This is a genomic window from Pseudonocardia nantongensis (assembly GCF_046546495.1).
Taxonomy (GTDB): Bacteria; Actinomycetota; Actinomycetes; order Mycobacteriales; family Pseudonocardiaceae; genus Pseudonocardia; species Pseudonocardia nantongensis.
Map to the genome: position 1 here is coordinate 56701 of NZ_JBKGXT010000001.1, position 230200 is coordinate 286900.

191 protein-coding genes and 5 pseudogenes (1 of these 196 cut by a window edge) are annotated in these 230200 nt (G+C 74.7%); 96 read left to right on the top strand and 100 right to left on the bottom strand.

The window, feature by feature from the left end; genetic code table 11:
* Nucleotides 1-49 precede the first annotated feature (49 nt).
* The 3 genes from ACLFMI_RS00280 (at nucleotide 50) to ACLFMI_RS00290 (ending at nucleotide 2502) form a co-directional block, all read left to right on the top strand.
* The gene (locus tag ACLFMI_RS00280; protein ID WP_410945633.1) at nucleotides 50-943 is read left to right on the top strand and encodes a helix-turn-helix domain-containing protein; all 894 of its coding nucleotides are present in this window, start codon (nucleotides 50-52) and stop codon (nucleotides 941-943) included.
* A gap of 156 nt (nucleotides 944-1099) precedes the next feature.
* Nucleotides 1100-1318: a DUF397 domain-containing protein gene (locus tag ACLFMI_RS00285; protein WP_410945634.1), complete on the top strand. Its 219-nt coding sequence runs from the start codon at nucleotides 1100-1102 to the stop codon at nucleotides 1316-1318.
* 137 nt (nucleotides 1319-1455) lie between these two features.
* Nucleotides 1456-2502 carry a class I SAM-dependent methyltransferase gene (locus ACLFMI_RS00290; RefSeq protein WP_410945635.1) on the top strand — a complete coding sequence of 349 codons (1047 nt, stop codon included), beginning with the start codon at nucleotides 1456-1458 and terminating at the stop codon, nucleotides 2500-2502.
* A gap of 67 nt (nucleotides 2503-2569) precedes the next feature.
* Here the strand turns inward: ACLFMI_RS00290 and ACLFMI_RS00295 are convergent, their stop codons facing one another.
* The 4 genes from ACLFMI_RS00295 to ACLFMI_RS00310 form a co-directional block, all read right to left on the bottom strand.
* On the bottom strand, nucleotides 2570-3325 hold the full coding sequence (locus ACLFMI_RS00295) for an SDR family NAD(P)-dependent oxidoreductase (protein WP_410945932.1): 756 nt from the start codon (nucleotides 3323-3325) through the stop codon (nucleotides 2570-2572).
* 19 nt (nucleotides 3326-3344) lie between these two features.
* On the bottom strand, nucleotides 3345-4346 hold the full coding sequence (locus ACLFMI_RS00300; RefSeq protein WP_410945636.1) for an acetamidase/formamidase family protein: 1002 nt from the start codon (nucleotides 4344-4346) through the stop codon (nucleotides 3345-3347).
* Between the two features lie 38 nt (nucleotides 4347-4384).
* Entirely contained in the window at nucleotides 4385-4840 is a 456-nt protein-coding gene (locus ACLFMI_RS00305; protein WP_410945637.1) for an FmdB family zinc ribbon protein, read from the bottom strand.
* Nucleotides 4841-4922: 82 nt separating this feature from the next.
* On the bottom strand, nucleotides 4923-5741 hold the full coding sequence (locus tag ACLFMI_RS00310; protein ID WP_410945638.1) for an N-acyl homoserine lactonase family protein: 819 nt from the start codon (nucleotides 5739-5741) through the stop codon (nucleotides 4923-4925).
* Nucleotides 5742-5874: 133 nt separating this feature from the next.
* Here ACLFMI_RS00310 and ACLFMI_RS00315 point away from each other — a divergent pair, with 133 nt between their 5' ends.
* Together ACLFMI_RS00315 and ACLFMI_RS00320 are read left to right on the top strand one after the other, a co-directional pair.
* Complete coding sequence (locus tag ACLFMI_RS00315; RefSeq protein ID WP_410945639.1) at nucleotides 5875-6495, top strand: L-threonylcarbamoyladenylate synthase; 621 nt, start codon at nucleotides 5875-5877, stop codon at nucleotides 6493-6495.
* A gap of 298 nt (nucleotides 6496-6793) precedes the next feature.
* Nucleotides 6794-8758 carry a hypothetical protein gene (locus ACLFMI_RS00320; RefSeq protein WP_410945640.1) on the top strand — a complete coding sequence of 655 codons (1965 nt, stop codon included), beginning with the start codon at nucleotides 6794-6796 and terminating at the stop codon, nucleotides 8756-8758.
* On the opposite strand, the gene ACLFMI_RS00325 is transcribed toward ACLFMI_RS00320, so the two are convergent.
* Complete coding sequence (locus ACLFMI_RS00325) at nucleotides 8700-9734, bottom strand: pseudouridine synthase (protein WP_410945641.1); 1035 nt, start codon at nucleotides 9732-9734, stop codon at nucleotides 8700-8702. The genes ACLFMI_RS00320 and ACLFMI_RS00325 overlap by 59 nt on opposite strands.
* 38 nt (nucleotides 9735-9772) lie before the next feature.
* On the opposite strand from ACLFMI_RS00325, the gene ACLFMI_RS00330 reads away from it, so the two are divergent.
* The 4 genes from ACLFMI_RS00330 (at nucleotide 9773) to ACLFMI_RS00345 (ending at nucleotide 14103) form a co-directional block, all read left to right on the top strand.
* Nucleotides 9773-10387, top strand: a complete 615-nt coding sequence (locus tag ACLFMI_RS00330) for a LysE family translocator (RefSeq protein ID WP_410945642.1) — start codon at nucleotides 9773-9775, stop codon at nucleotides 10385-10387.
* An 89-nt stretch (nucleotides 10388-10476) separates the two neighbouring features.
* On the top strand, nucleotides 10477-11949 hold the full coding sequence (locus ACLFMI_RS00335; protein WP_410945643.1) for a GntP family permease: 1473 nt from the start codon (nucleotides 10477-10479) through the stop codon (nucleotides 11947-11949).
* A 16-nt stretch (nucleotides 11950-11965) separates the two neighbouring features.
* Nucleotides 11966-13186, top strand: a complete 1221-nt coding sequence (locus tag ACLFMI_RS00340) for a CaiB/BaiF CoA transferase family protein (RefSeq protein ID WP_410945644.1) — start codon at nucleotides 11966-11968, stop codon at nucleotides 13184-13186.
* Nucleotides 13183-14103, top strand: coding sequence for a beta/alpha barrel domain-containing protein (locus tag ACLFMI_RS00345; RefSeq protein ID WP_410945645.1), 921 nt, complete (start codon nucleotides 13183-13185; stop codon nucleotides 14101-14103). Before ACLFMI_RS00340 ends, ACLFMI_RS00345 begins: the two co-directional genes overlap by 4 nt.
* Before the next feature lie 104 nt (nucleotides 14104-14207).
* Here ACLFMI_RS00345 and ACLFMI_RS00350 read toward each other — a convergent pair whose 3' ends face one another.
* Together ACLFMI_RS00350 and ACLFMI_RS00355 are read right to left on the bottom strand one after the other, a co-directional pair.
* Nucleotides 14208-15026: an IclR family transcriptional regulator gene (locus ACLFMI_RS00350; protein WP_410945646.1), complete on the bottom strand. Its 819-nt coding sequence runs from the start codon at nucleotides 15024-15026 to the stop codon at nucleotides 14208-14210.
* Complete coding sequence (locus ACLFMI_RS00355) at nucleotides 15023-16417, bottom strand: xylulokinase (protein WP_410945647.1); 1395 nt, start codon at nucleotides 16415-16417, stop codon at nucleotides 15023-15025. Before ACLFMI_RS00355 ends, ACLFMI_RS00350 begins: the two co-directional genes overlap by 4 nt.
* Nucleotides 16418-16485: 68 nt before the next feature.
* Between ACLFMI_RS00355 and ACLFMI_RS00360 the strand changes: the two genes are divergently transcribed.
* From ACLFMI_RS00360 to ACLFMI_RS00370, 3 genes are read left to right on the top strand one after another with little or no spacing between them, the layout of a single operon-like run.
* Nucleotides 16486-16683, top strand: a complete 198-nt coding sequence (locus ACLFMI_RS00360; RefSeq protein WP_410945648.1) for a hypothetical protein — start codon at nucleotides 16486-16488, stop codon at nucleotides 16681-16683.
* Nucleotides 16684-16717: 34 nt separating this feature from the next.
* Complete coding sequence (locus ACLFMI_RS00365; protein ID WP_410945649.1) at nucleotides 16718-17464, top strand: SDR family NAD(P)-dependent oxidoreductase; 747 nt, start codon at nucleotides 16718-16720, stop codon at nucleotides 17462-17464.
* Nucleotides 17452-18510 (top strand): phosphotransferase family protein, encoded by a 1059-nt coding sequence (locus tag ACLFMI_RS00370; protein WP_410945650.1) that lies wholly within the window; start codon nucleotides 17452-17454, stop codon nucleotides 18508-18510. Before ACLFMI_RS00365 ends, ACLFMI_RS00370 begins: the two co-directional genes overlap by 13 nt.
* On the opposite strand, the gene ACLFMI_RS00375 is transcribed toward ACLFMI_RS00370, so the two are convergent.
* Complete coding sequence (locus tag ACLFMI_RS00375; protein ID WP_410945651.1) at nucleotides 18497-19939, bottom strand: cytochrome P450; 1443 nt, start codon at nucleotides 19937-19939, stop codon at nucleotides 18497-18499. The two genes, ACLFMI_RS00370 and ACLFMI_RS00375, sit on opposite strands and share 14 nt — an antisense overlap.
* Nucleotides 19940-20046: 107 nt before the next feature.
* On the opposite strand from ACLFMI_RS00375, the gene ACLFMI_RS00380 reads away from it, so the two are divergent.
* The gene (locus ACLFMI_RS00380) at nucleotides 20047-20616 is read left to right on the top strand and encodes a TetR family transcriptional regulator (RefSeq protein WP_410945652.1); all 570 of its coding nucleotides are present in this window, start codon (nucleotides 20047-20049) and stop codon (nucleotides 20614-20616) included.
* 19 nt (nucleotides 20617-20635) lie between these two features.
* On the opposite strand, the gene ACLFMI_RS00385 is transcribed toward ACLFMI_RS00380, so the two are convergent.
* The 4 genes from ACLFMI_RS00385 to ACLFMI_RS00400 form a co-directional block, all read right to left on the bottom strand.
* Nucleotides 20636-21331 (bottom strand): GntR family transcriptional regulator, encoded by a 696-nt coding sequence (locus ACLFMI_RS00385; RefSeq protein ID WP_410945653.1) that lies wholly within the window; start codon nucleotides 21329-21331, stop codon nucleotides 20636-20638.
* 199 nt (nucleotides 21332-21530) lie between these two features.
* Complete coding sequence (locus ACLFMI_RS00390) at nucleotides 21531-22181, bottom strand: LutC/YkgG family protein (protein WP_410945654.1); 651 nt, start codon at nucleotides 22179-22181, stop codon at nucleotides 21531-21533.
* Nucleotides 22178-23692 carry a lactate utilization protein B gene (locus ACLFMI_RS00395; protein WP_410945655.1) on the bottom strand — a complete coding sequence of 505 codons (1515 nt, stop codon included), beginning with the start codon at nucleotides 23690-23692 and terminating at the stop codon, nucleotides 22178-22180. The genes ACLFMI_RS00390 and ACLFMI_RS00395 overlap by 4 nt, the downstream gene beginning before the upstream one ends.
* Entirely contained in the window at nucleotides 23689-24516 is an 828-nt protein-coding gene (locus tag ACLFMI_RS00400) for a (Fe-S)-binding protein (protein WP_410945656.1), read from the bottom strand. The genes ACLFMI_RS00395 and ACLFMI_RS00400 overlap by 4 nt, the downstream gene beginning before the upstream one ends.
* A gap of 105 nt (nucleotides 24517-24621) precedes the next feature.
* Here ACLFMI_RS00400 and ACLFMI_RS00405 point away from each other — a divergent pair, with 105 nt between their 5' ends.
* Nucleotides 24622-25329, top strand: coding sequence for a FadR/GntR family transcriptional regulator (locus ACLFMI_RS00405; RefSeq protein ID WP_410945657.1), 708 nt, complete (start codon nucleotides 24622-24624; stop codon nucleotides 25327-25329).
* A 16-nt stretch (nucleotides 25330-25345) separates the two neighbouring features.
* Here the strand turns inward: ACLFMI_RS00405 and ACLFMI_RS00410 are convergent, their stop codons facing one another.
* Nucleotides 25346-26338 carry a LacI family DNA-binding transcriptional regulator gene (locus ACLFMI_RS00410; RefSeq protein ID WP_410945658.1) on the bottom strand — a complete coding sequence of 331 codons (993 nt, stop codon included), beginning with the start codon at nucleotides 26336-26338 and terminating at the stop codon, nucleotides 25346-25348.
* A gap of 86 nt (nucleotides 26339-26424) precedes the next feature.
* The gene (locus tag ACLFMI_RS00415) at nucleotides 26425-27708 is read right to left on the bottom strand and encodes an MFS transporter (protein ID WP_410945659.1); all 1284 of its coding nucleotides are present in this window, start codon (nucleotides 27706-27708) and stop codon (nucleotides 26425-26427) included.
* A gap of 223 nt (nucleotides 27709-27931) precedes the next feature.
* On the opposite strand from ACLFMI_RS00415, the gene rhaI reads away from it, so the two are divergent.
* From rhaI to ACLFMI_RS00435, 4 genes are read left to right on the top strand one after another with little or no spacing between them, the layout of a single operon-like run.
* The gene (rhaI, locus tag ACLFMI_RS00420; RefSeq protein WP_410945660.1) at nucleotides 27932-29101 is read left to right on the top strand and encodes an L-rhamnose isomerase; all 1170 of its coding nucleotides are present in this window, start codon (nucleotides 27932-27934) and stop codon (nucleotides 29099-29101) included.
* A complete protein-coding gene (locus ACLFMI_RS00425; protein ID WP_410945661.1) occupies nucleotides 29101-31161 on the top strand; it encodes a bifunctional aldolase/short-chain dehydrogenase in 2061 nt (686 codons plus the stop codon). The genes rhaI and ACLFMI_RS00425 overlap by 1 nt, the downstream gene beginning before the upstream one ends.
* Nucleotides 31158-32627 carry a rhamnulokinase gene (locus ACLFMI_RS00430; protein ID WP_410945662.1) on the top strand — a complete coding sequence of 490 codons (1470 nt, stop codon included), beginning with the start codon at nucleotides 31158-31160 and terminating at the stop codon, nucleotides 32625-32627. The genes ACLFMI_RS00425 and ACLFMI_RS00430 overlap by 4 nt, the downstream gene beginning before the upstream one ends.
* Nucleotides 32624-35203 carry a family 78 glycoside hydrolase catalytic domain gene (locus ACLFMI_RS00435; RefSeq protein ID WP_410945663.1) on the top strand — a complete coding sequence of 860 codons (2580 nt, stop codon included), beginning with the start codon at nucleotides 32624-32626 and terminating at the stop codon, nucleotides 35201-35203. Before ACLFMI_RS00430 ends, ACLFMI_RS00435 begins: the two co-directional genes overlap by 4 nt.
* Before the next feature lie 17 nt (nucleotides 35204-35220).
* On the opposite strand, the gene ACLFMI_RS00440 is transcribed toward ACLFMI_RS00435, so the two are convergent.
* Together ACLFMI_RS00440 and ACLFMI_RS00445 are read right to left on the bottom strand one after the other, a co-directional pair.
* Nucleotides 35221-35622, bottom strand: coding sequence for an Lsr2 dimerization domain-containing protein (locus ACLFMI_RS00440; protein ID WP_410945664.1), 402 nt, complete (start codon nucleotides 35620-35622; stop codon nucleotides 35221-35223).
* A 3-nt stretch (nucleotides 35623-35625) separates the two neighbouring features.
* Nucleotides 35626-36096, bottom strand: a complete 471-nt coding sequence (locus tag ACLFMI_RS00445) for a hypothetical protein (RefSeq protein WP_410945665.1) — start codon at nucleotides 36094-36096, stop codon at nucleotides 35626-35628.
* Between the two features lie 228 nt (nucleotides 36097-36324).
* On the opposite strand from ACLFMI_RS00445, the gene ACLFMI_RS00450 reads away from it, so the two are divergent.
* On the top strand, nucleotides 36325-36816 hold the full coding sequence (locus ACLFMI_RS00450) for an SRPBCC family protein (protein ID WP_410945666.1): 492 nt from the start codon (nucleotides 36325-36327) through the stop codon (nucleotides 36814-36816).
* 28 nt (nucleotides 36817-36844) lie between these two features.
* Here ACLFMI_RS00450 and ACLFMI_RS00455 read toward each other — a convergent pair whose 3' ends face one another.
* From ACLFMI_RS00455 to ACLFMI_RS00475, 5 genes are read right to left on the bottom strand one after another with little or no spacing between them, the layout of a single operon-like run.
* The gene (locus tag ACLFMI_RS00455; RefSeq protein WP_410945933.1) at nucleotides 36845-37354 is read right to left on the bottom strand and encodes a gamma carbonic anhydrase family protein; all 510 of its coding nucleotides are present in this window, start codon (nucleotides 37352-37354) and stop codon (nucleotides 36845-36847) included.
* Between the two features lie 21 nt (nucleotides 37355-37375).
* Nucleotides 37376-37891 carry an O-acetyl-ADP-ribose deacetylase gene (locus ACLFMI_RS00460; RefSeq protein WP_410945667.1) on the bottom strand — a complete coding sequence of 172 codons (516 nt, stop codon included), beginning with the start codon at nucleotides 37889-37891 and terminating at the stop codon, nucleotides 37376-37378.
* Complete coding sequence (locus ACLFMI_RS00465; RefSeq protein WP_410945668.1) at nucleotides 37873-38661, bottom strand: 5-formyltetrahydrofolate cyclo-ligase; 789 nt, start codon at nucleotides 38659-38661, stop codon at nucleotides 37873-37875. Before ACLFMI_RS00465 ends, ACLFMI_RS00460 begins: the two co-directional genes overlap by 19 nt.
* A gap of 5 nt (nucleotides 38662-38666) precedes the next feature.
* Nucleotides 38667-39152: an NUDIX domain-containing protein gene (locus ACLFMI_RS00470; protein WP_410945669.1), complete on the bottom strand. Its 486-nt coding sequence runs from the start codon at nucleotides 39150-39152 to the stop codon at nucleotides 38667-38669.
* The gene (locus ACLFMI_RS00475; RefSeq protein WP_410945670.1) at nucleotides 39149-39754 is read right to left on the bottom strand and encodes a GNAT family N-acetyltransferase; all 606 of its coding nucleotides are present in this window, start codon (nucleotides 39752-39754) and stop codon (nucleotides 39149-39151) included. The genes ACLFMI_RS00470 and ACLFMI_RS00475 overlap by 4 nt, the downstream gene beginning before the upstream one ends.
* A 155-nt stretch (nucleotides 39755-39909) precedes the next feature.
* On the opposite strand from ACLFMI_RS00475, the gene ACLFMI_RS00480 reads away from it, so the two are divergent.
* Nucleotides 39910-40740 carry a DedA family protein gene (locus tag ACLFMI_RS00480; protein ID WP_410945671.1) on the top strand — a complete coding sequence of 277 codons (831 nt, stop codon included), beginning with the start codon at nucleotides 39910-39912 and terminating at the stop codon, nucleotides 40738-40740.
* Between the two features lie 21 nt (nucleotides 40741-40761).
* On the opposite strand, the gene recD is transcribed toward ACLFMI_RS00480, so the two are convergent.
* Genes recD through ACLFMI_RS00505 form a run of 5 tightly spaced genes read right to left on the bottom strand, consistent with a single transcriptional unit; the run spans nucleotide 40762 to nucleotide 51958 of the window.
* Entirely contained in the window at nucleotides 40762-42756 is a 1995-nt protein-coding gene (recD, locus tag ACLFMI_RS00485; RefSeq protein WP_410945672.1) for an exodeoxyribonuclease V subunit alpha, read from the bottom strand.
* Nucleotides 42753-46322 (bottom strand): UvrD-helicase domain-containing protein, encoded by a 3570-nt coding sequence (locus ACLFMI_RS00490; RefSeq protein ID WP_410945673.1) that lies wholly within the window; start codon nucleotides 46320-46322, stop codon nucleotides 42753-42755. Before ACLFMI_RS00490 ends, recD begins: the two co-directional genes overlap by 4 nt.
* Nucleotides 46319-49762 (bottom strand): exodeoxyribonuclease V subunit gamma, encoded by a 3444-nt coding sequence (gene recC, locus ACLFMI_RS00495; protein WP_410945674.1) that lies wholly within the window; start codon nucleotides 49760-49762, stop codon nucleotides 46319-46321. The genes ACLFMI_RS00490 and recC overlap by 4 nt, the downstream gene beginning before the upstream one ends.
* A gap of 45 nt (nucleotides 49763-49807) precedes the next feature.
* Nucleotides 49808-51232 (bottom strand): SDR family NAD(P)-dependent oxidoreductase, encoded by a 1425-nt coding sequence (locus ACLFMI_RS00500; protein ID WP_410945675.1) that lies wholly within the window; start codon nucleotides 51230-51232, stop codon nucleotides 49808-49810.
* 60 nt (nucleotides 51233-51292) lie between these two features.
* Nucleotides 51293-51958 carry a biliverdin-producing heme oxygenase gene (locus ACLFMI_RS00505; protein ID WP_410945676.1) on the bottom strand — a complete coding sequence of 222 codons (666 nt, stop codon included), beginning with the start codon at nucleotides 51956-51958 and terminating at the stop codon, nucleotides 51293-51295.
* 204 nt (nucleotides 51959-52162) lie between these two features.
* On the opposite strand from ACLFMI_RS00505, the gene ACLFMI_RS00510 reads away from it, so the two are divergent.
* Complete coding sequence (locus ACLFMI_RS00510) at nucleotides 52163-52324, top strand: hypothetical protein (protein ID WP_410945677.1); 162 nt, start codon at nucleotides 52163-52165, stop codon at nucleotides 52322-52324.
* Nucleotides 52325-52704: 380 nt separating this feature from the next.
* Here ACLFMI_RS00510 and ACLFMI_RS00515 read toward each other — a convergent pair whose 3' ends face one another.
* From ACLFMI_RS00515 to ACLFMI_RS00540, 6 genes are all read right to left on the bottom strand, one after another.
* Nucleotides 52705-53313 carry a TetR/AcrR family transcriptional regulator gene (locus tag ACLFMI_RS00515; RefSeq protein WP_410945678.1) on the bottom strand — a complete coding sequence of 203 codons (609 nt, stop codon included), beginning with the start codon at nucleotides 53311-53313 and terminating at the stop codon, nucleotides 52705-52707.
* A gap of 77 nt (nucleotides 53314-53390) precedes the next feature.
* A complete protein-coding gene (locus ACLFMI_RS00520; protein ID WP_410945679.1) occupies nucleotides 53391-53876 on the bottom strand; it encodes a peroxiredoxin in 486 nt (161 codons plus the stop codon).
* Between the two features lie 85 nt (nucleotides 53877-53961).
* The gene (locus ACLFMI_RS00525) at nucleotides 53962-55257 is read right to left on the bottom strand and encodes a PucR family transcriptional regulator (protein WP_410945680.1); all 1296 of its coding nucleotides are present in this window, start codon (nucleotides 55255-55257) and stop codon (nucleotides 53962-53964) included.
* Between the two features lie 192 nt (nucleotides 55258-55449).
* Nucleotides 55450-55923, bottom strand: coding sequence for a GreA/GreB family elongation factor (locus tag ACLFMI_RS00530; protein WP_410945681.1), 474 nt, complete (start codon nucleotides 55921-55923; stop codon nucleotides 55450-55452).
* Between the two features lie 529 nt (nucleotides 55924-56452).
* Nucleotides 56453-56914: a DUF6319 family protein gene (locus tag ACLFMI_RS00535; protein WP_410945682.1), complete on the bottom strand. Its 462-nt coding sequence runs from the start codon at nucleotides 56912-56914 to the stop codon at nucleotides 56453-56455.
* Nucleotides 56915-57008: 94 nt separating this feature from the next.
* Nucleotides 57009-57509, bottom strand: a complete 501-nt coding sequence (locus ACLFMI_RS00540) for a TIGR03618 family F420-dependent PPOX class oxidoreductase (protein ID WP_410945683.1) — start codon at nucleotides 57507-57509, stop codon at nucleotides 57009-57011.
* A 125-nt stretch (nucleotides 57510-57634) separates the two neighbouring features.
* On the opposite strand from ACLFMI_RS00540, the gene ACLFMI_RS00545 reads away from it, so the two are divergent.
* Both ACLFMI_RS00545 and ACLFMI_RS00550 read left to right on the top strand, forming a co-directional pair.
* On the top strand, nucleotides 57635-58639 hold the full coding sequence (locus tag ACLFMI_RS00545) for an alcohol dehydrogenase catalytic domain-containing protein (RefSeq protein ID WP_410945684.1): 1005 nt from the start codon (nucleotides 57635-57637) through the stop codon (nucleotides 58637-58639).
* Nucleotides 58640-58761: 122 nt separating this feature from the next.
* Nucleotides 58762-60069 carry an MFS transporter gene (locus ACLFMI_RS00550; RefSeq protein ID WP_410945685.1) on the top strand — a complete coding sequence of 436 codons (1308 nt, stop codon included), beginning with the start codon at nucleotides 58762-58764 and terminating at the stop codon, nucleotides 60067-60069.
* A 67-nt stretch (nucleotides 60070-60136) separates the two neighbouring features.
* Here the strand turns inward: ACLFMI_RS00550 and ACLFMI_RS00555 are convergent, their stop codons facing one another.
* Nucleotides 60137-60517, bottom strand: coding sequence for a hypothetical protein (locus ACLFMI_RS00555; RefSeq protein ID WP_410945686.1), 381 nt, complete (start codon nucleotides 60515-60517; stop codon nucleotides 60137-60139).
* Between ACLFMI_RS00555 and ACLFMI_RS00560 the strand changes: the two genes are divergently transcribed.
* Entirely contained in the window at nucleotides 60502-60699 is a 198-nt protein-coding gene (locus ACLFMI_RS00560) for a hypothetical protein (protein WP_410945687.1), read from the top strand. The genes ACLFMI_RS00555 and ACLFMI_RS00560 overlap by 16 nt on opposite strands.
* Nucleotides 60700-60727: 28 nt before the next feature.
* Here the strand turns inward: ACLFMI_RS00560 and ACLFMI_RS00565 are convergent, their stop codons facing one another.
* The gene (locus tag ACLFMI_RS00565; RefSeq protein WP_410945688.1) at nucleotides 60728-61717 is read right to left on the bottom strand and encodes a threo-3-hydroxy-L-aspartate ammonia-lyase; all 990 of its coding nucleotides are present in this window, start codon (nucleotides 61715-61717) and stop codon (nucleotides 60728-60730) included.
* A 139-nt stretch (nucleotides 61718-61856) separates the two neighbouring features.
* Here ACLFMI_RS00565 and ACLFMI_RS00570 point away from each other — a divergent pair, with 139 nt between their 5' ends.
* Nucleotides 61857-62237: an excalibur calcium-binding domain-containing protein gene (locus ACLFMI_RS00570; protein ID WP_410945689.1), complete on the top strand. Its 381-nt coding sequence runs from the start codon at nucleotides 61857-61859 to the stop codon at nucleotides 62235-62237.
* A gap of 132 nt (nucleotides 62238-62369) precedes the next feature.
* The gene (locus tag ACLFMI_RS00575; RefSeq protein WP_410945690.1) at nucleotides 62370-63035 is read left to right on the top strand and encodes a class F sortase; all 666 of its coding nucleotides are present in this window, start codon (nucleotides 62370-62372) and stop codon (nucleotides 63033-63035) included.
* 106 nt (nucleotides 63036-63141) lie between these two features.
* Here ACLFMI_RS00575 and ACLFMI_RS00580 read toward each other — a convergent pair whose 3' ends face one another.
* Together ACLFMI_RS00580 and ACLFMI_RS00585 are read right to left on the bottom strand one after the other, a co-directional pair.
* Nucleotides 63142-65760, bottom strand: a complete 2619-nt coding sequence (locus tag ACLFMI_RS00580; RefSeq protein ID WP_410945691.1) for an ATP-dependent RNA helicase — start codon at nucleotides 65758-65760, stop codon at nucleotides 63142-63144.
* Between the two features lie 11 nt (nucleotides 65761-65771).
* A complete protein-coding gene (locus ACLFMI_RS00585; protein ID WP_410945692.1) occupies nucleotides 65772-66788 on the bottom strand; it encodes an Lrp/AsnC family transcriptional regulator in 1017 nt (338 codons plus the stop codon).
* A 129-nt stretch (nucleotides 66789-66917) separates the two neighbouring features.
* Here ACLFMI_RS00585 and ACLFMI_RS00590 point away from each other — a divergent pair, with 129 nt between their 5' ends.
* From ACLFMI_RS00590 to ACLFMI_RS00600, 3 genes are all read left to right on the top strand, one after another.
* Nucleotides 66918-68129 carry a M20 metallopeptidase family protein gene (locus ACLFMI_RS00590; protein WP_410945693.1) on the top strand — a complete coding sequence of 404 codons (1212 nt, stop codon included), beginning with the start codon at nucleotides 66918-66920 and terminating at the stop codon, nucleotides 68127-68129.
* Entirely contained in the window at nucleotides 68126-69457 is a 1332-nt protein-coding gene (locus tag ACLFMI_RS00595; protein WP_410945694.1) for an MFS transporter, read from the top strand. Before ACLFMI_RS00590 ends, ACLFMI_RS00595 begins: the two co-directional genes overlap by 4 nt.
* A gap of 104 nt (nucleotides 69458-69561) precedes the next feature.
* Nucleotides 69562-70140, top strand: a complete 579-nt coding sequence (locus tag ACLFMI_RS00600) for a TetR/AcrR family transcriptional regulator (protein WP_410945695.1) — start codon at nucleotides 69562-69564, stop codon at nucleotides 70138-70140.
* A gap of 163 nt (nucleotides 70141-70303) precedes the next feature.
* Here ACLFMI_RS00600 and ACLFMI_RS00605 read toward each other — a convergent pair whose 3' ends face one another.
* From ACLFMI_RS00605 to ACLFMI_RS00620, 4 genes are all read right to left on the bottom strand, one after another.
* Entirely contained in the window at nucleotides 70304-72556 is a 2253-nt protein-coding gene (locus tag ACLFMI_RS00605) for a cytochrome P450 (RefSeq protein WP_410945696.1), read from the bottom strand.
* A complete protein-coding gene (locus tag ACLFMI_RS00610; RefSeq protein WP_410945697.1) occupies nucleotides 72553-73770 on the bottom strand; it encodes a serine hydrolase domain-containing protein in 1218 nt (405 codons plus the stop codon). Before ACLFMI_RS00610 ends, ACLFMI_RS00605 begins: the two co-directional genes overlap by 4 nt.
* 33 nt (nucleotides 73771-73803) lie before the next feature.
* On the bottom strand, nucleotides 73804-74616 hold the full coding sequence (locus ACLFMI_RS00615; RefSeq protein ID WP_410945698.1) for an SDR family NAD(P)-dependent oxidoreductase: 813 nt from the start codon (nucleotides 74614-74616) through the stop codon (nucleotides 73804-73806).
* A 93-nt stretch (nucleotides 74617-74709) separates the two neighbouring features.
* Nucleotides 74710-76257: a DUF6777 domain-containing protein gene (locus tag ACLFMI_RS00620; RefSeq protein WP_410945699.1), complete on the bottom strand. Its 1548-nt coding sequence runs from the start codon at nucleotides 76255-76257 to the stop codon at nucleotides 74710-74712.
* Between the two features lie 197 nt (nucleotides 76258-76454).
* Here ACLFMI_RS00620 and ACLFMI_RS00625 point away from each other — a divergent pair, with 197 nt between their 5' ends.
* Entirely contained in the window at nucleotides 76455-77663 is a 1209-nt protein-coding gene (locus tag ACLFMI_RS00625; protein ID WP_410945700.1) for an acyl-CoA dehydrogenase family protein, read from the top strand.
* Nucleotides 77656-78825, top strand: a complete 1170-nt coding sequence (locus tag ACLFMI_RS00630) for an acyl-CoA dehydrogenase family protein (RefSeq protein WP_410945701.1) — start codon at nucleotides 77656-77658, stop codon at nucleotides 78823-78825. Before ACLFMI_RS00625 ends, ACLFMI_RS00630 begins: the two co-directional genes overlap by 8 nt.
* A 120-nt stretch (nucleotides 78826-78945) precedes the next feature.
* Here ACLFMI_RS00630 and ACLFMI_RS00635 read toward each other — a convergent pair whose 3' ends face one another.
* Complete coding sequence (locus ACLFMI_RS00635; protein ID WP_410945702.1) at nucleotides 78946-80469, bottom strand: alkaline phosphatase D family protein; 1524 nt, start codon at nucleotides 80467-80469, stop codon at nucleotides 78946-78948.
* A 355-nt stretch (nucleotides 80470-80824) separates the two neighbouring features.
* Here ACLFMI_RS00635 and ACLFMI_RS00640 point away from each other — a divergent pair, with 355 nt between their 5' ends.
* From ACLFMI_RS00640 to ACLFMI_RS00670, 7 genes are all read left to right on the top strand, one after another.
* Nucleotides 80825-83386: a Pls/PosA family non-ribosomal peptide synthetase gene (locus ACLFMI_RS00640; RefSeq protein WP_410945703.1), complete on the top strand. Its 2562-nt coding sequence runs from the start codon at nucleotides 80825-80827 to the stop codon at nucleotides 83384-83386.
* Complete coding sequence (locus tag ACLFMI_RS00645) at nucleotides 83383-85869, top strand: amino acid adenylation domain-containing protein (RefSeq protein ID WP_410945704.1); 2487 nt, start codon at nucleotides 83383-83385, stop codon at nucleotides 85867-85869. Before ACLFMI_RS00640 ends, ACLFMI_RS00645 begins: the two co-directional genes overlap by 4 nt.
* Nucleotides 85866-86843, top strand: a complete 978-nt coding sequence (locus ACLFMI_RS00650; RefSeq protein WP_410945705.1) for a TauD/TfdA family dioxygenase — start codon at nucleotides 85866-85868, stop codon at nucleotides 86841-86843. Before ACLFMI_RS00645 ends, ACLFMI_RS00650 begins: the two co-directional genes overlap by 4 nt.
* Complete coding sequence (gene sbnB, locus ACLFMI_RS00655) at nucleotides 86840-87871, top strand: 2,3-diaminopropionate biosynthesis protein SbnB (RefSeq protein WP_410945706.1); 1032 nt, start codon at nucleotides 86840-86842, stop codon at nucleotides 87869-87871. Before ACLFMI_RS00650 ends, sbnB begins: the two co-directional genes overlap by 4 nt.
* A gap of 66 nt (nucleotides 87872-87937) precedes the next feature.
* On the top strand, nucleotides 87938-89023 hold the full coding sequence (gene sbnA / locus ACLFMI_RS00660; protein ID WP_410945707.1) for a 2,3-diaminopropionate biosynthesis protein SbnA: 1086 nt from the start codon (nucleotides 87938-87940) through the stop codon (nucleotides 89021-89023).
* A gap of 872 nt (nucleotides 89024-89895) precedes the next feature.
* Nucleotides 89896-91266, top strand: coding sequence for a hypothetical protein (locus tag ACLFMI_RS00665; protein WP_410945708.1), 1371 nt, complete (start codon nucleotides 89896-89898; stop codon nucleotides 91264-91266).
* Entirely contained in the window at nucleotides 91263-92381 is a 1119-nt protein-coding gene (locus tag ACLFMI_RS00670; protein WP_410945709.1) for an FAD-dependent oxidoreductase, read from the top strand. The genes ACLFMI_RS00665 and ACLFMI_RS00670 overlap by 4 nt, the downstream gene beginning before the upstream one ends.
* 163 nt (nucleotides 92382-92544) lie before the next feature.
* On the opposite strand, the gene ACLFMI_RS00675 is transcribed toward ACLFMI_RS00670, so the two are convergent.
* Nucleotides 92545-93540, bottom strand: coding sequence for an alpha/beta hydrolase (locus tag ACLFMI_RS00675; RefSeq protein WP_410945710.1), 996 nt, complete (start codon nucleotides 93538-93540; stop codon nucleotides 92545-92547).
* 93 nt (nucleotides 93541-93633) lie between these two features.
* Here ACLFMI_RS00675 and ACLFMI_RS00680 point away from each other — a divergent pair, with 93 nt between their 5' ends.
* The 7 genes from ACLFMI_RS00680 to ACLFMI_RS00710 all read left to right on the top strand — a co-directional run bounded on the left by ACLFMI_RS00680 (nucleotide 93634) and on the right by ACLFMI_RS00710 (nucleotide 100253).
* Entirely contained in the window at nucleotides 93634-94257 is a 624-nt protein-coding gene (locus ACLFMI_RS00680) for a TetR/AcrR family transcriptional regulator (RefSeq protein WP_410945711.1), read from the top strand.
* 133 nt (nucleotides 94258-94390) lie between these two features.
* Complete coding sequence (locus tag ACLFMI_RS00685) at nucleotides 94391-95749, top strand: dicarboxylate/amino acid:cation symporter (RefSeq protein WP_410945712.1); 1359 nt, start codon at nucleotides 94391-94393, stop codon at nucleotides 95747-95749.
* 133 nt (nucleotides 95750-95882) lie between these two features.
* Nucleotides 95883-96326, top strand: a complete 444-nt coding sequence (locus ACLFMI_RS00690) for a helix-turn-helix transcriptional regulator (RefSeq protein WP_410945713.1) — start codon at nucleotides 95883-95885, stop codon at nucleotides 96324-96326.
* Between the two features lie 52 nt (nucleotides 96327-96378).
* Nucleotides 96379-96561, top strand: coding sequence for a HypC/HybG/HupF family hydrogenase formation chaperone (locus tag ACLFMI_RS00695; protein WP_410945934.1), 183 nt, complete (start codon nucleotides 96379-96381; stop codon nucleotides 96559-96561).
* The gene (gene hypF, locus ACLFMI_RS00700) at nucleotides 96558-98882 is read left to right on the top strand and encodes a carbamoyltransferase HypF (protein ID WP_410945714.1); all 2325 of its coding nucleotides are present in this window, start codon (nucleotides 96558-96560) and stop codon (nucleotides 98880-98882) included. Before ACLFMI_RS00695 ends, hypF begins: the two co-directional genes overlap by 4 nt.
* Nucleotides 98883-98901: 19 nt before the next feature.
* A complete protein-coding gene (locus ACLFMI_RS00705) occupies nucleotides 98902-99603 on the top strand; it encodes an SIS domain-containing protein (RefSeq protein ID WP_410945715.1) in 702 nt (233 codons plus the stop codon).
* On the top strand, nucleotides 99600-100253 hold the full coding sequence (locus tag ACLFMI_RS00710) for a D-sedoheptulose-7-phosphate isomerase (RefSeq protein WP_410945716.1): 654 nt from the start codon (nucleotides 99600-99602) through the stop codon (nucleotides 100251-100253). The genes ACLFMI_RS00705 and ACLFMI_RS00710 overlap by 4 nt, the downstream gene beginning before the upstream one ends.
* 184 nt (nucleotides 100254-100437) lie before the next feature.
* Here the strand turns inward: ACLFMI_RS00710 and ACLFMI_RS00715 are convergent, their stop codons facing one another.
* From ACLFMI_RS00715 to ACLFMI_RS00785, 15 genes are all read right to left on the bottom strand, one after another.
* Entirely contained in the window at nucleotides 100438-100791 is a 354-nt protein-coding gene (locus ACLFMI_RS00715) for a glyoxalase superfamily protein (RefSeq protein WP_410945717.1), read from the bottom strand.
* 14 nt (nucleotides 100792-100805) lie between these two features.
* Complete coding sequence (gene hypB / locus ACLFMI_RS00720; RefSeq protein WP_410945935.1) at nucleotides 100806-101489, bottom strand: hydrogenase nickel incorporation protein HypB; 684 nt, start codon at nucleotides 101487-101489, stop codon at nucleotides 100806-100808.
* Nucleotides 101490-101689: 200 nt separating this feature from the next.
* Nucleotides 101690-102061 (bottom strand): hydrogenase maturation nickel metallochaperone HypA, encoded by a 372-nt coding sequence (locus tag ACLFMI_RS00725; RefSeq protein WP_410945718.1) that lies wholly within the window; start codon nucleotides 102059-102061, stop codon nucleotides 101690-101692.
* Between the two features lie 25 nt (nucleotides 102062-102086).
* Nucleotides 102087-103334 (bottom strand): hydrogenase expression/formation protein HypE, encoded by a 1248-nt coding sequence (gene hypE / locus ACLFMI_RS00730; RefSeq protein ID WP_410945719.1) that lies wholly within the window; start codon nucleotides 103332-103334, stop codon nucleotides 102087-102089.
* Nucleotides 103331-104458 (bottom strand): hydrogenase formation protein HypD, encoded by a 1128-nt coding sequence (gene hypD / locus ACLFMI_RS00735; RefSeq protein WP_410945720.1) that lies wholly within the window; start codon nucleotides 104456-104458, stop codon nucleotides 103331-103333. Before hypD ends, hypE begins: the two co-directional genes overlap by 4 nt.
* A gap of 10 nt (nucleotides 104459-104468) precedes the next feature.
* Complete coding sequence (locus ACLFMI_RS00740; protein ID WP_410945721.1) at nucleotides 104469-104765, bottom strand: HypC/HybG/HupF family hydrogenase formation chaperone; 297 nt, start codon at nucleotides 104763-104765, stop codon at nucleotides 104469-104471.
* Between the two features lie 74 nt (nucleotides 104766-104839).
* Nucleotides 104840-104947 carry a DUF6893 family small protein gene (locus ACLFMI_RS00745; RefSeq protein ID WP_410945722.1) on the bottom strand — a complete coding sequence of 36 codons (108 nt, stop codon included), beginning with the start codon at nucleotides 104945-104947 and terminating at the stop codon, nucleotides 104840-104842.
* On the bottom strand, nucleotides 104944-105540 hold the full coding sequence (locus ACLFMI_RS00750; protein ID WP_410945723.1) for a hydrogenase maturation protease: 597 nt from the start codon (nucleotides 105538-105540) through the stop codon (nucleotides 104944-104946). The genes ACLFMI_RS00745 and ACLFMI_RS00750 overlap by 4 nt, the downstream gene beginning before the upstream one ends.
* The gene (locus tag ACLFMI_RS00755) at nucleotides 105537-107033 is read right to left on the bottom strand and encodes a hypothetical protein (RefSeq protein WP_410945724.1); all 1497 of its coding nucleotides are present in this window, start codon (nucleotides 107031-107033) and stop codon (nucleotides 105537-105539) included. Before ACLFMI_RS00755 ends, ACLFMI_RS00750 begins: the two co-directional genes overlap by 4 nt.
* Complete coding sequence (locus ACLFMI_RS00760; protein WP_410945725.1) at nucleotides 107026-107724, bottom strand: DUF6084 family protein; 699 nt, start codon at nucleotides 107722-107724, stop codon at nucleotides 107026-107028. Before ACLFMI_RS00760 ends, ACLFMI_RS00755 begins: the two co-directional genes overlap by 8 nt.
* A complete protein-coding gene (locus ACLFMI_RS00765; RefSeq protein ID WP_410945726.1) occupies nucleotides 107721-108365 on the bottom strand; it encodes a DUF5947 family protein in 645 nt (214 codons plus the stop codon). The genes ACLFMI_RS00760 and ACLFMI_RS00765 overlap by 4 nt, the downstream gene beginning before the upstream one ends.
* Nucleotides 108362-108877, bottom strand: coding sequence for a NifU family protein (locus ACLFMI_RS00770; RefSeq protein WP_410945727.1), 516 nt, complete (start codon nucleotides 108875-108877; stop codon nucleotides 108362-108364). The genes ACLFMI_RS00765 and ACLFMI_RS00770 overlap by 4 nt, the downstream gene beginning before the upstream one ends.
* Nucleotides 108877-110682, bottom strand: coding sequence for a nickel-dependent hydrogenase large subunit (locus tag ACLFMI_RS00775; RefSeq protein WP_410945728.1), 1806 nt, complete (start codon nucleotides 110680-110682; stop codon nucleotides 108877-108879). Before ACLFMI_RS00775 ends, ACLFMI_RS00770 begins: the two co-directional genes overlap by 1 nt.
* A 4-nt stretch (nucleotides 110683-110686) precedes the next feature.
* A complete protein-coding gene (locus ACLFMI_RS00780) occupies nucleotides 110687-111763 on the bottom strand; it encodes an NADH-quinone oxidoreductase subunit B family protein (protein WP_410945729.1) in 1077 nt (358 codons plus the stop codon).
* 120 nt (nucleotides 111764-111883) lie between these two features.
* Nucleotides 111884-113347 (bottom strand): MFS transporter, encoded by a 1464-nt coding sequence (locus ACLFMI_RS00785; protein ID WP_410945730.1) that lies wholly within the window; start codon nucleotides 113345-113347, stop codon nucleotides 111884-111886.
* 182 nt (nucleotides 113348-113529) lie between these two features.
* Between ACLFMI_RS00785 and ACLFMI_RS00790 the strand changes: the two genes are divergently transcribed.
* The 5 genes from ACLFMI_RS00790 to ACLFMI_RS00810 all read left to right on the top strand — a co-directional run bounded on the left by ACLFMI_RS00790 (nucleotide 113530) and on the right by ACLFMI_RS00810 (nucleotide 117829).
* Nucleotides 113530-113916 (top strand): hypothetical protein, encoded by a 387-nt coding sequence (locus ACLFMI_RS00790; RefSeq protein WP_410945731.1) that lies wholly within the window; start codon nucleotides 113530-113532, stop codon nucleotides 113914-113916.
* Between the two features lie 127 nt (nucleotides 113917-114043).
* Nucleotides 114044-115192 carry a thiolase family protein gene (locus ACLFMI_RS00795; protein WP_410945732.1) on the top strand — a complete coding sequence of 383 codons (1149 nt, stop codon included), beginning with the start codon at nucleotides 114044-114046 and terminating at the stop codon, nucleotides 115190-115192.
* Between the two features lie 55 nt (nucleotides 115193-115247).
* A complete protein-coding gene (locus ACLFMI_RS00800) occupies nucleotides 115248-116009 on the top strand; it encodes a 3-hydroxyacyl-CoA dehydrogenase (protein WP_410945733.1) in 762 nt (253 codons plus the stop codon).
* 28 nt (nucleotides 116010-116037) lie between these two features.
* Complete coding sequence (locus tag ACLFMI_RS00805) at nucleotides 116038-117189, top strand: acyl-CoA dehydrogenase family protein (protein WP_410945734.1); 1152 nt, start codon at nucleotides 116038-116040, stop codon at nucleotides 117187-117189.
* Between the two features lie 7 nt (nucleotides 117190-117196).
* Nucleotides 117197-117829 carry a TetR/AcrR family transcriptional regulator gene (locus ACLFMI_RS00810; protein ID WP_410945735.1) on the top strand — a complete coding sequence of 211 codons (633 nt, stop codon included), beginning with the start codon at nucleotides 117197-117199 and terminating at the stop codon, nucleotides 117827-117829.
* Between the two features lie 36 nt (nucleotides 117830-117865).
* Here the strand turns inward: ACLFMI_RS00810 and ACLFMI_RS00815 are convergent, their stop codons facing one another.
* A complete protein-coding gene (locus ACLFMI_RS00815) occupies nucleotides 117866-119242 on the bottom strand; it encodes a GGDEF domain-containing protein (protein WP_410945736.1) in 1377 nt (458 codons plus the stop codon).
* Between the two features lie 444 nt (nucleotides 119243-119686).
* Here ACLFMI_RS00815 and ACLFMI_RS00820 point away from each other — a divergent pair, with 444 nt between their 5' ends.
* The 6 genes from ACLFMI_RS00820 (at nucleotide 119687) to ACLFMI_RS00845 (ending at nucleotide 137995) form a co-directional block, all read left to right on the top strand.
* Nucleotides 119687-119992 (top strand): phosphotransferase, encoded by a 306-nt coding sequence (locus ACLFMI_RS00820; protein WP_410945737.1) that lies wholly within the window; start codon nucleotides 119687-119689, stop codon nucleotides 119990-119992.
* Between the two features lie 74 nt (nucleotides 119993-120066).
* Nucleotides 120067-121470 carry a lysine N(6)-hydroxylase/L-ornithine N(5)-oxygenase family protein gene (locus ACLFMI_RS00825; protein WP_410945738.1) on the top strand — a complete coding sequence of 468 codons (1404 nt, stop codon included), beginning with the start codon at nucleotides 120067-120069 and terminating at the stop codon, nucleotides 121468-121470.
* Nucleotides 121471-121519: 49 nt separating this feature from the next.
* Complete coding sequence (locus ACLFMI_RS00830; protein ID WP_410945739.1) at nucleotides 121520-121729, top strand: MbtH family protein; 210 nt, start codon at nucleotides 121520-121522, stop codon at nucleotides 121727-121729.
* Between the two features lie 166 nt (nucleotides 121730-121895).
* Nucleotides 121896-135995, top strand: coding sequence for an amino acid adenylation domain-containing protein (locus tag ACLFMI_RS00835; RefSeq protein ID WP_458788569.1), 14100 nt, complete (start codon nucleotides 121896-121898; stop codon nucleotides 135993-135995).
* Entirely contained in the window at nucleotides 135992-137398 is a 1407-nt protein-coding gene (locus tag ACLFMI_RS00840; protein WP_410945740.1) for a GNAT family N-acetyltransferase, read from the top strand. The genes ACLFMI_RS00835 and ACLFMI_RS00840 overlap by 4 nt, the downstream gene beginning before the upstream one ends.
* Nucleotides 137399-137461: 63 nt before the next feature.
* Nucleotides 137462-137995 carry a dihydrofolate reductase family protein gene (locus ACLFMI_RS00845; RefSeq protein WP_410945741.1) on the top strand — a complete coding sequence of 178 codons (534 nt, stop codon included), beginning with the start codon at nucleotides 137462-137464 and terminating at the stop codon, nucleotides 137993-137995.
* Between the two features lie 23 nt (nucleotides 137996-138018).
* Here the strand turns inward: ACLFMI_RS00845 and betT are convergent, their stop codons facing one another.
* From betT to ACLFMI_RS00890, 8 genes are all read right to left on the bottom strand, one after another.
* The gene (gene betT / locus ACLFMI_RS00850; RefSeq protein ID WP_410945742.1) at nucleotides 138019-140220 is read right to left on the bottom strand and encodes a choline BCCT transporter BetT; all 2202 of its coding nucleotides are present in this window, start codon (nucleotides 140218-140220) and stop codon (nucleotides 138019-138021) included.
* A 74-nt stretch (nucleotides 140221-140294) separates the two neighbouring features.
* Nucleotides 140295-140855: a GNAT family N-acetyltransferase gene (locus ACLFMI_RS00855; RefSeq protein ID WP_410945743.1), complete on the bottom strand. Its 561-nt coding sequence runs from the start codon at nucleotides 140853-140855 to the stop codon at nucleotides 140295-140297.
* Between the two features lie 103 nt (nucleotides 140856-140958).
* Nucleotides 140959-141945, bottom strand: coding sequence for an iron-siderophore ABC transporter substrate-binding protein (locus tag ACLFMI_RS00860; RefSeq protein WP_410945744.1), 987 nt, complete (start codon nucleotides 141943-141945; stop codon nucleotides 140959-140961).
* Nucleotides 141946-141981: 36 nt separating this feature from the next.
* Complete coding sequence (locus ACLFMI_RS00865; protein WP_410945745.1) at nucleotides 141982-143898, bottom strand: ABC transporter ATP-binding protein; 1917 nt, start codon at nucleotides 143896-143898, stop codon at nucleotides 141982-141984.
* Nucleotides 143895-145622 (bottom strand): ATP-binding cassette domain-containing protein, encoded by a 1728-nt coding sequence (locus ACLFMI_RS00870; RefSeq protein WP_410945746.1) that lies wholly within the window; start codon nucleotides 145620-145622, stop codon nucleotides 143895-143897. Before ACLFMI_RS00870 ends, ACLFMI_RS00865 begins: the two co-directional genes overlap by 4 nt.
* A gap of 32 nt (nucleotides 145623-145654) precedes the next feature.
* Entirely contained in the window at nucleotides 145655-147094 is a 1440-nt protein-coding gene (locus ACLFMI_RS00875; RefSeq protein WP_410945747.1) for a pyridoxal phosphate-dependent decarboxylase family protein, read from the bottom strand.
* A gap of 258 nt (nucleotides 147095-147352) precedes the next feature.
* On the bottom strand, nucleotides 147353-147988 hold the full coding sequence (locus ACLFMI_RS00885; RefSeq protein WP_410945748.1) for an MOSC domain-containing protein: 636 nt from the start codon (nucleotides 147986-147988) through the stop codon (nucleotides 147353-147355).
* Between the two features lie 47 nt (nucleotides 147989-148035).
* Complete coding sequence (locus ACLFMI_RS00890) at nucleotides 148036-149568, bottom strand: long-chain-fatty-acid--CoA ligase (protein ID WP_410945936.1); 1533 nt, start codon at nucleotides 149566-149568, stop codon at nucleotides 148036-148038.
* A gap of 139 nt (nucleotides 149569-149707) precedes the next feature.
* Between ACLFMI_RS00890 and ACLFMI_RS00895 the strand changes: the two genes are divergently transcribed.
* Nucleotides 149708-150931 (top strand): MFS transporter, encoded by a 1224-nt coding sequence (locus tag ACLFMI_RS00895; protein ID WP_410945749.1) that lies wholly within the window; start codon nucleotides 149708-149710, stop codon nucleotides 150929-150931.
* A gap of 14 nt (nucleotides 150932-150945) precedes the next feature.
* On the opposite strand, the gene ACLFMI_RS00900 is transcribed toward ACLFMI_RS00895, so the two are convergent.
* From ACLFMI_RS00900 to ACLFMI_RS00910, 3 genes are all read right to left on the bottom strand, one after another.
* Entirely contained in the window at nucleotides 150946-152481 is a 1536-nt protein-coding gene (locus ACLFMI_RS00900; RefSeq protein ID WP_410945750.1) for an acyl-CoA synthetase, read from the bottom strand.
* Nucleotides 152482-152595: 114 nt separating this feature from the next.
* Complete coding sequence (locus ACLFMI_RS00905; RefSeq protein ID WP_410945751.1) at nucleotides 152596-152949, bottom strand: histone-like nucleoid-structuring protein Lsr2; 354 nt, start codon at nucleotides 152947-152949, stop codon at nucleotides 152596-152598.
* A gap of 251 nt (nucleotides 152950-153200) precedes the next feature.
* Nucleotides 153201-154313: an MBL fold metallo-hydrolase gene (locus ACLFMI_RS00910; protein ID WP_410945752.1), complete on the bottom strand. Its 1113-nt coding sequence runs from the start codon at nucleotides 154311-154313 to the stop codon at nucleotides 153201-153203.
* A 51-nt stretch (nucleotides 154314-154364) separates the two neighbouring features.
* Between ACLFMI_RS00910 and ACLFMI_RS00915 the strand changes: the two genes are divergently transcribed.
* Entirely contained in the window at nucleotides 154365-155132 is a 768-nt protein-coding gene (locus tag ACLFMI_RS00915; RefSeq protein ID WP_410945753.1) for an enoyl-CoA hydratase-related protein, read from the top strand.
* A complete protein-coding gene (locus ACLFMI_RS00920; protein WP_410945754.1) occupies nucleotides 155117-155641 on the top strand; it encodes a MarR family winged helix-turn-helix transcriptional regulator in 525 nt (174 codons plus the stop codon). The genes ACLFMI_RS00915 and ACLFMI_RS00920 overlap by 16 nt, the downstream gene beginning before the upstream one ends.
* 113 nt (nucleotides 155642-155754) lie before the next feature.
* On the opposite strand, the gene ACLFMI_RS00925 is transcribed toward ACLFMI_RS00920, so the two are convergent.
* Entirely contained in the window at nucleotides 155755-157041 is a 1287-nt protein-coding gene (locus tag ACLFMI_RS00925; protein ID WP_410945755.1) for an acyl-CoA dehydrogenase family protein, read from the bottom strand.
* A 190-nt stretch (nucleotides 157042-157231) separates the two neighbouring features.
* Between ACLFMI_RS00925 and ACLFMI_RS00930 the strand changes: the two genes are divergently transcribed.
* A complete protein-coding gene (locus ACLFMI_RS00930) occupies nucleotides 157232-158836 on the top strand; it encodes an AMP-binding protein (protein ID WP_410945756.1) in 1605 nt (534 codons plus the stop codon).
* Nucleotides 158837-158859: 23 nt separating this feature from the next.
* Here the strand turns inward: ACLFMI_RS00930 and ACLFMI_RS00935 are convergent, their stop codons facing one another.
* Complete coding sequence (locus ACLFMI_RS00935) at nucleotides 158860-160152, bottom strand: L,D-transpeptidase (RefSeq protein WP_410945757.1); 1293 nt, start codon at nucleotides 160150-160152, stop codon at nucleotides 158860-158862.
* A 144-nt stretch (nucleotides 160153-160296) separates the two neighbouring features.
* Here ACLFMI_RS00935 and ACLFMI_RS00940 point away from each other — a divergent pair, with 144 nt between their 5' ends.
* From ACLFMI_RS00940 to ACLFMI_RS00965, 6 genes and pseudogenes are all read left to right on the top strand, one after another.
* Nucleotides 160297-161511: a cysteine desulfurase-like protein gene (locus ACLFMI_RS00940; protein WP_410945758.1), complete on the top strand. Its 1215-nt coding sequence runs from the start codon at nucleotides 160297-160299 to the stop codon at nucleotides 161509-161511.
* 46 nt (nucleotides 161512-161557) lie between these two features.
* Nucleotides 161558-162721 (top strand): ABC transporter substrate-binding protein, encoded by a 1164-nt coding sequence (locus tag ACLFMI_RS00945; protein ID WP_410945759.1) that lies wholly within the window; start codon nucleotides 161558-161560, stop codon nucleotides 162719-162721.
* Nucleotides 162718-163827 (top strand): FecCD family ABC transporter permease, encoded by a 1110-nt coding sequence (locus tag ACLFMI_RS00950; RefSeq protein WP_410945760.1) that lies wholly within the window; start codon nucleotides 162718-162720, stop codon nucleotides 163825-163827. The genes ACLFMI_RS00945 and ACLFMI_RS00950 overlap by 4 nt, the downstream gene beginning before the upstream one ends.
* 122 nt (nucleotides 163828-163949) lie before the next feature.
* Nucleotides 163950-164657: pseudogene (locus ACLFMI_RS00955) on the top strand (ABC transporter ATP-binding protein); the annotation flags it as partial.
* A gap of 282 nt (nucleotides 164658-164939) precedes the next feature.
* Nucleotides 164940-165767 carry an amino acid kinase family protein gene (locus ACLFMI_RS00960; protein ID WP_410945761.1) on the top strand — a complete coding sequence of 276 codons (828 nt, stop codon included), beginning with the start codon at nucleotides 164940-164942 and terminating at the stop codon, nucleotides 165765-165767.
* Entirely contained in the window at nucleotides 165764-166549 is a 786-nt protein-coding gene (locus ACLFMI_RS00965; RefSeq protein ID WP_410945762.1) for an amino acid kinase family protein, read from the top strand. The genes ACLFMI_RS00960 and ACLFMI_RS00965 overlap by 4 nt, the downstream gene beginning before the upstream one ends.
* Before the next feature lie 121 nt (nucleotides 166550-166670).
* Here the strand turns inward: ACLFMI_RS00965 and ACLFMI_RS00970 are convergent, their stop codons facing one another.
* The gene (locus ACLFMI_RS00970; protein ID WP_410945763.1) at nucleotides 166671-167339 is read right to left on the bottom strand and encodes a TVP38/TMEM64 family protein; all 669 of its coding nucleotides are present in this window, start codon (nucleotides 167337-167339) and stop codon (nucleotides 166671-166673) included.
* A 123-nt stretch (nucleotides 167340-167462) separates the two neighbouring features.
* On the opposite strand from ACLFMI_RS00970, the gene ACLFMI_RS00975 reads away from it, so the two are divergent.
* Nucleotides 167463-167840 carry a hypothetical protein gene (locus tag ACLFMI_RS00975; RefSeq protein WP_410945764.1) on the top strand — a complete coding sequence of 126 codons (378 nt, stop codon included), beginning with the start codon at nucleotides 167463-167465 and terminating at the stop codon, nucleotides 167838-167840.
* 18 nt (nucleotides 167841-167858) lie between these two features.
* On the opposite strand, the gene ACLFMI_RS00980 is transcribed toward ACLFMI_RS00975, so the two are convergent.
* From ACLFMI_RS00980 to ACLFMI_RS00990, 3 genes are read right to left on the bottom strand one after another with little or no spacing between them, the layout of a single operon-like run.
* A complete protein-coding gene (locus ACLFMI_RS00980; protein WP_410945765.1) occupies nucleotides 167859-168881 on the bottom strand; it encodes a DUF4185 domain-containing protein in 1023 nt (340 codons plus the stop codon).
* Between the two features lie 10 nt (nucleotides 168882-168891).
* Nucleotides 168892-170034, bottom strand: a complete 1143-nt coding sequence (locus ACLFMI_RS00985; RefSeq protein WP_410945766.1) for an FAD-dependent oxidoreductase — start codon at nucleotides 170032-170034, stop codon at nucleotides 168892-168894.
* A gap of 8 nt (nucleotides 170035-170042) precedes the next feature.
* A complete protein-coding gene (locus tag ACLFMI_RS00990; protein ID WP_410945767.1) occupies nucleotides 170043-170786 on the bottom strand; it encodes an enoyl-CoA hydratase/isomerase family protein in 744 nt (247 codons plus the stop codon).
* A gap of 588 nt (nucleotides 170787-171374) precedes the next feature.
* Between ACLFMI_RS00990 and ACLFMI_RS00995 the strand changes: the two genes are divergently transcribed.
* From ACLFMI_RS00995 to ACLFMI_RS01015, 5 genes and pseudogenes are all read left to right on the top strand, one after another.
* The gene (locus ACLFMI_RS00995; protein WP_410945768.1) at nucleotides 171375-173921 is read left to right on the top strand and encodes a GcvT family protein; all 2547 of its coding nucleotides are present in this window, start codon (nucleotides 171375-171377) and stop codon (nucleotides 173919-173921) included.
* 6 nt (nucleotides 173922-173927) lie between these two features.
* On the top strand, nucleotides 173928-175067 hold the full coding sequence (solA, locus tag ACLFMI_RS01000) for an N-methyl-L-tryptophan oxidase (RefSeq protein WP_410945769.1): 1140 nt from the start codon (nucleotides 173928-173930) through the stop codon (nucleotides 175065-175067).
* Nucleotides 175064-176256: pseudogene (locus tag ACLFMI_RS01005) on the top strand (aromatic ring-hydroxylating oxygenase subunit alpha). Before solA ends, ACLFMI_RS01005 begins: the two are co-directional and overlap by 4 nt.
* Complete coding sequence (locus ACLFMI_RS01010) at nucleotides 176253-177155, top strand: PLP-dependent cysteine synthase family protein (RefSeq protein ID WP_410945770.1); 903 nt, start codon at nucleotides 176253-176255, stop codon at nucleotides 177153-177155. Before ACLFMI_RS01005 ends, ACLFMI_RS01010 begins: the two are co-directional and overlap by 4 nt.
* A 77-nt stretch (nucleotides 177156-177232) precedes the next feature.
* Complete coding sequence (locus tag ACLFMI_RS01015; protein WP_410945771.1) at nucleotides 177233-177781, top strand: DUF4334 domain-containing protein; 549 nt, start codon at nucleotides 177233-177235, stop codon at nucleotides 177779-177781.
* A 22-nt stretch (nucleotides 177782-177803) separates the two neighbouring features.
* Here ACLFMI_RS01015 and ACLFMI_RS01020 read toward each other — a convergent pair whose 3' ends face one another.
* Nucleotides 177804-178874 (bottom strand): YncE family protein, encoded by a 1071-nt coding sequence (locus ACLFMI_RS01020; RefSeq protein ID WP_410945772.1) that lies wholly within the window; start codon nucleotides 178872-178874, stop codon nucleotides 177804-177806.
* A gap of 133 nt (nucleotides 178875-179007) precedes the next feature.
* Here ACLFMI_RS01020 and ACLFMI_RS01025 point away from each other — a divergent pair.
* Nucleotides 179008-180218 (top strand): annotated as a pseudogene (locus ACLFMI_RS01025) (cytochrome P450).
* Nucleotides 180219-180244: 26 nt separating this feature from the next.
* On the opposite strand, the gene ACLFMI_RS01030 reads toward ACLFMI_RS01025, so the two are convergent.
* A complete protein-coding gene (locus tag ACLFMI_RS01030) occupies nucleotides 180245-181921 on the bottom strand; it encodes a GMC oxidoreductase (RefSeq protein WP_410945773.1) in 1677 nt (558 codons plus the stop codon).
* 3 nt (nucleotides 181922-181924) lie between these two features.
* On the bottom strand, nucleotides 181925-182368 hold the full coding sequence (locus ACLFMI_RS01035) for a hypothetical protein (protein WP_410945774.1): 444 nt from the start codon (nucleotides 182366-182368) through the stop codon (nucleotides 181925-181927).
* A gap of 25 nt (nucleotides 182369-182393) precedes the next feature.
* Between ACLFMI_RS01035 and ACLFMI_RS01040 the strand changes: the two genes are divergently transcribed.
* Together ACLFMI_RS01040 and ACLFMI_RS01045 are read left to right on the top strand one after the other, a co-directional pair.
* Nucleotides 182394-183035 (top strand): TetR/AcrR family transcriptional regulator, encoded by a 642-nt coding sequence (locus tag ACLFMI_RS01040; protein WP_410945775.1) that lies wholly within the window; start codon nucleotides 182394-182396, stop codon nucleotides 183033-183035.
* A 132-nt stretch (nucleotides 183036-183167) separates the two neighbouring features.
* On the top strand, nucleotides 183168-185615 hold the full coding sequence (locus ACLFMI_RS01045) for a Tex family protein (protein ID WP_410945776.1): 2448 nt from the start codon (nucleotides 183168-183170) through the stop codon (nucleotides 185613-185615).
* 54 nt (nucleotides 185616-185669) lie between these two features.
* Here the strand turns inward: ACLFMI_RS01045 and ACLFMI_RS01050 are convergent.
* Nucleotides 185670-186470, bottom strand: a pseudogene (locus ACLFMI_RS01050) (tyrosine-protein phosphatase); the annotation flags it as partial.
* On the opposite strand from ACLFMI_RS01050, the gene ACLFMI_RS01055 reads away from it, so the two are divergent.
* Nucleotides 186364-188211 carry a DEAD/DEAH box helicase gene (locus ACLFMI_RS01055; protein ID WP_410945777.1) on the top strand — a complete coding sequence of 616 codons (1848 nt, stop codon included), beginning with the start codon at nucleotides 186364-186366 and terminating at the stop codon, nucleotides 188209-188211. The pseudogene ACLFMI_RS01050 and the gene ACLFMI_RS01055 sit on opposite strands and share 107 nt — an antisense overlap.
* 103 nt (nucleotides 188212-188314) lie before the next feature.
* Here ACLFMI_RS01055 and ACLFMI_RS01060 read toward each other — a convergent pair whose 3' ends face one another.
* On the bottom strand, nucleotides 188315-188806 hold the full coding sequence (locus ACLFMI_RS01060) for a L,D-transpeptidase (RefSeq protein ID WP_410945778.1): 492 nt from the start codon (nucleotides 188804-188806) through the stop codon (nucleotides 188315-188317).
* Nucleotides 188807-188994: 188 nt separating this feature from the next.
* Here ACLFMI_RS01060 and ilvD point away from each other — a divergent pair, with 188 nt between their 5' ends.
* Both ilvD and ACLFMI_RS01070 read left to right on the top strand, forming a co-directional pair.
* Nucleotides 188995-190710, top strand: a complete 1716-nt coding sequence (gene ilvD / locus ACLFMI_RS01065) for a dihydroxy-acid dehydratase (protein WP_410945779.1) — start codon at nucleotides 188995-188997, stop codon at nucleotides 190708-190710.
* Nucleotides 190711-190772: 62 nt separating this feature from the next.
* On the top strand, nucleotides 190773-191399 hold the full coding sequence (locus ACLFMI_RS01070; protein ID WP_410945780.1) for a class I SAM-dependent methyltransferase: 627 nt from the start codon (nucleotides 190773-190775) through the stop codon (nucleotides 191397-191399).
* A gap of 69 nt (nucleotides 191400-191468) precedes the next feature.
* Here ACLFMI_RS01070 and ACLFMI_RS01075 read toward each other — a convergent pair whose 3' ends face one another.
* From ACLFMI_RS01075 to ACLFMI_RS01085, 3 genes are all read right to left on the bottom strand, one after another.
* Nucleotides 191469-192278 carry a methyltransferase domain-containing protein gene (locus tag ACLFMI_RS01075; protein ID WP_410945781.1) on the bottom strand — a complete coding sequence of 270 codons (810 nt, stop codon included), beginning with the start codon at nucleotides 192276-192278 and terminating at the stop codon, nucleotides 191469-191471.
* Between the two features lie 122 nt (nucleotides 192279-192400).
* Nucleotides 192401-193240, bottom strand: a complete 840-nt coding sequence (locus tag ACLFMI_RS01080) for a shikimate dehydrogenase (RefSeq protein WP_410945782.1) — start codon at nucleotides 193238-193240, stop codon at nucleotides 192401-192403.
* Nucleotides 193241-193271: 31 nt separating this feature from the next.
* Nucleotides 193272-194696, bottom strand: a complete 1425-nt coding sequence (locus ACLFMI_RS01085; RefSeq protein WP_410945783.1) for a PLP-dependent cysteine synthase family protein — start codon at nucleotides 194694-194696, stop codon at nucleotides 193272-193274.
* Between the two features lie 39 nt (nucleotides 194697-194735).
* Here ACLFMI_RS01085 and ACLFMI_RS01090 point away from each other — a divergent pair, with 39 nt between their 5' ends.
* The 3 genes from ACLFMI_RS01090 to ACLFMI_RS01100 all read left to right on the top strand — a co-directional run bounded on the left by ACLFMI_RS01090 (nucleotide 194736) and on the right by ACLFMI_RS01100 (nucleotide 197988).
* The gene (locus ACLFMI_RS01090; protein WP_410945784.1) at nucleotides 194736-195482 is read left to right on the top strand and encodes an SDR family NAD(P)-dependent oxidoreductase; all 747 of its coding nucleotides are present in this window, start codon (nucleotides 194736-194738) and stop codon (nucleotides 195480-195482) included.
* 207 nt (nucleotides 195483-195689) lie between these two features.
* The gene (locus ACLFMI_RS01095; protein ID WP_410945785.1) at nucleotides 195690-196814 is read left to right on the top strand and encodes an NDMA-dependent alcohol dehydrogenase; all 1125 of its coding nucleotides are present in this window, start codon (nucleotides 195690-195692) and stop codon (nucleotides 196812-196814) included.
* Between the two features lie 85 nt (nucleotides 196815-196899).
* Nucleotides 196900-197988 carry a dipeptidase gene (locus ACLFMI_RS01100; protein ID WP_410945786.1) on the top strand — a complete coding sequence of 363 codons (1089 nt, stop codon included), beginning with the start codon at nucleotides 196900-196902 and terminating at the stop codon, nucleotides 197986-197988.
* Nucleotides 197989-198005: 17 nt separating this feature from the next.
* Here ACLFMI_RS01100 and ACLFMI_RS01105 read toward each other — a convergent pair whose 3' ends face one another.
* Entirely contained in the window at nucleotides 198006-199520 is a 1515-nt protein-coding gene (locus tag ACLFMI_RS01105) for a GDSL-type esterase/lipase family protein (protein ID WP_410945787.1), read from the bottom strand.
* 175 nt (nucleotides 199521-199695) lie between these two features.
* Entirely contained in the window at nucleotides 199696-200190 is a 495-nt protein-coding gene (locus ACLFMI_RS01110) for a DUF309 domain-containing protein (protein WP_410945788.1), read from the bottom strand.
* 38 nt (nucleotides 200191-200228) lie between these two features.
* Between ACLFMI_RS01110 and ACLFMI_RS01115 the strand changes: the two genes are divergently transcribed.
* Both ACLFMI_RS01115 and ACLFMI_RS01120 read left to right on the top strand, forming a co-directional pair.
* On the top strand, nucleotides 200229-200990 hold the full coding sequence (locus ACLFMI_RS01115) for an SDR family oxidoreductase (RefSeq protein WP_410945789.1): 762 nt from the start codon (nucleotides 200229-200231) through the stop codon (nucleotides 200988-200990).
* 96 nt (nucleotides 200991-201086) lie between these two features.
* Nucleotides 201087-202880, top strand: coding sequence for a hypothetical protein (locus ACLFMI_RS01120; RefSeq protein WP_410945790.1), 1794 nt, complete (start codon nucleotides 201087-201089; stop codon nucleotides 202878-202880).
* On the opposite strand, the gene ACLFMI_RS01125 is transcribed toward ACLFMI_RS01120, so the two are convergent.
* Together ACLFMI_RS01125 and ACLFMI_RS01130 are read right to left on the bottom strand one after the other, a co-directional pair.
* Nucleotides 202832-203749 (bottom strand): TIGR03854 family LLM class F420-dependent oxidoreductase, encoded by a 918-nt coding sequence (locus ACLFMI_RS01125; protein ID WP_410945791.1) that lies wholly within the window; start codon nucleotides 203747-203749, stop codon nucleotides 202832-202834. The two genes, ACLFMI_RS01120 and ACLFMI_RS01125, sit on opposite strands and share 49 nt — an antisense overlap.
* A 32-nt stretch (nucleotides 203750-203781) precedes the next feature.
* A complete protein-coding gene (locus ACLFMI_RS01130; protein ID WP_410945792.1) occupies nucleotides 203782-204693 on the bottom strand; it encodes a TIGR03854 family LLM class F420-dependent oxidoreductase in 912 nt (303 codons plus the stop codon).
* Between the two features lie 389 nt (nucleotides 204694-205082).
* On the opposite strand from ACLFMI_RS01130, the gene ACLFMI_RS01135 reads away from it, so the two are divergent.
* Nucleotides 205083-205415, top strand: a complete 333-nt coding sequence (locus ACLFMI_RS01135) for a DUF3817 domain-containing protein (RefSeq protein WP_410945793.1) — start codon at nucleotides 205083-205085, stop codon at nucleotides 205413-205415.
* A gap of 188 nt (nucleotides 205416-205603) precedes the next feature.
* On the opposite strand, the gene ACLFMI_RS01140 is transcribed toward ACLFMI_RS01135, so the two are convergent.
* The 4 genes from ACLFMI_RS01140 to ACLFMI_RS01155 all read right to left on the bottom strand — a co-directional run bounded on the left by ACLFMI_RS01140 (nucleotide 205604) and on the right by ACLFMI_RS01155 (nucleotide 210489).
* Nucleotides 205604-206449: an SWIM zinc finger family protein gene (locus ACLFMI_RS01140; protein ID WP_410945794.1), complete on the bottom strand. Its 846-nt coding sequence runs from the start codon at nucleotides 206447-206449 to the stop codon at nucleotides 205604-205606.
* Nucleotides 206442-209582: an SNF2-related protein gene (locus ACLFMI_RS01145; protein WP_410945795.1), complete on the bottom strand. Its 3141-nt coding sequence runs from the start codon at nucleotides 209580-209582 to the stop codon at nucleotides 206442-206444. Before ACLFMI_RS01145 ends, ACLFMI_RS01140 begins: the two co-directional genes overlap by 8 nt.
* Before the next feature lie 77 nt (nucleotides 209583-209659).
* Nucleotides 209660-210142, bottom strand: coding sequence for an SRPBCC family protein (locus ACLFMI_RS01150; RefSeq protein WP_410945796.1), 483 nt, complete (start codon nucleotides 210140-210142; stop codon nucleotides 209660-209662).
* Nucleotides 210139-210489, bottom strand: coding sequence for an ArsR/SmtB family transcription factor (locus ACLFMI_RS01155; protein ID WP_410945797.1), 351 nt, complete (start codon nucleotides 210487-210489; stop codon nucleotides 210139-210141). Before ACLFMI_RS01155 ends, ACLFMI_RS01150 begins: the two co-directional genes overlap by 4 nt.
* 123 nt (nucleotides 210490-210612) lie before the next feature.
* Here ACLFMI_RS01155 and ACLFMI_RS01160 point away from each other — a divergent pair, with 123 nt between their 5' ends.
* A complete protein-coding gene (locus ACLFMI_RS01160) occupies nucleotides 210613-211497 on the top strand; it encodes an SMP-30/gluconolactonase/LRE family protein (protein ID WP_410945798.1) in 885 nt (294 codons plus the stop codon).
* Nucleotides 211498-211500: 3 nt separating this feature from the next.
* Nucleotides 211501-211938 (top strand): TIGR03668 family PPOX class F420-dependent oxidoreductase, encoded by a 438-nt coding sequence (locus ACLFMI_RS01165; protein ID WP_410945799.1) that lies wholly within the window; start codon nucleotides 211501-211503, stop codon nucleotides 211936-211938.
* A gap of 31 nt (nucleotides 211939-211969) precedes the next feature.
* Here ACLFMI_RS01165 and ACLFMI_RS01170 read toward each other — a convergent pair whose 3' ends face one another.
* From ACLFMI_RS01170 to ACLFMI_RS01190, 5 genes and pseudogenes are all read right to left on the bottom strand, one after another.
* Complete coding sequence (locus ACLFMI_RS01170; protein ID WP_410945800.1) at nucleotides 211970-212737, bottom strand: alpha/beta fold hydrolase; 768 nt, start codon at nucleotides 212735-212737, stop codon at nucleotides 211970-211972.
* A gap of 32 nt (nucleotides 212738-212769) precedes the next feature.
* Nucleotides 212770-213168, bottom strand: a complete 399-nt coding sequence (locus tag ACLFMI_RS01175) for an MmcQ/YjbR family DNA-binding protein (RefSeq protein ID WP_410945801.1) — start codon at nucleotides 213166-213168, stop codon at nucleotides 212770-212772.
* Nucleotides 213165-213548, bottom strand: a complete 384-nt coding sequence (locus tag ACLFMI_RS01180) for a VOC family protein (RefSeq protein WP_410945937.1) — start codon at nucleotides 213546-213548, stop codon at nucleotides 213165-213167. Before ACLFMI_RS01180 ends, ACLFMI_RS01175 begins: the two co-directional genes overlap by 4 nt.
* 2 nt (nucleotides 213549-213550) lie before the next feature.
* Entirely contained in the window at nucleotides 213551-214204 is a 654-nt protein-coding gene (locus ACLFMI_RS01185; RefSeq protein ID WP_410945802.1) for a helix-turn-helix domain-containing protein, read from the bottom strand.
* 46 nt (nucleotides 214205-214250) lie between these two features.
* A pseudogene (locus tag ACLFMI_RS01190) lies at nucleotides 214251-214793 on the bottom strand (LysE/ArgO family amino acid transporter); the annotation flags it as partial.
* Nucleotides 214794-214893: 100 nt separating this feature from the next.
* On the opposite strand from ACLFMI_RS01190, the gene ACLFMI_RS01195 reads away from it, so the two are divergent.
* Nucleotides 214894-215796: a LysR family transcriptional regulator ArgP gene (locus ACLFMI_RS01195; RefSeq protein WP_410945803.1), complete on the top strand. Its 903-nt coding sequence runs from the start codon at nucleotides 214894-214896 to the stop codon at nucleotides 215794-215796.
* A gap of 13 nt (nucleotides 215797-215809) precedes the next feature.
* On the opposite strand, the gene ACLFMI_RS01200 is transcribed toward ACLFMI_RS01195, so the two are convergent.
* The 3 genes from ACLFMI_RS01200 to ACLFMI_RS01210 all read right to left on the bottom strand — a co-directional run bounded on the left by ACLFMI_RS01200 (nucleotide 215810) and on the right by ACLFMI_RS01210 (nucleotide 220249).
* Nucleotides 215810-216022, bottom strand: coding sequence for a hypothetical protein (locus ACLFMI_RS01200; RefSeq protein ID WP_410945804.1), 213 nt, complete (start codon nucleotides 216020-216022; stop codon nucleotides 215810-215812).
* Between the two features lie 100 nt (nucleotides 216023-216122).
* On the bottom strand, nucleotides 216123-218759 hold the full coding sequence (locus ACLFMI_RS01205; protein ID WP_410945805.1) for a transglycosylase domain-containing protein: 2637 nt from the start codon (nucleotides 218757-218759) through the stop codon (nucleotides 216123-216125).
* A 1115-nt stretch (nucleotides 218760-219874) separates the two neighbouring features.
* Nucleotides 219875-220249 (bottom strand): nuclear transport factor 2 family protein, encoded by a 375-nt coding sequence (locus tag ACLFMI_RS01210; RefSeq protein WP_410945806.1) that lies wholly within the window; start codon nucleotides 220247-220249, stop codon nucleotides 219875-219877.
* A 203-nt stretch (nucleotides 220250-220452) separates the two neighbouring features.
* On the opposite strand from ACLFMI_RS01210, the gene thrS reads away from it, so the two are divergent.
* The 8 genes from thrS (at nucleotide 220453) to ACLFMI_RS01250 (ending at nucleotide 229397) form a co-directional block, all read left to right on the top strand.
* Nucleotides 220453-222501 (top strand): threonine--tRNA ligase, encoded by a 2049-nt coding sequence (gene thrS, locus ACLFMI_RS01215; RefSeq protein WP_410945807.1) that lies wholly within the window; start codon nucleotides 220453-220455, stop codon nucleotides 222499-222501.
* An 87-nt stretch (nucleotides 222502-222588) separates the two neighbouring features.
* Nucleotides 222589-223188 carry an HIT family protein gene (locus tag ACLFMI_RS01220; protein WP_410945808.1) on the top strand — a complete coding sequence of 200 codons (600 nt, stop codon included), beginning with the start codon at nucleotides 222589-222591 and terminating at the stop codon, nucleotides 223186-223188.
* Nucleotides 223189-223234: 46 nt separating this feature from the next.
* Complete coding sequence (gene pgsA / locus ACLFMI_RS01225) at nucleotides 223235-223852, top strand: phosphatidylinositol phosphate synthase (RefSeq protein ID WP_410945809.1); 618 nt, start codon at nucleotides 223235-223237, stop codon at nucleotides 223850-223852.
* On the top strand, nucleotides 223842-224768 hold the full coding sequence (locus tag ACLFMI_RS01230; RefSeq protein WP_410945810.1) for a phosphatidylinositol mannoside acyltransferase: 927 nt from the start codon (nucleotides 223842-223844) through the stop codon (nucleotides 224766-224768). Before pgsA ends, ACLFMI_RS01230 begins: the two co-directional genes overlap by 11 nt.
* A gap of 8 nt (nucleotides 224769-224776) precedes the next feature.
* The gene (locus ACLFMI_RS01235) at nucleotides 224777-225922 is read left to right on the top strand and encodes a glycosyltransferase family 4 protein (protein ID WP_410945938.1); all 1146 of its coding nucleotides are present in this window, start codon (nucleotides 224777-224779) and stop codon (nucleotides 225920-225922) included.
* Nucleotides 225919-226572 (top strand): NUDIX hydrolase, encoded by a 654-nt coding sequence (locus ACLFMI_RS01240; protein WP_410945811.1) that lies wholly within the window; start codon nucleotides 225919-225921, stop codon nucleotides 226570-226572. The genes ACLFMI_RS01235 and ACLFMI_RS01240 overlap by 4 nt, the downstream gene beginning before the upstream one ends.
* 16 nt (nucleotides 226573-226588) lie before the next feature.
* Nucleotides 226589-227506, top strand: coding sequence for a pyridoxal 5'-phosphate synthase lyase subunit PdxS (gene pdxS, locus ACLFMI_RS01245; RefSeq protein ID WP_410945812.1), 918 nt, complete (start codon nucleotides 226589-226591; stop codon nucleotides 227504-227506).
* 1114 nt (nucleotides 227507-228620) lie between these two features.
* On the top strand, nucleotides 228621-229397 hold the full coding sequence (locus ACLFMI_RS01250; protein WP_410945813.1) for a glycoside hydrolase family 16 protein: 777 nt from the start codon (nucleotides 228621-228623) through the stop codon (nucleotides 229395-229397).
* 9 nt (nucleotides 229398-229406) lie between these two features.
* Here the strand turns inward: ACLFMI_RS01250 and ACLFMI_RS01255 are convergent, their stop codons facing one another.
* Nucleotides 229407-229961 (bottom strand): helix-turn-helix domain-containing protein, encoded by a 555-nt coding sequence (locus ACLFMI_RS01255; protein ID WP_410945814.1) that lies wholly within the window; start codon nucleotides 229959-229961, stop codon nucleotides 229407-229409.
* A 110-nt stretch (nucleotides 229962-230071) separates the two neighbouring features.
* Here ACLFMI_RS01255 and ACLFMI_RS01260 point away from each other — a divergent pair, with 110 nt between their 5' ends.
* A protein-coding gene (locus tag ACLFMI_RS01260; RefSeq protein ID WP_410945815.1) for an AzlC family ABC transporter permease crosses the window boundary here: on the top strand, nucleotides 230072-230200 show its 5' end (the start). It continues 624 nt past the right edge of the window; the window shows 129 of its 753 coding nt (coding positions 1-129); it begins with the start codon at nucleotides 230072-230074; its stop codon lies beyond the right edge, outside the window.

Here is a 230200-nt window from a genome sequence, read left to right on the forward strand (position 1 = left end):
ACGTCACGCACGGGCCTGCGACCCCGGAGCCGATCCGCAGGAGTCACGCGTGGCCTCGAGTCCGAACGCCCCCACACCGCCCGGTGAGGATCGGGGGCCCACCGCGCGCCGGATCGTGCTCGGCACCCATCTGCGGCGGCTGCGGGAACAGGCCGGCATCAAGCGCTCCGACGCGGCGTACAGCATCCGCGGCTCGGACTCCAAGATGAGCCGGCTCGAGTCGGGCAAGGTCGGGTTCAAGCCGCGCGACGTCGAGGACCTGCTCACCATGTACGGGATCGGCGACGAGGCGGAGCGCGAGCAGGTCGTCGCGATGGCCGCGGACAGCAACGAGAGCGGCTGGTGGGCGCGGTACACCGATGTCGTCCCCGGCTGGTTCGAGGACTTCGTGGGCCTGGAGGCCTCGGCCTCCCGGATCCTGTCCTACGAGCTGCTGTTCGTGCCCGGGCTGCTGCAGACCGAGAGCTACGCCCGGGCGACGGTGAGCGGCGGACGTCCCGACCTGTCGCCGGCCGACCGGGACGCCGTGGAGAAGCGGCTCGAGGTCCGGATGCGCCGGCAGCGGATCCTGCACCGCAAGGACGCCCCGACGTTCTGGGTGGTGCTCGACGAGGCGGTGCTGCACCGCCCGGTCGGCGGCCCCGGTGTGCTGGGCGCGCAGATCGACCACCTGCTGGAACTCTCGGCGCTGCCGAACGTCATCATCCAGCTGCTGCCGTGGGACCTGTCCGGCTACGCGGCCGAGCACGCCTTCGCGATGCTGCGGTTCGCCGAGCCCGAGCTGCCCGACCTGGTCTACCTGGAGGAGCTCACCGGGGCGACCTACCTGGACAAGCGTGCGGACGTCGAGCTGTACGGCCGGTCGATGGACCGGCTGATGGTCGACGCCCTGAACCCCGAGCGCTCCAAGCAGTTCCTGTCGAAGCTCGGCTCGGAGACCTGAGCTACCCACACGTCCCGCCCCGACTTGCGCCGGGCGCGGTGAACCGACCGCCCGGCGCCGCCGGACCGCTGTGACCGATTGCTGCCCTGGCGTATTGCTACCGTCTACGCAACGGAAACTGCACATGCAGATGAGGTGAGCGTTCGCATGACTCAAATGCACTCGGCTATCGCGGCCGACATCGACTCCCTGGTGTGGCGCAAGAGCGTCCGCAGCGGCTACCAGGGCAACTGCGTGGAGTTCGCGGTGGCGGGCGAGGGCGTCGCCGTCCGCAACTCGCGTGATCCGCACGGCACCGTCCTGGCCTTCCCGGCCACGGACATGGCCTCGTTCCTGTCCGCGATCAAGAACGGCGAGCTCGACGACCTGGCCTGAGCGCCGCCCGCAGGACCTCCCGCGGGCGGCCGGACGGAGACATCCGGCCGCCCGCGGTGAGCCGGACGGGCGACCCGTGCCACAACCGTGATCGGCCGCGGGCCCGCCCGAGGCCTCCCGGTGTAGGAAAGACGGGTGTGAGCCGTTCAGAGCAGGCGCCGTCCTATCGTGGGGCGAGCGCGCACTACCTCTCGCCGTCACGGCGGGACCCGGTGAAGGTGCTGTCCGAGGAACCGGTCACCCGGCGGGTGATCGCGGGGGCGCTGGGCGCCCTGGACCTCCCCGCCACCCGCCCGGTGCGGGTGCTCGACATCGGTTCCGGCACTGCCGACGGGTTCGCGCTGCTGACCCGTGCCGGCGTCGACACCCCACCGGTGCTGGCCGAGGAGCAGGTCGACTACGTCGGGCTCGACGTCGACCCGGAGATGGTCGCGACCGCCTCGGCGACGGAGTCGTCGCCGTCGGCGTCGTTCGTGCTCGGCGACGTCCGCGACGCCCTCCCGGACGGTGCGTTCGACCTCTACCTGTCCTGCGGGGTGCCGTACTCGCACCTGACCCCCGACGAGCTCGTCGACGCGTTGGGCTCGGTGTTCGCCGCGATCGCCGCGCGCGGCACCCGGGCGGCGGTGGTCGTCGACGTGCTGGGCCGGTACTCGGTGGAGTGGTGGCCGCGCCGGCACCTCGAGCGCTGGGACTACGCGATGAGCTTCTTCGCCGGGGACGGTCCTGCGATCTCCGAGCCGATGACCTTCTACGGACGGCCCGAGCTCGACGCCGTGGTGGACGCGGCCGTCGCCGGCAGCGGGGTGACGGTCGCGGACCGGACGGCCGTGGACCGCTCGGTGCTGGTCGGCAGGCACACCGCGACCGGCACCTTCCACCCGTCGGTGCCGCGGTTCCGCACGCTGGTCAACGACCTGCTCCGGGACCCCGCCACGGTGCGCCCGGCCGACCTGGGGTTCGTGCCCGGCAACTCGGACGCCCCGCAGGACGTCCTCGACTGGCTGGCCGGTTTCGCCGCGCGCTGGAACGCCGCGTTGGAGCCGTATCTCGGCGCCGACCGGCTCGCCGATTCCGACGCGGCGACGCTCGCGCACGCCCTGCTGGACCTGGAGCGTGCCGGCGGGCCGGGACTCGGCGTCGGGCACTCGTTGACGGCGACGCTGGTGGTCGAACCCCGGTAGGCGTCGCCGGACGCACGTCGGGCCGTGGTGCGGATGTCCCGAGGGTGCTCCTGGGGACCGCGGGTCGTCAGAGCTGCACTCCGCGGGAGAGCGCCCCGTCGGCGACGAGGTTGGTCCCGCTGATCCGGCTCGCCCGCGGGCTCACCAGCGAGATCACCGCGTAGGCGGTTTCCTCGGGCGTCCCCATCCGGCCGGTCGGGTTCAGCCCCATCGCGTGCGCGAACAGGTCCGGGTCGCCCTGCTCGACGCCGGACCAGACCCCGCCGGGGAAGTAGACGTTGCCGGGGGAGACGGCGTTGGCCCGGATCCCCTTCGGGGCGAGGTCGAAGGCTAGCCCGGACACGTAGTGCACCAGCGCGGCCTTCATCACGCCGTAGGACCCGTCCGCGAAGTCGATCTCCCGGCCGGACACCGACGACACCGCGGTGATCGACGCCGCGTCGCTGCGTTCCAGGTGCGGAAGCGCCGCCTCGACCAGCCGCACGGTGTGCATGAGGTCGATCCGGAAGCTGGAGCGCCAGTTCTCCTCGCCTGGCCCGATCGCCAGCGCGCTGACGTTCGCGACGACGGCGTCCACCGCGCCGTAGCGGTCGGCGCTCGCCGTGACCCAGCCCGCGACCGCGTCGCCGTCGGCGACGTCCACCGCGCTGCCGGTCACCTCGGCCCCGCCGGTTCGCAGTTCCGCCTCCGCGGTCTGCACCCCCTCGGCGCCGCGGGCGCAGAACGCGACCTTCGCGCCCTCCGCGGCGAGCCCTGCGACGATCGCCCGGCCGATCCCGCGCGACCCTCCGGTCACCAGCACCACGCGGCCGTCCAGCAGCATGTCCACGGGGGAGTCCTTTCTAGAGGGTGCGGGCCTGCTCGCGCAGGTGCCGGTGCACGCCGTTGTATGCGGCGGCTCCGGGCAGCAGTGCCTTCGCGATCTTCGTGACGGCGCTGTAGTTGGTGTCGACGACGTTGGCCAGCGGCGACTCGGCGGCCTGGGTGAGCAGCTGGTAGGCGTCGATCCGGTCCAGGCCGTACAGCTCGCCGAGCCAGGCGATCATGCCGATCTGGGAGGCCCGCCAGGCGTCCTCCAGCGGCCGGGACGACCCGACGACGGTGTAGTGCGTGTCCGACTCGATCCGCGGCCAGGCCGGGGCCGGCGCGTTCTTGATCAGTTCCACGAGGAGCACGACGTTCATCGCGCCCTCGACGGCCGTCCCGCAGCTCTCGCCCTCGCCCTGCCGGTAGTGCCCGTCGCCGACCGAGAACAGCGCGCCCTCCACATTGACCTGCAGGTAGCAGGTGGCGCCGGCGCGCATCTCCGGGGTGTCCATGTTGCCGCCGAACACGTCGGGCACCAGGGAGCTGCGGACCTCACGCCCGGGCGGGGCGACCCCGACCGTGCCCAGCATCGGGTTGCACGGCAGCTCGAGGCGCAGGTCGGCGCTGGTCGCCTCGAACAGCACCGTTCCCGCGGCCCGGTCGAGCTGGTAGATCCAGGTCCGCTCGGGCAGCGGCTCGTGCAGCAGCGCGGTCCGCTCGGTCACCGACAGCGCCCCGAACAGCGGGATCGTGGTCGACGCGCCCCAGTCCCGGGCCGGGGTCAGCTCGGCGATGTGGATCGCCAGGGTGTCCCCGGGCTCGGCGCCCTCGACGAAGAACGGTCCGGTCTGCGGGTTCACCTCGCTCATGTCCAGGACGGCGGTCGCCCGGTCCGATGTGGAGGTGATCCGGCCGGAGAACGCGTCCTCGGTCCAGAGCCGCAGGCAGGTGCCTGGGACGATCCGGTGGGTCGGGGCGACGCCGCCGAAGGTCCAGGCGAAGGCGTCCCGTTCCGGGCGGTACTCGACGACCTGCATCACGTGATCGTCGCGGTGCGGCCGGTGCGCCGCAAGGCCTACGCCGGGTCGCTCCCGCTGCCCCCGCCGGTTCCACCGGTGCGCCGGTCCCGGCTGGCCTCCGCGGCGGCGGTGGACGCGTCCTTGCCGCCGGCGGCGCGGGAGGCGAGTTCCTTGTAGGTGAGCGGCTTGCGCTCGAAGCGGCCCTCGTGCGCGGCGATCGCGTCCCGGTGCTCCCGGTGCTCGGGGTGGCGGGACTCGAACTCCTGACGGGCCTCCACCTGGCGTCGCCAGTGCGTGATCGTGTCCCGGTCGCCCGAGTTCAGCCCCTCCCAGGACTGCGGCGCCGACGACATCGACGCCGGTGGCGCGGCCCGACCGTGCACCGCGGGGCTCGGTGGGCGGCGGGTGGTCTCCGCGCCGCAGCCCGGGCAGTCCGGGGCGGGCGAGGACCAGGACGGGACCATGAACTCGAAGCGGGTCCCGCAGGCGCAGGCGTAGTCGTAGACCGGCACGGCGACGACCTTTCGGGGTCGGGGCCCGGCCGCGGGCGAGCCGCGGCCGGGCCGGAGATCAGCAGACGAGGCCCGCGGCCGATCAGGTGTAGTAGTTCCCGGGGCCGGTGCGCAGCTCCTTGATCTGGTTCGCGTCGTGCCCGAAGATCACCTGGCCGCCGGTGCGCTCCTGGATGCCGCGGATCTTCTCCACGGACTCGAACCAGGCGACGGTGTCGTAGACGATGCCGGCCGCGATCGGCGGCGGCCCGTAGGACTCCTTGAGGTACAGCGAGTCCGAGGCGAAGATCATCGTGCCGGCGTCGGCCAGGTCGACCTGCAGGCTCAACGTGCCCCAGGTGTGCCCCGGGGTCTGCAGGATCGTGACGCCGGGCATCAGCTCGGTGTCCTGGCCGATCGTGTCCAGCTGCAGCGTGTCGTAGTCCGACTTGATGTGCGCGCCCTTGTTGTGGCCGTCGAAGGAGAACGCGCCCTCCTTCTCCTTCTCGTCGACGATGATCTGCGTGTCGGTCCTCTCCCAGAACTTCGCGTTCGCCGCGTGGTCCATGTGCAGGTGCGAGAGCACCAGGTAGTCGATGTCGTTGGGCTCGGTCTTTAGCTGCTTGAGCCGGGAGTCCAGCCAGTCCTCCTCGGCCGCGGCATCGACCGGGAAGAACTTGCCGAGCCCGGAGGGCTCCCAGCGCGTCTCCCAGTCCCGCGGAACCCCGGAGTCCCAGACCAGCTTCTGGCCGTTCGGGTGCTCCAGGAACACCACGTGCGTCGGGACCTCGACCCAGTCCCGCTCCTTGCGCGGCTGCTGGTAGGTGGCCATCCGGGACGGGTCGATCAGCAGCCACACGAGGTCGGCGTGCATCATGCCGGTCGGGAGGATCGTGACCTTGATCTTGTCGGTGTCGGACATCGCTCTCCTCGTCGAGTGCGGATTGCCGGGTACGGGCCTGCGACTTGGGTGACCCCGGTCTCACCGGACACGTGCACCCTGCCGCACCGATCACCCGGGCGACAAGCGGAGATCGTCGTGGCAGGCTGCCCGGATGGCGAGGTACTACGACGTGCACCCGCAGAACCCGCAGCCGCGCAGCATCGGTCAGGTCGTGGACCTCGTCCGAGAGGGCGGCCTGATCGCCTACCCGACCGACTCCTGCTTCGCGCTGGGATGCTCGCTCGGCAACCGGGACGGCCTCGACCGGATCCGCCGGATCCGCAAGCTGGACGACAAGCACCACTTCACGCTGGTCTGTGCGGATTTCGCCCAGCTCGGCCAGTTCGTGCAGATCTCCAACTCGGTGTTCCGGGCGGTGAAGGCGTCCACACCGGGCAGCTACACGTTCATCCTGCCCGCCACCAAGGAGGTGCCGCGCCGGCTGCTGCACCCGAAGAAGAAGACCGTCGGCGTGCGGATCCCCGACCACGCGACCACCCAGGCCCTGCTGGAACGTCTGGGCGAGCCGTTGCTGTCCTCGACGTTGCTGCTGCCCGACCACGCCGAGCCGATGACCCAGGGATGGGACATCAAGGAGGAGCTCGACAACCAGGTCGACGCGGTTATCGACTCCGGGGACTGCGGGACCGAGCCGACGACCGTGGTGGACCTGTCCGGGGACGTGCCGGAGATCGTCCGCAGCGGGGCCGGTGATCCGTCGCGGTTCGAGTGAGCTGCCGGTCGCGCCGGGTCCTGCTCGTCGGTGCGCGGTGTCCGACGCGGTCGCGCGCGGTGCGCGGCCGGTGACCGTCCGGACGGACGGCGGGGGAGCGGCGCGGCCGCGGTGCTGGGGGCGCAGGGTCGCCGGGGCCCGCCGCCCGGCCGCCCGCCGTCCACCGCCCACCGCATCATCGCGGGCGCGCGCGTGACCGACGAGTAGGGTTCGGCCCGACCGTGCCCGGTTCCGGGAGGGATCGGGTGGACGGCATCCGGGCCCCGGATGCCGTACGAGCTGTTCGGAGGACGATCGCGTGACGCGAGACGACTCGCCGCAGCGCCCGCCGGGGGGGCCGGAACCGGACCCGCCGGCCGGGCCGGGCGAGGCCGCCGCCGGCGACGCCGTGCTGGCGGCGATCGCACACCGGCTCCGCGCCCGTTCCGAGCGTCAGCAGCTGCTCACCGAGCGCCTGCGCAGTGGTGAGCTGCGCCCCGGCGCGCTGGCCGATCTCGCCGAGCTGGCCGCGGCGGCGCGGCGCGGGGCCCGCGACGGCGACCACATCCGCGTCCTCGCCGGCGAGCCGCCGCGCGGTCCCCGGCTCGCGGCGCCGCCGACCCCGCTGGGCCAGCTGCTCTCCACCGTGGTCGCGGCCAGCGAGACGGCCTCCCGCACGGTCGTCCCGCCGACCCCGAGCGTGTCGCTGGACGTCGCGGTCGAGTCGGTCCTCACCCAGATCCTCGCCGAGCTCCTCGCGCACGCCGGGTCGGTCGCCCCGCCCGGGGAACGGATCGAGCTGCACACCCGCTGGGGCCCGGACGGCGGCATCGTCCTGGAGATCCAGTGCGCGCAGCCGCCCCGCCAGCACACCCCGCTCGACGAGCTGGACCGCGCGCTCAGCACCGGCCGCCCGGCCGGGCCGGTCGCGCCGCAGGAGATCGGCCTGCACGTCGCGGCCCGGCTGGCCCGCGCGATCGGCGCCCGGCTGGGCGTGCGCGGACCGGCCGGCAGCAGCGGGCTCACGCCGATCGCGGTCCTGAACCTGCCCGCGACGGTGATCGGCGGTGGGGCGCGCACCGAGCCGCCGGCGGCACCGTCCACCGCGGCACCTCCCGCGGCGGCAGCGTCCGCAGTGGCACCGTCCACAGCGGACGACGGGGACGGGACGGCCGGACTGGCCCGCCCGGGCGACCGGCAGGAGGGCACCGACACGCCCTGGCCGCCGCCGTCCGAGACCCGCCGCGAGCCCGCCCCGGCCACGGAGCAGGTGCCGACCTGGCCGCCGGCTGCCGGCGGGTCCCGGTCGGGCGTCGCGCCCGCAGCGGATCCCGGGTCCGCGCCCGGCGATCGTGGTGGGCTCAACCTGCCGCCGCGCAACGGGCAGCGCCCGCCGTGGGCCGCCGACCCCGGCGTCGCCCCGGCTCCGAACGGGATCGCACCGAACGGCGCTCCTGCCTACGGTGCCGCCCCGAGCAGCGCCGCATCGAGCAGCGCCGCATCGAACAGTGCCGCATCGAGCAGCGCCGCATCGAACAGTGCCGACCCGAACGGCGCCCTTCCGCACGGTGCCGGCCCGAACGGGACAGCCCCGGGCGGGACCGGTCCGCCCGGTGCACCGGGACCCCAGGGCGGGCTGCCGCAGCGCGCCCGGCCGGGCGCCGGAGCCGGTGCGAACGGTGCCGGGCCACCCCTCGGCCCTGACTCCGGACCCGATGACCTGCCGGTGACCGAGGCCCTCCCGGCCGCCGGGAGCACCCCGCCCGCGACGCTCTTCGGTCCCTTCGATTCGGAGGTCCCGGTGCCGATCGACGACCTGGACAACACGCCGATCTTCGCCTCCGTCGCCTCGGCGTGGTTCCGGGAGCCGAGCGGCAGCGAGACCACGGCGCTGCCGGTGACCGGGAACGGCACCACTCCCCAGCCGGACAACTGGCGGACCCCCGGTGACGCGGAGTTCGACGCCGCCCGGATCCGCGCCGAGCGCGTCGTCGACCTCCCGACGACCGCGCAGGGCCTGCCGCAGCGGCGCCCCGGACAGGCGATGGTGCCGCCGTCGTGGCGGGACACCCTGAACGGCGCCGACCCGTCGGGCTCCCGGGAGCGCCAGCCGGACCGCGTCCGTACCCGGCTGGCCAGCTACCAACGGGGCCTGCGTGAGGGCCGGCACCGGGCGGCCGAGGACCACACGCCGGCCGCCGGCGGCGAGCACGTGAACGGCAGCGTCAACGGTCACGGAGGTCACGGCGAGGGCCCCGGGTCGTACGGCCGCAACGCGGTCTGAGCACGGGGGAGTCCCCGGCCCAGCCGTCCGGGTCGTCCCACGCCTGCAGCGTGCGACGGCTGGTGAACCGCCGCCGCTCGCCGGTGACCGGGTCGTCGAACTCCAGCGAACGGGCGAGCAGCTGCAGCGGCCGGGCGAAGTCCCCGTCGGCGCGCGGGACGAGGTCGGGGTAGACGTCGTCGCCCAGGATCGGGACGCCGAGCCCGTTCAGGTGCACCCGCAGCTGGTGGGTCCGCCCGGTGCGCGGTCGCAGGACGTAGCGGGCGAGGTCACCGCGTCGCGTGGCGTGCGCGATCCGGGTCTCGGCGTTCGGCTCACCGGGCTCGGTGACCGCCTGGAACAGCCCGGGCCGCTTCACGATTCGCGAACGGACGGTCGTCGGGAGTGTCAGGTCCGGGTCGTGCGGCGCGATCGCCTCGTAGACCTTCGTGACCCGGCCGGAGGCGAACATCGTCTGGTAGGCACCGCGCAGCTCGGGCCGCGCGACCAGCAGCAACACCCCGGCGGTCGTCCGGTCCAGCCGGTGCGCCGGGCTCAGCTCCGGCAGCCCGAGCTCGTGCCGCAGCCGCACCAGCACCGTCTGCCGGACGTGGCTGCCGCGCGGGGTCGTGGCCAGGAAGTGCGGCTTGTCGACGACCACGACGTCGTCGTCGCGGTGCAGGATCCCGACCGGGAACGGCACCTCCGCCTCGTCCGGCGGGTCCCGGTACAGGTACAGCGTCGTGGACGGCGTGAACGGCGACTCCGGGCCGAGCGGCCCGGCCGCGGTGACGATCTCCCCGGCGGCCAGCAGCGCGTCGATCCGGTCCGGTTCGACGTGCGGCAGCCGCGCGACCAGGTGTGCGCGCATCGTCGGCCAGTCCCCGGACGCCGGAGTGCGCACCCGGGCGGCGTCCAGCCCGTCGCGCGGGGGGAGCGGCGACTCCGCGGGGGCGGCCCGGCGGCGCCGTCGCGGCCTCGGCGTTCGGGAGCTCACAGCCCGGGACGGTACGCAGCCGCCTACCCTGGTCGTCCGTGACCTCCTACGGTGCGTACCTGCTGATCGTCGTGGGCCTGGTGGTGATGCCGGGCCCGGACACGTTCGTCCTGCTGCGCTCCGCGCTGACCGGTGGCCGCCGCACCGGGCTGCTCACCGCCACCGGGGTGTTCGCCGGCAACGTGCTGCAGGGCTCGGCCGCGGCGTTCGGCCTCGGCCTGCTGATCGCGCAGTCGCACACCGCGTTCACCGTGCTGCGGTGGGCGGGCGTGGCGTACCTGTGCCTGCTCGGGGTGCAGGCGTTACGGGCCGCGCACCGGGGCGACTACCCGGCCGTCGACGCCGGCGGGGCGCGTATCCGCGCGCACCGGGCGCTGCTGGTGGGCTTCCTGTCCAACGTCACCAACCCGAAGGTGCTGATCATGTACCTGTCGGTGCTGCCGCAGTTCCTGGTCCCGGGCGCGACGACCCTCACCGACGCGCTGCTGCTGGCCCTGACCGTCGCCGTGCTCGGCGGGATCTGGCAGACCGGGCTGGTCGTCGCGGTGCACCGGGCCCGGTCCTGGTTCGCTCGGCGCCGGGTCCGGCGCGCCGGGGACGCCGTGGCCGGCGTCGCGCTGCTCGGGTTCGGCGGGGCGCTCGCGGCGGGCTGAGCGGCACGGCGGACCCGGGGCTGTTCGCATAGTGAGTCATCGTTCATGATGTGAGTCGAGCAGTCAGCGCCGACACCCCAGGGGGCCCCGTGTCCGATACCGTGATCGTGGTCAACACGGTGATCGCCGTGCTCGCCACCGTGCTGCTGATCGTGCGGTTCCGGCTGAACCCGGTGATCTCGCTGGTGGTCGGTGCGGTGTACCTGGGCCTGACCGCCGGGCTCGGCGTCGAGGGCACGATCACCGCGGTCACCGGCGGGTTCGGCGACATCCTCGCCGAGGTCGGCCTGCTGATCGCGTTCGGCGTGCTGTCCGGGGCGATGCTGCACCGGGCGGGGGCGATCGAGCGCCTGGTGTCGGCGCTGCTGCGCGGCTGCGGGCCGCGCGGGATGCCCTACGCCACCGCCGTCACGGTCGGCACCGTGCTCCAGTCGATCTTCGTCGACGTGCTGCTGGTGATCGCCTCGCCGCTGGCCCGCCGGGTCGCGCCGCGGATCGGGGCCAAGGGGCTGCCACGGATGGCGACGGCGCTGGCGATCGGTGCCGAGTGCGGCATCGTGTTCATGGTCCCCGGGATCGGCGCGGTCGCGCTGGCCGGCGTCCTGGGCGTCCCGCTCGGGCAGATGCTGGTCGCCGGGCTGGTGCTGGTGGTCCCGACCGTGCTCATCGCGACGGCGATCATGACGGTGCTGCTGCAGCGCGGCTGGTGGGACGAGAGCGTCGACGAGCAGGCGGTCGTCGGGAACGCGCAGGCCCCGCCCGGCGGGTCCGGCGCGGATACCCCGGATGTCACGGACGCCCCGGGGGCCGGCGGCGGGTCGGCGTCCGGCGGGACCGGCCCGCACACCGCCGCGGACGGTGCGCGGGAGGTCGTGCCGGCGGCGGTCTCGGCACCGGACGCCGGCCGGCGGGAGCGCGAGCTGTCGCTGCTGGTGCTGTTCGGGCCGCTGCTGATCGGCCTGCTGTTGATCGCGGCCGGCGCCGTGCTGGACGCCGCGGGCGTCGAGCAACCGGTGCTGGCGTTCCTGTCCGAGCCGGTGGTCGCGCTGCTGATCGGGCTGCTCGGCACCACCGCCGTCGTCGGGATCGCGCACGGCCGGGAGACGATCGACGCCGCGGTGACCGACGGCTTCCGGGAGAGCGGGCAGATCCTGATCCTGACCGGCGTCGGCGGTTCGCTGGCCACCACGATCTCGGACGCCGGGCTGGGCGAGATCCTCGGCCGTTACTTCTCCGCCAACACCGCGGCGCCGCTGCTGATGGTGTGGCTGATCGCCGCGGTGCTGCACGTCGCGATCGGCTCGGTGACCATCTCGGCGATCACCGCCGCCGGGGTGCTGGCCCCGGTCGCGCCGGTGATCGGGCTGTCCCCGGTGCTGATCGCGCTGGCCGCCGGTGCGGGGGCTCTGTTCGCGGTGCACGTCACCAGCAACACGTTCTGGCTGCTGCAGTCGCTGCTCGGCCAGTCCGTCCGCGGGACGCTCAAGACCTGCTCGGTGGGGGTGTCGATCGCCTCGGTGGTGGCGATCCTGCTGATCCTGCCGATGTCGCTCGTGATCTAGGAACGGAAGGATCGAGATGACCGACCTGCCGCTTGCCGGCGTCCGGGTGCTGGAGCTGGGCAACTACATCGCCGCGCCCACCACGGGCCGCCTGCTGGCCGACTTCGGCGCCGACGTGATCAAGGTGGAGCGCCCGCGCACCGGCGACGAGCTCCGCAACTGGCGGCTCTACGCCGGGGACACCTCGATGCTGTATCGGACGCTGAACCGCAACAAGCGCTCGGTCGTGCTCGACCTGCGCACCGACGCCGGGAAGCGGGCCGTGCTCGGCCTGGCCGCGCGATGCGACGTCGTCCTGGAGAACTTCCGCCCGGGCACGCTGGAGAAGTGGGGGCTGGGCCCCGCCGAGCTCGACGCCGTCAACCCGGACGTCGTGCTGGTCCGGATCTCCGCGTTCGGCCAGACCGGTCCGCTGTCCCAGCGGCCCGGCTTCGCCGCGGTCGCCGAGGCGATGGGCGGGTTGCGCGCGCTGGTTGGGGAGGAGGACCGGCCGCCGTCGCGGACCGGGGTGTCGATCGGCGACTCGATCGCCGGGCTGTACGGCGCGTTCTCCGCGATGATGGGCCTCTACCAGCGCGAGTCCCGGGACGACCGGCCGCCGCTCGACCGCCGCTCGATGGACATCGCGCTGAACGAGGCGGTGCTGTCGATGATGGAGTCGCTGGTGCCCGACCACCTCGCCTACGGCGTCGAGCGGCGCCGGGTCGGCGGCCGGATGGAGGGCATCGCGCCGTCCAACGCCTACCCGTGCGCCGACGGCGGCAGCGTGGTGATCGCCGGCAACGGAGACTCGATCTACGGCCGGCTGATGCGGGTCGTCGGCCGTCCGGACCTGGGCGAGGACCCGGACCTGGCGTCCAACGCGGGCCGGTGGCAGCGCCGCGACGAGCTCGACGAGGCGATCGGGGCCTGGACCTCGTCGCAGCCCCGGGACGCGGCGCTCGCCCTGCTGGAGGAGGCCGGCGTCCCGGCCGGGCCGATCTACGCCGCTCCGGACATCGTCGCCGACGAGCAGTTCGCCGCCCGCGGGATGGTCCAGTACTTCGACGTCGACACCGGCGGGGAGGCCCCGCAGCGGGTCGGGTTCCCGGGCGTCGTCCCGGTGCTGGACGGGGCGTCGGTGCCGGTCCGGCACGTCGGCCCGGACCTGGGCGCCGACACCGCCGACGTGCTCGGCGGGCTGCTCGGGTACTCCGAGCAGGACATCGCCGCCGCGGCGGGGGAGGAGCGGTCGTGACCGAGGTGCTGCTGCGCGACGTGTCGCTGCGGGACGGCCTGCAGCTGACCGGCAAGCCCCTGCCCACCGGCCGCAAGCTCGCGTTGGTGCGGTCGCTGCTGGCGGCCGGGGTGCCGGAGCTGGAGATCGGCTCGCTGGCCCGCGGGGACCTGGTGCCGCCGCTGGCCGACACCCTCGACGTGGTCGCCGCGCTCACGCCCGAGGAGCTGGAACGCTGCTGGGTGTGGGTGGCCACGCCGCGGCACGTGCAGAAGGCGGTCGCCGCCGGGGCGCGCAACGTCCAGTACTGCTTCTCGGTGTCCGACGCGCACAACAACGCCAACATCGGGCGGGACACCGAGGCCTCCCTGGCCGCGATGCCCGAGGCCGTCGAGCACGCGCTCGGTGCGGGCGGGCGGATCCAGCTGTGCCTGGCCACCTCGTTCACCTGCCCGTTCGACGGCCCGGTCGACCCGGACCGGGTTCTCGAGATCGTCGGTGACCCGCGTACCGCGGGGTCCTGCGACGTCGTCGTGTGCGACACGCTCGGGCAGGCCGTTCCGTCCGAGGTGGGGTCGCTGGTCGGCCGGGTCGCGGCCGCGGGGGACCGCCGGGTCGCCTTCCACGGACATGACACCTGGGGTCAGGGCGTGGCGAACGGGCTCGCCGCGGTGGCCGCCGGGGCGACCCTGCTCGACGGCGCGCTGGGTGGTCTGGGTGGGTGCCCGTTCGCGCCCGGGGCCAGCGGGAACACCGCCAGCGAGGACCTGTTGTTCGCGCTGCGCCCGTCCTGGCTGACGCCGGCGGTGCTCGCGGGCCTGGTCACGGAGGGGGAGGACCTGCTCGCGGAGCTGGGGGAGCCGAACCGCTCGGCCGCCGCCCGCGGCGTCCGCTCGACCGCGACCGCCTTCCCTTGGACCGCCGGCCCCCGCAGCTGAACGCCCGCCCTTTCCCGCACGTCGGCTCCACAACGTGAGCAGGGACGGCCCTCGAAGCGCGGGATGGCTCCACAACGCGGGTGGGGGTGGCGCTGGGGGAGGGGTCAGGCGGGCGGGCGGCCGCCGAGCGTGCGGGTCAGCCGGTCGGCGGCGTTGACCAGCAGGTCGACGTGTTGCTCACACAGATCCCGGGTGAGCCGCATCGTCGGTCCGCTGATCGTGAGCGCGGCCGTCACCGCGCCGGAGTGGTCGAAGATCGGCGTGGCCAGTCCCGAGCCGCCGTCGTCGCGCTCGGCAGCGGTGATCGCGAAGCCGTCCCGGTGCGTCTCGGCGAGCAGGGTCCGCAGCCGGTCCGGGTCGGTGACCGTGTGGTCGGTGAGAGTCTCCAGAGGCCCGGTCAGGACCTCCTCGGCCAGCATCGGGTCCCAGGCGAGCAGTACCCGTCCGGCCGACCCGGTGTGCAGCGGGATGATCTTTCCGACGTGCATCTCCCGGCGCAGCACGTGCCGGGTCTCGGCGACCGCCACGCACACCCGGAACCCGTGTTCGGCCCGGAACAGCGCCGCCGTCTCGCCGGTCGTGTCGCGCAGCTCGCGCAGCACCGGTCCGGCCAGCTCCAGCAGGTCCACCCCGCGCGCGGCGGCTCCCGCCCAGTAGGCCATCCGGACGCCGATCCGGACCCGGTCGCCGACCCGGTCCAGCAGACCCTCGGCGACCATGTTGGACACCAGCCGCTGCACCGTCGACGTCGGGATGCCGGTGGCCTGCTGGATCTCACCCAGGCTGCGCACCGGGCGCTGCAGGGTGAAGGCGTCCAGGATGTCGGTGATCTTGCCGAGTACCAGGAGCGGCTTGGTGCGGGCGCCGGTGTCCGGCTCGCCGTCCGCCCGGACGTCGGGCCCGGTGTCGTGGCCGGTGGTCATCCGGCGGCCCGGGGCAGATGCAGCTCGGCGGCCTCGCGGTAGCGCTCCCACGCCTGCGGTGCGGGGTCGGCCTCGTAGCGGGCCGGGCTCGCCGCGGACGTCCAGGACGGCGGCCGGGCTCCGCCGCGCAGCGCCCACGCGGCCTGCCGGGCGGCACCGTCGGCCACGTACTCGCCGGGCTCGGGCACGCTGACCGGCACCTCGAACACCTGGGCCGCGATCCGGCACACCGCCTCGGAACGGGCCGCGCCGCCGACCAGCGTCACCCCGGAGACGGCGACGCCCTGCGCGCGCAGCGCCTCCAGGCCGACCCGCTGGGCGTGCAGCATCCCCTCCACGGCCGCCCGGGCCAGGTTCTCCCGGGTGCCGGAGGCCAGCGTCCAGCCGTGTAGCGCGCCGGTCGCGTCCGGCAGGTTCGGGGTCCGCTCGCCCTCCAGGTAGGGAACCAGGACCAGCCCGCCCGCGCCCGGTTCGGCCGCCAGCGCCAGCCGGCCCAGCTCCTCGTGGTCGACGCCGAGCAACCGGCCGGTGGCGTCGAGGACCCGGGACGCGTTCAACGTGCAGGCCAGCGGCAGGTAGGCGCCGGTCGCGTCGGCGAACCCGGCGACGATCCCGCTCGGGTCCTGTGCCCGGTGCGACGATCGGGCGAACACCGTGCCCGAGGTCCCCAGCGAGACGACGACGTCGTCGCCGGCGTCCACACCCAGCCCGGCGGCGGCGTTGTCCCCGGCGCCGGCGGCGAGCCGGATCCCGCCGGGCCCCTCGACCGACCCGGCCGGGTCGAGCACCTCGGGCAGCACCGGCAGCCGTCCGCAGAACCCGCGCATGAGCAGGTCGGGGCGGTAGCCGGTGCCGTCGAAGTAGCCGGTGCCGGACGCGTCGGAGCGGTCGGTGACCAGGTCGGCGAGCTCGCCGGTGTCACGCAGCCGCCAGGTCAGCCAGTCGTGCGGCAGGCACACCGCGGCGGTCCGGTCGGCGTTGTCCGGCTCGTGCTCGGCCAGCCAGCGCAGCTTGGTGAGCGTGATCGAGGCGACCGGGACGACGCCGGTCGCCTCGGCCCAGCCGTCCGCGCCGAGCTCGCTGACCAGGTCCGCGGCGGCCGGTGCGGAGCGGGTGTCGTTCCACAGCAGGGCGTCCCGGACGACCGCGCCGCCGGAGTCCAGGCAGACCATGCCGTGCTGCTGCCCGCCCACGGCGAGCGCCTCGACCCCGTCGAGGCCGCCGGCGTCGTCCAGGGCCCGCTGCAGGGCGTCCCACCAGTGCGCCGGATCGATCTCGGTGCCGTCCGGGTGGGTCGCACGTCCGGAGCGGACCAGGTCGCCGGTGTCGGCGTCCCGGACGACGACCTTGCAGGACTGGGTGGACGAGTCCACCCCGAGCACCAGTGCCATGGCCCCAGCCTGCCATCCGGTGTGCGTGTACGGCGGCAGCGCGGCCGCGGAGCTGCCAGGGTGGTCCCATGAGCGACGAGCAATGGTTCTACTGCCTCAAGCACGGCACCGTGGAGGGCGCCGAGGGCTGCCGCGCCGTGGACCGGCTCGGGCCGTACCCGGACCGGGACACCGCGGCCCGGGCCCTCGAGATCGCCCGCGAACGTACCGAGACCGAGGACCGCAAGGACCGGCGCTGGAACTCCGGTGAGGAGGCCGACGGCTAGACGGGGCACCAGGTCCCCGGGCTAGATTCGCGGCGTGAACGATCACAGGGTTGTCATCGTCACCGGCGGTAGCCGGGGCATCGGGCGCGAGGCGTGCCGGGCGTTCGCGGCGCGCGGGGACGCGGTCGTCGTCGCCAGCCGCAAGGCCGACGCCTGCACCGCGCTCGCGGCGGAACTGACCGCGGAGTTCGGCACGCCGGCCCTCGGGGTGGGCACCCACGTCGGCCGCTGGGCGGACTGCGACGCGCTGGCCGACCGGGTGCTCGACGGGTTCGGCCGGATCGACGTGCTGGTCAACAACGCCGGCATGTCCCCGCTCTACGACTCGCTCACCGGGGTCACCGAGGAGCTGTTCGACAAGGTCGTCGCCGTGAACCTGCGCGGCGCGTTCCGGCTGGGCACCCGCTGCGGCGAGCACATGGCCGCCCGCGGGGGCGGCGCGATCGTCAACGTCTCCTCGATCGCCGCGGTCCGGCCGGACCCGGGCGAGCTGCCGTACGCGATGGCGAAGGCCGGGCTGAACACGCTGACCGTCGGGCTGGCCCGGGCGTACGCGCCGTCGGTGCGGGTCAACACCGTGATGCCCGGCCCGATCCGCACCGACATCGCCGAGCACTGGACCGAGGAGATGCGGGCCCGGCTGGCCGACGAGATCCCGGCCGGCCGGGTCGGCGAGGCCCCCGAGGTGGTCGGCGCGATCATGTACCTGACCGGGCCGGACGCCGGCTACACCACCGGGGCCACGATCAAGGTGGACGGGGGCACCGCGTGGTCGACCTGAGCAGTGAGGCGATCGACCGCACGGCGCTCGGGCGCTGGCTGGCCGCGCAGGGCCTCGGCGCCTGGTCCGGTGAGCTGGATCCGGTCGGCGGCGGCACCCAGAACGTCGTCCTGCGCACCGTCGTCGGCGGGCGCCGGCTGGTGCTGCGGCACCCGCCGGTGCACCCGCGCCCGGAGTCGGCCCGCACCATCGCCCGCGAGATCACCGTGCTCGGCGCGCTGGGCGGGTCGGACGTCCCGCACCCCGAGCTGGTCGCCGCCTGCACCGATGCCGAGGTGCTGGGCCAGCCCTTCTACCTGATGACCGACGTGGACGGCGTGAATCCGGGCGAGGAGGTCAGCGCCGAGCAGGCCGCCGACGCGGGCCTGCGGCACGGCGGGGCGCTGGACCTCGCCCGTGCCGCGGCCCGGCTGGGCCGGCTGGACCCGGAGGCGATCGGGCTGGGCGGGCTGCGCAAGCCCGGACCGTTCCTGGAACGCCAGGTGCCGCGCTGGCGGGAGCAGCTGGCGTCCTACACCGAGGTGCCCGGTTACGACCCCGGGGACCTGCCGGACGCCACCGCGGCGGGGGACTGGCTGGAGCGGCACCGCCCACCGGAGCCGGAGCCGGGCGTCATGCACGGGGACCTGCACCTGAACAACGTGCTGCTGCGCCGCACCGAGCCGCGGGTCGCGGCGGTGGTCGACTGGGAGATGTGCACGGTCGGTGACCCGCTGCTGGACCTGGGCTGGCTGCTGGTGACCTGGCCGGTGGACCCGGTCGGGTTCGCCGCCGGGACCGCGCTGGCCGAGCACGGCGGCCTCCCGACCCGCTCCGAGCTGCTCGCGGCCTACGCCGAGGCCGGCGGCCGGGACACCGGCCGGGCCACCTGGTACGCGGCGCTGGCCGCCTACAAGCTCGGGATCGTGCTGGAGGGCACCTGGGCGCGGGTGGCCGTCGGGAAGGCCCCCCGGGAAATCGGGGAGCGGCTGCACGCGCACGCCGTCGCGCTGCTCGAGCTGGCCGTCGCGATCTCCCGGGACGAGTGGGCGGTCAGCGCGGGCTGAGCCGGACCGGGATCCCGCCGACCGGCACCGGCAGCGAGGTGTTGTCCCAGCGCAGCCGGTAGGCCGGGTCGACGGTCCACTCGAAGCGCTGCAGCATCTCGTGCAGGATCGCGGTCACCTCCAGGGTGCCGAAGTGCAGCCCGATGCACTTGTGCACGCCGCCACCGAACGGCACCCAGGCGTCCTTGTCCGAGCGGTTCTCGCGCCGCTCCGGGCCGAACCGCTCGGGGTCGAAGCGCTCCGGGTCGCTCCAGCAGGAGTCGTCGTAGTGGTTCACCGCCTGCGCGACGATGACCCGGGTGCCGGCCGGAATATGCCGGCCGGCCACCGAGGTGTCCTTGATCGCGGTGCGCATGACGACCGGCACCGGGGCGTCCATCCGCAGCGCCTCGGAGATCACCAGGTCGATCGAGGTGAGCGAGCGGAGATCGGCGACGGTCGGCGGGGTGTCGCCGAGCCGGGCGGCCAGCGCGTCGGACTCGGCCCGGCAGCGCTGCTGCCACTGCGGGTCCCGCGCCAGGTGGTACGCCGCGGCTGCGGCCGTCGTCGTCGACGTGTCGTGCGCGGCCATCATCAGGAAGATCATGTGGTTGACGACGTCGTCGTCGGAGAACCGCTCGCCGTCGTCGGTCTCGGCGTGACACAGCGCGGAGAACAGGTCGGTGCCCTCGCCGGCCCGTTTCGCGGCCAGGTTGGACCGGAACCAGCGCTCCAGCAGCGCGCGCCCGCGCAGCCCGCGCCGCCAGCGGGTGCCGGGCAGGTCCTTGCGGACGAACGCGTTCGCCGCGCGCACACAGTCCACGAACGCCCGGTTGACGGCGTCGGCGTCCGGGCCGGAGCGGGCGTCCATGAACACCGCCTGGGCGACGTCCAGGGTGAGGCTCTTCAGCGCCGGGTAGAGCCGCATCTCCGACGGCCAGGTCGGCATGACCTCGCGCAGCACCGGCGTCGTCGCGGCGACGTAGCTCTCGATCCGGTCCGCGGTGAAGGCCTGCTGCATGATCCGCCGGTGCGCCCGGTGCTCGTCGAAGTCGAGCAGCATCAGGCCCCGGTGGAAGAACGCGTCGACGGTGGCCCGCCAGCCCTCCTGGGAGAACGCCTTGTCCCGGCTGGTGAGCACCTCCCGGGTGGCGGCCGGCCCGCTGACGATGACCGCGCGCCCGAGCGGCGAGCGCATCCACCACACCGGCCCGAGCGCGGCCGAGCGGGCCCGGGTGAACCGGTGTCCGAACCGGACGTAGCTCAGCGCGTGCCCGAGCAGCGGCAGGCCGTCGTCGCCGGGGATCTCCTGGCCCTCGGGGGCCGGGCCGAACGGTGCCGGGCGCCGGCCGCGGACGCCGCCGGCGAGCAGCGCGCTGTCCACCCGCTCGGGGGCGGGCAGGGTCAGGACCGACGACCAGCGTTCGCGGGCGTGCTGGACCAGGCTCACGGGTTGCCTCCTCGCATCGACCACCGTGCACCACCGAAGCTAGACAGTTCGCAAATAACTGTCCAGTAGCTTGACGTGGCAGCACCGGATGTCCACGATTGCCGATCGTGCAGCGGCGATCGATGGCCCGGCGGGCGCGGGACGACCTGCGCACCGAGGTCCTCGACATCGCCGAGCGCCTCGTCGTCGCGGGGGGCCGCCTGTCCATGCCGGAGCTGGCCCGCCGGACCGGGGTGAGCCGGCAGACCCTCTACAGCGAGTTCGGGGACCGGGACGGGCTGGCCGCCGCGCTGGTCCTGCGGGTGACCGACCGGTTCCTGGACGGGATGGAGGCAGCGCTGGCCGGCGAGCGCGACCCGGCGGCGGCGTTCGCCGCGGCCGCCGGTGCGGCGCTCACCGAAGCCGCGACGAACCGGCTGGTCGAGGCCATGCTCGCCGGGGACGCGGCGGTGCCGTCGGTGTTCGGGAGCGGGGCGGAACCGATCGTCGCGGCGGCCGCCGAGCGGGGGGCGGGATACCTGCGCCGGAGCCGTCCGGACCTGGACGACGCCGACATCGACCTGGCCGCCGGGACGGCCGCCCGGCTCACCGTGAGCCACCTGGTGCTCCCGCGCGGGCCTGTGGAGAACGCCGCCCGGGAGATCGGGACCGTGGTGGCGCGGATCCTGCGGGTCTGACCGGCCGGGACGTCGGGGCTCACCGGTCGGCGGGCGCACCGGAGTGGTGCCGGTGGAAGCCGGCGCGGGAGTTCGCGACGTGCTCGCGGGCGAGGCGGGCGGCGTCACCGGGGGCGCCGGCGGCGATGGCGGCGGTGATGGCCCGGTGCTCGGTCCAGGATCGTGCGCCCTGCGCGGAGACGTTCATCGCGTAGATCCACTCGATCCGGTGCGAGATCTGGTGCAGCAGCGCGGTCAGGGACGTGGAGCCGCTGCCTTCGGCCATGGTGAGGTGGAAGCGGGTGTTGAGCTCCGGCAGCCGGGTCAGCTCGCCGCCGGCCATCTCGTCCTCGCCCTCGGCGACGATCAGGTACAGCCGCTGCACGACGGTGTCGTCGCCGGCGGCGACGTGCCGGGCGCAGTGCCCGGCGGTCAGCCCCTCGATCGTCGTCCGCACCGCGAACAGGTCGTCGGCCTCGCGACCCGGCACCACCGCGACGCTGGCGCCCTGGTTCGGCCGCACCTCGACGAAGCCCTGCACGGCCAGGGTGCGCAGTGCCTCGCGGACCGGGACGCGGGAGACCCGGTAGCGCTCGCAGAGGCTGGACTCGGTCAGCCGCTCGCCCTGGGCGAACGTGCCCGTGACGATGTCGCCGCGCAGGGCGGCCAGCACCCGGTCGGACTTGCCGTCGGTCGCGCCGTACCGGGGTCCGCCCCCGCGCTCCCCGTGCTCCACCGCGACACCCCGCTTCCGTGGGAGCGGATTCTGGCCGCATCGGGGACCGATGGGTACCGAATCCGGCGTCGTGACCGCGGTATACCCGTTCTTGACGAGGTCATCGCCGTGCACGCGGGGTGGCCCGCTCATCCGGTGAGCGACTCCACGAGAGAGCCCCTCCCCGGCGCCCTCGGCGATGATCGACTTGCCGGGCCGGTCAGCCCGCGGTGTCGACGATCAGCACGTGCAGGGTGCGCGGCCCGTGCACGCCCTCGACGCGGTCCAGCTCGATGTCGCTGGTCGCGCTCGGGCCGCTGATCCAGGTGCCCGGCCGGGCCGGGTCGATCGCGGCGACCGCCTCGGGTACCCCGGGCACGATCTGGTCGGCCCGGATCACACAGACGTGCAGGTCGGGGACGAGGGTGGCCACCCGGCGGCCCTGCCCCTCACCGTGGTCGAGGATGATCGTGCCGGTCTCGGCGATGCCGACCGCCGCGGTCGACAGGACGCCGCCGCAACGGTCCAGTTCGGATACCGGCACGTCCGGGCCGTCCCTGACGACCTCGACGGCGTCCGGGACCAGCACCTCCGGAAAGCCCGGGGGGACGAGGACCCGCAGCGGGCGGCCCGCCGGGGCGTGTGCCCCGAGCGCACCGGCGACGCTGTCCGCGGCCGTGAGCCCGGTCGCCCGCTCGACGACTGCGCGGTAGTCCGCGACCCGTTCTGCGAACAGGTCCACCACCTCGTCCCGGGTGGCCTCCCGGGACGGGACCGGCCGGGCGACCGGGACGTCGAGCACCGGCTCGACGTCCGGCACGTCGGCCAGCGCCCGCCGGGCCTTCTGCAGGATCGCCTCGCGCGCGCTCACCGGGAACCCTCCTCGCCGTCGGTGCCCTCGGGGACCCGCCCGCCGTCGGTCCGTTCCCACCACTGCCGGAACGACTCGGTGGCCGGGACGGGGACGTCGCGGGAGTCCGACCAGGCCGCGGCCGGGCCGGGGACCGCGCCGAGCACGGACCGCCCGCCGGGGGCGTCGTGCGAGATCCGCGCGGCGAGCCGGCCGCCCAGCGCCGCGGCCTTCTCTGCCGCGCCGGTGCGGGCGGACGAGGAGAACGCCCACGAGACGGCCTTCATCGCCATGTCCTGCACCGACGGGATCCGGGACGCCGCCTTGTGCGCCTCGACGACCTCGCCGCGCAGGTGCACCAGCACCTCCGGGATGTCGATCCGGACCGGGCAGACCTCGAAGCACGCCCCGCAGAGGCTGGAGGCGTACGGCAGCGAGTCGGTCTGCGGGTCGGTGCCGACGCCCCGCAGCTGCGGGGTGAGGATCGCGCCGATCGGGCCGGGGTAGACCGAGCCGTAGGCGTGCCCGCCGGTGCGCTCGTAGACCGGGCAGACGTTGAGGCAGGCCGAGCAGCGGATGCAGCGCAGCGCCTGGCGTCCGGTCGGGTCGGCCAGCACGTCGGTGCGGCCGTTGTCGAGGAGGACGACGTGCACCTCCTGCGGGCCGTCGCCGGGGGTGACCCCGGTCCAGGTGGAGGTGTAGGGGTTCATCCGCTCCCCGGTGGAGGAGCGGGGGAGCAGCTGCAGCATCACGTCGAGGTCGGCGAAGGTCGGCAGCACCTTCTCGATGCCGACGACCGAGACCAGCACCTCGGGCAGGGTCAGGCACATCCGGCCGTTGCCCTCGGACTCGACGACGGTCAGCGTGCCGGTCTCGGCGACGGCGAAGTTCGCCCCGGAGACCGCGACCTTGGCCCGCAGGAACTTCTCCCGCAGGTGCGCCCGCGCCGCCGCGGCGAGCGCGGCCGGGTCGTCGGTCAGCCCGTCGGGGGCGGGTTTCCCGACCCTGCCCATCTCGCGCAGGAAGATCTCGCGGATCTCGGCGCGGTTGCGGTGGATCGCCGGGACCAGGATGTGGCTGGGCAGGTCGTCGCCGAGCTGGACGATCAGCTCGGCGAGGTCGGTCTCCCAGGCGTGGATCCCGGCCCGCTCCAGCGCGTCGTTGAGCTCGATCTCCTGGGTCGCCATCGACTTGACCTTGACGACCTCCTCGGTCTCGTGCTTGCGGGCGATCTCGACGACGATCGCGTTCGCCTCGGCGGCGTCGCGGGCCCAGTGCACCCTCGCCCCGGCCGCGGTCAGCGAGCGCTCCAGCTGCTCGAGGTAGTCCGGCAGGTGCCGCAACACCCGGTTCTTGATCCCCTCACCGGCCAGGCGGAGCTGCTCCCACTCGTCGACCTCGCCGACCACGCCCGCCCGCTTGCCGCGGATCGTGGTGGTGGCGTGGGAGAGGTTGCGGCGCAGCTGGGTGTCCGACAGCGCGGCGCGGGCGGCGTCCGGGAACGCCGGGGTGCCGAGGAAGGTGGCGCTCATCGGGTGATCTCCCCAGCGCGGAGCTCCGCGGAGCGCGTATCGACACCGCTCCCGACGCTCCGCCGGTCCGCGGCACGGGTGCTCCCGGAGACCACCGGCTCGGTCTGGGCCAGCACCTCGGCCAGGTGCATCACCCGCACCCCGGAACGCTGCCGGGACAGCATCCCGCCGACGTGCATCAGGCACGAGTTGTCCCCGGCGACGAGCACCTCGGCGCCGGTGGAGCGGACATGGCGGGCCTTGTCCGAGCCCATCGCGATCGAGGTCTCGGCGTTCTTCACCGCGAACGTGCCACCGAACCCGCAGCACTCCGCCGCGCCGGGCAGCTCGGTCAGCGTCAGCCCGCGCACCGCGGCCAGCAGCCGGGTCGGCCGGTCCCCGACGCCGAGCATCCGCAGCGAGTGACACGTCGGGTGGTAGGTGACCCGGTGCGGGAAGTAGGCGCCCACGTCGGTCACGCCCAGCACGTCGACCAGGTACTCGGACAGCTCGTACACCGGCGGGCCGTCGGCGACGCCGCGGACCAGGCCCGGGTCGCCGGAGCGTTCCGCGACCAGACCGTGCTGGTGACGCACCGAGCCCGCGCAGGAGCCGGACGGGGCGATGATCGCGTCGCACCCGGCGAACGCGTCGAGGTGGTTGCGCACCAGCGGCACGGCCTCGTCGAAGTAGCCGGTGTTGACCATCGGCTGGCCGCAGCAGGTCTGCGCGGCCGGGAACTCGACGTCGACCCCGAGGCGGCGGAGCAGGGTGACGACCGCCTTGCCGGTGTCCGGGAACAGGGCGTCGTTGATGCAGGTGACCATCAGGCCGACCCGGGTCATGAGGCCTCCGAGGTGGTGCCGTGGTGGGCGGAGGGTGTGTGGTCCGACCAAGATAGCTGTATGGTCCGACCAAGCACAACACGGGGCACGAACACGGGGAGCGACGTGACCGACACCCGCCGGGCCCGCCCGGCCACCTACGAGATGGTGCTGGAGCACGTCGAGCGGCGCCTGACGGCGGGCGACCTGCGTCCGGGTGACCGGCTGCCCCCGGAGCGCGAGCTCGCCGCGCAGCTGGGCGCGAGCCGGCAGGCGGTGCGCGAGGCGTTGCGGGTACTGCAGGCCCAGGGCGTGATCCGCTCGCAGGTCGGGACCGGCGACGGGTCCGGCACCGTGGTCGTCCCGGCCCCGGCGCGGGCGCTGGGCCGGGTGCTGGCGCTGCACCTGGCGGTCGACTCGTTCCCGGTCGACGACGTCACCGAGGCCCGGGTGATGCTGGAGCGCTTCTCGGCCGGGCTGGCCGCGCAGCGGTGTACCCCGGCCGAACTGTTGCGGATGGCCGCCCAGCTGGACGCGATGGACGCCGATCTCGGGCCCGCCGAGTTCAGCGACGCCGACATCGCCTTCCATGTCTCCATCGCAGGGGCCGCCGGGAACCGGCTGGTGGGCGAGCTGACGGTGGCGATCCGGGAGTCCGTGCGCGGGGTGCTGCTCGGGGCGATGTACGAGCAGGGGGACTGGCACGCCCTGCGGGACCGGCTGCGCGCCGAGCACCGGAAGATCCACGCCGCGATCGCCGCGGGCGACGGGGCAGCGGCCGGGGAGCGGATCGAGGCGCACATCCGGGCGTTCCACGGCCGGGCCGGATCCTGACCGCCGGCCGGGGCGGTCAGGTCGCGCGGGTGGAGGCCCGGACCATCAGCTCCGGGGTGAAGCTGATGTTGCGGTGCCGGTGCGCGGGATCGCCCTGCGCCTCCTCGAGCAGCAGCTCGGCCGCGGTCCGGCCCAGCTGCTGGCGTGGCTGCGCGACCGAGGTCAGCGGCACGGCCGCGGCCTCGGCGAACTCGATGTCGTCGTAGCCGACGATCGCGAGGTCGCCGGGGACGTCCAGCCCCAGCCGCACCATCCGCTGCAGCAGGCCCAGCGCGAGCAGGTCGTTGGCGCAGAACGCGGCCGTCGGGCGCCGGGCGGCCGGCAACCCGGCCAGCCGCTCGCCGGCCCGCCGGCCCTCGACGACGTTGAGGCCGGCGGTCTCCAGCAACAGCGGCTCGGTGGCGCCGGCCGCCGCCGCGGCGTCGCGGGCTCCGGCGAACCGGTCCGCGACCTGCCCGATCGATGTCGGCCCGCCGACCAGGGCGATCCGGTCGTGGCCGAGCTCGAGCAGGTGCTCCGCGGCGAGCCCGCCCCCGGCCCGGTCGTCGGCGTTGACCGAGCAGAACCCCTCGCCGGCGTCCCGGTCGACGACCACCACCGGGATCCCGCGCCGGCGGAGCCGCTCCAGCCGCTCCTGGGCGCGGCCGACCGGGGTGATCAGGACGCCCTCGACCCGCTGCTGCTCCAGCAGGTCCAGGTAGGACGCCTGACGGTCCGGGCTGTCCCCGGAGTTGCAGAGGAACACGGCCCGTCCCGCGGCCTCGGCGGTCTCCTCGACGCCGCGGGCGACGTCGGTGAAGAACGGGTTGCCGGCGTCGAGCAGGACGTAGGCCAGCGTCCGGCTGCGCCCGGAGCGGAGCTGGCGGGCGGACTCATTGCGGACGAAACCGAGCGCCTCGATCGCGGCCTCGACCCGCCGTCGGGTGTGGTCGCTGACCTGCTCGGGCCGGTTCAGCGCGTTGGAGACGGTGCCGAGTGAGACGCCGGCGCGGGCCGCCACGTCCTTCATGCTGGGTGCCTCGCCGGCCACGTACCCGAACGCCTCCGATCGCCGCGACGGGACGGCCCCGCCGCGGCGATGGTAGCCGTGCCCGATCAGCCGGCGACCTCCGCGTCGTCGCGGGCGGTGCGGTCCGCGTCCTCGAGCAGGTGGTTGTGCCGCCGCGCGGTGCGCCCGACCAGGTAGCCCGCGATCAGGCCGACGACGACGATCCCGGTGAGCACGGCGTAGGCCAGCTGCGGGCTGGTCGTCATGAGGGTCGGGGTCAGCGCGGCGGCCATCGCGGCGACGACCCGGGCGACGCCGACGATGGTGCCCTGGGCGGTGGCGCGCAGCAGCGTCGGGAACAGCTCCTGGGTCCAGATCTTGAGCATGCCCTCGAAGGCCAGCGAGCCCCCGATCGCCCCGAGCAGGGTCCCGACGGTCAGGGTCACGACGGTGATCCCGAACGTCAGCGGGACCGCGACGGACAGCACGAAGCAGAGGGCGCCGGCCAGGTACCAGCGCATCCGGTTCGTCCCGTCGACGACCCGCATGAACACCAGCGCGACCAGGATGCCGACGCCGATCACGCCCGCGCTGATCGCGGCGGCGACCTGCACCGTCGACCCCGCGACGTTGACGAACAGGAACGTGCCGAACTGGCCGGTGGTGTTCGCCGCGACGTTCACCAGCGAGTAGAAGACGATCAGGCCGATCAGCGGGGTGACGTGCGGGCGGACGAGCAGCCTGCGCAGGCCGGGCCCGGACGGGACGGCGGCATCGCCGGTGGCCAGCGCGTCGCGCGAGGCGATCCACCGGGACGACTCGGGCAGCGACAGCCGCGCCAGCAGCACGACGACGGCGACGACGGCGACGTGCAGGTAGAGGACCCGCCCGCCGGTGGTGCCGAGCCCGCCGACGATCACCGCCAGCAGCTGGGTCGTGATGATCCCGGCGAACCAGAGCACCTGGGAGAGCCCGACCAGCTTGCCGGCGGCGCCCGGTGGGGCCTCCTCGGCGATCAGGGCCAGCGAGACCGGGAGGTCGGCGCCGGCGGCGTAGCCGGTGAGCACGATGCCCACGTAGAGCATCGCGGGCCCGGCCGCGGCGGCCAGCAGCCCGGTGCCCGCCGCGAGCAGCAGCATCGTGACGGTGAAGACCCGCCGGCGGCCGAACCGGTCACCGAGCCGGCCGCCGGTCAGCGCCCCGGCCGCGATGGACAGCGTGAGCAACGACGACAGCACCCCGATCTGGGCGGCGTCGAGGCCGAGCGCGTCCTGGAAGAGCACCAGCGCGGTGCCGGTGGTGACGATCGCGGCGGCGTCCAGGTAGGACGCCATCCCGGCGACGGCGGACCGTCTCCAGTCCCGGGCGGTGACGACGACGGGGATGGTCATGGCGGAGGCCCTCCTGCGCTGGTCGATCGTCCTTGAATCGTTTTATGAATGTGCTGCGAGTCACCGCGTCCTGTCAAGGGTTCATCGTCGACAGGTCGAGCCAGTTCGGGCTGATCCGGACTGATCAATGACCACGATCCGGCGGTCCGGGGGCGTTGACCCTTCCGTCGGCGAGGCTCTACCGTGATCTGAAAGCTTTCAATACGGACCCAGGAGGCCCGACATGGACGAGCGCGGCACGCGTGTCCGGGAGGCGCTGCGCGGCCAGCGAATCGAGACACCGTCGTGGGGCTACGGCAACTCCGGGACCCGGTTCAAGGTGTTCACCCGGCCCGGCGTTCCGCGGGACCCGTGGGAGAAGATCGAGGACGCGTCGGTCGTGCACCGGCTGACCGGTGTCGCGCCGTCGGTGTCGCTGCACATCCCGTGGGACACCGTCGAGGACTACGCCGAGCTGGCCAAGCATGCCGCCGACCTCGGGGTGCAGATCGGTGTGGTCAACGCGAACGTCTTCCAGGACGACGACTTCAAGCTCGGCTCGGTCACCCACCCCGACCCCGGCGTGCGGCGCAAGGCCGTCGACCACCTGCGGCACTGCGTGGACGTGATGGATGCGACCGGCTCGCGGGACCTGAAGCTGTGGTTCGCCGACGGCACGAACTACCCGGGCCAGGACTCGATCCGGGCCCGTCAGGACCGGCTGTCGGAGGCACTGCACGAGGTGTACGGCCGGCTCGGCGACGACCAGCGGATGCTGCTGGAGTACAAGCTGTTCGAGCCGGCGTTCTACACCACCGACGTGCCGGACTGGGGCACCGCGTACGCGCACTGCCTCACGCTCGGGGAGCGGGCTCAGGTCGTCATCGACACCGGGCACCACGCGCCCGGCACCAACATCGAGTTCATCGTCGCGGTGCTGGCCCGGGCCGGGAAGCTCGGCGCCTTCGACTTCAACTCCCGCTTCTACGCCGACGACGACCTGATGGCCGGCGCCGCGGACCCGTTCCAGCTGTTCCGGATCATGCACGAGATCGTCGTCGCGGACGTGTTGGGCCCGGACTCGGGCGTCACGTTCATGCTCGACCAGTGCCACAACATCGAGCAGAAGATCCCGGCCGTGATCCGCTCGGTGCAGAACGTCCAGGAGGCGACGGCCAAGGCCCTGCTGGTCGACACCGACGAGCTCGCCGCCGCGCAGGCGAGCGGTGACGTGCTGGCCGCCAACGCGGTGCTGATGGACGCCTTCGCCACCGACGTCCGTCCGATGCTGCGCGAGCTGCGGGAGGAGCAGGGAGTGGACCCCGATCCGGTCGCCGCCTACCACCGCAGCGGCCACCAGACCCGGATCGAGACCGAACGCGTCGGCGGCGAGCAGGCCGGCTGGGGGGCCTGATGAGCATTCACGAGGACGCCGTGAGCACGCATCCGACCGTCGCCGCGCTGATCGCCCGCAGCAACCGGCTCGGCGCCGATCCGAGGACCACCAACTACGCGGGCGGCAACACCTCCGCCAAGGGCACCGCCACCGATCCGGTCACCGGCGGCGATGTCGAGCTGGTCTGGGTCAAGGGCTCCGGCGGCGACCTGGGCACGCTCACCGGGGCCGGGCTGGCCGCGCTGCGGCTGGACCGGATGCAGTCCCTGGTCGAGGTCTACCCGGGCGTCGAGCGCGAGGACGAGATGGTCGCCGCGTTCGACTACTGCCTGCACGGCCGTGGCGGGGCCGCCCCGTCGATCGACACCGCGATGCACGGCCTGGTCGACGCCCCGCACGTCGACCACCTGCATCCCGATGCCGGCATCGCCATCGCCTGCGCGGCCGACGGCGAGGCGCTGACCAAGGAGATCTTCGGCGACCGCGTGCTCTGGGTGCCCTGGCGCCGGCCAGGCTTCCAGCTCGGGCTGGACATCGCCGCCGTCGCGCGGGCGAACCCGCAGGCGACCGGCGTGATCCTCGGCGGGCACGGCATCACCGCCTGGGGTGCGGACGCCGACGAGTGCGAGGCGCACTCGCTGGAGATCATCCGGACCGCCCGGGCGTACCTGGACTCCCGGGGCGTGGCGGAGCCGTTCGGCCCGGTGCGCCCCGGGTTCGAGGCGCTGCCCGAGACCGCGCGGCGCGCCAAGGCCGCCGCGCTGGCACCGGTGATCCGCGGGCTGGCCTCGACCGACCGGCCCCAGGTCGGGCACCTCACCGACTCCGACGCCGTGCTGGACTTCCTGACCCGGGAGAAGCTCGCCCCGCTGGCCGAGCTCGGCACGTCCTGCCCGGACCACTTCCTGCGCACCAAGGTGAAGCCGCTGGTCGTGGACCTGCCCGCGTCGGCGACGGTCGATGAGACCGTCGCGCGCCTGAAGGAACTGCACGCCTCCTACCGCGAGGACTACCGCGCCTACTACGAGCGCCACGCCGGCCCGGACTCCCCGGCGATCCGTGGTGCCGACCCGGCGATCGTGCTGGTCCCCGGCGTCGGGATGTTCTCGTTCGGTGCCGACAAGCAGACCGCGCGGGTGGCCGGCGAGTTCTACGTCAACGCGATCAACGTGATGCGCGGCGCCGAGGCCGTGTCGACCTACGCCCCGATCGACGAGTCCGAGAAGTTCCGCATCGAGTACTGGGCCCTCGAGGAGGCCAAGCTCGCCCGGAAACCGGCCCCGAAGCCGCTCGCCACCCGGGTGGCGCTGGTGACCGGTGCCGCGTCCGGGATCGGCAAGGCCGTCGCGCACCGGCTCGCCGCGGATGGGGCCTGCGTCGTCGTCGCCGACCTGGATCCGCGGAAGGCCGCCGACGCGGCCGCCGAGCTGGGGGGCTCCGACGTCGCGACCGGCGTCGCGGCGGACGTCTCGGACGCCGACGGCGTCGCCGCCGCGTTCGCGCAGGCCGCGCTCGCCTTCGGCGGGGTCGACCTGGTCGTGAACAACGCCGGGCTGTCGATCTCCAAGCCGCTGCTGGAGACCACCGAGGCGGACTGGGACTCCCAGCACGACGTGATGGCCAAGGGCAGCTTCCTGGTGTCCCGCGAGGCGGCCCGGCTCATGATCGACCAGGCGATGGGCGGCGACATCGTCTACATCTCGTCCAAGAACTCCGTGTTCGCCGGGCCGGACAACGTCGCCTACGGCGCCACCAAGGCCGACCAGGCCCACCAGGTCCGGCTGCTCGCGGCCGAGCTCGGCGGGTACGGGATCCGGGTCAACGGCATCAACCCGGACGGCGTCGTGCGCGGGTCGGGGATCTTCGCCGGCGGCTGGGGTGCACAGCGTGCGGCGGTCTACGGCGTCGAGGAGTCCGAGCTCGGCGAGTTCTACGCGCAACGCACCATCCTCAAGCGCGAGGTGCTCCCGGAGCACGTCGCGGCGGCGGTGTTCGCCCTGACCGGTGGCGACCTCACCCGGACCACCGGCCTGCACGTGCCGGTCGACTCGGGCGTCGCCGCGGCGTTCCTGCGATGAGCACGGTCGCCGCGGTCGACCTCGGCGCCTCCGGTGGCCGCGTCGTCCGGGCGCGGGTGCACCCGGACCGGGTCGAGACCGAACCGGTGCACCGGTTCGCCAACGGCGGCGTCCGGGCCGGCGGCACGCTGCACTGGGACGTCCTCGGCCTGCACCGCGAGGTGCTCGCCGGGCTGCGCGCCGCCGGCCCGGTCGACTCGATCGGGATCGACACCTGGGCCGTCGACCACGGCCTGCTGGACGCGACCGGCGCGCTGATCGGCAACCCGGTGCACTACCGGGACGCGCGCACCGACGGCGTCGCGGACCGGCTGCCCGTCCACCCGGATGAGCTGTATGCCGCGACCGGGTTGCAGGTGCTGCCGTTCAACACGATCTACCAGCTGGTCTCGGCTGCCGGGACACCGGCGCTGGCCGCCGCGTGCGAGCTGCTCCTGATGCCGGACCTGCTCGGTTACTGGCTCACCGGCGAGCGGGTCGCCGAGGTCACGAACGCGTCGACGACCGGGCTGCTCGATCCCGGCACCCGCACCTGGGACACGGCGCTCATGCGCCGGGTCGGCATCGACCCCGGCCTGTTCCCGGCGCTGTGCGAACCGGGCGGCCTGGTCGGTGGTCTCGCGTCCGGGGTGTCGACCGAGGCGGGGCAGCGCGCCGGCATCCCGGTGCACGCCGTCGGCTCGCACGACACCGCGTCCGCCGTCGTCGCGGTTCCCGCGGCCGGTGCGCGGTTCGCGTACATCTCCTGCGGCACCTGGTCACTGGTCGGCGTCGAGCTCGACGCACCGGTGCGGACCGCGGCCGGGCGGGCGGCGAACTTCTCCAACGAGCTCGGGGTCGACGGCACCGTCCGCTACCTGCGCAACGTGATGGGCCTGTGGCTGCTGCAGGAGTGCCTGCGGGAGTGGGAGGCCGAGGGCGAGCTGGCCAGGCTGCTCGGGGCCGCCGCCCGCGAGCCGGGTCCGTGCGCCGTCGTCGACGCGGGCGACCCGATGTTCATCGCGCCCGGCGGCATGCCCGGCCGGCTCGCCGAGGCCTGCCGTGCCTCGGGCCAGAACCCGCCCGGCACCCGTGCCGGCACCGTCCGCATGATCCTGGACAGCCTGGCGCTGGCCCACCGCCGGACGGTGCGCGAGGCCGCCCGGCTGTCCGGCCGGGACGTCGACGTCGTGCACGTCGTCGGGGGCGGCGCCCGCAACGAGCTGCTCTGCCGGCTCACCGCGGACGCCTGCGGGCTGCCCGTCGTCGCCGGGCCGGTGGAGGCCACCGCGCTGGGGAACGTCCTGGTCCAGGCCCGCGCGCTCGGTGCCCTGACCGGGGACCTGACCGCGCTCCGGGCGGTCGCGGCGCGGTCGGTCGAGCTGCACCGGTACGAACCCGACCCGGATCGGGCCGCGGCCTGGGACGCCGCCCAGCGCCGCCTGTCCGGAGACAGCCACGACACGAGACGAGGACGCCCGGCATGACCGTCACCGCACCAGCCCCTGACGCACCGACGGCCGAGAACCACCGCGAGCCGGTCGGGATCGGCGAGCGGCGCCCCCGCCTGTCCTGGACGACCGACGCACCCGCAGGCTGGGCCCAGCGGGCCTACGAGCTGGAGGTCACCCGCAGCGGGAACCCCACCGTGCACGGCCCGGTCACCGACGACGACTCGCGCTACCGGGCCTGGCCGGAAGCCCCGCTCGCCCCGCGGGAGTCGGCGACGGTGCGGGTCCGGGTGCACGGGACCGACGGCTCGGTCTCGGACTGGAGCGATCCGCTGACCCTCGAGCGGGGGCTCACCCCGGACGACTGGGTCGCCGTCCCGGTCGGCGGCGATCCCGGCGAGCCGGGCACCGAGCGACGGCCGTCGCTGGTCCGGAGCGGGTTCACGGTGCGCGGCCCGGTCACCGCGGCCCGCCTCTACGTCACCGCGCACGGCGTGGCCGAGGTCGAGATCAACGGTCGCCGGGCGGGCGACGACGTCCTGTCCCCGGGCTGGTCGGTCTACCCGCACCGGCTGCGCTACCGCACGCACGACGTCACCGATCTGGTCGTCGAGGGCGGCAACGCCATCGGCGCCTGGCTGGGCGACGGCTGGTACCGCGGCCGGATCGGGTTCCACGGCGGTGCCCGTGACCGCTACGGAACCGACCAGTCGGTGATCGCCCAGATGGAGATCACCTACGCGGACGGGAGCCGGGACGTCGTCGCGACCGGCCCGTCCTGGACGGCCGCGCCGAGCCCGATCCTCTCGTCGTCGCTCTACGACGGCGAGGCCTTCGACGCCCGCGAGGTCCCGCACGGCTGGTCGGAGCCCGGCTTCGACGAGACCGGCTGGGCCCCGGTGCACGTCGCCGAGCGCGACCCGGCCACCCTGGTCGCCCCGGACGGCCCGCCGGTGCGGTGCACCCGCACCGTCCGCCCGGTCCGCACCGAGCGCCGGGCCCCGGACCGGCTGCTGGTCGACCTCGGGCAGAACCTGGTCGGACGGCTCGCTCTGCGCACCCGCGGTGAGCGGGGTCGGGAGATCGTGATCCGGCACGCCGAGGTCCTCCAGGACGGCGAGCTGTGCACCCGCCCGCTCCGCGAGGCGGCGAACACCGACCGCTACGTGCTCGCCGGAGCGGGGGAGGAGATGTGGGAGCCGCGATTCACCTTCCACGGCTTCCGCTACGCCGAGGTCACCGCCGCGGCCGCGGTGCTCGACCACTTGGAGCTCGAGGCCCGGGTGCTGCACACCGACCTCCGCCGCACCGGCTGGTTCGCCTGCTCGGACCCGGACCTGAACCGGCTGCACGACAACGTCGTCTGGTCGATGCGCGGCAACTTCCTGGACCTGCCGACCGACTGCCCGCAGCGCGACGAGCGGCTGGGCTGGACCGGCGACATCGGCGTGTTCGCCCCCACCGCGGGGTTCCTGCACGACGTCACCGGCATGCTCGGGTCCTGGCTGCGTGATCTGGCGGTCGAGCAGAGTGACGAGGGCGCGGTGCCGGTGTTCGTCCCGATCCTGGACGGTGCCGAGCCCTGGGACATGCGGGCCCCGGTCGCGGCGTGGGGCGACGCCGGCGTCCTGACGCCGTGGGACGTGCACCGCGCATCCGGGGACCCGGCGGTGCTCGAACGCCAGTGGGACAGCGCCCGGGCCTGGGTCGACCTGCTGGCGCGCCGCTCCGGCCCGGACCGGCTCTGGACCGGGGACATGCAGCTGGGCGACTGGCTGGACCCGGCCGCGCCGCCGGACGACCCGGCCGCGGCGACGACCGACCGCGAGCTCGTCGCATCCGCCTACTTCGCGCACTCCGCCCGGCGGCTCTCCGAGATCGCCGCGGCGCTCGGCCGGTCGGCCGACGCCGCGCACTACGCCGCGCTGGCCGGCGAGGTGCGGTCCGCGATCCGGGGGCGTTGGACCGACGGCCACGGCCGGCTCGCCGACGAGTCCCAGTGCGGGTACGCGTTGCTCATCGCGTTCGGGATCCTCGAGGACGCGGACGCCCGGGCGCGGGCGGGGGAGCGACTGCGTGAGCTGGTGCGCAACGCCGACCACCGGATCGCCACCGGCTTCGTCGGGACCCCGCTGGTGTCCGAGGCGCTCGCGTCGACCGGCGGCCTGGACACGGCCTACCGGCAGCTACGCGAGCGCGGGTGCCCGTCCTGGCTCTACCCGGTCACGATGGGCGCGACCACGATCTGGGAGCGCTGGGACTCGATGTTGCCCGACGGCACCGTCAACCCGGGCGAGATGACCTCGTTCAACCACTACGCGCTCGGCGCGGTCGCGCACTGGATGCACTCGACCGTCGCCGGTCTGGCCCCGGCCGCACCCGGCTGGCGTCGGATCCGGTTCGCGCCGCGCCCGGGTGGCGATCTCACCTGGGCGCGCGGAGCGCACGACGGACCCTACGGTCGGGTCGCGATCGAGTGGTCGGTCGAGGGGAGCACCATCACGGTGCGGACGACCGTGCCGACCGGCTCCATCGCGACCCTCGACCTGCCCGACGGCACCGTCCGGGAGCTCGGGCCCGGCACGGCGGAGCACACCTGTGCGGCGGGCTGATCCGACCCTCACGCCGATCACTCGGGAGCGGGGTAGGTGTGGCCGGAGGGCGCATCCGCCCGCCACTCGTCGATCAGGGACTGCTTGAAACGGTTGTTGACCGGGACGGGGTAGCCCCTGGCCTCGGCCCACCGGCGGAGCTGGTCCCGTTCGGACGCCGTCAGCCCGGTGCTCGTCGAGGCTCGCCGGCGGGGCCTGGTCCGCGAACTCGGTGCCCGCTCGGGGAGCGAGCCGGCGTCGGGAACCGAGGCCTCCACCCGCCCGGCGTCGATGAACGGCTGCAGGGTCTCGATCAGGCGCCGGTACTCGCTGTCGGCTAGGTCGATCGCGATCCGCATCTGATCGATGTGAATCTCGTGCGATTCGACGTCGGTCTCGGTTCCGGTGATGTCGCAGAACCGGATCTGCCGGATTCCCATCGGTCAGCCCTCCTCGGTCTTGCTCGCGCGGGTAGCCGCCTTGCGCAGGGCGGTGAGGGTCTGACCGGACAGCGCCTTGGACGCGACCGAATCACCGATCTGGCGCGGGGTCATGTGCCCGCGACCGGACGGTGCCAGGTACGTCTGGCCGTCCGGTCCGGTGCGGTACTCCAGGTGGGAGGCGACCCGCCGGAACCGGGTACGGCGACCGGCGCCGCGGAACCCCTCCCACTTCTCCACCTTGACGGCGAGCTCGCAGCAGGTGCAGGTCAGCCGCCGCAGCAGCAACCCGTCGTCGTCCACACCGGTGAAGTGGATCCCGGTCTGGCGGATGGTCGGAAACAGGTGCCGTCCGCGTTCCCGGCAGGCCAGCACCTCGTCCGAGACCCGGTCGACATACAGGTCGACATCGGCATCGGAGGCCCGCTCCCATCCGGACGCGGCCTGCTGCTCACCCTGAATCGATCGCGGCACCGCAGCTACGTTCTCATCGGCCACCGGCCGGTTCTCCTTCCAACTAGGACATGTCGACAACGTCGCAGGATAGCTGCGCTGCTGATGGCGCGTCGGGGCGAGGGAGACCCGTGCGTGGCGAGCCGCGGTGCGCGGGGCCGCCGGGACCGATGAGTCACGGCGCCGGCCGCGGTCGGTAGGTGCGGGGACGCGGAACGGCCGCGTCCGAACGATCCCGAGGGAGCTCCCGTGACCGACGAGACCATGATCGTGACCCGGACCGTCGCCGCACCGCCGGAGACCGTGTTCGCGGTGCTCGCCGACCCGTCCCGGCACGCCGCGATCGACGGCACCGGATGGGTGCGCGAGTCGCTCGACGGCGAGCGGCTCACCGCCCCCGGGCAGGTGTTCCGCATCGCCATGTACCACTCCAACCACCCGGACGGGCACTACGAGATGGCCAACCGGGTGGAGGTACTCGACCCGTCCCGGACGATCGCCTGGCAGCCCGGCCAGGACGATGGTGCGGGCACCGTCGAGTACGGCGGCTGGGTGTGGCGCTACGACCTCGCCCCGCTCGGGGACACGGCGACGACGGTGACGCTGACCTACGACTGGTCGGGGGTGCCGGCATTCCTGCGCGAGCACATCGTGTTCCCGCCGTTCGGTGTGGAGCACCTGGAGAACTCGCTGGCTCACCTGGACGAGCTCGCGACCGGTCCGGTCGCCGGCCGGTCCTGAGCTCCGCCGGGTGCCCGGCCGCAGCGCGTCAGCCGTTCGCGGTCCGGTGCTGCCCGAGCAGGTGCACGTAGGTGGCGGCCGAGAGCGGGATCGAGCTCCGCTCGTCGTCGGTGAGCTCGCGGCGCACCTTGCCCGGCACGCCCGCGACCAGCGAGCCGGGCGGTACCTGCGTGCCCTGGGTGAGCACCGCCCCGGCGGCGATCAGCGATCCGGCGCCGACGGTCACGCCGTTCATCAGCACCGCACCCATGCCGACCAGCACGTCGTCCTCGACCGTGCAGCCGTGGATCACCGCGCGGTGCCCGATCGTGACGCCGTCGCCGATCGTCGCCGGGAACCCGGGGTCGGCGTGGATCACGGTGCCGTCCTGGACGTTGGTCCGGGCGCCGATGCTGATCGGGGTGAGGTCGGCGCGGACGACGCAGGTGTACCAGACCCCGGTCTCGGCGCCGACGCTCACCTGCCCGGCCAGCACCGCTCCGGGAGCGATCCAGGCCTGCCTGTCCACCTGCGGTCGGTGCCCGTCGATCTCGATCATGCGGAAGTTCACCCGTGCACCCTACGACGCGGCCGCCTCCTCGAAGGCGTGCAGCACGTCGTCGCTGAAGAGCACGAAGCGGACCTGCTCGACCGCGGTGCCCGTGTCGCGCACGGTGCCGACCGCGATCTGCGCGGCGTCCGGGAGTGGCCAGCCGTAGACGCCGGCCGAGACGGCCGGGAACGCGACGGTCCGGGCGCCGACCTCGTCGGCGGCCCGCAGGGACTCGGCGTAGGCGCTCGCCAGCAGCCGCGAGCGGTCCTCGCTCCTCGCGTACACCGGGCCGACGGTGTGGATCACCCAGCGTGCCGGGAGGTCCCCGGCGGTGGTGACCACCGCCTGCCCGGTCGGCAGCCCGTCCGGGTAGCGGTCGGCCCGGAGCTGCTTGCACTCGGCGAGGATCGCCGGCCCGCCGCGGCGGTGGATGGCGCCGTCCACGCCGCCCCCGCCGAGCAACGACGAGTTCGCGGCGTTCACGACGGCGTCGACCCGGGTCTCGGTGATGTCGCCGCGCTCGATCACGATCTCAGGGGCCATCGGCCGGCCTCCTTCCGCAGCCGTCCCAGCAGCGGGATGGCGTCGATCTTCTCCTCGGTCAGAGCGTCCCAGACGATGCCGGCCTCCGGGCGGGACCGGCGGTGCTCCCGACAGTCGACCACGCGCTCCGGCGTGACGACCAGGTCGACCGGCGCGTCGTGCTCGCCCCAGGGGAGCACAGCGGCGTCCCGCAGCTGCAGCTCGTGCACCGTCGTGACGACCAGGGTCTCGTCGGAGATCAGGCCGGCCGCGCGGGCCAGCGCGAACTCCAGGTCGGCGAAGCCACCGCCCTTGCCGAGCCGGGCGCCGTCCGTCCCGACCGCGACGCAGCCGGTGACCACCAGGTCGACCGGCTCCAGCTCGTCCACCGCGACCCGGCGGGCCGAGCGGGTGGCGTTCTTGATCGACGCGGCACGGCGCGGCGGGTCGGCGAGGTGGTCCGGGTCCAGCAGGAAGAACGGGTCGTCCTCGGCGAGCTTCGGCACCGCCATGTAGACGGTCTTGCCGTCCTCCAGCGCGTACTGCCGGACCGGTAGCTGGGCCGAGTCCGGGTTGGACTTGACGGTGCGGGCCCCGGCCCAGACCTCCAGCTCGCGCAGCCGGCGCCCGGCGGCCTCGGCACCGACGAAGTTGGAGATCCGGTTGTGGGCGCCCGGGAACCGGGCCGCCCGCTGCTCGGTCAGCGCGGTCCACACCTCGTCGCGCAGCTCCGCCTTGCGGGAGAGGACCTCGGGGTCGCCCCCGGCGTCGTGATCGTGACGGAGCGCCATGCTGCTCAACCCTGCACGAGTGCCGCCAACCGGTCCAGCAGCGGCAGCTGACCCTTGACGATCTTCTCCCGGGCCGTGGGCAGGTCGAACCAGGCGGCGTGGTCGATCTCCGGGAACCGGACGGTCCGCCCGGACCGGGGCGGCCACTCGATCTCCACCCAGCTGCCGTCGTCCGTCCGGTCGGCGACGGCCTCGGCGCCGGTGAACCCGGTGCCGTCCAGCGCGAACGCGGCGACCGTCTTGCGGGACTGGCGCACGGTGCCCAGCTCGACCGGATCGCCGTCCGGCGGCGGGACGCCGATCTCCTCGGCGAACTCGCGGCGGGCCGCATCCAGCGGGGCCTCGTCGGGGCCGTGCTCACCCTTGGGCAGGGACCAGGCGGCGGCGTCCTTGCGGGCCCAGAACGGCCCACCCATGTGCCCGAGCAGCACCTCGACGCCGTCCGCTCCGGTCCGGTGCAGCAGCAGCCCGGCGCTGGTCACCGGGCTCAAGGGTGCACCGGGCGGTCGATCCGGTAGACGTGGTGCAGCGGCGGGTCGACCGGGTTGTCCGGCTGCAGGTTGCCCGACGCCGCGCGGCCGAACCCGGCCCGTTCCAGCGCCCGCCAGGACGCCCGGTTCGCCGCCACCACCGGGACGAGCACCGACGGCGCGTCCGGGTAACGGCGCCAGACCTCGGCGACCGCGGCGACGATCATGCGGGTACCCAGGCCGCGGCCTGCGTCGGCGGGGCGGCCGACCAGGTAGTCGATCGTGACGGCACCGGGTGGGACGGTCAGGATGCCGGCCATCTCCACGATGTACTCCGGGTAGTCGTGCCAGCGGCAGCGCTGCAGCAGACCGACCGGCTCGCCGTCCCGCGTGACCAGCAGGTCCTCGGCGGGTTCCTCGCCGCGCATCGCCGGACCGAAGTCCCGCTCGAGGGCCTCCGGTGACGTCTCGTGGTTCCACCAGCGGGCCACGTGCGGTTCGGTCAGCCAGGTCCCCAGCAGCGGGAGGTCACCCGGGGCGAGCGGGCGGAAGGCGAGCACGCCGTGCTCGGCTCCCGCCGGGGCACCGGCGGGAGCCTGCGGCGTGGTGGCGTCCTCGATCACGGCGCGAGCGTAGCGGCGGGTACCCGGGTCGCGCTCCTCCTCCCGGACGAGCCGGCGCGTCCGGGGATCTCGGCCGGGGCGACGACGCGCAGGCCGTCGATCCGGCCTACCGTCGACGGCACAGGGGCGCCCCGGGCGCCGCGGAGGGGGAACCGATGACGGGAACCGGGACGAGCCGACCCGCCGGCGCGGCCGGCGAGCAGGCCGACGACAGGGTCGAAGACGCCGCCGACGGCGGGACGGCCCGGCCGGCGGAGCCAGCCTCAGCGGCGGGAAACCGAGCAGGTGGTACGGAGGACCCGATCCCGGGCCCACCGCAGACCTGGCGGGACGCCCTGCCCTGGGACGGCCCGGCCCAGCGCGGCGACAAGGTCCTGATCGGGCTGATCCTCGGGATCCTGCTGCTGCTGATGGCGACGATGCCGATGCGCCCGTTCCTGCTGGGGTCGCACCCGATCGTCCTCGAGTTCGCCACCGGCAGCCTGTCCGCGGTCGGGGCGGGCGCGGCGTTCGCCCGGATCGGCGAGGCACCGTTGTGGCTGGTGGTCCTGGCCGGGGTCGTCGGAATGATCAAGTTCGACTGGCTGTTCTGGCTCGCAGGCCGCCGATGGGGCGCCAAGGTCGTGGGCATGTTCGCGCCGGGCGAGCGGGCGCAGCGGTTCGTGGCCCGGGTGCGGGCCTGGCCCCCGTGGGTGCTGCGGCTGATCGTCGTCGCGTCGGCGCTGCCGGGCATCCCGGCCGCGGCCGTGTTCGCCCTCGCCGGCCTGAGCCGGATGCGGCTGGTGGTGTTCCTGCTGTTCGACGCGCTCGGTGCGCTGCTGGTGACCGGCCTGGTCGCCGGGCTCGGCTACGGCCTCGGGCAACACGCGGTCGACGTGGTGCTGACGATCGACGAGTACGCGCTGTGGATCAGCCTCGGCCTGGTCGTGGTGGTCGCCTGGCTGTCCGGCCGCAAGGCGCACGCCCGCGCCACGGCCGGCGGTTGAGCGGCACCGGCCGCGGCGGGCTCACGCCCGCCCGAGCCGCTCCCGCAACCCGCTCGCGCGGCCGGCCGGGCGGGCGACCGCGGCCCGGACGGCAGCCACGGTCCCGATCACCCGCACGCTCTCCTTCGCCCGGGTGACGGCGGTGTAGAGCAGCTCGCGCGTCATCAGGGGCGAGTCCGGTGGTGGCAGCACCACGGTGACCCGGTCGAACTGGCTGCCCTGGCTCCGGTGCACGGTCATCGCGTAGACGGTGCCGACCGCACCGAGCCGGGCCGGCTCGAACGAGGCGGGCACCCCCTCCCGGGAGAACACCGCGCGCCGTCCCTCCGGTGCCCGCACGACTACGCCGGTGTCGCCGTTGAACAGGCCCAGGTCGTAGTCGTTCGCGGTCACCAGCAGCGGGCGGCCGGGGTACCAGGGCGCCTCGGCGTCGAAGCCGGGACGTGCGGCGGCCAGCCAGCGCTCCGCCTCCATCGTCCAGCGGGCCACCCCGTGCGGCCCCCGCCGGTGCCCGCACAGCAACCGGTGCCGGTCCAGCACCCGCAGCGCCTGCTCGGCCTCGCCGTCCGCGGCGGCGCCGAGCAGGTCGGTCCCGGCCCGGACGACGTCCTCGCGCAGGCCGGCCAACCGGGCCGGGCCGACCCCGTCCGCGTCCTCGTCGACCCAGGTCAGCTCGGGGGTGGTCGCGGAGAGCAGCTCCACCGCCCGGTCGCCGTCGCCGGCCTGCACCGCGGCGGCGAACTCGGCGATCGTCCCGGCGAAGCGCCAGTTCCGGGTCAGCCGCACCACGCCGTGCTCGATCGTGCGCGGGTCGCACGGCTCGCCGGGGCTCGCCGCGGCCTGCTCGTCGTCGGTGGCGAGGGGACGGCGGTCTGCGCGGAACGCCCCGGACGCCACCAGCGCGGACTGCAGGTCCGGCTCCGTCGCACCGCGGGCAGCGGCGAGGTCGCCGAGCACCGCGCCGGCCTCCACCGAGGCGAGCTGCTCCGGGTCCCCGACCAGCACCAGGCGCGCGTCCGGGCGGACCGCCTCGAGTAGCCGGGCCATCATCGTCAGCGACACCATCGAGGTCTCGTCCACGACGACGACGTCGTGCGGGAGCCGGTTGCCGCGGTGGTGCCGGAACCGCCCGGACACCCCGCGGGAGCCGAGCAGCCGGTGCAGCGTGGAGGCGGTGGTGCCGGCCACGGCGGCCCGGTCGTCGTCGGGCATGCCGGCTGCCGCGTCCGCGACGGACTGGGTGAGGCGGGCCGCGGCCTTGCCGGTGGGGGCGGCCAGCGCGACCCGCAGCGGCGGCCGGCCGGGCACCGCGGCGTGCAGGTCGTGCAGCACCGCGAGCAGCCGGGCCACGGTGGTGGTCTTGCCGGTCCCGGGCCCGCCCGCGATCACGCTGACCGGGCGCAACGCGGCGACCGCGGCGGCGAGGCGCTGGCGTTCCGCGCCCGGACGGCCGAGCAGCCGGTCCAGCGCCGCGCGCAGCCGCTCCGGATCGGCCGCGGTGACCGGGCCGGAGCGGTCGGAGAAGCCGGTGCGGACCAGCTCCTCCTCCTGCCAGTAGCGCTCCAGGTAGAGCAGGTCACCGACCAGCCGCATCGGCCGGCCGGGCGGCGCGGTGTCACCGTCGGCGACCAGCGGACCGGCCAGGCACTCCGCCCGCCAGACCGCCGGCTCGGGCCAGGGCAGTGCGGAGACGTCCACCGCGACCTCGCCCTCACCGGCCGTGGTGTCGCGGACGGTCCGCAGATCGACGCAGACCGAGCCGTTGCGGATCGCCCGCACCGCGAGCGCCGCGGCCAGCAGCACCGCCTCCGGCTCGGCGTCGGTGGCAGCACCGCCACCGGCCGGGTCGCCGGTCGGGTCGCCGCGCCCGCCGAGCCGGGCCAGCCGGCGCGCGACGTGCACGTCCCCGGGCGCGAGGACGTCCGCGGCGTTGAACGCGGCCAGCACCCCGGTCGCGGTCCGCGCGACGCGGGGGTCGTACGGATCGCGCTCGGGCGCGGCGGGTGTCGTGCTCACGAGGCGCCTCCGTCCAGCAGGTCGGACAGCTCGGTGACCAGCGCGGCCGGCGGCCGCCAGGCGAACACCCCGCAGGGCGCGGCCAGCGGGCCGTCCCCGGTGATCGGGGTCACGGGGCCGCACATGCCGCGCAGGAACAGGTACCCGACCCCGCCGAGGTGCGTCCCGGGCGCGTAGCCGGGCAGGCGCCAGCGCAGGTAGCGGTGCAGGGCGACGGCGTAGAGCAGCGCCTGCAGCGGGTAGTGCGCGTCGATCATCGCCGCGCCCAGCGCGGGCGCGGTGTAGTGCGCCGCGGTCAGCGGTGCCCGCCCGGCGGGGCCGTGCGGTCCCAGCCAGTTGGTCTTGTAGTCCACGACCAGGTACCGGCCGTCCACCCGCAGCACCGAGTCGATGCTGCCGGTCAGGTAGCCGCGCAGCGGCTGCCCGGCCAGCTCGGGGGAGTCGAGATGGTCGGCGTAACCGTGCAGCGGGTCGTCGGGACCGAGGTGCCGCCGCACCGCGGCGGCGGCACCGGAGAGGGTGAGCCGGCCGGTCGGGGTGTCGCCGCCGCACAGCGGCAGCTCGAAGTCCAGCTCGGAGAGCCGGTCGCCGGGCGCGACGTCGGCCAGCGTCCGGCCGCCGGCCAGCGGACCGAGCGGGGTGCGCAGGACCGGGATCAGCGCGTCCGCGAGCTGCCCGGGCTCGACGTCGGCGGGCTGGCGGCGCAGCTCGGCGGCGGTCCGGGCGACCAGCTCGGCCCGCAGCGTGTCGTCCCCGGCGGCGGTGGTGTCGACGGCGGTGGTGTCGACGTGTTCGAGCACGGCGTGCACCAGGGTGCCGAAGCCGGCGCCCAGCGGCAGGTCCGCCATCGGCGAGGGCACCGCGGCCGGGTCGGTGCCGCCGGCGTGCCCGTCACCGGTGCCGGCTCGGGCGGTCCCCGGGACGCCGAGTGCGGACGGTTCGTCGACGATCCCCGCGTCCTCGGGTTCGCTGAGCACTCCGGGCGCCGGGGCCTCGTCGGGCTCGTCGGCGCCGGTCTCCGCGGCGGCGTGCGCCCGGTGCGCGGCGTGCGCCTGCGCGGTCAGTGCGGTGTAGGAGGTGCGCCGCCACGCCGTGTCCAGCGCGCGGCCGAACACGGCGACCTCGGGCTCGGGGGCCGGCGGCCCCGGGGGCACGGCCGCCGGCGCCTGGTCGGCGAGCGTCTCGACGGCGACGCCGTGCGGGCCGAGCCGTCCCTGCAGGAACTGCCGGATCTCCGCGTCGCCGGGCACCTTGACCGACGGTTCCGGCTGCCGGCCGGGCCCGGCGTCCCCGACCAGCACCCGGTGCAGCGAGGACGCCGCGGTCGTCGTCGCCGGGACCCACCACGCGACGACCTGGCTGCACGCCCGGGTCAGCGCCACGTAGAGCAGCCGCAGGTCCTCGCCGGCCTCCTCGGCCTGGTGCTTCGCGATCCGGCCGGGCCGGTCCGGACCGGTCGGCCCGCCGATGTCGAGCAGCCGCCGCTCGTCGTCCGAGCCGGGCACCGTGTCGTGGTGGGGCGAGTCGTGGTGGGGCGAGTCGTGGTAGAGCAGCACGTCCGGGGCGTCCGGCACCCACCGGTCCCACGCGAACGGCAGGTAGACGACCGGGAACTCCAGCCCCTTCGACCGGTGCACGGTGACGATCTGCACCGCGTCGGCGTCGGACTCCAGCCGCCGGCTGCGCTCGGCCGAGGTGTCCCGGTGCGCCTCGCCGATCCGGTGCCGCAGCCACTCGGTCAGCGCGGTCGGGCCGAGGTGGCGCTCCAGCGCGGCCGAGTGCAGGACCTGGCCGACGTGCCGGAGGTCGGTGAGGTCCCGCTCGCCGTCCGGGTGCGACAGCAGCCGCTCGATCGGCCGGTACCGGGCGAACACCGCCTCCAGCATCGCCGCGACCCCGCGCTCGGCGAGCACGGCATGCCAGAGCCGCAGGTCGGCGCCGAGGTCGTCGACGATCCGCTCGGACTCCGGCCCGCACAGCTCGGCCACCGTGCGCCCGACGAACCGGGTCAGCGCCGCCGTGCGCAGCCGCAGCGACCGCTGGGGCTGCTCGACCGCCTCCAACAGGGTCAGCCAGTCCGCCGCCGCCGGGGTGGTGAACACGCTGGTGCTGCCGGTCAGCACGGCCGGCACCCCGGCCTCGGCGCAGGCGTCGCGGACCAGAACGCCCTGGGCGTTGGTGCGCACCAGCACGGCCACCTGCCCGGGTCGCAGCGGCTCGTCCGTCTCGCCCGCCCGGTAGGTGGCCGTGCCGTGCAGCAGCCGGGACAGGTCGGTGGCGACGTCCCGGGCGACCACGGCCCGCGCGCCGGGGGCCCGGCCGAGCCGCCGCCCGGTGAGGTCGAGCCGGTCGCGGTCCACCAGCCGCAGCCGCAGCGGAGCGTCCTGCGCGGTACCGGCCAGCCGGCGTCCGGTGTGGTGGGCCTCCACCGGGTGCACGACGATCTTCTCGTCGCCCAGCGCGACCTCGCCCAGCACGCCCTCCAGCGCGCCGAGCAGGGCCGCGTCGCTGCGCCGGTTGGTGTCCAGCGTGCGATGCGTCCAGGCGGCGCCGACCGCCTCCAGGTAGCTGTGCACGTCCGCGCCGCGGAAGGCGTAGATCGCCTGCTTCGGGTCGCCGATCAGCACCAGCGCGCGGTGCGGGTCGTCCGGGTCGGCGACGTCCGCGCTGTCGTCCGGGGCCGGGTCGTGGAAGGCGCGGCGCAGGATCTCCCACTGCAGCGGGTCGGTGTCCTGGAACTCGTCGACCAGCACCACCGAGAACCGGGACCGCAGCCGGGCCCGCGCGGCCGGGCCGCGCTGCGGGTCGCGCAGCGCCGCGGCGAGCCGGGAGAGCATGTCATCGTAGCTGTAGACCCGCAGCCGGCGCTTGCGCGCGTCCACCTCGGCGCGCACGGCGGTCGCGAACCCGTGCCGGACGGCGGCGGGGGAGCCCGGCTCGGCGTCCCGCGGCTCGAGCTCGGCCTGCGGGTCGGCGACCGCGCGGCGGGCCAGGGTCAGCGCCTCGCCGCGGGTGAAGGCGGGTCGCCCGGCGCCCTTGGCGGCGTACTTGCGGACGTAGAAGTCGTCGACGACCTCGGTGACGATGTCGTCCACGTGCTCGACGAACTCGGCGTCCGGATCGTTGTCGGCGGCCACCCCGAGACCGGCCAGCATCTGCCGGCAGAACTGGTGGGTGGTGGCGATGGTGGCCGCGTCGAACGCCGCCGACGCGGTGGCCAGCCGTTCCCTCCGGGCCTCGACCGCGGCCCGGTCGCCGTCGGCGAGCAGCGCCACCACCGGATCCGACGGGTCCGGTGCGGGCCCGCCGGCCAGTACCGCGGCGAGCGCCCGCTCGGTGCCGACCAGCCGTTCCCGGACCCGCTCGCGCAGCTCCTGGGTCGCGTCCCGGCCGAACGTGACCAGCATCAGCCGATCCAGGCCGGCGACGCCCTCGGCCACGTAGCGGGTGGCCAGCGCGGCGATCGTGTAGGTCTTCCCGGTGCCCGCGCTGGCCTCCAGCACGACGGTGCCGGACGGGAGGTCGCCGTCGACGGTGAACGTGGCGGCGTGCAGCAGCCCGGTCACGGCGCGTCCTGCTGTTCGTGGTCCAGCAGCGGTGCCCAGAGCCGGGCGGCCAGCGCGCCGAACCGGGTGGGCTCGGAGCCCGCTCCCGGCTCGTCGCGCAGCAGCAGCGGCGCGTTCGGGCCGCGGACGAACACGTGTGGTGCCTCCTGATGCTCGAACTTCGACCACTCGGCATCGGCCGAGGCCAGCGCGTTCGCCGGGACCACGCCCTTCGCCCGCAGCCGCGCGTAGGTCGCCGCCGCGTCGGTCGGCAGCGGCAGCGGCTCGCGCAGCCCCTCGGCGTGCAGCGCGACCACGTCGGCGAGCAGGCCGGTGGCCCGGTCCGGGTCCACCGGGCCGAGGGTGGAACGGGCGACCCCGCCGCTGCCCCGGCCGACGGTCACCGCCGTCCACGGCCGGTGCGGGTGCGCGACGGTGAGCGCGAGCAGCTGGGCCCAGGCCCGCAGCCGGTGCTTGGCCTTCAGCCGGGAGTACTCGATCCGGACGACGGTGTCGCCGTGCACCCCCGGCACGGTGCCCGCCACGGCGATCCCGTCGAGCGCGGTCCCGGTCAGCGGGGCGAGCAGGTCCTGCGAGCCGGCCTCGCCGGAACGCGTGGCCGCGGCGACCGCGACCAGCGGCTCGACGTTCTGCCCGACCTCGGACAGCACCCGCAGGCCGAGCCCGCCCGGGGGCAGCTCGCCGCGCAGCGTCTCGGCCCGGGCGACGGTGTTCGGCGCGGCGCCGGCGATCCGGTCGGCGAGCAACCGGTCCCCGACCTTCCAGGTGGTGAGCCCGTTCAGCTCCACCGGCAGCGCGTCGTCGGGTTCGGTGTTCTCGGCGGGTGGCACCACCCGCACCCGCTGCCGCAGGAAGGCCCGCACCGGGTGCTCGACGAACGCGACGAGATCGTCGAGCTCCACCGTGGACCCGGCCACCGGCTCGTCCGGGGGCAGCGGCCGTGCCGGGAAGACCGGCTGCGGCGCCCGCGGACCGGCCGCGGCCCGGGTGCCGCGCAGCGCGGTCCGATCGAAGCTGAACGGGCCCCGGGCCAGCAGCTCACCGGGAACGAAGTTGCGCCGGTCGAAGGGCTGCAGCGGGTGCCGCGCCCGCAGCACCTCGGAGGCGGGCCGGCCGGACTCCGTCCGCACGGTGGCGTCGACGGCGTCGAACAGCTCCCCGATCGGCACCGCCGGTGGGCGCCGGGCACCGGTCCGCTCGTCCGCCCCCGAACACACCACGACCAGGCTCTCGGTGGCCGAGCAGACCGCGTCGAGCAGCAGCTGGCGGTCCTCACCGCGCGGGTCGCGTTCCCCGACGACCGGGTCCCGGGCCAGCACGTCGTCCCCGTCCGCGGCGCCGGCGCGCGGGAACACCCCGTCGTCGCAGCCCAGCAGGCACACCACCTTGTGCGGTACCGCCCGCATCGGCACCAGGGTGGCGACGGTGAGCGTGCCGGTGCGGAAGTTCGCCCGGCTCGGGCGGCCGCGCAGCCGCTCGGCGAGCAGCCCGCGGACGTCGGTCAGGTCGAGGTCGACCGACCCGGCCTGCGGGCCGGCCGAGTGCAGCACGTCCGCGAGCTCGGACCGGGCCTGGGCGGCCTGCCAGGCCTCGGACGGCGTGGTGTCGGTCAGCGCGGACAGCGCATCGGTCAGCGCGGAGATCCAGGCCGTGAGGGGCTGCGGCCCGCGCAGCGCGGCCAGCGCCGTGCCCAGCCGGTCGACGATCTCGGCGAGCCGGCCGACCAGGTCGACGTCCGAGGAGTCGACCTCGTCCAGCGGCAGCGCGTCGCCCAGCCAGGCCGGTGCGCCCGGCGTCTCGGCCATCGCCACCCCGAGCAGCATCCGGTCCAGCCCGGCCCGCCAGGTGTTCTGCTCGACACCGGTCAGCTTGTAGGGAGCCCGGTGGTCGGCGTCCAGGCCCCACCGCACCCCGGCCGCGGTGACCAGCTCGGAGAGGCGTTCCAGGGCGTCGTCGTCGAGCCGGAAGCGCCGCCGGACCGGACCGGAGGCGACGAGGTCGAGCACCTGGGAGGCGCTCAGCCGGGACGCGGCCAGCTCCAGCAAGGTCGACACCGTGCCCAGCAGAGGGTTGGCCTGGCGCAGCGCGCGGTCGGCCAGCCGCACCCGCAGCTGGTGCCCGGGGTGCAGCTCGTCCCGGGACGGACCGGTCGCACCGTCCCGTCCTGCCGCGGACGGGTCCGGCGCCAACCCGAACGACGCGGTGATCAGCGGCGCGAACACCTCGATGTCCGGGCACATCACGACGATGTCGCGCGGCTCCAGCTCCGGGTCCGCGGCGAGCAGCCCGAGCAGCGCCTCCCGGAGCACCTCGACCTGCCGGTCCGGGCCGTGACAGGAGTGCAGCACCACGCTGCGGTCGTCGTCTGCGAGCAGCGGGCGCTCGTCGGGCGGGACCGGCGCGGCGTCGCCCGCCACGGCCTGCTGCAACCGGTGCAGCAGCGTGGGTGCGCCCTCCGGAGGTACCGCGGGGTGGTGCGTGTCGCGCACCCCGGCGCCGTCGGCGGGCAGCCGCAGGGCCAGCTCGCGGACGTCGCGTCCGAGCGAGCGCAGCAGCGGGTTGCGGACCCGGGCCGCGCTGTCGTCGGCAGCCCGGGCCGGTGGCCGCGGCGGCCGGTCCCGGCGCACCTCGTCCCACATCGCGGGGGAGGGGTGCGGGAGCCACAGGTGCACCTCGCGCCCGGTCGCGAGCGCCTCCAGGACGGCGAGGTGCTCGGCGGCGAGCCGGGTCGGGCCGAACAGCGACAGCCGCTCCGGCAGCGGCCCGCCCGCCGACGGCACGGCCACCGCCGGCACGGCCGACGAGGGCAGGGACACCGCGCCCGGCTCCGCGCGCAGCGCGGCCACCGCCGCGTCCACCCGCTCCGCCGGGCCGGGGACGCCCAGGCCGGAGCGCAACCGTCGCCACAGCTCGGGCTGCCAGGCCAGGTCCGCAGGCACCGCGTCGGTGCCCGCCCACCAGCCGCGCAGCAGCGCGGGTCGGTGCGTGGCGTAGGCACCGAACAGCCCGGCCAGCGAGCGGGCCAGTGCGTACCGGCAGCCGGCCCCGCCGCCGGCCAGGTGCGCGGCGAGCCCGGTGAACCGGTCGTCCCCGGAGGCGGCGGCCTCGTCGATCAGCTCCAGCAGCGGCCACACAGCCCGCCCGGGCGCCCACGGGTCCTGCTCGGGGTCGGTGCCGGTGACGGCGTCCACGACCTCGCCCAGCAGCAGCGCCGGGGACGGGAACAGCACGTTCGCGCAGACGCCGCCGGAGCTCCCCCCATCGCTGCCGCCGCCGGCACCGAGCCGGTGCGCGAGCCGCTGCGCCAGCCAGCGCTCCACCCCGCGCTCCGGGACGGCCACGACCTCGGGGGCGAACGGGTCGGCGCCCGGCGCGGCGAGCACGCCGGCGAGCGCGTCCACGAGGGTGTCCGCGCGCTCGGCCCGATGCAGTTCCAGCACGCGTCGCACGCTATCGGCGACCCCCGACAGCCGAGCCGGGGCCCGCTACCAGGAGCCGGCCGCGTAGTCCTTCAGGAACACCCCGTACAGGTCTTCGCCCGCCTCGCCGGCGACGATCGGGTGGTAGACCCGGGCGGCGCCGTCGGAGAGGTCCAGCGGGGCGTGGAAGCCGGTCTCGGCGAGGCGCAGCCTGGTCGGGTGCGGCCGCTCGTCGGTGATCCAGCCGGTGTCCACCGAGGTCATCAGGATCCGGTCGGTCGCGAACATCTCGCCGGCGCTGGTCCGGGTCAGCATGTTCAGCGCGGCCTTGGCCATGTTCGTGTGCGGGTGCCCGGACGCCTTGTAGCCCCGGCCGAACACGCCCTCCATCGCCGACACGTTCACCACGTAGCGGTTCCGGGCCGGTGCGGCCGCCATCGCCTGGCGCAGCCGGGAGACCAGCACGAACGGTGCCGTCTGGTTGCACAGCTGCACCTCGAGCAGCTCCAGCGGGTCGACGTGCTGGACGTCGTCGACCCAGCTGTTGCGCTCCGCGGTGTCGGGCAGCAGCCCGCCCGCGTCGACGGCGGTGCCGGCCGCGATCCGTTCCGGCGAGGCCGACCGGGCGGTGGTCGCGAGCGCCGCGAGGTCGCGCCCCGGGACGGTCCCGGCGAGCAGCGCGGGGTGCTCGCGGGTCGTGGCGGAGGTGAAGGAGACGATCTCCGGCAGTGCCCCGGGCGGCAGCGGCGCGGCCTCGGCCTCCTCGAGCGCGGCGTAGGAGCCGGCCGACCGCCGGACCGTCTGCGCCGCGTTGTTGATCAGAATGTCCAGCGGACCGGCCGCGGCGACCTCGTCGGCGAGCGCGACGACCTGGCCCGGGTCCCGCAGGTCCACCCCGACGATCCGCAGCCGGTGCAGCCACTCGGCGCTGTCGTCGAGCGCGGCGAACCGGCGGGCCGCGTCCCGCGGGAACCGGGTGGTGATCGTGAGGTGCGCGCCGTCGCGCAGTAGCCGCAGCGCGATGTACATCCCGATCTTGGCGCGGCCGCCGGTGAGCAGCGCCCGGCGCCCGGTCAGGTCGGTGCGGGCATCGCGGTGCGCGTGGTGGGTGGCCGCGCACTCCGGGCAGAGCTGGTGGTAGAAGGCGTCGACGTCGGTGTAGCGCTGCTTGCAGACGTAGCAGCCGCGGGCCCGGTGCAGGGTCCCGGCGCTCGCCCCGGCGGCGGAGGAGACGAGCGGAATGCCGGCCGTCTCGTCGTCGATCCGGCCCTCGGCGCCGGTGGCGGTCGCGGCGGTGACCTCGGCGTCGGCCGCCCGCTCCCGGCGCCGCTTGTCGGCGCGGCGCCGCAGCCGGACCGACTTCCAGATCCCGGCGGTGGCCCGGCGGACGGCGACCGCGTCCGGGTGCTCGGGCGGCAGGTCGTCCACCTGCGCCAGCACCTTCAACGCCACGGACAGCTCGTCCGGATCGATGCCAGCCTCGTCGGGCACCGTGCACTCCCAGTTCTCGACGGCCGGTGGAACGGCCCCGATTCTAGGAAGTGCCGCGGATCAGGACGCGAGCGGCTGCTCGAGCCCGACCTCCTCGGCCATCTCGGTCAGCACCGCGATGTTCAGCTCGAACCCGTGCACCGCCTCCGCCGCGACCCGGGAGCGCGCCGCGGAGTCCCACGGGGCGGCGTCGAGCAGCGCGCGGTAGCGGGCGCGGAACCGCGGCGGGGCGCCGAGCGCGGAGAAGTCGTAGAACCGCACGCCCGCCCCGGACAACCCGTAGGTCCGGGTGAGCAGTTTCCCGATCACCTGGCCGCCGGACAGGTCGCCCAGGTAACGGATGTAGTGGTGCGCGACGAAGCGCTCCGGGTCGGACGCGGCGGCGTGCAGCCGCTCCACGTAACCTGCGGTCGAGGGCAGGATCCGCGGGACGCCGCTGTTCAGCGCGTCGAGATCGTCGTGCAGGGCGGGCAGCCGGCGCAGCTCGTCGATGACGAAGGGCCCGGCGACCGGATGGTCGGCCATCGCGTCCGACGCCGACTCCAGCGCGGCGTAGATCGCCCCGTACTGCTCGGCGAGCAGCGTGTAGGCGTCCAGCGGCAGGGCACCGTCCAGCAGCGCAGCCATGTAGGTCGAGCGGTGTGCCTGCTCGTGGACCTCGTAGGTGGCCTGGCGGAGCTCGGCGGACAGGGTCCCCGTGAGCGGGGTCGTGGCGCCGGCGGTCATCGGCCCTCCCGTGGCGGTGGAGCGTCACGGTGCCGGGATCTGACACCGTGTCAGATCCCGATGTTAAGGCGTCGGGCGCAGTAAGGCTAGCCTCAGCCGGGCGAGATCGTCGAGGGTTCGACCGTCCGGGGCCGGGTATGCGCCACCGCCGCCCCTCTGGCGGACCGGCTGGGTCCGGCCCGGGCGCCGGACGATGATGACGGCATGACCGACACCACATCCGCTGCCACCTCCACCGCTCGGGCCGGGATGCCGCTGTGCATTGCGGGGGCGGGTGTCGGGCGCGGGAGCCGGTGGTTCCCGGTCGTGATCGACGCGGATATCGCCTCCCGGATCACCACCCGCACGTTGCTCGTCCACGGCTAGCTCCCGGTCCCGGCCGACCAGTACCGCACATCCCGGCGACGACGCCCGCACCTGGCCAGTATCCGCGCTTTCGTGCGCGGTGGAAGCTGCTCCGCGCGATCGCCGATAACCGCCGGTCCCTCCGCACGCGGAGCCTCGCAGGGCGCGCGCCGCAGGCGTGGATCAGTCCGAGGGGGTGCTTCGTCATGGTCAACGGCACACGAGTGCTGGTGAACGATGCCCCGGACAGCGCTGGGTGCCGTTGACCATGGACAACGTCGGTGCTCGGGTCGTACGGGCGTGGCCGCGACGGGCGAGTCGTGCGTTGCGCAGGCCGCGACGAAGGGGCCTGCCCGTGACCGCTCCCGACGGTCGGGCGTCGACCGCGGTGCGGCCGGGCCTCACTCGTGGGCGGCCCCCGCGGGCTCGACCATGCGGAGGATGGCGCGCACGGCGGTCTCCACCGCCGTGTCCAGCTCGCCCGGATGCACGTCGACGATCTTCCGGCTGGACAGCGCCGCCGCGACCATCCCGGCGAGCAGTCCGGCGTCGTCGGCGGTCATCGAGCCGTCGGCGGCACCGGCGGCGAGGATCGCGGTCAGCCGGTCGCCGATCGGGTCGGCATGCGCGGCGATCCGGCGGTAGGCCTGGTCGTCCAGCGCGCCGGCCAGCGCCTGGCCCGGCGGGAGGTGGAACTCGGCGAGGCGCCGCAGCTGCATCCGGGCGAAGACGGCCAGGCGCTCGGTGGGGGAGGTGACGCCGGCCAGTGCGGCGTCGAGGTCGGTGACGTAGCCGGCGGCCTCGTCCTCGACGAAAGCGACCAGCAACGCCTGGCGGTCCGGGAAGTGGTTGTACATCGCCGACCGGCCGACGCCGGCGGCCGCGGCGATCCCGGACAGCGTCACCGTGTCGAAGCCGCCGGTGTAGAGCTGGGCGCGCAGCGCCGCGAACACCCGCTCCCGCACCTGCCGGCGATGGGTCGCCAGCGAGCCCCCGATGACCTTCGGCACGCGGGCCAGTCTAGGCCCGCGTGCCGGGTCCGGAGGGGCTCGGTCCTGAGCCGCGTCAGAGCCGCGTCAGAGGTGCTTCAGAGCTGCTTCAGCACCGACTCGACGCCGGAGACGTCCACGTTCGGCGGGGCGTCCTCGACGCCGATCCACTGGACGACGCCGTCCTTGATGATCGTGGCGTAGCGCCGCGAGCGGGTGCCGAGGCCGAACTTCGAGCCGTCCATGTCCAGGCCGGCGGCCTTCGCGAAGTCGGCGTTGCCGTCGGCGAGCATCAGGACGCTGTCGTCCGCGTTGCGGGCCTCGGACCAGGCGCCGAGCACGAACGCGTCGTTCACCGCGGTGCAGGCGACGGTGTCGACGCCCTTCTCCTTCAGCTCCTCGGCACGCAGCACGTAACCGGGCAGGTGGGTGTCCGAGCACGCCGGGGTGAACGCGCCGGGCACGCCGAACAGCACCACCGTGCCGGTACCGAGCGTCTCGGCGCTCTGCACGGACTTCGGGCCGTCGGCGGTCGGGGTCATGAGCGTGACGTCGGGGACGGTGTCGCCGGCGGTGAGGGCCACGTCGATCTCCAGTGGGTCGGGAGTGATCGGTCGCGGCGACTCTATCCCCGCCGCGGCGCCGGCCCGGCCCGGAGGGAGGCCGGGGTCACGGATGCCCGCGCGGCAGCTCCCGGTGCGGCCAGCCGAGCAACCGTGCCCCGAGCACCGCGGCGTGCACGGTGAACCGCTGGCCGGGGTCGGTCGGGTCGTGCCCGGTGAGCTCGGCGATCCGTTCCAACCGGTAGGTCACCGCCCGCACCGACAGGTGCAGCCGGCGCGCGGTGTCGGTGACCACGCAGCCGGCGGCGAAGTAGGCGTCCAGGGTCGCCAGCAGCGGGTCCGGGCCGCCGCGGGCCCGGCTCAGCGGGTGCAGCACGGCGTGTACCAGGTCGGTGATCGCCGGCTGGTCGCGCAGCAGCACCCGGTAGATCAGCAGGTCCTCGGCGCGCAGCACCGGGGCGTCCAGCCGGAGCCGGGTGGCCATCGTCAGCGCCTCGCGGGCCTCCTCGTAGGAACGGGCGATGCCGTAGGCGCCCGGATGGGCGCGGCCGACGGTGATCCGCCACGGGGCGCCACGGGCGGGCCGGGCCAGCTCGGCGTGCATCAGGTCGCCCAGTCCGTCCGGGCCACCGTGCTCGCGCGTCCGGGTGGGCCCCGCCGGTGCGACGACGACCACGCAGCCGTCCTTGGTCGCGACCAGCACGTCCCGGTCGCCGATGCCCTGCACCACCGCGCGTTCCAGCCCGCCGAGCACCGTCTCGGCGGCCGGCCGCCCGTCCGGGGCGGCCAGCGCGACCTGGTGCGGCTGGCCCATGTCCATCCCGAACGGCTCGGCCCGCGCCACCAGCGCCCCGACGTCGCCGTCCCCGCGCAGCAGGTCGTCGATCAGCTCCCGGCGCTGGGTCTCCTCGTGCCGGACCATGTCCCGGCGGGCCGCGGTGTAGCCGTCGGCCAGACCGGCCACCGCCCGGTCCAGGGTGCGCATCACCGCCTCCGCCGCGGCCGCGGTGGACGGGCCCGGCGACGGGCCCTGCGTGGTGCCGGTGACCGCGGGGAGCTCCCGCCACAGCCGCCAGGCCGCGGACAGGTACAGCTGCACCGCGTTGCCCGCGGACACGCCCAGCTCGGCGGCCCGCCGGCCGTTGCTCCCGACGGCGTCGAGCTCCGCGGCCTCGGGCACCCGGCCGGTCGCCGCGGCGTCCGTCAGCACGGACAGGAAGTCGCCGAGCAGCTCCGGCGGGACCCCACCGGCCTCCCGGCCGGCTTCCCGCCCGGCCTCGCGGGCGACCTCCCGGAGCCGGTCGTCGCCGGCGCGGCGGTGGCCCGCCCCCGCTGGAGCCGCCGGTCCGGGCCCGGTCCGGGGAGGGCCCGCGGCGACCGCCGGTCCGGTGTTCGCGCGCACGTCGTTCTCCGTTCCTGCCGCGGTGCCGGTGGTCGGCGCCGCCGCCCGCCACCGTGCCCGCGGGCGCAGCGCGCCCTGCAGGGGCCGCCCGGGCGAACTTCGCCCCGTCCGGATTGCCGGACTCCGGCAAGTCTAGCCGATCCCCGGTCGTCGCTGCGGCGCTCCGGCTGCCGGGATCCGACCGTGCCCGGGTCAGCTCGCCGCGCGGTGCTCGCCGTACGGGACCGCGCGCAGCAGGGTGACCGCCAGCGCACCGCCGTCCGGCAGCCGGTAGTGCAGGCGCTCGCCCTGCCGGGTCCCGGGCAGCGCCCGGCCGAGCGGCGAGTCCGGTGAGCAGAGCATCAGGTCGGCCGGGTAGGCGCCGTCCCCGGAGTGCGCGAGCAGGAACGTCTCGACCTCGCCGTCCTGCTCGTAGCGCACGGTCAGCACCATGCCCGGCTCGGCCACGCCGTCGTCCGGCGGGCGGTGACCGACGACCGGGTCGCGCAGCAGCTCCTGCAGCCGGCGGATCCGCTGTTCCCGGCCGCGCTGCTCGGCCAGCAGCTGGTGGTCGGTGCCGTCGGGGCCCGCGGAGCCCTCGTCGTCCCGCCGGGCCAGCAGCTCGCGCAGCTCGGTGCGCAGGTTCTGGTAGGCGCCCTCGGCCAGCCAGACGTGGGTGTCGGTCATGGAGTACTCCTCGCGTGACGTCGTCAGGCACGACGCGGAACGGCCGGTGCGCGACGTACGCACCGGCCCGTGGACCAGGGGCCGGACGGAGTCGGCCCGCGGGAATCGGGCGGCCCGGGCGGTCCACCGTCCGGCACCCGGCACAGCCACATGTAGCACGGTCCGCGGTCCCGGCGGGCGGGATTGCCGGGCACCGGAAGGTCTCCGACCCCGGACGTTGCCCGGTCCATGCATGACCGGATCGCGAAGGGCTCGGGCAGGGTCGGCCGTGGTGCCGTCGCACCCCGTCACCGCAGACGCGCACCAGTTCGGAGAACGCGCGCCCGATCGGACGCGCGTTCTCCGAACTGGTGCGCGTTCACGGTGGCCGCGAGGCTCCGGCCGATGCTCGGTGCCGACGACCGCCCGTCGGGATCGGGGCGGCCAGGTCGGCCATCGTCGTGGTCGCGAGGGGCAGCTTCGGGGCCCTGGCCGAGACGAGGGTGCCCCTCGGGGCCTGCCGAGGCGAGGTGCCACTCGCCGCGCGGGCCTACTGCTCGAGGTCGGCCAGCGCCTTCCTCGCGTGCTCCAGCTCGGCCTCGAGCTCCGCGACGCGGGCGGCCTTGGACGCCCGCGCGGTCTCGATCACCTCGTCCACCGGGCCGGCCAGGTCGGCGTGCAGCGCGGCGGCGGCCTGGGACACCGCGGCGGCGCTCACCGGGAGGCCGCGGGTCACCCAGCTGCTGCCCTGCTTCAGCTCGGCCTGCCACTCGCCGTCGGCGGAGCCGCTCACGGTCAGCGTCATCGTGACGACGCGGGTGGTCTTCGCGGCCGAGCCCTTCGGGCGCCCGCGGCGGCGTTTCGGCGCCGCATCGTCCCCGCCGTCGTCCCCGCTCCCGATCCCGTCTCCGGCGGCCACGGCCGCGGTCGGGTCACCGGTCGCCGGGCCGGCGTCGCCGCTCTCGTCCCGGGTGGTGCTGGTGGCCAGGTCGTCGTCCACGTGCTCCCTCATTCACTCGAGTCGCTGCGTCGGATGCGGCAGGAACAAGGGTGAAGATAGAACGTGCGTTCGAGGCCGTCGGGCTCGGGGCCCGCGATCTCGGGGTTCAGTCCGCGATGCCGTGGTTCTGGTCGATCAGGGTCTGCCGTTCCGGGGTGACCCAGAGGATGACCCGCTCGGACTTGATGTCGTCGGGCGGGTAGTCCTTTCCCAGGTATTTCTGGGCCAGCTCGTCGACCTGGGTCCGGGCTCGGGGACCGGTCGTCGTGCCGGTGACCTCGCCACGCACCTCGGCGTAGCGGTAGGGGTCCTGCTCGTCGCGGATCAGCACGGTGACCCGGGGATCGCGGGCGACGTTGTGCGCCTTGACCCGGTGTGTCTCGGTGTTGAGCGCGATCCGGCCGTCCACCGCCGTCACCCACAGGGTCTGGTTCTGGATCGCGCCGCCGGGCAGCAGCGTGGCGACCGAGGCGAAGTTCGCGCCGGTGGCGAGCTTCTCGGTCATCGGGTGCAGGTCGGGGCCGTTGCGGGTCTCGGCGGGCACGGGGCGGGTCCTCTCCTCGGGGGCGGTCGTCGCCTCCGGGTTCCCCGGCCGCGCCGAATCCATGCGGCGACCGTCACCGATTCGGGTCGTCCCGTGCTGGCCCACCATGGCCTCCCTGCTCGGTGCCGGTCCCGTCCGGGTGCGGCCGGGCGGGCCGCACCGATGACCTCGCGCCTAACCTGCCGGGTGTGACGGGGACGAGGACGGTCCGGGCGGTGCGGTTCCACGAGACCGGCGGCCCGGAGGTGTTGCGCGTCGAGGACGTCGCGGTGCGCGAGCCGGGGCCGGGCGAGGTCCGGATCCGGGTGCACGCGGCCGGGCTGAACCGCTCCGAGGTCAACTTCCGGCGCGGGACCTACCTGGAGGCCCCGCGGCTGCCCGCGGGGCTGGGCAGCGAGTGCGCCGGCACCGTGCTGGCACTCGGCCCGGACGTGACGGGCTGGTCCGCCGGTGACGAGGTGTGCGTGATCCCGGCGTCGTCGCAGAACGCGCACCCGGTCCAGGCCGAGGAAGCCGTCGTCCCGGCCCGTGCCCTGCTCCCGCGCCCGGCAGGCCTCGACGACACCGGCGCCGCCGCCGTCTGGATGCCGCTGCTCACGGTCTGGGGCATGACCCGGCACGTGGCCCGGCTGCGCGAGGGCGACCGGCTGGTCGTCACCGCGGCCGCGAACAGCATCGGTGCGGCCGCGCTGCAGGTCGCCCGGTACCTGGGTGTGCACGCCGTCGCGACCGTGCCCGACGACCGGCACGCCGCGGCGCTGCGGGCCAGCGGTGCGGCCGAGGTGGTCGCCGGCGACGGTGATCCCGGCGACGGTGACCTGCGGACCGCGCTCGGCGGCGATGGCGCCGACCTGGTGCTCGACGCCGAGGGCGGACCCGGCGTGGAACGCCTGGTCCGGGCGTGCGCGCCGGGCGGCGCGGTGATCGTGCACGGCGGGCTCTCCGGCGAGCCGACGCCGCTGCCGGCCGCCGGCTACGCCCCGGTCTGGCTGCGCCGGTTCCACGTCCGCGAGGTCACCGGCGAGCCCGCCGTGCTGACCCGTGCCGCGGCGTTCGTGCACGCGGGGCTCGCCGCCGGGGCGCTGGCCCCGCTGGTGGACCGGGTCTTCGATCTCGATCGGGTCGCCGCCGCGCACGCGTACCTGGAGGCCCCGGACCGCGCACCGGGCAAGCCGGTCCTGCGGATCCGCTGAGCCCACCCGCCGGGCCGGTCCGGGGATGGTGGTCGTCACGATCGTTCGCATTGCAAACTACCTGGTTGCGTGGTGCAATCTACGGCGTGTTCGATAGGTCCACGACCGTGAGAGGCGAGTAGATGTCCCAGTCGTCCGGAGCGGCGCACGCGCCGAGTCCGTTCCGCCAGCCCAAGGCGGTGTGGGCGGTCGCGTTCGCCTGCGTCATCTCGTTCATGGGCATCGGGCTGGTCGATCCGATCCTGCCGTCGCTGTCCGGGCAGCTCGAGGCCAGCCACGCCGAGGTCGAGCTGCTGTTCACCAGCTACCTGGTGGTGACCGCGATCGCGATGCTGGTCACCGGCTGGGTGTCGTCCCGGATCGGGGCGAAGAAGACGCTGATCACCGGCCTGGTGCTGATCGTCGCGTTCGCCGCGCTGGCCGGGGCGTCGTCCGGGATCTGGGGGATCGTCGGGTTCCGTGCCGGCTGGGGCCTGGGTAACGCGCTGTTCATCGCGACCTCGCTGGCGGTGATCGTCGGCTCGGCCAGCGGCGGGTTCGCCGGGGCGATCGTGCTCTACGAGACCGCGCTCGGGCTCGGCATCGCGACCGGGCCGCTGCTCGGCGGGCTGCTGGGCACCGTCTCCTGGCGCGGCCCGTTCTTCGGCGTCGCGGTGCTGATGCTGATCGCCCTGGTCGCCACCGTCGTGCTGCTGGAGCCGACGCCACCGGCGCAACACAAGGCGAAGCTCTCCGAGCCGATCACCGCACTGCGCCACCGGGCGCTGGCCACCACCAGCGGCGTCGGCCTGCTCTACAACTGGGGCTTCTTCACCATGCTCGGCTACGCCCCGTTCCTGATGGGCGACCTCGACCCGATCGCCCTGGGCGGCGTCTTCTTCGGGTGGGGGATCCTGGTCGCGGTGTTCGCCGTGTTCGGTGCGCCGTGGCTCAAGGACCGGTTCGGCACCGCACGGACGCTCTACGGCGCGCTGGTCGGGATCGCGGTGCTGCTGGCCGCGATCGGCCTGTTCGACACCAGCCCGGTCGTCGTGATCGTCGCGGTGATCCTCTCCGGGATCGTGGTGGGGCTGAACAACACGCTGGTCACCACGGCCGTCATGTCGATCTCGCCGGTCCCGCGGCCGACCGCGTCGGCCACCTACGGTTTCGTCCGGTTCATCGGCGGCGGGCTCGCCCCGCTCGCGGCGGGGCTGCTGGCGGGAGCGTTCGGCGCGTCGCTGCCGTTCCTGATCGCCGCCGTCGTGGCACTCGCCGGAGCGGTGCTGCTGACCACGATCCGCGGCCCGCTCGACGAGGCCGACGCCGAGGCCGTGCACGAGGGGCCGTCGCACGAGCGGAGCGACGCCGAGGAGGCCGCCGGCGAGGCGCCGGGCCTGCCGAGCGAGGCGGTGCTCGCCGAGGACGCGCTGCAGCACGACCGCCGCTGACCACCCGCCGACCACCGCGTGCGGCGCCGTCCCGGTCCGGCCGGGGCGGCGCCGTCGTGCGTGCGGGTCAGCTGCCGGTGGCGGGCGCCGCGACCGTCGACAGGGCGGCGACGTGGGCCTCCGGCGCGGCGCAGCTGACGACGATCTCGCGGTAGCCGAGCCGCTCGGCCTCGGCCGGGGTCACCCGTACCCGAAGGGCCGGCCGGTGCCGCCAGGCGCTGACGAACCGGTGCATCGGGGTGCCGATGCCCCAGCGGCCCAGCTTGAGCACGCCGGTCACGTACACCCCGGCCCGGGCGCCCGGGGTCACCGCCCATGCGGTCGGCCGGTCGACGCGGTCGACCGACTCGATCTCCGTCCGCGGCACCGCCAGCATCCGGCGCCCGCCCGCGAACGGCCGCTCCCACCCGGCCAGCCGCACCACCCGGTGCGGTGGCGGATCGTGCACGCCCTGAACAACCGGACGCTCACCACGGGGGACCTGGCCGAGGCGCTCCCGGACTCTCCGACGACGAGTTCGACGATCTCCTCGCCCGCACCGCCGAGACGCTGGCCCCGTTCCTGGAGCTCGGCGCGGACCCCGGCCGGACCCGCCGGCTGGTCAGCGCGGTCGTCGTCCCGGCCACCTGAGCGGGCACGCCCCGCTGACCGGGGCCGCTCACGCCCCGCCGACCAGGCCGGCGAACCGGTCCAGGTCGACGTTCCCGCCGGAGATCGTGACTCCGATCCGCGCGCCGGCGAACCGCTGCGGGTCGGCGACGACGGCGGCGCGCAGACCGGCGAGCGCGAGCGCGCCGGTCGGCTCGACGAGCACCTTGTACCGGGACGCGAACAGCGCCATCCCCTCGACCAGCGCGGCGTCCGGCACCGTCAGCACGTCCTCGACACGCTCGGCGATGATCGGGAACGTGCGGGTCCCGAGGAACGTGGTGGCCGCGCCGTCGGCGATCGTCCGCGGCTGGTCGATGGTGACGATCCGCCCGGCCCGCAGCGACTGCCGGCCGTCGTCGCCGGCCTCGGGCTCGACGCCGAACACCGCGCAGCCCGGGGCCAGCGCCTGCACCGCGAGCAACGACCCGGACAGCAGCCCACCGCCGCCGAGGCAGACGAACAGCGCGTCCAGCGGGCCGGCGTCCTCGAGCAGCTCCCACACCGCGGTGCCCTGACCGGCGATCACGTGCGGGTGGTCGTAGGGCGGGACCAGGGTCAGTCCGCGCCGCTCGGCGAGGTCCCCGGCGATCGCGGCCCGGTCCTCGGTGTAGCGGTCGTAGGCGACGACCTCGGCGCCGTAGCCGCGGGTCGCCGCGAGCTTCGACGCGGGCGCATCGGTCGGCATCACGATCGTCGCCGGGACCTCCAGCAGCTGCGCGGCCAGCGCGACGGCCTGGGCGTGGTTGCCCGAGGAGTACGCGATGACGCCGGCGCGGCGCTGTCGGGGGCCGAGCCGGGACAGCGTGTGGAACGCGCCGCGGAACTTGAAGCTGCCGGTGCGCTGCAGGTTCTCCGCCTTGACCAGCACCGACGCGCCCAGCTCGGCGTCGGTCAGGCGGGAGGTCAGCACCGGGGTGCGGTGTGCGGTGCCGCGCAGGATCTCGGCAGCGGCGTGCACGTCGTCCGGGGTGGGGAGGTCGGTGGGGTCCGCGATCACCCGGACAGCCTGCTGCGGCCGGTCCGGTTCGGACAAGCCGGTGCCGGCGCGTCCACTTTCGGGTGTAACGGGTGGCACGTCCCGATCGCTCTAAGGGACAGGCTCCCCGCCGCTTCCCTCCCGAGAGGACCTCACCCCGATGCGCCTGCGCACCTTCTCCGCCGCTGCACTGCTCGCCGCGGCCGCCACCGTCCCGATGGCCGGGGCGGCCTTCGCCCAGGACCGCGACTGCGCCGACTTCGCCACCCAGGCCGAGGCGCAGGAGGCGCTACTGCCGGGCGACCCGGAGCGCCTGGACCAGAACAACGACGGCGTCGCCTGCGAGACCCTGCCGCCCGGTGCGGAGGCGGCCGAGCCCGCCTCCGACGACGGCACCGCCTCCCAGGTCACCGCGACGCCGGTCGGCGGGGTCGAGGCCGGTGGCGGCCCGACCGCGCTGCTGCCGATCGCGCTCGGTGCCGTCGCGGCGGGCGGTGTCGGTGCCGTCGCGGTGCGCCGGGTCGCCGGCCGGCGTGCCTGAGCCCCACCACCCGTGACGAATCCCGCCGAGATGCGCCGCAGGGCGAGTTCCCGATCTTCGGGAAGCCCTGCGCTGCCTCTCGGCGGGGACGGGCCGGGGTCGGGTGGTGGTGCCCCGGTCCGGCGGCGGGAGGTGGGCCACGCCCGGGTCCCGATGCGTCGCGACCGGGCCCGGCGCCGGCGCGGTGCGATGCGGGCGGCCGGTCTGGCCGGCGTCCTCGGGCTGTCGGTGCTCGTCGCGGACCCGGCCGGGGCGCCCGAACCGTCCGGGCCGGGCGCACCCGCGGCGTCGTCCCTCGCGGCGGGCCCGGTACCGGCGACCGACCTGGTCCCGGCCGGTTCGGCGCCGCGCCTGCGCCCCGAGCCGGTCCGGGTACAGGTGGAGCGCCTCAGCCTGGACACCGCACCGGTGCCGCTCGGGCTGCTCCCGGACGGGTCCCTGGAGGTGCCCACCGACGCCGGCACCGTCGGTTGGTATACCGGCGCGCCCACGCCGGGCGAGCGCGGCCCGGCGGTGCTCGCCGCGCACGTCGACTGGAAGGGCCTGCCCGGCGCGTTCGCCGAGCTGCACACGCTGCGGGCCGGGGACCGGATCCGGGTGGACCGCGCCGACGGGACGGCGGTGACGTTCGCGGTCCGACGCGTCGGGCAGTACCCGAAGGACGCGTTCCCGACCGCCGAGGTCTACGGCGACCTCGACCACGCCGGGCTGCGGCTGATCACCTGCGGCGGTGCGTTCGACCGGTCCGCCGACAGCTACACCGACAATGTCGTCGTGTTCGCCGACCTGACGGCCTGAGGGCGGTATCCGCTCCGCGAGCGTCGCTCAGTGCCGATGTGAGCTCCGCGAGCGTCGCTCAGTGCCGATGTGAGCTCCGCGAGCGTCGCTCAGTGCCGATGTGAGCTCAGCGACGGCGGCCGGTGCCGCGGGCGGGTGTCGCGGTGAGCGGGTCCTCCGGCCAGGCGTGTTTCGGGTAGCGCCCGCGCAGTTCGGCCCGCACCTGCGGGTATCCGCTCGCCCAGAACGACGTCAGGTCGGCGGTCACCGCGGCCGGGCGCCCGGCGGGGGAGAGCAGGTGCAGCACCACCGGCACCCGGCCGTCGGCGACCGCAGGCGACCCGGTCCAGCCGAACACCTCCTGCACCTTCACCGGCAGCGCGGGTGCCTCGCCCGAGTAGTCGAGCGCGATCCGCGACCCGGACGGCACGGTCAGCCGTTCCGGGGCCAGCTCGTCGATCCGGCCGGCGAGCCCGCCGACGCGCCCGGCCACGTGCGCCCGCAGCGCCGCCCCGGCGTCGACCCGGGCCAGGTCGGCGCGGCGGCGGGCGGTGGCCAGCGGGCCGGCCAGCCAGCCCGCCGGGTCCGCGGCCGAGTCGAGCAGCGCGGCCTCGCCGACGTCCGGCCACGGGGCGCCGAGCACCCGGTGCAGGAAACCGAGCCGCTCGGCCAGCGACCGCGCGGCCGGGGTCCACCGCAGCAGGCCGGTGCCCTCCGCGCGCAGGCCCGCGACCAGCGCGTCGCGCACCGCGGCCGGATCCGGCTCGGGGTCCGGGCGCTCCTCGAGCACGATCGCGCCGAGCCGCCGGACGGTGCGGGGCCGGACGTCGCCGGACTCCCAGACCGCCTCCGCACCCTCGACGAGCAGTGCCGCGCCGGCCTGCTCGGCAGCCTCCCGGTCGGTGGCCGCGGCCATCCGGACCCGGCCGTGCACCTGCCCCGGGCGCCGGTCCGCGACCGCGACGGCCAGCCACCCGGCGTCGCGCAGCGCTCCCGGCGGCACCTCGACCGCGGTGCCGCCGGCCATCAGGTACACGCCCGAGCCGGCGTCCCGGCGCCGGGCCAGCCGTTCCGGGTGCGCGAGCCCGGTCACCAGGGCCACCCGATCCGCCACCGGGCCCGGCGCGCCGCTGCCCGCTCCGTCGCCCCCGTCGCCACCCCGGACGCGGGTGTCCCGAGGGGCACCCTCGGGGCCCCTGGTGAGACCGGGGTGCCCCTCGGGGCTCCCGGGGCGGTCCGGGGCGGGAGTACGGCCGGGGGTGCGGCGCAGCGCCCGGGCGAGGCGGTCCCGCTCGGCACGCCACCGCCGCGCGCCGGGGGCGTCACCGGAGCGCAGCCGGCCGAGGGCGGCGACCAGGTCGGCCTCCGGGCCGGCCAGGGTGTCGTCGTCGAGGACGGCGACGATCCCGGCCACCTCGCGCGGATCGATCCCGGCCGCGGCGCCGTCCAGCAGCGCCCGGGCGAGCCGGGGGTGCAGGCCCAGCGCGGCGATCCGCCGCCCCCGGTCGGTGACCGCGCCGCCGGCGTCCAGGGCACCGAGCGCGGTCAGCACCGCCCGCCCGGCCGCCAGCGGTCCCGGCGGCGGGGCGTCCCACCAGCGCAGCCCGGCCCCGTCCGGCGTGCCCCAGACCGCGAGATCCAGCGCGAGCCCGGTCAGGTCGGCGGTGCGGATCTCCGGATCCGGGGCGTCGGCCAGGCCCTCGCCCTCGGGCCAGCAGCGGTAGCCGAAGCCGGGAGCCTCCCGCCCCGCGCGCCCGGCCCGTTGTGTCGCGACCGCCCGGGACACCCGCCGGGTGACCAGGCCGGACAGCCCGCGCCGGTGGTCGGTGTGCGGCACCCGCACGAGCCCGGAGTCGACGACCGCACGCACCCCGGGCACGGTCAGGCTGGACTCGGCGACCGCGGTCGCCAGCACGACCCGTGGCCGCGGGCCCTCGCGCAACGCCGCGTCCTGTTCGGACGCCGGCAGCCTGCCGTGCAGTGTGAGCACGTCGGCGTCGAGGTCGTCGAGCCCGCGCAGCGCGGACGCCACCCGCCCGATCTCCGCGACACCGGGCAGGAAGGCGAGCACCGAGCCGTGCGCGCGGGCCCGCCGCACCGCCCGGACGACCGTGGCCTCGATCCGCTCGTCGCGCTGCGGCGGGACGTGGTGCAGCGCCACGTCGAACGAGCGGGCCGCGACCTCCAGCACCGGGGCCGGTTGCTCGCCGTCGCCGAGCAGCGCGGCCGGCCGGGCGGCGTCCAGGGTCGCCGAGGTGGCGAGCAGCCGCAGGTCAGGGCGCAGCCCGTCGCGGGCGTCGAGCAGCAGGCTGAGCAGCAGGTCGGCGTCCAGGTGCCGCTCGTGCACCTCGTCGAGGAGCACGGTGGACACCCCGTCCAGCTCGGGTTCGGCGGCCAGCCGGCGCAGCAGCAGCCCGGAGGTCACCACCTCGATCCGGGTATCCGGCCCGGTGCGCGCGTCGCCGCGGACCCGGTACCCGACCGGCCCGCCCACCGGGGTCCCGAGCAGCGACGACATCCGCGCGGCCGCCGCCCGGGCGGCCACCCGGCGGGGCTCGGCGACCAGCACCCGGCCCGGTGGTGTGTCCCGGCCGGAGCCGTCCAGCCCGGCGAGGGCGAGCGGTACCAGCGTGGTCTTGCCGGTGCCGGGCGGGGCGACCAGCACGGCCGCGCCACGGTCGTCGAGGGCAGGGGCGAGGTCGTCGAGGACGCCCCGGACCGGCAGGTCGGGGAGTTCGGGAGGCATCGGGTCCAGTATCAACCGGGGAACAGCGGCACCGTCTCCCCGGTGCACCGGCCGTCCGGGTGCAGCAGCCAGCCCATCCGCTTGCGGATCCGCAGGATCACCGAGGTGTCGACGATCTCGGCCGCGGGCAGCGCCTTCTCCAGCGCCGACTGCATCCCGACCAGCTCGGGCAACGCGTGCGTCCAGGCCGTGACCAGGAAGTTCGCCGGCCCGGTGAGGGAGAGGCAGAGCCGCACCCGGGCGTCGCCGCGGATCCGGTGGACGGCCGCGCCGACGTCGTCGGTCGGCAGCCGGATCCACCACGTCACGCAGATCGGCCAGCGGGTCAGCAGCTGGGCGACCTCGCAGCGGAACACCAGCATCCCCGAACGCAGCAGCGTGGCGAGCTGGCGGCGCACGGTCGAGGCCGGGCGCCCGATCCGGGCCGCGACCTCCGCGGCACCCGCCCGGCCGTCGGCGCCGAGCTCGCGCACGAGCGGCCCGTACACCGGCCCGAGCAGGTCGACCGGGCCGGCGCCAGCGCCGTCGTCGGCCCGGCGCAGCCCCCGCACCGCCTCGGCCTGACCGGCGTCGAGCGCGTCCAGCCGCCAGCGGCTGCCCTCCAGGTGCACCCCCGCGGCCAGGTGCGTGCGGGTCGAGGCCACCCCGGGCACCCGTCCCAGCCGGTCCAGGACCAGCCCGGACAGCTCCGCGAACGACGGCGCGTTCACCGTCAGCAGCAGGTCCCGGCCGCGGGCCGCGTGCTCGATCGTCATCACCGAGGGTTCCGCCTCCAGCGTCGCGACGACGTCGTCCAGCCGGCCCGGCGCGCAGTCGATCTCCACCAAGGCGACCTGCATGACGTCGTCGCGGACGACCGGGTAGCTGGTCACCCACGCAATCCCGGCATCGCGCAGCCGCTGCCAGCGCCGGGCCAGGGTGACCGGTGCGGCGCCGAGCACCGGGGCCAGCGAGCTCCAGCTCGCCCGCGGATGCAGCTGCAGGGCGTGCACGAGCGCGAAGTCGTCCTCGGACAGCTCGGTTTGCACGTTTTCGTCCATCAGTACCCCGATTCGGATCGGATCCGTCGATCGTACGGCGGGTTGCGAGCGGCTACGCAGACTCGTCCGCACCGCGGGACGGGCAACGGGGCCGCCGCGAGGACCCGAGGGGAACGCATGGATCTGTCCGACGACGCCCGGTCGCTGCACCCGGACCTGGTCGCGTTGCGCCGCGAGCTGCACCGCGAACCCGAGGTCGGCCTGGAGCTGCCGCGCACCCGGGACCGGGTGCTGGCCGCACTGCAGGGCCTGCCGCTGGAGATCACCGAGGGGGAGTCGACGACGTCGGTGACCGCCGTGCTGCGCGGTACCGCCACCGGCGGCGGGGACGGCCCGGTCGTCCTGCTGCGCGGGGACATGGACGGGTTGCCCGTCGCCGAGAGCAGCGGCGACGACTTCGCCGCGCGGACCGGCACCATGCACGCCTGCGGCCACGACCTGCACACCAGCGCGCTGGCCGGGGCCGCGCAGCTGCTCTGCGCACACCGGGACCGGCTCGCCGGCGACGTGGTGTTCATGTTCCAGCCCGGTGAGGAGGGCTGGGACGGCGCCGGTCGGATGATCGACGAGGGCGTCCTCACCGCTGCAGGGCGGCGCGCCGACCACGCCTACGGCCTGCACGTGTTCGCGAACCGGATGCCGCGCGGCGCGGTCACCACCCGGCCCGGGGTGTTCCTCTCCGCGTCGCACGCCCTGGACGTCACCGTGCACGGGGCGGGCGGGCACGGCTCCAACCCGCACACCGCGCGCGACCCGATCGCCGCCGCCGCGGAGATGATCACCTCGCTGCAGACGATGGTGACCCGCCGCTTCGACATGTTCGACCCGGTGGTGCTGACCGTCGGCGTCGTGCACGCCGGCACCCGGCGCAACGTCATCCCGGACACCGCCCGGTTCGAGGCCACCGTCCGCAGCTTCTCCGACACCCACGCCACGCTGCTCCCGGCGTTCGTCCGCGAGGTCTGCGACGGCGTCGCGGCCGCGCACGGCGTCCGCGCCGAGGTGGACTGGCACGACGAGTACCCGCGCACGGTGAACGACGCCGGCGAGGTCGGCTTCGCCACGGGCGTCTGCACCGAGCTGCTCGGCGCGGACCGGTTCACCCTCGCGCCGGACCCGATCAGCGGGTCGGAGGACTTCTCCCGGGTGCTCGACGCGATCCCCGGGGCGTTCCTCGGTATGGGCGCCTGCCCGGCGGGGACCGACCCGGACGGGGCGCCGATGAACCACTCGCCGCTGGCCCGCTTCGACGACGCCGTGCTCGGCGACGCCGCCGCGCTGCACGCGTCGCTGGCCGCGACCCGCCTCGCCCCGGCGGTGTCGGCGTGAGCGCGGCCGCGGGAGCGGCGGGGGAGCGCGCCGAGAAGCGCCGCACGATCCTCGGGATCGGCGCCGGCAACGCCATGGAGTGGTTCGACTGGAACGTCTACGCGACGTTCTCGGCGTTCTTCGCGCCGCAGTTCTTCCCCGGCGACGACCCGGGCGCCGCGCTGCTGAAGACCCTGGCGGTGTTCGCCGTCGGGTTCGTCGCCCGGCCGTTCGGCGGCTGGGTGTTCGGCTGGATCGCCGACCGGCGCGGCCGGAAGCTGTCGATGGCGCTCTGCGTCGCGACGGCCGCCGTCGGCAGCCTGGTGATCGGCCTGATCCCGACCTACGCGGCGATCGGGCTCGCCGCCCCGCTGGTGCTGCTGCTCGCCCGGCTGGCCCAGGGCCTCGCGCACGGCGGCGAGCTGCCGGCCGCGCAGACCTACCTCGCCGAGATGGCGCCGCGGCTCCGGCGGGGCCTGTGGTCGAGCCTGATCTACTTCTCCGGCACCGCCGGGATCCTGGTCGGCACCGTGCTGGGCGCGGTGCTGTCCAGCGTGCTGACGCCGGAACAGATGGGGTCGTGGGGCTGGCGGGTGCCGTTCGTCCTGGGCGGACTCTTCGGGCTGTACGCCCTGGTGATGCGGCTGCGGATGCGCGAGTCCGACACCTACGTGGCCGAGGAGAACACCCGCGCCGGAGCCACGACCGCCGCGCCCGCGCCGTCGCTGCTACGCCAGGTGCTGGCCCACCCGAAGGCACTGGCCCGGGTGGTGTTCCTGACCAGCGGGATCACCGTCGCCTACTACGTGTGGTCGGTCGCCGCTCCGGCGTACGCGATCACCGCCCGCGGGGTCGACCCGGCCGCGTCGTTGTGGGCCGGCGCCGGGGCACTGGTGATCTTCATGTGCCTGCTGCCCGCCTGGGGCGCCGCGTCGGACCGGTTCGGCCGGCGTCGCACGCTGCTGGTGCCGGGCGCGCTGCTGGTCGTGCTGCTCTTCCCGCTGGACGCCATGATCTCCGACGGCCCGACGCTGTTCATCGCGATGACCGTCGCGCTCGTCCTGATCGGGGCGGCCTGCGCGATCTGCCCGGCCCTCTACGCCGAGTTGTTCCCGACCGGGATCCGCGCGGCCGGGCTCGGGGTGCCGTACTCGATCTCGGTCGCGCTGTTCGGTGGCACGGCGCCCTACCTGCAGCAACTGTTCGCCGAGATCGGTCGGCCGGGGCTGTTCCTCGGCTACTCCGTCGGACTGCTGCTGGTGTCGGGCGTCGCGGTGTACCTGCTGCCGGAGACGAAGGGGATCGACCTGGCCACCGCCGGGGCCGAACCGGCGCGCGCGGCGCGCTGAACGGGGCCGGGGCGGCACTGCCTACACTGCGACGGTCGTCGCCGCCCCGCCCCCGAAGCCCGCTTGTCCCGAACCGGAGCCACGCTCGTGACCCACCTCGCCGCATGACCGATCGCACGCCGAAGAGCGTCGCCACCCGGCAGCGTTTCGTCGACGAGGCGCTGCGGCTGTTCCGGGAACGCGGCTACGAGCACACCTCGATGACCGGGATCGCCACCGCGGCCGGGAGCAGCCGGGCCAACCTCTACCTGTACTTCGGTGCCAAGTCGCAGATCATCATGGCCCGGATGCGGGAGATCGAGACCGAGGTCGCCGAGCTCTACGCGGAGCTGGACCGGATGCCCGAGCACACCCCCGCGGCCCTGCGGGACTGGCTCGGCAGTGCCCGGGAGATGTGGATGCGCTACGCCACCGAGTTCGAGGCGATCAACCAGGCGATGACCGCGGACCCGGAGGTGCTCGACGAGTGGCTCGGGCTGATCCGGCGCATCTCGTCGACCCGGATCCGCCCCTACCGGGACTGCCGCAACGCCGACGACCGGGCGGACCGCGAGGTGCACATGGTGACGCTCATGATGAGCCTGGAACGCAACTTCTACTTCCTCTACGTCCGCGGCCACGCCGAGCGGGAGGAGCGGGTGCTCGCGTCGCTGGCCCGACAGTGGGCTGTGCTGTTCGACTGAGAAGCGTTCTGTGGGGTCCCGCTTCGTTTGTGTCGTTCAGCAGGGATCCGGGCGGACCGATCCGGGACTCGACGCACTCGCCGCCCATGATCGAATCTTCGGTGGCGTGCGGTGCAACCCGTGGCACCTGGTGCTGCCGACGACCGAACCGGACCGGGCCGCGTCAGCGGTCGAGCACCAGCCTCGGGCACCCCGGCGCGGCCCGCGAGATGCAGATCAGCATCGTCGCGCCGGCCTCCTGCTCGGATGGGGTAAGAATCGAGTCCCGGTGCTCGGCGCGCCCGGCGAGCACCGCCGTCTCACAGGTGCCGCAGGTACCGGTCCGGCAGGACGAGACCGCCGGGGCCCCGGCCCGCTCGGCGGCGTCCAGGACCGTCTCCTCGGCACCGACCTCCACGACGGTCCCTGTCCGGGCGAACTCGACCTCGAACGGGGTGTCCGGTGCGGTGCGCCGCACCGGTTTCGGCGCGAACCGCTCCAGCCGCAGCGAGTCCTTCGGCCAGTGTGCGGTGTGCTCCTCGACCGCCTGCAGCAGCGACTCGGGACCGCACGCGTAGACCAGGGTGGAGTCCCGGACCTCGTCGAGCAGGCCGGGCAGGTCGATCTGCCCGGACTCGTCCTGCGGGACCAGCGTGACCCGGTTGCGGTGCCGGTCCAGCTCGTCGAGGAAGGCCATCGACGACCGGGTGCGGCCGCCGTAGACGAGCTCCCACCCGGCCCCGGCGTGCTGGGCCTCCCGGATCATGGCCAGGATCGGAGTGATCCCGATGCCCCCGGCGACGAACAGGTAGCGCGCTGCCGGGGCGAGCCGGAAGTTGTTGCGTGGCCAGGACACCGTCACCCGGGAGCCGGGGCGCAGGGCGTCGTGCACGGCCGCGGACCCGCCCCGCCCGGCGGGCTCGCGCAGCACCCCGATCCGGTAGCCGGTGCGGTCCCGCGGGTCCGCGGACACCGAGTACTGGCGCACCAGCGGCGCGTGCTCCCCGGCGGGGACATGCACGTCGACGTGCGCCCCGGCCTTCCAGGGCGGCAGCTCCCGGCCGTCCGGGTGGCGCAGGGTCAGGGCCACGACACCGTCCGAGGCCTCGGTGCGGTCGGCGACCACTAGCTCGAGGGTGCGCACGGTGCGCTCCCGGGAGCGCGCGACGTCGGCCACGTCCCAGTGCACCTGCAGCGAGCGGCGCACCGGCAGCAGGACCATCCGCAGGAAGTCGAGCTCCTCGACGTCGTCCGGGCGCAGCGAGGGCAGCCGCTCGAAGAGCACCCGCAACCCGGTAGCTCCCTGTACGCGGGCCAGCGGATTGCCCAGGCAGGTGTGCCGGCCCGCGGTGAACGCCAGGTGATCGGTGGGGTCCGGGCGGTGGATGTCGAACGCGAACGGCCGCTCGACGTGCGCCGGGTCGGTGTTGGCCGAGGCCAGCGCGACCCAGATCATGTCGCCTTCGGCGATCCGCACACCGGACAGCTCGACGTCGCGGGTCGCCCGCCGGGAGGTGAACGTCGACGACGGCCGGCGCCGCACCGTCTCCTCGAAGACCCGGGGCCACAGCTCGGGCTCGGCCAGCGCGTCCTGCAACGCCTCCGGGTGCCCGGCCAGGAAGAGCACGGCGTTGGTCATCGCCTGCGCGGTGGTGTCGGTCCCCGCGGCCGCGAACTCGGAGACGTGCAGCGCGATCTGCGGGGTGGGCAGCGCGTACGAGCCGTCGTCGCGGCGGGCGGAGGCCATCACCGAGATTACGTCGTCGGCGTCGGACTCCCGGCGGTCGTCGATGATCTCGCGCAGCACCAGGTTGGCCTGTACGAACCGGTCCCACACCTCGGAACGCCGCGGCTCGGGCAGCGGCTCGTGCGCGGACGAGAGCACCGCGAACAGGTCGTCGCGCAGCTGCCGGATCAGGTCCTCGTACTCGTGGCCCAGCCCGAGCAACGCCATGATCGTCTGGGTGGTCAGCTCCAGCGAGTACTGCTCGAGCAGGTTCGCGGCGCCGTCGTTCTCGAACCGGTCGATGATCCGGTGGGCGCGTGCCTCGATCTCCGGCTGGAGCCGGTCCATGCGCTCCCGGACGAAGCCGCGCTGGGCCACCGAGCGCGCCTCGGTGTGGCCGGGCGGGTCCTGGCCGACGATCATCTTCGCCACCAGGTCCGGCGGGTAGATCTCGCGGTACCGCTCGGGGACGTCCGCGGCGGAGTTGGCCGCCGAGGAGTAGGTCCGCCAGTCCGAGAGCACCTCCAGGCAGTCCGCGCGCCGGGTGACGATCCAGGCGCCCAGGTGCGGGTACCAGAACACCGGGGTCTCGTCCCGGACCCGGGCCAGGTGGCCGGCGGGATCGCGGTAGTAGTCGTCGCCCAGGGCGTCGAAGCCGTGTGCGACCGGGCAGCCGGTCACCGGTGCGGGGGCGTGGCGCAGTTCGGTCATGAGTGGGTCTCCGATCCGGCCCCGCCGACGACGGCCGAGGCGGCGATCGAGGAGAGCTTCTGGAAGCGGGCCACGTTGTCGCCCTCGTCCATCACCCCCGACGACAGGAAGCAGAACGACACGTCGGACACCGGGTCGACCCACAGCAACGACGAGCCCGCGCCGTAGGAACCGAAGGTGCGCGGGGAGACGAACGGGCCGAAGAAGCGGGCGTGTGTGCCGGTGCCGGCCAGCGCCAGGCCCAGCCCCATGTTCCCCGGCGGGAGGTCCCACCTCCGGGCGGCGGCGACCATGGCGTAGAGGTCGTTGATCTCGTCGCCGGTCTGGTTGGTGGTGGCCACGTCGAGCACCGACTCGCCGATCAGCTGCTCGCCGGCGGAGGTGCGGCCCCGGCGGCGCAGCATCTCGGTGAAGGCGAAGACGTCGTCGATCGTGGACACCGCGCCCACCCAGGGCAGCTCGGCGTCCGGGCGGTCGATGACGTCGTTGAGGCATTCGATGTCCGCGGGCTCGAGCCACGATCCGTCGGCGGTGATGACCTTCAGCGGCACCGCCCGGTCCTGCCATTCGGCGGGCATGCCGAAGCGGCTGTGCGTCATGCCGACCGGGGCGAAGACCTTGTCCTGCACCAGGTCGCGGAACGACGTGGCGCCGTGGGCGCGGCGGGCCATCTCGCCGAGCAGCGCGTGGTTGATCGCGGCGGAGTAGTTGAGGTTCGTGCCGGGTTCGTGCACGACGTCGACACCGCCGAGCGCCTCGACGACGTCGGCGAGGACGGCGAAGCCCTCCGGGCCCAGCCCAGGGTTGGGGGTGGCCGGCATGCCGGCGCGGTGCGTGAGCAGGTGTGCGACGTTGATCCGGTCCTTGCGCGCGGCGCGGAACCGCTCGGTTCCCAGGAACTCCGGGATGAGGTCGACGACGCGGGTGGAGAGCATCAGCCGGCCCTCGCTCAGCGCGCGGAAGACCAGTGCGTTGGTGAAGCCCTTGGACATCGACAGGATGCGGTAGACGTCGTCGCGCCGGGTCGGACGGCCGGTGCCTGCCTCGGCGAGCCCGTAGCTGCCGCGCAGGGCGACCCGGCCGTGCCGGGCGACGACGAGGTTCGCGCCGTGGTAATCACCGCGCTCGATATCGGCGCGGACGGTCTCGTCGAGGATCTCCAGGAAGCGGCGTTCGAGGCCCGGAACGTCGGTGACGGTGCCGGTGTGCTGCACGGGTGGTCTCCGTTCGGGGTGTCGTCGCGGGGGTCAGAGCATCAGTGCGCCGCCGGAGGGCGACAGCGTCTGGCCGGTGTAGTGCCCGGCGACGTCGGAGGCGAGGAACCGGACGGTCTGCCCGATCTCCTCCGGCTCGGCCACCCGCTTGAGCGGCTGCAGGGAGAGGAGCGCCTGGACGTGCTCGTCGCCGGAGGCGGTGAGCAGCGGCGTCCGGACGCCGGCCGGGGCCAGCGCGTTGACCCGGATCCCGAACGGCGCCAGCTCGGCTGCCACGGCCTTGGTCAGCCCGACCACCGCGGCCTTGGACGCCGGGTAGTAGGCCGGCATCGGCAGGCCGATGAGTCCGGCCACCGAGGCGAAGTTGATGATCGAGCCGCCGCCGGCCGCCTTCAGCAGCTCGACCGCCGCCCGCATCGTGTAGAAGGTGCCGTTCAGGTTGATCGCGACGACGCGGTCGAAGTCCTCGTCGGTGATGCCGGAGAGGAACTCGGGGTGGTAGGTCTCCCCGGACCGGGCGGCCTCGACCATCCGCGTGTTGATCCCGTCCACCCAGGACTGCTTCTCGGCGTTCGGTGTGGCGACACCGGCCGCGTTCACCAGCACGTCCAGCCCGCCGTGATCCGCGCCGACCCGGGCCAGGACCCGGTCGACGGCGGCGGAGTCGGAGACGTCGGCCGCGACGGCGTGTACCCGCTCCCGGCCGGCGAGTTCGCGGTCGAGGTCGGGCTGCCGCAGGTCGACCCCGTAGACGGTGGCACCGGCGTCGTGGAGCGCCTTCGTGGCGGCCAGGCCCATGCCCGACGCCGCCCCGGTGACGACCGCGATCCGTCCGTCGAGTTCCACGTTGACTCCCCTCGCCGTAGCCGGCGTCCCGGCCGGGACGCCGCGGGCGAGCCTAACCAGAAAACTTGACACCTGTCTATTTTTCAGGCGGAGTCAGTTCCCGGCGCCCCCTGTCGAGAAGGACGGGGTGCTCGTGTCCCCGGCGGTCGCGGAGCCGGTGGCAGTGCCGGGCGTCGTGCCGGTGCCGCCCGGGGTGAAGGACGGGGTCGTCGGCGGTGCCGTTGCCGTTGCCGTCTCCGCGGCGACCTCCGGGGTCTCGACGGCCTGCACCGTGGACCCGTCCAGCGTGAAGGTGCCGCCGGCCCAGTCCCAGGTCCAGGTCTGGTCGCCGGTCGGTCCGGTGTCCTCGGTGTCGGTGCCCTCGAAGACCCGCATGCCGGTGGTCAGCGTGCCGTCCCCCAGCGTGAACGACGACGGGGCGAACTCGGGGGTCGACGTGCTGCCGGTCGGCGGAGCCGGGACGGGCAGCTCGGTCCGGAGGGTGCCGGTGTCGTCGAGCAGCTGCACCGACTGCTGCACGGCGTCGCCGGTGCCGCACTCCAGCAGCACGGCGGTCTCGTCCCGGCCGTCCCCGTCGACGTCGGCGGTGGAGGTGGCGAGGAGCTCGACCGGGCTGCCGCCGGTGGTGCTGCCTCGGCCGCCGGTCAGCGTCGCGGCGCCGCACGGCACGGTGTAGCTGCCGGACTCCGGGTCGAACGGCGCGGCCGGGGTGTCGCCCGAGCCGGGCGTCCCGGAGCCGACGCTCCCGGAGTCGACGCTCCCGGTGCCGGGGGTATCGGAGTCGCCGGCCTCGGCGTCCGGGCCGTCGGTACCGGGCGCCTCGGTGCCCGGCTCACCGGTGACCGGGGACTGTCCGGGGGCGGTGCCGCCGGCCGCCGGCGCGTCGCCGTCGCGGTCGCCGTGCGAGGTCGCGGGGCGGGAGAACGGGCGGTGCTCCCGCGGGTCGACCAGCGTGTAGTCGTGGATCTCGATGCTGCTGCTGACGACCACCGAGATGTCGGTCTCCGAGAACGACACCCAGGTCGGTCCGGTGTAGACGATTCCCGGGTAGAGGGTGGGCGCGGTGGCGAGCGGGTTGCCGCAGGCGCAGCGGACGACCGGAGTGCCCCAGCGGTCCACGAACACCGCGGTGCCGGCCTGCAGCACCGATGGGAACGCCGTGGCGGCCCCGTCCGCGTAGCCGTGGTTGGTGACCAGCGTGTCGGCACGCAGCACGACCGGGGTCAGCCCGGAGACGTAGGAGTCGATCTGGGAGACCCGCAGGCCCAGCGCGCCCGCCCACGCGGACGCCTTGGCCGGGTCGTCGCGCAGGTAGCCGGTCAGCATCGCGTCGTCGCAGGTGGCGTCGCTGCGGGTCCCGCCGTAGAGGCCCGCGGTGTCACCGGAGAACCGGCCACCGGCACCGGCCGGGGCGACGACCCCTGCCGCGTCGTCCCCGACGGCCGGCATGAACGGGTTCGAGCCCGCGGTCTGCACCGGCTCCCGGACGACCCGGGCCGAGGCCGGCCCGGCGAGCGTGACCAGCAACGCCCCGGCCACGGCCAGCGCCAGCACGGCGGCGACCAGGACGATCGCCCAGTTCGGGACGCGGCGACGGCGGGCCGCCGGCCAGGGGTGGCGGTGGTGCATCGGTCGGGTCATGTCCGGCTCCGGTCTGCGGTGAGGGTCGGGTGGCGGTGCTGCGGTCGGCACCGCAGCCGGACCGGCGGGTGCACCGGTCGGGCGCTCGGGGTTTCGCAGTCGGAGTAATAAGCGTTAACCCCTCTAGTCGAAATTGAGGAGCAGCTCCGATGGCATAGATTCGGGGGTGCCGCAACGATGCCGTCTCCGGAGGTGCGATGAGCTCGCCACCCAGCACAGCAACGACCGACACCGAACGGGTCGCCGAGGCCACCCGCGCGGTGGTCGCCGCCCACGACCCCCGCGCCGTGCCCCGCGAGGAGCTCTTCGGCGCCCTCTACGACGCGGGCCTGGCCTGGGTGCACCATCCGGAGGGCCTCGGCGGCCTCGGGCTGTCCCGGGGGCTGCAGGCGGTCGTCGACGGGATCGTCACCGACGCCGGTGGCCCGCGGATGTTCGCGATCAACCCGATCGGCTACGGGATGGGTGCGCCCACCGTCGTCGAGTACGCCGGTGACCGGGACCTCGCCGCGGCCTGGCTGCGGCCGATGGCCACCTGCGAGGAGATCTGGTGCCAGCTGTTCAGCGAGCCGGGCGCCGGGTCCGACGTCGCCGGGCTCGCCACCTCCGCGGTCCGTGACGGCGACGAGTGGGTGCTCAACGGGCAGAAGGTCTGGACCACCCTGGCGCACCTGGCGCGGTGGGGGATGGTCGTCGCCCGCACCGACCCGGACCAGCCCAAGCACCGGGGCCTGAGCTACTTCGTGATCGACATGGACCAGCCCGGCGTGGACGTGCGCCCGCTGCGGCAGATCACAGGGCAGGCCGAGTTCAACGAGGTCTACCTGAACGACGCCCGGGTCCCCGACGCGTACCGGCTCGGTGAGGTCGGCGCGGGCTGGCGGGTCGCGATCACCACCCTGATGAACGAGCGCACCGCGATCGGCGGGGTCACCGGCCGGCGGGGGAGCGGGGTGATCGCCGAGGCGGTCGGGCTCTGGCAGGCCCATCCGGAGCGACACACCCCGGTGCTGCGCGACCGGCTGGCCCGGCTGTGGACCCGGGCCGAGACACACCGGCTGACCCTGGCCCGCGCCCGGCGGACCGCGACTGTCGGCCAGCCAGGCCCCGAGGGATCGGTGTCCAAACTGGTCGGCGCGGAGCTGAACCAGGAGGTCTACGAGTTCTGCATGGACCTTCTCGGCCCGGAGGCGCTGCTCTACGACGACTACACGATGGACCGATCGCGGGTGCACGCCGATCCGGAGTCGACGGTGCAGCAGCGGTTCCTGCGCTCCCGGGCGAACACGATCGAGGGTGGCACCTCCGAGGTCATGCGCAACATCCTCGGCGAGCGGGTGCTCGGCCTGCCCGGCGAACCGCGGTCCGATTCGGACCGCCCGTGGAAGGAGGTTCCCCGTGGCTGAGGCGAACGGGGCCGGACCGCAGGAGTTCGACGTCACCGACGAGCAGCGGGAGTTGCGGGCCGGACTGCGCCGGTTCGCCGAGCGGGTGCACGTCGAGGCCGCCGTGCGGGCCGCGGCAGAGTCCGGCGAGGGCTTCGACCGGGCTTCCTGGTCGCGCCTCGGCGGGGAGCTGGGCGCGCTGGCGCTGGCCGTCCCCGAGGACCTCGGCGGCGCCGGGGGCAGCTGCGTGGACCAGGCGATCGCGGCCGAGGAGCTCGGCGCGGCGCTGGCCACCGGGCCGTTGCTGGGCACCGTGGGCCTGGCCGTGCCGGCGCTGGTGGTGGCGCCGGCGTCGGCGGAACGGGACGCGTTGCTCGCCGGGCTGTCCGAGGGCACCCGCACGGCCGCGCTGGTCACACCGCTGTTCGCCCCCTACGACGCGGCGACCGCGGCCGCCGTGACGGCCGAGTCCGGGCGGCTCACAGGCACGGTCGATCAGGTCCCGGACGCCGGGGCCGCGGACGTCCTGCTGGTCGCCGCGGCCGGCCCGGACGGCCCCGTGCTCGCCCTGGCCGACCCGGGTGCCGCCGGGGTGACGGTCGAGCCGCGCGGCTCGCTGGACCTCACCCGCCGGGTCGCCCGGGTGCGACTGGACGGGGTGGCCGGAACCGTGCTGGCCACCGGCGACGACGCCGACCGGGCCCTGCGGCACGCGTTCCGCACGGCCGGCGCGCTGCTCGCCGCCGAGCAGGTCGGGATCGCGCAGCACCTGCTGGACCGGACCGTCGCGTACGCGAAGGAGCGGTTGCAGTTCGGCCGCCCGATCGGTTCGTTCCAGGCGGTCAAGCACCGGTGCGCGGACATGCTCGTCGGGGTCGAGCACGCCCGGTCCGCCGCGCTGCACGCGGCCTGGGCGGTCGGGTTCGGGGTGGACGACCCGGACCTGGCGGTCTCGATCGCGCAGGCCACCTGCTCGGAGGTGTGCTACCGGGTCGCCGCGGAGACGATCCAGCTGCACGGCGGGATCGGTTTCACCTGGGAGCACCCGGCGCACCTGTACTACAAGCGCGCGATCGCCGACGCCGCACTGCTCGGCTCGGCCGAGGTGCACCGGGAGCGGATCTCCGCCGCGGTGCTGGACACCCTCGACGAGGTGCCGGCCCCGAAGGTGGCCACCGGCTGAACATCTGACGTGCCGGGCGCACCCCGGTGATCGCTCATCGGGCGGTGGATGCGGCCACGACTGGCCGGGTCCGCCGCCCGATCGTCGATCACCGGGGTGCCGACGGCCCTGGGCCCGGGCTCACCCGGGGTGCAGCCCGGGTTCCCGGTCCGGCACGGTGAACGACGCCGCGGTGCGCACCGGCGCACCCGGCTCGGTGACCCGCTCGACGGTGCGGAAGTCCGCCCGCAGCAGTCCCGGTTCGAACCGGGCGAGCAGGTACCCGCGCCGGTCGGCACGGAACCGGATGTGCGGGTCGTCCCCGCCGCCGCCGTCCCCGCCGCCGTCGTCCTCGGAGGTGTCGCTGCCGTCGCCGCCGGAGGTGACCGACGTGGTCACCAGCTCGGTGCCCACGATCCGCCCGTCCGGCTCGCCGGGGTCGGCCGGGAGCTCGTTCGCGTAGTGTTCGTGCTCGTCGCCGGTGAGCACGACGGCGTTGCGCACCCCGGCGTCCGTCCAGCCGCGGACGACCCGGTCCCGGGAGTCCGGGTGGGCGTCCCAGGTCTGGCGCTTGCCGCCGTCCGAGCGCGGCGCGAAGAACACCTGCTGGCCGAGCACGTCCCAGCCGGCGGTGGAGTCGCGGAACCCGTCGAGCAGCCAGCGCTCCTGCGCCGCGCCGGTGATCGAGCCGCCGGGCTTGCGGTACTGGCGGGTGTCGAGCATGTGGAACGTCGCCAGCGAGCCCCACCCGATACGGCGGTAGAGCAGCATGTCGATGCCGCGCGGCACGGATGCCCGGCGCAGCGGCATGTGCTCCCAGTACGCCTTGAACGCCGCGGCCCGCCGCCGGGGAGCGATCTTCCCCTCGGCACCGGCCCAGTTGTTGACCAGCTCGTGGTCGTCCCAGACGACCAGCCAGGGCGCGACGGCGTGCGCGGCCCGCAGGTCAGGGTCGGTGCGCTGGTGGGCGTGCCGGCGCCGGTAGCCGGCCAGGTCCTCCGGTTCCGGGCCGCCCGGGTCGCGGACGCCGTCGCCGTCGTTCTCGTAGAGGTAGTCGCCCAGGTGCAGCACGAGCTCCGGGGCGTCGGCGGCCAGCGCGCGGTAGGCGGTGAAGTGCCCGCTGCCGTAGTTCGCGCAGGACGCGACGGCGACGGTGAGTGCCGGCACCGCCGCGCACGGCGCAGGCGCGGTCCGGGTGCGGGCGGGCGGCGACAGGTGCCCGCCGGCCCGGAACCGGTAGTGGTACTCGCGACCGGGTGCGAGCCCGGTGAGCTCGACATGCACGCTGTGCGCGTCCTGGGGCGCCGCGGTCGCGGTGCCGCGTTGCACGACCCGGGCGAACCGGTCGTCCTCGGCGACCTCCCAGTCGACCTCGACCGGACGCGGCGGCATCCCGCCGTCCTGGCTCGACGGGTCCGGGGCCAGCCGGGTCCAGAGCACCATCCCGTCGGGTGCCGGGTCACCGGAGGCGACACCCAGCCCGAAGGGGTCGGCGAACCGGTCGGCCGCCGGGCGTGGGCCCGCCGCCGCGGTTCCAGGGACGAGCGCGGTGAGCGCGCCGGCGGCGCCGAGCGCCAGTGCGGCGCGGCGCGGCATCGTCGGCACGGTCGCCATCCTCCCGGCGCGGTCCTGGTGCGGCGCGGGACTTCCGGCGCGGTGGGTCATCGCCAGATGATCGCGCCTACCGGCCGCGGGCGGCGCCGTACGCGCCGGAACCGGGCGAGCCCGGTCGAGTGAGATCGGTGTGATGTACACCACATTCACTCTGAAGTGAACCGGTTCACACCCTGCCACGAACAACCAGGTGTGAAAGGTCTCACTACACGCAGACGGGTCGGGATGCCTCCGGCGCCGCGGGCGAGCGAACTGTCCGGATCCGAGCGGCACTCGAAAAACAGGCCGCATTGCGGGAGGGTCGGTAATACGGTCACGGTAACGCTGCCGTAGTGGTGTCCGATCTGTTCCAGCGAGAGCTGCCGCAGGCGACAGCAAGATCCGGTTTGCAGTGGGGGGACTGTTCGTGAGTGCGACGACGTCGCGAACACCGGCATCCGCGGAAACTGTCGCGGAGATCGAGTTCTGCGCGATCCTGTCCGAATTGGTGGGGCGACCGGTCGGGCCGGATGATCATTTCTTCGGTGACGCCGGAGCGGATTCGATGGTGCTCGCCCGGTTCTGCGCGCGGGTGCGCAAGCGTGACGATCTGCCGCGGGTCGCGATGCCCGACGTCTACGCCCACCCGACCCCGGCCGGCCTGGCCTCGGCCCTGGCCCCGGCCGGCGCCGTCCCGGCAGGCCCGGCCACGGGTGTCGGGACACCGGCCGCGGTCCCGGTCCGGACCGGGACGACGGCCGCCTACGTGCTCTGCGGCGCCGCCCAGTTCGCCACCTTCGTGGTCTTCACCCTGGGCTACGGCGCCCTGCTGGGCGAGGCCTACCTCTGGATCGCCCGCGGCGCGACCCTGGTCGAGCTGTACCTGCGGGCGCTGGCCGCGGTGTCGGTCGCCTTCGCGGTGTTCGCGGTGGTGCCGGTGCTCGCCAAGTGGCTGCTGGTCGGGCGCTGGACCGAGCGGGAGATCCCGCTCTGGGGGCCGGCCTACTTCCGGTTCTGGCTGGCCAGGACGCTGGTGCGGACCAACCCGCTGATGCTGGTGGCTCCCGGGTCGCCGCTGCTGCCGCTGTACTTGCGGGCGCTCGGCGCGAAGATCGGCCCGGGCGTGGTGTTGCTGTCCCGCACCGTTCCGGCCTGCCCCGACCTGCTGACGATCGGGGCCCGCAGCACGGTGCGCAAGGACGCGCTGGTGCCCTGTTACCGGGCCGAGCCGGGCCGGCTGCGCCTCGGCCGGGTCACGATCGGCTCGGACGTCGTGATCGGCGAGGCAACGGTCGTCGACATCGACACCGTGATCGGCGACGGCGGCCGGCTGGCGCACTCGTCGTCGTTGCACGAGGGGCAGCGCATCCCGGCCGGCGGCACCTGGTGGGGTACGCCGGCCCGGGTCGGCGGCAGCGCCGCCGGGATGCCCGGTGACGCGTACTGCGGCCCGGTCCGGCGGATCGCCTACGGGCTCGGTCAGCTGCTGATGCTGGTCGGCGTCTGGCTGCCGCTGGGTGCCGGGGTGATCGACTCGGTGCTGACCCGGGTGCCCACGCTGGAGACGGTGCTCGGCAGCGGTACCGCCGAGCTCGGCGCTGCGGCGCTGTACCTGGAGCTGCTCGTCACGACCGGCGTCCTGATGCTGGGCGGGCTGCTGGTCGGGTTCCTGACGGCGGCCGGGATGTCCCGGCTGCTCGCGCTCGGGCTGACCGAGGGCCGTACCTATCCGCTGTACGGACGGCACTACACGCTGCATCGGATGATCCTGAGAATGACCAACATCAAGATTTTCACGTACCTGCTCGGTGACAGTTCGTACATCGTCGGTTACCTGCGGTCCATCGGCCACGATCTGCGACGGGTTCCGCAGACCGGCACGAACTTCGGAACCGCCGTCAAACACGAGACGCCGTTCGCCAGTTCGATCGGGACCGGAACGATGGTCGCGGACGGGCTCTCCATCATAAATGCGGACTATTCGGACACCGCGTTTCGGATCACCCGGACCCGGATCGGGTCGAACAGCTTCTTCGGGAACCGGATCGCCTACCCGGCGGACTCGCGGGTCGGCGACGACTGCCTGCTGGCGACCAAGACCCTGGTGCCCACCGACGGCCCGGTCCGCAGCGGCGTCGGGCTGCTGGGATCGCCGCCGTTCGAGATCCCGCGGACGGTGTCCCGGGACACCGCGTGGGGGCACCTGCACTCCGGGCTGGACCTGCACCAGCGGCTGCGCGGCAAGGGCCGCTACAACCGCCGCACCATCGGGGTGGCGCTGCTCGTGCGCTGGGGAGCGCTGTTCGGGATCACCCTGCTCACGGTGGCGCTCGCGGACGTCCTGGTCCCGCTCGGCCCGGTCGCGGTCGGCATCCACCTGCTGGTGTCGCTGGTGTTCACCATGATCTACACCGTCGTGGTCGAGCGACTGGCCACGCTGGGACGCCCGCTGCGGCCCCGCCTCTGCTCGGTCTACGACCCGTACTTCTGGTGGCACGAGCGCTACTGGAAGCTCGTCGTCTCGGGCTGGGAGATCATGCTGGCCGGGACCCCGTTCAAGAACCTGGTCTCCCGCGCGCTCGGGGTCCGGATCGGCCGGCGCGTCTTCGACGACGGCTGCGGCATGACCGAACGCACCCTGGTGACCATCGGCGACGACGCCGTCCTCAACGCGGGCTCGACGATCCAGTGCCACTCCCAGGAGGACGGCACGTTCAAGTCCGACCACGCGATCCTCGGCTCCGGCGTCTGCCTCGAGGTCGGTGCCTTCGTGCACTACGGCGTCCGGATCGACGACGCGGCCCGGATCGGGTGCGACGCCTTCCTGATGAAGGGCGCGGAGGCGCCCGCCGGCTCGTTCTGGGCCGGGAACCCGGCCTGCGAGACCGAGCATCCCGCCGCACCCCCGGCCGCCGTCCCCGCGACCGCCGTATCCGCGGCCCCGGTACCAGCGACCCCCGTTCCCGCGAAGGGAGAGCCCGTCCGATGACCGGCACGGCCACCACCCCCGACCTCGGCGCCCGGCGCGCCCACTGGACCCGCGTGCTGCAGACCGGCGGCGCGACAGCGACCCCCCGGTGGGCGGCCGGCACCGGCCGCGGAACCGGACTGCACGAGGCCGCGCTGCCCCACGGGGCGGTCGACTCCGTCGCCGCCGCGCTCGGGGTGGACCCGGGCGCCGTGCTGCTCGCGGCGCACGGCGCGGTCCTGGCCGCGCTCTCCGGCGACACCGGCGTGACCGCGGGTCTCGTGGTCACCGCCGATGGTCCGCCGCTGCCGGTCCCGCTGCACACCGGCGGTACCTGGGCCGACCTGATCCACGACGCGGCGTCCGCGCTGGACGGCGTCCGGGCGTACGGTGCCCCCGACCTCCCGGCGCTGGCCGCCGAGCTCGGCCTGCCGCTGCCGGAGTTCGGCACCGTGTTCGACCCGGACGGGGCCCCCGGTGCGCCCGACGACGAGGTGGCGCTGCGGCTCGGCGTGGCGGACGGCCGGCTGCTGCTGCGGTTCCGCCGGGACACCCTGGACCCGTCCGCGACGGCCCGGATCGCCGGTTACCACGCCACCGCGCTCACCCTCGCCGCCGCCGACCCGGACGCCGGGGTGACGGCGTCCGCCCTGGTCGGCGCCGAGGAGCGGGCCTTCCAGCTGGGGGAGCTGGCCGGTCGCCCGCGCGTGCTGCCGGACCGCAGGGTGCCCGACCTGCTGGCCGAGCGGGCCCGATCGGCCCCGGACGAGGTCGTCGCCGAGCGGGCCGGGGCGGTGCTCACCCGGGCCGGGCTGGACGCCAGGGCCAACCGGGTGGCCCGCACCCTGCTCGAGGGCGGCCTGCAGCCCGAGGACGTCGTCGCGGTCGTCACCGAGCGGACCCTGGACTGGCTGGTCGCGGTGCTCGCCGTCCTCCGGGCGGGCGGTGCGTACCTGCCGGTCGAGCCGCACTTCCCGGCCGGGCGGATCAGCACCACGCTGACCAGGGCCGGGTGCCGGTGGGTCCTGACCGAGGACGGCGCCCGGGAGAACCTGGACGCCGCCGACCTGCCCGGGACGAGCGTCCTGACCGTCGCCGACGCTGTCACCCGGAGCACCGACGAGTCCGATCCGGACGTCGACATCGGTCCGGAGCGACTGGCCTACCTGTACTTCACCTCGGGTTCGACCGGCGAGCCCAAGGGTGCGATGTGCGAGCACGCCGGGATGCTCAACCACCTGCTGGCCAAGATCGAGGATCTCGGGCTGGCGGAGGGTTGCGTGGTCGCCCAGACCGCGCCGCAATGTTTCGACATCTCGCTATGGCAGCTGGTCGCTGGGCCGCTGGTCGGCGGCCGCACCGTGCTCGTCGAGCAGGAGGCGATCCTGGACGTGGCCCGGTTGGTCGGGACGCTGGCCGAGCGCGGCGTGCAGGTGGCGCAGCTGGTGCCGTCCTATCTGGAGGTGCTGCTGACCTACCTGGAGGCGCACCCGACCGCGTTGCCGGACCTGCGGATCGTGTCGGCCACCGGGGAGGCGCTGAAGCGGGAGCTGGTGCAACGCTGGTTCGCCACCATGCCGCACGTCCCGCTGGTCAACGCCTACGGGCTGACCGAGACCTCGGACGACACCAACCACGCGGTGCTGCGCGAGGTGCCCGATGGCGACCGGGTCCCGCTCGGCCGGCCCGTGCCGGGGGTCCGGGTCTACGTCGTCGACGCCGACCTGGCACCGGTCCCGCTGGGCGCCCCGGGCGAGATCGTGTTCTCCGGTGTGTGCGTGGGCCGGGGCTACGTCAACGACCCGGACCGCACCGCGGCCGCGTTCGGCGCCGACCCGCACCGGCCCGGCGAGCGGCTCTACCGCAGCGGCGACCACGGGCGCTGGCGCCCGGACGGGCAGCTGGAGTTCCTCGGCCGCCGGGACACCCAGGTCAAGATCCGGGGCTTCCGGATCGAGATCGGGGAGATCGAGAACGCGCTGCTGCGGGTGCCCGGGATCCGGGACGCCGCCGTCGTCGTCGCCGATCTGCCGGGTGGCCCGCAGCTGGTCGCGTTCCAGGCCGGCGACGGTCCGGCCGCCGAGACGGTCCGGGCCGAGCTGGCAGGCTCGCTGCCCGCCTACATGGTCCCGTCCGCGGTGCACCGGCTCGACCCGTTGCCGGTGACGCCGAACGGCAAGATCGACCGAAGGGCGCTCGCCGTGCTCGCGGCCGATGCACCGGCCCCTGCCCCGGCGCCGGTGGCCGGGACCGGCCCGCGCACCCCTGCCGAGGAGCGGGTGCTCGGCGCCGTCGCGCGGGTGCTGGACCTGCCCGCGGACGCGGTGTCGGTGGAGGACCACTTCGGAGACCTCGGCGGCAACTCGCTGTCCGCGGTGAAGCTGGTGATCGCGCTGGACCGGGCGGTGACGATCAAGGACGTCCTCGAGCACCCGGTCCTCACCGATCTCGCCGGGTTGCTCCCGGCCGACCTGAACGGACACATCAGAGGGGGAGAATCATGACCGGAGCACTGACCGGAGTGCGCCTGCACCCCGGACGGCCACCGCTTCTCGACGCCGGACCGTCCGGTGACGCCACCGGGTGGGCCGAGCGGCACGGGGACGCCCTGCGCGACCTGGTCGACGAGCACGGCAAGGTCCTGGTTCGGGGGCTGGGACTGCGCAGCGTCGCCGACGTCGACGCCGTCGCGACCCGGCTCGGATCGGGCAGCTACGCCGAGCGGGAGCCGTTCGCGCCGCGAACGGTGCTCTCCGACGGCGTCTACGCGGACACGCCGTGGCCGGCGAACCAGGTGATGTGCGCCCACCACGAGCTGTCCTACGTCGCCGAGACGCCGGCGACGCTGCTGTTCGCCTGCCTGAGCCCGCCGGACTCCGGCGGCGCCACCGGGCTGGCCGACTCGGCCCGGGTGCTCGCCGCGCTGCCCGCGGAGCTGGTCACCCGGTTCGAGCGCGAGGGCTGGTGGCTGACCCGCACCTACGGTGACGGGATCGGCGCGTCCTGGGAGCAGGCGTTCGGCAGCACCGACCCCGCCGAGGTCGAGTGGTACTGCCGGGCCAACGCGATCTCCCACGAGTGGCTCGACGGCGGCGGGCTGCGCACCCACCAGCACCGCTACGCCGTGCTGGTGCACCCGGGCACCGGGGAGAAGGTCTGGTTCAACCAGGTCGCGTTCCTCTCCGAGTGGGCGATGGACCCGGAGGTGCGGGAGTTCCTGCTGGAGCTGCACGGCCCGGACGGGCTGCCCTTCAGCACCCGCTTCGGCGACGGCTCGCCGATCCCGGCCGACGTCGTCGAGGAGATCAACGCCGCGCACGACGCGCACACCGTGCGCGAGCCCTGGCAGGCCGGTGACCTGCTGATCGTCGACAACCTGCGGGTCGCGCACGGCCGGGACCCCTACACCGGGCCGCGGGAGGTCGTCGTCGCCATGACCGACGGTGTCGCCCTGCCGGTCCCGGGAGGGCAGCAATGAGCGAGCTCACCGTGCCGCCGTTCTCGGTGGTCCCCGGCGCCCAGGTGCAGCGGGCACTGGCCGGGCGGGAGAAGGAGATCGTCGAGCTGATCGAGGAGACCTATCGGGTGCACGGCGCGGGTGCGACGGTGAACCCGCCGTCGTACTTCCTGCGGTTCCCGGACCGGCCGGCGTCGCGGATCATCGCGCTGCCCGCCTCGCTCGGTGGTGGATCCGGTGTGGACGGTCTGAAGTGGATATCCAGCTTCCCCGCGAACATCGAGCACGGCGTCCCGCGGGCCTCGGCGGTACTGATCCTGAACGACCCGGCGACCGGGTACCCGTACGCCTGCCTGGAGAGCTCGATCATCTCGGCGACCCGCACCGCGGCGTCGGCCGCCGCGGCCGCGGACCGGCTCTCCCGGGAGCGCGGCCGACCGCGCCGGGTCGGTTTCATCGGTACCGGGCTGATCGCGCGCTACATCCACACGTTCCTCGACGGCACCGGCTGGAGCTTCGACGAGGTCGGCGTGCACGACCTGTCCGCGGACTCCGCGGCCGGGTTCCGCGGGCACGTCGAGCGGACCGTCGCTGGGGCCCGGGTCACGCTGCACGACTCGGCGGAGGCACTGGTCCGCAACAGTGACCTGCTGGTGTTCGCGACCGTGGCGGGCAGCCCGCACGTGCACGACCCGGCCTGGTTCGCCCATCACCCGCTGGTGCTCAACGTCTCGCTGCGCGACCTGTCGCCGGAGATCGTGCTGGACTCGGTGAACGTCCTCGACGACGTCGAGCACTGCCTCAAGGCCGACACGTCGCCGCACCTGGCCGAGCAGCGCACCGGCAACCGGGACTTCGTCGACGGCACGCTCGACCAGGTCATCGCCGGCACGCTCCGGGTCCCGTCCGACCGGACCGTCGTGTTCTCCCCGTTCGGACTCGGCGTGCTCGACCTCGCGGTCGGACGCTTCGTGCACGAGCAGGTCGCGCGTTCGGGAGAGCTCCACGTGATCGACGACTTCTTTCACGAGCTCAGCCGGCATGGCTGAGTCCCACCGCAGCTCTGAGTCCCGCCGCAGCTCTGAGTCCCACCACAGCTCTGTCGGAGGTCAACGATGACCGTCATCTCCGCGCCCGACCAGTTCAACACCGACGACCTCTACGTCGACCTCGCCCGGGTCGTCGGACACCCGCTGTTCCTCAAGTGCGAGGGCTTCAACTTCGCCGGCTCGGTGAAGCTGAAGGCCGCCAAGGGCATGGTCGACGCCGCCGAGCGGGACGGCCGGCTGCACCCGTGGTCGGTGCTGGTCGAGTCCTCGTCGGGCAACCTCGGCGTCGCGCTCGCGATGATCGCGGCCAGCCGCGGCTACCGGTTCATCTGCGTCACCGACCCGCGGTGCAACACGACCACGCACCGGCTGATGGAGGCGCTCGGCGCCGACGTCCGGGTGGTGGACAGCCCGGACGCGGCGGGCGGCTACCTCGCGACCCGGATCGGCTACGTCCGCGCGCTGGTCGCGACCGACGACCGCTACCTGTGGCTCAACCAGTACGTGAACCCGGAGAACTGGCGCTCGCACGTGAGCACCACCGGCCCGCAGATCGAGGCCGCGTTCCCGGCCATCGACGTGCTGTTCGTCGGCGCCGGGACCACCGGGACACTGATGGGTTGTGCGCGCTACTTCCGGCAGCGGCCACGACCGGTGCGGGTGGTCGCGGTGGACAGCGCAGGCTCGGTGACCTTCGGCGACGCGCCGACCCCGCGGCTGATCCCGGGGCTGGGCACCAGCGTGCGGCCTGCCCTGCTCGACGAGTCCCTGGTCGACGACGTCGTGCACGTCGCCGAGCCGAGCACGCTCGAGGCCTGCCACCTGCTCGCGCGGCGCGGGTTCCTGCTCGGCGGCTCGACCGGCACCGTCGTCGCCGGGGCGACCGCCTGGCTGTCCCGGCACGGCGACGACGACACCGTCGCGGTGGCACTCGCGCCGGACCTGGGGGAGCGGTACCTGGACACGGTGTACCGGCCCGCCTGGCTGGAGGAGCACTTCGGCGACCGGCTCGCGGCGGGCGCGCTCGCGAATCCGGGGGTCGACGACCGGCTCGCCGCGGTCGGCGGGATCCCGCTGCCCTCGCAGCCCGGGATGCCGGCCCCGGCCGACGGCCCCGTCCTCGACCGTCCGATCCCGGTGGGGCGGTTCTGATGACCGGCTCGAGGGTCAGCCGGGTCCGGGCGCCGCTGGTGCCGCCGCCTCCTTCCGATACCGACCCGGCGACCGAGGCGGGCCCGGTCCGGGACCAGGCGTCCGGCCCCGGGCGGCGGCCGAGCCCGTTCCCGCGGTCGCAGGCGGGCTCCGGCGACCGGACCCGCGACAGCTCCGAGGACGCGGGATCGGCCCCGGCCGTGTCCCGGACCGCCGGACCGGGCTCGGGTGCGATGCCCGGTCGGCGAGCCGGTGCGGATGCCGGAGCGGACGACGGGCGGTCGGCGGCCGGGACCGGAACCGGTGCCGGGGACGCGGAGGTCCTGGACGGCCCGACCCACCGGCTCCGCCGGCACACCCTGCGGACACCCGCGCCCCTCGCCGTCCCGTCCTCCACGTTGGACGACGGGGTCGGGCCGCCGGCCCCACCCGGTCGACCGCAGCCGGGTGCGGAAGGGTCGGACCGCGGCTCGTCGAATATGTCCACATCGGAGGGCAAGGTGGAGGCGTCCGGTCCGGACGGGTCCACACGCGAGGTCTCCACGCGCGACGCCTCCACACGCCACCGCTCCGCCCGGGGCGGATCGGCGAACGGCATGGCCGCGTCCGACCGAGCCGGACAGCGCGCGGCCGGGTCCAGCGAGGGTGCACGACCCGGCACCGGGGCGCACGCGAACGGGCACGCCGCTGCGACGGCACCGCCACAGTCCGGTCCGCGATCGGCCACCGCGCGGCCGGCGACCCCGTCGGCGTCGGCTCCGCGGCCGTCCGCGCCATCCGCGGCCGGGGCGGCACCGGCGGACGGTCCCGGCCGGAGCGTCTCGGCCCTGCGGCTGCCGCTGACCGGCCTCCCGGGGTCACCCGGCCGGCCGGTGCTCGCCCCGGTCGGCCCAGCCGTCCCGGATGCCCCGGACCCGGCCGCCCCGGACTCCGAGCAGCCGCTCGACGCCGCCGGGCCGCCGGGTGGGACCCCGTCCCGGGGTGGGCCGCTGCGTGAGTGCCGGGCCGTGCTCGGCAGGCGCAGGCGGCCGGTCGCGCTGCTCGCGCTGGCCGCGGCCGGGACCGCCGCCGGCCTCGCGCTCCTCGTACCGCCCCCGGTGACCGCCGGGACGTCGGTCCAGGTCGGGTCGGTCGGCACGGCCGACCCGGGCCCGGCCACCGCCCGCGCGCTGGCCGCCGCCACGAGCGCCGCCTTCACCGACCGGGTCGCGGAGCTGTCCGGGAGCACCCCGGACGAGGTCGCCGACCGGCTGACGGTGTCGTCGCCGGCACCGGGAGTGGTCGACGTCCGGGCCGGGGCGGGATCGGCCGACCCGACCGGCACCGCGCTGGCCGCCGACGCGGTGACCACGCTCGGTGAGCGGCTCGGTGCGCTGGATGCGGCCGTCACGGCCGCCGGTACCGACCCGTTGTGGGCCGAGCTCGGCAACCGCGCTGCAGGCGACCCCCCGTCGGAGGGCAGCACGAACGACGGCACCAGCGGCACCGGCGGCGGTAGCGCGAACGGCACGGCCGGCGACCCGCTGGCCGACGAGCTCGGCCGCGCACTGGCCGACCGCACCGGCCTGGTCACGGTCGTCGTTCCCGGACCGGAGCCGGTCGCCGAGCGCACCGTCCCGCTCGGCTGGTGGGTCGCCGGTGCCGCGGGGCTGGCCGGCCTGGCGGTCCCGCTGCTGGTCGCGACCTGCGTCCCGGCGCTGCGGCGGTCCCGGCGACTGCTGCCCGAGGCGGGCCCCGCCGCCGCGATCACCGCACACACCGGGCTGCCCGTGGTCGAGCCGGGCTGGGCGCCGAACGCCGTCCCGCTGCTCGCCGACACCTACCGGGCCCGGCTGCGGGACCTGCCGACGATCACCGTCGTGCAGCTGACCCCGGAACCGGCCTGCGACGTCGCCGGTGAGCTGGTGAAGGCGGCCGTGCTGGTCGGGGACCGGCCGGCGTACCGGGACCTGACCCCGGGGGCGCCGCCGGCCGGGGAGGTCACGGGCGAACCGGTCGTCCGGGCGCTGCGGGTTCCGCGCCTGGCGCACGAGGACCTGCGCCTGCTGCGGGACGGCGGCCCGACCGTGCTGGCCGTGCAGACGGCGGGGACCACCGCCCGCGACGTCGCCACGGTCGCTGCGGCCTTGCGCGCGGTCGGCGCCGACCCGGTCCTGTGCCTGGTGTGGCCCGGGCGGATGCCGCGCGACCCCGCCCGGGTCCCACTCCCCACCGACGCCCGGATCGGCCCGGCTGCCTCGTGACCCGCTACGCGGTGGTCGGCCTCGGGGTGCTCGGGGGCGCGACCCTGCTCGCGCTGGCCAGGGCCGGCGTCGAGTGCATCGGATTCGACGCCGGCCGGGTCGGCCACCCGCACGGGGCGTCCGGCGGCGGCGAGACCCGGATCTTCCGCACGGCCGTCGCGGACGCTCCGGCGTACCGGTTGCTGCTCGACCGCAGCCGGGAGTGCTGGACCGACCTCGACGGGTCGCACGCCACGCCCGCCCGGCCGGTGTTCCGGCCGTGCGGGGCACTGACCGTCGGACCGCCCGGTGACCCGCGGGTACGCGCGGTCGCGGGCTCCGGCCGTTCGGCCGTGCTCGGTCCGGAGGCGGCCGGTGAACGCTGGCCGGCCCACCGCGTGGCACCGGACGAGGTCGCGGTCCTGGACCCGGGCGGCGGGCTGCTGCACGCGGCGTCCGCCACCCGCGCCCTCGTCGCCGAGGCCCGCCGGCTCGGCGCGCAGGTCCGGGAGCGCTCGCCGGTGCTCGAGGTCGTCCGTACCGGCGGCCGGGTGATCGTGCGGAGCGGCGACGGCGACGACGTGCTGGACGGGATCGTCGTCGCGACCGGGCACTATCGGTTCCCGCCGGGGGCCGGCCCGGGCCCGGACGGCGTGGTGAACCGCCGGGTGGTGCTGACCTGGTTCCCGGTCCGCGACCCCGACCGGTTCTCGTCCGCGGCGTTCCCGCCCGGCGTCCGGCTGGGCGGGTCGGCGTTCACCTTCTTCCCGGCCGTCGACGGGCGGGCGATCAAGATCAACGTCCAGGTGTCGCAGCCGCGGACGGCCGGACCGGACGACCACCACCCGCCCGTGCGGCCGGACTACCCGGCGTCCTGGCCGGAGCAGCCGGCCGCCCGGATCGACGGGCTGGGTGCATGCCCGGTCCGGCAGGAGACCTACGTCGAGGGGTACACGCCCGGCGGGCGCGGCATCGTCGATCTGGTCGGCTCGGCGCCTCCGGTCGTCACGCTGGGTGGCTTCTCGGGGCAGGGCTTCAAGTACGCCCCGGCGGTCGGCGAGCTCGCCGCCGACCTGCTCCGGACCGGAGTTCCGGCCTCGACGGCGTTCGCCGGCGTCGCGGCCACGGCCGGCTGAGCGAGGCCGAGCACCCCGGCGCCCCGGCAGGCCGCGCCCTGTGTCCCGAGCAGCCGGCGCCCCGGGCCGCGAGGGGCACCTTCGGGGCCCGGTGGAGGTGAGGGCGCCCCTCGGGACATCGACGTGTCGCCCGGCGTGGCGGGCTGGTGGGGTGGTGGCCGGGTCACCCGTCGTGGCTCGCCCAGTACCTCTCCAGCTCCGGCCCGAGCTGCTCGGCCGCCTGCATGGGCAGGGAATGGGTGGTCTCCGGCCAGATCGTGACCGGGCCCGTGCCCAGCGCCCGGGCCCGGGCCGCGGCCGCGTCGCCACCGGCGAGGGAGGCGTCGCTCGCGATGTCGATCCGGACCGGCACCGAGAGCGACCGCCACTCGTCGTCGGTGAGGGTCCGCGGCACCTGGGTGACAGCGGCGTAGTGCCGGGATCCCTCGTCGATCATCACCGACATCGGTGTGCGTTCCCGCACCTCCTCGACCGTGACCCCGCCGATCTCGGCCAGCGCCCGGTCCTTCCACGACTGCGGCACGGGCAGGAACAGCAGCGCCGACCACAGGTACGTCGAGGCCGGGAGCCCGCGCAGCACCATGACCGGTTCGAGCAGCGTCACCGACGCCACCCGGCCGGGGTGGGCGAGCGCGTGGGTGGCCGCCATGGCTCCACCGAACGAGTGCCCGACCAGGTGCGCGCGGTCGAGGCCGAGGCCGGCGAGCGCATGCTCCACCCAGGTGGCCGTGTCGTCGAACGAGGTGAAGGGCGCCGACTGGGTCGAGAGCCCGGCGTCGCCGATCGCGTCCATGGCGTAGAGGGTGCGCCGGCCGCTCCAGTGGGTGAGGTTCTCGCCCCACATCGGTGCCCCGGAGCGGATCCCGGGCAGCAGCACGACCGGCGGTCCGGCTCCGGCCGCATCCGGGGCGGCCGCCCACTCGTACACGCGCACCGATCCATACCCGGTGGCGACGTCGTGCACCCGGGTCGGCGCCGGCAGGGTCGCCATCACCGCGTCGTAGGCGGCCCGGTAGGACGCGAACCCCTCCGCGCTGCGCCAGTGCCCCACCCCGGGCTCGGGCGCCACGACCGAGGCCGCCTTGTCGACCACCAGCCACGCCACCACCAGGGCGGCCAGGACCTTCAGTACGCGGCGGCGGGTCGACGTCCTGCTCATGGGGGCTCCGTAAATACAGTCGTACTGCTCCGTGGTGCCGAGAGTACACGGATGTCAATACGATCGTATTGATCGACGGGTAGGGTGACGGGCATGAGCAGTGCCGGACCCGACGACCGCCGGACCGCGATCGTCCACGCGGTCTGGCAGGTGATCGCCCAGAGCGGCATGGGTGCGGTGTCCATGCGCACCGTGGCGACGGCCGCCGGGGTCTCGGTAGGACGGATCCAGTACTGGTTCCCGAGCAAGGACGAGCTGCTCCGGGCCAGCCTGGAGACGATGCTCTCGACCGCCGCGGACCTCCACGCCGGCACCGCCGAGTGCGGCGACGACCGCGCGGCGCTGTGGGAGCTGATCGGGCACCCCATCTCCCGGGCGGAGCGGGCCCGTACCGGCGTGTCGGTGTTCCACCAGTACGTCGCCGCCGGCATCAACCACCCCGAGCTCGCCCGGATGCTGGGGGAGGCGAAGGACGCCGAGGAGGACGAGGCGGCCCGGCTGCTCTGCCGGATCGCCCCCGGCCTCGACGACCCCCGCGCCGCGGCGCGGTCGCTGATCGCCACCGCCGACGGTCTCGCCATGCGGGTCCTGATCGGCAGCCTCTCCGCCGCGGAGTCCGAGCGGACCCTGCGCGTCGAGGTCGAGCGCCGCACCGGGCCTCCCGGCCATGACGACGGGAACACGGACGGGAACAAACGGGCGTCGCGGCGCCGTTGACCCCTCACGTGCGGGGGAGCGAGCTGCTGTTGGTGCAACGCAGGGTGATCGACCTGTGCCGCCGGAGGAGCGCCGGCTGTCCGGGCTGACGACAGCCCGTCCCTCACCCGCACTCCCCGGAGGAGAACCTCCCGTGTCACTCGTCGTCCGTGCGGCGCGTGCGTGGCGTCGCCCGCGCGTGTTCGCCGTCCTCACCCTCGCCGGCCTGGTACTCGGCGCCCTGCTCGGCGTCGTCGCCCGGCTGACCGGCCAGGACTGGCTCGTGTCCACCCTGGACACCATCGGCAGCCTGTTCACCGGCCTGCTGCAGCTCACCGTCGTCCCGCTGGTCTTCCTGGCGATCGTGGTCGGCATCGTCAGCCTGCGCGGCCTCGGTGGCGGCCGGGTCGCCGCCCGCCTCGGCGGTCGCACCGTGGCCTGGTTCGCCGGTACCTCACTGATCGCGGTACTGATCGGGCTGGCGGTCGGCCTGATCGCCCGGCCCGGTGCCGGGGTGTCGCTCGCCGCCGACCCGGCCACCGTCGAGGCGATGGGGCAGCGGACCGCGGGATCCTGGAAGGCGCTGCTCACCGGGCTGGTCCCGGATAACCCGTTCTCCGCGTTCGCCGAGGACAACGTCCTGCAGGTGGTGCTGGTCGCGTTGCTGGTCGGGGCCGCCGCCTACGCGCTGGGAGAGACCGCGGAGCCGTTCGTCGCGTTCTCCCGGTCCGCCTTCGAGATCATCCTGAAGATCATCGGCTGGATCGTCGTGCTCGCCCCGATCGGCGTGCTCGGCCTGATCGGCAACGCCTTCGCCACCTACGGCAGCGGCTTCGTCGGGTCGCTGTTCGGTCTGATCGCGACCGTCTACCTGGGCTGCGCGCTGGTCCTGTTCGGGGTCTACCCGCTGCTGCTGCGGTTCGTCGCCGGGGTGCGCCCGCGGCGGTTCTTCGCGGTCACCTGGCCGGTGCTGCAGTTCGCGTTCGTGTCCCGCTCCTCGGGGGCGTCGCTGCCGCTGACCCGGCAGGCGGCGATCGACCTCGGCGTCGACCGCGACTACGCCGGCTTCGCGGTGCCGCTGGGCTCCACGACCAAGATGGACGGCTGCGCGGCCGTCTACCCGGCCCTGGCGACGATCTTCATCGCGAACCTCACCGGCTACCCGCTCGCGTTCTGGCAGTACCTGGCCATCGTCGCGGTGGCGGTGTTCGGCGCGCTGGCCACGGCCGGCACCACCGGCTGGTTCACCATGCTGACGCTGACCCTGGGCGTGATCGGGATGCCGCCCGAGCTGATCGCGGTCGGCATCGCGGTGATCTTCGGGATCGACCCGATCATGGACATGATGCGCACCGCGACGAACGTGGCCGGGCAGGTCACCGTGCCCACCGTCGTCGCGGCGCAGGAAGGGTTGCTCGACCGGGACGCCGGCGGGGAGGCCGACCGGGCCGAGCCCGAACCCGAGCCCGAGCCCGCCACCGCCGCGGCCGGTCCGCGGTCCTCCACGGGCTGAACCCGGCCGTCGAGGCGGGGCGCGGGCAGGCGAAGGGGCACTGCGACAGCACGATCGGTACTTGTGGCGCAGATCACCCGCTGGCTACCCTCGGGGTGGAGTGCAGGCCCCACCCACCACTTCAGGGGGCCAGATGGCCGAACTGGAACCACGCAACTTCCTCAAGCCGTGCCTGCTGTTGCTGCTGCGCGAGCACGACGACCACGGATACGGGCTCGTCGGGAGACTGCGGCCGCTGCACGACGGCGATGGTGATGCCGCCGGGGTGTACCGCGCACTTCGCGGGCTGGAGCGTGGCGGGCTGGTCCGCTCCGAGTGGCACGCGTCGGCGGTCGGCCCGGCGCGGCGCACCTACCACCTGACCGCGGCGGGGCGGGACCATCTCGACGGGCAGGCCCGGCACCTGGTCGACGTGCACGCCGCGTTGCAGGAGTTCCTGGAGCGGTACGCCGGCCCCGCGCACGGCAGCAGCGCGAACGGGAGCAGCGCGAACGGCAACGGGGAGGTGAGCCGTGCCCACCTCCCCGCCGGGGGGCGCCCCGCCGTCCCCGAACAGCGACGCTCCGGCCTCCGCTGAGCCCGCAACCGCCGACGCCGAGCCGCCTCCGGCCTGTTCCGGACCGGAGTGCATCACCTGCTCGGACGCCGCGGTCGCGGTGACCGTCGCCGTCCTGCTGCCGGACGGGCTGGCCCTGGTCGACACCGACGCCGGTACCCGGGAGGAGGTCAGCGTCGCGCTGGTCGACGCCGCGGTGGTCGGCGACCGGGTGCTCGTGCACGCGGGCGAGGCGATCGGGCGGGCCGCGCCGTGAGCACCCCCGCGAACGCCCCGGTGCGGCAGGCGCAGCGGCGGGTGGTGCGGGTGACCGGCATCGTGCAGGGCGTCGGGTTCCGGCCGTTCGTGCACCGGCTGGCCACCGGACTGGCCCTGTCCGGCACCGTCGGCAACGACGAGCATGGCGTGCTGATCGAGGTCGAGGGCCCGGTCGAGGCGCTCGACGAGCTGGTCCGGGAGGTGCGCGAGCGGCCGCCGCCGCTCGCGGCGGTGAGCGCGGTGGAGGTGGTCCCGGTCCCGGCCCGCGGCGGGTCCGGGTTCACCATCGCGCCCAGCGTCGAGACCGGCCGGGCCCCGACGCGAGTGCCGCCGGACACCGCCACCTGCGCGGACTGTGTCGCCGAACTGTTCGACCCTGCGGACCGCCGCTACCGGCACCCGTTCGTCAACTGCACGAACTGCGGGCCGAGGTTCACCATCGTGACCGGGGTGCCCTACGACCGCGCCGCGACGACGATGGCCGGCTTCACCATGTGCCCGTCCTGCGCCGCGGAGTACCACGACCCGGCCGACCGCCGGTTCCACGCCCAGCCGGTGTGTTGCCCGGACTGCGGCCCGGTCTTGCGTTTCCGGGGCGGGTCCGGCGCGGACGCCGACCCGGTGACGGCGGCGGCGGACGCGTTGCGGGACGGCGCGGTCGTCGCGGTGAAGGGACTCGGCGGCTATCACCTGGCGGCCCGCGCCCGGGACCCGGCGGCCGTCGCGACCCTGCGTGCCCGCAAGCACCGCGAGGACCGCTCGTTCGCGGTGATGGTGCCCGGACCCGCCGCGGCCAGAGAACTGTGCCGTGTGGACGACGCCGAGGCCGCGCTGCTCGGCTCGCACCGGGCGCCGATCGTGCTGCTGGCCCGCCGATCCGGGGACGGCCTCGCGCCGCAGGTGGCACCCGGCGACCGGCACCTCGGCCTGCTGCTGCCCTACACCCCGCTGCACCACCTGCTGCTGCACGATCTGGCCGAACCGATCGTGCTGACCAGCGGGAACGTCTCCGACGAACCGATCGCGCACCGTGACGACGACGCGGAGGCCCGGCTCGCCCCGATCTCCGACGCGTTCCTGACCCACGACCGGCCGATCCGCACCCGGGCCGACGACTCGGTGCTGCGGGTGGTCCGCGGCCGGCCCCACCCGGTGCGGCGGGCCCGCGGGTTCGTGCCGGAACCGGTCCGGCTCCCGGTGACCTCCCCGATCCCGGTGCTGGGCTGCGGCGCCGAGCTGAAGAACACGTTCTGCCTGCTGCGCGGGTCCGAGGCGTTCGTGTCGCACCACGTCGGGGACCTCGCGAACGCCGCGACCCTGCACGCCTTCACCGACGGCGTCGCGCACCTGGGCCGGATGCTCGACGTCGAACCGGCGGTGCTCGCGCACGACCTGCACCCGGAGTACCTGTCGACGAAGTGGGCGTCGGAACGGGACGGCGTCGCGCTCGTCGGGGTCCAGCACCACCACGCGCACCTGGCCGGCTGCCTGGCCGAGCACGGCGAGACCGGCCCGGCGATCGGGATCGCCTGCGACGGCACCGGGTTCGGCACCGACGGCACCCTCTGGGGTGGCGAGGTGTTCGACGTGTCGCTGTCCGGCTTCACCCGGCTCGCGCACCTGGAACCGGTCCCGCTGCCCGGCGGGACGACCGCGGTCCGGGAGCCGTGGCGGGTCGCGGCGGCCTGGCTGCGCGCGGTCGGGTCGGAGCACCCGGCGCTCGCCGACCGTGCCGGCCCGGGGTGGGACGGGGTGGCGCGCCTGCTGGACGCGCACCACGCGGGCCGGCTGCCGCAGCCGGTGAGCTCCGGCGCCGGGCGGCTGTTCGACGCGGTCGCCGCGCTCTGCGGTGTCCGGGACCGGGTGCGCTACGAGGGGCAGGCGGCGATCGAACTGGAGCGGGTGGCCGACCCGGCCGTCACCTCCGGCTACCCGGTGCCGGCGCCGGAGTCCGGATCGGACGGACCGGTGGCGCTGCCGTCCGTGCTGCCGGCCGGGGAGCTCGTCCGGGCCGTGCTCGCGGACCTGGGTGCCGGTGCCCCGGTGCCGGTGGTCGCCGCCCGGTTCCACCACGGGCTGGCCGGACTGCTCGCCGGGACCGCCGCCGGGGCCGCGCGGGCCCTGACCCGGGACACCGTGGCGCTCTCCGGTGGGGTGTTCGCCAACCAGCTGCTGCTCGAGGCGGTGCGGGCCGCGCTGGAACGGGAGGGCCTGCGGGTGCTGGTGCACTCGCGGGTCCCGTGCAACGACGCCGGCATCAGCCTCGGGCAGGTCGCGGTCGCCGCCGCGAGCCTTCCCGGACACCCGCTGTCGGCATGATCCGAGGAGGTGGTGACCCGTGACCACGGTGACCGAAGCGTTCGCCAGGCGGGCCGGTCCGGTGTCCGGCCTGGACGCCGATGCCGACCGGCTGGCCGCGGCCTGCCGGGGGATGGCCGAACGGTTCCGGGCCGGTGGGCGGCTGCTGGCCGCGGGGCGGGGTCTCTCCGCCGCCGACGTCGCGCACGTCGTCGTCGAGTTCGTGCACCCGGTGATCGTCGGGACCCGGGCGCTGCCCGCGCTGGCCCTGCCCGACGGCGGCTCGGCGGACTCGGTGGAGCTGTTCGGTGAGCCGGACGACGTGCTGCTCGCGATGTCGGTCGACGGTGACGATCCGGACCTGGCCGCGGCACTGGAGCGGGCGGTCGCCGGCGGCCTGCTGACCGTCGCCCTGACCGGTGGCGACGGCGGCGCGGTGGCGGCCGCCGACGGCGTGGACCACCTGGTCGTCGTCCGGTCCGGCGATCCGCGGGTCGTGCGGGAGGCGCACGTCACGGCCTACCACGTGCTCTGGGAACTGGTGCACGTCTTCCTCGCCGAGAGCAGCGCCAGCGGAACGAGTATCAGCACCGAGAGCAGCGCCGGCGGAACGAGTATCAGCACCGAGAGCAGCGCCAGCGGAACGAGTATCAGCACCGAGAGCAGCGCCAGCGGAACGAGTATCAGCACCGAGAGCAGCGCCGGCGGAACGAGTATCAGCACCGACGGGGGACCGCGATGACGACCGACGACCTGTACCCGTTCCTGACCACCCGGCCGGCTCGGGACGACGAGCTGCTGGCCGACGTCGCGCGCTCGACCCGGGAGAAGGTGGCCCAGATCGGGCGGCTGCGGTCGGCGGTGCTGGACCGCCACGCCGCCGCGCTGGAGGCGTGCGCGGCGGGGATGGCCGCGCGGTTCGTCCGGGGTGGGCGGCTGCACGCGTTCGGCAACGGCGGGTCGAGCACCGACGCGCTGGCGATGGCCACGCTCTACCGTGACCCCGGCCCCGGGCGAGCGCCGCTCCCCGCGCTGGCGCTGCCCGCCGACGTCGCCTCGCTGACCGCGCTGGCCAACGACGTGTCGTTCGACGTCGTGTTCGCCCGGCCGCTGCGCGGGACCGGGCGGCCCGCGGACATCGCGTTCGGGCTGTCCACCAGCGGTGGCTCGGAGAACGTGCTGCGCGGCCTGGACGCGGCACACGAGATCGGCATGCTGACCGTCGCGCTCGCCGGCGGTGGCGGCGGCGCGCTGGTGGAGGCATTCGACAGCGGCCGGGTGGACCACCTGTTCGTGATGCCGTCGGATTCGGTGCACCGCATCCAGGAGGCCCAGACCACCGTCTACCAGGTGCTGTGGGAACAGGTCTGCGAGCGGCTCGACCGGTCCTGAGCGCAACCCTGCTCTCGGACACCACGACCTGGTGGCGATGCCGTCATTGACCTCGAGCCGACTCGAGGTCGCAGACTCGCCCGGATAGGCGCAGGCCGGCAGGGCGCCGCGCTGACGAGGTGAAGGGCGAGCATGACCCACACCGATCCCGCGGGGCCGACGACCGGATCGGAGCCCCTCCACATCAGGCGCGGTGCCCCACGATGTTGACGACGTTGCCGTCCGGCGCCCGGACGAGGAACCGGCGCACGCCCCAGGATTCGGTCGTCAGCGGGCGTACGATCTCGAAGCCCAGACCCTGCGCCTCCGCGTAGGCGGAGTCGACGTCGTCCGTGTGCACGGAGACGACCGAGTCCTCGGACGCGGTGGCGTCACGCGTGACGAGTTGGATGTTCGCCCCGGTTTCCGGAGAGGTGTAGCGGGCCACCCACCCCATGTTGAACTCCTCGGTGCTCAGCCCGAGGTAGTCGGCGTAGAAGCCCTTCGCCGCGTCGACGTCGGCCACCCGGAGGTTGGCCGTGATGCGGTTGGCACGCATGTGCTCTCTTCCGTTCACCGTCCGGATCGATGATCGTGAGCGCTGCCGGCTCGGTCACGCCCGGGTCGGCGCCGCGCGAGCCAGTCGTACCATCCGGGCAGCCCGTCGCCGCGGGTGGCGGACACCTCCAGCACCTCGAGCCCGCGACGGGCCCGGCGCGCGTACTCCACGCAGCGGGCGACGTCGAAGTCGACGTGCGGCAGCAGGTCGATCTTGTTGACGATCATCAGGTCGGCGGTGCGGAACATGTGCGGGTACTTCAGCGGCTTGTCGGCGCCCTCGGTCACCGAAATGATCACGACGCGGGCGGACTCGCCGAGGTCGAAGAGCGCCGGGCAGACCAGGTTCCCGACGTTCTCCACGAACAGCAGGGAGCCCTGCTCGGGGGAGAGCGTGTGCAGGCCGCCCAGGACCATGTCCGCGTCCAGGTGACAGCCGGCGCCGGTGTTGATCTGGACGACGCGGGCGCCGGTCGCGGTGATCCTGTCGGCGTCGAGCAGCGTCTCCTGGTCACCCTCCAGCACCGCGCACGGCCGGGACGCACCGAGGTCGCGGATCGTGCGTTCGAGCAGCGTGGTCTTGCCCGAGCCGGGCGAGCTCATCAGGTTCAGCGCCAGCACGCCGTGCTCGCCCAGCCAGCGCCGGTTGCGCTCGGCCAGGGCGTCGTTCTTGGACAGCAGGTCGACCTCGAGCGACACGGTCCGTGAGCCGAGATCCTCGCTCGGGGCGCCGTTCCCGCTCCCGAGGGGCCGTGGGTCGGCGTGCGTCGGTGACGCCACGGCGTGACCGGGGGCGCCGTGGTCGTGGTCGCCGCCGTGCCCGTGGTCGCCGCCGTGCCCGTGGTCGTGGCCGCTGTCGTGCTCGTGCCCGTGCCCGACGGCCCGTGGGTCGATCACCCTCACCCCGGCGTCGTCGGAGCATCCGCAGGTGGCGCACATGCCGCGATCACCTCCACTTCCCTGATCCGCAGCTCGGTACCCCCGGTCACCGCGACGTCGGCGCTGCCGCAGGGGCACAGCGGCAGGACCTCGCCGGTGTCGAACTCCAGCCCGCAGGTGCGGCAGGCCCCGCCCCCGGGCGGACGGTCGAACTGCAGCTCGGCGCCCTCCAGTCCGGTGCCCGCGGTGACCATCTCGAAGCAGAACGCCATCGCGTCCGGCACGATCCCGGACAACCTCCCGACCTCGAGCCGGACCCGGCGCACCGGCACGTCGCCCAGCTTCTCGGCGATCGCGTCCACCACGCTCTGGGTGATCGACAGCTCGTGCACGGCAGCGCACTCCCTCCCGGGCCGATCAGCAGATCCGCGGCAGCGGGTCGCCGACCAGCAGGTCCACGATCCGGGTTCCGCCGAACGACGTCTTGAGCAGCACCAGCCCGGGCGGGTCCTCGCCGACCGTGCCGATGATCGCCGCACCCTCGCCGAGCGGGTGCCCGGCCAGCGCCGCCAGCGCGTCGTCCGCCCGCTCCGGGGCGACGACGGCGACCAGCCGTCCCTCGCAGGCGACGTAGAGCGGGTCGATGCCGAGCAGCTCGGAGGCCCCGTTCACGACCGGCCGGACCGGGACCGCCTTCTCGTCCAGCACCACGGCGACCTGCGAGGCGGTTGCGACCTCGTTGCAGATCGTGGCCACCCCGCCGCGGGTCGCGTCGCGCAGGCAGCGGACCCCGTCACCGGCCGCGTCCAGCAGACCGGCGGTGATCCCGTGCAGCGGCGCGGTGTCCGAGCCGATGTCCGCGGTGATGTCCAGCTCGCCGCGGGCCAGCATGACCGTGATGCCGTGATCGCCGATCGGCCCGGAGACCAGCACCCGGTCCCCGGGACGGGCGGCGCCCGCGGAGAGCGTGAACTCCCGTTCCAGCACGCCGATGCCGGCCGTGTTCACGTAGCAGCCGTCGGCCTTGCCCCGCTCCACGACCTTGGTGTCCCCGGTGACGATCTGCACGCCTGCCGCTTCGGCCGCCGCGGCCATCGAGGCGACGATCCGGCGCAGGTCGGCGACCGGGAAACCCTCCTCCAGGATGAATCCGGCCGAGAGGTGCAGCGGCCGGGCACCGGTCATCGCGAGGTCGTTGACCGTGCCGTTCACGGCCAGGTCGCCGATGTCGCCGCCGGGGAAGAACAGCGGTGAGACCACATAGGAGTCCGTGGTGAACGCCAGCCGCCCGGCCACGGGACCGGCCGCGTCGGTACCGGGCAGCCGCAGCGACGCGCCGTCCTCGAGCTGCTCGAGCACCGGGTTCCGGAACGCGTCCAGGAACAACGCCTCGATCAGCGTCTGGGTGGCCTTGCCGCCCGCGCCGTGGGACAGCGTGATCCGCTCTTCCTTGATCTTCGGTTTGCGGGCGCGGGCCTTGGCGATCCGGTCCAGCACCTGTTGCTCCCGGCTGCGGTGCGCGGTGCCGGGATGCGGGTGGGCCTGCTGCTCGGCGGCCTCGGCGTCGGCGACCGCCTGCTCGGCCCAGTTCGCCCGGACCGGACTCTGTTCGATGGCGCCCTCGCGAGCTCGGGCGACGCCACGCCCCATCTCGTGCGTGGTCATGTCCGGGTCGCCTCCTTGACCCGCTCCCGGGAGAACCGGCCGAAGTTGTAGTAGGCCGCACACGCGCCCTCGGACGAGACCATGCAGGTGCCGATCGGCGTCTCCGGCGTGCACGCGGTGCCGAACACCTTGCACTCCCACGGCTTCAGCACGCCCTTGAGCACCTCGCCGCACTGGCAGGCCTTGGGGTCGGCGACCCGCACGCCGGGCACGTCGAAGATCCGCTCGGCGTCGAACGCGGCGAACTCCTCGCGCACCCGCAGCGCCGAGGACGGGATGAACCCGAGCCCGCGCCACTCGAAGTGCGGGCGCAGCTCCATCACCTGCGAGATCACCTGCAGCGCCTTCGGGTTGCCGTCCCACGGGACGACCCGGGCGTACTGGTTCTCCACCTCGCAGCGGCCCTCCTTGCGCTGCAGCAGCAGCTGGTAGACCGACTGCAGGATGTCCAGCGGCTCGAAGCCCGCCGTGACCAGCGGCTTGCCGTGGTCGCGCGGGATCCACTCGTACGGCCGGCAGCCGATCACCGTGGAGACGTGTCCGGGTCCGATGAACCCGTCCAGGCGCAGGTCCGGCGAGTCCAGGATGGCCTTGATCGCCGGCAGGATCGTGACGTGGTTGCAGAAGATCGAGAAGTTGTCGAGCTTCTCGGCGGCGGCCCGCAGCACGGTCATCGCCGTCGAGGGGGCGGTGGTCTCGAAGCCGATCGCCATGAAGACCACCCGCTTGTCCGGGTTCCTCCGGGCGATCTTGAGCGCGTCCAGCGGCGAGTAGACCATCCGGATGTCGGCGCCGGCAGCCTTGGAGTCGAAGAACGACCCGCGACCGCCCGGCACCCGCATCATGTCCCCGAACGACGTCATGATCACGTCGTCCTGCTCGGCCAGCGCGATCGCGTCGTCCACCCGGCCCATCGGGATCACGCAGACCGGGCAGCCCGGGCCGTGCACCAGCGACACGGTCTCCGGCAGGTAGTCCTCCAGCCCGTGCTTGTAGATGGTGTGCGTGTGCCCGCCGCACACCTCCATGAACGTGTAGTGCCGGCCCGGCTCGCACAGCGCGGCGATCTCGCCTGCCAGTGCCCGAGCGGTACCGGCGTCCCGGAACTCGTCCACGAATTTCATGGCCGCCTCCTCAGGCGATGTCGGATGCGCGCAGCGCGTCGAGCTCGTCGGTGTAGGCGTCGCCGACGCCGGTCAACCACTCCAGCGACGCCTTGGCCTCGGCTTCGTCGATCTTGGACAGCGCGAATCCGACGTGGATCAGGATCCAGTCGCCGGGACGCAGGTCCAGCGTCGTCGTGCCGTCCGGGGACTCCTCGCGCAGCAGCCCGATGTTCACCGCCCGCTGCACACCCTCGACGCTGACCATGGCGAGGTCGGTGTGGCCGTCCATCAGCTCGACCACCTCGCCGGGGATCCCCAGGCACATTCCCGACTCCCTTCGTCGTGCGCGTCCCCACCGCGCCCTTCGGGGGTGCACGGGGGCGGAGCCCCCGTGGGTCCCTACATCTGCCGGATCCTGCGGTAGCGCTCGATCTCGGCCCGGGACGCGTAGGCGGCCACCGCGGCACCGGCGAGCGCGGCGAGGCCGAGGACCTTGAGCAACTTCATGGACGGGCTCCTTCCGGGATCGGTGCGAGCAGCAGCTCGACCAGGTCGTCGACGGCGACCAGTGCCGGCGGCACGGCCGCGGCGACCGGCTCGGACAGGCCGATCCCCTCGTCCATGCGCGCCGGCTCGCAGCCGAGCACGAGCACCCGGCCGACCGGCGATCCGACGTCGGTGGCCGCGGCCAGATCCCGCAGCAGCCCGAGGACGACGTCCGGGTTCATGTCGTGCCCGTCGAGCTCGATTCCGCCGGGCTCACGGCCGCCGGGCTCACGACCGCCGGGATCACGGCCACCGGGCTCGCGACCGCCGGGATCACGGCCGCCGGGCTCGTCGCCCTCGGCGAAGGAATGCTCCAGGCGGTAGAGCGTGCCGGGCGGGCCGTCCCGGTGCACGGTGTCCACCAGCAGCAGGCCGCGGTAGCCGTCGAGCAGCCGGTAGGCCAGGTGCACCCCGCGGATGCCGATGTCGGCGACCTCCACCCCGGCGGGCAGCCCGCCGCGCGCGGCCAGCCGGCCGGCCACCTCGACGCCGAACCCGTCGTCGGAGAGGAACACGTTGCCGATGCCGGCCACCAGCACCCGGTCCCCGGTCATCGGGCCGGCTCCAGCTCGTCCGGGCGGAAGTAGCGGAAGCGGCCGTGCGCGAGCTGCAGCTCGGCGGCGGGGTCGTCGTCCACCGACACGGCGACGTGTACGCCGCCGTCCACGTCGTGCACCACGGCCTGCACGGTCGCGCGCATCCCGGCCAGGAACGCGTCCTGGGCGTCGGTGCGGATGCTCGTTCCGCATGCGCTTCTCTCGGTGCCGATGCTCGTTCCGCCTGCGCTTCTCTCGGGCCGGCGCCCGGGCCGCAGTACGACGGCGCTGCCGCGGGAGACCTCGACGCCGCCGACCGCGACCGAGTCGGTCTCCGGGTCCACCGCGGAGTCGGCGCCCGGGTCCCACCACGGGACGGACGCGGGCGGCGCGGCGGCGGGGGAGTCGGCGCCGACCGAGGGACCGGCGGAGCCGGAGCCCGGGGTGACGAGCGTGGGGACGCCGGCACCCCCCGCGCGCGGGGGCTCCAGCGACCGGATCGCCCCGTGCAGGCGTTCGAGCATTTCCGGGGGCAGCGCGTCCACCGCGTCCACGATCGCGGCCGCGCGCGGGTCGGTGGCCCGCGCCTCGGCCTTCTCGGCCTCGGTGAGCACCATCGTGCGCAGGGTGAGGATCTCGTCGTTCTCGGTGCCGTCGAAGAGGTTCACGCTGCTCTCCGGGGCCAGCTGCGGATGGTCGGAGAGGATGATCGGGGTGCACAGCAGCAGGTCGGAGCGCTCTGGCGGTCCGGCCAGCACCGGCCACGCGTGCTCGTGCGCGCACCCGGCGACCAGCGCGGCGGCCCACTCCGGCGGGTCGGTGGGGGACAGGAACGCGCCCGGGGAGACGGCCAGCATCGTGTGCGTGCCGATCAGCGCGGTGCGCAGGGCCGCGTCCCGGGACGTGCCCGGTGCGGCGACCGCGTCGTTGCGCACGGTCAGCTCGAGGCGCAGCACGTTGTACGGGCCGGGAACCTCGCTCGCGCGCAGCGCCACGGTGCCGGACAGCGGCGCGCGGGTCCGCACGACCCGGCCCGCCGGGGTGCCGTCGGGGTGGGTCAGCTCCTCGACCGTCCGCGTCCCCGGGACCGCGATCGGCACCTTCGTCCCGGAGCGCAGCCCCTCGGCTCCCGTGGCTCCGAATCCCAGCGTGGCGTCCACCTGCTCGGGGACGCCCTCGTCGAACGCGAGGTGGCAGATGTCGCCGACATCCAGCGTCTGGACCTCGCGGCCTCCGGCGTCGGTCAGCGAGCGCTGCTCCAGGTGCAGGAACCGCACCCGCACGGCCAGCCGGGCGTCCGGCCGGCGCGGCTCGACCAGGCACTCGACGCGCTGGCTGCTCGTCTCGCCGGAGCCCGTGCCCGTTCCGCCGGTGCCATACCCGCCGGGCATCAGCACGCCCCACTGCCAGCGGACCCGGTTCTTCTGCGCCGAGGCGCGGTACGGGTAGAGCAGGTAGCCCTCGAACAGCACGGCGTCCGCGACGGCGGCGATCTCGTCGAAGTCATCCATCGCCGGCCCCCGTGCTCTCCTGCTCCTTGAGCAGCCGGTCCACCGCGTCGTCCCAGGACACCGCGTGCGCGGACCGGTAGTCGGCGAGCCGGTCCAGGGTGTCGCGGCGCAGCCGCAGCCAGCCCTGGTCGGGGAAGTGCTCGTCCATCGCCGCCCGCCAGACCGCGACCGGCAACGCGTGCCGTGCCTCCTCCTGCCAGGACACCAGCCCGACCTGCACGCCGGTGTCGCCGGCGTAGAACAGCGTCCCGGAGAACAGCAGCACGAGCGGCACGTCGGGTGGGGCATCGGCTCCGGGCGGTGCGGATGCGGAGCCCGCATCCGCACCGCCGCCGTCGAGGCCGTGCAGGTAGCGCCCGGCCGCGACCTCGAGGTCGTAGCTGAGCGGGACGTTCACCGCCACCGTGGTGGACCCGCTGAACGAGGGCACCATGACCGGGACCGTGGCCAGCTGCAGCGGGGTGAGCGTGCCGCCCCAGCGATGCGCGTCCCCGAACAGGTCGGTCAGCCGCGTCTTCTCCGCCGCGGAGTACCGGCGCCCGCGGGGGTCGATCCGGATCTGCACCCGCAGGGCCACCGCGTGCACGCGGCGCCCGGTCCCGTCGTCGACCCGCAGGTCCAGCTGCAGCGACGGCCCGGCCGCCCACGGCTCGGGCCGCGACCCGGTGCAGGCGAAGCGCAGCCCGGTCACGATCGGTTCTCCAGCGTCCGGGCCCGCGACCGGACGTCGTGGAAGAAGTCCTCGATCGCCGTGCGCGCGTCGCCGCCACCGTCGAACCCGCGCCAGCGCAGCCGGACCAGCCCGACCAGCCGGTAGCAGGCGTCGATCGGGACCAGCAGGCACTCCGTCGGCTCGCGCCGCACCAGCAGCGCCTCCACGTCCGGCTCCAGCTCGCCGGCCAGTGCGGTCGCGCCGACCCCGTCGGTCCAGGCGTCCAGGCTCAGCTCGCTCTCGGTCGCCCCGGCCGGGCTCGGATAGCAGGCGATCACCCGGGGCTGCCCGTCCTCGGTCGGCTGCGCGGAGTTGCGCAGGAAGAAGACCATGCCGACCGGGATCTGCAGGGCGTCCCACTGCGCGTCGTCGAGGTGGAAGGCGGGATCCGCCCGGTACCGGTCCGGCACCCTCCGGTACCCACCCCCGCCCGCCCCCGGGGTGTCGAACAGGCTGTGATGATCAAAGAGCAAGGCACAGGGCCCGCACGCGCACCGTATCCGGCGCTCGGCCACCTGCACCAGGTGCGGGTGCTCCGACGGGACCGGCGTGGCGCACAGCTCGCACCGCTCCACCCGCGCCTCGGCGGGGTCGACGAGGAAGCGGCGTAGCCCTCTCACGAGCCGGCCCGCATCCCGATCTGCAGCAGCGTCGGACCCGCCTCGGCCACCACGAAGGACACCCCGGCGCTGTCCGGCGCGGCTGCGGTCACCTCCTCGGAGACGACCTCGCGCACGGTCTCCGCCCCGCAGCCGCCTGCCGAGAGCGCCACCCGCACCGTGCCGTCCGGGTCGATCCCGAGCAGTTCGGCGTCGCCGGCGTGGCTGCCGAGCTTGCGCTTGGCCACCGACACCGCGTGCTCGACCCGCGCCCGCATCTCGACCGGATGCAGGTCGTGCAGCGCGAGCAGCCCGCCGACCAGCGGGTCGGCCGCCAGCCGGTGCACGGCGGCGTCCCCGGTCGCGGCCCGGCTGATCGCCACCACCTGCTCCAGGCCGGCGCCGTAGAACCGCATCAGCAGCCGCACCAGCTCCTCGCCGGCCGTCCGGGCCGAGGGATCGAGCCCGTCGAGCACCTGCTCGAGGCGCTCCGCGACGTGCGCGGGGTCCTGTTGGTCGGACTGTGCTGTCATCAGACGGCGTTCAGCGAGCCGGGGGAGTGCGTGACCTGCCGGTCCACGCCGCCGCCGTACATGTGCACGCCGCAGGGCAGGCAGGGGTCGAAGCTGCGCACCGCGCGCATGATGTCGATCCCCTTGAAGTCCTCCCCGCGGGACTCTTCGAAGATCGGCGTGTTCTGCACCGCGTCCTCGTAGGGGCCGGGTGTGCCGAACTGGTCACGCACACTGCCGTTCCACGGCGTCGGCGGGTACGGGTGGTAGTTCGCGATCTTCCCGTCCCGGATCACCATGTGGTGCGAGAGCACCCCGCGCACGGCCTCGGTGAACCCGCAGCTCACCGCCTCGTCCGGCACGGTGAACTTCTCCCAGGTCTTCGAGTTCCCGCCACGGACCTCGGCGAGCGCCTTCTCGACGAAGTGCAGTGCGACGCCGGCGGCGTAGGCCTGGAAGTAGGTGCGGGCCCGGTTGCGCTCCAGCGCGTTGGACAGCGGCGCGCCCGTCGAGTCCTTCGGCGGCATCCACTCGAAGCTCACCTCGGGCTTCAGCGCGGTGCGCGGCAGGTTGATCACCACGCTGTAGCCGGTGGAGCGGACGAACTCGGTGTTCACCTGCCCGGCCAGCGCGGTCGGCCAGAGCCGGGCGATCGGGCCGCCGCCGGTGTCCAGCGGCAGGAAGTCCTTCCCGTCGAACCAGCGCGGGGACATCGTCCAGGAGTACTTGTCGTCGAAGTCGCGCTTCTGCGGCTCCGGGATCGTGTGCTGGTTCCACGGGTGCCGCATGTCCACCGGGTTGCCCAGCGGGTCGGTCCGCACGAACGGCTCCTGATCCACCCAGTCCCGGTAGAAGGAGTGCCCGAGCAGGATCCGGATCCCGAGGTTGATCTCGACGAGGTCGGTGGTGACCAGGTTGCCGTCCACCACGATGCCCGGGGTCACGAACATCTTCCGGCCCCAGTTCGTCATGGTCCGGTAGTCGAAGTCGCAGTGCTCCGGGTCGTTGAGCGAGCCCCAGCAGCCCAGCAGCACCCGGCGGCGGCCGACCTCCTCGTAGCCGGGCAGCGCGACGTACATGAAGTCGAACAGGTCGTCGTGCATCGGGACGACCTTCTTCATGAACTCCACGTACCGCATCAGGCGCGTGTAGTAGTCCGTGAACAGCTGGATGGTGGCGTGCGTGCCGACCCCGCCCGGGTAGAGCGTGGAGGGGTGCACGTGCCGGCCCTCCATCAGGCAGAACATCTCCCGGGTGTAGCGGCTGACCTGCAGCGCCTCCCGGTAGAACTCGCCGGTGAACGGGTTCAGCGCGCGCATGATGTCGCCGACGGTCCGGTACCCGTGCGCCGCGCCGCGCGGGGCCTCGGTGGCGTTCGCCAGCTCCAGCACCCCGGGGTTGGTCTCCGCGATCATCTTCTCGCAGTAGTCCACCCCGACCAGGTTCTCCTGGTAGATGTTGTGGTCGAACATGTACTCGGCGGCCTCGCCGAGGTTGATGATCCACTCACCGAGGTGCGGCGGCCGGACGCCGTAGGCCATGTTCTGGTTGTAGACCGAGCAGGTCGCGTGGTTGTCCCCGCAGATCCCGCAGATCCGGCTGGTGATGAAGTGCGCGTCCCGCGGGTCCTTGCCCTTCATGAAGATCGAGTAACCGCGGAAGATCGACGACGTGGAGTGGCACTCGGCCACCCGCCGGTTCGGGAAATCGATCTTCGTGTAGATCCCGAGCGAGCCGACGATCCGGGTGATCGGGTCCCAGGACATCTCGGTGAGGCCGGTGGTGTCCTCACCGGCCTTCGCGTGCTGCGGTTCGGTGGCGGTCATCGGTTCACCAGACCTTCGAGTAGCCGGTGGTCAGCTCGCGACCCCTGTGCCGCCACTTCGGCTCGGCGTCGAGCTTCTTCTCGGTGATCTTGCGGAGGCGGGTCATCACGCTGCCGACCGCCTTGCTGGTGGTGCCCGAGACCAGCGATCCGGGAGGCGTGTCCATGAACGGCATGAACTTGTCCGGGAAGCCGGGCATCGTGCACCCGATGCAGATGCCGCCCACGTTCGGGCAGCCGCCCACCCCGTTCATCCAGCCGCGCTTGGGCACGTTGCATTTGACCACCGGGCCCCAGCAGCCGAGCTTGACGATGCACTCCGGCTGGCCGTACTCGGTGGCGAACTGGCCCTGCTCGTAGTAGCCACCGCGGTCGCAGCCCTCGTGCACGGTGTGGCCGAACAGCCAGGTCGGACGCAGCGCGTCGTCCAGCGGGATCATCGGTGCGGCCCCGGTGGCCTGGTAGAGCAGGTAGAGGATCGTCTCGGACAGGTTGTCCGGGTGGGTCGGGCACCCGGGCACGCAGACGATCGGGAGCCCGGCGTGCGATTTCCAGTTCCACCCCAGGTAGTCCGGCACCCCCATGGCGCCGGTCGGGTTGCCGGCCATCGCGTGGATCCCGCCGTAGGTGGCGCAGGTGCCCGCGGCGAGGATCGCCAGCGCCTTCGGCGCGAGCCGGTCCAGCCACTCGCTGGTGGTGATCGGCTGGCCGGTCACCGGGTTGTTGCCGAACCCGCACCAGTAGCCCTCGGGTTTGATCGCCTCGTTCGGGATCGACCCCTCGACGACGAGCACGAACGGGTCCAGCTCGCCGCGCTCGGCCCGGAAGAAGTTCTCCAGGAAGTCGTCCTTGCTGCCGGTCGGGCCGGCCTCGAAGTCGATCAGCGGCCAGTGCACGGCCACCCGCGGCAGGCCGGGCAGCGCGCCGAGCGCGATCTCCTCGATGCTGGGCTGGGTGGCCGCCGTGAGCGCGACGGAGTCCCCGTCACAGCTCAACCCGGCGTTGATCCAGAGGATGTGCACCGGGGCATCGGCCGCCCCGTCCTGACCGGACTCGTCGGGTGCCGCGTTCGGTTCTGACATGAATGGCCCGCCTCGGGATGTGTGGTGGGAGTCACGTGGGATCACGTTGTAGCTACCTTGGGCCGTGCGGTGTAAGTGGCCCGGACAGCTAGGTGCGCCGGCACAGGGTGTCCACGACACCTACCGGCGCGGCTCCCCGGAGGGGGCGCGGGGGTGGATCTGCGGCCCGGTGACCGCGCAGTGCCGCAGGGGAGCGCGGCCCCGGGCCGGCGCGGCGTGGAGCGGACCGCGGATCAGGGCGAAGGCCAGCAGGGCGCCGGCCGCCAGCAGCCCGACGGACAGCCCGATCGCGCTGCGGAACCCGGCGGCGAGGGCGGTCGGGTCGGTGTAGTCGTCACCGGTCAGCCCGACCGCTGCCGGCACCACGGCGACCGCGAGCAGCCCGGCGGCGCGGGCGATGGCGTTGTTCACCCCGGAGGCGACCCCGGCGTGCCGGTCCTCGGCGGAGTCGAGGACGGTGGCGGTCAGCGGCGCGACCATGGCGGACAGCCCGAGTCCGAACACCAGCATCGCGGGCAGCACGTCGAACACGTAGGACGCATCGGCGTCGACGCGCAGCAGCAACAACATGCCCGTGGCGGCGACGAGGAGACCCGCGGTGATCGGCGTCCGTGGGCCGATCCGCGCGGCCAGCGCGCCGGCGCGTGCGGAGAACAGCAGCATCAGCGCGGTCACCGGCAGCAGCGCGGTGCCCGCTGCCAGCGGGCTGAACCCGGCCACGACCTGGAGCTGGAGCACCAGCAGCAGGAACACCACGCCCATCGCCGCGTACACGACCAGGGTGACCAGGTTCGTCGCGGTGAACCGCGTGTCGGCGAACAGGTCACCGGGCACCAGCGGGTGGCGGGAGCGCCGTTCGACGAGCACGAACAACCCCAGCGCGGCGAGCCCGGCCGTGGCGGTGCCGAGCACCAGCGGATCCGGGCCGCTCTCTCCGGCCGCGGTCAGCGCCCAGGTCAGCGCGCCCAGTCCGAGTACCGCCAGCAGGGTGCCGGCCACGTCGAGCTGTGGGGCGGCCCGCGGGTCGCGGGTCTCCGGGACGTGGCGCAGCGCGACGGCCACGATCACGACCGCGAACGGCACGTTGATCAGGAACACCGCCCGCCAGCTCCATTCCACCAGCCAGCCGCCCACGAACGGGCCGATCGCTCCGGCGACCCCGCCGAGCCCGGACCACGCCCCGACCGCCGCCGCCCGGTCCGGCCCCGAGAACGACGCGGAGATGATCGCCAGACTTCCCGGGGTCAGCAGCGCCCCGCCGACGCCCTGCAGGGCGCGGGCGGCGACCAGGGCCTCGATGTTCCAGGCCAACCCGCACACCAGCGATGCCGCGGCGAACCACACCACCCCGATCAGGAACACCCGGCGCCGCCCGAACCGGTCGCCGAGCGAGCCGCCCAGCAGGATCAGGCCGGCCAGGGTCAGGGTGTAGGCGTTGATCGTCCACTGCAGCCCGGCGAAGCCCGCCCCGAGGTCGGTGCCGATCCGCGGCAGGGCGACGTTGACCACGGTGGCGTCCAGCATCGCCAGACCGGACCCCAGCACCGTGGTCAGCAGTACCCACCGGCCCCGCGCGGTGCCCATCCGGATCCCCGTCTCCGGACCGGACGCTCGGTGGGGGGAGGGCTCGGTCACGGGGCCTCCCCGGGAGAACGACCGGACAGCGGAGGCCCGAACGTACCCGCCGGAACCCACCCGATGCGGGTGTGAACCGCGTCATAGTGGGAACGCGGAGTTCCCATTCGAGCGAAATTCGGAGGCGGGCGATGACGAACGACGACCGGCCCGGTGCGGCCGACATGCCGGGCGGGGGCGCCAGCAGGGGCCCCGAGCACGGCGGCGACGACCCGCCGCGCGACCCGCTGGCGGAGAGCAGGGGAGACGACACGGCGAACTCGGCGGGGCAGGCCGAGGGTGTGCACCGGGCGTTCGACGCGAGCTACGCCCCCGAGCCCGGCTCGGACCGTCCCATCTCGGAGGAGGAGCGCACCGGTACCTCGGCGGTGGACACCCGGCCCGAGCCCGCGCTGGGGGTGGGCGAGCACCTGACGGCCGGAGCCGAGGACCTGGCCCCGGACCGTGACGACGCCGAGGAGAAGGGTCGGAGCGACCGGCCGGCCGGCGAGGCGAACCCCGAGGGCTCCGGCATCTGACGTACCGCCCCGACTCCGTGTGACGCGGCTCAACCGGCGACCTCACAGTCAGTGCTGACTGTTTCTGTTACCGTCGGACCGGACGGCGCACCGGGCGCCGGACACCCGTCGCGAGGGAGCGTGGGACGTGCGAGACGCAGTCATCGTGGAGGCCGTGCGCACACCGGTCGGCAAGCGCAAGGGCGGTCTGGCCGGGGTGCACCCGACCGACCTGTCCGCACATGTGCTGAAGACCGTCGTCGAGCGGGCCGGCGTGGACGCCGCCGAGGTCGAGGACGTCATCTGGGGCTGCGTGTCCCAGGCCGGCGAGCAGACCTTCGACATCGGCCGCAGTGCGGTGCTGGCCGCCGGGTTCCCGGAGACCGTGACCGGCGTGACCGTGGACCGCCAGTGCGGGTCCAGCCAGCAGTCGGTGCACTTCGCCGCGGCCGGGCTGATCGCCGGCCAGTACGACGTCGCCGTCGCCGGTGGGGTCGAGTCGATGACCCGGGTGCCGATGGGCTCCGCGTTGATGGAGCAGAACCCGTTCGGCGGGGCGTTCATGGAGCGCTACGGCGCGTTCCCGAACCAGGGCGTCGGCGCCGAGATGATCTCCGAGAAGTGGGGCTTCTCGCGGACCCAGCTCGACGAGTTCGCCCTGTTCTCGCACGAGCGCGCCGCGGCCGCACAGGACGACGGCCGGTTCGACGCCCAGATCGCCCCGATCGCGGACGTGAGCGCCGACGAGGGCGTCCGCCGTGGCGGCACCATGGAGGGCCTGGCGCAGCTGAAGACGGTGTTCAAGGACGCAGACCAGGGCGGCACCATCCACGCGGGCAACTCCTCGCAGATCTCCGACGGCTCCGCCGCGCTGCTCATGATGACCAGCGAGAAGGCCAAGGAGCTGGGGCTGACCCCGATCGCGCGGGTGCACACCGCGGTCCTCGCCGGTGCCGACCCGGTGATCATGCTGACGGCACCGATCCCGGCCACCGAGAAGGCACTCACGAAGTCCGGCCTGTCGCCGTCCGAGATCGGCGCGTTCGAGGTCAACGAGGCGTTCGCGCCGGTGCCGCTGGCCTGGCTGGCCGACATCGCAGGCGACGACGCCGCGGTCGCGGAGCGGGTCAACCCCAACGGCGGCGCGATCGCGCTCGGCCACCCGCTCGGCGGGTCCGGCGCCCGGATCATGACCACCCTGGTGCACCACATGCGGGACAACGGCATCCGCTACGGACTGCAGACCATGTGCGAGGGCGGCGGGCAGGCCAACGCCACCATCCTCGAGCTGCTCTGAGGCCGCCGTGCCGCAGCATCTGCACTGACCCGCTCCCCTACCCGTGAGGACCACTATGGACATCAATGGCTCCGTCGCCGTCGTCACCGGCGGCGCGTCCGGACTCGGCCTCGCCACCACCGAGCGCCTCGTCGAGAACGGGGCGAAGGTCGTCATCATCGACCTGCCCTCGTCGCAGGGCGAGGCCGTCGCCGACAAGCTGGGTGATGCCGTCCGCTTCGTCGCGGCCGACGTGACGAACGAGGAGCAGGTGAGCGCCGCGCTGGACGCCGCCGAGGAGCTCGGCACGGTCCGCGTCGCCGTCAACTGCGCCGGCATCGGCAACGCCGCGAAGACCTACGGCAAGAAGGGCCCGTTCCCGCTCGACGGGTTCACCAAGGTCATCAACGTGAACCTGATCGGGACGTTCAACGTGATCCGGCTGGCCGCCGAGCGGATCGCCAAGGCCGAGCCGCAGGACGGCGACCGCGGCGTGGTCATCAACACCGCCTCGGTCGCGGCGTTCGAGGGCCAGATCGGGCAGGCCGCGTACTCGGCGTCCAAGGGCGGCATCGTCGGCATGACGCTGCCGATCGCCCGCGACCTGGCCGACCTGGGCATCCGGGTGTGCACCATCGCGCCGGGACTGTTCGAGACCCCGCTGCTCGGCGCGCTGCCCGAGGACCTCAAGGCCTCGCTGGGTACCCAGGTCCCGCACCCGTCGCGGCTGGGCCAGCCGGCCGAGTACGCGAAGCTGGCCGCGCAGATCGTCGAGAACCCGATGCTCAACGGCGAGACCATCCGCCTCGACGGCGCGATCCGGATGCAGCCGCGATAGCCGGAAGGCGAGAGGGGAGGCGGGCGCGGTGAAGCGCACGCTCTACGAATCCGACCACGAGGACTTCCGCGAGGCCTTCCGGGCCTTCGTCGAGAAGGAGATCGTCCCGAACGAGCAGCAGTGGGAACGCGACGGGATCGTGTCCCGCGAGCTGTTCACCACCGCGGGCCGCAACGGGTTCCTCGGGATGGACGTGCCGGAGGCCTACGGCGGTGGTGGGGTACCGGACTTCCGGTTCAACGCGGTCATCGCCGAGGAGCTGATGCGCTCCGGCGCGGCGGCCTCCGGGCTGGGCCTGACCCTGCACAACGACATCGTGCTGCCCTACCTGCTCGCCTACTGCTCGGAGGAGCAGAAGCAGCGCTGGCTGCCTGGCGTGGTGAGCGGGGAGAAGATCCTCGCCATCGCGATGACCGAGCCGGGGATCGGGTCGGACCTGGCGTCGATGTCGACGACCGCGGTGCGCGAGGGTGAGCACTACGTCGTCAACGGGGCGAAGACGTTCATCACCAACGGCGTCAACGCGGACCTGCTGATCATCGCGGTGAAGACCGACCCGACGCAGAAGCACAAGGGCATGAGCCTGCTGATGCTCGAGCGCGGGATGGCGGGGTTCGAGCGCGGGCGCAACCTGGACAAGCTGGGCCAGCACGCGCAGGACACGGCCGAGCTGTCGTTCACCGACGTGCAGGTGCCGGTGGGGAACCTGCTGGGCCCGGACGAGGGCCAGGGCTTCATGCAACTGGTGCAGAACCTCCCGCAGGAGAGGTTGTCGATCGCCGTCGCGGGCGTCTCCGGGGCGCGCACCGCGCTGACCCAGACGCTGGAGTACGTCAAGGAGCGCACGGCGTTCGGCTCGCCGATCGGCTCGTTCCAGAACTCCAGGTTCGTGCTGGCCGAGCTGGACACCGAGATCGACATCGCGGAGCACTACGTCGACGACTGCGTGCGCGCGCTGAACGCCGGCGAGCTCACCGCGGTGGACGCCTCGAAGGCCAAGTACTGGTGCACCGAGCTGCAGGGCAAGGTCGTCGACAAGTGCCTGCAGCTGCACGGCGGGTACGGGTACATGAACGAGTACCCGATCGCGAAGGCCTACGCCGACGCCCGGATCACCCGGATCTACGGTGGGACCACCGAGATCATGAAGGAGGTGATCGGCCGGGGGCTCGGACTCTAGGCCGGTCATGACCACCGAACGCACGCCGGTCACCAGGACCCGGGCGCAGCGGTCCGAGGACAGCCGCGCCCGGATCCTGGACGCCGCCGTGGCCTGCCTGATCGAGGGTGGCTACTCCGGCGCGACCACGCTGACCATCCAGTCCTCGGCCGCGGTGTCGCGGGGGAGGCTGCTGCACCACTTCCCGTCCCGGGACCGGTTGCTGGTCGCGGCGGCGCAGCACCTGGCCGTCAAGCGGGTCGCCGACACCGAGGAACGGGTCCGGCGGGTGGTGGAGCAGGACCCGCCCGCCGACGCCTTCCAGCGGGCCGACCGGGTGATCGAGCTGCTCTGGGAGAGCTTCTCCGAGCCGCACTTCTGGGCGTCGATCGAGCTGTGGACGGCGGCCCGGGTGAACGGGGAGATCGCCGAGGTGCTGCGGCCGGAGGAGCGCCGGCTCGGTGCCGCGATCCGGGCGTCGATGGCCCGGATGTTCGGTGACGAGCTGGCCTCCCGGCCGCGGTTCAAGCAGCTGCGCGACCTGCTCCTCACCTCGATGCGCGGGACGTCGATGACCTACACGTTCGACCCGCGCGACCCGGGCGGGGACAGCATGCTCGCGCAGTGGAAGGACCTCGCCCGGGTGCTGCTGAAGGCCTGAGGGCTCGGTGGAACTCGGCTCGGCGGGCTCGCGCGCTCAGGTGCCGAAGCGCAGTCCGAGCGGCGGTGTCGCCGATTCCGGGTGCGGCGCGGGCCCGGGCGGCGCCGGGCGGACCCGGACCTGGTTGCGGCCGCCGTGCTTGGCCTCGTAGAGCGCGGCGTCGGCCGCGGCCAGCAGGCCGTCCAGCCCGTCGCCGTGCTCGGGCGAGGCGGCCACGCCGATCGACACCGACAGGCCGCCGATCGTGCCGCCCGCGCTGGGCGCCTCGACCGCCAGCGCCTCCACGCTGGCCCGGATCCGCTCGGCCACCTCGCGGGCCCGGCCGAACACCACGTCGTCCGGGCGCAGCCCGCCGAGCGCGACGACGAACTCCTCGCCACCGAACCGGCCCGCGTGGTCCTGTTCGCGGACCTCGCTGCCCAGGACGCCGGCCACCGCGGCCAGCACGTCGTCGCCGGCCAGGTGGCCGTGCCGGTCGTTGACGGCCTTGAAGTGGTCGAGGTCGAGGATCAGCACCGCGACGGCCCGGCCGGTGTGCCGGGCACGGTCGAGCAGCTGCTGGGTGCGCCAGCGCCACGCGGCCGGGTTCAGCAGCCCGGTCTTCGCGTCGGTGTCGACCCGTTGTTCGAGCTGGCGGACCAGCGTGGTCTGTTCCAGGACCAGCAGCGGCAGCACCGCCAGCAGCACCAGCCAGGGTGTGGTGTTCGCGATGATCACCGCTACCAGCCCGCCGAGCGACAGCGTGGAGAACTCCAGGAGGATCTCGCCGCCGAGCAGGATCGTGAGGAACCGCGAGCCGGGCCGGGACAGCCGGATCACCGCCACCACCAGCACCGTGTTCACCAGGGTGTAGGCGACGAGCGCACCGAGCACGACGGTGGCGTCCCGGGCGTCGCCGTAGCCGGGTTGCGCCGGTGTGCTCCCGAGCAGCCGCACGGCGGCGACCACGTGCACCGCGAGCACCACGGTGGCGGCGCTGAACACGTGCCGGTGCAGCGGCGTCCCCGCGGGGCGCGAGACCCGCAGGTAGAGGTGCAGGTAGACGACCACGACCAGCGCGGTCGCCGGCAGCGGCGGGAGCAGCAGCGCGGCCGAGAACGTCCAGACCGAGGTCATGTTGATGTAGCGGGTCTCGGCGATGCGGCGCCGGATCCGCTCCGCGTTCAGCGACATCTCGGCGTGCCCGACCGCGACCGCGGCCAGCAACCCCACCAGCAGCAGCTGCCGATCGTCCGGGAGCGGGGCGAGCACGGCACCGGCGAGGACCGCACCGAGCGTGGCGAGCTCGACGGCGGCGACCAGCGCGACGGCGGCGGCCGGCAGCGACCGGGATCCGGCGGTGGACGAGCGGCGCGACCGCGTCGCCGGTCCCGCCTGGTCTCCCGCAGTCATCCCGTCCCCGCTCGACGTCACCGCTCCTCACCGAAGGGTCAGGTTACCTGCGGGTACGGAGAGCGGAGCTATCGATGTCGTCGGGCGGGCCTCGGCGCGGCGAACGGTGCGTCCGGCACGACGAGCGCCTCAAGGGCCGCTCAAGTCCTGACACTCCGTGCTCGTCGGGTTACCGTGGGCAGCAGCGTCAGTCGATCGCGTGAACACGACTGCGCAGCGGACACCGTACGTCCGCTCCGGCGGGCCGGTGCGGTGGGAATGGTCGTCGTCGTCACACGAGGGGGTGTCGTCGTGCGCAACTGGGAGTGGTGAACCTCAGTCGTCCGGCGGGGGATCGAGGGTCGCCGGCGCCCGGCTGCTCTCGATCTTCCGCGCCGTCCCGCGGGTGGCTCGCCGATCTGGACGGTCCGCCGGAGCTGCTCGGGCGGCTGCGCGCCGACGTGCCCCCCGGCATGCCGGCTGCTGGTGCCCGCGCACGCCGACCTCGGCGCCGAGCATCTGCTCGCCGACGGTGACCGGATCACCGGCGTGCTCGACTGGTCGGACACCGCGGTCACCGATCCCGCCGCCTACGGCCCGGTCGACGCCGCCACCCGGCGGCGGGTCGTCTTCTTCGCGCGCGCCGGCGCGCCGGAGGATTGCAAATGCGATTCACGACACGTCCGTTCAGCCGGTAGTCGGTACACCCGGACGAGTGAGGCGATCATCAAGTCCCCGCTGCGACCTGCAACGACGAGGTCCCGGTGCCGGCGTGTCGGGATCACCCCCTAGGCGGGACGCCGCCGTCCGTGCTGCAGTTAGCCTGGCCTTATCTGAGGCTTGGCGATGTAGACGGAAGGACAGTGATGGCGACTCCGGCGAACGCACACCCCCGGCCCGACCAGGAGGTCCTCGACGTCGTCGGCGTCGGGTTCGGACCGTCCAACGTCGGCGTCGCGATCGCCGTGCTGGAGCACAACGCGTCGGTTCCCGCGGCGCGCAGGCTGACCGCCCGGTTCGTCGAGCACCAGGAGTCGTTCGGCTGGCACCGGGGCATGCTGCTCGAGGACGCCACCATGCAGGTGTCCTACCTCAAGGATCTGGTCACGCAGCGCAACCCGACCAGCTCATTCACCTTCCTGTCCTACCTGCACGACCGGGAGCGACTGGCCGACTTCATCAACTACGGCAGCAGCTTCCCGACCCGCCGGGAGTTCCACGACTACCTGGAGTGGGCCGCGGCGCGGGCCGAGCGGCTGGGCGACGGCACCGGCGGCAACGTCGGTGTCGACTACGGCCGCGAGGTCGTCGAGGTCGTCCCCGTGCGCGACGGCGACGGTGAGGTCGAGCTGCTGGAGGTCGTGGTGCGCCACGGCGACCGGACCGAGCGGCTGCGCGCCCGCAACGTCGTGCTGGCCACCGGGCTGGCGCCGACGTTGCCGCGCGGCATCACCACCGGCAACCGCGTCTGGCACAACCGCGACCTGCTGTTCCGCACCCGGGAGCTGGCCGGGACCGAACCGGCCCGGTTCGCCGTCGTCGGTGCCGGGCAGAGCGCCGCCGAGACCGTCGACCACCTGCACCGCACGTTCCCCGAGGCCGAGGTGCACGCGGTGTTCGCCCGCTACGGCTACAGCCCGGCCGACGACAGCTCGTTCGCCAACCGGATCTTCGACCCGTCCGCTGTGGACGATTTCTACACCGCCCCGGACGGGGTCAAGGAGATGATCCTCGGCTACCACGCGAACACGAACTACTCGGTCGTCGACCCGGAGCTCATCGAGGGTCTCTACCGGAAGCACTACCACGAGCGGGTCGCCGGGACCGAGCGGCTGAAGTTCCGCAACGTGTCCCGGGTGGCCGACGTCGTCGACGTCGGGGACCGGGTCGAGCTGGCCGTCGAGTCGTTGATCGACGGCTCCCGCGAGGTGATCACCGCCGACGCCGTCGTCTACGCGACCGGTTACCAGGCCGCCGACCCGCTCCGGCTGCTCGGCGGCGGGCTGCCCGAGGCCTGCGCGCGGGACGTCTCCGGCCGGCTCGACGTGCGCCGCGACTACCGGGTCGGCACCACCGCGCTGGCCGACGGAGCCGCGGTCCGGGCCGGGCTCTACCTGCAGGGCCCTACCGAGCACACGCACGGCATCACCTCGACGCTGCTGTCCAACATCGCCGTCCGTTCCGGCGAGGTCGTCGCCTCGCTGGCCGGGCTCGGTGCCCCCGGCGGGACCGAGGTCCCGGCCGGCGCCGGCACCCCCGCCGCGGTCTGACCCGCCCACGATCGCACCGTCCACCCGCACCTTCTGCCAGGGAGAACCCGTGTCCACCAACCCCTTCGACGACCCCGACGGCACCTTCTACGCGCTGGTGAACGACGAGGGCCAGTACTCGCTCTGGCCGGCGTTCGCCGAGGTCCCGGCCGGCTGGACGGTCAGCCACGGACCGGCCGACAAGCCGTCCTGCCTGGAACACGTCGAGCAGCACTGGACCGACCTGCGCCCGCGCAGCCTGCGCGAGCGCACCGGCTGACCGCAGCGCCGCGCCGCCCGAGACCCCGCGCCGCCCGAGACCCCGCGCCGCCCGAGACCCCGCGCCGCCCGAGACCCCGCGCCGCCCGAGACCCCGCGCCGCCCGAGACACCGCGCCGCCCGAGACACCGCGCCGCCCGAGACACCGCGCCGAGCAGGAGCCGACCGTGACCCGCACGCTGCCGTCCCCGTCCGCGAGCCCGTCGAACAGCCTCGCCACCTGGCCCGAGCTGTTCGCAGAACGGGTGGCCGCGGCCCCGGACGCGGTCGCCGTCGTCTGTGGTGACTCCTCGCTCACCTACGCCGAGCTGGATGCGTTTACCGCGCGGCTGGCGTCGGTGCTGGTGGCGCGCGGGGCGGGCCCGGAGACCCTGGTCGCGCTGGCCGTGCCGCGCGGGATCGACCTGGTCGTCGCGCAGGTGGCGATCCTGCGTTCCGGCGCGGCCTACCTGCCGGTGGACCCGGACCAGCCGTCCGCCCGGACCGGGCAGGTGCTCGACGACGCCCGGCCCGCCCTGCTGCTGAGCACCCGCGAGGTCGCCGCTGAGCTGCCCGGTGAGCTGCCCGCGGTGCTGCTCGACGACGACGCCGACCGGGCCGGGATCGCTGCCGCCGCACCCGCCACGACGACCGGCATCGACCACCGGTCGGCCGCCTACGTGATCCACACGTCCGGCTCGACCGGCCGGCCGAAGGGTGTGGTGCTGACCCACGCCGGCGTCGCCGGGCTCGTCGCCACCCAGACCGAGCGCCTCGGCGTCGGCCCGGCCGACCGGGTCCTCGGGTTCGCCTCGACCGGGTTCGACGTCGCGTTCTGGGAGCTGTGCATGGCGCTGCTCTCCGGCGGGCGGCTGGTGCTGGTGCCCACCGAGCTGCGGCTGCCCGGCCCGGAGCTGGCGGACTACGCCCGCGACCACGGCGTGACCGTGATGGCGCTGCCGCCGGCGTTGCTGGCCGCGCTGCCGCCGGACGTCGACCTGCCCCGGGCCACCCTGCTCGCGGGCACCGAGCGGGTCTCGCCGGAGCTGGTCGCACGCTGGGGCCGGGACCGGCGGATGGTCAACGCCTACGGCCCGACCGAGGCGACGGTGAACTCCACCCTCGGCGAGTGCGACCCGGCCCGGACCGGGACGACGGTGCCGATCGGCGTCCCGGACCCGATGACGACCGCGCATGTGCTCGGCCCGGACCTGCGCCCGGTCGACGAGGGCGATCCCGGCGAGCTCTACCTGGGCGGGCCCGGCCTGGCACGGGGTTACCTGAACCGGCCCGGCCAGACCGCGGACCGGTTCGTCGCCGATCCGTTCGGCGCGCCGGGGGAGCGGCTGTACCGCACCGGCGACCTGGTCCGACAGGACGAGGCCGGCGAGCTGGAGTTCCTCGGCCGCGCCGATGACCAGCTCAAGGTCCGCGGGTACCGGATCGAGCCGGGGGAGATCGAGTCGGTGCTGCGCGCGCACCCACACGTGGCCGATGCCGTCGTCGGGGTGCACGAGCCCGCGCCGGGGGACCGGCGGCTGGCCGCGTGGGCGGTGCCTGCGCGCGACGCCGGGGACGGCTCCGAGCAGGTCACCGCCTGGAAGGACGTGCACGAGCTGCTCTACGCGGCGACCTCGGCCCCGGACGGCGACCCGACCGGCTACGAGGGCGGCTTCGCCGGCTGGAACTCCACCTACGACGGCACCGCCATCCCGCGCGACGACATGCGCGCCTGGCGGGACGCCACCGTCGAGCGGATCCACGCGCTCGGCCCGGGCCGGGTCCTGGAGCTCGGCGTCGGCAACGGGTTGCTGCTCGCCGAGCTGGCCGGCGGCCCGGACTGCCCGCGTTACGTCGGCACCGACCTCTCCGCCGAGGCCGTCGCCGCGCTCGGCCGGTGGGTGGACGCGCGGCCGGAGCTGCGCGACCTCGTCGAGCTGCACGCCGCCGCCGCGCACGAGCTCGACGGCGTCGACGGGCCGTTCGACACCATTGTGATCAACTCGGTGGCACAGTACTTCCCGGGCCCCGAGTACCTGACCGACGTGCTGCGCCGGGCCGCCGCGCTGCTGGCGCCGGGCGGCGCGATCTTCCTGGGCGACGTCCGGCACGCCGGGCTACTGCGCACGTTCCGGGCCGGGGTGCTCGACGCGCGCCGGCCGCACGCCGACCCGGCCGGCCTGCGCGGCGACCTGGACGCGGCCGTGGCCTGGGAGGGCGAGCTGCTCTGCCACCCGGACTTCTTCGCCGGCCTCGACGGGTTCGCCGACGCCGAGATCCGGATCAAGCGGGCGACCGCGCACGACGAGCTGTCCCGCTACCGCTACGACGTCGTGCTGCGCCCCGACCCCGCCCCGGATGCGGCCGGCACGGACTCCCCCCTCGCAGCGCACCGGCACCCCGCACAGCACGCCACGCAGCCCGCGCCGCGCGGGGACGCCGCGTGCCACGAGCCGGCGGGACGTGCCACCCGGCGGGTGGAGGCGGTCGTGTTGAGTTGGGAGGGGTGCGGGGCGAGCGCCGGGACGCTGACCGAGGCGGTGCGCGGGGCGCTCGGTGTGCGGCCGGACGCGCTGCGCGTCGTCGGGGTCCCGGACCTGCGGTCGGTAGCGGACCGGTCTAGCCGGGCCCGGATCGACGGCGAGCCGGCGCCGGCGTCCGGTGCGGACCCGGAGGAGCTTCTGCGGCTCGGGGAGTCGCTCGGCTACACCGCCGAGGGCACCTGGGGTCCGGAGCCCACCGTCGAGCTCGTCTTCACCCGGCCCGGGGCGACGGCCGGGCCGCTCTACCGGCCGACCGCTGCGGCCGAGCCGGTGCACCGCCCGGCCCCGTTCCGCGACGTCGACGTGCTGGTCGGCGCGCTGCGCGAGCACCTGCGCGGGCAGCTGCCGGAGTGGATGGTCCCCGCCGCGGTGGTCCCGGTGCCGGCGATCCCGGTGCTTGCCAACGGCAAGACCGACCGGGCCGCGCTGCCCACCCCGGACCTGACCGCGCAGGTGCGGGGCACCCGGCCGGGCACCCCGCGCGAGGAGCTGCTCTGCACGTGCGCGTCCGAGGTGCTCGGGGTGCCGGGGCTCGGTGTCGACGACGACTTCTTCGCCCTCGGCGGCGACTCCGTGCTGTCGATCCGGCTGGTCGTGCGGGCCCGCGAGGCCGGCCTGTCGATCACCCCGCGGCAGGTGTTCACGTACCGCACGCCGGGTGCCCTGGCCTCGGTTTGCTCTGCGTACCTCGGCGCAGCGGACGGGGCCGCGGCCGTCGAGCTGGACGACGCGGCCCGCGATGCGCTCGGTGCCCTGGACGGGATCGCGGCCGTCGGACCGGTGTCGCCGTTGCAGGAGGGGTTCTTCTTCCACGCCGCGCTGGACCCCGCCGACACCTCCTACGTGGTGCAGGAGGTGCTCGACCTGACCGCGCCCGACCTCGACCCGGCCGCCGTGCGGGACGCCGTCGCGGACCTTCTGGACCGGCACCCGCAGCTGCGGGCCGGGTTCGCCCAGCGCGCCGACGGCCGCGTCGTGCAGGCCGTCGCCGACCGCGTCACGCTGCCCTGGAGCGAGCACGATCTCACCGGCGGCGCCGACCCGACCCCGGTGCTGGACGCCGAGCGGGCCCGCCCGTTCGACCTGGCGCGCCCGCCGCTGCTGCGGGCCGCGCTGCTGCGCACCGGGCCCGGCCGGGCCCGGCTCGCGCTGACCTTCCAACACGCCGTGCTGGACGGCTGGTCGGTCGCGCTGCTGGTCGGCGAGCTGCACGCGGCCTACTCCGCCCGCCGTGCCGGGACCGCGCCCGGGTCCGACCCGGCCCCGCAGGCGCGGCTGCGCGCCTGGTTCGACCACCTGGCCGCGCTCGACGCCCCGGACGCCCGCGCCGAGGCCCGCGCGGTGTGGGACGCCGAGCTGGCCGGCGCCGAACCGGTCCGGCTGCTGGACGCCCTCCCGGCGCGCGGAGGTGTTCAGAGCAAAGCGATGCCGGAGGGCCACCCCCGCGGCCCGCACGCGACGAAGGTCATCAACCTGGACCGGGCCGCGACCGCCGCGCTGGACCGGGCCGCCCGCGCGCACGACGTCACACCGTCGACGCTGCTGCACACCGCCTGGAGCCTGGTCGTCGGCGACCTCACCGGCGCCCGGGAGGTACTGGTCGGCAGCACCGTGTCCGGCCGGGACGCCGCCGTCGACGGGATCGGCGAAGCCGTCGGCCTGTTCGTGAACACCGTCCCGGTGCGGCTGCGCCGGATCCCCGGCGAGCCGCTGTCGGCGGCGATGCGCCGGATGCAGGCCGGGCGGACCGCGGTGCTCGACCACCCGCAGGTCCGGCTCGCCGACCTGCAGCGCGGCCACGGCGAGCTGTTCGACTCGATCGTCGTGGTGGAGAACTTCCCGGCGCCGGAACCGTCCGGTGGGCAGTTCGAGAGCGGTGACCTCGAGATCGGCGGCCTCGAGATCGGCGACGTCGAGGTGCGGGACGCGGTGCACTACCCGGTCGCCGTCGTCGTCGGGACCGGGCCGGAGACGACGATCACGCTCAAGCACGACCCGCTCCGGGTCGGCCCCGCGACCGCCGACCTGCTGGTGCGGCTGCTGCAGGACCGGATCGACGCCCTCGTCGGCGCCCCGGACCGCGCGCTCGCCGCGCTGCCGGTGCGGGCCGGCGCCGAACCGGCGGCCGGGCCGACCCGTCCGCTCGACACCCGCACGCTGGCCGAACGGGTCGCCGACGGCCTGGCCCGGGATCCGGGCGCGACCGCCGTCGTCGCCCCGGACGGCGAGCTCACCGCGGCCGAGCTGGACCGGCGCTCGGCGGCGCTGGCCGGGGCGCTGCGCGAGCGCGGTGCCGGCGGCGTGGTGGGCGTCGCGGTACCCCGCTCGACGGAGCTGATGGTGGCGCTGCTCGGGGTCGTCCGGGCCGGTGCAGCCTACCTGCCGCTGGACCCGGAGCACCCCGCCGAGCGGCTGGCCCACATCGCCGGCGACGCCGGAGTCGGCACGGTTCTCGTCGACAGCGGGCTCGTCGGCAGCGGGGACGACCCGCTGCCGGAGCTGCCCGGCGTCACCCGGCTCGCCGTCGCCGATCTCGCGGCCGGCTCGGTGCCGGCCCGGCTGCCCGTCCCGGACCCGGACGACGCCGCCTACCTGATCTACACCTCCGGCTCGACCGGCCGGCCGAAGGGCGTCGTGGTCAGCCACCGCGCGATCGGCAACCGGCTGGACTGGATGCAGGACGCCTACCCGTTGGGCGCCGACGACCGGGTGCTGCAGAAGACCCCGGCCGGGTTCGACGTCTCGGTGTGGGAGTTCTTCTGGGGCCCCGCGCAGGGCGCGACGACCGTGCTGGCCCGCTCCGGCGGGCACCGCGACCCCGAATACCTCGCGGACCTGGTCCGCGACGAGCGGGTCACCACGATGCACTTCGTGCCCTCGATGCTGGAGGGGTTCCTGGCCGCCGAGCGGGTCACCGCCGACCCGTCGTGGGCCGCCCCGCTGCGTCGGGTGTTCTGCTCCGGCGAGGCGCTGCCCGCCGCGGCGGCCCGGCGCTGGCACGAGCTGACCGGCGTCGCGCTGCACAACCTCTACGGCCCCACCGAGGCGGCCGTCGACGTGACCGCATACCCGGTGCCGGCCGCCCCGGGCGGCACCGTCCCGATCGGGGCGCCGGTGGCCAACACCCGCACCCACGTGCTCGACGGGTGCCTGCGCCCGGTCCCGGACGGCGTCCCCGGCGAGCTGTACCTGGCCGGGGTGCAGCTGGCCCGCGGCTACCACGCCCGGGCCGGGCTGACCGCGGACCGGTTCGTCGCCGACCCGTTCGGGGCGCCGGGGGAGCGGCTCTACCGCACCGGCGATGTCGTGCGCCGGACCGGCGGCGAGCTGGACTACCTGGGCCGCGACGACGGCCAGGTCAAGATCCGCGGACAGCGGATCGAGCTGGGCGAGGTCGAGGCCGGGCTGGGCGCGCTGGACGGCGTCGAGCGCGCCGCGGTCGTCGTCCGCCGGGACGGCCCGGCCCCTGTCCTGGTCGGGTACGCGGTGGGCACCGCGGACGGCGCCGCGTTGCGGGGCGCACTGGCCGCGTGGCTGCCGGAAGCGATGGTGCCGGCGGCCGTCGTCGTGCTCGACGACCTGCCGCTCACCCCGAACGGCAAGCTCGACCGTGCGGCGCTGCCGGCTCCCGGCGCGACACCGGCCGGGCCCGCCCGCGAGCCCGCCACCGAGGCCGAGCGCACTCTGTGCGCCGCGTTCGCCGAGGTACTGGGCCGCGACACGGTCGCTCCGGACGACGACTTCCTCGCCCTCGGCGGCGACTCGATCACCTCGATCGCGGTGTCCTCGCGGGCCCGCCGCGCCGGCCTGGACGTCGGTCCCGCCGCCGTGCTGAGCGGGCGCACCCCGGCCGCCGTCGCGGCCGGGGCGGGGGAGACCGCGGACGCGCTGCCGCCGCTGCCCGCGCCGGAGCCCGGGGTCCCCGAGCGGGTCCGCGAGGTGGCGGGTACGGAGATCGCCGAGGTGTGGCCGCTGTCGCCGCTGCAGGAGGGCCTCTACTTCCACGCCACCCTGGACGGCGCCGAGCACGACGTCTACACCGTCCAGGAGACCGTGGAACTCGACCACGAGCTGGACCTCGACCGGTTCCGCCCCGCCGTCGCGACCATGTTGGAGCGGCACCCCGCACTGCGCGCCGGGTTCACCGATGACGGCCTCGACGAGCCCGTCCAGTTCGTCGCGGAACACCTGGCAGCGGCGGTCGAGCTGGTCGAGGTCGCCTCCGTCGACGAGCTCGACCGGCGCACCGAGGCCGACCGCACCGCACCGATCGACCTCGCCGCGCCGCCGCTGTTCCGGATCACCGTGCTCCGCCACGACGGCCGGGACCGGGTACTGATCCACCGGCACCTGCTGATCTGGGACGGCTGGTCGGCCTGGCTGTTCCTGGAGAACCTGTTCGCCGCCTACGACGGCGAGATCCGCCCGGAACCGGGCGGGAGCTACCGCGACCTGCTGGCCTGGCTCGCCGCCCGCGACCCGGAGCCGGGCCGCGCGGCCTGGCGCACCGCGCTCGCCGGGCTGGACGAGCCGACCCTGGCCGGGCCGGCCCCGGTCACCGAGCCGGGCCCGGTCACCGAGACCCACCTCGACCTCGACGCCGCCACCTCGGCCCGGCTCCGGGAGCTGGCCCGCGACCGCGGCGTCACCCCGAACACCGTGCTGTCCACGGTCTGGGCGCTGGCCCTGGCCGCCGGGACCGGGCGGACCGACGTCGTGTTCGGCACCTCGGTCGCGGGCCGTCCCGCGGCGGTGCCGGACGTCGAGAACGTGATCGGGCTGTTCCTCAACACCGTCCCGGCCCGGGTGGTGCTGCACCCCGGCGAGACCGGTGGCGCGCTGCTGTCCCGGGTGCAGGACGAGCGGCTCGCGCTGCTGCCGCACGAGACCGTCGGGCTGGGGGAGATCCAGCGCCTGGCCGGGCACCGGACCCTGTTCGACACCCTCTACGTCTACCGGCCGGAGGGCGGCGAGCAGCGGATCGCCGAGCTCGGCGAGCGGCACGGGATCACCGGTCTGGAGAACGCCGACGCCACCCACTACCCGCTCACGCTGATCGTCACCCCCGGCGAGCGGTTCCGGATCACGCTGTCGCACACCGTCGGCGACGTCGCCGCCGCGGCCTGGATGGGCCGCGTCGAGCGGCTGCTGTCCGGGCTGCTGGACGCCCCGGACGCCCCGGTCGCGGCGCTCGACCCACTGGCCGGCGCCGAGCGGGCCGCCGTCACCCGGACCCGGGACGGCGGCACCGTCGACCTCGGCGACGACACGATCGCCGACCTGCTCGCCGGGCGGGCCGCGGTCGCCGCGGACGACCTCGCCCTGGTCTCCGGATCTGACCGGCTGACCTACGCCGAGCTGGACGCCGCGGTGAACCGCACCGCCCGGCTGCTGCTGGCCCGCGGCGCCGGCCCGGAGACCGTCGTCGCGCTGGGGCTGCCCCGTTCGCACGAGACGGTGATCGCGCTGTTCGCGATCCTGCGGACCGGGGCGGCCTACCTGCCCCTCGAGCTGGACCACCCGCCCGCCCGGCTGGTCGAGACGATGCGCGACGCCCACCCGGTCGCGTTGCTGAGCACCACCGCCGTCGCACCGACCCTGGCCGGCGCCGGCGTCCCCGCGGTGCGCCTCGACGACCCGGCCACCGCCGACGAGCGGGCCGGGCTCGACGGCGGGCCGCTGACCGACGCCGAGCTGGGCGCGTTCGCACCGGGCACTCCCGGCCGGCTCGACGTGCCCGCCTACGTCATCTACACCTCTGGCTCCACCGGGAAGCCGAAGGGCGTCGTCACCCCGTACCGGGGCCTGACGAACATGCAGCTCAACCACCGCGCGGAGATCTTCGACCCGGTCGTGGCCGACGTCCGGTCCCGGCGCGGCCCGCACGCCCGGCTGCGGGTGGCGCACACCGTGTCGTTCGCCTTCGACATGAGCTGGGAGGAGCTGCTCTGGCTGGTCGAGGGACACGAGGTGCACGTCGCCGACGAGGCACTGCGCCGCGACGCCGAACGCCTGGTCGCCTACTGCGACGCGAACGAGGTCGACGTGGTCAACGTGACCCCGACCTACGCCGCGGCGCTGCTCGAGGGCGGGCTGCTCGCGCGGCGCCCGATGCCGCTGGTGCTGCTCGGCGGCGAGGCGGTGTCCGACGCCGTCTGGACCGCGCTGCGCGACGCCGACGGCGTGCTCGGCTACAACCTCTACGGCCCCACCGAGTACACGATCAACACCCTCGGCGCGGGCACCACCGACTCGGACACCCCCGCGGTCGGCCGGCCGATCACCAACACCACCGCGCACGTCCTGGACGCCTGGCTGCGGCCGGTCCCGGACGGCGTGCCCGGCGAGCTCTACATCGCCGGTGACGGCCTGGCCCGCGGCTACCTGGGCCGCTACGGCCTGACCGCGGACCGGTTCGTCGCCGACCCGTGGGCCCCGGGCGGCCGGATGTACCGCACCGGTGACCTGGTGCGGCGCCGCCCCGGCCCGGACGGGGACGGGATCCTGGACTTCCTCGGCCGCACCGACGACCAGGTCAAGATCCGCGGGCACCGGGTGGAGCCCGGCGAGGTCGCGTCGCTGCTCGACGCCGACCCGGCGGTCGCGCGGGCCGCGGTCGTCGCCGACCGGTCCGGACCCGGCGGGATCGCGAGGCTCGTCGGCTACGTCGTGCCGCAGGGAGCAGGCGACGCGGCCGCCCCGCCGGCCGGAACGGACGGTGCCGCGTCCGGGGGCGTCTCGGACCTGCCGGTACGGCTGCGCGACAGGCTGCGGGACAGGCTGCCCGACCACCTGGTGCCGGCCGCGGTCGTCGTCGTGGACGACCTGCCGCTGACCGTCAACGGCAAGCTCGACACCGGCGCGTTGCCGGCCCCCGACCTGGCCCCGGCCGGCCAGGGCCGCCCGCCGGCGACGCCGGCCGAGGAGACCCTGTGCGGGCTGTTCGCGCAGGTCCTGGAGCTGGAGCGGGTCGGGCCGACCGACGACTTCTTCGACCTGGGCGGGCACTCGCTGCTGGCCACCCGGCTGCTGTCCCGGGCGCGGACCGCGCTCGGCGCCGACATGGCGCTGCGCGACCTGTTCGCCGCACCCACCCCGGAGCTGCTCGCGGCCCGGTCCGGCGCAGCGGGGCCGCAGCAGGCCCGGCCGGAGCTCGTGGCACGGGAGCGTCCGGACACGCTGCCGCTGTCCGCGGCGCAGTCCCGGCTCTGGCTGGTGTCCCAGCACGGCGGCGGGGCGGCCTACAACTTCCCGCTGACCCTGCGGCTGCGGGGCGAGCTCGACACCGCGGCGCTGTCCGCCGCGCTGGACGACGTCGTCGCCCGGCACGAGGCGCTGCGCACCGTCATCGAGGAGGCCGGGCCGCGGCAGCGGATCCTCCCGCCGCCGCGGGTGCCCTTCGCCGTCGTCGACGCGGACACCGACGAGGTCGCCGGGCTGGTCGCGGCGGAGGCCGACCGGCCGTTCGACCTGGCCCGGGACATCCCGATCCGGACCACGGTCCTGCGGCTCGGGGTCACCGAGCATGTGCTGGTGCTGATGCTGCACCACATCGCCACCGACGAGTGGTCGGACCGCCCGCTGCTCGACGACCTCGCCACCGCCTACGCCGCCCGCATCGAGGGCACCGCCCCGGCCTGGGACCCGCTGCCGGTGCAGTACGGCGACCACACGCTCTGGCAGGCCGAGCTGCTCGGTGACCCGGACGACCCGGCGTCGCTCGCACACGACCGGCTCGCCTGGTGGGAGGAGAACCTGGCCGGCGCGCCGGAGGAGATCGAGCTGCCCGCCGACCGGCCGCGCCCGGCCCGCCCGACCTTCGCCGGTGGGCTGGTCGAGGAACGGCTGCCGGCCGCCGTGCGCGACGGGGTGCACGCGCTGGCCCGCGAGCACGGCGCCAGCCCGTTCCTGGTCCTGCACGCCGCGGTCGCGGCGCTGCTGACCCGGCTCGGTGCGGGCACGGACCTGCCGCTCGGCGCCCCGGTGACCGGCCGCACCGACGAGCGGCTGGAGGACCTGGTCGGGTTCTTCGTCGACACCGTGGTGCTGCGCACCGACACCTCCGGCGACCCCACCCCGGCGCAGCTCCTCGCCCGGGTCCGGGACGCCGACCTGGCCGCGTTCGCGCACGCCGAGGTGCCGCACCAGGACGTCGTCGAACGGGTCAACCCACGTCGCGAGCCCGGCCGCAACCCGCTGTTCCAGGTGATGGTGGCGCACCACGCCCGGCCCGGCGGCGAGATCCTGGCCCTGCCCGGGGTGACCGCGACCGAGGAGCCGATCGAGGCGACGACCGCGAAGTTCGACCTGGTCTTCTCCTTCGTCGAGACGGCGGAGGACCTCGCGCTGCATCTGGAGTACTCCACGGAGCGGTTCGACAGGGCCACCGCCGAGGCACTCGCCGCCCGGTTCGCGGCGCTGGCCGCGTCCTTCACCACCGAGCCGGACGCCCCGCTCGGCGGGATCGACCTGCTCACCGCGGACGAGCACCGCGCGCTGACCGACCGCTCCGGGGACCGGGACGCCGGCGGCACGTTCCCCGGCCCGCTGTCCGCGGTGGTCGCCCGGTGGGCGGACGCGACCCCGGACGCCGTCGCGGTCACCGACACCGCGGGCGACCTGTCCTACGCCGACCTGGACGCCCGTGCCGGGGCCGCCGCCGCGCACCTGGCCGCGGCCGGGATCGGGCGGGGCGAGGTCGTCGCCGTCGCGGTCGGGCGGGACGCCGGCCTGGTCGCGACCGTGCTCGGGCTGTGGCGGCTCGGCGCGGTCTGGCTGCCGCTCGACCCCGCGCACCCCGAGGAGCGGATCGCCTTCCAGCTCACCGACGCGGGAGCTCGCGCGCTAGTGGTCGCCGTCGAGTGCGACGACCGGATCCCGCGGGTCGAGGGGCTTCCCCGGCTGCGGCCGGCTCCCGGGGCCTCGGCCGGCGCGCCGGAGCCGGTCGACCTCGGCCCGGACGACCCGGCGTACCTGATCTACACCTCCGGCTCCACCGGCCGGCCGAAGGCGGTGCTGGTGCCGCACGACGGCGTCGGCGTGCTCACCGAGCTGGCCGCCGAGCGGTTCGGCGTCGATGCGGATTCGCGGGTGCTGCAGTTCGCCTCGGCCGGGTTCGACGTCGTCGTGTTCGAGCTGGCGATGGCGCTCGGCGCCGGCGGCCGGCTGGTGATCGCCCCGGACGACGTGCGCACTGCCGGGCCGGAGCTGCCGGCCTTCCTGCACGAGCACGGCGTCACGCACGCCGCGATCCCGCCCGCGCTGCTCGGCGCGTTCGGCCCGGACACCGCGCTGCCCGGCGGGCTGCACGTGCTGGTCGGCACCGAGGCCGTACCGCCGGACCTGGTCGACCGCTGGGCCGGGAGGGTGTCGCTGGTGGTCTGTTACGGGCTCACCGAGGCGACCGTGAACTCCACGCTCTGGGCGGCCCGGCCCGATCGGGACGGCCCCGTCCCGATCGGCGTCCCGGACCCCGGCACCGTGGTCCGGCTGCTCGACGAGCGGCTGAACCCGGTCCCGGACGGCGTCGCGGGGGAGCTGTACGTCGGTGGTCGCGGCCTCGCGCTCGGCTACCGCGGCCGGGCCGGGCTCACCGCGGACCGGTTCGTCGCCGATCCGTGGGGCCCGCCGGGGGCGCGGCTCTACCGCACCGGGGACCGGGCCCGGTGGCACGGCGGGGAGCTGCACTTCCTCGGCCGCACCGACGAGCAGGTCAAGGTCCGCGGGCACCGGGTGGAACCCGGCGAGGTCGCGGCCGTGCTCGCCGACCACGACGACGTGCGGCAGGCCGTCGTCCTCCCGCGCGGCGACGGGCTGGCCGGCTACGTGGTGCCCGAACCCGGCGCCGGTGCGGCCCCGGCGGAGCTGCGTGCGCACGCTGCGGACCGGCTACCGACCGCGCTGGTGCCGGGCGCCGTCGTCGTGCTGGACGGGCCGCTGCCACTCACCCCGAACGGCAAGCTCGACCGGCTCGCCCTGAACCGGCTCCCGCTGCCGGGGGCCGCCGGTTCCGGGGGTGGCGGCACGCCGGAGCAGCGCCGGCTCGCCGGCCTGGTCGGGGAGGTGCTCGGCCTGGACCCGGAGTCCGTCGGCCCGGAGGACGACTTCTTCGCCCTCGGCGGGCACTCGATGGCCGCGATGCGGCTGATCGCCCGGGTGCGGGCCCGGACCGGCGCGGACCTGTCGATGCGCGACGTGTTCGACGCCCCGACCGTCGCCGCGCTCGCCGGCCTCCTCGCGCAGCGGCCCTCGGACCGGCCCGAGCTGGTCGCCGGGCCGCCCGCGGACCCGCGGGGCGAGCCGCTTGCACCGGCGCAGGAGTGGCGCTGGGCCCGGCACCGGGTCGACCCGCGACCGAACCACGCCCTGGTGTTGCGGCCGGACACGCCGTACGACGTCGCGGCGCTGGCCGCGGCGGTGGACGACGTCGTCGACCGGCACGAGCCGCTGCGCACGGTGTTCACCCCCGGCCCGGACACGGCGCTGCGGCTGGTGCGGGACCGGGGCACCGGCCTGGTGGAGAGCGCCCGGCCGGCGTCGGAGCTGGCCCGCGAACCGTTCGACCTGACCGGCGAGCCGCCCTTCCGCGCAGTGCTCACCACCGAGCGGAGCGCAGGCGGAGCGAGCATCGACACCCGCCCGGACGGCGGTCACGAGCTGGTGCTCGTGCTGCACTACCTGGGTGTCGACGAGTGGTCGGTGGTGCCGTTGCTGCGCGACCTCGCCACCGCCTACGACGCCCGCCGCACCGGCCGCGCCCCGCGGTTCACCCCGCTGCCGGTCACCGCGACCGACCACGCCCGCTGGGCGTGCGCGCTCGCCGGTCGGGCCGGTGGGGGACAGCACGACGGGGGACAGCACGACGGGGGCGACCGCTATGCCCGGTCGATCGCGCACTGGCGGGCCGCGCTGGCCGGGGTGCCGGCACCGGTCGACCCGGAGCCGGGAGACCGGTGCGCCGACCGGGCCCCCGAGCCCGGCGTCGCGCGACCGGGCGGTAGGGCCTGTGGCCCGGTAACCGCGGGCCCCGCGACCGGCGACCCGGCGCCTGGCGAGTCGGCCGGCACCGCGCAACCGGGCGCTGCGACCGGTGACCCGGCGACCGGCGCCGCGGAGCCGGACCCGGCGGCGGCCGGGACGGTCGTCGCCGAACTGGACCCGGAGCTGCGCGACGAGCTGGCCGGGCTGGCCCGCCGCGAGCGGTCCGGGCTGTTCACGCTCGTGCAGGCCGCGCTGGCGGTGGCCCTGGCCCGTCGCGGCGCTCCGGTCCCGGTCCCGACGGCGTCGTTCGTCGCCGGGCGCACCGAGGCCGCGCTGACCGACCTGGTCGGCGGGGTCGCGGACGTCGCGCTGCTGCCGGTGCACCCCGGTTCCCGCGGCCTCGACCCCGGGCTGCTGCGGGCCACCCGCGCCGACGACCTGGCCGGCTACGACCACACCGACGTGGGGTTCGCCGCGGTCGCCCGCGAGGTGTGGGGCGCCGACCCGGCGCGGGTCCGGCCGTCGGTGCTGCTGGTTCCGCACGAGGACACCGGGTTGGCGGCCGAGCAGCAGGTGCTCGGCACACTGGACGCGCTCGACGTCGGCGGAGCCACCGCTGACCTCACCGTGAGCGTCGCCGAGCCGCAGGGAGAGGGACCCATCGTGCTGGAGCTGACCCACCGGCTCGCCGCCTGGACGGCCGGCGACGTCGCGGACTTGGCCGCCGAGCTGGTCGCCGAGCTGCGTGCGGCAGTGCGCCGGTGACCCGGGTGGTGCGGGTCAACGAGGCGGGGCCGCCCGCGCCGGCCCCGCCGGAGGCCGGCGTGGCGGCGCAGAAGCTGCTGCGGGACGCGTTGCGCGACACGCACTCCGAGCCGGTGACCGGGCCGCTGCTGGTGCCGCTGCCTGCGGTCGGGATGAGCGTGGTCGCCGACGTCGCGCACGTCTCCCCGGTGGGGGTGCACCGGTTCGCCCGGATCGCGCTGGGCACGTCGGACGGGGGCCTGGACCCCGATCCCGGCCCGGACGAGCTGGCCGCGGCACTGCGTGCCGAGCTGGCCGCGCGCTCCGCACCGTCCGATCCGGACGGCGCCGCCGGGGCCGCCGGACCGGTCGGGGCACGGGCGGGTGACGGGGCGCCGGGGCCGGACACCCGCTGGTCGACGGGCGCGACGGCACCCGGTGGCCGGAACGGAACGGCTGTGTGCGACCCGGACGGATCGGCGGCAGCGGTACTCGGCCCGGACGCCCCGCGGGACCCGGTGGCCGCCGTCGAGCACGCGCTGCAGGCGATCCGGCGCCTCGTCGGCGACGCCGGCGCCATCCCGGCCGGCTCCGGCACACCGACCGGATCCGCGGCGGCGTCGCGGACCGATCTCGCGGCCGTCCTGCTCGACGGCCTGCTCCCGCGGGTCGCCGCGGGAAACCCCGGCCCGGCGACCGAGCAGGCCCGGCTCGCCGCGCTGATCGGACGCCTGGCCGCCGCCCGGGACGACGAGGCGCCCGGCCCGGTTCGCGACGTGCTCGTCGACTGGCTGGACGACCCGTACCTGTGGCGGTGCCCGGTGCTGCACCCGGCGGCCCGGCAGCGGGTCCGCAACCCGCTGGTGGCGGCCGTGCCGACCGCGCTCGCCGACCCGCCGGTGCCCGAGCGGGCCGGGCCCTTCCGGCTGCGCCGGGCCCGCCCGGACGGCGCCGACCTGCGCACCGTCGCCGGCTGGATGCGCCGACCCGAAGTGACCCGCTTCTTCGGCCAGCCCTGGCCGGACGAGCGCTGGGCCCGCGAGCTGGCCGGGCACGGCCCCGGCAGCGGCACCGTGGCCGTGCTCGTCGAGGACGCCACCGACCCCGCCGCCGGGCCGATCGCCTACCTGGAGTTCTACCGCCCGGCCCGGCACGCGCTGACCCGCGCGTTCGCGACCGGTCCGGACGATCTCGGCGTGCACGTCTGCGTCGGCGCCGCGCACCGCCGCGGCACCGGGGGCGCGCTGCTCGGCGCGGTCGCCGAGGTGCTGCTGGCCGCCGAGCCCGGCTGCCCGCGGCTGCTCGCCGAGCCGGACGCCCGCAACGCCGCCGCGCTCGGGGCGTTCCGCCGCGGCGGGTTCACCCACGCCGAGACGATCGCCCTGCCGCACAAGGACGCCGCGATCGTGGTGCGGGGCCGCTGACACGGGGCGATGAGTTCGGACGAGCCGGGCGGTCCTCTCCCCATGGGCATCCTCAACTACGCGATGAGCATCTCCCTCGACGGCTACGTCGAGGACCCGACCGGTGGCATCACCTTCTCCGAGCCGGACGAGGAGGTGCACGGCTTCGCCAACCAGCAGACCCGCGAGACGGCGGCGTTCCTGTTCGGCCGTGGCCTCTACGAGGATATGGAGGAGTTCTGGACGGCACCGGAGCGGGCCGACGGGTCCGAGATGGAGGCGGAGTTCGCCCGCGAGTACGCCGCGACGCCGCGGATCGTGTTCTCCGACTCGCTGGCGTCGGTCGCGCCCGGGTGCCGGCTGGTGCGCCGCGCCGACGCGGTCGACGAGGTGGTCAGGCTCAAGAAGGAGACCGACGGTGACCTGGCCGTCGGCGGGGCCGGACTGGCCGCATCGCTACTGGACCTGATCGACGAGTTCCGCCCGAGCGTGGTGCCGGCCTTCACCGGTGGCGGCAAGCCGTACTTCCCGCCCGGCGCCGACCTCCGGCTGCGGCTGATGGAGCAGCGCGCCTTCCGCGGCGGCACCGTGTACCTGCGCTACGAGAGGATCGGCTGACGGAGCCCGTGCCCCGGCGCTGGTCAGCCGGAGGTCTCCCGCTCCAGGCGAAGCAGCTCCAGGTGCTGCTCGTAGCGGTCGAGGACGTCGTCGACGAGCTGGCCGTAGCCGTAGCCCATCACGGTGTAGCCCTGACCGCCGCCCTGCAGGTGTACCTCGACGCGGTGGTGGTCGGTCCAGTCGGTCACTTCGGCCGTCTCGATCCCGGCCGCGGCCGGGATCGCGCTGCCGCCGGTGTCCCCGGCCGGGCCGTCGCCGTCGGCGGACTGGTAGCGGGGCAGCCCGGTGATCCGGGGGACCAGCCGGTAGACGAACGGCAGCGTCTCGTGCACATCGGCCACCAGCTCCAGCGGTTGCATCCCCTCCGGCCGCTCCTCGCCCGGCTCGATCTCCGGGGCGTCGGCCTCGTCGCACCGCTGCACCCGGGTCGGGACACCCTGCGCGCGCAGCTCCTCGGCGACGTCGTTCAGCACGGTCGTCGCGGTCCCGGCCAGGAACTCGTCCGCGCCGTGGGAGTCGGCATGGCCCATGGTGCGGCGCAACCGCTCTCGCCAGTCCTGCCCGGCGGCGCCGTCGGCCCGGCCGGCGCCGGGGCCGCCGGGGTGGCTGCGCCCGGACAGCAGCGCGGGCAGGCTGGTCCGCCGGCTGTCGGAGCGGTTGCGCTCCAGGCGCAGTGCCTTGTACAGGCCGAACATCACCAGCACTATCACGAACCCGAACGGCAGCCCCATGATCACGGTCGCGTTCTGCAGCGTGGTGATCCCGCCGACGAACAGCATGCCGAGGGTGAGCAGGCCGGTCGCGGCCGCCCAGAAGATCCGGGTGGGGACCGCGGCGTCGTCCCGCGGGGTCTTGCGGTACGACGTCAGGTTGGCCATCACCAGCGCGCCGGAGTCCGCGGAGGTCACGTAGAACAGCAGCCCGGCCAGGGTGGCCAGGCCGGCCAGGAACCCGGCCCACGGGTAGTCGGCCAGCAGCGCGTAGAAGCCCTGCTCGGGCTGCTCGAGGGCCAGGTTCGCGAGCTCGCCGTCGCCGGACCGGACGGCGTCCAGCGCGGCGTTCCCGAAGATCGAGATCCAGAACAGGATGTAGAGGAACGGGATCACCAGGGTGCCGACGACGAACTGGCGGATCGTCCGCCCGCGCGAGATCCGGGCCAGGAACAGCCCGACGAACGACGCCCAGGCGATCCACCATGCCCAGAAGAACAGCGTCCAGAGGTTGAGCCACTCGCCGACGGCCGGGTCGTTCTGGTTGAACGCGAACGTCTCCATGGTCAGCGCCGGGAAGCTCGACAGGTAGTCACCGAGGTTGGTCACGAGCGCGTTGAGCAGGAACGACGTGTTCCCGGTGATCAGGATGAACAGGGCCAGCGCCAGCGCGGCGACCACGTTCAGCTCGGACAGGCGCTTGATGCCCTTGTCCACACCGGACACCGCGGAGATCGTCGCGATCACCACGGCGACGACGACCAGGGCGGTCTGCGCTCCCAACCCCTGCGGCACGCCAAACATGACGTTCAGGCCGACGTTGAGCAGCACCACCGCGATGCCCAGGGAGGTCGCGATGCCGAAGATGGTGCCGAGCACCGCGGCGAGGTCGACGGCGTGCCCGACCCGTCCGAACACCCGCTTGCCGATCAGCGGGTAGAGCGCCGAGCGGATCGACAGCGGCAGCTCGCGGCGGAAGGCGAAGTAGGCCAGCGCGATGCCCATCAGCGCGTACATGCCCCAGCCGGTGAGGCCGTAGTGGAACAGCGTCCACACCGTGGCCTCGCGGGCGGCCTCGACGGTGCCGCCCTCGCCGACCGGCGGGGAGGTGTACTGGGTGACCGGCTCGGCGACCGAGAAGAACATCAGGTCGGTGCCGATGCCCGCCGCGAACAGCATCGCCGCCCAGGACAGGTTCGAGTAGTCCGGCTTGGAGTGGTCCGGCCCGAGCTTGATCGAGCCGTACCGGGAGAGCGCCAGGAACAGCACGAACGCCAGGACCGCGGTCGCCACCAGGACGTAGAACCAGCCGAAACCGGTGGCGATCCAGCCGACCACCGTGCCGATCACGGTGTCGGCGTTCTCCGGGAAGATGATCGCCCAGGCGGCCACGAGCAGGACGCCGATGGCGGAACCGAAGAAGACCGGCCGGTTCAGCCGGGACGCCGGCTCGTCGGGGACACCGGCGTCGTCGCCGGGCGCGGCGTCCGTGCTGGGGGACGGGCTGTCACTCATCCGGTCTGGACCTCCTCGGGGATCGCGGACGCCACGGTGCACCGGATCGTTGGACGGGAGTGGACGGGAAGACTCTATGGCGTGCCGGCGGCGTCGTCACCTGCGGTACCAGGCGATGCGGTGTCGCGTGACGGACGGCGGCCGGCCTCGTCAGTGAGCCGGTAGGCCATGAGCAGCGTCGAGCGGAGCGAGCCGTCGCGGCGGCGGTAGTGGTCTTGTCGCAGCCCTTCGACCTGGAAGCCGGTCTTCGCGTAGAGCGCGATGGCGCGTGCGTTGTCCGGCCAGACCTCGAGTTCGACCTTGTGGGCGCCATGGGCACGGGCATGGTCGAGGATGGCGTCGAGCAGCGTGCGGCCGTGCCCTCGCCCGCGGGCTTCCGGGAGCAAGACCATTCCGAGCTGCAGGACCCCGGGTGGGCCGCTCTCGTGCAGTCCTGCGTGCCCGACGACGCGGCCGTCGGCCTCCAGGACCCAGGCCATGACGAGCTCTCCGGCGGAGAGCATCTCCCGGAATCGCGCCGCACGTGTCTCAACATCGACCGGCGGCTCGGTTCCAATCGAGCCTTCCTCGGCCACGGTGGCGAACACCCGTGCGATCCCCTCGCCATCGGGGCGACCGGCCTGTCGTACGAACACCGCCGGAGGGTATCGGGCCGTGCAGCCTGCGCCTGGTCCTGCGCGACGGCCGAATCCGCCTGCCTCGACGGTCACGCCCTCCGGCGGGAGAACCGGTGCCGGGTCAGTTGCCCGGCGCCTGGCCCTTCAGCGCGGCGTCGAGCTGCGGCGCGACCGCGTCGATCGCGTACGGCAGCGACAGCGGGCTGGAGTAGCCCAGCGCACCGGCGAACTCGGTGCCGAAGTCGCCCAGGAAGGCCACCCGGCCCTCGCGCACGGCCGGGATGGCGGCGAACACCGGGTCGGCCATCGCCTCGGCCTTGCTCCGGCCCATCACGACGATCACGTCGCCGTCCAGCTGGCCCTGCTGCTCGAGCGACAGGTTCTGGGTGTCCGGCCGGACCTCGAAGCCGAGCCCGGCGAACAGCTGCGCGCGCAGGTCGTCGGTGCCCAGGTTGATCGGCTGGCCCTCGACCACGAAGTCCATCGACAGCCGCTTGCCGGCGAAGTCCGGGTACTGCTGCTTGGCGGCGTCGAACTTCTGCTGCGTCGCGGCGATGGCCTGCTCGGCCTGCTCGGTGCGCCCGAGCGCCTGGCCGGTGATCCGGGTCTGCTGGTCCCAGGTGGCGGCGTTCGTGCCGTCCTCGGTGGGCTGGGCGACCGTCGGCGCGATCTTGGACAGCGCGTCGTAGGTGCCCCGGTCCAGGAACGAGTAGACGCCGAGGATCAGGTCCGGCTGCAGCGCGGCGATCTGCTCGACCGGCACGTTGTTGGCGTCGAGGACCTGCGGGGTCGGGCCCAGCGGCGGCTGCGGCAGCCACGGCCGCTGCTGGAACGGGAAGTCCCCGAGGAACTGGCGCTCGGCGATCGGCTGCACGCCGAGAGCCATCACGAAGTCGGCCTCGTTGTAGCCGACCGCGACGACACGCTGAGGCGGGCTCTCGATCGTCGTCGAGCCGAAGGCGTGGTTCAGGGTGACGGGAAAGGCACCGGGCGAGGCGTTCTCACCGGACGGCGCGGGCTGCTGCTCGCCACCGCCGGACGAGCAGCCCGCCAGGGCGAGCAGCAGGACCGCACACGCGGCGATCGTACGCAGCAGAGGTCGAGACATCTGGTGTTCCTTTCCGGTGGACCCGCACCACGCGGGTCACGTCTGGGTCCCGGCCCGGGCGGGCCCGGTCTCCGAGGTGTCCGGTTCGGTGCCGCCACGGGCACCGGACCAGGCCATCCACAGCCCCGCATAGCGCCCGCCGGCGGCGACCAGCTCGTGGTGCGGGCCCTGCTCGACGACGCGGCCGGCGTCCAGCACCACCACCCGGTCCGCGGCGACGGCCTGGGTGAGCCGGTGTGCGACGACCAGCCCGGTCCGCCCGGCCAGCGCGGCCTCGACGGACTCCTCCAGCGCGCGGGCCCCGGCGCTGCCGGCCTCCGCGGTCGCCTCGTCGAGTACCAGCACCGCGGGGTCGGTGAGCACGACCCGGGCCAGCGCGAGCTGCTGGGCGGCCACCACCGGCAGCCGGTGCCCGCCGTCACCGACGACGGTGCCGAGCCCGTCGGGCAGGGCGTGGGCCCAGCCACCGGCCCCGACCCGGTCGAGCGCGGAGAACAGCGCGTCGTCGTCGGCGTCCGGGCGGGCCAGTCGCAGGTCGTCGGCCAGCGTGCCGGCGAACACGTGCGACTCCTGGGTCACCAGCGCCACCGCGGCCCGCCGCTCGTCGGGGCCCAGGCTCTCCAGCGCGGCCCCGCCGATCTCGACGCCGCCGGTGCCGGGCGAGTGCACCCCCGCCACGATTCCGGCCAGCGTCGACTTGCCCGCACCGCTGGCGCCGACCAGCGCGACCCGCTCGCCGGCCGGCACGTCCAGGTCGACGTCGGCGAGCACCGGGTGCCCGTCGACGTAGCTGTGCCCCAGCCCGCGCACCCGCACGCCGGACCCGTCGGTCCCGGCCGGGGAGTCGGGGGCGTGCTCCGGATCCAGGTCGGCCACGCCGACGATCCGGCGCAGCCCGGCCAGCGCGGTCTGGGCCGCGTCCAGCTGGAACAGCACGATGTTGATCGGAGTGAACAGGTTCACGAAGTACAGAGCGGCCGCGCTCGCCGTACCGATGCTGGTCCCGCCGGAGCCGACCAGCCAGAACCCGGTGACCAGCACCGTGCCCAGCCCGATGAACTCGGCCAGGTTCAACCGGCCGAACAGCCGGGTGTGCATCCGGACGACCGCCACCGCGAGCCGGGCCACCTCGGCCGCCCGCTCCGCGATCGTCGTCGCGTGCCGGTCGTGCAGCCGGAAGGCCCGCACCGTCGGCAGCCCGGACGCGGTGTCGAGCAGCTGCTGCTGCTGGGCGCCGCCGGCGATCCGCTGGGCGGTGTAGAGCGGGGTGGAACGGCCCAGGAACGAGCGCGCGGTCCAGATCTGCACCGGGACGGCCAGCAGCGCCGCGAGCAGGAACCGCCAGTCCAGCACGGCCAGCCCGACGCCGGTCAGCCCGACCAGCAGCGCGGCCCGGGCCAGCTCCGGCACCGCCTCCCGGACGGCCTCGCCGACCACCGCCACGTCGTCGGTGACCCGGGAGGTCAGGTCACCGGCCCCGGCCGCCTCCACCCGGGACTGCGGCAGGTGCAGCGCCCGGTCCACGAACCGCTCGCGCAACCCGGCCAGCAGCGTCTCGCAGAACCGGGCGGCCAGCGCGACGCCGAGCGCGCCCAGCAGGCCCTGCACCAGCGCGATCCCGGCCAGGCCCAGCACCGGCGGCCAGACAGCGTCCGCACCGCGGCCCTGAGCGGTGCCGACGGGCGGTCCGCCGACGCTACCCGCCACCCGGTCGACGATGTCGCCGAGCAGCGGCGCGGCGAGCAGGCTCACCGCGGCCCCGGCCACGAGCACCACCAGCGCGACGACGGCGGTGCTGCGGGCCGGGCGACCCAGCTCGCCGAGCAGCGCGCGGATCCGTGCTGTCGTGGCGATCGGCAGCAGCACGGTGCCGTCGGGGGAGTCGGGCGCCGTGCCGTCGCGGGTGGCGGCGTCGCGGGTGCGGGAGTCGGGGGTACGGGAGTCGGGGGTCATGCCGTCACCACCGCGCGGTAGGCCGGGTCGTCCATCAGCTCGGCGTGCCGGCCGCGGGACCGGACCCGGCCCTCGACCACGAACAGCACCTCGCCGGTCCGGTCCAGCAGCGCCGGGCTGGTGGTGACCAGCAGCGTGCTGCGGCCGGCCCGGAAGCGGCCCACCCCATCGGCGATCCGGACCTCGGTGACCGCGTCCACCGCCGTCGTCGGGTCGTGCAGGACGAGCACCGGGGCGTCCGCGGCCAGCGCCCTGGCCAGCGCGATCCGCTGCCGCTGCCCGCCGGACAGCGACCGGCCGCGGGCGGAGACGTCGGTGTCCGCGCCGGCCGGCAACGTCGTCGCGACCTGGTCGGCGGTGGCCGCGGCCATCGCCGGATCCGGGTCGGTGCCCTCCGGGGCGCCGGCGAGCACGTTGTCCCGCAGCGTGCCGGTGAACAGGTGCGCGTCGTGCGCGGCGACCAGCACCGCGCCGCGGGCGACGTCGGCCGGCCACGCGTCGAGCGCGACGCCGTCCAGCTCGACCCGGCCTGCGTCCGGCTCGACCTCGCGGGACAGGCAGGCCAGCAGGGCCGAGGCGTCCTCCGGGTCCGCGGCCACGACGCCGGTAGGCGCGCCCGGAGCCACGTCCAGGTCGAGGCCCTCCGCGCCGCCGAGCCGACCGTGCCGCAGCCCGCGCAGGGACAGCGCGCCCGGCCCGGCACCCGGCGCCGGTTCCGGCAGCGACCCGGGGCCGACGGTGGGGTCGGTGGAGAGCACCGCCGCGATCCGGGCCGCCGACGCCCGGCCCTGTGCCAGCCGGGCGCTGAGGAAGCCGAACATCTGCAGCGGCCCGACCAGGAACTGGGCCAGCCCGACGGCGGAGACCAGGCCGCCGACGGTGATCGAGCCGTTCGCCGCCAGTGTGCCGCCGACCAGCGCGATCAGGGCCAGGAACAGGCCGTTGGTCAGCTGCACCGAGCCGAGGAACCCGGCCTCGGCGCGGGTGGCGCGCAGGGTGGCGCCGAGCGCGTCCCGGCTGCTGACGCGATAGCGACGGACGGCGGCGGGACGGGCGCCGATCCCGTTCAGGATCCGCAGCCCGGCCACCAGGTCGGCCGCGGTCCCGGCGGCCTGCGCGGCGCGCTCCTGCTCCGGGCCGGAGCGCTTCTGCAGCGGCTTGACCACCAGCTGCACCAGCCAGAGCAGCGGCGGGGTGCCGAGCAGGATCAGCAGGCCGAGCGTCGTCGAGATCGTCAGCAGCGAGACCGCCGCCACCGCCACCGCCGCGACGGCCGCGAACCCGAGCGGGACCGCGACGCCCAGCTCGGCGACCCGCTTGGCGTCGGACACCGCGATCCCGGACAGCTCGCCGGGCAGTCGCCCGGTCTCCCCGCCGCCCCGCGGATGCAGCAGCCGACCGGCGACCAGCCGGCGCAGCCGGGCGTCCCCCCACGCCTCGGCGGACCAGGCACGCCGGGCGCCGAACCGGTAGGAGAACGACAGCACCAGGAAGTCCAGCCCCAGCACCGCCAGCCAGCCCACCAGCGCCGCCGGGTCCCCGGTCGCGACCGCCCGGTCGATGATCACACCGACCAGCACCGGGACCAGTGCCTCGCCCGCCTGGTGGCCGCAGAACAGCACCGCGGCGGCGGAGATCCGGCCGCGGAACGCGCCGAGCGAGCCGCGCAGCACGTCCCGCCCGGACACCTCTCCGAGCTGCGCTGGCGCAGCCGACCCTGTCATACGGAGAGGGTAACCTTAGTTGATCGGCGAGATCACGCCCGGTCGGTCAGGATCGTCCAGAGATCGTCGAGATGCCCGGTTCCGGTCGCCGGGTTGCCGAACGCCACCCGGATCACCGGCCGTCCGTCGATCTCGGTGCCGGACAGCAGCACCCGGCCGGTCGCGTTCACCCGGTCCAGCAGCGTGCGGGTGGCGTCGTCGTCCCCGCCTGTCGAGCCGGTGCCGCTCGCCCGCAGGCAGATCAGCGCCAGCACCGGGTCGGCGGCCAGCTCCAGGCCGTCGTGCGCGCGGATCCGCTCGGCCAGTTCGGTGGCCAGCGCGACGTGTCCGCGCAGGTGCGCCCGCAGCCCGGACAGGCCCTGCCCGTGCAGCACCGCCCACAGCTTCAGCGCCCGGAACCGGCGGCCCAGCGGCAGCTGCCAGTCCCGGTAGTCGACCACCGCGCCGGACTCGGACGCGGCGTCCCTCAGGTACGGCGGGGTGATCGAGAGCGCGGCGGGCAGCGCGGCCGCGTCGCGGACCCACAGCAGCGACGCGTCGAACGCGGTGAGCAGCCACTTGTGCGGGTCGGTGCAGAACGAGTCGGCCCGCTCGACGCCGTCGATCACCCAGCGGTGCTCGTCGCACAGCGCCGCGACGCCGGCCCAGGCGGCGTCCACGTGCAGCCACGCCCGGTGCCCGGCCGCGACCGCGGCGAGCGCTGCGACGGGGTCCGACGCGCCGGTCGAGGTCGTGCCGACGGTCGCGCAGACCAGCACCGGGAGCAGCCCGGCGCCGGCGTCCTGCGCCATCGCCGCCCGCAGCGCGTCGGAGTCCATCGAGCGGGTGCCGGGCGTGCAGGCCACGGTGCGCAGCCCGCGGGCGCCCAGCCCGGCCGCGCGGACCGCCTTGGCCAGCGACGAGTGCGTCTCGGCGGTGACGTAGACCCGCTCCCGGCCGGTCACGCCGCGTGCCCGCCAGCCGCCCTCCGGGTCGGACGCGGCGCGGTGCAGTGCGGCCAGCAGCGCGACCAGCGACGCCGACGACGCCGAGTCCTGGATCACCCCGCCACCCCCGCCGGTGTGCGTGAACTCCTCGGCCAGCCCGAGCGCGCGGGCCAGCTGGTCGGTGATCGCCTGCTCGACCTCGGTACAGCCCGGTGAGGTGGACCAGAGCATCCCCTGCGCCCCCGCCGCGCCGGAGAGCAGCTCGCCGAGCAGCGAGGTCAGCGACGCGTTGGCCGGGAAGAAGGCGTGGAAGCCGGGGTGCTGCCAGCGGGTCTCGGCGTCCCCGGTGACCGCCTCGACCAGCGACGGGAACGCGGCCAGCGGGGACGGCGCGTCGGCGGCGTGGGTGTCGAAGCGGGCCCGCACGGTGCCCGGCTCGACGTCGTCGCGGACCGGGTGGCGCTCCAGCCCGGCCCGGGAGTCGGCCACCGCGTCGACGAACAGGTGGCCGAGGGCGCGGAACTCGTCCGGAGTCAGATCGGGCACGGAGCGTGACGCTACCCGGGGGACCGTTGCTCGCCGCACCCCGCGCTGAACCAGCTGATGCTGCCGTTCCTCAGCCTGGTCACCGAGGTCGAGTTGCACCGCAACCCGACCGTCGAGGCCGAGCACGCTGCGCCCGGGTGGGGGCGCTGCCCGGGCTGCTGCTCACCTACCCGGTGCACCAGGCCGCTGACATCCTGTCCTGCCGGGCCGACCCGGAGCACATGCCGGGCACCGGGTCCGGCGTGCGATGGGGATGCGCTACCGAGCGCGCCGGGCGACCTCCTCCCGGATCTCCGGGAGGAGGTCGTCACCGGCCGCGAGCAGCTCGGGCAGTCGCGCGGGCTCGCTGAGCAGGGCGCGGAACGCCGTCCCGATCGTGACGCCGTGCCCCGGCCGGTGCTCGACGGCCACCGGGTCCCCGGCGTGCAGCTCGCCGGGCTCGACGACCCGCAGATAGGCCCCCGGTACGGCCGCCCGGGTGAAGGTCTTCACCCAGCCCTCCCGTTCCAGCCAGGCGGCGAACGTGCGGCACGGGATCCGTGGCACGGTGACCTGCAGCAGCACCGCCCCGACCCGCCAGCGCTCGCCGAGCTCGGCGCCGGTGATCTCGACGCCGCGGGTGGTCACGTTCTCGCCGAACACCCCGGAGCGCAGCGGGCCCAGCTCGGGTTCCCAGCGGTCCAGGTCCTCCCGCGCGTAGGCGTAGACGGCCTGGTCCGGGCCGCCGTGGTGATCGGTGTCGCAGATCGTGTCGCCGGCCAGGCCGGGGTCTGCGGGGTCGGGCACCTGCACCCGGACCGGCCCGGGGACCGGGCGCTTGTCGATGCCGGACACCCCGGCCTTGGCGAGCACCGGCCGCGCGGTGCCGACGTTCAACGACTCGACGACGGCCACACCCCGGACGATAGAGGCGCGCGCACCCGGCCGGGACGCTCCGGTGCTCAGACGGCGGGCTCGGCCACCGCGGCGGTCGCGGCGTGGTCGTCGCGCAGCCGGGTCTTGAGGACCTTGCCGCTGGGGTTGCGCGGCAGCTCGTCGAGCACGGCGAGCCGGCGCGGCCGCTTGTAGCGGGCCAGCCGGTCGTCGCAGAACTCCCCGATCTCATCGAGTGTGGGCGGGTCGGCCGGGTCCGCCGGCACGACGACGGCCAGCGGCGTCTCGCCCCAGCGCTCGTCCGGGACTCCGATCAGCGCGACGTCGGCGACCTTCGGATGCCCGGCCAGCACGTCCTCCACCTCGGCGCAGTACACGTTCTCACCGCCGCTGATGATCATGTCCTTCTTCCGGTCCACCACGAAGTAGAAGCCGTCGGCGTCCTGGCGGACCAGGTCCCCGGAGTGGAACCAGCCGCCACGGAACGCCTCGGCGGTCTCGGCGGGCTTGTTCCAGTACCCGCGCATCACCGTCGGCCCGCGGTAGACGATCTCGCCGATCTCGCCGCGCGGGACGTCGTTCATCTCCTCGTCGACCACCCGGACCTCGACGTTGATCATCGGGGTGCCGACCGAGCCGATCTTGCGCAGCGCGTCCTCGCCGCGCAGCGTGCAGGTCACCGGGCTGGTTTCGGTCTGGCCGAACGACGTGACCACCTGCGCGCCGGGGAACGAGTCGATCATCGTCCGGATCAGCGTGCTGGAGGCCGGCGCCGCACCCCAGGAGACCCGGTTGAGCGACGACAGGTCGCGCGCGGCCAGGTCCGGCACCGCGCACATCGCCGCCCACTGGGCAGGAACGAAGAAGCACGACGTCACCCGCTCGCGTTCGAGCAGGTCCAGCGTCGCGACCGGGTCGAATCCGGTGGAGGTGGGGACGATCGTCCGCCCGCCACTGATCAGCGACGGCACCATCCCGGCCAGCCCCGCGATGTGGAAGAGCGGAGCCCCGGACAGCCAGACGTTGTCGTCCGGGCCGATCCCCAGGTGCGTGATCTGGGAGAACGCGTGCAGCATCAGGTTGCGGTGGGTCAGCACCGCGCCCTTCGGCCGGCCGGTCGTCCCGGAGGTGTACATGATGTAGGCGGGCTCGTCGTCGCCGACCGGGAGCTCCTCGAGCGGCTCGGCCCCGGCGATCACGTCCTCCAGGCCCCCGCCGATGGTGATCACCGAGGTGACCGTGTCCACCTCCGCGCGGGCCTGCTCGACGACCCCGGCGAACCGGGCGTCGCACACCACGGTGGCGGCCCCGGCGTCCCCGAGCTGGTAGGCGATCTCGCCCGCGACCGGCCGGAAGTTCAGCGGGACGCAGATCGCGCCGCACCGCAGCACCGCCAGGTACGCCTCGAGCAGCTCCACCGAGTTGAGCCCCAGGACCGCGACCCGGTCGCCGCGGCCCACCCCGCGGGCGACGAGCGCACCGGCCAGCCGGGCCACCCGGTCGTCGACCTCGGCGTAGCTGCGCGACGTCGACGGGTCGGCCAGGCACGGCGCGTCCGGACGGGTCCGGGCGTGCCGGGCGACCAGGTCGGCCATCGTCATCCCGCCGCCGGTGCGGCTGATCGGTGCGCTCACAGTGATCCTCTCCGTGGGCATCGCCGCGATCGCGGCACTGACTGCCACTGTGGTCGGTCCCACGTTCTGCGGGCAAGGGTGGTGCCGGGCGGGCAGGCTCCCACGGATGCGTCCGAGACCGCCGTCCGCGGGAACCGGATCCGCCGACGACGGCGTGTCCGGCGGTACCCGACGGCTGCGCCTGCTGCAGGTGGCCTCGTTGACCAGTACCTGCGACCGGTTCGCGATCGCGCCGCTGCTGGTGCCGATCGCGCACGGTTTCGGCGTCCCGCTGGCCGCAACCGCCGGCGTCGCCGGTGGCTACTTCCTGGCCTACGGGCTGATGCAGGTCGTGTGGGGCCTGCTGTCGGACCGGCTCGGCCGGGTCCGGGTGATGCGCCTGGCGCTGCTCGGCGCGGTGCTCGGCGGGATCGCCTCGGTGCTCGCCCCGACGCTGCCGGCGCTGCTCGCGGCCCGGGTGCTGACCGGCGGCTGCGTGGCCGCGCTGATCCCGGCGGCGCTGGTCTACGTCGGCGACACCTGGCCGGCCGCGGTGCGCCAGCGCCCGCTGTCCGACGTTCTCGCCGCCTCCGCGTTCGGCACCGCGGTCGCGACGGCCGGGGCCGGGCTGCTGTCCGATGTGGCCGGCTGGCGGACGGTGTTCGGGATCTCCGCGCTGGCGTGTGCCGGCCTGGCCGTCGGGCTGCGGGCCCTGCCCGAGCCGCCCGGCGCCACCGGCGGCGTGACCCGGGGGTGGCGGTCGCTGCTCGGCCCGCTGGGGGTGGTGCTGGGCGAGGGCTGGGCCCGGGCGGTGCTGCTGTTCGCCTTCGTCGAGGGGGCCGTGGTGCTCGGCGTGCTCACCTACCTGGCGCCGGCGTTGCAGGCCGGCGGCAGCACCGCAGCGGTGGCCGGGCTCGCCGCGGGCGGGTTCGGCGTCGGCGGGCTGGTGCTGTCCCGGCTGGTGCGACGCCTGGTCGGCCGGTTGGCCCCGGCCGTGCTAGCCGCGGTCGGCGCGACGTTCCTGGCCGCGGCGTGGATCCCGCCGTTGCTCCTGGTTCACCCGGTCACGGTGGTGCTGGCCGGGCTGCTGCTCGGCGGGGCGTGGGCGTTCCTGCACTCCACCCTGCAGGCATGGGCCACCGAGGTCACCCCGCAGGCCAGGGCCACCGCCGTCGCGCTGTTCGCGACCCTGCTGTTCCTGGGCAGCTCGGCGGGCACCGCGGCCGGCGCCCCGCTCGCCGACGCCGGCCGGTTCACCCTGCTCTTCGCCGCCGCCCTGACGGCGTCGGTCCCGTTGGGGGTGGCGGCTTCGCTCGCCCGTGAGTGGTTTTCGCGGTCAGGACCGCGATAACCACTCACGGGCCGCTAGGCGTAACGGTCCCGCAGCTCGCGCTTGACGAGCTTGCCGGTCGGGGTGCGCGGCAGGAAGTCGGTGAAGTCCACCGAGGACGGTGCCTTGTAGCGCGCGATCCGCTCCTGGACGAAGCCGATCAGCTCCTGCTCCATTTCCGGCCCGCCTTCGGCGCCCTCGGCCGGCTGCACGACCGCCTTGACCTTCTCGCCCATCTCCGGGTCCGGCACCCCGATCACCGCGACGTCGAGCACCTTCGGGTGCAGCGCCAGGCAGTCCTCGACCTCCTGCGGGTAGATGTTCACCCCGCCAGAGATGATCATGAATGCCTTGCGGTCGGTGAGGAAGAGGTAGCCGGCCTCGTCGACGTAACCCAGGTCGCCGCAGGTCGTCCAGTTCGGGTGCTCGGGGTGCTCCGCGGCCTGCGTCTTGGCTGGGTCGTTGTGGTACTCGAACGGCCGGACGTCGCGTTCGAAGTAGACGGTGCCGATCTCGCCGGGCGCGAGCTCGCGGCCCTCCTCGTCGCAGATCCGGATGGTGCCCAGGCCCGCCCGGCCGACCGAGCCCGGCCGCTCCAGCCACTCCGCGGAGTCGATGAAGGTGATGCCGATGGCCTCGGTGGCGGCGTAGTACTCGTGCAGCACCGGGCCCCACCAGTCGATCATCGCCTGCTTGACGTCGACCGGGCACGGCGCCGCAGCGTGGATGGCGACCCGCAGCGACGACAGGTCGTAGCGCGCCCGGACCTCCTCGGGCAGCTTCAGCATCCGGACGAACATCGTCGGTACCCACTGCGAGTGGGTGACCCGGTACCGCTCGATCAGCACGAGCGCCTGCTCCGGGTCGAACCGCTCCATCACCACGACCGTGCCGCCGAGGGCCTGCACGGTGGCGCTGAACCGCAGCGGTGCCGCGTGGTAGAGCGGCGCGGGGGAGAGGTAGACGGTGTCGGTGTCGAACCCGTACATCGGGCCGAACAGCGCCTGGTAGGTGTCACCGGGCTCGTCGACCTGGCGTTCCGGCAGCGTCGGCTTGATCCCCTTCGGCCGGCCGGTGGTGCCCGAGGAGTAGAGCATGTCGGCGCCGCGCGGCTGGTCGGCCGGCGGCGTGGCGGTGGTGCCCGCCAGCTCGGCGTCGTAGTCGGCGTACCGGGTCGCACCCGGGACCTCGCCGCCGAACGCCAGCCGGACGGGGGTGTCCACGTGGTCCTCGATCGCGGCGGCCAGCCCGGCCACACCGGAGGAGACGATCAGCGCCTTCGCGCCGCAGTCCCGGACAATGTAGGCCGCCTCCGGCGCGGACAGGTGGTGGTTGACCGCGGTGATGTAGAGCCCGGAACGCTGCGCAGCCCAGTAGACCTCGTAGACCCGCAGGGTGTTGTCGCAGACCAGCGCGACGACGTCACCCCGGCGCAGGCCGGCCGCGTGCAGGTAGTTGGCCAGCCGGGCCGAACCCTCCTCGAGCGCGCCGAAGGTGAGGGTCCGGCCGGAGCCGGCCATGATCGCGGCCGGCTTCTCCGGGTCGGTGGCGGCGTGCGTGCCTGGAAACATCGTGGCCTCTCGACGGTGGGGGCGCGCCAGGACGGCGGCTCGTGCTGCGTCCCGATCCTGCCATCCCGGGAGACCGCGGGGCCCGCGGTGAATCTGCGGCTTCGGCCACTCCCGCTAGTGGGCGTTCTGATACGCCTCGAGAACCGACGACGGTATACGGCCGCGCTCCGAGATCTTCATGCCCTGCCCGATCGCCCATTCCCGGACGGCGCGGTTCGCGGCCCGTTCCGAGGCGCTGGAACCGTTCGACGACGACGGTGCTCCCGACCCGGCCGCCGCGCCGGACCGCCTGCCGGTGACCCGCCGGCCCGCGGCGACGTAGGGGGCCAGGGATTCGCGCAGCCGCTCGGCATTCCCGGAGGACAGGTCGATCTCGTAGGTGCGGCCGTCGACGGCGAACTCCACCTGCTCGTCGGCCTCGTTGCCGTCCAGGTCGTCGACCAGGGTGATCGTCGTCTGCTGCGCCACGTCGTCGTTCCTTCCGGGGAATCCGAGCATCCGAGTGGATGAAAGAGCGGACGGTTCCACGACCCGGGAAGGAGGCATGGAACCGTCCTGCGAACCGAATGGTCAGAACGATAAGGGATGCCGATGTGCCGTGTCGAACCGGACCCGGAAAAGGGTTCGCGACCCGTTCTACGGTAACTGCGGATGCGGCGTACGGGTGCGGTGGAATCGGCCGAAAGGCGAACCCGGCCGGATCGGCGGGGCGCTGCGATTCACCCGGGCGTGGGCCACCACGGTTCGGTCGGGACGGTGTCCGGGGTCGCGTCGCGCAGGTCGACCCGCTCGCCGGGCCGGGGGAGCACCAGGAGCACGTCGGCGGCCGCGGCGGCCTTGCGTGCCCGCTCCACCGGCTCGTCCCACGGGTGGAAGCCGAGGTTGAAGGTCGCCCAGTGCACCGGCAGCATCACCCGGCCGTCGAGCTCTCGGTGGGCGGCGACCGCCTGCTCGGGATCGAGATGGATGTCCGGCCACAGCTCGGCGTAGGCCCCGACCGGCAGCACGGTCAGGTCGAACGGGCCGTGCTCGGCGCCGGTGCCGGCGTGCACCCGGCTCGGTCCGGAGTCGCCGCCGACGTAGACCGAGTGCCGCGGTCCCGCCACCTTCCAGGCCGCCCACTGGGTGGTGTTGCGCCGGAACCCGCGCCCGGAGAAGTGCCGGGTCTCCAGGCAGGTGAGGGTGAGCCCGGCGACGTGCACGACGCCGTCCCAGTCCCGCTCGACGACCCGGTGCGCGGGCACCCCCCAGGCCCGCAGGTGCGCTCCGACGCCGAGCGGCCCGACGAACAGCGCCGAGGTGTCCCGGGCCAGGCGGGTGACCGTCGGGCGGTCGAGGTGGTCGTAGTGGTCGTGGGACAGCAGCACCACGTCCGCCTCCGGCAGTGCCGCCAGCGGTGCCACCGGCGAGTGCAGCCGGCGCGGCCCGGCGAACGGCACCGGCGAGGCGAACTCGGACCAGACCGGGTCGACCAGCACCCGGCGGCCGTCCACCTCCAGCAGCACGCCCGCGTGGCCGAGCCAGGTGAACGCGAGGTCGCCGGGGGCGGCCGGGACCTGTAGCGGCGCCACCGGGATCGGGCCCCGCGGCGCCCCCTGCGAGTTCCGGCTGCGCAGCATGTTCACGATCATGCGGAGGGAGGCCTTCGCCGGGGGCAGGCCGGCCTCTGTGTTGGCGAAGAACCCGTCCCGCGCGTGCGGCGAGCTCTCGGCGAGCCGGGCCAGCTCGGCCCGGGACGCGCCCAGGTTGCGCCGGACGTGCAGGCCGAGTCCGGCGGCGCCGGCGGCCAGCAACAGGGACGTCACGGCGGAGGAGCGGGCGGTGCGGGACACGATCACCACAGTACGAACGCCGGCGCCGCGTCCCCACCTAGGCTGTCGATCGTGACGGACGCGACAGCGGGACCGGTGGAGACCGAGCGGCGTGGGCACGTGCTGATCGTGCGGATGCGGCGCCCGGAGAAGCGCAACGCGGTGGACGCCGGGATGACCGCGGCCCTGGACGAGGCCCTGAACACCCTCGACGACGACCCGGACCTGTGGTGCGGGGTGCTCGCCGGCGACGCGCAGGCGTTCAGCGCCGGGACCGACCTGGCGGCAGGCTCCGGCGGGCCGACCCCGCGGGGCGGGAACTACGGCGTCGTGCGGCGAGACCGGCGGACCCCGCTGATCGCCGCGGTCGAGGGCGTCGCCTACGGCGGTGGGTTCGAGATCGTGCTGGCCTGCGACCTGGTGGTGGCCGGCCGGGACGCCAGGTTCGCGCTGCCGGAGGTGGCTCGCGGGCTGGTCGCGAACTGCGGTGCGCTGTTCCGGGCCCCGCGCCCGCTACCGCTGAACGTGGCCAAGGAGCTGCTGATCACCGGCCGGCCGATCGGTGCGGAACGCGCGTACGCGCTGGGGCTGGTGAACGACCTGGTCGGGGTCGGCACGGCGGAGCAGGCGGCGATCGTGCTGGCCGAGCAGGTCTGCCGGAACTCGCCGCTGGCGGTGTCGGTGTCGCTGCGCGCGCTGGAGCGGGTGGTGGCCGAGCCGGACGACCGCGGCTGGACGGCGACCGAGGTGGCGTCCGCGGCGATCGAGAACTCGGCGGACCGGGCCGAGGGCGTCGCGGCGTTCCTGGAGAAGCGGGAGCCGCGGTGGACGGGCCGCTAGGGCCGCCGGCCATGGAGGGCCGGGCGCGGCGCGAGGAACTGGTCGTCCTGCTGCAGGACTACGCCGGCGAGGCGGAACTGCTCGGCCAGGCGTTCGCCGGACGGCACGGCCTGCACCCGACCGACCTGCAGGCGCTGCTGGCGGTGATGCGCGCCGACACCGCAGGCGAGCCGCTCACCCCCGGTGCGCTCGGTGCCCGGCTGGGCCTGTCGACGGGGGCGACGACCGCACTCGTCGACCGCCTCGAACGGGCGGGTCACGTACGCCGCAGCCGCGAGTCCGCCGACCGGCGGCGGGTCACGCTGCGGCACGGTGAGACCGCCGCGGAGGTCGGTGCGGCCTTCTTCGGCCCGCTCGGTGCGCGGATGGACGAGGCACTGGCCGGGTTCGACGACGCCGACCTCGCCGCGGCCGCTCGGTTGCTGTCCGCGGTGAACACCCTCGTCGCCCGCTACCGCGCAGACCTCGCCGCCGGGCGGCCCGACCCACCTCCGGACGCACCGCCCTGATCGACTCCCGCCGAGATGCGGCTCAGCGGGCCGTGGAGATCCACGATTCCCGCTGAGCCGCATCTCGGCGGGATCGGCGAGCACCGTTCACCCGCGGTGCGTCAGGGTGGCGGTCACGCGTTCGCGGCGGCGGTGTCCAGGTAGTCGGCGAACTTGGCGCGGGCGGCCTCGGCCCGGGTGGGGACGTGCTCGGTGGGCACGTCGACCGGGGTGTAGCCGCGCAGGATCCGCCGGGCGACGGACTCCTTGTGCACCTCGTCCGGGCCGTCGTAGATCCGTGCGGCGCGCGCGGCCCGGTACATGTGCTCCAGTGGCAGGTCGCCGGAGAAGCCCAGCGAGCCGTGCACCTGGATCGCCCGGTCGATCACGTCGTGCAGCACCCGGGCACCCCAGTACTTGATCATGCCGATCTCGATCCGGGCGTTCGAGGCGCCGACCTGGTCCATCGTCCAGGCCGCCTGCAGGGTCATCAGCCGGGCGGCCTGCATCTCCGCGGCCGAGGTCGCGATCATGTCCTGGATCATCTGCTTGTCGGCCAGCCGGGACTTGCTCGCGGTCCGGCTCACCGCACGCTCGCAGAGCATGTCGAAGGCCCGCTTCGACTGGCCCAGCCAGCGCATCGCGTGGTGGATCCGGCCCGGACCGAGCCGCTGCTGGGCCAGCTTGAACCCGTCGCCGGGGTTGCCGACCAGGTTCTCCACCGGCACCCGGACGTCGCGGTAGAACACCTCGGCGTGCCCGCCGTAGAGCTCGCCGCCCACGTCGGGGTGGTCCATCACCGGGATGTCCCGGGCGACGTCGACGCCCGGGGTGTCGGTCGGCACGATGATCATCGACGCCCGCTGGTACGCCGGGGCGTCCGGATCGGTCACCACCATGACGATCAGGAAGTCCGAGGCGGAGGCGTTCGACGAGAACCACTTGTGCCCGTTGATCACGTACTCGTCGCCGTCCCGGACGGCGCGGGTGGTGAGCATCGTCGGGTCGGCGCCGGCGCCGGGCTCGGTCATCGAGAAGCAGGACCGCAGCTCGCCGCGCAGCAGCGGGTGCATCCAGCGCTCCTTCTGCTCCGGGGAGCCGCCGAGCGCGAGCAGTCCGGCGTTGCCGGAGTCCGGGGCCTGGTTGCCGAAGATCCCCGGCGCGAACCGGCACTGGCCGAGGATCTCGTGCATCAGGCCGAGCGAGACCTGCCCGAAGCCACCGCCGCCGAGCTCCGGCGGCAGGTGGGCGGCCCACAGGCCCTGCTCGCGGACCCTTTCCTTGAGCGGGGCGGTGATCCGGGCGAACGTCTCCCGGTCGAGGTCGAGGGTCTCCAGCGGGATGATCTCGTCACGGACGAAGCCCCGCATCCACTTGAGCTTCTCCTCGAACTCCGGATCGGTGCTGAAGTCCCAAGCCATGGTGCGGACCACCCTTCACGCGCGTCGTTGCCACCGCGAACCTAACCCCCGCCCCCGTTGCGGAGCCATAGCGCGCTGTGGAGGTGCGCGGGCTCGCGTCGTGGGGCCGACGTGCGGTCAGGGGTATGGGCAGGGTGGCGGGGAGCGCGGGGCGTTGCGGGGTCCGGTGTGGCGGGGGAGGCTGCGGGGCATGACCGACAGCGGTGTCGCTACCCATCCCGCCGGCGTCCCCGCGGACCTCATGTCCCTGTCCTACGAGCCGCTCACCCCGACGGCCTACCTGGACCGGGCTGCGGCCTCGCACGGGACGCGTACTGCCGTCGTCGACGGGGACCGGTCCTGGACCTACGCCGAGCTGCACGAGCGCTGCCGGAAGCTGGCCGGCGGCCTGGCCGCGATCCACGGCGGGCGCCCGGTCGCCGTGCTCGTGCCGAACACGCACGTCGGGCTGGAGGCGGCCTTCGGGGTGCCGTGGTCCGGCGCCGCGCTGGTCGCGGTGAACACCCGGCTCTCGGCCGGCGAGGTCGCCTACATCCTCGAGCACGCGAACGCGTCGGTGCTGGTCCACGACCCGGATTTCGACGAGCTCGTCGCCGACGCGCTGGGCCGGCTGGACTCCCCGCCGCAGGTCGTCCGGGTCGGTGACGACTACGAGCGCCTGATCACCTGGGGCGAGCCGACCGCGGTCACCCCGGACGACGAGCGGGCGCTGCTCTCGATCAACTACACGTCCGGGACGACCGGCAACCCCAAGGGCGTGATGTACCACCACCGCGGCGCCTACCTGCAGGCGCTGTCGATGGCCGGGCACACCGGGCTGACGCCGTCGTCGGTGCACCTGTGGACGCTGCCGATGTTCCACTGCAACGGCTGGTGCTTCCCGTGGGCGGTCACCGCGGCCGCCGCGACGCACGTCTGCCTGCCGAGGGTGGAGCCCGCCCGGATCTGGGAGCTGATCCGCGGCCACGGTGTCACCCACCTCAACGGTGCCCCCACGGTGCTGTCGATGATCGCCTACGCACCGGAGGCCCACACCGTGCAGACGCCCGTGAAGGTCGCGACCGGGGGTGCGCCGCCCAGCCCGGCGATCCTGCGCCGGATGGCCGAGCTGGGTTTCGAGGTCACCCACCTCTACGGGCTCACCGAGACCTTCGGGCCGGCGATGATCTGCGACTGGCAGCCGGAGTGGAACAACCTCGACGAGGACGCCCAGGCCCGGATGAAAGCCCGCCAGGGGGTCGGGAACATGATCGCCTGCGCGGTGCGGGTGATCACCGACGACGGCTCCGACGCGCCAGCCGACGGGCAGACCACCGGGCAGATCGCGTTGCGCGGCAACAACGTCATGCTCGGCTACCTGAAGGACGAGCAGGCCACCCGGGACGCGGCGCCGGACGGCTGGTTCCGGACCGGTGACATCGGCGTCATGCATCCGGACGGCTACGTCGAGCTCCGCGACCGCTCCAAGGACGTGATCATCTCCGGCGGGGAGAACATCGCCAGCGTCGAGGTGGAGCAGGCGATCGCCGACCACCCGGCGGTGCTGGAGGCGGCGGTGATCGCCGTCCCGGACGAGCGCTGGGGCGAGGTGCCGGCCGCCTACGTGACGCTGCGGGAGGGCGCGTCGGCGACCGAGCAGGAGATCGTCGAGCACGTTCGGGCCCGGCTGGCCCGGTTCAAGGCGCCGAAGAGCGTCACGTTCACCGAGCTGCCGAAGACGTCCACCGGCAAGATCCAGAAGTTCGTGCTGCGGGACGCGGCCTGGTCCGGCCGGGACCGCAGGATCGGGTCCTGACCGACCGTCACCGAGCCAGAGACTCAGCGAGCCTGCGCCAGCGCGCTCATCGACGTCCACTCGTCCCAGGGGATCGTCCAGTCGTAGAGATCGCCGTCGGCGGCGGTGAGCGGCTGCGAGCTGCCGGTGACCTCGACCGGGTCGCCGAACGTCGCGGACGCGAAGAACTCCTTCGCGTCCTTCGTGGACAGGTTCACGCAGCCGTGGCTGACGTTCCGGCGGCCCTGCGCGTCGGACGACGACGGGTTGGCGTGGATGAACTCGCCGTTGTTCGAGATCCGCACCGCCCAGAACTGCGGCTCGTCGACGTAGCCGTAGTCCTCGTTGGTCATCAGGACCTTCTGCGACTTCGCCATCACCACGTGCACGCCGGAGCGGGTGACCCGGCGCGGGTCGGACTCCATCCCGTAGGAGGCGTCGTAGCTCGCGACCTCCCGGCCGTCCCGCACGACGACGATCCGGTGACTCCGCGTGTCCGCCCGCACGATCTGGCTGCGGCCGATGGTGAAGCTCCGGTCGAGGTCCCCGTCCGCCCAGCCGGCCGCGCCGAGGTCCAGCCCGTGCAGCGCGGCCCGCACCCGCACCCGCGTGTGCGCCGGCCAGTACTCCCGCGGCCGGTAGTGCACCCGCGAGCCCTCCGCGGTGTCCGGCAGCCAGGCCCAGGCCCCCTCGACCGGTTTCGACGTCGTCACCGTGAGGGCCTTCTCGACCCGGGCCTTCGCCTCGTCGGACAGGTCCTTCTCGAAGCTCAGCACCACCGGCGCGCCGACCCCGACCTCGCCGCCGTCGCGGATGTTCATCGCGGCCTCGACGGTGTCGTCCGGGGCGACGGTGGCGAACGCGCCGGTGAGCGGGCGGGTGCTGCCGTCCTCCAGCGTCCAGGTGCCCGACCAGCGGTACCGCGTCCCGTAGTCGAACGGGGCGGTGCTGGTCCAGGTCCGGGCGTCCGGAGCGAGGGTGCCGGGAACGGGGCCGTCGTCCCCGGTCAGCGCGACGTCGTGCAGGGTCCCGGCGCTGACCTGCGCCCGGGCCGGACCCGAGGGTGCGGCCGGCGGCCCCGGCCGCGGCGCGGTGGTCAGGACCGGGGGCGGCGGTGCGGGCCGGGCGTCCGGGATGATCCGGTCCAGCGCCCCGGCAAGGTTGCGGGCCACGCCGGCGCCGAACCCGCCGGAGGCCATCGCCGCGGTGGCCCCGGCGACCAGCGCCGCCGTCGCCAGCAGCGCGGTGAGGAACACGGCCGCGCTGCGCCGGTGCATGGAGCGACGCCGGCGGCGCGGCGTGTGCCGGCCGCACGAGTCGTCCCAGGACCGGTTCATGCGACAGATGATCGCATCTCGGATAACCCACACGGGGTAGGCGACACGTCATCGTTCGATCACGCGGCGGCGTGCGCGGGACGGCGGTCCCCGGAGCGCGGCACGTGGTCGCGCGCGTCGCGGACGGGTGCGAGGCTCGGGGCCATGAGCTACGACGTCGCCGCGGTCCGCGGCCGGTTCCCCGCGCTGCGGGCCGGGATCGCACACTTCGACGGCCCCGGGGGCTCGCAGGTGCCGGACACCGTCGCCGGGGCGGTGGCGGGCGCGCTGACCTCACCGCTGGCCAACCGGGGGAGCGTCACCAGTGGGGAGCGGTCCGCGGACGCGATCGTGCTCGGCGCCCGCGCCGCCGTTGCCGACCTGCTCGGCGCCGACCCGCGCGGGATCGTGTTCGGCCGCAGCATGACCGCGCTGACCTTCGACCTGGCCCGCACGCTGGCCGCGACCTGGTCGTCGGGTGACGAGATCGTCGTGACCCGGCTGGACCACGACGCCAACGTCCGGCCGTGGGTGATCGCCGCCGAGGCCGCGGGCGCCACCGTGCGGTGGCTGGACTTCGACCCGGGGACCGGCGGGCTCGACGACGTCGCGCCGCTGTTGAACGATCGGACCCGCCTGGTCGCGGTGACCGGGGCGTCCAACCTGATCGGGACGATGCCGGACGTCCCCGCGATCGCGGAGCAGGTGCACGCCGCGGGCGCGCTGCTCATGGTCGACGGGGTGCACCGGACCGCGCACGTCCCGGTGGACGTGCGGGCACTGGGCGCGGACTTCTACGCCTGCTCGCCGTACAAGTTCCTCGGCCCGCACTGCGGCGTACTCGCCGCCGACCCGGATCTGCTGGAGACGCTGCGCCCGGCCAAGCTGGCGCCGTCGTCGGACGCCGTGCCGGAGCGGTTCGAGCTCGGCACCCTGCCCTACGAGCTGCTGGCCGGGACGAGCGCCGCCGTCGACTTCCTGGCCGGGCTGGACGCCGGCGCACCCGGCGCCACAGCCACCGGCGACCGGCGGGCCCGGATCACCGCGTCGATGACGGCGGTGGCCGCGCACGAGGAGCCGCTGCGCGAGCGGATCGAGTCCCACCTGCTCGGGCTGCCCGGCGTGACGGTGCTCTCGCGGGCCGCGTCGCGCACGCCGACCCTGCTGGTGACCGTCGACGGCCGGGACCCGGCCGAGGCGTACCGGTTCCTGGCCGGGCGGCGGATCGCGGCGCCGGCGTCGTCGTTCTACGCGCTGGAGTGCTCGCGCCGGCTCGGCCTGGGCGACACCGGGGCGCTGCGGATCGGGTTGGCCTGTTACACCGACGACGCCGACGTCGAGCGGCTGTTGACGGCGTTGTCCGAGTTCACCGGGGCCTGAGCGGAGCTGACATCGGGTACCGAATCACATATGTGAGACTGTTCAGGTGACTCGACTGGCGGCGCTCGGCCTCCTGCTGCTCCTGCTGGGGGCCGGCTGCTCCGCACCGGCTCCCGCACCGGCCGCACCGGGCTGCGTCCCGGACGCGCCGCCTCCGCCCACCGGCACCGTGGAGTTCGAGCAGGCGAGCAACGTCGAGATCATCGGGGCGGACGGCTACCGCGTGCTGACCGTGCGGCAGCCCTACCCGGGTGGTGCGCCGCAGTCGGTCGTGCTGGTCGGCTGCGGGCAGCCGGACCCCGCTCTGCCCGCCGACCTCGCCGGGGCGCCGGTGCTGCGCACCCCGGTGACGGGGATCCACGCCGTCTCGACCACCCCGCTGCCGTTCGTCACCGAGCTGGACGTGCTGCCCACGCTGACCGGTGTCGGCGGCCTGGACCTGATCAGCGACCCCGCGGTGCGGGCGCACGTCGAGTCCGGTGCGGCGGAGGAGTTCGCCCCGGCCGACATGATCAACGCCGAGCAGGTCGTCGCCGCGTCGCCGCCGGTGGTGCTCTCCGGGGGCACCGACGACCCGGCGTTCGCGGCGCTGGCGGCGGCCGGTATCCCGGTCGTCGGCTGGGCCGACTTCCTGGAGTCCGGCCCGCTCGGCCAGGCCGAGTGGATCAAGGTGATGGGCGCGCTGACCGGCCGGGACGCCGAGGCGGCCGCCGCCTACGACGTGGTCGCGAGCCGCTACGACGACCTCGCCACCCGGGTCCGCGGGTCAGCGCCGACGCCGATCGTCGCCGGCCAGCCCTACCAGGGATCCTGGAGCGTGCCGTCCCTCGGCTCCACCTCGGGCCGGCTGCTCGCCGACGCCGGGGCGAGCTGGTCCGGGCAGGACGCCCAGGGCGGCGCGGTGCCCTCGTCGCTGGAGGCGGTGCTCGCCGCGGACGGCGACGCCCGGATCTGGCTGGCCGACGGCCCTTGGCGGACCACCGCCGACATCGCCGCGAGCGACCCGCGGCTGACCGCGTTCGCGGCCGCCGGGCCGAGTGGGCAGGTGTGGAACCGGGACAAGCTGCGCGGCCCGACCGGCGGGAACCAGCTCTTCGAGCGCGGCGTCGCGCACCCGGACGAGGTCCTCGCCGACCTGGTGTCGATCCTGCACCCGGAGCTGCTGCCGGGCCACGAGACGGTCTACTACCGGCAGGTGCCCGCCGGATGACCCGCTCGGCGACCCGTCCCGTGACGCCGACGGCGGACCGGGCGGGACAGCGCTCCGGCCGGCGCGCCCCGCTGGTCCTGCTCGCGCTGGCGTGCGGCGGAGCGGTGCTGTTCGCGCTGGCCGTCGCGACAGGGTCGGTGCCGATCTCCCCGCTGCGGACCGGGTCGGCGCTGCTCGGGCTCGGGTCCGGCGACGCGCGGCTGGACGTGCTGGTGACCGATATCCGGGTGCCCCGGGCGGCGACCGCGGCACTGGCCGGCGCCGGGCTGGGCGCGGCCGGGCTGCTGACCCAGACGTTGTTCCGCAACCCGCTCGCCGAGCCGTACGTGCTCGGCGTCAGCGCCGGGGCGGGACTCGGGGTCGCGCTGGTGACGACGCTCGGGACCGCCGGTGCGATGGCCGGGTTCGCCGGCGGCGGCCCGGGCGCGGTGCTCGGCCCGATCGGGCGGCTCGGGACGGTGGCCGCCGCCGCGACCGGGGCCGGTGCCGTGCTCGGGGTCGTGCTGCTGCTCTCCCGCGCGGCCCAGTCGGTGACGGCGCTGCTGGTGATCGGGGTGATGCTCGGCTCGATGGTGACCGCGCTGGTCAGCCTGCTGCTGGTGTGGACCGACCCGCGCTCGGCGCAGCAGTTCCTGGTGTGGGGGCTGGGCAGCGTCGACGGCGTCGCGACCGCTGAGCTGCCGGTGCTCGGCGGCATCGTCGCGGCCGGGCTGGTGGCGGTGGGGTTGCTGGCGAAGCCGCTGGACGGGCTGCTGCTGGGGGACGACTACGCCCGCACCGCCGGCGTCGACGTCGCCCGGCTGCGCGGGGTGGTGCTGGTGGTCGCGGCCCTGCTGGCCGGGGTGGTGACGGCGTTCTGCGGGCCGATCGGGTTCCTCGGGATCGCCGTGCCGCACCTGGCCCGGCTGGCGGTCGGGACGTCCCGGCACCGGGTGCTGATCCCGGCGACGGCGCTGACCGGGGCGCTCGTCGGGCTGGCCTGCGCGATCGTCGGGCACCCGCCGGGGACCAACACCGTGCTCCCGCTGAACGTGGTGACCTCGCTGGTCGGGGCGCCGGTGGTGATCGCCGTGCTGCTGCGGGCCCGGCGCGGCCGGGTGTGGTGATCGGGGGCATGATGCGTGACGACGGGGTGCCCGCCACGCAGGGCCGGTCCGCCGGGCTGGTGCTGTCCGGGCTGGCGGTGGGGCACCGGCAGCGCCGCGCCGCCACCACCGTGCTGTCCGGGGTGGACGCCACAGCCGGGCGCGGCGGGCTGACCGTGCTGCTCGGGCCGAACGGCGCCGGCAAGTCCACGCTGCTGCGCACCCTCGCCGGGCTGCAGCCCGCGCTGGTCGGGACCGCCGCCCTCGACGGCGACGACCTGTTCGCGCTGCCCGCCGCGGCCCGCGCCCGGCGGGTCGGGGTGGTGCTCACCGACCGGCCCGATCCGGGCCTGCTGACCGGCCGCGACGTCGTCGAGCTGGGGCGGCTGCCACACACCGGGGCGTCCGGCGTCCTCGGGCCGGGCGACGACGCCGCCGTCGACGAGGCCCTCGACGCGGTCCGCGCGGGGCCGCTGGCCGGGCGCCGGATCGGTGAGCTGTCCGACGGCGAGCGGCAGCGGCTGATGGTGGCCCGCGCCCTGGCCCAGCGGCCGTCCCTGCTGCTGCTCGACGAGCCCTCGGCGTTCCTCGACGTCGCGGCCCGGGTCGCGCTGCTCGGGCTGCTGCGCCGGCTGGCCCGGGAGCAGGAGCTCTGCGTACTGCTGTCCACCCACGACCTGGAGCTCGCGTTGCGGCTGGCGGACGCGGTGTGGCTGCTCGACGGTGCCGGCCGGTTCGCGACCGGCACGCCCGCCACGCTGTCCCGGAACGGCTCCGTCGGTGCCGCGTTCGACACCACGGAGCTGGCGTTCGACCCGGACTCCGGCACCTTCCGGCTGCGCACCGGCTGACCCGCCTGCGGTGCCGCGTGCCGTGAGCGTGCGCGGGATCCATACCCGTGCGGCCCCGGTCACCGTGCCCGGTATCACCCGATCGTCGCTCCGTCCTGCGGATGCGGCCCGGTCGGGCACGACCCGGCGCGGGCACGGTCGCGGTGCACGGGCCCGCGCCGCAACACCGCCGTCCCCGTCCGCGCCGCCGCCGCGCGGCCGGGGCCCGGGGGTCGCTAGGTTCGGCGCCGTCACCCCGCGGCCGCGCGCATCCCGGCCGCGACGAACCGTCGAGGAGACCCGATGACCGACGCCGCGAGCGCGGCCGAGCTCGAGTCGCTGCTGCTGTCCCGGTCGCTGGGCGACCCGGAACTGGCCGCGGCCACCGAGCGCACCCGTGACACCCCCGTGCTGCCGGACGTCTCGGTGGTCAAGGTGGGCGGGCAGAGCTTCGTCGACCGTGGCCGTGCCGCGGTGTTCCCGCTGGTCGAGGAGCTGCTGGAGGCCCGCGGGACGCACCGCCTGCTGATCGGCACCGGCGGCGGCACGCGCGCCCGGCACGCCTACGCGCTGGCCGCCGAGCTCGGCCTGCCCACCGGTGTGCTGTCGTCGGTCGGCAACGCCGTCGCGGGGCAGAACGCCCAGATGCTCGGCTACCTGATGGCCCGCCACGGCGTTCCGGTCGTCGCGGGTGGCGGGTTCGCGGCGCTGCCGCTGTACCTGTCCGAGTCCCGGGCGGCGATCTTCGCCGGGATGCCGCCGTACGCGATGTGGCAGCCGCTGCCGGACGAGGGCGTCATCCCGCCGTACCGCACCGACGCGGGCTGCTACCTGGTCGCCGAGACCTACGGCTGCCAGAACATGATCTTCGTGAAGGACGAGGACGGCCTGTACACCGCGAACCCGAAGACCGACCCGGACGCCACGCTGATCCCGGAGATCACGGTCGATGAGCTGGTCACGCTCGACCTGCCGGACCTGGTGATCGAGCGCCCGGTGCTGGAGCTGATGCAGCGCGCCCGGCATGTCCGCAGCGTCCAGATCGTGAACGGGCTCGAGCCCGGAAACCTGACCCGTGCCCTGGCCGGCGAGCACGTCGGCACGATCATCACCTCCGGAGCCACCCGATGAGCAGCAACCACACCAAGGACGTCGAGTCCGCGCTGGCCCGGCAGACGCTGCTCGACCGCGACCAGGTCCGCCCCGTCGACCAGCAGCAGCCGGTGATCCGGATGCTGCCGCGGCTGCGGGTGGTCGTCCTGGGCGGGCGTTCGATCATCGACAAGGGCCGCGACGTACTGCTCCCGCTGGTCGACGAGCTGCGGGCGGCGCTGTCCGGCGACCCGCTGCTGATCTGCACCGGTGCCGGGATCCGGGCCCGGCACGCGCTCGGCGTCGGGCTGGACCTGGGCCTGCCGATCGGTGCGCTGGCCGAGCTGGCCGGCCGCGAGGCCGAGCAGAACGGGCACCTGGTCGCGGCGCTGCTGGCCCAGGAGGGTGTCGCCTACCTCGGTCACGAGACCGTCGCGCACCAGCTGCCGGTGCACCTGGCCGCGTCGAACGCCGCGGTCACCAACGGGTTCCCGCCCTACGGCATCCACGAGTTCCCCGCGGAGACCGGGAAGATCCCGCCACACCGCACCGACGCCGGCTCGTTGCTGCTGGCCGACGCGTGGGGTGCGGCGTCGCTGACCTACGTCCGGGACACCTCGTGCAGCCAGGGGACCGCCGAGGTCTCGGTCGACGAGCTGCTGGCCGGGCCTGCCGGCGCCCTGCCGGTGGACCGGGAGGCGCTGGAGATCCTGCGCCGGGCCAAGCACGTCCGCTCCGCCCGGGTGATCGACGGGACCACCTCGGGGAACCTCACGAAGGCACTCGCCGGCGAGGCCGTCGGCACCCTGATCTCCACCTGACCATGATCAGCGGTACGCCGGGGCTGCCTCGCTGCCGCCGGCAGCGCTGGTGTACCGCTCGACCGGGCAGTGGGGCAGCGGGGCAGAGTGGGGCAGCGGGGCAGTGGGCGGGGGCGAGTGCTCAGCCGACCGGGGTGGGTGGGGCCGGGGCGGCCGGCGCGGTGTCCCGGGGGCGGCGGCGCTTCGCGATCAGGGCGCCGGCGGCCAGCACGACCAGCCCGGCGACGGCGAGCAGGAACGGCACCGACGACGGGTCACCGCCGTAGGCGCCGATCGTCACGAACGCGACCGCGCTCGGCAGGACACCCAGCACCGACCCGGCCAGGTAGTCGCGCAGCCGGATCGAGGTCAGCCCGCAGGCGTAGCTCAGGACCGGGTACGGGATCACCGGCAGCAGCCGGCCACCGGCGACGGTCCACAGCCCGCCGCGGCGCAGCCGCTCGTCGAGGCGGCGCAGCCGGGCGCTGCCGAGCCCGGCGATCACTTCGCGGCCCAGCGACCGGGACAGCCCGAATCCGATCAGCGCGCCTGCGGCGACCGCGGCCATCGTCGTCGCGAGCCCCATCGGGAGGCCGAACAGCACGCCCGCGGCGATCCCCATCAGCGTCGCCGGGGCCGGGACCAGCGTGAATGCGGTGAACAGCAGCGTGAACAGCACCGGGGCGAGCCAGCCCGCCCCGGCCGTCGCGCCGCGCACCGACTCCACGGTCGGCCAGCCGGTCACCAGCAGCACCGCGGAACCGGCCGTCACCAGCAGCACGAGCAGCGCGGGACGCCACCACCTGGACACGTGGACCACCTCCACCCGGTCCTACGACGCCCGGCACCCTCCGGGTTCGAGGGTGGGCCGGGTGTCGTCGGCGAGCGGGCCCCGGGCTGCGACCGGCGGCGGCTGTGCCAGAGTGACCGGGCCATGAGCAGACCCAGCCGCCGCCGGATCGCCCTGTCCCTGGCCGCCGCCGGGTTCATGGCCTTCTGGATCATCGGGACGGCGGCGACGATCCTGGCCGGCGGCGAGCGCGGGGCCGACGACGACGCCGCGCTCCTCGCCCGTGCCGAGGCCGCGCTGCGCGCCGGGGACGGTGCCCGGCTGCACGAGCTGTTGCTCGACGCCCCGGACCGCGACTTCACCGACGACTACGCCGAGCGGCTCCGCGCCGCCGGTGACCCGGTGCTGACCCGCACCGGGCCGGATGCTCTCGAGATCCGGTCCGGACCGCGGCTGGCGACCCTGTCGGTCACCGAGGAGAACGGCCGCTGGTACCTGAGCCTGCTGCCGGCCGAGGGCTGACCCGCGACCCCACGACGTCTACCGGCCCAGCAGCTCGGTGGCGTCGGACCGGAACTGCATCGAGCGGTACGGCCAGTTCGTGGTGGTGTTCCACTGGCTGACGACCAGGTGCAGGTTCTCCAGGGTGCTGCCGGGCACGACGTAGCCGCCGTAGAGCTGGGCGACCCGGCCGCTCGCGTGATCCTCGTCGTCCCAGCCGCAGCCGTGCAGCAGCGTCGCCCGCGGTGCCCGGTGCAGGTCGGCGTTCGGGGCGTCGAGCAGCATCGTGTCGATCCGGTAGTTGCCGGCGTCGAAGAAGGTCAGCAGCAGGTGCCCGCGACCGTCCGGGCCGGGGACCCGGCGCAGGTTCAGCTCCCCGAACGCGCCGGGGATCGTCAGCGTCGGCGGGTTGCCCCAGCCCCAGCGTTCCCCGGCGAACCCCCACGGCTCCCAGGCGTCCCGGTCGGTGATCCGGTCCGCGGGCACCCGGTGCAGCAGCAGGCCGTCCCGGCGCTGGAAGCCGGTGGTGTAGGCGTAGACGTACCCGTCGTCCCCGGCGCACCAGGTGAGCTGCTGGAACAGGCCGTTGCAGTGGTCACCGGGCCACCACAGGCCGGTGCGCTCCCAGCTCACACCGTTGTCGGTGGAGGCGAGGACCTCGCTGTGGAGCACGTTGCCGAGACCCTTGTTGGCCATCACGTGCAGGTACATCGTGTCGCCGAGGGTGATGACGTCGGCAGGCAGGATCGTGGTGACGCGCCGGTGCGGGCGGAGCCAGCTGGTGGCGGGCTTGTCGACCAGCCGGCAGGCGTAGTCGCGGGTGTCGCCGCCGGAGCCGGTCCAGCGCAGACCGGACCCGGTGTCACGGGGGTCGGCGAACAGCACGACCGGCGACCGCCAGCCGGGCCCGCCGACACCGGCCCGGTCGAAGGTGTCGCCGAACGCCGCGACCAGCCGCCCGTCCGGCGCGGTCGCGACGATGCCCAGGTCGGTGCCGCCGATCCCGAAGGTGTCGGTGTGCCCGGGGCCGGTCAGGTCGGCGATCTTGGTGGTGACGGCCATGGGCCCGACCCTAGGGGTCGGGCAGCGGCTCTCCCCAGTCGAGATGGACGTGCAGCTCGGCGTCGTCGATCCGGCTGCCCGGGTCGGCGTCCGGGACCGGCGAGCCGCACATCTCGGCGCTCGCGACGACGTTGGCCTGGCACCGGCCGCGGCGCAGCCGCTGGTAGCGGGCCAGCGCCGCACCGACCGCCCGCTCGTCGCGCAGGTCGCTGCCGTGCAACGCCCTGGCCAGGACCACGGCGTCCTCGCAGGCCAGCGTCGAGCCGTGTCCGGTGGCGGGGGAGGCGGCGTGTGCGGCGTCGCCGACCAGGACGGCGCGGCCGCGCCACCAGGTGCCGGTGTAGGGCAGGTCGTGCGGGTCGACCGCGCCCACGTCGTCGGGCGCGGTGGCCTCCACGAGCCGGGCGGCGACCCCGGAGCCGGACAGCGCGGCGAGCGCGCCGGCCCGTGGGGCGCGTCCGGGGTCGCCGTCCGGGTCGGGCGGCCCCGCCCGGGCGAACCACCAGGTGGGCCCGGCCGGGGTGGGGATCGCCGCGAACGCCTGGGCGGCGCCGGCGACGACGTGGAAGTCGCCGTCGCCGTCGAACGGCCGGTCCGGGGTCCGGCCGAAGTAGACCCGCTGTCCGGTCGGCCGCGGTGCCGGGCACGCCTGGTCGACGACGGCCCGCACCGCGGAGCCGACCCCGTCCGCGCCGACCAGGACGGCGCCGGTGCGGGTGTCACCACCGGCGTGCACCCGGACCCCGCACCCGTCCGGTTCGACCGCGGTGACCCGGGCCCCGGGGACGACCTCGATCCCGCGGCGCTCCACTTCGGACCGCAATGCGCTGATCAGGGCGGCCCGGGTGAGGTGCCGGAAGCCGACCGGGTCGCCGCCGCCGAGCGGGCGGCGTGCGCGCTCGGTCCCGTCGGCGTCGTGCAGCACGAACGACGTCATCGGCCCGGACACCCGGTCCAGCGCGGCACCGGCGCCCAGGGCCCGCACCGCCCGGACGCCGTTCGCGGCGAGGGTGAGGAACCAGCCGCCGAGCTCGTCCCACCCGCCGGTGCCGCCCCCGTCGGCCCGCGCCTCCAGGACCACCGACTCGATCCCGGCCCGGTGCAGGGCCAGCGCGGTCGCGCAGCCGGCGATCCCGCCGCCCGCGACGAGCACCGGTGGCCTCACCGCCGGTAGGCCTCGATCGCGGCACGGGTGGCGGGCTCGGCGAAGACCTCGGCGAACACGTCGACGCTGGCCTGCACGCTGTCGGCGATGCCGCGGTTGCGCCACGTCTCGAACAGCCCCTTCTGGGCCGCGATCACCTCTCGGGTGGGGGCGGCGAGCCGGGCCGTCAGGTCGGTGACCGCGGCGTCCAGGTTCTCCGGGCTCGCGACGAGCCGGTTCACCAGCCGGTCCGGGCCGAGCTCGTCCAGGGTGTAGAGATCGCCGGTGAGGATCAGCTCGTGTGCCTTCGCCGGTCCGAGGAAGTCCGGCAGCAGCGCCGCGTCGGCCACCGAGGGGATGCCGAGCTTGACCTCGGGCAGCCCGACCCGGACGCCGGCGTGCGCGACCCGCACGTCGCAGGCCAGCGCCAGCTCGAACGCGGCACCGACGCAGGCGCCGTTCAGCCGGGCGATCGTCGGGATCGGGGACCGGCGCACCGCGTCCAGGCAGGCCGCAACCCGGGAGATCACCTCCCGGCCCTGGTCCGGGGCGGCGGAGCGGAACACGCCCAGGTGCATCCCGGCCGCGAACGCCCGGTCACCCGCACCGGTCAGGACGATCACCCGGGTCGCCGCACCGGGTTCCCGGACGGCGGTGCCGATCGCGTCCAGGTCGTCCAGCTGCAACGCGTTGGCCTGCTCCGGCCGGTCCAGCGTGATCGTCCGGACCGCGCCGTCGTCGTGCACCCGTGGCAGTCCCATCGCATGATCGTCGCACCGCCCGGTCGCCGGCGCAGCGGCCGTCCGGGGCCCGCCCAGCCGCACCGGTTGCGGGCTCGATCGGGCGGGGTCGCAGGTGCCGCGGCGCCGGGCGCCCGCGGGTTCGCCGGAGTGGACACCCGGCCGAGACCATCGCCGAGCCGCTCGCCTTCCGCCACGTCCGCCCCTCGTGCCTCGGGGCCCGCCGCCCGATCGATGATCCACGACCGGGCGCACCGTAATGCCGATCCGTCCGGTCCGGGGCTGTTTCCCGGTCCGCCGAGAACGCGCACGAAACCGGATAACGCGCACCCGATCGGACGCGCGTTCTCCGGTTTCGTGCGCGTTCGCCGGAAGCGGGTGCGGCGGCCCGCCGGAGAGCGCATCCCCGCTGGTCGACGGGGTCTTGACAGGCCATTCCCGCAGGCCGCACGCTGTTGCGGTCAGTACATCGTAGTTGCGCGAAGTGCAACACACGCGGTCGGAACGATGGTGGCCGCCGGCTCAATCCGTGTGTTCTCACCCGCCCCGGCGGGCGATGCGGCCTGCGCAACGACGGATCCACGCACCGGATTCGGAGCAGGAGTCACCATGGCGACCACCACCCCCCGCATCGTGATCATCGGAGCCGGCATCGTCGGCTGCGCCCTCGCCGACGAGCTCACCCGCCGCGGGCACGGCGACGTGACCGTCCTGGAGCAGGGTCCGCTGTTCCGCACCGGCGGTTCCACCTCGCACGCGCCCGGCCTGGTCTTCCAGACCGCCGGCAGCCGCACCATGACCCGGCTCGCGACGGCCACCGTCGAGAAGTACGCCGCCCTGACCGAGGACGGCGTCCGGTGCCTGAACCAGGTCGGCGGGCTGGAGGTCGCGACCACCCCGGAGCGCCTCGCCGACCTGCACCGGCGGCACGGCTGGGCGTCTGCGGCCGGGATCCCGAGCCGGGTGATCGAGCCCCGGGAGTGCGCGGAGCTCCATCCGCTGCTCGACCGGTCCCGGGTCCTGGGCGGGCTGCACATCCCGACCGACGGCACCGCCGCGCCGGTCGCGGCGGCACAGGTCCAGGCCCGGGCCGCGGGCGCGCGCGGCGCACGGTTCCTGCAGCACCGCACGGTCACCGCGATCGACACCACCGGCGACCGGGTGCGCTCCGTTCACTGTGGTGACGAGCGGTTCGACGCCGACATCGTGCTCTGCTGCGCCGGTATGTGGGGGCCGACGGTCGGGGCGCTGGCCGGCGTGTCGATCCCGCTGGTCCCGATGGCGCACCAGTACGCCCGGACCAACCCGCTCGGCGTCCTAGAGACGATCCACGCGCTCGAGTCGGCCTCCGGCAGTGCCGACCCGTCCCTGCCGATCCTGCGACACCAGGACGCCGACCTGTACTTCCGGCCGCACGGCCTGCGGCTGGGCATCGGTGCCTACGGGCACCGCGCGATGCCGATGGAGCCGCGCGAGCTCGACGACGCGGATCCGGAGACCTCGATGCCCTCCGAGCGCCGCTTCACCCCCGAGGACTTCGACCCGTCCTGGGAGGACGCGGTGGCCCTGCTGCCCGCGCTCGGCGACGCCAAGATCGAGGAGGGGGTGAACGGCGTCTTCTCCTTCACCCCGGACGGCATGCCACTGCTCGGTGAGCACCCCGGCGTTGGCGGGTTCTGGTCGGCCGAGGCCGTCTGGATCACCCACTCGGCCGGCGTCGCCGAGGCGGTCGCGGAGTGGATCACCAACGGGCGCCCGGCGGTCGGCGGCGAGCCGGTCGACCTCGCGGGCGCCCACCTGGACCGGTTCGACCCGGCCGCGCTGGCGCCCGACGTGGTCCGGGCGCGGGCCTGCCGGGCGTTCGACGAGGTCTACGACGTGATCCACCCGCACGATCCGCCTGCGGTCGCCCGCCCGGGCCGGACGACGCCGTTCCACTCCCGGATGGAGGAGCTGCGGGCGGTGTTCACCGAGACCGGCGGCTACGAGCGTCCGATGTGGTTCGAGGCGAACGGTTCGCTGCCCGAGGTGTGCGAGGTCGCCCGGCGCACCGGCTGGGCGGCCCGCAACTGGTCCCCGATCGCCGGGGCCGAGGCGCTGGTGACCCGGCGCGCGGCCGGCATGTACGACCTCTCGCCGATGCGCCGGCTCGAGGTCACCGGGCCCCAGGCCTGCGAGCTCCTGCAGCGGCTCGTCACGAACGACGTGGACAGGCCCGTCGGCCGGGTGGTCTACGCACTGCTGCTGGACCAGGGCGGCGGCGTGCTGGCCGACCTCACCGTCACCCGGCTCGGCCCGGAGCGGTTCCTGCTCGCGGTCGCCGACCGGCTCGACGTCGCCGAGCTGCGCCGCTGGGTCCGGGACGGTGTCGGGATCACCGATGTCACGGAGGACACCGCGCACCTGGGGCTGTGGGGGCCGAAGGTGCCCGAGATCCTGGAGGGCCTGGTCCCGGAGGAGATGCAGCGGCTCGGCTTCTTCCGGGCCGCCGAGTTCAGCGTGGGCCGGGTCCCGGTGACCGGCCTGCGGGTCTCCTACGTCGGTGAGTACGGCTGGGAGCTGGTCTGCGCGGCCGCCGACGCCGAACGGCTCTGGGACACCGTGCACGCGGCGGGTGCCCGGCACGGCCTGGTCGCCGGCGGCCGGCACGCGTTCGCGAGCCTGCGGGTGGAGAAGGGCTACCGGGCCAAGGGCTCGGACATCACCCCGGAGCACGGGCCGGACGGCACCGGGCTCGGGTTCGCCGTCGCGATGGCCAAGGGCCCGTTCGTCGGTCGGGCCGCGGTGCACCGGGCGCGCGAGGAGGGCGGACCGTCCCGGGTGCTCGCCACCCTGGTCCTGGACCACGACGGCGCGGTCCTGTTCGGCGGGGAACCGGTGTACGACGTGCCGGAGGCGCGGCGGCTCACCCGGGGCCCGATACTGCTCGATCCGGACGGCCCGCCGGCCGCCCCTGCGGGGTGCTCGGCGAGCGGGTACGTGACCAGCGCGGCCGTCGGGTACACCTCCGGCCGCTCGATCGCCTACGCCTGGCTGCCCGCCGAGCGGGCGGGCGCCGGGACCCGGATGGAGGTCGAGACCTTCGGTCGCCGGCTCACCGCGGAGGTCGTCGACGGCCCGGTGCACGACCCCTCCTCGGCGCGGATGAAGGGCTGAGCGGCGTTGGGGTACGACGTGATCGTCGTCGGGCTCGGTGGGATGGGCAGCGCCGCGGCGCGGCACCTGGCCGGCCGGGGGCTGCGGGTGCTCGGCTGCGAGCGGTTCAGCCCGGCCCACGACCGGGGGTCCAGCCACGGCGGCTCCCGGATCACCCGGCAGGCCTACTTCGAGGACCCGGCCTACGTCCCGTTGCTGCAGCGCTCCGCGGACCTGTGGGATCGCACGGCGGCGGAGTCCGGACGCGAGCTGGTCCGCTGGACCGGCGGGATCTGGGCCGGTCGCCCGGACGGCCCGACGGTCGGCGGCTCGCTGGCCAGCGCCCGCCGCTGGGGCCTGGAGCACGAGGTGCTCGATGCCGCGGCGCTCCGGCGGCGGTTCCCGGCGCTGCGGCCCGCGGACGGCGAGGTCGCGGTCGTCGAGTCCCGGGCCGGGGCGCTGCACCCGGAGCACAGCGTCCGGGCACACCTCGAGCTCGCCGCCGCGGCCGGTGCCGACCTGCGGTTCGGCGTCACCGTGCACGGCTGGACGGCGAGCGCGTCCGGGGTGCGGGTGCGGACCGGAGCCGGCGTGTTCGAGGCGGACCGGCTGGTCGTCGCGCCCGGGGCGTGGGCCGGGTCGCTGCTCGGGCTCCCGGTACGGGCCGAGCGGTACGTGCAGTTCTGGTTCGAGCCGGCCGACCCGTCCACCTTCGACGGGCATCCGGTGTGGATCTGGGAGGGCGCCGGGGGCCGCCAGGTCTACGGCTTCCCGACCGATGTGGACGGCCTGGTGAAGGTCGCGTTCTTCCGGGGCGGACGGCCCTGCGAGCCGGAAGGCGTCGACCGGACGGTGCACCCGTCGGAGATCGACGAGGTCGCCGGGTTCGCCGGCCGGTACGTACCCGGCGCGGTGCACCGGTTCGTCCGCGCGAAGACCTGCCTCTACGAGTGCACGCCCGACCACGACTTCGTGCTCGGGCACCACCCCGCCCAGGAGAACGTGGTCCTGGCCTGCGGGTTCTCCGGGCACGGCTTCAAGTTCGTGCCGGTCGTCGGCGAGATCGTCGCCGACCTGGTGCAGCACGGGCGCACCGCGCACCCGATCGACCTGTTCGACCCCACCCGCCCCGGCCTGACGGCCCGACCCGGGGAGCACGTCGCATGACCGCCATCGAGCACGGATCCACGCTGCGCCCGACCCTGCCGGGCAGCGCCTACGTCGACCCGGCCGGCTTCGACGCCGAGGCCGCGCACATCCTGGAGGCGACCTGGTTCTGCGCGGTGTCGAGCACCGACGTCGGGAACCCGGGCACGTTCCGCACCGTGACGGTCGGGCGCGAGTCGGTGATCGTCACCCGGGCCCGCGACGGCGGTGCGCGGGCGTTCCTCAACGTCTGTCGCCATCGGGGAGCCCGGCTCTGTGTCGAGTCCGCGGGCCAGGTCAAACGGACTTTCCGCTGCCCGTACCACGCCTGGTCCTACGACCTGGACGGCAACCTCGCCGGCGCGCCGCACCTGCCGGCGATGCACGGGGCCGACCGGGCCGACCTCGGTCTGGCGACGGTCGCCGTGCAGGAGTGGCTCGGCTACGTCTGGGTCTGCCTGGCCGGGGACCCGCCGTCGTTCTCCGAGACGGTGGTCGACGTCGTCGCCGCGCGGCTGGGCGAGCACGGCGCGATCGAGCGGTACGGCGTCGAGCGCCTCGTGCCGGCCCGCCGGATCACCTACGACGTGGCGGCGAACTGGAAGCTCGTCGTCGAGAACTTCATGGAGTGCTACCACTGCGCGACGATCCACCCCGAGCTGACCGGTGTGCTGCCGGAGTTCGCCCGGGGTGGGCGGCCCAGTACTTCGTCGGGCACGGCGCCGAGATGGGGGAGCGCGCCGAGGGGTTCACCGTGGACGGTTCGGCCGGACCGGGCCGGCTCCCGGGGATCGACGACGACCAGGACCGCCGCTACTTCGCGGTCACCGTGCTGCCCCAGGTGTTCCTGAACCTGGTGCCCGACCACGTGATCGTGCACCGGATGTTCCCGATCGGACCGGACCGCACGGTCGTCGAGTGCGACTGGCTGTTCACCCCGGACGTGGTGGAGTCCGGTGCGGACGTGTCGTCGTCGGTGGAGCTGTTCGACCGGGTGAACCGGCAGGACTTCGACGCCTGCGAGCGCTGCCAGCACGGGATGTCCTCGCGGGTGTATGCCGGCGGCGGGGTCCTGGTGCCGACCGAGCACCACATCGAGCAGTTCCACACCTGGGTCCGGACGATGCTCGGTGAGATCGCGGTGCTGCCCGGTGTCGCCGAGGCCACCTACGAGGAGTACACCGGCTACGAGAACGGGGGTGCGGCGTGACCAGCATCCTGGACGCCATCGGCGGTACCCCGCTGATCCGGGTGGACGACGTGTGGCTCAAGTGCGAGCACCTCAATCCGTCCGGATCGGTGAAGGCCCGGATGGCCCGGCACGTGATCACCCGGGCCGCGGCGTCGGGAGCGCTACGGCCGGGGGACACGATCGTCGAGGCCAGTTCCGGCAACACCGGCAACGCGATGGCGATGGTCGCCGCGGTGCTCGGTTACCGGATGGTCGTGGTGACCGCGGCCGGGCTCTCGCCGGAGCGCACCGCGATCTCGCGGGCGTTCGGCGCCGAGGTGGTCGAGGTCGGCGACTTCCACGTCGGCGACGCGCTGGCCCGCGCCCGCGAGCTCGGCGAGCGCGACGGCTGGTTCCACCCCGGACAGTTCGAGGGCGAGTGGAACGTCGAGGCCAACGCCACCGGACTCGGCCCGGAGATCCTGGGCCAGCTCGAGGGCGCCACCCCGGATGCGGTCGTCTGCGGGATCGGTACCGGCGGCACGCTGGTCGGGGTGGGGCGGGCGTTCCGCGCGGCCCACCCCGGCTGCGTGCTGCTCGGGGTCGAACCCGCCGGTTCCCGGACGCTGTGCTGCGGGGAGATCGGTCGGCACCGGATCGAGGGCATCGCGGACGGCTTCGTCCCCGGCATCGTGGCGCGGCACCGCGCCGAGATCGACGACGTCGTCCCGGTCGACGACGCCGAGGCGCTCGCCGAGTCCGCGCGGCTGGCCCGAGCGTACGGCCTGTTCGTCGGGCCGAGCACCGGCGCGCACCTGGTCGCGGCGCGGCGGTGGCTGGCCGAGCACCCCGGGCGGACCGTGGTGACCTTCGCCAGCGACAAGGGCGAGAAGTACCTGTCCGAACGGGCCGGCGACGCCCTCGGCGCCGTCGCGTGACCGGCGCTCCTCCGGGCGGCGGTAGGGTCCGGGCGACCGACCCGCCGTCTCGATGGAGCCGCTTCGATGGAGGCCCGATGACCGTCACCGGTACCCCGACCGAGACCCTCCGGTACCTGGAGCACGGTGCCACGATCGACGAGGCGCTGGCGTTGTTCGACGCGCTGCCCGCAGTGGCCGTTCCGGAGATGCTCGGGAACTGGGCGGGCGGGGAGATCCCCACCGGCAACCCGATGGACGGGCTGCTGGAGCGCTTCGGCTGGCACGGGAAGCGCTTCGACGGTCCCGACGACGTGCACCCGCTGGTCATGGACCACCCCCGCGGCGGCCGGTTCAGCCTGAACCCGGCGCTGGTCCCGCTGCCGACCCTGATCCGCTACCCGGCCGCGCTGCGCCATGCCGCCGTGGCCCGGCTCGCGAAGCAGGCCGGCCCCGCGCTGGGCACCCGGGCGCCGAAGGCCCGGCTGCGGACCACCGAGTACCGCGGGGTCGCGAGCGCGACGATGTGCTACGACGACCTGCCGATCCACGACGTGTTCCGGAAGGTCGACGACGACACCGTGGTCGGGGCCATGGATCTGCGCGGCCTGAAGCAGCCGTTCATGTTCTTCCTGCGCCGCGAGTGAGCAGCCTCCCCGACGCGCATGATCAGGCCGGCGGGTCGACGACCTGGACGACGCCGTCGTTCGTGCCGGTGACGAACAGCCTCCCGGTGTCCGGGTCGACGGCGACGGTGTTCGGCTGCCGCACGGTCGGGATCCGGGCGACCTCGCGCGGCGTCGGGTCGGTCATGTCGTAGCCGACGAGCAGGTTGTCCCCGGTGGCGGTGACCCACAGCCGGTCCCGCTGCGGGTCGTAGGCGATGCCGTACGGCTCGCCGGGCAGCGCGACCCGGCCGACCTCGCGGGGGGTGCCGGACGGGTCGAACACGATGATCGCGCCGCCGCGGGTGTCGGTGGCGATCATCCGGCCGTGCCTGTCGGCCACCAGGTGCGTGGGGCCCGCACCGGCGGGCAGCTCCAGGATGCCGTCGCCGGTGGCGGCGTCGTAGACCGTCAGCGAGTTCTCCCGGACGTCGATCAGCCCGACCCGGTCGCCGACCGGGGCCAGGCCGGCCGGCTGGGTGACGTCGGTGAGCTGGCGGACGACCCCGCCGTCGCGCAGCACCGACACGCTGGCGCCGCCCTCGTTGGCGACGAACACGGTGCCGGCGCCGGTCTCGGTGGCGTCGTGCGCCATCCGCCCGGTCGGCACCTGGGACTCGATCCGCCCGTCCGGCAGCGCGACCCGGACGAGGCCGTTCGCGCTCTCGCTCGGCACGAGTACTGGCCCGCCGGGCGCGGCGAGCTGCAGGTGGCGCAGCACCCCGGGCAGCGGGACCCGGGCGGTCACGGCGCCGGTGTCGGCGTCGAGCAGCACCAGGGCGTTCGGCTCTCGCACCCCGACGGCGACGCGCCGGGTCGGCCCGTCCGCGACGATCCCCTCCGGGACCGCTCCGACCGGTACCACCCGGCCCGGCGGCGTCCCGGTGACCGGCGGGGCGACGCCGGGTTCGGCGGGTGGCGGGAGCGGCTCGGCGAACCGGGCCGGCGTCCCCGTCGTCCCCGGGGCGGCCGGTCCGGTCGGCGGCGGGTCCGCCGGAGCCCCGCCGCCCGAGCAGCCGCAGAGCAGGGCGAGCGCAGCGACCAGGGCGAGTGTCGGGACCGTGCGGCGGATCATGGGGGTCCGTTCGGCACCCGGGGGCGGATCGGTTCGGACCGGATCGGCGGACGGTGCCCCGACCACGGTTGCGCTGGGAAACGATAGCATCCTATCGTTCGGGTTCCTCGATCATCCGACGACGGGAGAGCCCGTGACCACACTCGCCGAGCCGCAGCTGCCCTTCGACCGGCCGAACGTCCTGGAGATCGCCCCGCTCTACGACCTCCTGCGCCGGCAGGGCCCGGTGGTGCCGGTGCGGACCCCGGCCGGCGACCCGGCGTGGCTGGTGACCCGCTACGCCGAGGCCCGGGAGCTGTTCGGTGACCCGCGGCTGGGCCGCTCGCACCCGGCGCCGGAACAGGCCGCCCGGGTGTCCGACGCGGCGATCATGGGTGGTCCGAGCGGGGACCACGACAACGAGCGGGACACGCACACCCGGATGCGCAGGCTGCTGGTGCCCGCGTTCTCGGCGCGGCGGATGCGGCTGCTCGGCGACCACGTCGGCGAGCTGGTCGAGGGCTGCCTGGACGCGCTCATCGCCGCGCACGACGCGGCCCCGGACGGCGTCGTCGACCTGCACGAGCACCTGGCGTTCCCGGTTCCGGTGCTGGTGATCTGCGAGCTGCTGGGGGTGCCGTTCGCCGACCGGTCCTACTTCCACGGGCTGTCCGAGCGGGTCGCCGCGATCCGCTCCGGCGGCGACGCCGAGACCGCGATGACCGAGTTCCGGGCCTACCTGGGCCGGCTCGCCGAGGCCAAGCGCGCCGAGCCGGGTGAGGACGTCGTGACCGATCTGGTCCGGGCCCAGGACGAGGACCCGTCCTTCACCGACGAGGAGCTGACCCTGATCGCCGCCGGGCTGCTGTTCGCCGGGCACGAGACGACCGTGAACCGGATCGACCTCGGCGTGCTGATGCTGCTGGCCCGCCCGGACCGGCGGGACGCGTCGTCGCGGACATCCCGGGCCGGGTGCAGGGCACCGTCGAGGAGGTGCTGCGACTGTCCGCGCCCGGCGGGCTGGCCCTGCTCCGCTACGCCCACGACGACGTCCCGGTCGGGGACGTGACGATCCGTCGCGGGGAGGCGGTGCTGATCGCGTCGGCAGCCGCCAACCGGGACGCCCGCGCCTTCGACGACCCGGAGGAGTTCGACCCGACCCGGCAGCCGAACCCGCACGTCGCGTTCGGTCACGGCGCGCACTTCTGCATCGGTGCCAGCCTGGCCCGGACCGAGCTGACGGCGGTGTTCACCCGGCTGTTCGCCCGGATCCCCGGGCTGCGGCTCGCCGTCCGTCCGGACGAGCTCGACGTGCGGACCGAGCAGGTCACCGGTGGTGTCCGGGCGGTGCCCGTCACCTGGTGAGCCTGCCCGGGCCGGGACGCTAGACGCTAGAACACCGTCCCGGCGTCGGCGGTCACGATCCCGTCCAGGCACCGCTCGACGACCGCCGCGATCGTCCAGGACGGGTTCGCGCTGCCGGTCGAGCCCGGAACCAGGGCACCGTCGACGACGTACAGGCCGGGGTGGCCCTCGACCCGCCCGCGGTCGTCGGTGACCTTCCCGACGACGGCGCCGCCCAGCGGGTGCCAGGTGATCGGGTCCAGGGTGCCGAGGTCGACCACCCCGCCGGGGGCGTCCGCGGCCCTCGACACCAGCCCGGAGGCGCCCGACGGGAGCCGTCCGGCGACGTCGGCGACGGTGCGGCCGAGCCCCGCGCCGACCGGGTTGTCCGGCGCGATCAGGCGTTGTTGCAGGTCACGGACGGTGCGCTGGGCGTCGGCGTCACCGTCGGGTGGCCAGTGCAGGGTCGCGTCGCCGGTGGCCGGGTCGAACCGGAACTCGCCGGCCGGGTCGCAGGCGCCGAAGCCGGGCAGCGACATCACCCGGGCGTCGAACGGCAATGGCGCCGGGCCGAAGCTCAGCGTCACCGCCTCGGCCCGGTCATCGGTGGCGGGGCGGATGCCGGTCGCCAGCGGCCCGCCCTGCGGACCACCGGCCGGTTCCGGGACACCGGCGCGCAGGCAGATCCGGTCGCCGTTGTTGCCCCAGTACCGGCCGGCGTCCGGGGTGAGATCGGGCAGCGTGCCGGTCTCGCGGGCCCGCACCAGCAGCCGGGACGTGCCGGTGGACCCGGCCCCGAGGAACACCGCGTCCGTGGTGATCGCGATCCGCTCCTGGACGGTGCCGTCGGTGTCGATCCGCTCGACGTCGATCCGGTAGCGGCCACCCGCGAGGGCGTGCAGGTCCACCACCCGGTGCAGCGGCGCGACGGTGACCAGGCCGGAGCGTTCGGCGTCGGCCAGGTAGTTGCGGTCCGACGACAGCCGGGCCCCGGAGTTGACGCCGGAGAAGTACTCGCCGACCGACATCGACGGCGTCGCCCGCCCGGCCAGCTCGGCGCGCACGACGTCCCAGTCGGTGGCGTTCGGCAGCAGCTCGGCGGCCATCCCGATCCGGCGCGCCTGCTCGGCGAACAGCCGGGTGCCGATGTAGTTCGGGTGCGCCAGCACGTCGTCCGGCATCGGGGCGACGCCGACCCGGCGGGCCGCGCGCGGGTAGTGCTCGGCGTCGAGCTCGTCGTGGTCGAGGCCGGGCAGCGCCGCGGAGAACACCGCGGCCGCCGGCTTGATCCAGACACCGGCGTAGACCAGCGTCGAGCCACCGACCCCGGCGCCGCAGAGCACGCTCATGCCACGGCCGCTGACCTTCTCGAACAGGCCGGTGTAGGGCTTGTAGAGGGTCGGCGGCTGGCCGGGGAACACCGGCGCGGGCGTCAGCCAGGACGAGCGGCGGTCCGGCTGAAGGAACGTCGGGAACGTGTCCGTCGCGGGGGTCGGCCAGCGGCGCCCGCGTTCCAGGACCAGGGTCCGGACCCCGGCCTCGGCGAGCCGGGCGGCGGCGATCGACCCGCCCAGCCCGCTGCCGATCACGACGGCCCGGGCGGTCGTCTCGGTGACGTCGCGGCGCAGGAGCTGCGGGCCCGCGGTCGCGGGCCCGGCGGCGCCGAGCGTGGCGGCACCGAGCACCGAGCTCGTCAGGAACCCGCGGCGGCTGAGGAGCGGCACGGCTCAGCCCCCGATCCGGATGTCGGCGACGATCTCGCGGATCAGGCCGCCGTCGTAGCGGAAGGTCTCGTGCACCCGCGCCGTCCTCAGGCCGAGCGGGCCGGCGCCGACGTCGAGGGTGAACTCCGCGACGACCACGCCGTCGTCGCGGACCGTGTAGGACTCGTCGGAGATCCCGCGGATCACCCGGTACTGCGGCCCGTACCGCAGGTCGGCGCGCATCTGGTCGCCGGAGAACCCGGTCGGCAGACCCGCCTCGACGCGAGTCGCCTCCGGGTGGAACGGCACGTCCGACGGGTCGTGGTCGGCCAGCGCGGCGACGTAGGCGCGGGCGCCCTCGACCCGGCAGGCGTCGTCGCAGCCGGGCGCCGCGAGGGCCGGGGCGGCGGTTCCGGCGAGGACGAGCAGGGCGGTCAGGGGGAGCAGCAGGGTGCGGCGTAGCGGCACGGGGACCTCCGGGATCCTGGGGAGCGTGCGGAACGAGGGTCGGCGCCGGTGGGCGCGGGGCGGGACGGAGCGGACCAGGGCGGTGCTGCTGGAGGCGGCCGCCGAGGTGTTCGCCGAGCGGGGCTACGACGGCGCCTCGGTGGACGAGATCGCCCGCACCGCCGGGGTGTCGGTCGGGTCGATCTACAGCCGGTTCGGCAACAAGCAGGCGCTGTTCCGGGCGCTCATGGCAGACTTCCTGGAGCGGGACGTGACCCTGGCCCGGGACCGGCTGGCCGGCGGGCTCGCCGAGGGACTGTCCGGGATGGACGAACGCCTGCTGGAGACGGCCGACTCACGGCACCGCACCCTGCTCGACGCCGAGACCTGGGTCTCCGCGATGCGTTCGCCGGAGCTGCGGGAGGCGCTGGCCGAGCACGACCGGGAGACCCGCGGGGCGGCGGCACGGATGACCGGCGAGGAGCGCGAGCGGACCGGGCAGACCTCGCCGACCAGGCAGGCCCCGCGGACCGGCGACGACGAGGTCGCGACCGCGCTGATGGCGCTCTACCACGGGCTGCTGCGGCAACGTCGGCTCGACCCGGACTCGGTGGCCCCGGACCTCTACGGCCGGCTGGTGCTGTTGCTCTCCCGCGGGCTGGCCGCGGAGGCCGACGGGGGCCTGTGATCGACATCGCCGCACGGGCCGATGCTGACAGATTTGAGTAACCGCTCAAAACTCGGCCCCGGCCCACCGTCGCGCGGGGCGGATCACCCACCCGGCGGTGGCCCTTCGGACCCGGTTCGCGACGATGGTGCGGTGACAGGCACGGCACCCCCGGAGACCCAGCAGCACCGCTCGATCAACCAGCGGATCGCCGACGAGCTCGGCGCCCGTCCGGACCAGGTCGGGGCCGCGGTGGCCCTGCTGGACGAGGGCTCGACGGTCCCGTTCGTCGCCCGGTACCGCAAGGAGGCCACCGGCGGGCTGGACGACGTCGCGCTCCGCACCCTGGAGGAGCGGTTGCGCTACCTGCGCGAGCTGGAGGAGCGCCGGGCCACCGTGCTCGACTCCATCCGCTCCCAGGGCAAGCTCGACGAGGCCCTCGAGGCGCGGATCAACGCGGCCGAGTCGAAGGCCCGGCTCGAGGACATCTACCTGCCCTACAAGCCGAAGCGCCGGACCAAGGCGATGATCGCCCGGGAGCAGGGCCTGGAGCCGCTGGCCGACGCGCTGCTCGCCGACCCGACCCTGGACCCGCACGCCGAGGCCGCCGGGTACGTCACCGACGAGGTGGCCGACGCCGGTGCCGCCCTGGAGGGCGCCCGGTCCATCCTGGTCGAGCGGATCGGGGAGAACGCCGACCTGGTCGGCGGCCTGCGCGAGCGGATGTGGTCACACGGCCGGCTCGTCACCAAGGCCCGGGACGGCAAGGAGGACGACCAGGCCGCGGCGAAGTTCTCGGACTACTTCGGGTTCTCCGAGTCGTTCACGACGCTGCCCTCGCACCGGATCCTCGCCGTGTTCCGCGGCGAGACCGAGGAGGCGCTCGACGTCACCCTCGACCCCGGGGACGACGACGAGCCCACCGCCTACGAGCGCATGATCGCCGCCGAGTACGGCATCGGCGACGCAGGCCGGGCGGCCGACACCTGGCTGCTCGGGGTCGTCCGGTGGGCCTGGCGGACCCGGCTGCAGACCGCCCTGGGTATCGACATCCGGGTCCGGCTGCGCGCCGCCGCGGAGGAGGGCGCGATCGGCGTGTTCGCGGCCAACCTGCGCGACCTGCTGCTCGCCGCCCCGGCCGGGACCCGGGCCACCATCGGTCTCGACCCGGGTCTGCGGACCGGCGTGAAGGTCGCCGTCGTCGACGCCACCGGCAAGGTCGTCGACACCGCGGTGATCTACCCGCACGAGCCGCGCAACGACAGGTCCGGTGCGCTGAAAACGCTCACGGCGCTGGCCACCAAGCACTCCGCCGAGCTGATCGCGATCGGCAACGGCACCGCGTCCCGGGAGACCGACGCGCTGGCCGGTGAGCTGATCAAGCAGAACCCCGGCCTGAAGCTGACCAAGGTGATGGTCTCCGAGGCGGGCGCGTCGGTGTACTCGGCGTCGGCGTACGCGTCGTCCGAGCTGCCGGACATGGACGTGTCGCTGCGCGGCGCGGTCTCCATCGCCCGCCGGCTGCAGGACCCGCTCGCCGAGCTGGTCAAGATCGACCCCAAGTCCATCGGCGTCGGGCAGTACCAGCACGACCTGCCCGAGTCGGCGCTGTCCCGCTCGCTGGACTCGGTCGTCGAGGACTGCGTGAACGCCGTCGGTGTCGACCTGAACTCGGCGTCGGCGCCGCTGCTGCGCCGGGTGTCCGGCATCTCCGAGTCGCTGGCCGGCGCGATCGTCGGGCACCGGGACTCGAACGGCCCGTTCCGCAGCCGCGGCGCGCTCACCGACGTGGCCCGGCTCGGCCCGAAGGCGTTCGAGCAGTGCGCGGGCTTCCTGCGGATCCGCGGCGGGGACGAGCCGCTCGACGCCACCGGCGTGCACCCGGAGTCCTACCCGGTCGTCCGGAAGATGGTGGAGCGCACCAAGCTGGACGTGTCCGCGTTGATGGGCAACTCCGCGCGGCTGCACCAGATCAAGCCCAAGGAGTACGTCGACGACGCCGTCGGGCTCCCGACCGTCACCGACATCCTCACCGAGCTGGAGAAGCCCGGTCGCGACCCCCGCCCGGCGTTCCGGACCGCGACGTTCGCCGAGGGCGTGCACAAGATCTCCGACCTGCAGCCGGGGATGCTGCTCGAGGGCGTCGTGACGAACGTGGCGGCGTTCGGCGCGTTCGTCGACGTCGGGGTGCACCAGGACGGTCTGGTGCACGTCTCGGCGATGAGCAAGGACTTCGTGTCCGACCCGCGCGACGTCGCCAAGTCCGGTGACGTCGTCAAGGTGAAGGTGCTGGAGATCGACGAGGCCCGCAAGCGGATCTCGCTGACCCTGCGCCTGGACGACGAGCCGGGCGGCGAGAAGCAGCGCGGCGGCGGCCAGGGCAGCGGCGGCCAGGGCGGCGAGCGCGGCGGCAAGGGCGGTGGTGGTCCGCGCGGCGGGCGGCCGCAGAACGACCGCGGTCAGGGCGGCCCGCGCGGTGGTGGCCAGAAGGGCGGCGGCAAGCCCGGCGGCGGCACCCACCGGCGCGACGACCGCAAGCCCGCCCCGTCGAACGACGCCATGGCCGAGGCGATGCGCCGGGCCGGCTTCGGCAAGGGCTGACCCCACCGCGACGGGCACCAGGCCGGTGCGGTCCTTGCCCGCGGCGCAGTGCACCTGGACCGGACCGGGGGCACCCGCGACGATCCGCAGGACGGCGGCCAGCGCGTCCCCGGCCCCGTCGGCGAGCAGTCGGTGGGCCCAGGCCAGGTCGTCCTGCCCGGCGGCGGCGTCGGCGACCCGCGCCGGGGTCAGCGACGCCCCGAGCGGGACCGGGCAGATGTCGGCGAGGTCGGCGAGCGGGTGCGGGGGCCGGGTCTCGGCGCGCGAGCGCAGGTCGACCACGGTCGCCGGTGGCCACGCGGCCGTCGCGGGCAGGCCCACCTCGCGGGCCGATCGCGGGTCGTGTGGCTGCGGGGCGTCCGAGCGGTAGAGCACGCCCGCACGTACCCGGTACCCGTCGTGGGTGCGGGTCCCGCCGAGGTCCCGCAGGTTCGCCGGACGCCCGATGTCGGGGCGGCGGGTCCGGAACGCGGTCACCCGGCCAGGATCGGTGATCACCCTGTCCGGGCCCCCGCCCGCGTGACCTGGGGCATCAGTGGCTTCGATCACGTCGGGCCGGGCGGACGTGCGGGCGCGGGGCGTGGAAGAATGGCGAGCTGGCGGCCGCCGGCGAGGATGCGCGGCTGCGAGCCCCGGAGGTCTGGGTTCACCGGCACGAAATGCCGAGCGCGGGCCTGGCGGGCTGGGAGCGGGCGAGAGTCGCCCGCCGACACCGGGCGCACCCCCTGCGCGAGCCATGAGGACGCAAGTGATCCCCCTGCTGGAACAGCACCCCACCCTGGACGACTCCGAGACGACCCCGGAGCGGACGTCCGAGAACGACCTCCCCGAGAACGACCTCCGTGGGAACGACATCCCCGAGAGCACCGGCAGCGACGCGACCCCGTCGTTCTCCGACCTCGGCCTGGCCCCGCAGCTGCTGGCGGTCCTGGACAAGCTGGGCTACGAGACCCCCAGCCCCATCCAGGCCGCCGCCATCGGGCCGCTGATCGCCGGCCGCGACCTGCTCGGGCAGGCCGCCACCGGCACCGGCAAGACCGCCGCGTTCGCGCTGCCGATGCTGCAGCGCCTGGCCGACGGCCGCGCCTCGACCGACCGCGGGCCCACGCCGTTCGGCCTGGTCCTGGCCCCGACCCGGGAGCTGGCCATGCAGGTCGGCGAGGCGGTCACCAAGTACGGTTCCGAGCTCGGCGCGACCGTCGCCACCGTCTACGGCGGCGCCCCGATCGGCCCGCAGATGGGCCGGCTGCGCCGCGGCGTCGACATCGTCGTCGCGACCCCCGGCCGGGCCATCGACCTGATCAACCGCGGCGCGCTGTCGCTGGCCGCGATCGAGGTCGCGGTGCTGGACGAGGCCGACGAGATGCTCGACATGGGATTCGTCGAGGACATCGAGACGATCCTCGGCTCCACGCCTGAGGGTCGGCAGACCGTGTTGTTCTCGGCCACCATGCCGGGCCGGATCCAGAGCCTGGCCCGGAGGCACCTGAGCGACCCGGCCGACATCCGGATCAAGCGGGACCCGACGCCGGACGGTGAGGCCCCCAAGGTCCGCCAGACCGCGTACCACGTGCCGCGCAGCCACGTCACCGTCGCGCTGGGCCGGGTGCTCGAGATGGAGCAGCCGACCGCGGCGATCGTGTTCTGCCGCACCCGCGCCGACGTCGACGCCGTCACCGAGACCCTCACCGCGCGCGGCCTGCGTGCCGAGGCGCTGCACGGCGGCATGGACCAGGAGCACCGCACGCGGGTCGTCGAGCGGCTGCGCGCCGGGCGCACCGAGCTGCTGGTCGCCACCGACGTCGCCGCCCGCGGCCTGGACATCGACACGCTGACCCACGTCGTCAACCACGACGTGCCGTCGTCGCCGGAGTCCTACGTGCACCGGATCGGCCGGGTCGGCCGCGCCGGGCGCGAGGGCGTCGCGATCACCCTGGTCACCCCCGGCTCGGTGCGGCACCTGCGCAACATCGAGCGGCTGATCGGCTCCTCGGTGGCCACCGCGCCGGTGCCGACGCCGGAGGACCTGCGCGCGGTGCGGCTGGCCCGCACCGCGCTGGCCCTGCGCGAGCAGGCCGGGCAGGACGCCGACGCGTCACCGCAGGACGGTGTCGACGAGCTGGTGCTCGACCTGGCCCGCGACCACGACCTCGCCTCGGTCGCGGCGGCGGCGATCCGGATGGCCCGGGCCGGCACCGCGGTTCCGGACGACGAGATCGAGATCCCCGAGGTCCGCTCGCGTGGCGGACGGGACCGCGGCGACACCCGCGGCCCGCGCCGCGACCGGGACGGCCGCCCCGGCGGCGGCAGCCGCGGTCAGGGCGCCCGGCCGCCGAAGGCCGGCACCACCCGGCTGTTCGTCTCGGCCGGCCGTGCCTCCGGGGTGCGCCCGCAGGACATCGTGGGTGCGCTGGCGAACGAGTCCCGGCTCTCCGGCCGCGACATCGGTGCCATCCAGATCCACGAGCGGCACGCGCTGGTCGAGGTGCCCGAGCACGCCGCGGACGAGGTGCTGAAGTCCCTGCGCGGGGCGACCACGCTGAAGGGCCGCAAGGCCAACGTCCGCAAGGACCGGGACGCCGGCGAGACCGGCTGAGGCCACCGGAGCCACGAACGACGGCCCGGTGCGCACCGCGGTGCGCACCGGGCCGTCGTCGTAGGTGGGTCGTGTCGTAGGTGGGTCGTGGGGCGGGCCGGCCTCAGCGCACCTCGACCCGGTCGTTCATCCCGAGGTTGGAGAAGAACGTAACGGCGTCGTCGCGGTCCAGCTTGACGCAGCCGGCCGAGTCGACCTCCTGCTTGCCCTCGTGGAAGGCGATGCCGCCTGGGGCGAAGAACACCGACCACGGCATCTCTGCGCCGTCGAACTCGAACGAGCGGTGGTCCTGGTCCTTGTCGTAGACCGTGAAGTCGCCGGTCGGGGTCTCGGTGCCCTTGCCGCCGTGCGTGATCGAGACCGGCCCGTAGCTGACCTCGCCGTCCTCCAGCAGCCACGCCTGGTTGCTCGCCAGATCGACACACGCCCGCGCCTGCGCCGAGCACGGCGGGCCGGCCCCGTCGGCGCCGTCCTCGGCGAGCGCGGTGCCCGCGGCCCCCAGCCCGATCAGCAGCCCGGCGGCGGCGACTGCCAGGGCGCGCCGCCGACGTCCACGGTGGACCGGACGGGAGTTGTCATCGTTCGTGTGCGCCATGGCGGCCGATCGGTCCTCTCGGGTGAGCGTGATGCCTGTCGTGGAGATCAACGATCACGCAGTGCAACGGTTGCGCCCGAACGGGCGAGTATTTCCCGCGGCGGACCGGTGGCCGGGGTGCGAATCGCCCCGGTTCCGGTTCTGCGGGAGGATCGCGGCGACCCGCTACCGAACGCCAGGGAGCGCGCATGACCACCACGGGCCCGACCGCCGCCTCGACCACCCACCCGTCCGCCACCCGCAAGCCGCGCAGCCACCAGGTGACCGACGGCATCGGCGCCACCGCGGCCCGCAGCATGCTGCGGGCGGTCGGCATGCGCGACGACGACTTCGCCAAACCGCAGATCGGGATCGCCTCGTCCTGGAACGAGATCACCCCGTGCAACCTGTCGCTGCAGCGCCTGGCCATGGCGGCCAAGGAGGGCGTGCACGCCGCGGGCGGCTACCCGCTGGAGTTCGGCACCATCTCGGTCTCCGACGCCATCTCGATGGGGCACGTCGGCATGCACTACTCGCTGGTCAGCCGCGAGATCATCGCCGACTCGGTGGAGACCGTGGTGGAGGCCGAGCGGCTCGACGGCACCGTGCAGCTCGCCGGCTGCGACAAGTCGCTGCCCGGGATGCTGATGGGCGCCGCCCGCCTGGACCTGGCCAGCGTGTTCGTCTACGCCGGATCGATCATGCCAGGCCGGGTGGGGGACCGGGAGGTCAACATCGGCGACGCGTTCGAGGGCATCGGGGCCTGCGCCCGCGGCCTGATCACCTCCGACGAGCTGGACACCCTGGAGCGGGCGATGTGCCCCGGCGAGGGCGCCTGTGGCGGGTTCTACACCGCGAACACGATGGCCGCCGCGGCCGAGGCGCTCGGGATGGCGCTGCCCGGCTCGGCCAGCCCGCCCGCGGTGGACCGGCGGCGCGACGGCGTCGCCAGGGCCTCCGGCGAGGCCGCCGTCGGGATGATCGAGAAGGGGCTCACCGCGCGGTCGATCCTGACCACGGAGGCCTTCGAGAACGCGATCGCGGTCGTCATGGCGTTCGGCGGGTCCACCAACGCGGTGCTGCACCTGCTCGCGATCGCCCGCGAGGCCGAGGTGGAGCTGACCCTCGACGACTTCAACCGGGTCGGCGACCGGGTGCCGCACCTGGCCGACGTCAAGCCGTTCGGCACGAACCTGATGTACGCCGTCGACCAGGTCGGCGGGGTGCCGGTCGTGATGAAGGCGCTGCTCGACGCCGGGCTGATCCACGGCGACCCGATGACCGTCACCGGTCGCACCGTCGCGGAGAACCTCGACGAGCTCGCCCCGCCGGGGCTCGACGGCTCGGTCATCCACGACCTGCGCAACCCCATCCACCCGACCGGCGGGATCTCGATCCTGCGCGGCTCGCTCGCCCCGGAGGGCGCGGTCGTCAAGTCCGCCGGGTTCGACGCGGCGACCTTCACCGGCACCGCCCGCGTCTTCGACGGCGAGCAGGGTGCCCTGGACGCCGTGGACGCCGGCGAGATCGCCGCCGGGACGATCGTGCTGATCCGCTACGAGGGCCCGCGCGGCGGCCCCGGGATGCGCGAGATGCTCGCGGTGACCGGGCGGATCAAGGGCGCCGGGCTGGGCAAGGACGTGCTGCTGGTGACCGACGGCCGGTTCTCCGGAGCGACGACCGGGCTGTGCGTCGGGCACGTCGCCCCGGAGGCCACGGACGGCGGCCCGATCGCCCTGGTCCGGGACGGGGACACGATCACGTTGGACATGAAGAGCCGCACGATCGACATCGGGATCTCCGACGCCGAGCTGGAACGTCGCCGTGCGGAGTGGGTCCGCCCGGAGCCGACGAACCGGCGCGGGGTGTTGGGCAAGTACGCCAGGCTCGTGTCGTCCGCGGCGGACGGGGCGGTCTGCGGCTGAGCCCGCCGTCGTCGGTGAACGGACTACCGGACCCGCCCCGGGCACCGCCTAGTCTCGGTCGCGTGCCCGAAGATCAGCAGCCGGACCCCGGGAACCTGCCCACCGACTGGTCGTCCTGGAAGGACCGGGTCGACCTGACCGCCTACGACGCCCGGTGGGCGGCGATGGCCGAGGCGGGGCAGAACCCGCACGGCGAGGCCGACCTGGTGCAGGAGCTGGTCGGGGGCGACCGGGTGCTCGACGGTGGCTGCGGCACCGGCCGGGTGGCGATCGAGCTGGCCCGGCGCGGGTTCGCGGTGATCGGCGCCGACCCGGATCCGGACATGATCGACGCGGCTCGGGCGAAGGCTCCCACCCTGCGCTGGGAGACCGCCGGGCTGGAGGAGCTGGACCTGGCGGACCGCTTCGACCTGGTCGTGCTGGCCGGGAACGTGATCCCGTACGCGACCGACCGGGTCGGCGTCGTTACCGGGTGCGCGCGGCACCTGCGCCCCGGCGGCCTGCTGCTGGCCGGGTTCGCCGTCCGGCCCGGCTGGCCCTCGCCCGACGACTACGACGCCTGGTGCGCGGCAGCCGGGCTGGCCCCGGTCGAACGCTGGTCCACCTGGGACCGCGACCCGTGGGACGACGGTGGCTACGCCGTCGTCCTGCACGCGCGGCCCGGGCCGGGAGCCGCCCGCCAGGCGTGACGATCCAGCCCCCACCCCACCCGACCTCCGCGTTGTGGCGCCACTCCACAACGCGAGGGGGTGCCGGGGTCAGGGGCGGCAGAGGATCTCGCCGTGCGGGATCAGGAACCAGCCGTCGGGGTGGGCGGCCCAGGCCCGCCAGGCCTCGGAGATGCCGTCCAGCTCCGCCTCGTCCGCCAGGCCGCGCTCGACCGCCATCCGTCCGACGCCGGTGTGGATCCGGTCCGCCCACATCCCGCCCCAGGCGGCCCGCTCCTCCGGGGTGGCGTAGCACCACACCGACGCCGACGGCGTCACCTGCGTGAACCCGGCCGCGTGCGCCCAGCCGAGCAGCCGGCGTCCGGCGTCGGGCTCGGCGTCGTTGCCGCGGGCGACGGCCCGGTAGAGCTCCAGCCAGCGGTCCAGCCGCGGGTCCTGCGGCCACCACTGGAACCCGGCGTAGTCGGCGTCCCGGGCCGCGACCAGCCCGCCGGGGCGGGTGACCCGGCCCATCTCGCGCAGCATCGCGACCGGGTCGGACACGTGCTGGAGCACCTGGTGGGCGTGCGCCACGTCCCAGGTGCCGTCGGCGTCGGACAGGGCGTAGGCGTCGTCGACGGCGAACTCGACGTCCACCACGCGCCCGGCGGCCTCGGTGCGGGCCCGGTCCAGCGGGTCCGCGACGACCTCGATCCCGCGCACCCGGCCCGGCGCGACCCGTCCGGCCAGGTCGACGGTGATGCTGCCCGGACCGCAGCCGACGTCGAGCAGGCTCGTGCCGGGGGACAGGTGCGGCAACAGGTAGCCGCACGAGTTCTCCGCGGTGCGGGCGGCGTGCGAGCGGACGACGACGTCCGGGTGGCCGTGCGTGTAGGTGTCCTTCGGCGTCTCACCGGTCATGGTCCTCAGCCTGCACCCCGCACGCGCCGGGCCGACGACGGCGTTCCGCTGGACGATCTCACACCACAGGTCCGGCGCCCGAGCCCGCGGGCCCACCGTGTGCCACCCGGCCGGCGGCCCGGTCAGCTCCGTGCGTGCACGGCCGCGTCGAGGGCCTGGCGCATCGCCACCTCCGGGCCGGGGCGCCCGGTCATCAGCTCGACCTGCGCGACGGCCTGCTGCAGCAGCATCTCCAGCCCGGAGACGATCCTCGCCCCGGCCGCCGCGGCGCCGCCCGCGATCCCGGTCGGCCACGGCGCGTAGACGGCGTCGAGCAGCACCGTGCCCGCCCGCCACCGGGCCCCGGCCAGCGGGTCCGCGGCACCCGCGGGCAGCGTCGAGACGACGACGTCGGCGCCGTCGAGCAGGCGTGCGGCGGCCGGAACGTCGGCGAGCACGGGGTGGATCTCCGGTTCCGCGCCGAGCCGCTCGGCGGTGCCGCGCAGCGCTCCGGCCCGCCCGGCGTCCCGGACCAGGACGTCGACGTGCCCGGTGCCGAGCTCGTGCAGGGCGGCCAGCGCCGCCTGCGCGGTGCCCCCTGCCCCGAGGACCACCGCGCGCCCGGTGCCCGCCCCGGCCGCGCGCAGCGGCGCGGCGATCCCGGTGACGTCGGTGTTGTGGGCGGTGCTCGCCCCACCGGCGAACACCAGCGTGTTGCCGGCGCCGATCGCGGCGGCGGCGTCGTCGACGGTGTCGGCGACGTCGAGCAGGACCCGCTTGAGCGGCATCGTCAGCGACAGCCCCGCCCACTCCGGGCCGAGCGCGGCGACGAACCCGGCCACGCCCGCCTCGTCCATCTCGATCCGGTCGTAGTGCCAGCCGTGCAGGCCGAGTGCGGTGTAGGCCGCGTGGTGCAGCGCGGGGGACAGCGAGTGCGCGATCGGGGAGCCGAGCACGGCGGCCCGGCGGGTCGGGGAACTCACCCCCGCAGTATGGCCGCCGGCCCGTGAGTGGTTATCGCGGTCCTGGCCTCGACAACCACTCACGGGCGCGCAGCGCCACAGCCCGCCCGTCCACCAGCACCAGGACCGGATCGTGCGGGGCCACCCCGGCGGCGTCCAGCCGCGCGTCGGCCGCGGCCCGGTACTCGCCGTGCCCCACGGTGACCGGCGGCGGACCGGCGTGCGCGCCGATCCGGTCCCCGGGCGACAGCCCGGCCAGTGCACCGACGGACACGGTGCCGAGCACGTCCGGCGCCGACCAGGTGGTCTCCCCGGTCCGACGGGGCGCCACCACCGGGACGGTCGCGAGCGGGTCGCAGGGCTCGAGCAGCTCCCGCAGCTCGGCGACGGTGGCGGTGGCCGGGGCGACCGTCAACCCGGGCGCGTCGGGTTCGAGCACGTCCCGGACCAGCGGGTCCCCGCCGCCGGCGGCGCCCGGGCCCGCGTCCAGGAAGCCCAGCGTGGTGAGCCAGTCGTCGTCGAAGTACTTCGACAGGTAGATCCGCCCGGAGTCCGGCAGCACCGCGACGACCAGGCCGTTGGGCCCGGCCTCGGCCGACACCCGTAGCGCGGCGGCCACCGCGAGACCGGCCGACCCGCCGACGAGCAGGCCCTCCTCGCGGGCGAGGCGGCGCAGCGTGCGCAGCGACTCGCCGTCGCCGACCCGCTCGGTGCGGTGCGCGACCGCGGGGTCGTAGACCGCGGGCCAGTCGTCGGAGTCGGTCAGGGGGTGGAGGTAGTGGCCGACGGCCTCGACGTAGTACGGGCTGCCGTCCCCGCCGCCGTACCGGGAGGACTCCGGATCCGCGGCCACCACCTGCACGCCGAGCGACCGCAGGTGCGATCCGGCACCGGTGAGCGTGCCGCCGGTCCCGGCCCCGGCGACCAGGTGGGTGATCCGGCCGCCGGTCTGGGCCCAGATCTCCGGGCCGGTGCCGGTCGCGTGCGCCGCCGGGTTGGCCGGGTTGGCGTACTGGTCGGCGAGCCAGCCACCGTCGGTGTCGGCGGCGATCCGGGCGGCGAGGCGCTGCACGTGCCGGGGGTCCTCGCGCGGCACCAGGCCGGGGGTCGGGACGACCTCGGCGCCGTAGGCCCGCAGTAGCGCGATCTTCTCCGTGGTCGTGCGGTCCGGCACCACGAACACCGCCCGGTACCCGCGGGCCGCGGCCACCATCGCCAGCCCGATACCGGTGTTGCCAGAGGTGCCCTCGACGATCGTCCCGCCGGGCCGCAGCGCCCCGCTCCGCTCGGCGTCGAGCACCATGTTCAGCGCCGCCCGGTCCTTCACCGACCCACCGGGGTTGGCCCACTCGGTCTTCACCCAGACCGGCGCCCCGCCCGCGGGCACCACCCGGTGCAGCTGCACCAGCGGCGTCGCGCCGACGGCGTCGAGCACCGAGTCGTACACCGGACCGCCCGATCCCGCATCCGCCCCCATGGCCGTCGATCATGCCGCAGTGGGTGGGAGGCTGCCCGGGTGAGCGGAACGGTGCTGGTGCTGGGCGGACGGAGCGAGATCGGGGTGGCGGTCGCGGAGCGGCTCGCCGGTACCGACGCCGGGACGGTGGTGCTGGCGGCCCGGCGCCCCGACGAGCTGGACGACGAGTGCGCCCGGGTGCGCAGGGCGGGCGCCGAGGTCGACACCGCCGGGTTCGACGCCGACGACCTGAGCACGCACGCTCCGCTGCTCGACGACGTGGCGGCCCGGCACGGCCGGATCGACGTCGCGGTCGTCGCGTTCGGGATCCTCGGCGACCAGGACCGCGCGGAGACCGACCCGGCGCACGCGGCCGCGATCGTGCACACCGACTACCTGGTCCAGGTGCACCTGCTGACCGAGCTGGCGCAGCGGATGCGGGCGCAGGGGAGCGGCACGATCGTCGTGTACTCGTCGGTGGCCGGGGTGCGGGTCCGCCGGGCGAACTACGTCTACGGCAGCGCGAAGGCCGGGCTGGACGGGTTCGCCTCCGGCCTGGCCGACGCCCTGCACGGCAGCGGGGTCCGGCTGGTGCTGATCCGGCCGGGCTTCGTGATCGGCCGGATGACCGAGGGGATGAGCCCGGCGCCGATGTCGTCCACCCCGGAGCAGGTCGCCGACGCGACGGTGGCCGCGGTGCGCCGCGGACGGGGCAACGCCGACGTCTGGGTGCCCTGGCGGCTGCAGCTGCTGTTCGCGGTGCTGCGGCTGCTTCCGCGGGCGGTCTGGCGCCGGATGCCGCGCTGAGGGCGTTCCACGGGGCGACGCTGCTCCACGGGCCGACGCTGCTCCACGGGCCGACGATGTTCCACAGATCAACGGTCTCCCTCGATCGCGGTGTGGCGCTTCCCAGAACGTGACCGGAGCCATATGGTCGGGTGCGCATTCCCGTGCGGCCGGCTCCTCCAGCCGGCCCGGGAACTCGCCGACACCGATGTCGTAGGAGGAGCCACAGTGGGATACACCCGCGGAGCAATCGTCCGCAGCGCACCGGGCAAGTACGAGGTCGTCGACCTCGAGCTGGACGACCCGCGTCCGAGCGAGATCGAGGTCAAGATGGTGGCGTCGGGCCTGTGCCACTCCGACGACCACATCGCCACCGGGGACATCCCGGTCGGCACCTACCCGTTCGCCGGCGGTCACGAGGGCTCCGGCATCGTGACCCGGGCCGGGGCGAACAAGAAGGGCCTCAAGGAGGGCGACCACGTCGTCTTCTCCTTCCTGCCCTCCTGTGGGCACTGCCGCTGGTGCGCCAGCGGCATGCAGAACCTGTGTGACCTGGGGGCGGGCCTGCTCGCCGGCACCCGGTGGGAGGAGAACTCCACCCGCCTGCGGTTGGCCGACGACGGCACCCCGGTCGGCCAGATGTGCGGGATCTCGACGTTCTGCGAGACCACCGTGGTCTCCGAGGACTCCTGCGTGAAGGTCCCCGACGACGTCCCGCTCGAGGTCGCCTGCCTGGTCGGCTGCGGCGTGGGCACCGGTTGGGGCTCCGCGGTGAACGCCGGCGGCGTCCAGCCCGGGCACACCACGATCGTCATGGGGGTCGGCGGCATCGGCATCAACGCGGTGCAGGGTGCCGCGCACGCCGGCGCCGGCAACATCATCGCCGTGGACCCGGTCGCGCTGAAGCGGGAGAAGGCCCAGGAGCTGGGCGCCACGCACGCGGTGGAGACGATGGAGGAAGCCACCGAGATCGCCCAGCAGTTCACCAACGGCCAGGGTGCCGACCAGACCGTCGTCACCGTCGGCGTGGTCAAGCCCGAGCACATCGGGCAGGCGATGGCGTCGATCCGCAAGGCGGGCACCGTCGTCGTCACGGCGCTGGGCGACATCAACTCGACCGAGGCGCTGCCGGTGTCGCTGGCCGACGTGACGCTGTTCCAGAAGCGGATCCAGGGTGCGATGTTCGGCATGTCCAACCCGAACTGGGACATCCTGCGCCAGCTGGACCTCTACCGCTCCGGTGCGCTCAAGCTCGACGAGCTGGTCACCACCACCTACTCGCTGGACCAGGTGGCGACGGCCTACGAGGACATGCACGCCGGCAAGAACATCCGCGGCGTCATCCGTTACTGAGTGACGCCTGCGCGGCACCGCCGCGCGGGACCACCGGGCCCCGGGGCGCAACGGCGCGCCCCGGGGCCCGGCGCATACTCCGGGCATGCACGATCTGCTCTCCGAGGTCCCGCTCGTCGACGGGCACAACGACCTGCCGTGGGCGCTGCGCGAGCTCACCGGCCCCGACCCTGATCTCGCCGCCGGCGAGCCGCGGCTGCACACCGACCTGCCCCGGCTGCGCACCGGACGGGTCGGTGCCCAGTTCTGGTCGGTGTACGTGCCCGGCTCCCTCACCGGCGACGCCGCGGTCACCGCGGTGCTGGAGCAGATCGACCGGGTGCACCGGCTCGCCGCCCGCTACCCCGACGCGCTCGGGCTCGCCGAGGGCGCCGACGACGCCGAGCGGGTGTTCGGCACCGGGCGGGTCGCGTCGCTGATGGGCGCCGAGGGCGGGCACGCGATCGCGAACTCGCTCGGCGTGCTGCGGACGCTGCGCGTGCTCGGCGTCCGGTACCTGACGCTGACCCACAACCTGAACAACGACTGGGCCGATTCGGCCACCGACACGCCCCGGCACGGCGGGCTGGCCCCGTTCGGCCGCGAGGTCGTCGCCGAGATGAACCGGATCGGGATGATCGTCGACCTCTCGCACGTCGCGGACGCCACGATGCACGATGCCCTCGACGTCACCGCCGCCCCGGTGCTGTTCACCCACTCCGGGGCCCGCGCGGTCACCGAGCACGTCCGCAACGTGCCGGCCGACGTGCTGGAACGGCTGCCCGGCAACGGCGGGGTGTGCATGGTGACGTTCGTGCCGCGGTTCGCCTCCGCGGCCGTCGCAGGCTGGGACGCACGGCTGCTCGCGGCGATGGAGGGCGCCGGGCGCGACCACCGGGACCTGGCCGAGCGGAGCCGGTTCGCCGCCGGCTGGGACGGGCCGCCGGAGCCGCGGGCGAAAATGGACGACGTCGTCGCGCACCTCGAGCACGTCCGGGAGGCCGCGGGGATCGACCACGTCGGGATCGGCGGTGACTTCGACGGCACCGCCGAGACCCCGGACGGCCTGGAGGATGTCTCCCGCTACCCGGCCCTGTTCGACGCCCTCGCCGACCGCGGGTGGAGCCGCGACGACCTGGCGAAGCTCGCCGGCCGAAACGCCCTGCGCGTGCTGCGCGCCGCCGACGGGCGCTGAGGCCCGGATCGGTGAGGTCACCGGTCAGGGAAGTCCGGCGGGGGAGCGGGCTCGCGTGGGACCGCGAGAGCGGCGGCGGCCGAGGCGGCCATCCGCAGCGACCCGACCGAGGTCGGGTGGAACGGCTCGGCCTCGCCGAATCCCTGCAGGTCCGGGCCCATCCGGTCGCGTGCCGGTGCGCAGAGCGGCGTCAGGAACGGCGCGGCCGTGGTGAACCCGAAGCGGGCGGCGCCGTCGGCGAGCACGTCGTTGAGCCGGCGGTTCCGCTCGTCCAGCAGGTCGATCTTGTCCTGGTTCAACCCCGGGGCGCCGGGCGGCCCGCGCATGTCCGGGCAGTCCGGGTCGTAGCTCGTCGGGAACGGATCGTAGGACAGGGTCACCACCACCCGGGGGTCCCCCGGCAGCGCGTCGAGGTCGGTGAACAGCGCCCCGACGTCGCGGGCGAACTCGGCCAGCCGCAGGTTGAACTCTCCGCCGGAGAGCCGGTCGTCGCAGGTCGGGAGGCCGTAGCAGTAGGTCAGGAAGTCCTGCCATGCCAGGTCGTTCGGCCCGATGGCGACGACGACGTACTCCAGGTTCCGGACCTGTTTGAGCCGGCCCACCTGCGGTGGCAGGGTCACGCCCGCGCGCACCTGCGGCCCGCGCAGCCCGGCCGGGATGCTCGCCCCGGCGCAGGCCAGGTCCAGGACCTGCTCGCCGCGCAGCAACCCGAGCTCGGCGGCGGTCGAGTCTGCGCTGCGGCCGCAGGCGATGTCCTCGGGTTCCGCCGGATCGGGCGGTGGGCCGCCGACCCGGGCGGCCCGCGAATCCCCGATCACCGCGCCGGTGACGCCGGTGACGGGCGGCCCGACCGGGGACGGGCTGGCGCTCGTCGCACCGACCAGATCGGTCAACGACCCGATCTTCTCGAGGCCGGTGCTGGTGCCGTGCAGGGCCGAGACCCCGGCCCCGGCCCAGATCGCGACGGCCGCGACGACGCCGATCGAGGTCATCCGGGCGATCGGACCGGCGTGCTCGTCCCAGTGCAGCTCGTCGCCGTGCCGGGTCCGGCGCAGCGCGACGAGCAGCCGCAGGCAACCCGCGAGCCCGCCGGCCAGCAGGGCGGCCAGCACGATCCCGGCGGCGCCCCAGAGGTACCAGGTGATGAAGCCGTCGAGCACGTGCTGCACGGCACCGCCCGCCTCGCGGGCCGAGCCCGGACCGAGCAGCGGCGTGTCGTCCGCCGGGCGCTGCAGCGGGCCGATCGACAGCCGCGGCCGGATCGGGCCCCAGACGTCGACATCGGGCAGGTCGAACCGGGCGTTGCCGAGCTGGACGATCTGGGCGGGGCCGTGCAGGTTCGGCGGCGGGACACGGGCGCCGACGCCGATGTCCTGGCCGAACACCGTCACGTGGTGCTCCGGGGTCAGGACGATGACCAGCGGGACGCCGACCACGGCGATCACCGCGACCAGCAGCAGCGTCGGCAGCGACCGGGCCTCGCGCAGCAGTGCGCGCCACCACGACCGCCGGGGGGAGGGGCGGGCGGGCACCTAGGTGGCGCCGCGCCGGGGACCGGGCGAGCACATGTGCCATATGGTGCCCGGGGGACCGCGCCGCGTCACGGCGACCCGGGTCACCGGCGGGGCAGCGCCTCCCTGATGTCCCGAGGGGCGCCCTCGTTGGCGCCAGGGCCCCGAGGGTGCTCCTGGGGCGCGCCGGGCCGGGTCAGGTGCCGCGCAGGCGCGGGCGGAGGCGGGGTTCCGTGGCAGCCGTGGCACCGTCGCGCTCGACGTCGTCGGCCAGGGCGTCGGCGTGCGCGGCGAGGCCGTCCAGGTCGAGGTTCGCCGGCGCGGGGACGTCGACGACCCGCCAGGTCCGGATCCCCTCGGCGCCGCGGCGCAGCAGTGACACCGCGCCGCGGGCGTTGCCCCGCTGCGCGTGGGTCAGCCCGACGGCGAGCTGGGCCAGCGCCCGCCACAGCTCGCGGGTGGCGTCGCCGGCGTCCTTCCAGGCACCCTCCAGCACCTCGTGTGCCTGGAACGGCAGGCCCTCGTCGAGCAGCCGCTGCGCCTCGGTGACGGCCTCGTCCGGGGACAACACGAGGTCTTCCGGGACCCGCTCGACACCGGCCGCGTCACGGGGCAGCGGGCGCCCCGCGGCGTCCCGGGGACGGGCGTTGCGGGCTCGCCCGCGTTCGTCGCGGTCTCGCACTCCGGTCATGGCCCGACCCTGCCATCCGATCGGCTAGCGTGCGGATCATGACCGATGGATTGTTCGACGTCAGCGGCAAGGTCGCCCTGGTCACCGGCGGTACCAGCGGGATCGGCGAGATGATCGCGGCCGGGTTGGTCGAGGCGGGCGCGCGGGTCTACGTCTCCAGCCGCAAGGCCGACGCCTGCGCCGCGGCCGAGTCCGAACACGGCGTCGTCGGGATCCCCGCCGACCTGTCCTCCGAGGACGAGTGCCTGCGGCTGGCCGCCGAGCTCGGCGACCGGTCCGACCGGCTGCACCTGCTGGTCAACAACGCCGGCGCCACCTGGGGCGCCCCGCTGGAGGAGTTCCCGGCGCACGCCTGGGACAAGGTGCTGGACCTGAACGTGAAGGCGCCGTTCTTCCTGACCCGGGCGTTCCTGCCGCTGCTGGAGGCCGCGGCCTCGGTCGACGATCCGGCGCGGGTGATCAACATCGGCAGCATCGACGGCCTGCGGGTGCCCGAGCTGCCGAACTACTCGTACTCGGCCAGCAAGGCCGCGGTGCACCAACTGACCCGGGTGCTGGCCCGCGACCTGGGCCCCAAGCACGTCACGGTGAACGCGATCGCCCCGGGCCCGTTCCCGTCCAAGATGATGCGCGCGACCCTGGAGGCGGCCGGCGACGAGATCGCCGAGTCCTCGCCGCTGGGCCGGATCGGGAAGGCCTCCGACGTCGTCGGGACCACCCGTTTCCTGGCCGGTGCCGCCGGGTCCTACGTGACCGGCGCGGTCATCCCGCTCGACGGCGGGATCTGGACCACGCGCTGACGCGCCCGTGAGTGGATACCGGGGTTCCGGCCGCGTGGGGTTCCGGCCGCGGTATCCACTCACGGGGCGATCCGGATCTTGCGGAATGATCCGGGCGTGGTCCAGGCACCCGTGAACCCGGTCCGGTCCGTCGTCGGAGCGGGGGAGATCCGCCCGTCCCGCGCCCCGGCGACCTGGCTGCTCGCCGTCGGTGTGCCGACCCTGGTGCTGGGGTTGCACATGGCGCTCTACGGCCGCTGGCTGGTCGACGACGCCGGCATCACGTTCGCCTACGCCCGCTCGATCGCGGCCGGCGCCGGTCCGGTGCTGCAGCCGGGCGCCGCGCCGGTGGAGGGCTGGTCCAACCCGTCCTGGCTGGCGCTGCTGGTGCTCGCGAGCCTGGCCGGGCTGTTCGACCACGGCTCCTGGTTCGGCGTCCCGGACCTGGTGCTGTTCCCGAAGGCGGTCGCGCTGATCTGCGGGGCCGGGGTCGCCGCCGCGTTCCACCTGGTCGCCCGCGAGGTGATACCCGGCCGGTGGCGTGCGGCCGGCGCCGCCGCGGCGGCCGGGGTGCTGGTCGCGGCGGTGCCCTCGTACGCCGTGTGGCTGGCGTCCGGGCTGGAGAACCCGCTGCTCGCGCTGGCCGTCGCGGCGCTGGCCGCGACGCTGGTCCGGGCCGCCGCGCGGGAGCGGCTCAGCGGCGTCCCGACCGCGGTGACCTGCGGGTTGCTCGCGGCTCTGGCCGCGCTGACCCGCCCGGACGGCCTGATCTACGTGGCGGCGCTGCCGCTGGTGCTGCTCCGCCGGGACCGGGCCGGCGCCGCGCTCGCCGCGGCCGGGATCTCGGTGCTCGCCTTCGCCGTGCCGTACGGCGGGTACCTGCTGTGGCGGCACGCGACGTTCGGGCTGTGGGTGCCGAACACCGCCGTGGCCAAGGCGCAGGGTCTGCCGGGGACCGCGTCGTTGAACCGGCCCGCCGAGCTGGTCCCGGTCGCCGGGTGGCTGCTGGTCGTGCTGGCAGTGGGCGCGCTCGGCGCGGCACTGTTGCGCCCCGGCCGGCACCGGCCGTTGCTTGCGGTGCTGCTGGTCCCGCTCGGGCTCGCCCTCGGTGCCTACGCCGTGCTGGAGCCGGACTGGATGGGCCTGCAGCGGTTCGCGACGCCGGTCTGGGCGCTCGGCGCGCTGGTCGCCGTGCTGTCCGCGGAGCGGGCGCTCGGTGCGGCGACGGTGCGTGGCCGGGCAGTGGCCGGGGTGCTCGCCGCGGTCGCGCTGGTCGTCTCGGGCTCGTCCTGGGCGGCGACCGCGGCGAAGTTCCGCGACGGCCTGACGGTGCCGCTGTGCGCGATCGCGGTCGGGATGGGCGCGGCGCCGAACGCCTTCGGCGACGTCCTCGGGATCAGCGCCGGCCGGATCGCCACCCCGGACGTCGGCGGGACCGCGCTGGCGAGCCGGTACGAGGTGGTGGACCTGGTCGGGCTGGTCTCGGCCCCGATCGCGCGGTTCCACGCCGACGGCGACATGGCCGCCCTGCGGGACCACGTCCTGGACGAGGTGCGACCCGAGTTCATCGAGGTGCACGGCAACTGGACCCGCACGACCGGGCTGCTCGCCGACCCGCGCACCGCGCAGCGCTACGTCCCGGTGCTCATGGTGTCGCCGGACTCCGGCTACCTGGTGCGCCGCGACCTCGTCGACGAGCCCGCACGGCTGGAAGCCGCCCGTGCACTGGCCCGGGACGTGACCCAGCCGCGCCGCGAGGCCGCGGTCGACGCGCCCCGGTCCAGCTGCGGGTCCCTGCGGCCGGGCAGCACCGACGCGCTGGCCGGCCCCTCGAGCCGGCTCCTCGAGCCGGCCGATGAGCCTCAGCCGGACTCCAGCGGCCCCAGCTCGGCGGTGAACTGGTCGAGGTAGGCGAACCAGTCCGGCACCGGGGCCGAGGGGCGCACGACGAACTTGGTGATCCCGCCGTCGGCGTAGCGGCGGATCAGCTCGGCGACGCCGTCCCAGCCGATCCCGACGAGCTCGCGCGGGTCCACGTCCGGGCGCTGGGCGGCGGCCCGCTCCAGCGCGGCGTCGACGTCGGTGCCGGGCACGGTGAACCAGACGTTGGTGCCGTAGTGGTCGTCGTCGATCGTCCGGCCGGCGTCGCGGGCGGCACCCTCGATGACGGTCCGGGCGTGGGCGGTCTCGGCGGGCGTCAGGAAGCTGGCCAGCCAGCCGTCGGCGAACCGCCCGGCACGGCGCAGGCCCACGGGTGCGCGGCCGCCGAGCCACAGGTCCAACGGCCGATCCGGGCGCGGGGTGATCGAGGCGTCGTCGAGGGTGAAGAACTCGCCGTGGTGGGTGACGGAGTCCTCGGTCAGCAGCCGGCGCAGCACCACGAGGGACTCCTCGAAGCACGCGTCGAGCCGCCCCGGCACCGGGTAGAACTGGCGGTCGTGCGGCGTCGCCGCCCGGATCCCGAACACCGGCAGGACCCGCTTCGGGGCGAGCACGGCGAGCGAGGCGAGCTCGGCGGCCAGCAGCATCGGGTTGCGCCCGGGCAGCACGGTGACGCCGGTACCGACCTTGATCCGCTCGGTGCGCGCCGCCACCCAGGTGCTCCCGATCGTCGGCTCGACGACGGACGTGGAGATCAGGTCCGCCAGCCAGAGCGAGTCCACCTCGGACTTGTCGAGGGCGTTGACGAGCTCGTGGAACTCCGATCCCAGCCCGGGAAGGCTGCGCGCTCCCACCAGTCCGACGCCGATCCGTACCTTGCCGTGCGGAGAGTCGACCACTCACTCCACGTTACCGGGTGGTCACTGCCCGGTCAGCTCTCCAGCGGCCCCAGCTCGGCACGGAACTCGTCGAGAAACGTGGCCCAGTCCGCGACCGGGGCGGCCGGGCGGACCACGAACTTGGTCAGCCCGCCCTCGACGAACCGGCGGATCTGCTCGGCCGCGCCGCCCCACCCGACGGCGACCAGCTGCTCCGGGTCGGCGTCCGGCCGCTGCTGCGCGGCGCGGGCGAGCGCCCGTCCGGGATCCACGCCCGGCAGCACCACGGTGACGTTCACGCCGTAGTGGTCGTCCTCGACCGCGCGCCCGGCGTCGGCGGCCGCGCGCTCGATCACCGTGCGGGCACGGGCCCCCTCGTCCGGGGTGAGGAAGCTGCCCAGCCAGCCGTCGGCGAGCCGGCCGACCCGGCGCAGCCCGACGTCGGCCCGCCCGCCCAGCCAGAGATCCAGCGGGCGGGCCGGGCGCGGGGCGACCGAGGCGTCGTCGAGGGTGAAGAACTCGCCGTGGTGGGTGACGGCATCCTCGGACAGCAGCCGGCGCAGCACCACGAGCGACTCCTCGAACACCGCGGCCCGCCGGCCGGGAACGGGGTAGAGCTGGCGCTCCGACGGTGTCGCGGCCCGGACGCCGAACGCCGGCAGGATCCGCTTCGGCGCCAGCACCGCGAGTGAGGCCAGCTCGGCGGCCAGCAGCATCGGGTTCCGTCCGGGCAGCACCGTGACACCGGTCCCGATCTTCAGGGTGCGGGTGCGGGCCGCCGCCCACGCCGTGCCGATCGTGGCGTCCACCCCGGGCGCGGACACCAGGTCCGGTAGCCACAGCGAGTCGATCCCCGCCCGCTCCAGGGCGTCGACGAACTCGTCGAACTCGCCACCCGGATCGCTGGACCGCAGTCCCACCGATCCGACGCCGATCCGGACCTTGCCGTGCGGGGAGGACACCACTCACGCGACGTTACCTCCCGGTCACGAAGACCCGGGTGCGGCTTCCGGTCACGCCGCCGGCCGTCGACACCGAGGCCGTCGACACCGAGGCCGTCGAGATCGTGAAGTTGCGCTGACCGGCACGGCCCACCGGCGCACCACGTGCCCGGTCGGCACCGACGGGCAGTCACGTGCTCGCCGCCATCGACGTTTTCCATGGTCAACGGCATACCGGTGCGGCCGGCGCGCCGCCCTTGGGCAGCGCTGCTGTCCCGTTGACCGTGGGAAGGGTGGGTGCCGCATCCGCGGTCAGCCCCCGGGGCTCTAATTCGACACCCGGTAGAAGACTCGGTTCCGGGTACGGCAGAGTGGTGTCGGACCATCCCGATCCCTGCGAGGAGCCAGTACCGATGACCGACCCCACCACGATCGCCCGGGTCTTCCGGGTCGTCGCGATCGCCGAGACCTGCTCCTGGATCGGCCTGCTGATCGGGATGTTCGTCAAGTGGGTGCTGGGCACCAGCGAGCTCGGGGTGCAGGTGTTCGGCCCGATCCACGGCGCGCTGTTCGTGGCCTACGTGCTGGTCACGCTGCTCGTCGCGCGGATCTTCCGGTGGGACCTCTGGACGACGGTGGTGGGCCTGCTGGCGAGCGTCCCGCCGCTGGCGACGGTCTGGTTCGAGCGGCACGCCGCAGCGCGCGGCCGGCTCGACGTGGACCGGGCTCGCCCCCTCGTCGGCTGATCCGCATCGGACCGACGGCTCCCCCTTGACGAGTAGGTAAGGCTTCGCTAAGTTCTGCGGTGTCGCTTCGTGGTGGGAGCGGCGCGTCAGTTCGGGAATCGAGGGCCCGGTCGCCGGAGACGGTGGCCGGGCCCTCGTCGTAGGGCACCGGATGCGAGCCCCGCAGGAGCTGCCCGACGTCCGAGGAGCTAGCCGCCGGGCGGCGGCTGATCCGCACCTGCCAGTGCCCGGTAGACCGGGCGCAGCGCATCGGTCAGCCGGTCCCGCCCGGCCCGCAACGACGGCTCGGGTACCTGGTCGAGCACCGCGTCCGGTGCGGCCTCCGGTGGACGCGGCGGCACGGCACCGGCGGCGGGGGAGGACCAGAAGTCGTCGAGCAGGTCGGCCAGCGCCGGCGGACCGGCCGCGCTCGCCGCACCGGCGGCCCGGTCCCGCTCCTCGCGCAACCGCTCCAGCAGCGTCGTGCGGTCCCGCCCGCGCAGCGCCAGCAGCGTGAAGGGGTCGGTGTCGCAGCGCTCGGCGAGCAGGTAGAAGACCGCAGCGAGGTGCTTGCACGGCACCGTGGCGTCCGGGCAGGAGCAGTCCTGCGACACGTCCGCAGGACCGGCCGGGAACAGCGAGAGGCCCAGCTCGTCGAGCACGCCCTCGATCTCCGGCGGGACGGTCCCGGCGAGCAGCGCGGCCGCGAACCAGGCGTCGGCGGCGAGTGTCTGCTCGACCCGGGCCCACTCCGGCTTGTCCCAGACCCGCAGCCCGATCCGCACCCGGTAGGGCGCCGGGCGGGTGCCCTGTACGAGCGCGACGGCCGCCCCGGCGTCCACGTCGAGCGACACGATCTGCCCGGAGCGGGCGTAGTTCTTCCCGCGGCTCAGCCGCCCACCGATACCGACCTGCTCGAGCACCGCGATGAACCGGGCGGACCACCAAGTACGGGCCACCGCCCCCTTCGCGGAGTGGATCCGGATCCCGCCCTCGACCCGGATCGGCCGGCCCCCGGCGTACTCCTCCTGCGCCCAGAACGGCCGGTCACTCATCGCCGTCCTCCTCGGGGTCGGTCCCGGTGGCGGAGCCGCTCTCGGAACCGTTCTCCGGATCGGCGATCGCGTCCGAGCCGAGCGCGAACACCTCGCGCAGCTCGGCGGTCGAGAGCGAGGTCAGCCAGTCCTCGCCGTCGGTCACCACCATGTCCGACAGCGACCGCTTCGACGCGACGAGCGTGTCGATCCGCTCCTCGACGGTCCCCGGGCAGACGAACTTGCGCACCTGCACCGAGCGCTTCTGCCCGATCCGGAACGCCCGGTCGGTGGCCTGGTCCTCGACCGCCGGGTTCCACCACCGGTCCAGGTGGATCACGTGGTTCGCCGCGGTCAGGGTGAGCCCGGTGCCGCCGGCCTTGAGCGAGAGCAGGAACACCGAGGGCCCGTCCGGGCTCTGGAACCGGGCCACCATCTCGTCGCGGCGCTTCTTCGAGGTGCCCCCGTGCAGGTAGAGCACCTCGGTGTCGAACCGGGCGGACAGGTGCGGGCGCAGCATCGCCGCGAACTCGGTGTACTGGGTGAACAGCAGCACCCTGTCCCCGGTGGCGAGCACGGACTCCAGGATCTCCTCCAGCCGGGCCACCTTGCCGGAGCGGTGCCGGCCGCCGGTGCGATGGATCGGGGACCCGTCGTGCAGCAGCTGGGCGGGGTGGTTGCACACCTGCTTGAGCTTGCTCATCGCGGCCAGCACGTTGCCGCGCCGTTCGATGCCGTCGCTGCCCTCGATCCTCTCCATCATGTCGTCGACGATCGTCCGGTACAGCGACGCCTGCTCCCGGGTGAGCCGGTGGTCGGCCACGATCTCGATCTTCTCCGGCAGGTCGTCGATCACCTCGGGGTCGGTCTTGACCCGGCGCAGCAGGTAGGGCCGGGTGATCCGGCGCAGCGTGCGGGCGGCGCCGGTGTCGCGGTGCCGCTCGACCGGCACCGCGAAGCGCTGCCGGAACACCTCGGGGACCCCGAGGATCCCGGGGTTGAGGAAGTCCATCACCGACCACAGCTCGGCCAGCCGGTTCTCCATCGGCGTCCCGGTCAGCGCGATCCGGTGCGCCGCGTCCAGCGACCGCACCGTCCGGGACGCCGCCGCCTGCGAGTTCTTGATCATCTGAGCCTCGTCGAGCACGATCCGGTGGAACCGCCACAGCCGCAGGTCCTCGGCGTCCCGGGTGGCGGTGGCGTAGGTGGTGACGACCAGGTCCACGGCGCCGAGCCGCTCGTGCAGCGCCTCCCCGCGCGGTCGTGCCGCCCCGTGGTGGGCGTGCACCCGCAGCCCCGGGGCGAACCGCTCGGCCTCCCGCTGCCAGGTCCCGACCATCGACATCGGGCAGACGATCAGCGTCGGCGCTGTGTCTCCGTCCAGGCTGCCGCCGTCCTGCCCGCCGCCGGCGCGGTCGTGTGCCTCCAGCGCCAGCAGCTGCACCGTCTTGCCCAGCCCCATGTCGTCGGCCAGGCAGGCGCCCAGGCCCAGCGAGGACAGGAACGCCAGCCAGGCGACCCCGCGCTCCTGGTAGGGCCGCAGCGTCGCGGAGAACCCGGGCGGGGCGGTCAAGGGCTCCAGGTCCCGGTCGAGGGTGCCCTCGAGCAGCTCGCCGAGCCGGCCGCGGGCCTGCACACCGGTGACCGGCAGCGGGGCGTCGACGTCCCCGCGGGTTGCGGCCAGCACATCGTGCACGGTGGGCGTGCGGTCCCGGGAGCGGCGCAGGAAGTCCAGGCCGCGGGCCAGCGCGTCGGCGTCCACCGACACCCAGCGCCCGCGCAGGCGCACCAGCGGCGCCTTCGCCGCGACCAGGGCGCTGATCTCCTCCTCGCCGAGCTCGTCCTCGCCGACCGCCAGTGACCAGCGGAAGGTCGCGAGCTCGTCGCGGCCCAGGCCGCCGCGGGTGACCACCCCCGGCGCGGGCGCCGACGACGCCGAGAGCTTGAGCCCCAGCGACCGTGCGCCGTCCCAGCCGCGTGGCAACGCCACTCCGAACCCCGCGGCCAGCAACGCCGGAGCGTCCCGGACGAGGAACCGGTGCGCGTCCTCGACGTCGCACTCCAGCCCGGTAGGCCGGGCCCGGCGCAGGGCCGGGACCAGCGCCGGAAGCACCTGCGCGGCGCGCCCGAGCTCGGTGAGCAGAACGTCCTGCGCGCCCGCGATGAGGTCGTCTCCGGAGCCGGCCCAGACCTCGCCCGCGTCGAGCTGCAGGCTCGGGTCCTCGCTGGACTGCAGCGCGAACTGCAGCTCCCACCGGGTGCCCTCGCCGGTCTGGTCGTCCAGGTCCGGTCCGGGGTCGGCCGGGTCGTGCAGGGTGGAGACCTCGGCCAGCCGGAACAGGGCGATCCCGGCCCCGGGCTCCTCGCGGCCGACGGGGTCCCACGCGGCCAGTGCCTCGCGCAGCGCGCCGAGCCCGTCGGCGGCCGCCGGGACCTCCGGGTCCGGGCCGGTCAGGGCGTGCAGCAACGCGCTCGCGGTGTCCGGCCGGTCCGGCAACGGCACCGGCATCGCGGGTGCGCGCCCCAGCCGGTCGCGCACCGCGGCGTCGGTGAACCGTGCGAGCGCGGCGTCGGTCAGCTCGTCCGGGTCCGGCCCGGCGACGTCCCCGGGCCGGCGCTGCTCGGCGCGGGAGACCGGCGGCAGCCGGCGCACCAGGTCGGCCCGGGCCGCCGCGTCCAGTCCCTGCACGACCGGGCGCCAGCGCGCCACGGGCCGTCCGGACTCGGTGAGCAGCACCGGCAGCACCCGCCCGCGGGAGGCCAGCTCGTCGGCGAACCGTGCCAGCTCCGCGAGGTGGGCGAAGCCCGCGCCATAGCGGACGTCCGGCGACGGGTCGGCCAGCTCCGAGGGGTCCACGACCACCGCCGGCACCGTCCACGGCGCCAGTGTCGGCGCGCTGCGGGCCGCCGCCCGCGGCGTGCTGCGGACCAGCACGGGGGAGTCCTGTGGCCCCGAGGCGTGCGAGGGCAGCAGCACCGTCACCGACGCCGGCCGCCCCGGGTGCACCGCGGCCAGCTCCGCCGACGAGGCCGCGAACGGGTGCGCCCGCGCGGTCCGCAGCGAACGCCGGTCGGTCCGCGGCGGGCGCTCGCCGTCCTCGGCCCAGAGCAGGACACCCCGGCCGGGGGAGTGGAGAGCGTGGACGACCAGCACGGCCACCACGCTAGAGGCGCCCCCCGACAGTCATCCGATGCGGGCGCCCGAGGCGGGCCGGTCCGCGGCCGTCCGGCTCAGGAACCGGCCAGCAGCTCGTCGAGCTGCTCGTAGCCCTCGTTCACCCCGACCTCCATGCCCGAGGCGAGCATCGCGTCCCGGGCCTCGATCGACTCGCACAGCGAGGTCCCGACCAGCCGGGTACGGCCACCCTCGAGCGCCTCGAATGTCATCGTCTCCAGGCACACGCCGTCCGGGAAGCCCTCGAACGTGAAGGTCTGCACGATCCGCTCGGCCGGCCGGACCTCGTGGAACGAGCCGAAGAAGCGGTACTCGCCGTCGTCGTCGGTGTGCGTGTAGCGGTAGCCGCCGCCCGTCTCGGCGTCCCAGCGCTGCACGGTCATGGTGAGCCGGCGCGGGCCGAGCCAGCGCCGCACCTTCTCGACGTCGACGTGCGCGTCGAAGACCCGCTCGGGCGGGGCGTCGAACTCCCGGGTGATCCGGATGATCGGCAGGTCCGGAACGGCCGCGATGGTGGTCTCGTGGGTCGTGGTGCTCATGATGCTGCTCCCTGGGTGTCGTCACGTGCTGGGTCCTCGGCGGCGAGCAGGTCGTCGAGGCGCCGGTAGCGCTCCTCTGCCTGCCGCCGGTACCGCTCGATCCAGGCCGTCATGAGGTCGAACACCTCCGCCTCGAGATGCACCGGGCGGCGCTGGGCCTCCCGGCTGCGCCGGACCAGCCCGGCGTCGGCGAGCACCTTGATGTGCTTGGACACGGCCTGCAGCGAGACGTCGTAGGGCTCGGCGAGCTCGTTCACCGTCGCGTCGTCGGCGGCCAGTCGGGCCACCATGTCGCGACGCATCGGGTCCGCCAGCGCGGCGAACACCTTCGAGAGCCGGTCCTCCACGTGTTTCCCTCCTTGTTCAACCTTTCGGTTGAGTAAATGCTAGCGGAGGGCGGGGCCGTATTCAACCCATAGGTTGATCGAGCGGGGTGGCGGCGGCTCGCCCCGGGCGGGAGACTGATCGTCATGTCGGAGCTGTCGACGGTGCTGGACGAATTGTCGTTCCTGGAGGGGCCGCGCTGGTACGACGGGCGGATCTGGGTCAGCGACTTCTACACCCACCGGGTGCTCTCGGCCCGGCCCGACGGGTCCGACCTGCGGACCGAGGCCGAGGTGCCGGGGCAGCCCTCCGGGCTGGGCCGGCTGCCGGACGGCCGGCTGCTGGTCGTCTCGATGCGGGACCGGCGGATCCTGCGCCGGGAGGCGGACGGCGCGCTGGTCCCGCACGCCGACCTGTCGGCGCACGCCGAGCACGTGCTGAACGACATGATCGTCGACGGGGGCGGGGGCCTCTGGGTGGGCAGCTTCGGGTTCGACCTGATGAACGGTGCCGCCCGGGCGGCGGCGCCGCTGCTGCGGGTCGGCCCGGACGGGGTGGTGTCCGTCGCGAGCGAGCCGCTGCACTTCGCGAACGGGCCAGCGCTGACCGGCGGCGCGCTGCTCGTCGCGGAGACCTTCGGGAACCGGATCTCGGCGTTCGACGTCGGCCCGGACGGGACGCTGGGGGAGCGCCGCGACTGGGCCCGGTTCGGTGACGTTCCGGCGTCCACCGACCCGCTCGCCGCCATGTCCGAGGTGAGCGTGGCCCCGGACGGCGTCTCGGTCGCCGACGTCGAGGGCGCGATCTGGGTCGCCGACGCGAACGGCAACCGGGCGGTGCGGGTGCGGCCCGGCGGCGAGATCACCGACGAGGTGTCCACCGGTGACGTCGGCTGCTACGCCTGCCAGCTCGGCGGCGACGACGGCCGGACCCTGTTCCTGTGCACCGCGCCCGGGTTCGCCGAGCACGAGCGCCGGGACACCCGGCTCGCCGCGCTGCTGGCGGCACGGGTGACCGTGCCGGCGGCCTGAACCGTGCCGTCCCTGGACGAGCCCGCCGCCCGCGACCTGCTCGCCGCGGCACCGGTCGCGCGGCTGGCCACGATCCGCAACACCGACGGCACCCCGCGGCTGGTCCCGATCACGTTCGCGCTCCTCGACGGGCTGGTGGTGTCCGCGGTCGACCGGGTGAAACCGAAACGGCACACGAAGCTGGCCCGTCTCCGCGACATCGACGCCGACCCGCGCGTCGGCCTGCTCGCCGACCACTACGACGACGACTGGTCGCAGCTGTGGTGGGTGCGCCTGGACGCCGAGGCCGCCGTGCACGACGACGGCGACCTCCGGGACCGGGCCGTCGCGGCGTTGGTCGCGAAGTACACCCCCTACCGGGAGCAGCCGCCGGACGGGCCGGTGCTCGTCCTCACCCCGACCCGGTGGACGGGCTGGACCGCGGGCCGATCACCAGGCTGAGCCGGACGCAGCCCGGGACCACCATCCGGCGTCAGGGCAGCTCCGCGAGGAACCCCGTGATCGCGGTGGCGGTGTCGTCCGGCAGCTCCAGGTGCGGCGAGTGCCCGCAGCCCAGCTCGACCAGCCGCACCGGGCCCGCCGCACGCTCGGCGACCGACCGGACGTGCACGGAGCTGCCGTACGGGTCGTCGTCGCCCTGGATCCCGAGCACCGGGGCGGTGATCCCGCCGAGCCGGTCCCGGACGTCCCAGTCCCGGAACGCCGGATCGAGCCACATGCCGTTCCAGCCGCGGAACGCGGCGTCCGGGTCGTCGTGGTGGCGGGCCATCCGGGTGCGCAGCTCGCCGGACTCGAACGCCTCGCGGGCCGCCCGGATGGCGGTCAGCGCGAACTCCTCGACGAGCACGTGCGGGGCCAGCACGACGACCCCGGTGACCGGGAGACCGGCCGCCGCGAGCAGCGCGATCGTGCCGCCGTCGGAGTGCCCGACGAGTACCGGCGCGTCCAGCTCCAGCTGCGCGCACAACGCCGGCACGACGGTCGCGGCCTCGTCGGCCATGAACGCCGGGGTCCGCGGGGCGGCCGGGCGGTCCGAGCGACCGTGCCCGAGCCGGGAGTAGGCGACGGTGCGCCGGCCGGACTCCTGGGCGATCCGCCGGTGGAACGCGCGCCACAGACCCACCGAGCCCAGTCCCTCGTGCAGGAAGAGCAGCGGAGCGCGCTCGGGGTCGCCCGGGATGTCGTCGTACTCGATGCGGAGGCCGTCCAGCTCGAGCAGGGTCGGGGTGGTCGCCGGCACGCCCCGGATCGTAGCCGCGGAACGGGCCGGGCTCAGCGGGTGCCGTCCAGCCGGCTGAGCAGGGTCCTCGGTGCCACGGTGCGGTAGGCGTCGGTGAGGATCTCGGTGAGCTCGTCGCGATCCGCGGCGCCGTCGCCGGTGCCGTCCAGCACGACGCCGAGCCAGCCACGGTGCCCGACGTAGGGCGGACGGAAGAACCGGGCCGGATCCTCGGCGACCAGCTCCTCCTGCGCCCCCGGCGGCGCCGCGCACCACACCGAGATGTGCTCGGCGCCGTGGTGGAAGTGGTCGTAGGAGGCGAACATCCTCCGCAGGAACCAGGACGGCGAGCCGTGGCTGAGCTTCTCGGTCACCTCGGGCAGGGACAGGCAGATCGCCCGCAGCCAGGGCAGCGGGTCGGCCGGGTCCGGGTGCCGCGCGAGCTCGCTCATCCACCCACCTTGTACGTGCCCAGCGACCACACGTTGCCCTCCGGGTCGGTGACGGCGAACTCCCGCGATCCGTAGTCCTGCTCGGTGAGTCCCATGAGGACCGGCGCGCCGGCGGCCACCGCGCGGTCGTGGATCGCGTCCGGGTCGTCGCAGGTCAGGTAGAGCACGGCCCGGCCGGTGTCGAACCGGTCGTCGGGGCCCTTGCGGGCACCGAGGGCGAGCACCGCGATGTCGTCGCCGTCGTCCCAGGCCAGCTCGGCGTGCACGATCGTGCCGTCGTCGTCGGTGTAGCAGTGCAGCTCGCGGAACCCGAGCGCGCCGGTCAGGAACTCGATCGCGCCGCGCGGATCGTCGTAGCGCAGTGTCGTGTGGATGCCCATGGTCACCGATCCTGGCGCGGCGGGGGCGGCGCGTCTTGTACGGAGGGGAACTGGGCCGCCCACTCCGCCCGGAACCGCGACGGCGTCGTCCCGGCCAGGGCGTGGAACTCCCGGACCATGTGTGGCTGGTCGGCGTAGCCGCAGGTCGCCGCGACCTCGCCGAGCCCGGCCCCGGTCGTCATGACCAGCCGGGACGCCCGGGCGAAGCGCAGCACCCGTCCCGCCGACGCCGGCCCCAGGCCGATCTGGCCGCGGAACCGGGTCAGCAGGTGCCGCCGGCTCCAGCCGGTCTCGGCGGCGAGCTCGCGGACCGGCACCGCCCCGTCCCTGGCCGCCAGCCGGGACCACGCGAACGCCACCTCGGGATCCGACCGACGCGCCCGCTCGTTCAGTATCCGGGCCGCGAGCAGCTCGCTGACCAGCGCGAACCGCGACTCCCATGTGGACGTCACGGCCAGCCGGTCGGGCAGCGCGGCCAGCACGGGGTCCTCCAGCTCGTCGAGCACCGGCACCGCGCCGGTGGGCAGCGCCCGGCCGAGCAGCGTGTACATCCCGGGCGGGCTCAGATCCACCTGCACCCCGGCCTGCGGGCCGGTGAACTCGGTGAGCACCCAGGTCTCGCTCATCCCACCGACGAACGCCGACGCCGTCTCCATGCGGGCCGATTCTGCCGCGCGCAGCGCCTCCCGGCGCCAGTGTCGCGGCGAGTGTCAACATGACGGCGGCGACCCCGGCGTCGAGCAGCCGCCAGGCGAGCGGGCGGGCGAACAGCCCGGACAGCCGGGTCGCGCCGAACCCCAGGCCGGCGAACCAGGTCACGCTGGCCGTGACCACCCCGGCCGCGAAGAGCCAGCGACTCTCGCCGTGCGCGGCCGCCAGCGAGCCGAGGACCAGCAGGTCGAGCAGCATGTGCGGGTTCAGGAAGGTCAGCGCGGCCGCGCTCCCGAGCACCGGGACGAGCGCGCGCCCCGAACCGCGCGCGTCGGCGGCGAGCACGCCCGGGCGCACGGCACGGCGCACCGCGAGCAGCGCGTACCCGACCAGGTAGGCGATCCCGCCCCACCGCACGACCTCCAGCAGGCCGGGCGCCCGGGCGAGCACCAGCCCGACCCCGGCCACGGCCGCCGTCACCAGCACCAGGTCGGCGAGCGCGCAGAACGCCACCACGGCCGGCACGTGTTCCCTGCGCAGCCCCTGGCGCAGCACGAACGCGTTCTGCGCGCCGATCGCCGCGATCAACGACATGCCCGTCCCGAACCCCGCCAGCACGCTCACGACGACGACGGTAGGCAGCTCCGATCACGGTGACCAGTTCATGTTCCTACGGGAGCATTAGTATGGCTTCATGTACGACCGGGACCGGCTGGCCACGCTGAGCGTCGTCGTCGCGGAGGGCGGGTTCGAGGCGGCGGCCACCCGGCTGCACGTCACGCCGTCCGCGGTCTCGCAGCGGATCCGAGCCCTGGAACGGCAGGCCGGACAGGTGCTGGTGCGCCGGTCCCGGCCGTGCACCGCGACCGAGTCCGGGCGGGCGCTGCTGCGGCTGGCCCGCCAGATCGCGCTGCTCGAGGCGGACGTCGAGCGGGCGTTCGGCGAGAGCGGCACGGGTGCGGCAGGGGCCGGGCACGGCCCGCACCTCCCGATCGCGGTGAACGCCGACTCGGTCACCGGCTGGTTCCTCGACGCCGTCGTCCCGATCGCCGAGCAGTACGACGCCCGCCTGGACCTGCACGTCGACGACGAGGAGCACACCGCGGCGCTGCTGCGCGACGGGGCCGTCGTCGGGGCCGTGACGACCGCGCCGGAACCCGTGCAGGGGTGCGCGGCCGAGCCGATCGGGGCGACCCGGTACCGGCCGGTCGCGGCGCCGTCGGTGCACGCGCGCTGGTTCGCCGGCCGGGACCCGGCCGCGGCGTTCCCGGCGGCGCCGCGGGTGGACTTCGGGCCCAAGGACCGGCTGCAGACCCGGTTCGTCCGGCAGGTCACGTACCGGCCGTGCACCGGGCCTGCGCATCGGGTCCCCGCCGCCGACGGCTTCCACGACGCCGTGCGGTCCGGCCTGGGCTGGGGGATGTTCACAGACGGCCCGGCCCGGGACGGTTCGGTGGTGTCGCTGGCCGACGACCGGTACCTCGACGTCCCGCTGTACTGGCAGCACTGGCGGCTCCGGACCCCGGTGCTGGACGCGCTCACCGCGTCGGTACGCGAGGTGGCCGCCCGCTTCCTCCAGCCGCCCGCCCGCCGGTGACCGGGCAGGGTGCTCAGATGCCGGACCGCCAGGGTCTCCCGAGGCGGATGTCGCAGGTGATCGCCTGCCGGTCGACGCCGGTGAGGTCGGCGATGAGGTCGCGCACGGCGTCCTCCGCGGTCCGCGGGTCGTCGACGGTGGTGGACGCCTCGATGCCCGGCACGTAGAGGGTCAGCCTGCGGTCCGCTCGCCAGGCCACCACCTCGAAGTGCTGGGTTCCGGTCACCGCGCCACGGTAGCCCGGACCGCCCGGTCCGGGCAGGCTCCGTCACGGTGCCGTCACCGCATGTCCGCGGAACGACCGGGGCGGGACCTCAGCCTCGGGCTCAGCCGAAGGTCGGCTCGTCCGGATCGCGGCCGGCGTCCTCACCCGGGGCGTCCTCGTCCGGTGTGCTGAGCGGGTCCGCGGAGCGCTCGGGGGTGAGCGACGGCTCCTCCACCGGAGGCGGCGGCGCCGAGGACTCCGGCGGGGGGCCGGACGGCGGCGGCTCGGCCGGCGGGGCGCTCCGTTCCGGGGTCGGGGTGCTCGGAGTCGACGTCGGGGACGGGGTCGAGGTCTCGGTGGGCGCGTTCGGCGGGGCCTCGGACGGGCTCTCGCCGATCGCCCGGAACGGATCGAACTCGACGGTGTCGCCGACACTGCGCACCGCGGTGGACATGAACTCCTGCCAGACGTCGCCGGGCAGGTCGCTGCCGTTGATCGGGTTGCCGCGGGCGTCCTGGATCGGGTCGTTGCGGTCGGTGCCGACCCAGACGGTGCTGACCAGGTCGGGGGTGAAACCGGCGAACCAGGCGTCGTTGTTCTGGCCCTCGAACCGGGACTGCACGGTGCCGGTCTTGCCTGCCGCCTCCTGGCCGGAGGGCAGGTCCAGCTCGTCGTGCGAGACGACGCCGAGCATCGCCTCGGTGACGTTGCGGGCCACCTGCTCCGGGAACCGCTGTTCACCCTCGCCGGGCGAGTACTCGTAGAGCACCCGGCCCTCGGAGTCGACGACCTTGGAGACCATGTGCGGGGCGTGCCAGACGCCGCCGTCGGCGATCGTCGCGTACGCCGAGGCCAGCTGGATCGGGGTGACCTCCTTGTTGCCCAGCGGGAGGCGGCGGTCCGGGCTCTCCAGCGGCGCGGTGATCCCGGCCAGCCGGGCGGCGTCGGCGACGTTCTGCGGGCCGACCTCGGCGGCGAGCTTCGTGAAGATCACGTTGTTGGAGATCGTCATCGCCTGCTTGAGGTCGCAGCTCGGGCAGTTCGCGCCATCGGCGTTGCGCAGCCCGTCCCGCTCCGAGCCGTCGTACTCGGTGCCGATCCCGATCGGAGGGTCCGCCAGCAACCCGGCGAGCACCGCGAACGGCTTGAACGTCGACCCGGGCTGCTTCATGACCTGGGCATAGTCCAGGCCGGCGCCGTTGTCGCCGCCGTAGTAGCCGACGATGCTGCCGGTGTTCGGGTCCATCGCGACGGCGGCCGAGCGCAGCACGTCGGGCTGCCCCTCCATCTCGGCGCGGACGGCGTCGACGAGCTGTTGCTGGCGCTGCGGGTCGATCGTCGTGGAGATCTGCAGCCCGCCCTGCGCGAACGCCTGCTCCGAGATCCCCAGTGACGACAGCTCCGACCGGACGGCGTTGAGGATGTGCCCGCGCTCGTCGGTCAAGGACGACGACCGGGAGGTGTTCTCGGACGGGACCGTCGCCGGGAACCGGGCCGTGGTCCGCTCGTCACGGGTGATCCAGCCCTGCTGGAGCATCCCGTCCATCACGAAGTTCCAGCGTGCCTGGGCCTTCGCCGCGTCGTTGGCCGGATCCCAGTTGGACGGCGACTGGATCACTCCGGCGAGCAGCGCGGCCTCGCTGGGTGTCAGCTCCGCGGCGGGCTTGCCGAAGTAGGCGAGGCCTGCGGACTCGATGCCGTAGGCGCCGCGGCCGAAGTAGATCGCGTTCAGGTAGTCGTTGAGGATCTCGTCCTTCGACTTCTCCTGGGACACCTTCAGCGAGACGATCAGTTCCTTGTACTTGCGCCAGTAGGTCGCGTCGTCGCCGACCAGGGTGTTCTTGACGTACTGCTGGGTGATCGTCGAACCACCGCCGGCACCCCCGGTGACCTGCTTGAATGCGGCGCGCATGATACCGGTGATGTCGAAGCCGGGGTTCGAGTAGAACGTCCGGTCCTCGGCCGCGAGCACGGCCTCGCGCACGTGCACCGGGATCTGCTCCATCGGCACCTTGATCCGGTTGCCCTGCTCGGGCACCAGGCGCGCGAGCTGGCCGCCGTCGGTGTAGGAGACCGTCGCGATCTGGTTGTTGACCGCGTCCTCGGGCGTCGGCACGGGGAACATCAGCCACCCGAGCCCGAGCAGCAGCAATGGCAGCAGCACGACCGAGGCCGCGCTGCCGATCAGTGACCAGCGGATCTGCTTGCGCCGGCGGGCCTTGAGTTCGCCGGGGGTCAGCGCGGCCTTCTGCTCGGCGTCCAGGATCCCGAGCTTCGTGCGGACGGTCTCGATGCCGGGTGCGACGAGGGCGGTCACCTTCTGCAGCCGGCCCTCCGGCTCGGCGCGGTGCCGGCGGTGCGGGATGCCGGGGATCTCGCTCGCGTCGGTGAGGGCGGTCGGCTCGCCGGCGCCGGACGGGGCGTCGGGCTGCTCCTCGTCGGCCGGGAGGGGCGCGACCCGGGTCGCGCCCTCCGGTTCGGGCTTGCGACGACGACCGGTGCGCGATGCGGGCGGTGTCGGGACGGTCCGGGACGCGGCAGCCGCCGGCGTCCCGGCCTGGGTGGCACCGGTCGCGGCCGGTCCCGCGGTGGTGCCGCGTGCCGCGGTGCCGTACCCCGCGGGTCGGTTCTGGGCCGGGCCGTTCTGCGCCGGGCCGTTCGGGCTGACCGGGCCGGCACCGGTGGGCCGGGCCGGGGTCGCGTTCTGCGCCGCCGGGCCGGGAGGCGTGGTGGGGGGTGGCCCTTCGGGCCGGCGCACGCCACCGGAGGGCCGCGCCGTCTCCCCGGACGGCGTCGGCGCATCCTCGGGTCGGCCGGGCCCGACCGGCCGGCGCACGGGGCCGGAGGCGCCGGGCGGCCCTGTCGGACCGGCCGGCGGCGCGGCCGGGGCACCGCGCGACGGGCCGGCGGGCCGAGGTGCGGCGGGCGGAGGTGCGGCGGGGCCACCCCGCGGTGGCGCGGCCGGACCACCGGGGGGCGGTGCGGCAGAGCCACCTCGCGGGGACGCGGCCGGACCGCCGGACGCGGGTGCGGCCGGACCGCCGGGCGGCGGCGCGGCCGTGCCGGGAGACGGCGGCCCGGCGGGCCCGTCGGGCGATCGGGGCACCGTGCCACCGCGCACCCGCATGCCGACCCCGGTCGTGCCCTGCGTGCCGTTCCCGACACCGCCGCCGTTGGCCCCGCCGCCGCTGGAGCCGGGACCGCGGCCGGGGTCGGAACCGCGGCCGGAACCGGAAGCGCCGTCGGCGCCGTTCGAGCGCCGGGGCACCGGCGAGCGGGCCGCGGGGGCACCGTCACCGGGTCGCGCGGTCGGCCCGGAGGGGTGCTCGCCACGACCGGGTGCGGGCCGGCGTCCGGCGGGTGCCTCCGCCGATCCGTGCCGGGGCTCCCGACCGGCCTCCTCCCGGGCGACCTGGTCGCTGCTGTGCCGGCCGGAGGGGCGCTCCTCGGTCCGGACCGCACCGCCCGAGCGATACCGGTCCTCCGGTCCGTACCCGTCGGCGTCGCGCCGGGACCGCGGCGGGGGTGGGGGCGGACCTCCGGTCAACCGCCTCTCCTCTCCCGGTCCGGCCGGCGGAAGCCGGCTGCTGTCGTCGTCGCACGCGCGGGTGCTCGACCCCTCAACGACACGAGGAGTCATCACGGTGTGCCCACCCGATCGACGTCACTCGAATGTCGGCACGTCGCCGGGGGTGCGCGGCGGCGCGTGACCGTCGCCGGTCGGGGAGCGACCACCGCGGCGCCCATCGTGCCCGTGCCCGGGGCCGGCAGCCGCCCAGTGGATCATCGCGTCGCGCAACGGCCGTCCCGGTGCGACGACGTGCCACCTGCTGCGGGTCGGGCGGCCGTCCGGTTGTAGCCGAGCGGCGCCGTTCAGCCGCCGAGCAGTGGAGCCATCCGGTCTCGCAGCGCCTCGGCCGCGGAGAGTGGACGGACCATCACGGTCAGCTCGTGCACCCGACCGTCCGCCCCGCGGATCAGGTCGATCCCCTGGCAGTCGCGGTCCCCGACGCGGGCGGTGAACTCCAGGACGTGACCGTGCTCGCCGTCGTACCCGGCGACGTACCGGAAGTCCGAGAACACGGTGAGCACCGCGCCGAGGATCTGCCGCAGCGCCTCCCGGCCCCGGTAGGGCCGGTGCACCACCGGTGAGCGGAACTCGACGTCGTCACTGCACAGGGCCACGGCGGCGCCGACGTCCCCGGCCTCCACGGCCGCCCGGAACCGGGCGGCGAGATCATCGGTCATGGATGGTGATGATGACCGATCACAGCTGTGCACCGGCGCATCGGTCGCCGGGGTTGTCGGCCCGGAGCCCGCTCACCGGGTGAGCGGACTCCGCGCAGGTCCCTGGGGCGCACGGCCCGCGGAAACCGGTCGAGGTGCCCGACTAGCATCGACGGCGCTCCTCGTGGAGTCCCACCACCCGTGACAGCCCTGGAGGCCGCACCGTGTCCGCACCGCCCGCACCGCCCGCGTCCGCCCCGATCCGGGTGCCGGCCGGGACGACCGCCGGCGCGCGTGTCCGGGAGGGCGGCCTGCCGACCAGCGGACCCGAGGCGATCGTCGTCGTCCGGGACGCCGAGGGGACGCTGCGCGACCTGGCCTGGGCCCCGGAGGCCGACGCGGAGGTCGTCGCGATCGGCGCGAACACCGAGGATGGTCGCAGCGTCATCCGGCACTCGGCGGCACACGTGCTCGCGCAGGCCGTCCAGCAGCTCTTCCCGAAGGCGAAGCTGGGCATCGGGCCGCCGGTCACCGACGGCTTCTACTACGACTTCGACGTCGACACCCCCTTCACCCCCGAGGATCTGAAGAAGATCGAGTCGGCGATGAAGAAGATCGTCAAGTCCGGGCAGCGGTTCGCCCGCCGCCGCTACGCGGGCAAGGACGAGGCGCGCAAGGAGCTGGCCGGGGAGCCGTACAAGCTCGAGCTGATCGACCTCAAGGGCTCCGACGACGACGAGGTCATGGAGGTCGACGCGTCCGGCGAGCTGACCGTCTACGACAACGTGCACGCGCACACCGGCGACGTGGTCTGGTCCGACCTCTGCCGCGGCCCGCACCTGCCGACCACGAAGTTCATCCCGGCGTTCACCCTGACCCGCTCCGCCGCCGCCTACTGGCGCGGCGACCAGCGCAACGCGCAGCTGCAGCGGATCTACGGCACCGCGTGGGAGTCGCCGGAGGCGCAGGACGCCTACCTCGAGCGCATCGCCGAGGCCGAGCGCCGGGACCACCGCCGGCTGGGCGCCGAGCTGGACCTGTTCAGCTTCCCGGACGAGGTCGGCTCCGGCCTCGCGGTCTTCCACCCGAAGGGCGGCGTCGTCCGCAAGGAGCTGGAGGACCTCTCCCGCGAGCGGCACGCCGAGGCCGGCTACGAGTTCGTCTACTCGCCGCATGCGACCAAGGGCCAGCTGTTCGAGCTGTCCGGGCACCTCGACTGGTACGCCGATGGCATGTACCCGCCCATGCAGCTCGACGAGGAGCGCGACGCCGAGGGCAACCTCAAGCGGGCGGCCGTCGACTACTACCTCAAGCCGATGAACTGCCCGATGCACAACCTGATCTTCCGGTCGCGCGGGCGGTCGTACCGGGAGCTGCCACTTCGGCTGTTCGAGTTCGGCACCGTCTACCGCTACGAGAAGTCCGGCGTGGTGCACGGGCTGACCCGGGCCCGCGGCTTCACCCAGGACGACGCGCACATCTACTGCACCCGCGAGCAGATGGGCGACGAGATCGCCTCGCTGCTGCAGTTCGTGCTCGACCTGCTGCGCGACTACGGCCTGGACGACTTCTACCTCGAGCTCTCCACCCGCAACCCGGAGAAGTCGATCGGCTCGGACGAGGCGTGGGCCGAGGCCACCCGGGCGCTGCGCGAGGCCGCGGAGAGCTTCGGCCTGGAGCTCAAGGACGACCCGGGTGGCGCCGCGTTCTACGCACCGAAGATCTCCGTGCAGGCCCGTGACGCGATCGGCAGGCACTGGCAGATGTCGACCATCCAGGTCGACATGATGCTGCCGGACCGGTTCGAGCTGTCCTACACCGCGTCCGACGGGTCCCGGCAGCGACCGGTCATGATCCACCGCGCGCTGTTCGGCTCGATCGAGCGGTTCTTCGGCGTGCTGACCGAGCACTACGCCGGCGCGTTCCCGGCCTGGCTGGCGCCGGTCCAGGTGGTCGGCATCCCGGTCACCCACGACCAGGAACCGGCCGTCCGGGAGATCGCGTCCGCGCTGCGCGCGAAGGGGATCCGGGTCGAGGTCGACGCGGGCGACGACCGGATGCAGAAGAAGATCCGCACGCACACCCTGCAGAAGGTGCCGTTCCTGCTGCTCGCCGGTGCCCGGGACGTCGAGGCGGGGGCGGTCAGCTTCCGGTTCCGGGACGGGTCGCAGCGCAACGGTGTCCCGGTGCAGGAGGCCGTCGAGTCGATCGCGGCGTGGGTCGGCTCGCGGAACAACACCTCACCGGACGCGGAGTCCTTCCTCCCGGCCTGACCGCCGCCTGCCCGAGCGACCCCGGACCGACCGCCCCCCACCGGCGCCCGCCCGAGCCCCGTTCACCGACCCCTAGGATCCAACGTCGTGCAGCAGGAGCCGGAGTGGGTGCCGCAGGACGGGGTCGGGACGCCCGACGGGTTCGCCCGGCTGTGGACCCCGCACCGGCTCGCCTACATCAAGGGGGCGGTCGACACCGGCTGCCCGTTCTGCCGGATCGCCCGCGGTGACGTGATCGGCGACGGCTACCCGGGCTCCGGCGGCACCGACCCGGACGAGGAGAACCTGGTCATCGCCCGCGGCGACGAGGTGTTCGCGCTGCTCAACCTGCACCCGTACAACCCCGGGCACCTGATGGTGCTGCCCTACCGGCACGTCGCCGAGCTGGAGGAGCTCACCGACTCCGAGTCCGCGGAGCTGATGGGCTTCACCCGCCAGGCGGTGCTGACGATGAAGAAGGTCGCCGCACCGCACGCGTTCAACGTGGGCCTGAACCTGGGGCAGGTGGCGGGCGGGTCGTTGGCCGAGCACCTGCACCAGCACGTCGTGCCGCGCTGGGGCGGGGACGCGAACTTCATCGCGGTCGTCGGGCAGACGAAGGTCATCCCGCAGCTGCTCGCGGAGACCCGCGCACAGCTCGCGGCGGCGTGGGAGCCGCCACGGACCGGGGGCCCGCGATCGGTCTAGGCTGGGTCGTGACCCCGCCCTTCTCCTCGGGAGCGCCCCGCCCACGATGCTGAACCTGTTCGCCCGCGGGCACGTCAACCGGCTCACCGACCCGGTCGGACGCCGGCTGGTGGACCACGGCGTCAGCCCGGACGTGGTCACGGTGCTGGGCACCGTCGGCGCGGTCGCCTCCTCGGTGGTGTTGCTGCCCGCCGGGTGGCTGGTCCTCGGTGCGGTGCTGACCACGCTGTTCGTGCTCACCGACCTGATCGACGGAGCGATGGCCCGCGCCCGCGGGTACGGGACGCCGTTCGGGGCGGTGCTCGACTCGACCTGCGACCGGATGGTCGACGGCGCCCTGTTCGGCGCGCTGACCTGGTGGGCGCTGACCCTCGGGGACGAGCCGGTCGCGGCGGCTGCCGCGCTGGTCTGCCTGGTCGGCGGCCAGATCGTCTCCTACGTGAAGGCCCGCGCGGAGTCGGTCGGGCTGACCGCGGAGGGTGGCCTCGTCGAGCGGGCCGAGCGGCTGATCCTCGGCCTGCTCGGCGCGTTCCTGGCCGGGCTCGACGTGCCCTACGCGGTCACCGTCGCGCTGGTCCTGCTGGCGGTCGGGACGGTGGTGACCCTCGGCCAGCGGATCCTCGCGGTCCGGCGCAGCGCCCGCGAGGTGCAGCGTGGCCGCTGACGGCGGCCCGGGCCTGCCGGAACGCCTGCGCGAGGCCGTCGCGGGGGCCGGGTACGCGGCCGGGTGGGCGATCGCCGGGCGGCTGCCCACCGGCGTCACCGGGCCGGTGTTCGACGCCGGGGCCGATCTCGCCACCCGCCGCGGCGGCCCCGGCGTGCGGCGGCTGCGCGCCAACCTCGCCCGGGTCCGCCCGGACGCCGGTCCCGGCGAGCTGGACGACCTGGTGCGCCGGGGGATGCGCAGCTACGCCCGCTACTGGCGGGAGGCGTTCGCGCTCCCGTCGATGGACCCGGACGCCGTGCACGCCGCGATGCACCCGCACGTGCACGGCATCGAGGCGTCGCTGGCGACGGTCCGCGCCGGACGCGGCGTGGTCTACGCGCTGCCGCACGCCGGGAACTGGGACGTCGCGGGCGTCTACCTGGTCCGCGAGCTGGCCCGGCTCGGGCTCGAGCCGGCGATCACCACCGTGGTGCAGCGGCTGCGGCCCGAGTCGCTGTTCCGCCGGTTCCTGGCCTACCGCCGGTCGCTCGGCTTCGAGGTGGTCACCGCCGACGACCCGCGCGGCGCGCACCGGGCGCTGACCGCGCGGCTGCGGGCCGGTGGCGTCGTGTGCCTGATCGCCGACCGGGACCTGTCCGGCACCGGTGTCGAGGTGTCGTTCCTCGGCGGTCCCGCGCGGCTGCCGGCCGGCCCGGCCCGGCTGGCCCGCACCAGCGGGGCCGCCCTGCACCCGGCGTACGCGGTGTTCGCCGGCGACGACGCCTGGGGCGTGCACGTCGGCGACGAGATCGCCGTCCCGGACCGGTCCGCCGAGGCCAAGGCGGTGCAGGCCCTGGCCGACGCGTTCGGCGAGCTCATCGCCCGGCGCCCCGAGGACTGGCACATGCTCGCGCCGGTCGGTGTGCCCGGGTGAGCGGACCGCTGCGGGTCGGACTCGTCTGCCCGTACTCGCTGGAGGTGCCCGGGGGCGTGCAGCGGCACGTGTTGGACCTGGCCCGGGCGCTGCGGGAGCGGGGGCACGACGTCGAGGTGCTCGCCCCGGCGGGCACGTCCGGTGCGGCGGTCCCGGAGTTCGTGACGCCGGCCGGGCGGGCCCGGCGCGTCCCGTACAACGGGTCGGTGGCCCGGGTGGCGTTCGGCCCGCTGACCTACCACCGCGCCCGGCGCTGGCTTCTCCGGCACGACTTCGACGTGCTGCACCTGCACGAGCCGACCACGTTCAGCGTCTCGGTGCTGGCGCTGCTTGCCGCCCGCGGCCCGATCGTCGCCACCTTCCACACCTCCACCGAGCGGTCCCGCGCGCTGTCCGCGTTCGGCGGGATGCTGCGCCCGCTGATGGAGAAGGTCACCGCCCGGATCGCGGTGTCGGCGACCGCCCGCCGGGTCCAGGTCGAGCACCTCGGCGGGGACGCCACCGAGATCCCGAACGGCGTCGACGTCGCGCGGCTCGCCAGCGGTCCCCGGCTCGACGACGTCGTCCCCGGCCTGCCGGCGGGGGAGCGGATCGGGTTCGTCGGCCGGTTCGACGAGCCCCGCAAGGGCATGCCGGTGCTGCTCGACGCACTGCGCCGGGTCGCCCCGCGACGCCCGCACCTGCGGCTGCTGGTGATCGGCCGTGGGGACCGCGAGGCGCTGCGCCGGGCGGCCGGACCAGGGCTCGCCGAGCGGATCGACCTGCTCGGCCCGCTGGACGAACCGGCCAAGGCCGCGGCGCTGCGCGCGCTCGACCTCTACTGCGCTCCGCACCGGGGCGGCGAGAGCTTCGGCATGGTGCTGACCGAGGCGATGGCCGCCGGGGCCCCGGTGCTGGCCAGCGACATCGAGTCGTTCCGGGCGGTGCTGGGGGACGGGCCGGCCGGCCGGCTCGTCCCGCCCGGCGACGGCGCCGTGCTCGCCGCCGCGATGGGTGCCCTGCTCGACGACCCGGCCGCCCGGGCCCGGCTGGCCGCGGCCGGGCGGGCGCGGGCGGCCCGCTTCGACTGGCCTGTCGTCGCGGGGGAGGTGCTGCGGGTCTACCGGGCCGCGCTCGCCGCCGACCCGCGCACGGTGCCCGGCGGTGCCGCGTGAGCCCGGCCGCTGTGGTGTCGTCGGTCGCCGGCGGGCCGGGTGCCGGCCTCCTCGTCGCGCTGGTCCTGGTCGTGCTGGTGGCGGCCGCGCTCACCGCGTGGTGCCTGTCACGGGTCCGGCGGCTGGACCGGTTGCACGCCCGGGTCGATGCAGCCCGGGCCGGGCTCGGCGCCGCGCTGGACCACCGGGCCGAGGTGGCGCTGCGGGTCGCCGCGGTGCTGGATCCGGGCCCGGGCGAGCGGGTGCGGTCCGCCGCCCGGACCGCGCTCGCGGGGACCGCACCCGCCCCGGACGGCCGTGACCCGGCCGGTACCCGGGAGCGTCGCGAGACCGCGGAGAACGCCCTGACCAGGGAACTCGCCGTTGTCGACGCGGTCCGAGCGACCGCCGTCCCGGGGGCGGAGCTGACCGAGGCCCACGAACGTGTGGTGCTGGCCCGCCGGGTGCACAACGACGCCGTCCGGGACACCCGGGTGCTGCGCTCGCGCCGGCTGGTGCGCCTGTTCCACCTGTACGGCACGGCGCCCGAGCCGGTGTACTTCGAGATCGCCGACCCGCCGTCCACGAGGGTGCCGGGCGGGCCGGACCGGAGCGTGCGGGGCGGCACCGACACTGACGTAGAATCGACCCCGTCACCGAACGCCATGTGAGGAGCTCCGATCACCCGTGTCCGCAGCGCAGAACACCCCCGATAACGCCGGTCCGCAGCACGGCACCGCGCGGGTCAAGCGCGGCATGGCCGAGATGCTCAAGGGTGGCGTGATCATGGACGTGGTCACCCCGGAGCAGGCGAAGATCGCCGAGGACGCCGGCGCGGTGGCCGTCATGGCCCTGGAGCGGGTGCCCGCCGACATCCGGGCGAACGGCGGCGTGGCCCGCATGTCCGACCCGGACATGATCAGCGGCATCATCGAGTCCGTCTCCATCCCGGTGATGGCCAAGGCCCGGATCGGGCACTTCGTCGAGGCCCAGGTCATCGGATCGCTCGGGGTCGACTACATCGACGAGTCCGAGGTGCTGACCCCGGCCGACGAGGCGCACCACATCGACAAGTGGGCCTTCACCGTGCCGTTCGTCTGCGGTGCGACGAACCTCGGCGAGGCGCTGCGCCGGATCTCCGAGGGTGCGGCGATGATCCGCTCGAAGGGCGAGGCCGGCACCGGCAACGTCGTCGAGGCGACCCGGCACATGCGCGCCATCCGCGCCGAGATCGGCCGGCTGCAGTCGTTGGACGCCGCCGAGCTCTACATCGCGGCCAAGGAGCTCCGGGCCCCGGTCGAGCTGGTCGCCGAGATCGCCCGCACCGGGAAGCTGCCGGTCGTGCTGTTCACCGCCGGGGGCATCGCGACCCCGGCGGACGCCGCGATGATGATGCAGCTCGGTGCCGAGGGCGTGTTCGTGGGCTCGGGCATCTTCAAGTCCGGCGACCCGGCGCAGCGCGCGTCGGCGATCGTCAAGGCCACCACGTTCCACGACGACCCGGACATGATCGCCAAGGTCTCGCGCGGCCTGGGCGATGCCATGGTCGGCCTCAACGTCGACACGCTGCCCGACGACCAGCGCTACGCCACCCGCGGCTGGTAACCCGCTCGCTGCAGCACACCCGAGAGCCCCGTCCGGCACGTCCGGGCGGGGCTCTCGGGCGTTCCGGGGGGCCTCCGGGACGGTGAGGCCGTCGGTCTCCTCGGGCCCGGGCCCTCAGCCGCCCGTGCCACGGTCCGGTGACCCGATCGATCACCCGGACGCGGGTCGGTGTCCGTTCGGACACGCTGTGCGGTCACCCGGGCGCGGGGTTGCCTACTCGATGTGGTGACAGCGGTGCCCGTGGTGACCGTGTGGCACATAGCGTCCCGTGAGGATCACGAGACCCGAGGGGCGGAGGAGCCTGATGGGACGCTCTGTGCGAGTGGCTGCGATCGCTGCGGCGATGCTGTTCAGCCTGCCTGCGGCGGCGTTCGCCGACGCCGGGACGCAGGCGTCGGCGGCGGCACCGGTTCCGGTGGCACCGACGTCGGTGGCTGCGGACTGTCCGGTGGAGACCGGTCAGAGCGGGGGGACCGGTTCGGGGGAGCCGTCCACCGGCGGCGGCGCAGGTCCGGACGACAAGAGCTCGGGGTCGGGCTCGGGCGACCAGGGCTCGGGCAGCGGCTCGGGTGGCCAGGGGTCCGGCGGTGACTCCGGTGGTCAGGATTCGGGTGACGGCTCCGGTGACCAGGGCTCGGGTGGTGGTTCTGCCGGTTCCGGTAGCGATTCCGGCGGCCAGGATTCCGGCGGCCAGGGCTCCGGCGGCCAGGGCTCCGGCGGTCAGGGCTCCGACGGTCAGGGTGAGGGCGCTCCCGCCGCGGCGCCTGCCGCGTCGACCGCTCCCGGGGTCCCGGGCGCGTCGGCCACACCCGGCCAGGACGGACCGGGCGATGGCTCCGGCGATTCGGGCGGCAACTCCGGTGATGGGGGTTCCGGCGATACCGGAGGCGCGGGTGGCGACCAGGGCTCCGGAGGCGAGCAGCCGGGCGGGGGTGACGCCGGCTCGGGGAAGGCCGGCGAGGCCCCGGCCGGCTGCGCCCCGGCGGGCGGCGCCGCTGCCGTCCCGGCAGAGGCACCGGCGGCTCCCGCAGCTCCCGCGCCTCCCGCGGCCCCGCCCGCTCCGTCGGCTCCGGGAGCGGCCGCCTACCCGGGGGCCGAGACCAGCGCGGCGTCGATGCTGAACTGGGGTGAGCCGAACAAGGTCGACGAGTTCGACGGGGAGCTCACCGGCTGGAACATGTACGACGGTGAGGGACACGCCGGTGAGGGCCGTCGTTCCCCGGAGGCGGTCTCGACGAAGGACGGCATTCTCACCATCAACGGGGACGCCCAGGGCACCACCGGCGGCATGGCCTGGTCCGACGGCAGCCAGAAGTACGGGCGCTGGGAGGGCCGGGTGCGGGCGCCGGCGTCCGACCCGAGCTACAACGCCCTGCTGCTGCTCTGGCCGACCGCGGAGAACTTCCCGGTCGGAGGCGAGGTCGACTTCATGGAGATGACCGACCACACGCGACAGAAGACCGAGCTGTTCCTGCACTACGGCGAGGACAACAGCCAGGTGCAGGGGGTCGTCGATATCGATGCCACCCAGTGGCACAACTGGGCCGTCGAGTGGAGGCCGGACGGGATCACGGCGTTCGTCGACGGCAAGCCGTGGTGGCACACCGACGACACCTCGATCCTCCCGCCCGGCCCGATGCACCTGACGGTCCAGCTCGACTGGTTCCCGGAGGGCGAGGGCCCGGTCAAACCGTCCAAGATGGAGGTCGACTGGGTGCGCCAGTACCCGCTGCCGGAGTCGCAGCCGGGCGGCGCCGCCGGTGGCGGTTCCGGTGGTGGCTCCGGGGGCAACGACGAGGGCGTGCTCGACCGCATCGCCGGGCTGCCCGGCCGGATCACCGAGGGCAGCCCCGACGCCGGGTCGGCGACCCGCGGCCCGAGCGGCCCCTGACCGTCGTCGTCAGCGGTACTCCATGATCAGTACCGCGGTCGCGGTGGCCGTCAGCGCCCGGTAACCGTGCGGCCGGTCGGCGGGGAAGGTGAGGTAGTCACCGGGGTCGAGCTCGACCTCCTCGCCGTCCGGTCCGGCCTGCCACCGGCCCTCCTGGACGATCATGTGCTCCAGCGTGCCGGGGGAGTGCGGGTCCGCGGAGCGGGGCTCGCCGGGCGCGCCGCTGATCACGTGGACGTCCCGGCGGGCGCCCGGCGGGCAGGCCGACAGCAGGGCCGAGGTGAACGGGGAGTCCGCGGACCGGACGACCGGCCCGTGGCCGGCGCGCACCACCCGGGTCGCCGACACCGGCGGGTCCACCAGCGTGCTGAACGGCACCTCCGCGACGACCGCGATCGCCCACAACGTCTCCACGCTCGGGTTCCCGGTGCCGGCCTCCAGCTGGGACAGCGTCGACTTCGCGATGCCGGCCCGGCGGGCGAGCTCGGCCGAGGAGATCCCCAGCCGCTCGCGCTCCCGCCGGATGGCGGCTGCGATCGTCGCGAGGAGCGGTGTTCGTTCCATCGGTCCTCTCGTTCGGCTTGACGAACGTGGCTGACCGGTTCACTGTACCGGCCATGCGTTCGGCGAGGCGAACAGGGCGCGCGGAGGATCGGGCCGATCTCCGCGACGCGGTGACCATCTCGGTCGCGGTCGGTCTGGTGGGTGTGTCGTTCGGTGCGCTCGCGCCGGCGGCAGGCCTGTCCCCGGCGATGACGCTGGCGATGTCCGTGCTGGTGTTCGCCGGCGGTGCCCAGCTTCTG

Bases quoted from the DNA above. Each gene is read 5' to 3' on its own strand.
- ACLFMI_RS00285 (WP_410945634.1), top strand. From the start codon at position 1,100: ATGCACTCGGCTATCGCGGCCGACATCGACTCCCTGGTGTGGCGCAAG.
- ACLFMI_RS00295 (WP_410945932.1), bottom strand. From the start codon at position 3,325: ATGCTGCTGGACGGCCGCGTGGTGCTGGTGACCGGAGGGTCGCGCGGG.
- ACLFMI_RS00300 (WP_410945636.1), bottom strand. From the start codon at position 4,346: ATGCAGGTCGTCGAGTACCGCCCGGAACGGGACGCCTTCGCCTGGACC.
- ACLFMI_RS00310 (WP_410945638.1), bottom strand. From the start codon at position 5,741: ATGTCCGACACCGACAAGATCAAGGTCACGATCCTCCCGACCGGCATG.
- ACLFMI_RS00315 (WP_410945639.1), top strand. From the start codon at position 5,875: ATGGCGAGGTACTACGACGTGCACCCGCAGAACCCGCAGCCGCGCAGC.
- ACLFMI_RS00340 (WP_410945644.1), top strand. From the start codon at position 11,966: ATGACCGACCTGCCGCTTGCCGGCGTCCGGGTGCTGGAGCTGGGCAAC.
- ACLFMI_RS00350 (WP_410945646.1), bottom strand. From the start codon at position 15,026: ATGACCACCGGCCACGACACCGGGCCCGACGTCCGGGCGGACGGCGAG.
- ACLFMI_RS00355 (WP_410945647.1), bottom strand. From the start codon at position 16,417: ATGGCACTGGTGCTCGGGGTGGACTCGTCCACCCAGTCCTGCAAGGTC.
- ACLFMI_RS00360 (WP_410945648.1), top strand. From the start codon at position 16,486: ATGAGCGACGAGCAATGGTTCTACTGCCTCAAGCACGGCACCGTGGAG.
- ACLFMI_RS00395 (WP_410945655.1), bottom strand. From the start codon at position 23,692: ATGAGCGCCACCTTCCTCGGCACCCCGGCGTTCCCGGACGCCGCCCGC.
- ACLFMI_RS00400 (WP_410945656.1), bottom strand. From the start codon at position 24,516: ATGACCCGGGTCGGCCTGATGGTCACCTGCATCAACGACGCCCTGTTC.
- ACLFMI_RS00410 (WP_410945658.1), bottom strand. From the start codon at position 26,338: ATGAAGGACGTGGCGGCCCGCGCCGGCGTCTCACTCGGCACCGTCTCC.
- ACLFMI_RS00415 (WP_410945659.1), bottom strand. From the start codon at position 27,708: ATGACCATCCCCGTCGTCGTCACCGCCCGGGACTGGAGACGGTCCGCC.
- rhaI (WP_410945660.1), top strand. From the start codon at position 27,932: ATGGACGAGCGCGGCACGCGTGTCCGGGAGGCGCTGCGCGGCCAGCGA.
- ACLFMI_RS00425 (WP_410945661.1), top strand. From the start codon at position 29,101: ATGAGCATTCACGAGGACGCCGTGAGCACGCATCCGACCGTCGCCGCG.
- ACLFMI_RS00430 (WP_410945662.1), top strand. From the start codon at position 31,158: ATGAGCACGGTCGCCGCGGTCGACCTCGGCGCCTCCGGTGGCCGCGTC.
- ACLFMI_RS00435 (WP_410945663.1), top strand. From the start codon at position 32,624: ATGACCGTCACCGCACCAGCCCCTGACGCACCGACGGCCGAGAACCAC.
- ACLFMI_RS00440 (WP_410945664.1), bottom strand. From the start codon at position 35,622: ATGGGAATCCGGCAGATCCGGTTCTGCGACATCACCGGAACCGAGACC.
- ACLFMI_RS00455 (WP_410945933.1), bottom strand. From the start codon at position 37,354: ATGATCGAGATCGACGGGCACCGACCGCAGGTGGACAGGCAGGCCTGG.
- ACLFMI_RS00460 (WP_410945667.1), bottom strand. From the start codon at position 37,891: ATGGCCCCTGAGATCGTGATCGAGCGCGGCGACATCACCGAGACCCGG.
- ACLFMI_RS00465 (WP_410945668.1), bottom strand. From the start codon at position 38,661: ATGGCGCTCCGTCACGATCACGACGCCGGGGGCGACCCCGAGGTCCTC.
- ACLFMI_RS00480 (WP_410945671.1), top strand. From the start codon at position 39,910: ATGACGGGAACCGGGACGAGCCGACCCGCCGGCGCGGCCGGCGAGCAG.
- ACLFMI_RS00505 (WP_410945676.1), bottom strand. From the start codon at position 51,958: ATGACCGCCGGCGCCACGACCCCGCTCACGGGGACCCTGTCCGCCGAG.
- ACLFMI_RS00510 (WP_410945677.1), top strand. From the start codon at position 52,163: ATGACCGACACCACATCCGCTGCCACCTCCACCGCTCGGGCCGGGATG.
- ACLFMI_RS00530 (WP_410945681.1), bottom strand. From the start codon at position 55,923: ATGACCGACACCCACGTCTGGCTGGCCGAGGGCGCCTACCAGAACCTG.
- ACLFMI_RS00535 (WP_410945682.1), bottom strand. From the start codon at position 56,914: ATGAGGGAGCACGTGGACGACGACCTGGCCACCAGCACCACCCGGGAC.
- ACLFMI_RS00540 (WP_410945683.1), bottom strand. From the start codon at position 57,509: ATGGATTCGGCGCGGCCGGGGAACCCGGAGGCGACGACCGCCCCCGAG.
- ACLFMI_RS00550 (WP_410945685.1), top strand. From the start codon at position 58,762: ATGTCCCAGTCGTCCGGAGCGGCGCACGCGCCGAGTCCGTTCCGCCAG.
- ACLFMI_RS00570 (WP_410945689.1), top strand. From the start codon at position 61,857: ATGCGCCTGCGCACCTTCTCCGCCGCTGCACTGCTCGCCGCGGCCGCC.
- ACLFMI_RS00580 (WP_410945691.1), bottom strand. From the start codon at position 65,760: ATGCCTCCCGAACTCCCCGACCTGCCGGTCCGGGGCGTCCTCGACGAC.
- ACLFMI_RS00590 (WP_410945693.1), top strand. From the start codon at position 66,918: ATGGATCTGTCCGACGACGCCCGGTCGCTGCACCCGGACCTGGTCGCG.
- ACLFMI_RS00600 (WP_410945695.1), top strand. From the start codon at position 69,562: ATGACCGATCGCACGCCGAAGAGCGTCGCCACCCGGCAGCGTTTCGTC.
- ACLFMI_RS00605 (WP_410945696.1), bottom strand. From the start codon at position 72,556: ATGACCGAACTGCGCCACGCCCCCGCACCGGTGACCGGCTGCCCGGTC.
- ACLFMI_RS00620 (WP_410945699.1), bottom strand. From the start codon at position 76,257: ATGACCCGACCGATGCACCACCGCCACCCCTGGCCGGCGGCCCGCCGT.
- ACLFMI_RS00625 (WP_410945700.1), top strand. From the start codon at position 76,455: ATGAGCTCGCCACCCAGCACAGCAACGACCGACACCGAACGGGTCGCC.
- ACLFMI_RS00635 (WP_410945702.1), bottom strand. From the start codon at position 80,469: ATGACCCACCGCGCCGGAAGTCCCGCGCCGCACCAGGACCGCGCCGGG.
- ACLFMI_RS00645 (WP_410945704.1), top strand. From the start codon at position 83,383: ATGACCGGCACGGCCACCACCCCCGACCTCGGCGCCCGGCGCGCCCAC.
- ACLFMI_RS00650 (WP_410945705.1), top strand. From the start codon at position 85,866: ATGACCGGAGCACTGACCGGAGTGCGCCTGCACCCCGGACGGCCACCG.
- sbnB (WP_410945706.1), top strand. From the start codon at position 86,840: ATGAGCGAGCTCACCGTGCCGCCGTTCTCGGTGGTCCCCGGCGCCCAG.
- sbnA (WP_410945707.1), top strand. From the start codon at position 87,938: ATGACCGTCATCTCCGCGCCCGACCAGTTCAACACCGACGACCTCTAC.
- ACLFMI_RS00675 (WP_410945710.1), bottom strand. From the start codon at position 93,540: ATGAGCAGGACGTCGACCCGCCGCCGCGTACTGAAGGTCCTGGCCGCC.
- ACLFMI_RS00680 (WP_410945711.1), top strand. From the start codon at position 93,634: ATGAGCAGTGCCGGACCCGACGACCGCCGGACCGCGATCGTCCACGCG.
- ACLFMI_RS00690 (WP_410945713.1), top strand. From the start codon at position 95,883: ATGGCCGAACTGGAACCACGCAACTTCCTCAAGCCGTGCCTGCTGTTG.
- ACLFMI_RS00710 (WP_410945716.1), top strand. From the start codon at position 99,600: ATGACGACCGACGACCTGTACCCGTTCCTGACCACCCGGCCGGCTCGG.
- ACLFMI_RS00715 (WP_410945717.1), bottom strand. From the start codon at position 100,791: ATGCGTGCCAACCGCATCACGGCCAACCTCCGGGTGGCCGACGTCGAC.
- hypE (WP_410945719.1), bottom strand. From the start codon at position 103,334: ATGACCACGCACGAGATGGGGCGTGGCGTCGCCCGAGCTCGCGAGGGC.
- hypD (WP_410945720.1), bottom strand. From the start codon at position 104,458: ATGAAATTCGTGGACGAGTTCCGGGACGCCGGTACCGCTCGGGCACTG.
- ACLFMI_RS00740 (WP_410945721.1), bottom strand. From the start codon at position 104,765: ATGTGCCTGGGGATCCCCGGCGAGGTGGTCGAGCTGATGGACGGCCAC.
- ACLFMI_RS00745 (WP_410945722.1), bottom strand. From the start codon at position 104,947: ATGAAGTTGCTCAAGGTCCTCGGCCTCGCCGCGCTCGCCGGTGCCGCG.
- ACLFMI_RS00750 (WP_410945723.1), bottom strand. From the start codon at position 105,540: ATGACCGGGGACCGGGTGCTGGTGGCCGGCATCGGCAACGTGTTCCTC.
- ACLFMI_RS00755 (WP_410945724.1), bottom strand. From the start codon at position 107,033: ATGGATGACTTCGACGAGATCGCCGCCGTCGCGGACGCCGTGCTGTTC.
- ACLFMI_RS00770 (WP_410945727.1), bottom strand. From the start codon at position 108,877: ATGACAGCACAGTCCGACCAACAGGACCCCGCGCACGTCGCGGAGCGC.
- ACLFMI_RS00775 (WP_410945728.1), bottom strand. From the start codon at position 110,682: ATGACCGCCACCGAACCGCAGCACGCGAAGGCCGGTGAGGACACCACC.
- ACLFMI_RS00780 (WP_410945729.1), bottom strand. From the start codon at position 111,763: ATGTCAGAACCGAACGCGGCACCCGACGAGTCCGGTCAGGACGGGGCG.
- ACLFMI_RS00785 (WP_410945730.1), bottom strand. From the start codon at position 113,347: ATGGGCACCGCGCGGGGCCGGTGGGTACTGCTGACCACGGTGCTGGGG.
- ACLFMI_RS00790 (WP_410945731.1), top strand. From the start codon at position 113,530: ATGACGAACGACGACCGGCCCGGTGCGGCCGACATGCCGGGCGGGGGC.
- ACLFMI_RS00800 (WP_410945733.1), top strand. From the start codon at position 115,248: ATGGACATCAATGGCTCCGTCGCCGTCGTCACCGGCGGCGCGTCCGGA.
- ACLFMI_RS00810 (WP_410945735.1), top strand. From the start codon at position 117,197: ATGACCACCGAACGCACGCCGGTCACCAGGACCCGGGCGCAGCGGTCC.
- ACLFMI_RS00825 (WP_410945738.1), top strand. From the start codon at position 120,067: ATGGCGACTCCGGCGAACGCACACCCCCGGCCCGACCAGGAGGTCCTC.
- ACLFMI_RS00845 (WP_410945741.1), top strand. From the start codon at position 137,462: ATGAGCATCTCCCTCGACGGCTACGTCGAGGACCCGACCGGTGGCATC.
- betT (WP_410945742.1), bottom strand. From the start codon at position 140,220: ATGAGTGACAGCCCGTCCCCCAGCACGGACGCCGCGCCCGGCGACGAC.
- ACLFMI_RS00860 (WP_410945744.1), bottom strand. From the start codon at position 141,945: ATGTCTCGACCTCTGCTGCGTACGATCGCCGCGTGTGCGGTCCTGCTG.
- ACLFMI_RS00865 (WP_410945745.1), bottom strand. From the start codon at position 143,898: ATGACCCCCGACTCCCGTACCCCCGACTCCCGCACCCGCGACGCCGCC.
- ACLFMI_RS00870 (WP_410945746.1), bottom strand. From the start codon at position 145,622: ATGACAGGGTCGGCTGCGCCAGCGCAGCTCGGAGAGGTGTCCGGGCGG.
- ACLFMI_RS00890 (WP_410945936.1), bottom strand. From the start codon at position 149,568: ATGACGATGGCCGACCTGGTCGCCCGGCACGCCCGGACCCGTCCGGAC.
- ACLFMI_RS00895 (WP_410945749.1), top strand. From the start codon at position 149,708: ATGCGTCCGAGACCGCCGTCCGCGGGAACCGGATCCGCCGACGACGGC.
- ACLFMI_RS00900 (WP_410945750.1), bottom strand. From the start codon at position 152,481: ATGTTTCCAGGCACGCACGCCGCCACCGACCCGGAGAAGCCGGCCGCG.
- ACLFMI_RS00925 (WP_410945755.1), bottom strand. From the start codon at position 157,041: ATGGCTTGGGACTTCAGCACCGATCCGGAGTTCGAGGAGAAGCTCAAG.
- ACLFMI_RS00930 (WP_410945756.1), top strand. From the start codon at position 157,232: ATGACCGACAGCGGTGTCGCTACCCATCCCGCCGGCGTCCCCGCGGAC.
- ACLFMI_RS00935 (WP_410945757.1), bottom strand. From the start codon at position 160,152: ATGAACCGGTCCTGGGACGACTCGTGCGGCCGGCACACGCCGCGCCGC.
- ACLFMI_RS00940 (WP_410945758.1), top strand. From the start codon at position 160,297: ATGAGCTACGACGTCGCCGCGGTCCGCGGCCGGTTCCCCGCGCTGCGG.
- ACLFMI_RS00950 (WP_410945760.1), top strand. From the start codon at position 162,718: ATGACCCGCTCGGCGACCCGTCCCGTGACGCCGACGGCGGACCGGGCG.
- ACLFMI_RS00960 (WP_410945761.1), top strand. From the start codon at position 164,940: ATGACCGACGCCGCGAGCGCGGCCGAGCTCGAGTCGCTGCTGCTGTCC.
- ACLFMI_RS00965 (WP_410945762.1), top strand. From the start codon at position 165,764: ATGAGCAGCAACCACACCAAGGACGTCGAGTCCGCGCTGGCCCGGCAG.
- ACLFMI_RS00975 (WP_410945764.1), top strand. From the start codon at position 167,463: ATGAGCAGACCCAGCCGCCGCCGGATCGCCCTGTCCCTGGCCGCCGCC.
- ACLFMI_RS00980 (WP_410945765.1), bottom strand. From the start codon at position 168,881: ATGGCCGTCACCACCAAGATCGCCGACCTGACCGGCCCCGGGCACACC.
- ACLFMI_RS00990 (WP_410945767.1), bottom strand. From the start codon at position 170,786: ATGGGACTGCCACGGGTGCACGACGACGGCGCGGTCCGGACGATCACG.
- ACLFMI_RS00995 (WP_410945768.1), top strand. From the start codon at position 171,375: ATGGCGACCACCACCCCCCGCATCGTGATCATCGGAGCCGGCATCGTC.
- ACLFMI_RS01015 (WP_410945771.1), top strand. From the start codon at position 177,233: ATGACCGTCACCGGTACCCCGACCGAGACCCTCCGGTACCTGGAGCAC.
- ACLFMI_RS01020 (WP_410945772.1), bottom strand. From the start codon at position 178,874: ATGATCCGCCGCACGGTCCCGACACTCGCCCTGGTCGCTGCGCTCGCC.
- ACLFMI_RS01060 (WP_410945778.1), bottom strand. From the start codon at position 188,806: ATGGCGCACACGAACGATGACAACTCCCGTCCGGTCCACCGTGGACGT.
- ilvD (WP_410945779.1), top strand. From the start codon at position 188,995: ATGACCACCACGGGCCCGACCGCCGCCTCGACCACCCACCCGTCCGCC.
- ACLFMI_RS01075 (WP_410945781.1), bottom strand. From the start codon at position 192,278: ATGACCGGTGAGACGCCGAAGGACACCTACACGCACGGCCACCCGGAC.
- ACLFMI_RS01085 (WP_410945783.1), bottom strand. From the start codon at position 194,696: ATGGGGGCGGATGCGGGATCGGGCGGTCCGGTGTACGACTCGGTGCTC.
- ACLFMI_RS01100 (WP_410945786.1), top strand. From the start codon at position 196,900: ATGCACGATCTGCTCTCCGAGGTCCCGCTCGTCGACGGGCACAACGAC.
- ACLFMI_RS01110 (WP_410945788.1), bottom strand. From the start codon at position 200,190: ATGACCGGAGTGCGAGACCGCGACGAACGCGGGCGAGCCCGCAACGCC.
- ACLFMI_RS01115 (WP_410945789.1), top strand. From the start codon at position 200,229: ATGACCGATGGATTGTTCGACGTCAGCGGCAAGGTCGCCCTGGTCACC.
- ACLFMI_RS01135 (WP_410945793.1), top strand. From the start codon at position 205,083: ATGACCGACCCCACCACGATCGCCCGGGTCTTCCGGGTCGTCGCGATC.
- ACLFMI_RS01140 (WP_410945794.1), bottom strand. From the start codon at position 206,449: ATGAGTGACCGGCCGTTCTGGGCGCAGGAGGAGTACGCCGGGGGCCGG.
- ACLFMI_RS01150 (WP_410945796.1), bottom strand. From the start codon at position 210,142: ATGAGCACCACGACCCACGAGACCACCATCGCGGCCGTTCCGGACCTG.
- ACLFMI_RS01160 (WP_410945798.1), top strand. From the start codon at position 210,613: ATGTCGGAGCTGTCGACGGTGCTGGACGAATTGTCGTTCCTGGAGGGG.
- ACLFMI_RS01175 (WP_410945801.1), bottom strand. From the start codon at position 213,168: ATGAGCGAGCTCGCGCGGCACCCGGACCCGGCCGACCCGCTGCCCTGG.
- ACLFMI_RS01180 (WP_410945937.1), bottom strand. From the start codon at position 213,548: ATGGGCATCCACACGACACTGCGCTACGACGATCCGCGCGGCGCGATC.
- ACLFMI_RS01185 (WP_410945802.1), bottom strand. From the start codon at position 214,204: ATGGAGACGGCGTCGGCGTTCGTCGGTGGGATGAGCGAGACCTGGGTG.
- ACLFMI_RS01195 (WP_410945803.1), top strand. From the start codon at position 214,894: ATGTACGACCGGGACCGGCTGGCCACGCTGAGCGTCGTCGTCGCGGAG.
- ACLFMI_RS01210 (WP_410945806.1), bottom strand. From the start codon at position 220,249: ATGACCGATGATCTCGCCGCCCGGTTCCGGGCGGCCGTGGAGGCCGGG.
- pgsA (WP_410945809.1), top strand. From the start codon at position 223,235: ATGCTGAACCTGTTCGCCCGCGGGCACGTCAACCGGCTCACCGACCCG.
- ACLFMI_RS01250 (WP_410945813.1), top strand. From the start codon at position 228,621: ATGCTGAACTGGGGTGAGCCGAACAAGGTCGACGAGTTCGACGGGGAG.
- ACLFMI_RS01255 (WP_410945814.1), bottom strand. From the start codon at position 229,961: ATGGAACGAACACCGCTCCTCGCGACGATCGCAGCCGCCATCCGGCGG.